Source organism: Shimia ponticola, from assembly GCF_007995215.1.
GTDB lineage: Bacteria > Pseudomonadota > Alphaproteobacteria > Rhodobacterales > Rhodobacteraceae > Shimia_B > Shimia_B ponticola.
In genome coordinates, this window is sequence record NZ_VCDK01000006.1 from 110,089 (window position 1) to 338,759 (window position 228,671).

The 228,671-nt window shown below is 59.0% G+C and carries 221 protein-coding genes, 2 tRNA genes and 1 pseudogene (2 of these 224 only partly in view); 131 read left to right on the forward strand and 93 right to left on the reverse strand.

Annotated features, from left to right (window positions below):
• The 3 genes from FE702_RS14060 to FE702_RS14070 form a co-directional block, all read right to left on the reverse strand.
• Positions 1-1,058: the 5' portion of a TRAP transporter large permease gene (locus FE702_RS14060; RefSeq protein WP_147126960.1), read on the reverse strand. Its footprint begins 340 nt before the window's first position; only the first 1,058 of its 1,398 coding nucleotides appear in the window; the start codon lies at positions 1,056-1,058; its stop codon lies off the left edge, out of view.
• The gene (locus FE702_RS14065) at positions 1,055-1,687 is read right to left on the reverse strand and encodes a TRAP transporter small permease subunit (protein ID WP_147126961.1); all 633 of its coding nucleotides are present in this window, start codon (positions 1,685-1,687) and stop codon (positions 1,055-1,057) included. Before FE702_RS14065 ends, FE702_RS14060 begins: the two co-directional genes overlap by 4 nt.
• A 93-nt stretch (positions 1,688-1,780) precedes the next feature.
• Positions 1,781-2,803 carry a C4-dicarboxylate TRAP transporter substrate-binding protein gene (locus FE702_RS14070; protein ID WP_147126962.1) on the reverse strand — a complete coding sequence of 341 codons (1,023 nt, stop codon included), beginning with the start codon at positions 2,801-2,803 and terminating at the stop codon, positions 1,781-1,783.
• Positions 2,804-3,253: 450 nt separating this feature from the next.
• Here FE702_RS14070 and FE702_RS14075 point away from each other — a divergent pair, with 450 nt between their 5' ends.
• From FE702_RS14075 to FE702_RS14105, 7 genes are all read left to right on the forward strand, one after another.
• The gene (locus FE702_RS14075) at positions 3,254-3,463 is read left to right on the forward strand and encodes a Flp family type IVb pilin (protein ID WP_147126963.1); all 210 of its coding nucleotides are present in this window, start codon (positions 3,254-3,256) and stop codon (positions 3,461-3,463) included.
• A gap of 91 nt (positions 3,464-3,554) precedes the next feature.
• Positions 3,555-4,757 (forward strand): CpaE/TadZ family protein, encoded by a 1,203-nt coding sequence (locus FE702_RS14080; protein WP_147126964.1) that lies wholly within the window; start codon positions 3,555-3,557, stop codon positions 4,755-4,757.
• On the forward strand, positions 4,754-6,382 hold the full coding sequence (locus tag FE702_RS14085) for a TadA family conjugal transfer-associated ATPase (RefSeq protein WP_255449696.1): 1,629 nt from the start codon (positions 4,754-4,756) through the stop codon (positions 6,380-6,382). The genes FE702_RS14080 and FE702_RS14085 overlap by 4 nt, the downstream gene beginning before the upstream one ends.
• Before the next feature lie 3 nt (positions 6,383-6,385).
• Positions 6,386-7,318: a type II secretion system F family protein gene (locus FE702_RS14090; protein ID WP_147126965.1), complete on the forward strand. Its 933-nt coding sequence runs from the start codon at positions 6,386-6,388 to the stop codon at positions 7,316-7,318.
• On the forward strand, positions 7,311-8,279 hold the full coding sequence (locus FE702_RS14095) for a type II secretion system F family protein (protein ID WP_147126966.1): 969 nt from the start codon (positions 7,311-7,313) through the stop codon (positions 8,277-8,279). The genes FE702_RS14090 and FE702_RS14095 overlap by 8 nt, the downstream gene beginning before the upstream one ends.
• The gene (locus tag FE702_RS14100) at positions 8,279-8,719 is read left to right on the forward strand and encodes a TadE/TadG family type IV pilus assembly protein (protein ID WP_147126967.1); all 441 of its coding nucleotides are present in this window, start codon (positions 8,279-8,281) and stop codon (positions 8,717-8,719) included. Before FE702_RS14095 ends, FE702_RS14100 begins: the two co-directional genes overlap by 1 nt.
• The gene (locus FE702_RS14105; RefSeq protein ID WP_147126968.1) at positions 8,709-10,475 is read left to right on the forward strand and encodes a TadG family pilus assembly protein; all 1,767 of its coding nucleotides are present in this window, start codon (positions 8,709-8,711) and stop codon (positions 10,473-10,475) included. Before FE702_RS14100 ends, FE702_RS14105 begins: the two co-directional genes overlap by 11 nt.
• An 11-nt stretch (positions 10,476-10,486) precedes the next feature.
• Here the strand turns inward: FE702_RS14105 and FE702_RS14110 are convergent, their stop codons facing one another.
• Positions 10,487-11,044 carry a helix-turn-helix transcriptional regulator gene (locus FE702_RS14110; RefSeq protein WP_147126969.1) on the reverse strand — a complete coding sequence of 186 codons (558 nt, stop codon included), beginning with the start codon at positions 11,042-11,044 and terminating at the stop codon, positions 10,487-10,489.
• Between the two features lie 178 nt (positions 11,045-11,222).
• Here FE702_RS14110 and FE702_RS14115 point away from each other — a divergent pair, with 178 nt between their 5' ends.
• Together FE702_RS14115 and FE702_RS14120 are read left to right on the forward strand one after the other, a co-directional pair.
• Complete coding sequence (locus FE702_RS14115; RefSeq protein ID WP_147126970.1) at positions 11,223-11,762, forward strand: putative pterin-binding protein; 540 nt, start codon at positions 11,223-11,225, stop codon at positions 11,760-11,762.
• 94 nt (positions 11,763-11,856) lie between these two features.
• On the forward strand, positions 11,857-14,013 hold the full coding sequence (locus FE702_RS14120; protein ID WP_147126971.1) for a PAS domain-containing hybrid sensor histidine kinase/response regulator: 2,157 nt from the start codon (positions 11,857-11,859) through the stop codon (positions 14,011-14,013).
• Between the two features lie 249 nt (positions 14,014-14,262).
• Here FE702_RS14120 and FE702_RS14125 read toward each other — a convergent pair.
• A tRNA-Ala gene (locus FE702_RS14125) sits at positions 14,263-14,338 on the reverse strand.
• An 80-nt stretch (positions 14,339-14,418) separates the two neighbouring features.
• Positions 14,419-14,754, reverse strand: coding sequence for a TIGR02300 family protein (locus FE702_RS14130; protein ID WP_147126972.1), 336 nt, complete (start codon positions 14,752-14,754; stop codon positions 14,419-14,421).
• Positions 14,755-15,013: 259 nt separating this feature from the next.
• On the opposite strand from FE702_RS14130, the gene FE702_RS14135 reads away from it, so the two are divergent.
• Genes FE702_RS14135 through FE702_RS14150 form a run of 4 tightly spaced genes read left to right on the forward strand, consistent with a single transcriptional unit; the run spans position 15,014 to position 18,090 of the window.
• A complete protein-coding gene (locus FE702_RS14135) occupies positions 15,014-15,709 on the forward strand; it encodes a M48 family metallopeptidase (RefSeq protein ID WP_255449697.1) in 696 nt (231 codons plus the stop codon).
• Between the two features lie 39 nt (positions 15,710-15,748).
• A complete protein-coding gene (locus FE702_RS14140; protein ID WP_147126974.1) occupies positions 15,749-16,399 on the forward strand; it encodes a GntR family transcriptional regulator in 651 nt (216 codons plus the stop codon).
• Between the two features lie 39 nt (positions 16,400-16,438).
• Positions 16,439-17,101 (forward strand): endonuclease III, encoded by a 663-nt coding sequence (nth, locus tag FE702_RS14145; protein WP_147126975.1) that lies wholly within the window; start codon positions 16,439-16,441, stop codon positions 17,099-17,101.
• A complete protein-coding gene (locus FE702_RS14150) occupies positions 17,098-18,090 on the forward strand; it encodes an adenosine kinase (RefSeq protein ID WP_147126976.1) in 993 nt (330 codons plus the stop codon). The genes nth and FE702_RS14150 overlap by 4 nt, the downstream gene beginning before the upstream one ends.
• Here FE702_RS14150 and FE702_RS14155 read toward each other — a convergent pair.
• Positions 18,083-18,781, reverse strand: coding sequence for a hypothetical protein (locus FE702_RS14155; protein ID WP_147126977.1), 699 nt, complete (start codon positions 18,779-18,781; stop codon positions 18,083-18,085). The two genes, FE702_RS14150 and FE702_RS14155, sit on opposite strands and share 8 nt — an antisense overlap.
• 90 nt (positions 18,782-18,871) lie before the next feature.
• Positions 18,872-19,690 (reverse strand): sulfotransferase family protein, encoded by an 819-nt coding sequence (locus tag FE702_RS14160; RefSeq protein ID WP_147126978.1) that lies wholly within the window; start codon positions 19,688-19,690, stop codon positions 18,872-18,874.
• 131 nt (positions 19,691-19,821) lie between these two features.
• On the opposite strand from FE702_RS14160, the gene FE702_RS14165 reads away from it, so the two are divergent.
• Both FE702_RS14165 and FE702_RS14170 read left to right on the forward strand, forming a co-directional pair.
• Entirely contained in the window at positions 19,822-21,399 is a 1,578-nt protein-coding gene (locus FE702_RS14165; protein ID WP_147126979.1) for a DUF5928 domain-containing protein, read from the forward strand.
• Between the two features lie 3 nt (positions 21,400-21,402).
• On the forward strand, positions 21,403-21,786 hold the full coding sequence (locus tag FE702_RS14170; RefSeq protein ID WP_147126980.1) for a histidine triad nucleotide-binding protein: 384 nt from the start codon (positions 21,403-21,405) through the stop codon (positions 21,784-21,786).
• A gap of 153 nt (positions 21,787-21,939) precedes the next feature.
• On the opposite strand, the gene FE702_RS14175 is transcribed toward FE702_RS14170, so the two are convergent.
• Positions 21,940-22,866, reverse strand: coding sequence for an ABC transporter ATP-binding protein (locus tag FE702_RS14175; RefSeq protein WP_147126981.1), 927 nt, complete (start codon positions 22,864-22,866; stop codon positions 21,940-21,942).
• A gap of 140 nt (positions 22,867-23,006) precedes the next feature.
• Between FE702_RS14175 and FE702_RS14180 the strand changes: the two genes are divergently transcribed.
• Positions 23,007-23,228 carry a zinc-finger domain-containing protein gene (locus FE702_RS14180; protein ID WP_147126982.1) on the forward strand — a complete coding sequence of 74 codons (222 nt, stop codon included), beginning with the start codon at positions 23,007-23,009 and terminating at the stop codon, positions 23,226-23,228.
• Between the two features lie 103 nt (positions 23,229-23,331).
• The gene (gene polA / locus FE702_RS14185; RefSeq protein ID WP_147126983.1) at positions 23,332-26,130 is read left to right on the forward strand and encodes a DNA polymerase I; all 2,799 of its coding nucleotides are present in this window, start codon (positions 23,332-23,334) and stop codon (positions 26,128-26,130) included.
• A 123-nt stretch (positions 26,131-26,253) separates the two neighbouring features.
• Here the strand turns inward: polA and FE702_RS14190 are convergent, their stop codons facing one another.
• The 3 genes from FE702_RS14190 to FE702_RS14200 form a co-directional block, all read right to left on the reverse strand.
• On the reverse strand, positions 26,254-27,063 hold the full coding sequence (locus FE702_RS14190; protein WP_147126984.1) for a hypothetical protein: 810 nt from the start codon (positions 27,061-27,063) through the stop codon (positions 26,254-26,256).
• A gap of 217 nt (positions 27,064-27,280) precedes the next feature.
• Positions 27,281-27,898: a DUF1826 domain-containing protein gene (locus FE702_RS14195; protein WP_255449698.1), complete on the reverse strand. Its 618-nt coding sequence runs from the start codon at positions 27,896-27,898 to the stop codon at positions 27,281-27,283.
• Entirely contained in the window at positions 27,895-29,106 is a 1,212-nt protein-coding gene (locus FE702_RS14200) for a GTP-binding protein (RefSeq protein ID WP_147126985.1), read from the reverse strand. Before FE702_RS14200 ends, FE702_RS14195 begins: the two co-directional genes overlap by 4 nt.
• A 112-nt stretch (positions 29,107-29,218) precedes the next feature.
• Here FE702_RS14200 and FE702_RS14205 point away from each other — a divergent pair, with 112 nt between their 5' ends.
• The 3 genes from FE702_RS14205 to FE702_RS14215 are packed head-to-tail and all read left to right on the forward strand — an operon-like array spanning position 29,219 to position 31,096.
• Positions 29,219-29,758, forward strand: coding sequence for a pseudouridine synthase (locus FE702_RS14205; RefSeq protein WP_147126986.1), 540 nt, complete (start codon positions 29,219-29,221; stop codon positions 29,756-29,758).
• The gene (locus FE702_RS14210) at positions 29,758-30,540 is read left to right on the forward strand and encodes a crotonase/enoyl-CoA hydratase family protein (RefSeq protein WP_186827098.1); all 783 of its coding nucleotides are present in this window, start codon (positions 29,758-29,760) and stop codon (positions 30,538-30,540) included. Before FE702_RS14205 ends, FE702_RS14210 begins: the two co-directional genes overlap by 1 nt.
• Positions 30,533-31,096, forward strand: coding sequence for a YdeI/OmpD-associated family protein (locus FE702_RS14215; protein ID WP_147126988.1), 564 nt, complete (start codon positions 30,533-30,535; stop codon positions 31,094-31,096). The genes FE702_RS14210 and FE702_RS14215 overlap by 8 nt, the downstream gene beginning before the upstream one ends.
• Here the strand turns inward: FE702_RS14215 and FE702_RS14220 are convergent.
• The 3 genes from FE702_RS14220 to FE702_RS14230 all read right to left on the reverse strand — a co-directional run bounded on the left by FE702_RS14220 (position 31,093) and on the right by FE702_RS14230 (position 32,818).
• On the reverse strand, positions 31,093-31,314 hold the full coding sequence (locus FE702_RS14220) for a DUF2798 domain-containing protein (RefSeq protein ID WP_147126989.1): 222 nt from the start codon (positions 31,312-31,314) through the stop codon (positions 31,093-31,095). The genes FE702_RS14215 and FE702_RS14220 overlap by 4 nt on opposite strands.
• Before the next feature lie 95 nt (positions 31,315-31,409).
• Positions 31,410-32,159, reverse strand: coding sequence for a hydroxypyruvate isomerase family protein (locus tag FE702_RS14225; protein ID WP_147126990.1), 750 nt, complete (start codon positions 32,157-32,159; stop codon positions 31,410-31,412).
• A 62-nt stretch (positions 32,160-32,221) separates the two neighbouring features.
• The gene (locus tag FE702_RS14230; RefSeq protein WP_147126991.1) at positions 32,222-32,818 is read right to left on the reverse strand and encodes a DUF1285 domain-containing protein; all 597 of its coding nucleotides are present in this window, start codon (positions 32,816-32,818) and stop codon (positions 32,222-32,224) included.
• Positions 32,819-32,860: 42 nt separating this feature from the next.
• Between FE702_RS14230 and FE702_RS14235 the strand changes: the two genes are divergently transcribed.
• The 4 genes from FE702_RS14235 to FE702_RS14250 are packed head-to-tail and all read left to right on the forward strand — an operon-like array spanning position 32,861 to position 39,589.
• Complete coding sequence (locus FE702_RS14235) at positions 32,861-33,901, forward strand: AAA family ATPase (protein WP_255449699.1); 1,041 nt, start codon at positions 32,861-32,863, stop codon at positions 33,899-33,901.
• Positions 33,901-34,767 carry a DUF58 domain-containing protein gene (locus FE702_RS14240; protein ID WP_430303252.1) on the forward strand — a complete coding sequence of 289 codons (867 nt, stop codon included), beginning with the start codon at positions 33,901-33,903 and terminating at the stop codon, positions 34,765-34,767. The genes FE702_RS14235 and FE702_RS14240 overlap by 1 nt, the downstream gene beginning before the upstream one ends.
• On the forward strand, positions 34,767-37,547 hold the full coding sequence (locus FE702_RS14245) for a DUF4159 domain-containing protein (RefSeq protein WP_147126993.1): 2,781 nt from the start codon (positions 34,767-34,769) through the stop codon (positions 37,545-37,547). The genes FE702_RS14240 and FE702_RS14245 overlap by 1 nt, the downstream gene beginning before the upstream one ends.
• The gene (locus FE702_RS14250; protein WP_147126994.1) at positions 37,544-39,589 is read left to right on the forward strand and encodes a hypothetical protein; all 2,046 of its coding nucleotides are present in this window, start codon (positions 37,544-37,546) and stop codon (positions 39,587-39,589) included. Before FE702_RS14245 ends, FE702_RS14250 begins: the two co-directional genes overlap by 4 nt.
• Before the next feature lie 3 nt (positions 39,590-39,592).
• On the opposite strand, the gene FE702_RS14255 is transcribed toward FE702_RS14250, so the two are convergent.
• Positions 39,593-39,964, reverse strand: coding sequence for a hypothetical protein (locus FE702_RS14255; protein WP_147126995.1), 372 nt, complete (start codon positions 39,962-39,964; stop codon positions 39,593-39,595).
• A 19-nt stretch (positions 39,965-39,983) separates the two neighbouring features.
• Positions 39,984-40,685: a DUF599 domain-containing protein gene (locus FE702_RS14260; protein ID WP_147126996.1), complete on the reverse strand. Its 702-nt coding sequence runs from the start codon at positions 40,683-40,685 to the stop codon at positions 39,984-39,986.
• 103 nt (positions 40,686-40,788) lie between these two features.
• Between FE702_RS14260 and FE702_RS14265 the strand changes: the two genes are divergently transcribed.
• The gene (locus tag FE702_RS14265) at positions 40,789-41,604 is read left to right on the forward strand and encodes a trypsin-like serine peptidase (RefSeq protein WP_147126997.1); all 816 of its coding nucleotides are present in this window, start codon (positions 40,789-40,791) and stop codon (positions 41,602-41,604) included.
• A 202-nt stretch (positions 41,605-41,806) separates the two neighbouring features.
• The gene (locus FE702_RS14270) at positions 41,807-42,262 is read left to right on the forward strand and encodes an Hsp20 family protein (protein WP_147126998.1); all 456 of its coding nucleotides are present in this window, start codon (positions 41,807-41,809) and stop codon (positions 42,260-42,262) included.
• A gap of 69 nt (positions 42,263-42,331) precedes the next feature.
• Here the strand turns inward: FE702_RS14270 and FE702_RS14275 are convergent, their stop codons facing one another.
• Positions 42,332-43,198, reverse strand: coding sequence for a LysR substrate-binding domain-containing protein (locus tag FE702_RS14275; RefSeq protein ID WP_186827099.1), 867 nt, complete (start codon positions 43,196-43,198; stop codon positions 42,332-42,334).
• 134 nt (positions 43,199-43,332) lie between these two features.
• Between FE702_RS14275 and FE702_RS14280 the strand changes: the two genes are divergently transcribed.
• Both FE702_RS14280 and FE702_RS14285 read left to right on the forward strand, forming a co-directional pair.
• Positions 43,333-44,181, forward strand: a complete 849-nt coding sequence (locus FE702_RS14280) for a TauD/TfdA dioxygenase family protein (RefSeq protein WP_147127000.1) — start codon at positions 43,333-43,335, stop codon at positions 44,179-44,181.
• A gap of 29 nt (positions 44,182-44,210) precedes the next feature.
• Positions 44,211-45,245 (forward strand): zinc-binding dehydrogenase, encoded by a 1,035-nt coding sequence (locus FE702_RS14285; RefSeq protein ID WP_147127001.1) that lies wholly within the window; start codon positions 44,211-44,213, stop codon positions 45,243-45,245.
• A 30-nt stretch (positions 45,246-45,275) separates the two neighbouring features.
• On the opposite strand, the gene FE702_RS14290 is transcribed toward FE702_RS14285, so the two are convergent.
• From FE702_RS14290 to rocF, 3 genes are all read right to left on the reverse strand, one after another.
• Complete coding sequence (locus FE702_RS14290) at positions 45,276-46,925, reverse strand: thiamine pyrophosphate-binding protein (protein ID WP_147127002.1); 1,650 nt, start codon at positions 46,923-46,925, stop codon at positions 45,276-45,278.
• Positions 46,926-47,023: 98 nt separating this feature from the next.
• Positions 47,024-48,067 carry an ornithine cyclodeaminase gene (locus FE702_RS14295; protein WP_147127003.1) on the reverse strand — a complete coding sequence of 348 codons (1,044 nt, stop codon included), beginning with the start codon at positions 48,065-48,067 and terminating at the stop codon, positions 47,024-47,026.
• Positions 48,067-48,984: an arginase gene (gene rocF / locus FE702_RS14300; RefSeq protein WP_147127004.1), complete on the reverse strand. Its 918-nt coding sequence runs from the start codon at positions 48,982-48,984 to the stop codon at positions 48,067-48,069. The genes FE702_RS14295 and rocF overlap by 1 nt, the downstream gene beginning before the upstream one ends.
• Positions 48,985-49,071: 87 nt before the next feature.
• Between rocF and FE702_RS14305 the strand changes: the two genes are divergently transcribed.
• Positions 49,072-49,500, forward strand: a complete 429-nt coding sequence (locus FE702_RS14305; protein ID WP_147127005.1) for an Lrp/AsnC family transcriptional regulator — start codon at positions 49,072-49,074, stop codon at positions 49,498-49,500.
• A 90-nt stretch (positions 49,501-49,590) separates the two neighbouring features.
• On the opposite strand, the gene lpdA is transcribed toward FE702_RS14305, so the two are convergent.
• From lpdA to mdh, 15 genes are all read right to left on the reverse strand, one after another.
• On the reverse strand, positions 49,591-50,979 hold the full coding sequence (gene lpdA, locus FE702_RS14310; protein WP_147127006.1) for a dihydrolipoyl dehydrogenase: 1,389 nt from the start codon (positions 50,977-50,979) through the stop codon (positions 49,591-49,593).
• A gap of 155 nt (positions 50,980-51,134) precedes the next feature.
• Entirely contained in the window at positions 51,135-51,545 is a 411-nt protein-coding gene (locus FE702_RS14315) for an MAPEG family protein (protein ID WP_147127007.1), read from the reverse strand.
• Positions 51,535-51,963, reverse strand: a complete 429-nt coding sequence (locus tag FE702_RS14320) for a hypothetical protein (RefSeq protein WP_147127008.1) — start codon at positions 51,961-51,963, stop codon at positions 51,535-51,537. Before FE702_RS14320 ends, FE702_RS14315 begins: the two co-directional genes overlap by 11 nt.
• A gap of 209 nt (positions 51,964-52,172) precedes the next feature.
• Positions 52,173-52,580: a hypothetical protein gene (locus FE702_RS14325; protein ID WP_147127009.1), complete on the reverse strand. Its 408-nt coding sequence runs from the start codon at positions 52,578-52,580 to the stop codon at positions 52,173-52,175.
• An 81-nt stretch (positions 52,581-52,661) separates the two neighbouring features.
• Positions 52,662-53,057, reverse strand: coding sequence for a cupin domain-containing protein (locus FE702_RS14330; protein ID WP_186827100.1), 396 nt, complete (start codon positions 53,055-53,057; stop codon positions 52,662-52,664).
• Positions 53,058-53,143: 86 nt separating this feature from the next.
• A complete protein-coding gene (locus FE702_RS14335) occupies positions 53,144-53,458 on the reverse strand; it encodes a GIY-YIG nuclease family protein (protein WP_147127011.1) in 315 nt (104 codons plus the stop codon).
• Between the two features lie 117 nt (positions 53,459-53,575).
• On the reverse strand, positions 53,576-55,075 hold the full coding sequence (gene odhB / locus FE702_RS14340; protein ID WP_147127012.1) for a 2-oxoglutarate dehydrogenase complex dihydrolipoyllysine-residue succinyltransferase: 1,500 nt from the start codon (positions 55,073-55,075) through the stop codon (positions 53,576-53,578).
• A gap of 5 nt (positions 55,076-55,080) precedes the next feature.
• The gene (locus tag FE702_RS14345) at positions 55,081-58,038 is read right to left on the reverse strand and encodes a 2-oxoglutarate dehydrogenase E1 component (RefSeq protein WP_147127013.1); all 2,958 of its coding nucleotides are present in this window, start codon (positions 58,036-58,038) and stop codon (positions 55,081-55,083) included.
• Positions 58,039-58,248: 210 nt separating this feature from the next.
• Positions 58,249-58,923, reverse strand: coding sequence for a hypothetical protein (locus tag FE702_RS14350; RefSeq protein WP_147127014.1), 675 nt, complete (start codon positions 58,921-58,923; stop codon positions 58,249-58,251).
• A gap of 198 nt (positions 58,924-59,121) precedes the next feature.
• Positions 59,122-59,739 carry a hypothetical protein gene (locus FE702_RS14355; protein ID WP_147127015.1) on the reverse strand — a complete coding sequence of 206 codons (618 nt, stop codon included), beginning with the start codon at positions 59,737-59,739 and terminating at the stop codon, positions 59,122-59,124.
• Positions 59,740-59,793: 54 nt separating this feature from the next.
• Positions 59,794-60,675 carry a succinate--CoA ligase subunit alpha gene (gene sucD / locus FE702_RS14360; RefSeq protein WP_147127016.1) on the reverse strand — a complete coding sequence of 294 codons (882 nt, stop codon included), beginning with the start codon at positions 60,673-60,675 and terminating at the stop codon, positions 59,794-59,796.
• Positions 60,676-60,680: 5 nt separating this feature from the next.
• The gene (gene sucC, locus FE702_RS14365; RefSeq protein WP_147127017.1) at positions 60,681-61,874 is read right to left on the reverse strand and encodes an ADP-forming succinate--CoA ligase subunit beta; all 1,194 of its coding nucleotides are present in this window, start codon (positions 61,872-61,874) and stop codon (positions 60,681-60,683) included.
• Between the two features lie 180 nt (positions 61,875-62,054).
• Positions 62,055-62,951 carry a hypothetical protein gene (locus FE702_RS14370; protein ID WP_147127018.1) on the reverse strand — a complete coding sequence of 299 codons (897 nt, stop codon included), beginning with the start codon at positions 62,949-62,951 and terminating at the stop codon, positions 62,055-62,057.
• A gap of 83 nt (positions 62,952-63,034) precedes the next feature.
• On the reverse strand, positions 63,035-63,712 hold the full coding sequence (locus FE702_RS14375; protein ID WP_147127019.1) for a class I SAM-dependent methyltransferase: 678 nt from the start codon (positions 63,710-63,712) through the stop codon (positions 63,035-63,037).
• Positions 63,713-63,804: 92 nt separating this feature from the next.
• The gene (gene mdh, locus FE702_RS14380; RefSeq protein ID WP_147127020.1) at positions 63,805-64,767 is read right to left on the reverse strand and encodes a malate dehydrogenase; all 963 of its coding nucleotides are present in this window, start codon (positions 64,765-64,767) and stop codon (positions 63,805-63,807) included.
• A gap of 140 nt (positions 64,768-64,907) precedes the next feature.
• Here mdh and FE702_RS14385 point away from each other — a divergent pair, with 140 nt between their 5' ends.
• Entirely contained in the window at positions 64,908-65,663 is a 756-nt protein-coding gene (locus tag FE702_RS14385; RefSeq protein WP_147127021.1) for a sulfite exporter TauE/SafE family protein, read from the forward strand.
• 76 nt (positions 65,664-65,739) lie between these two features.
• On the opposite strand, the gene FE702_RS14390 is transcribed toward FE702_RS14385, so the two are convergent.
• Complete coding sequence (locus FE702_RS14390) at positions 65,740-66,048, reverse strand: hypothetical protein (RefSeq protein WP_147127022.1); 309 nt, start codon at positions 66,046-66,048, stop codon at positions 65,740-65,742.
• Between the two features lie 228 nt (positions 66,049-66,276).
• Here FE702_RS14390 and FE702_RS14395 point away from each other — a divergent pair, with 228 nt between their 5' ends.
• From FE702_RS14395 to FE702_RS14465, 15 genes are all read left to right on the forward strand, one after another.
• Positions 66,277-67,143: an HpcH/HpaI aldolase/citrate lyase family protein gene (locus tag FE702_RS14395; RefSeq protein ID WP_147127023.1), complete on the forward strand. Its 867-nt coding sequence runs from the start codon at positions 66,277-66,279 to the stop codon at positions 67,141-67,143.
• On the forward strand, positions 67,144-67,701 hold the full coding sequence (locus FE702_RS14400) for an NnrU family protein (protein ID WP_147127024.1): 558 nt from the start codon (positions 67,144-67,146) through the stop codon (positions 67,699-67,701).
• Positions 67,702-67,705: 4 nt separating this feature from the next.
• Positions 67,706-67,909 (forward strand): DUF1737 domain-containing protein, encoded by a 204-nt coding sequence (locus FE702_RS14405; RefSeq protein ID WP_147127025.1) that lies wholly within the window; start codon positions 67,706-67,708, stop codon positions 67,907-67,909.
• Between the two features lie 3 nt (positions 67,910-67,912).
• Positions 67,913-68,938, forward strand: coding sequence for a MaoC family dehydratase (locus FE702_RS14410; RefSeq protein ID WP_147127026.1), 1,026 nt, complete (start codon positions 67,913-67,915; stop codon positions 68,936-68,938).
• 174 nt (positions 68,939-69,112) lie between these two features.
• Positions 69,113-69,553, forward strand: a complete 441-nt coding sequence (locus FE702_RS14415) for a DoxX family protein (protein ID WP_147127027.1) — start codon at positions 69,113-69,115, stop codon at positions 69,551-69,553.
• Between the two features lie 211 nt (positions 69,554-69,764).
• On the forward strand, positions 69,765-70,157 hold the full coding sequence (sdhC, locus tag FE702_RS14420) for a succinate dehydrogenase, cytochrome b556 subunit (protein ID WP_147127028.1): 393 nt from the start codon (positions 69,765-69,767) through the stop codon (positions 70,155-70,157).
• Between the two features lie 11 nt (positions 70,158-70,168).
• Positions 70,169-70,540: a succinate dehydrogenase, hydrophobic membrane anchor protein gene (locus FE702_RS14425; protein ID WP_147127029.1), complete on the forward strand. Its 372-nt coding sequence runs from the start codon at positions 70,169-70,171 to the stop codon at positions 70,538-70,540.
• 21 nt (positions 70,541-70,561) lie between these two features.
• Positions 70,562-72,367 (forward strand): succinate dehydrogenase flavoprotein subunit, encoded by a 1,806-nt coding sequence (gene sdhA / locus FE702_RS14430; RefSeq protein ID WP_147127030.1) that lies wholly within the window; start codon positions 70,562-70,564, stop codon positions 72,365-72,367.
• On the forward strand, positions 72,367-72,669 hold the full coding sequence (locus tag FE702_RS14435) for a hypothetical protein (protein WP_147127031.1): 303 nt from the start codon (positions 72,367-72,369) through the stop codon (positions 72,667-72,669). Before sdhA ends, FE702_RS14435 begins: the two co-directional genes overlap by 1 nt.
• Complete coding sequence (locus FE702_RS14440) at positions 72,666-72,992, forward strand: succinate dehydrogenase (RefSeq protein ID WP_147127032.1); 327 nt, start codon at positions 72,666-72,668, stop codon at positions 72,990-72,992. The genes FE702_RS14435 and FE702_RS14440 overlap by 4 nt, the downstream gene beginning before the upstream one ends.
• Positions 72,993-73,006: 14 nt before the next feature.
• Positions 73,007-73,786 carry a succinate dehydrogenase iron-sulfur subunit gene (locus FE702_RS14445; RefSeq protein WP_147127033.1) on the forward strand — a complete coding sequence of 260 codons (780 nt, stop codon included), beginning with the start codon at positions 73,007-73,009 and terminating at the stop codon, positions 73,784-73,786.
• On the forward strand, positions 73,786-74,250 hold the full coding sequence (locus tag FE702_RS14450; protein WP_147127034.1) for a hypothetical protein: 465 nt from the start codon (positions 73,786-73,788) through the stop codon (positions 74,248-74,250). Before FE702_RS14445 ends, FE702_RS14450 begins: the two co-directional genes overlap by 1 nt.
• 85 nt (positions 74,251-74,335) lie before the next feature.
• Complete coding sequence (gene creD, locus FE702_RS14455) at positions 74,336-75,745, forward strand: cell envelope integrity protein CreD (protein WP_147127035.1); 1,410 nt, start codon at positions 74,336-74,338, stop codon at positions 75,743-75,745.
• 63 nt (positions 75,746-75,808) lie between these two features.
• A complete protein-coding gene (locus tag FE702_RS14460; RefSeq protein WP_147127036.1) occupies positions 75,809-77,440 on the forward strand; it encodes an FAD-binding dehydrogenase in 1,632 nt (543 codons plus the stop codon).
• A 44-nt stretch (positions 77,441-77,484) separates the two neighbouring features.
• On the forward strand, positions 77,485-77,874 hold the full coding sequence (locus FE702_RS14465; RefSeq protein WP_147127037.1) for a DUF1801 domain-containing protein: 390 nt from the start codon (positions 77,485-77,487) through the stop codon (positions 77,872-77,874).
• On the opposite strand, the gene deoD is transcribed toward FE702_RS14465, so the two are convergent.
• Positions 77,867-78,571: a purine-nucleoside phosphorylase gene (gene deoD, locus FE702_RS14470; RefSeq protein ID WP_147127038.1), complete on the reverse strand. Its 705-nt coding sequence runs from the start codon at positions 78,569-78,571 to the stop codon at positions 77,867-77,869. The two genes, FE702_RS14465 and deoD, sit on opposite strands and share 8 nt — an antisense overlap.
• A gap of 75 nt (positions 78,572-78,646) precedes the next feature.
• Positions 78,647-79,663, reverse strand: coding sequence for a phosphotransferase family protein (locus FE702_RS14475; protein WP_147127039.1), 1,017 nt, complete (start codon positions 79,661-79,663; stop codon positions 78,647-78,649).
• Positions 79,664-79,732: 69 nt separating this feature from the next.
• Between FE702_RS14475 and FE702_RS14480 the strand changes: the two genes are divergently transcribed.
• Positions 79,733-80,962: an acyl-CoA dehydrogenase family protein gene (locus FE702_RS14480; protein WP_147127040.1), complete on the forward strand. Its 1,230-nt coding sequence runs from the start codon at positions 79,733-79,735 to the stop codon at positions 80,960-80,962.
• 29 nt (positions 80,963-80,991) lie between these two features.
• Here the strand turns inward: FE702_RS14480 and FE702_RS14485 are convergent, their stop codons facing one another.
• Positions 80,992-81,948 carry an L-malyl-CoA/beta-methylmalyl-CoA lyase gene (locus tag FE702_RS14485; RefSeq protein ID WP_147127041.1) on the reverse strand — a complete coding sequence of 319 codons (957 nt, stop codon included), beginning with the start codon at positions 81,946-81,948 and terminating at the stop codon, positions 80,992-80,994.
• A 271-nt stretch (positions 81,949-82,219) separates the two neighbouring features.
• On the opposite strand from FE702_RS14485, the gene dgcN reads away from it, so the two are divergent.
• The 5 genes from dgcN to FE702_RS14510 all read left to right on the forward strand — a co-directional run bounded on the left by dgcN (position 82,220) and on the right by FE702_RS14510 (position 89,288).
• The gene (dgcN, locus tag FE702_RS14490) at positions 82,220-83,221 is read left to right on the forward strand and encodes an N-acetyltransferase DgcN (protein WP_147127042.1); all 1,002 of its coding nucleotides are present in this window, start codon (positions 82,220-82,222) and stop codon (positions 83,219-83,221) included.
• A 111-nt stretch (positions 83,222-83,332) separates the two neighbouring features.
• Positions 83,333-84,295 carry an N-acetyl-D-Glu racemase DgcA gene (gene dgcA, locus FE702_RS14495; RefSeq protein ID WP_147127043.1) on the forward strand — a complete coding sequence of 321 codons (963 nt, stop codon included), beginning with the start codon at positions 83,333-83,335 and terminating at the stop codon, positions 84,293-84,295.
• Between the two features lie 73 nt (positions 84,296-84,368).
• The gene (locus tag FE702_RS14500) at positions 84,369-85,226 is read left to right on the forward strand and encodes a D-amino-acid transaminase (RefSeq protein ID WP_186827101.1); all 858 of its coding nucleotides are present in this window, start codon (positions 84,369-84,371) and stop codon (positions 85,224-85,226) included.
• 84 nt (positions 85,227-85,310) lie between these two features.
• Entirely contained in the window at positions 85,311-88,535 is a 3,225-nt protein-coding gene (locus tag FE702_RS14505) for an OmpA family protein (protein WP_255449712.1), read from the forward strand.
• Positions 88,536-88,592: 57 nt separating this feature from the next.
• On the forward strand, positions 88,593-89,288 hold the full coding sequence (locus FE702_RS14510) for a hypothetical protein (RefSeq protein ID WP_147127046.1): 696 nt from the start codon (positions 88,593-88,595) through the stop codon (positions 89,286-89,288).
• Between the two features lie 227 nt (positions 89,289-89,515).
• Here the strand turns inward: FE702_RS14510 and FE702_RS14515 are convergent, their stop codons facing one another.
• Together FE702_RS14515 and FE702_RS14520 are read right to left on the reverse strand one after the other, a co-directional pair.
• On the reverse strand, positions 89,516-89,809 hold the full coding sequence (locus tag FE702_RS14515; protein ID WP_147127453.1) for a DUF1244 domain-containing protein: 294 nt from the start codon (positions 89,807-89,809) through the stop codon (positions 89,516-89,518).
• Between the two features lies 1 nt (position 89,810).
• Positions 89,811-90,584 carry an N-formylglutamate amidohydrolase gene (locus tag FE702_RS14520; RefSeq protein WP_255449713.1) on the reverse strand — a complete coding sequence of 258 codons (774 nt, stop codon included), beginning with the start codon at positions 90,582-90,584 and terminating at the stop codon, positions 89,811-89,813.
• A gap of 108 nt (positions 90,585-90,692) precedes the next feature.
• On the opposite strand from FE702_RS14520, the gene pyk reads away from it, so the two are divergent.
• The 13 genes from pyk (at position 90,693) to FE702_RS14585 (ending at position 99,517) form a co-directional block, all read left to right on the forward strand.
• Positions 90,693-92,138, forward strand: a complete 1,446-nt coding sequence (gene pyk, locus FE702_RS14525) for a pyruvate kinase (RefSeq protein WP_147127048.1) — start codon at positions 90,693-90,695, stop codon at positions 92,136-92,138.
• A 29-nt stretch (positions 92,139-92,167) separates the two neighbouring features.
• Positions 92,168-92,398 carry a hypothetical protein gene (locus FE702_RS14530; protein WP_147127049.1) on the forward strand — a complete coding sequence of 77 codons (231 nt, stop codon included), beginning with the start codon at positions 92,168-92,170 and terminating at the stop codon, positions 92,396-92,398.
• 3 nt (positions 92,399-92,401) lie between these two features.
• Positions 92,402-92,632 (forward strand): hypothetical protein, encoded by a 231-nt coding sequence (locus FE702_RS14535; protein ID WP_255449700.1) that lies wholly within the window; start codon positions 92,402-92,404, stop codon positions 92,630-92,632.
• 197 nt (positions 92,633-92,829) lie between these two features.
• On the forward strand, positions 92,830-93,765 hold the full coding sequence (locus FE702_RS14540; protein ID WP_147127050.1) for a LysR family transcriptional regulator: 936 nt from the start codon (positions 92,830-92,832) through the stop codon (positions 93,763-93,765).
• 140 nt (positions 93,766-93,905) lie between these two features.
• On the forward strand, positions 93,906-94,745 hold the full coding sequence (locus FE702_RS14545) for a DUF481 domain-containing protein (protein ID WP_147127051.1): 840 nt from the start codon (positions 93,906-93,908) through the stop codon (positions 94,743-94,745).
• A gap of 182 nt (positions 94,746-94,927) precedes the next feature.
• On the forward strand, positions 94,928-95,248 hold the full coding sequence (locus FE702_RS14550; RefSeq protein WP_147127052.1) for a PepSY domain-containing protein: 321 nt from the start codon (positions 94,928-94,930) through the stop codon (positions 95,246-95,248).
• A 77-nt stretch (positions 95,249-95,325) separates the two neighbouring features.
• The gene (locus FE702_RS14555) at positions 95,326-96,009 is read left to right on the forward strand and encodes a winged helix-turn-helix domain-containing protein (RefSeq protein ID WP_147127053.1); all 684 of its coding nucleotides are present in this window, start codon (positions 95,326-95,328) and stop codon (positions 96,007-96,009) included.
• Positions 95,993-97,276: a sensor histidine kinase gene (locus FE702_RS14560; protein ID WP_147127054.1), complete on the forward strand. Its 1,284-nt coding sequence runs from the start codon at positions 95,993-95,995 to the stop codon at positions 97,274-97,276. Before FE702_RS14555 ends, FE702_RS14560 begins: the two co-directional genes overlap by 17 nt.
• Before the next feature lie 77 nt (positions 97,277-97,353).
• Positions 97,354-97,557: a hypothetical protein gene (locus FE702_RS14565; protein ID WP_147127055.1), complete on the forward strand. Its 204-nt coding sequence runs from the start codon at positions 97,354-97,356 to the stop codon at positions 97,555-97,557.
• Between the two features lie 35 nt (positions 97,558-97,592).
• Complete coding sequence (locus tag FE702_RS14570; RefSeq protein ID WP_186827102.1) at positions 97,593-98,087, forward strand: cytochrome b; 495 nt, start codon at positions 97,593-97,595, stop codon at positions 98,085-98,087.
• 169 nt (positions 98,088-98,256) lie between these two features.
• Complete coding sequence (gene rpmI, locus FE702_RS14575) at positions 98,257-98,457, forward strand: 50S ribosomal protein L35 (RefSeq protein WP_147127057.1); 201 nt, start codon at positions 98,257-98,259, stop codon at positions 98,455-98,457.
• A gap of 13 nt (positions 98,458-98,470) precedes the next feature.
• Positions 98,471-98,836 (forward strand): 50S ribosomal protein L20, encoded by a 366-nt coding sequence (gene rplT, locus FE702_RS14580; protein WP_147127058.1) that lies wholly within the window; start codon positions 98,471-98,473, stop codon positions 98,834-98,836.
• A gap of 126 nt (positions 98,837-98,962) precedes the next feature.
• Positions 98,963-99,517: a tetratricopeptide repeat protein gene (locus FE702_RS14585; protein ID WP_147127455.1), complete on the forward strand. Its 555-nt coding sequence runs from the start codon at positions 98,963-98,965 to the stop codon at positions 99,515-99,517.
• Here the strand turns inward: FE702_RS14585 and FE702_RS14590 are convergent.
• Complete coding sequence (locus tag FE702_RS14590; RefSeq protein ID WP_147127059.1) at positions 99,514-101,949, reverse strand: GcvT family protein; 2,436 nt, start codon at positions 101,947-101,949, stop codon at positions 99,514-99,516. The two genes, FE702_RS14585 and FE702_RS14590, sit on opposite strands and share 4 nt — an antisense overlap.
• Before the next feature lie 135 nt (positions 101,950-102,084).
• Between FE702_RS14590 and FE702_RS14595 the strand changes: the two genes are divergently transcribed.
• A complete protein-coding gene (locus tag FE702_RS14595) occupies positions 102,085-102,987 on the forward strand; it encodes a nucleoside hydrolase (protein ID WP_147127060.1) in 903 nt (300 codons plus the stop codon).
• 88 nt (positions 102,988-103,075) lie between these two features.
• A complete protein-coding gene (gene yghU, locus FE702_RS14600; RefSeq protein ID WP_147127061.1) occupies positions 103,076-103,927 on the forward strand; it encodes a glutathione-dependent disulfide-bond oxidoreductase in 852 nt (283 codons plus the stop codon).
• Between the two features lie 3 nt (positions 103,928-103,930).
• Here the strand turns inward: yghU and FE702_RS14605 are convergent, their stop codons facing one another.
• Entirely contained in the window at positions 103,931-105,508 is a 1,578-nt protein-coding gene (locus tag FE702_RS14605) for a helix-turn-helix domain-containing protein (protein ID WP_147127062.1), read from the reverse strand.
• Between the two features lie 179 nt (positions 105,509-105,687).
• Between FE702_RS14605 and FE702_RS18640 the strand changes: the two genes are divergently transcribed.
• The 3 genes from FE702_RS18640 (at position 105,688) to FE702_RS14615 (ending at position 107,037) form a co-directional block, all read left to right on the forward strand.
• Complete coding sequence (locus FE702_RS18640) at positions 105,688-105,846, forward strand: hypothetical protein (RefSeq protein WP_186827103.1); 159 nt, start codon at positions 105,688-105,690, stop codon at positions 105,844-105,846.
• A gap of 58 nt (positions 105,847-105,904) precedes the next feature.
• A tRNA-Ser gene (locus tag FE702_RS14610) sits at positions 105,905-105,994 on the forward strand.
• A gap of 332 nt (positions 105,995-106,326) precedes the next feature.
• Positions 106,327-107,037, forward strand: a complete 711-nt coding sequence (locus FE702_RS14615; protein ID WP_186827104.1) for a site-specific integrase — start codon at positions 106,327-106,329, stop codon at positions 107,035-107,037.
• A gap of 155 nt (positions 107,038-107,192) precedes the next feature.
• On the opposite strand, the pseudogene FE702_RS14620 reads toward FE702_RS14615, so the two are convergent.
• The 10 genes and pseudogenes from FE702_RS14620 to FE702_RS14665 form a co-directional block, all read right to left on the reverse strand.
• Positions 107,193-107,808 (reverse strand): annotated as a pseudogene (locus FE702_RS14620) (tyrosine-type recombinase/integrase).
• A gap of 319 nt (positions 107,809-108,127) precedes the next feature.
• Positions 108,128-108,523 carry a response regulator transcription factor gene (locus FE702_RS14625; protein WP_147127064.1) on the reverse strand — a complete coding sequence of 132 codons (396 nt, stop codon included), beginning with the start codon at positions 108,521-108,523 and terminating at the stop codon, positions 108,128-108,130.
• A gap of 15 nt (positions 108,524-108,538) precedes the next feature.
• Positions 108,539-110,566 carry a hybrid sensor histidine kinase/response regulator gene (locus tag FE702_RS14630; protein WP_147127065.1) on the reverse strand — a complete coding sequence of 676 codons (2,028 nt, stop codon included), beginning with the start codon at positions 110,564-110,566 and terminating at the stop codon, positions 108,539-108,541.
• A gap of 351 nt (positions 110,567-110,917) precedes the next feature.
• A complete protein-coding gene (locus FE702_RS14635; protein ID WP_430303253.1) occupies positions 110,918-111,613 on the reverse strand; it encodes an RraA family protein in 696 nt (231 codons plus the stop codon).
• A 19-nt stretch (positions 111,614-111,632) separates the two neighbouring features.
• Complete coding sequence (locus FE702_RS14640) at positions 111,633-112,589, reverse strand: nuclear transport factor 2 family protein (RefSeq protein ID WP_147127067.1); 957 nt, start codon at positions 112,587-112,589, stop codon at positions 111,633-111,635.
• The gene (locus tag FE702_RS14645; RefSeq protein ID WP_147127068.1) at positions 112,586-113,881 is read right to left on the reverse strand and encodes an FAD-dependent oxidoreductase; all 1,296 of its coding nucleotides are present in this window, start codon (positions 113,879-113,881) and stop codon (positions 112,586-112,588) included. The genes FE702_RS14640 and FE702_RS14645 overlap by 4 nt, the downstream gene beginning before the upstream one ends.
• A gap of 504 nt (positions 113,882-114,385) precedes the next feature.
• Complete coding sequence (locus tag FE702_RS14650) at positions 114,386-115,912, reverse strand: sulfatase-like hydrolase/transferase (protein ID WP_147127069.1); 1,527 nt, start codon at positions 115,910-115,912, stop codon at positions 114,386-114,388.
• Complete coding sequence (locus tag FE702_RS14655) at positions 115,909-117,483, reverse strand: tripartite tricarboxylate transporter permease (protein ID WP_255449701.1); 1,575 nt, start codon at positions 117,481-117,483, stop codon at positions 115,909-115,911. Before FE702_RS14655 ends, FE702_RS14650 begins: the two co-directional genes overlap by 4 nt.
• Positions 117,483-118,022: a hypothetical protein gene (locus FE702_RS14660; protein WP_147127071.1), complete on the reverse strand. Its 540-nt coding sequence runs from the start codon at positions 118,020-118,022 to the stop codon at positions 117,483-117,485. Before FE702_RS14660 ends, FE702_RS14655 begins: the two co-directional genes overlap by 1 nt.
• Before the next feature lie 24 nt (positions 118,023-118,046).
• The gene (locus FE702_RS14665) at positions 118,047-118,889 is read right to left on the reverse strand and encodes a tripartite tricarboxylate transporter substrate-binding protein (RefSeq protein WP_186827105.1); all 843 of its coding nucleotides are present in this window, start codon (positions 118,887-118,889) and stop codon (positions 118,047-118,049) included.
• A gap of 41 nt (positions 118,890-118,930) precedes the next feature.
• On the opposite strand from FE702_RS14665, the gene FE702_RS14670 reads away from it, so the two are divergent.
• From FE702_RS14670 to FE702_RS14680, 3 genes are read left to right on the forward strand one after another with little or no spacing between them, the layout of a single operon-like run.
• Positions 118,931-119,545, forward strand: coding sequence for a MarR family winged helix-turn-helix transcriptional regulator (locus FE702_RS14670; protein ID WP_147127073.1), 615 nt, complete (start codon positions 118,931-118,933; stop codon positions 119,543-119,545).
• Complete coding sequence (locus FE702_RS14675) at positions 119,542-120,975, forward strand: sulfatase family protein (protein ID WP_147127074.1); 1,434 nt, start codon at positions 119,542-119,544, stop codon at positions 120,973-120,975. The genes FE702_RS14670 and FE702_RS14675 overlap by 4 nt, the downstream gene beginning before the upstream one ends.
• Positions 120,972-121,820 carry an MBL fold metallo-hydrolase gene (locus tag FE702_RS14680; protein WP_147127075.1) on the forward strand — a complete coding sequence of 283 codons (849 nt, stop codon included), beginning with the start codon at positions 120,972-120,974 and terminating at the stop codon, positions 121,818-121,820. The genes FE702_RS14675 and FE702_RS14680 overlap by 4 nt, the downstream gene beginning before the upstream one ends.
• Before the next feature lie 187 nt (positions 121,821-122,007).
• On the opposite strand, the gene FE702_RS14685 is transcribed toward FE702_RS14680, so the two are convergent.
• The 5 genes from FE702_RS14685 to FE702_RS14705 all read right to left on the reverse strand — a co-directional run bounded on the left by FE702_RS14685 (position 122,008) and on the right by FE702_RS14705 (position 127,033).
• The gene (locus FE702_RS14685) at positions 122,008-122,778 is read right to left on the reverse strand and encodes a citryl-CoA lyase (protein WP_147127076.1); all 771 of its coding nucleotides are present in this window, start codon (positions 122,776-122,778) and stop codon (positions 122,008-122,010) included.
• On the reverse strand, positions 122,775-123,974 hold the full coding sequence (locus FE702_RS14690; RefSeq protein ID WP_147127077.1) for a CaiB/BaiF CoA transferase family protein: 1,200 nt from the start codon (positions 123,972-123,974) through the stop codon (positions 122,775-122,777). The genes FE702_RS14685 and FE702_RS14690 overlap by 4 nt, the downstream gene beginning before the upstream one ends.
• Positions 123,964-125,481: a tripartite tricarboxylate transporter permease gene (locus FE702_RS14695; protein WP_147127078.1), complete on the reverse strand. Its 1,518-nt coding sequence runs from the start codon at positions 125,479-125,481 to the stop codon at positions 123,964-123,966. Before FE702_RS14695 ends, FE702_RS14690 begins: the two co-directional genes overlap by 11 nt.
• Before the next feature lie 3 nt (positions 125,482-125,484).
• A complete protein-coding gene (locus FE702_RS14700) occupies positions 125,485-125,979 on the reverse strand; it encodes a tripartite tricarboxylate transporter TctB family protein (RefSeq protein ID WP_147127456.1) in 495 nt (164 codons plus the stop codon).
• A 73-nt stretch (positions 125,980-126,052) separates the two neighbouring features.
• Complete coding sequence (locus tag FE702_RS14705) at positions 126,053-127,033, reverse strand: Bug family tripartite tricarboxylate transporter substrate binding protein (protein WP_147127079.1); 981 nt, start codon at positions 127,031-127,033, stop codon at positions 126,053-126,055.
• Positions 127,034-127,152: 119 nt separating this feature from the next.
• Here FE702_RS14705 and FE702_RS14710 point away from each other — a divergent pair, with 119 nt between their 5' ends.
• From FE702_RS14710 to FE702_RS14755, 10 genes are all read left to right on the forward strand, one after another.
• Positions 127,153-127,818: a response regulator transcription factor gene (locus FE702_RS14710; protein ID WP_147127080.1), complete on the forward strand. Its 666-nt coding sequence runs from the start codon at positions 127,153-127,155 to the stop codon at positions 127,816-127,818.
• The gene (locus FE702_RS14715) at positions 127,815-129,203 is read left to right on the forward strand and encodes a sensor histidine kinase (RefSeq protein WP_147127081.1); all 1,389 of its coding nucleotides are present in this window, start codon (positions 127,815-127,817) and stop codon (positions 129,201-129,203) included. Before FE702_RS14710 ends, FE702_RS14715 begins: the two co-directional genes overlap by 4 nt.
• Before the next feature lie 5 nt (positions 129,204-129,208).
• Positions 129,209-130,198 (forward strand): ABC transporter substrate-binding protein, encoded by a 990-nt coding sequence (locus tag FE702_RS14720; protein ID WP_346722166.1) that lies wholly within the window; start codon positions 129,209-129,211, stop codon positions 130,196-130,198.
• Positions 130,199-130,527: 329 nt separating this feature from the next.
• The gene (locus FE702_RS14725; protein ID WP_147127083.1) at positions 130,528-132,117 is read left to right on the forward strand and encodes an alpha-amylase family glycosyl hydrolase; all 1,590 of its coding nucleotides are present in this window, start codon (positions 130,528-130,530) and stop codon (positions 132,115-132,117) included.
• Positions 132,118-132,141: 24 nt separating this feature from the next.
• Positions 132,142-134,316, forward strand: a complete 2,175-nt coding sequence (gene glgB / locus FE702_RS14730) for a 1,4-alpha-glucan branching protein GlgB (RefSeq protein ID WP_147127084.1) — start codon at positions 132,142-132,144, stop codon at positions 134,314-134,316.
• Between the two features lie 15 nt (positions 134,317-134,331).
• Entirely contained in the window at positions 134,332-135,591 is a 1,260-nt protein-coding gene (glgC, locus tag FE702_RS14735; protein ID WP_147127085.1) for a glucose-1-phosphate adenylyltransferase, read from the forward strand.
• Positions 135,588-137,009, forward strand: a complete 1,422-nt coding sequence (glgA, locus tag FE702_RS14740) for a glycogen synthase GlgA (RefSeq protein WP_147127086.1) — start codon at positions 135,588-135,590, stop codon at positions 137,007-137,009. The genes glgC and glgA overlap by 4 nt, the downstream gene beginning before the upstream one ends.
• On the forward strand, positions 137,006-139,153 hold the full coding sequence (glgX, locus tag FE702_RS14745; RefSeq protein WP_147127087.1) for a glycogen debranching protein GlgX: 2,148 nt from the start codon (positions 137,006-137,008) through the stop codon (positions 139,151-139,153). The genes glgA and glgX overlap by 4 nt, the downstream gene beginning before the upstream one ends.
• On the forward strand, positions 139,134-140,765 hold the full coding sequence (locus FE702_RS14750; protein WP_147127088.1) for an alpha-D-glucose phosphate-specific phosphoglucomutase: 1,632 nt from the start codon (positions 139,134-139,136) through the stop codon (positions 140,763-140,765). The genes glgX and FE702_RS14750 overlap by 20 nt, the downstream gene beginning before the upstream one ends.
• The gene (locus tag FE702_RS14755) at positions 140,766-142,646 is read left to right on the forward strand and encodes an amylosucrase (protein WP_147127089.1); all 1,881 of its coding nucleotides are present in this window, start codon (positions 140,766-140,768) and stop codon (positions 142,644-142,646) included.
• Between the two features lie 277 nt (positions 142,647-142,923).
• Here FE702_RS14755 and FE702_RS14760 read toward each other — a convergent pair whose 3' ends face one another.
• Positions 142,924-143,775, reverse strand: coding sequence for a formate/nitrite transporter family protein (locus FE702_RS14760; RefSeq protein WP_147127090.1), 852 nt, complete (start codon positions 143,773-143,775; stop codon positions 142,924-142,926).
• A 183-nt stretch (positions 143,776-143,958) separates the two neighbouring features.
• Here FE702_RS14760 and FE702_RS14765 point away from each other — a divergent pair, with 183 nt between their 5' ends.
• From FE702_RS14765 to FE702_RS14785, 5 genes are all read left to right on the forward strand, one after another.
• Positions 143,959-145,413, forward strand: a complete 1,455-nt coding sequence (locus FE702_RS14765) for a TrkH family potassium uptake protein (protein ID WP_147127091.1) — start codon at positions 143,959-143,961, stop codon at positions 145,411-145,413.
• Between the two features lie 3 nt (positions 145,414-145,416).
• Positions 145,417-146,061, forward strand: a complete 645-nt coding sequence (locus FE702_RS14770; RefSeq protein WP_147127092.1) for a potassium channel family protein — start codon at positions 145,417-145,419, stop codon at positions 146,059-146,061.
• Positions 146,062-146,129: 68 nt separating this feature from the next.
• Positions 146,130-146,402, forward strand: a complete 273-nt coding sequence (locus FE702_RS14775) for a DUF7218 family protein (protein ID WP_147127093.1) — start codon at positions 146,130-146,132, stop codon at positions 146,400-146,402.
• Complete coding sequence (locus FE702_RS14780) at positions 146,402-146,614, forward strand: hypervirulence associated TUDOR domain-containing protein (RefSeq protein WP_147127094.1); 213 nt, start codon at positions 146,402-146,404, stop codon at positions 146,612-146,614. Before FE702_RS14775 ends, FE702_RS14780 begins: the two co-directional genes overlap by 1 nt.
• A 24-nt stretch (positions 146,615-146,638) precedes the next feature.
• Complete coding sequence (locus FE702_RS14785) at positions 146,639-146,833, forward strand: PLD nuclease N-terminal domain-containing protein (protein WP_147127095.1); 195 nt, start codon at positions 146,639-146,641, stop codon at positions 146,831-146,833.
• A 77-nt stretch (positions 146,834-146,910) separates the two neighbouring features.
• On the opposite strand, the gene FE702_RS14790 is transcribed toward FE702_RS14785, so the two are convergent.
• The 10 genes from FE702_RS14790 to FE702_RS14835 all read right to left on the reverse strand — a co-directional run bounded on the left by FE702_RS14790 (position 146,911) and on the right by FE702_RS14835 (position 154,778).
• Positions 146,911-147,552, reverse strand: coding sequence for an NAD(P)-dependent oxidoreductase (locus FE702_RS14790; protein WP_147127096.1), 642 nt, complete (start codon positions 147,550-147,552; stop codon positions 146,911-146,913).
• 28 nt (positions 147,553-147,580) lie between these two features.
• The gene (locus FE702_RS14795; RefSeq protein ID WP_147127097.1) at positions 147,581-148,081 is read right to left on the reverse strand and encodes a hypothetical protein; all 501 of its coding nucleotides are present in this window, start codon (positions 148,079-148,081) and stop codon (positions 147,581-147,583) included.
• A complete protein-coding gene (locus tag FE702_RS14800) occupies positions 148,074-149,123 on the reverse strand; it encodes a hypothetical protein (RefSeq protein ID WP_147127098.1) in 1,050 nt (349 codons plus the stop codon). Before FE702_RS14800 ends, FE702_RS14795 begins: the two co-directional genes overlap by 8 nt.
• Before the next feature lie 23 nt (positions 149,124-149,146).
• Positions 149,147-149,536, reverse strand: a complete 390-nt coding sequence (locus FE702_RS14805; protein WP_147127099.1) for a dihydroneopterin aldolase — start codon at positions 149,534-149,536, stop codon at positions 149,147-149,149.
• 99 nt (positions 149,537-149,635) lie between these two features.
• Positions 149,636-150,358, reverse strand: coding sequence for a gamma-glutamyl-gamma-aminobutyrate hydrolase family protein (locus FE702_RS14810; RefSeq protein WP_147127100.1), 723 nt, complete (start codon positions 150,356-150,358; stop codon positions 149,636-149,638).
• On the reverse strand, positions 150,355-151,362 hold the full coding sequence (locus tag FE702_RS14815) for an amidoligase family protein (protein ID WP_147127101.1): 1,008 nt from the start codon (positions 151,360-151,362) through the stop codon (positions 150,355-150,357). The genes FE702_RS14810 and FE702_RS14815 overlap by 4 nt, the downstream gene beginning before the upstream one ends.
• Positions 151,363-151,414: 52 nt before the next feature.
• Positions 151,415-152,095: an HAD-IA family hydrolase gene (locus FE702_RS14820; protein ID WP_147127102.1), complete on the reverse strand. Its 681-nt coding sequence runs from the start codon at positions 152,093-152,095 to the stop codon at positions 151,415-151,417.
• 223 nt (positions 152,096-152,318) lie between these two features.
• Positions 152,319-153,905, reverse strand: a complete 1,587-nt coding sequence (locus FE702_RS14825) for a sensor histidine kinase (protein ID WP_186827106.1) — start codon at positions 153,903-153,905, stop codon at positions 152,319-152,321.
• Positions 153,906-154,042: 137 nt separating this feature from the next.
• A complete protein-coding gene (locus tag FE702_RS14830) occupies positions 154,043-154,606 on the reverse strand; it encodes an RNA polymerase sigma factor (RefSeq protein ID WP_147127104.1) in 564 nt (187 codons plus the stop codon).
• On the reverse strand, positions 154,599-154,778 hold the full coding sequence (locus FE702_RS14835) for a NepR family anti-sigma factor (RefSeq protein WP_147127105.1): 180 nt from the start codon (positions 154,776-154,778) through the stop codon (positions 154,599-154,601). The genes FE702_RS14830 and FE702_RS14835 overlap by 8 nt, the downstream gene beginning before the upstream one ends.
• Before the next feature lie 94 nt (positions 154,779-154,872).
• On the opposite strand from FE702_RS14835, the gene FE702_RS14840 reads away from it, so the two are divergent.
• Positions 154,873-155,691 (forward strand): response regulator, encoded by an 819-nt coding sequence (locus tag FE702_RS14840; protein WP_147127106.1) that lies wholly within the window; start codon positions 154,873-154,875, stop codon positions 155,689-155,691.
• A 93-nt stretch (positions 155,692-155,784) separates the two neighbouring features.
• Here the strand turns inward: FE702_RS14840 and FE702_RS14845 are convergent, their stop codons facing one another.
• The 5 genes from FE702_RS14845 to FE702_RS14865 form a co-directional block, all read right to left on the reverse strand.
• Complete coding sequence (locus FE702_RS14845) at positions 155,785-156,285, reverse strand: Dps family protein (RefSeq protein ID WP_147127107.1); 501 nt, start codon at positions 156,283-156,285, stop codon at positions 155,785-155,787.
• Positions 156,286-156,326: 41 nt separating this feature from the next.
• Positions 156,327-157,976, reverse strand: coding sequence for an acetolactate synthase large subunit (locus FE702_RS14850; protein WP_147127108.1), 1,650 nt, complete (start codon positions 157,974-157,976; stop codon positions 156,327-156,329).
• Positions 157,977-159,320 carry an NADP-specific glutamate dehydrogenase gene (gene gdhA / locus FE702_RS14855; RefSeq protein WP_147127109.1) on the reverse strand — a complete coding sequence of 448 codons (1,344 nt, stop codon included), beginning with the start codon at positions 159,318-159,320 and terminating at the stop codon, positions 157,977-157,979. It abuts the gene before it with no gap.
• Between the two features lie 49 nt (positions 159,321-159,369).
• Complete coding sequence (locus FE702_RS14860) at positions 159,370-159,534, reverse strand: DUF1328 domain-containing protein (protein ID WP_147127110.1); 165 nt, start codon at positions 159,532-159,534, stop codon at positions 159,370-159,372.
• A 222-nt stretch (positions 159,535-159,756) separates the two neighbouring features.
• Complete coding sequence (locus FE702_RS14865; protein WP_147127111.1) at positions 159,757-160,134, reverse strand: hypothetical protein; 378 nt, start codon at positions 160,132-160,134, stop codon at positions 159,757-159,759.
• 82 nt (positions 160,135-160,216) lie between these two features.
• Here FE702_RS14865 and FE702_RS14870 point away from each other — a divergent pair, with 82 nt between their 5' ends.
• From FE702_RS14870 to FE702_RS14895, 6 genes are all read left to right on the forward strand, one after another.
• Positions 160,217-160,945, forward strand: a complete 729-nt coding sequence (locus FE702_RS14870) for a Crp/Fnr family transcriptional regulator (protein WP_147127112.1) — start codon at positions 160,217-160,219, stop codon at positions 160,943-160,945.
• A gap of 297 nt (positions 160,946-161,242) precedes the next feature.
• Entirely contained in the window at positions 161,243-166,750 is a 5,508-nt protein-coding gene (locus tag FE702_RS18950; RefSeq protein ID WP_147127113.1) for a beta strand repeat-containing protein, read from the forward strand.
• A gap of 51 nt (positions 166,751-166,801) precedes the next feature.
• Entirely contained in the window at positions 166,802-167,575 is a 774-nt protein-coding gene (locus FE702_RS14880; protein WP_186827107.1) for a SapC family protein, read from the forward strand.
• Positions 167,575-168,984: a TolC family protein gene (locus tag FE702_RS14885; protein ID WP_186827108.1), complete on the forward strand. Its 1,410-nt coding sequence runs from the start codon at positions 167,575-167,577 to the stop codon at positions 168,982-168,984. The genes FE702_RS14880 and FE702_RS14885 overlap by 1 nt, the downstream gene beginning before the upstream one ends.
• A complete protein-coding gene (locus tag FE702_RS14890) occupies positions 168,981-171,125 on the forward strand; it encodes a type I secretion system permease/ATPase (RefSeq protein WP_147127116.1) in 2,145 nt (714 codons plus the stop codon). The genes FE702_RS14885 and FE702_RS14890 overlap by 4 nt, the downstream gene beginning before the upstream one ends.
• 1 nt (position 171,126) lies before the next feature.
• Positions 171,127-172,431: an HlyD family type I secretion periplasmic adaptor subunit gene (locus tag FE702_RS14895; RefSeq protein WP_147127117.1), complete on the forward strand. Its 1,305-nt coding sequence runs from the start codon at positions 171,127-171,129 to the stop codon at positions 172,429-172,431.
• On the opposite strand, the gene FE702_RS14900 is transcribed toward FE702_RS14895, so the two are convergent.
• Positions 172,428-173,087, reverse strand: a complete 660-nt coding sequence (locus FE702_RS14900; protein WP_147127118.1) for an SGNH/GDSL hydrolase family protein — start codon at positions 173,085-173,087, stop codon at positions 172,428-172,430. The genes FE702_RS14895 and FE702_RS14900 overlap by 4 nt on opposite strands.
• 162 nt (positions 173,088-173,249) lie before the next feature.
• Between FE702_RS14900 and FE702_RS14905 the strand changes: the two genes are divergently transcribed.
• Entirely contained in the window at positions 173,250-174,239 is a 990-nt protein-coding gene (locus FE702_RS14905; RefSeq protein ID WP_147127119.1) for a type I glyceraldehyde-3-phosphate dehydrogenase, read from the forward strand.
• Between the two features lie 10 nt (positions 174,240-174,249).
• On the opposite strand, the gene FE702_RS14910 is transcribed toward FE702_RS14905, so the two are convergent.
• Positions 174,250-174,900, reverse strand: coding sequence for an extensin-like domain-containing protein (locus FE702_RS14910; protein WP_186827109.1), 651 nt, complete (start codon positions 174,898-174,900; stop codon positions 174,250-174,252).
• Between the two features lie 205 nt (positions 174,901-175,105).
• Here FE702_RS14910 and FE702_RS14915 point away from each other — a divergent pair, with 205 nt between their 5' ends.
• The 7 genes from FE702_RS14915 (at position 175,106) to FE702_RS14945 (ending at position 182,807) form a co-directional block, all read left to right on the forward strand.
• A complete protein-coding gene (locus tag FE702_RS14915; protein WP_147127121.1) occupies positions 175,106-175,879 on the forward strand; it encodes a TerC family protein in 774 nt (257 codons plus the stop codon).
• Positions 175,880-175,952: 73 nt separating this feature from the next.
• Positions 175,953-177,026 carry a phenylalanine--tRNA ligase subunit alpha gene (gene pheS, locus FE702_RS14920; protein ID WP_147127122.1) on the forward strand — a complete coding sequence of 358 codons (1,074 nt, stop codon included), beginning with the start codon at positions 175,953-175,955 and terminating at the stop codon, positions 177,024-177,026.
• A gap of 31 nt (positions 177,027-177,057) precedes the next feature.
• Entirely contained in the window at positions 177,058-177,294 is a 237-nt protein-coding gene (locus tag FE702_RS14925) for a phenylalanyl-tRNA synthetase subunit beta (protein WP_255449703.1), read from the forward strand.
• A 185-nt stretch (positions 177,295-177,479) separates the two neighbouring features.
• Positions 177,480-178,148 (forward strand): methyl-accepting chemotaxis protein, encoded by a 669-nt coding sequence (locus FE702_RS18955; protein ID WP_147127123.1) that lies wholly within the window; start codon positions 177,480-177,482, stop codon positions 178,146-178,148.
• Positions 178,149-178,256: 108 nt separating this feature from the next.
• Positions 178,257-180,650, forward strand: coding sequence for a phenylalanine--tRNA ligase subunit beta (gene pheT, locus FE702_RS14935; protein WP_147127124.1), 2,394 nt, complete (start codon positions 178,257-178,259; stop codon positions 180,648-180,650).
• Positions 180,651-180,701: 51 nt separating this feature from the next.
• On the forward strand, positions 180,702-181,151 hold the full coding sequence (locus FE702_RS14940; RefSeq protein WP_147127125.1) for a YtoQ family protein: 450 nt from the start codon (positions 180,702-180,704) through the stop codon (positions 181,149-181,151).
• A 36-nt stretch (positions 181,152-181,187) separates the two neighbouring features.
• Positions 181,188-182,807, forward strand: coding sequence for a GMC family oxidoreductase (locus tag FE702_RS14945; RefSeq protein ID WP_147127126.1), 1,620 nt, complete (start codon positions 181,188-181,190; stop codon positions 182,805-182,807).
• A gap of 165 nt (positions 182,808-182,972) precedes the next feature.
• Here the strand turns inward: FE702_RS14945 and FE702_RS14950 are convergent, their stop codons facing one another.
• Positions 182,973-183,671 (reverse strand): glutathione S-transferase family protein, encoded by a 699-nt coding sequence (locus FE702_RS14950; protein ID WP_147127127.1) that lies wholly within the window; start codon positions 183,669-183,671, stop codon positions 182,973-182,975.
• A 154-nt stretch (positions 183,672-183,825) separates the two neighbouring features.
• Between FE702_RS14950 and mscL the strand changes: the two genes are divergently transcribed.
• Both mscL and FE702_RS14960 read left to right on the forward strand, forming a co-directional pair.
• Entirely contained in the window at positions 183,826-184,248 is a 423-nt protein-coding gene (mscL, locus tag FE702_RS14955) for a large conductance mechanosensitive channel protein MscL (protein ID WP_147127128.1), read from the forward strand.
• Between the two features lie 85 nt (positions 184,249-184,333).
• The gene (locus FE702_RS14960) at positions 184,334-184,792 is read left to right on the forward strand and encodes an Lrp/AsnC family transcriptional regulator (protein ID WP_147127129.1); all 459 of its coding nucleotides are present in this window, start codon (positions 184,334-184,336) and stop codon (positions 184,790-184,792) included.
• A gap of 5 nt (positions 184,793-184,797) precedes the next feature.
• Here FE702_RS14960 and FE702_RS14965 read toward each other — a convergent pair whose 3' ends face one another.
• Together FE702_RS14965 and rpsU are read right to left on the reverse strand one after the other, a co-directional pair.
• Complete coding sequence (locus tag FE702_RS14965; RefSeq protein ID WP_147127130.1) at positions 184,798-186,372, reverse strand: calcium-binding protein; 1,575 nt, start codon at positions 186,370-186,372, stop codon at positions 184,798-184,800.
• A 217-nt stretch (positions 186,373-186,589) separates the two neighbouring features.
• Positions 186,590-186,796 carry a 30S ribosomal protein S21 gene (gene rpsU, locus FE702_RS14970; protein ID WP_005614280.1) on the reverse strand — a complete coding sequence of 69 codons (207 nt, stop codon included), beginning with the start codon at positions 186,794-186,796 and terminating at the stop codon, positions 186,590-186,592.
• 122 nt (positions 186,797-186,918) lie between these two features.
• Between rpsU and FE702_RS14975 the strand changes: the two genes are divergently transcribed.
• Complete coding sequence (locus FE702_RS14975; protein WP_147127131.1) at positions 186,919-187,611, forward strand: COQ9 family protein; 693 nt, start codon at positions 186,919-186,921, stop codon at positions 187,609-187,611.
• Between the two features lie 72 nt (positions 187,612-187,683).
• Complete coding sequence (locus FE702_RS14980; protein WP_147127132.1) at positions 187,684-188,682, forward strand: NAD(P)H-quinone oxidoreductase; 999 nt, start codon at positions 187,684-187,686, stop codon at positions 188,680-188,682.
• A 163-nt stretch (positions 188,683-188,845) separates the two neighbouring features.
• Here the strand turns inward: FE702_RS14980 and truB are convergent, their stop codons facing one another.
• The 3 genes from truB to rbfA all read right to left on the reverse strand — a co-directional run bounded on the left by truB (position 188,846) and on the right by rbfA (position 190,921).
• Positions 188,846-189,763: a tRNA pseudouridine(55) synthase TruB gene (truB, locus tag FE702_RS14985; protein WP_147127133.1), complete on the reverse strand. Its 918-nt coding sequence runs from the start codon at positions 189,761-189,763 to the stop codon at positions 188,846-188,848.
• A gap of 71 nt (positions 189,764-189,834) precedes the next feature.
• The gene (locus FE702_RS14990) at positions 189,835-190,503 is read right to left on the reverse strand and encodes a phosphodiester glycosidase family protein (RefSeq protein WP_147127458.1); all 669 of its coding nucleotides are present in this window, start codon (positions 190,501-190,503) and stop codon (positions 189,835-189,837) included.
• 22 nt (positions 190,504-190,525) lie between these two features.
• Entirely contained in the window at positions 190,526-190,921 is a 396-nt protein-coding gene (rbfA, locus tag FE702_RS14995; protein ID WP_147127134.1) for a 30S ribosome-binding factor RbfA, read from the reverse strand.
• A 99-nt stretch (positions 190,922-191,020) separates the two neighbouring features.
• Here rbfA and dapB point away from each other — a divergent pair, with 99 nt between their 5' ends.
• Both dapB and FE702_RS15005 read left to right on the forward strand, forming a co-directional pair.
• The gene (gene dapB, locus FE702_RS15000) at positions 191,021-191,839 is read left to right on the forward strand and encodes a 4-hydroxy-tetrahydrodipicolinate reductase (RefSeq protein WP_147127135.1); all 819 of its coding nucleotides are present in this window, start codon (positions 191,021-191,023) and stop codon (positions 191,837-191,839) included.
• Positions 191,840-191,941: 102 nt separating this feature from the next.
• On the forward strand, positions 191,942-192,307 hold the full coding sequence (locus FE702_RS15005) for a dihydrodipicolinate reductase (protein ID WP_147127136.1): 366 nt from the start codon (positions 191,942-191,944) through the stop codon (positions 192,305-192,307).
• Positions 192,308-192,316: 9 nt separating this feature from the next.
• Here FE702_RS15005 and FE702_RS15010 read toward each other — a convergent pair whose 3' ends face one another.
• Entirely contained in the window at positions 192,317-192,529 is a 213-nt protein-coding gene (locus FE702_RS15010) for a DUF1674 domain-containing protein (protein WP_147127137.1), read from the reverse strand.
• Between the two features lie 47 nt (positions 192,530-192,576).
• On the opposite strand from FE702_RS15010, the gene FE702_RS15015 reads away from it, so the two are divergent.
• The 9 genes from FE702_RS15015 (at position 192,577) to FE702_RS15055 (ending at position 204,380) form a co-directional block, all read left to right on the forward strand.
• Positions 192,577-193,875, forward strand: coding sequence for an RsmB/NOP family class I SAM-dependent RNA methyltransferase (locus FE702_RS15015; RefSeq protein WP_147127138.1), 1,299 nt, complete (start codon positions 192,577-192,579; stop codon positions 193,873-193,875).
• 161 nt (positions 193,876-194,036) lie between these two features.
• Positions 194,037-195,749 (forward strand): heparinase II/III family protein, encoded by a 1,713-nt coding sequence (locus FE702_RS15020; RefSeq protein WP_147127459.1) that lies wholly within the window; start codon positions 194,037-194,039, stop codon positions 195,747-195,749.
• Between the two features lie 25 nt (positions 195,750-195,774).
• Positions 195,775-197,361, forward strand: coding sequence for a bifunctional phosphoribosylaminoimidazolecarboxamide formyltransferase/IMP cyclohydrolase (gene purH / locus FE702_RS15025; protein ID WP_147127139.1), 1,587 nt, complete (start codon positions 195,775-195,777; stop codon positions 197,359-197,361).
• A 3-nt stretch (positions 197,362-197,364) separates the two neighbouring features.
• Positions 197,365-197,847 (forward strand): signal peptidase II, encoded by a 483-nt coding sequence (gene lspA / locus FE702_RS15030; protein ID WP_147127140.1) that lies wholly within the window; start codon positions 197,365-197,367, stop codon positions 197,845-197,847.
• A 48-nt stretch (positions 197,848-197,895) separates the two neighbouring features.
• Entirely contained in the window at positions 197,896-198,405 is a 510-nt protein-coding gene (locus tag FE702_RS15035; RefSeq protein WP_147127141.1) for a DUF3035 domain-containing protein, read from the forward strand.
• A gap of 107 nt (positions 198,406-198,512) precedes the next feature.
• Positions 198,513-199,889, forward strand: coding sequence for a M16 family metallopeptidase (locus FE702_RS15040; RefSeq protein WP_147127142.1), 1,377 nt, complete (start codon positions 198,513-198,515; stop codon positions 199,887-199,889).
• Entirely contained in the window at positions 199,886-201,199 is a 1,314-nt protein-coding gene (locus tag FE702_RS15045; protein ID WP_147127143.1) for a M16 family metallopeptidase, read from the forward strand. Before FE702_RS15040 ends, FE702_RS15045 begins: the two co-directional genes overlap by 4 nt.
• Positions 201,200-201,321: 122 nt before the next feature.
• A complete protein-coding gene (gene mutL / locus FE702_RS15050) occupies positions 201,322-203,160 on the forward strand; it encodes a DNA mismatch repair endonuclease MutL (RefSeq protein WP_147127144.1) in 1,839 nt (612 codons plus the stop codon).
• Positions 203,157-204,380, forward strand: coding sequence for a DNA recombination protein RmuC (locus FE702_RS15055; RefSeq protein WP_147127145.1), 1,224 nt, complete (start codon positions 203,157-203,159; stop codon positions 204,378-204,380). The genes mutL and FE702_RS15055 overlap by 4 nt, the downstream gene beginning before the upstream one ends.
• On the opposite strand, the gene FE702_RS15060 is transcribed toward FE702_RS15055, so the two are convergent.
• The 3 genes from FE702_RS15060 to FE702_RS15070 all read right to left on the reverse strand — a co-directional run bounded on the left by FE702_RS15060 (position 204,377) and on the right by FE702_RS15070 (position 206,265).
• Positions 204,377-204,967, reverse strand: coding sequence for a YceI family protein (locus tag FE702_RS15060; RefSeq protein WP_147127146.1), 591 nt, complete (start codon positions 204,965-204,967; stop codon positions 204,377-204,379). The genes FE702_RS15055 and FE702_RS15060 overlap by 4 nt on opposite strands.
• A 117-nt stretch (positions 204,968-205,084) precedes the next feature.
• Positions 205,085-205,753, reverse strand: coding sequence for a ChrR family anti-sigma-E factor (locus tag FE702_RS15065; protein ID WP_147127147.1), 669 nt, complete (start codon positions 205,751-205,753; stop codon positions 205,085-205,087).
• Positions 205,754-205,758: 5 nt separating this feature from the next.
• The gene (locus tag FE702_RS15070; RefSeq protein ID WP_147127460.1) at positions 205,759-206,265 is read right to left on the reverse strand and encodes a sigma-70 family RNA polymerase sigma factor; all 507 of its coding nucleotides are present in this window, start codon (positions 206,263-206,265) and stop codon (positions 205,759-205,761) included.
• Between the two features lie 282 nt (positions 206,266-206,547).
• Between FE702_RS15070 and FE702_RS15075 the strand changes: the two genes are divergently transcribed.
• The 5 genes from FE702_RS15075 to FE702_RS15095 are packed head-to-tail and all read left to right on the forward strand — an operon-like array spanning position 206,548 to position 211,139.
• Positions 206,548-207,843, forward strand: a complete 1,296-nt coding sequence (locus tag FE702_RS15075) for an NAD(P)/FAD-dependent oxidoreductase (protein WP_147127148.1) — start codon at positions 206,548-206,550, stop codon at positions 207,841-207,843.
• Positions 207,843-208,598 (forward strand): DUF1365 domain-containing protein, encoded by a 756-nt coding sequence (locus tag FE702_RS15080; RefSeq protein ID WP_147127149.1) that lies wholly within the window; start codon positions 207,843-207,845, stop codon positions 208,596-208,598. Before FE702_RS15075 ends, FE702_RS15080 begins: the two co-directional genes overlap by 1 nt.
• The gene (locus FE702_RS15085) at positions 208,598-209,839 is read left to right on the forward strand and encodes an MFS transporter (RefSeq protein ID WP_147127150.1); all 1,242 of its coding nucleotides are present in this window, start codon (positions 208,598-208,600) and stop codon (positions 209,837-209,839) included. The genes FE702_RS15080 and FE702_RS15085 overlap by 1 nt, the downstream gene beginning before the upstream one ends.
• An 8-nt stretch (positions 209,840-209,847) precedes the next feature.
• Positions 209,848-210,402, forward strand: a complete 555-nt coding sequence (locus FE702_RS15090) for a DUF3833 domain-containing protein (protein WP_430303254.1) — start codon at positions 209,848-209,850, stop codon at positions 210,400-210,402.
• Between the two features lie 2 nt (positions 210,403-210,404).
• Positions 210,405-211,139: an SDR family NAD(P)-dependent oxidoreductase gene (locus tag FE702_RS15095; protein WP_147127152.1), complete on the forward strand. Its 735-nt coding sequence runs from the start codon at positions 210,405-210,407 to the stop codon at positions 211,137-211,139.
• On the opposite strand, the gene FE702_RS15100 is transcribed toward FE702_RS15095, so the two are convergent.
• The 3 genes from FE702_RS15100 to FE702_RS15110 are packed head-to-tail and all read right to left on the reverse strand — an operon-like array spanning position 211,136 to position 213,438.
• On the reverse strand, positions 211,136-212,188 hold the full coding sequence (locus FE702_RS15100; RefSeq protein ID WP_147127153.1) for a saccharopine dehydrogenase: 1,053 nt from the start codon (positions 212,186-212,188) through the stop codon (positions 211,136-211,138). The genes FE702_RS15095 and FE702_RS15100 overlap by 4 nt on opposite strands.
• A complete protein-coding gene (locus FE702_RS15105; protein WP_147127154.1) occupies positions 212,185-212,784 on the reverse strand; it encodes a glutathione S-transferase family protein in 600 nt (199 codons plus the stop codon). The genes FE702_RS15100 and FE702_RS15105 overlap by 4 nt, the downstream gene beginning before the upstream one ends.
• A gap of 9 nt (positions 212,785-212,793) precedes the next feature.
• Positions 212,794-213,438, reverse strand: a complete 645-nt coding sequence (locus FE702_RS15110) for a histidine phosphatase family protein (protein ID WP_147127155.1) — start codon at positions 213,436-213,438, stop codon at positions 212,794-212,796.
• Between the two features lie 229 nt (positions 213,439-213,667).
• Between FE702_RS15110 and fdhF the strand changes: the two genes are divergently transcribed.
• A complete protein-coding gene (fdhF, locus tag FE702_RS15115) occupies positions 213,668-216,430 on the forward strand; it encodes a formate dehydrogenase subunit alpha (protein WP_147127156.1) in 2,763 nt (920 codons plus the stop codon).
• A gap of 23 nt (positions 216,431-216,453) precedes the next feature.
• On the opposite strand, the gene FE702_RS15120 is transcribed toward fdhF, so the two are convergent.
• Positions 216,454-217,497: a metallophosphoesterase family protein gene (locus FE702_RS15120; RefSeq protein WP_147127157.1), complete on the reverse strand. Its 1,044-nt coding sequence runs from the start codon at positions 217,495-217,497 to the stop codon at positions 216,454-216,456.
• Positions 217,498-217,587: 90 nt separating this feature from the next.
• Complete coding sequence (locus tag FE702_RS15125) at positions 217,588-218,817, reverse strand: PAS-domain containing protein (RefSeq protein WP_147127158.1); 1,230 nt, start codon at positions 218,815-218,817, stop codon at positions 217,588-217,590.
• 72 nt (positions 218,818-218,889) lie between these two features.
• Here FE702_RS15125 and FE702_RS15130 point away from each other — a divergent pair, with 72 nt between their 5' ends.
• The 8 genes from FE702_RS15130 to FE702_RS15165 all read left to right on the forward strand — a co-directional run bounded on the left by FE702_RS15130 (position 218,890) and on the right by FE702_RS15165 (position 228,167).
• Positions 218,890-220,917 (forward strand): AMP-binding protein, encoded by a 2,028-nt coding sequence (locus tag FE702_RS15130; RefSeq protein ID WP_147127159.1) that lies wholly within the window; start codon positions 218,890-218,892, stop codon positions 220,915-220,917.
• 96 nt (positions 220,918-221,013) lie between these two features.
• Positions 221,014-221,832 carry an ABC transporter ATP-binding protein gene (locus FE702_RS15135; protein WP_147127160.1) on the forward strand — a complete coding sequence of 273 codons (819 nt, stop codon included), beginning with the start codon at positions 221,014-221,016 and terminating at the stop codon, positions 221,830-221,832.
• A gap of 30 nt (positions 221,833-221,862) precedes the next feature.
• The gene (locus FE702_RS15140; RefSeq protein ID WP_147127161.1) at positions 221,863-222,435 is read left to right on the forward strand and encodes a hypothetical protein; all 573 of its coding nucleotides are present in this window, start codon (positions 221,863-221,865) and stop codon (positions 222,433-222,435) included.
• A 3-nt stretch (positions 222,436-222,438) separates the two neighbouring features.
• Positions 222,439-223,434: a branched-chain amino acid ABC transporter permease gene (locus FE702_RS15145; RefSeq protein WP_147127162.1), complete on the forward strand. Its 996-nt coding sequence runs from the start codon at positions 222,439-222,441 to the stop codon at positions 223,432-223,434.
• A gap of 129 nt (positions 223,435-223,563) precedes the next feature.
• Complete coding sequence (locus FE702_RS15150) at positions 223,564-224,640, forward strand: branched-chain amino acid ABC transporter permease (RefSeq protein ID WP_147127163.1); 1,077 nt, start codon at positions 223,564-223,566, stop codon at positions 224,638-224,640.
• A gap of 144 nt (positions 224,641-224,784) precedes the next feature.
• Entirely contained in the window at positions 224,785-226,065 is a 1,281-nt protein-coding gene (locus FE702_RS15155; protein WP_147127164.1) for an ABC transporter substrate-binding protein, read from the forward strand.
• A gap of 245 nt (positions 226,066-226,310) precedes the next feature.
• Positions 226,311-227,135 (forward strand): ABC transporter ATP-binding protein, encoded by an 825-nt coding sequence (locus FE702_RS15160; protein ID WP_147127165.1) that lies wholly within the window; start codon positions 226,311-226,313, stop codon positions 227,133-227,135.
• A gap of 63 nt (positions 227,136-227,198) precedes the next feature.
• The gene (locus FE702_RS15165; RefSeq protein ID WP_147127166.1) at positions 227,199-228,167 is read left to right on the forward strand and encodes an NADPH:quinone reductase; all 969 of its coding nucleotides are present in this window, start codon (positions 227,199-227,201) and stop codon (positions 228,165-228,167) included.
• On the opposite strand, the gene FE702_RS15170 is transcribed toward FE702_RS15165, so the two are convergent.
• Positions 228,164-228,671 carry the 3' portion of a hypothetical protein gene (locus tag FE702_RS15170; RefSeq protein WP_147127167.1) on the reverse strand. 341 nt of this gene lie beyond the right edge of the window, so only the last 508 of its 849 coding nucleotides appear in the window; its start codon lies off the right edge, out of view; its stop codon occupies positions 228,164-228,166. The genes FE702_RS15165 and FE702_RS15170 overlap by 4 nt on opposite strands.

The window sequence follows — 228,671 nt, forward strand, 5'->3', positions numbered from 1 at the left end:
ATGAACATGCCAAGAACGGCATAGGCCAGCAGGATGCAGACAAGAATGAGCCATGGCGAGTATTCCAACCCGCTGATCCAGTCAGCGAAAGTGCCCGGAAGGTCAGCAAAGCCAAGGAACCGTACATAGATCAACACACCCCAGATGATCGTAAAGATCATGACCGTCAGCTTGGCCGTCTCAACCAGCGCGTCTTTCAACTGACCGAACTTCATTCCGCGCGCGACGGCCCAGAGGAACACGATGAACGCACCCACGGCGCCGCCTTCGGTCGGGGTACCCCATGCGTCGCCAAAGGGGTTGTAGACGAACATGATGATCATCACGACCACCAGAACGATGGGCAGGGCAGGCGGAAGCGATGCGAACCGTTCGCTCCACGTAAAGCCCCGAACCGGTGGTCCGACGTTTTTGAATGTCATCGCGATGCCGATGATCAGGGCGGCGTAAACAAAGGCCGAGAACATGCCCGGGATGAAGCCTGCCAACAGCAGCTTACCCACGTCCTGTTCTACGATGATCGCGTAGATCACGAGGATGGCTGATGGCGGGATCAAAGAGGCCAGCGTGCCGCCTGCAGCTACGACTCCGGCAGCGAATTGCTTGTTGTAGCCAATCTTCAACATCTCTGGGATCGCGATGCGGGCAAAAACTGCCGCTGTTGCGACGGACGCGCCGGAAACGGCGGCAAAGCCTGCGGTGGCAAACACCGTCGACACGGCTAGCCCACCAGGTACCCAAGCGATCCAGCGTTTCGCGGCTTCGAACAGCGCTTGGGTCAGCTTGGCGTAGTATGCAAGGTAGCCGATCAGGATGAAGGTCGGGATCAGCGACAAGGCATGGGCCGATACCTTTGAATGCGGAACCTGACCCGCGAGCTTGACGCTGATTTCGAGCGATTTCCAGAAGCGGTCCGGGTCGTAGTCAAAGCCGTTCCAACGGACCCAGACCAACCCGACGAACCCCGCAATGCCCGCCGCAAACGCCACGCGCATGCCCAGAAAGACCAGCACGAGCATGCCGCCGGTGACCCACAATCCAATCTCGGTCTGGGTCATTTGTCAGCGCCTTCCAACTGGGCGGCTTCGGCATGGGCCTGTTCAGCGGCGGATTGCACGAGAGGAACGGCGACGGGGCGCTCAAGCCCCAAGATAGCGGCGCGTCCGTAGCCCCATATTTGCAGGATCAGTCGTAGGGACAGGACGAAAAAGGCGACCGGCACGATCAGCTTGGATGGCCAAATCGGCAGGCCGATGTCGATGGAACTGTCGCGAGAACAGAAGGGGCGGGCACAGTCAAACGACCGGTCAAAATGGCTCCATGACCCCCAAAGCAGGGCCAGAACCAGACCAAGGATCAAGATGACCATGATCAATTCAATGATCCAGAGCAGCCGACCGGATAGCTGCCCGATCACGATATCCATGCGGATGTGAACGCCGTCACGCTGTACATAGCTCACGCCCAGGATCGCGATGATGGGCATCAGCGCTTCGATAAAGTCCACATAACCGGGCAGGGGGCTTTCAAAGAATTCACGACCTGCCACGGAATAGGCCGCCAGAAACATCAGGGAAAACGCGGCAAGGCCTGACACGAAGGCAAGCGCGCGTTCAACGGGCACAAGCATGCGGTCTAGGCGCGACAGGAGCGAGCTGTCCTCTAGGACGGTGGCTGAAGCAGGCATGGACGGGCTTTCAGTCTGTGAGAGGCCGGGCCTTGTGACCCGGCGCTCTGCAGTCTTGAAATGGGCGCATGCTGGCGCGCGCCCAGTGAAGGATTACGAGCCGTTGGCGCGGAATTCTTCCAGCGTGGTCACGACGAGGTCGTAGAGTTCCTGACCGGGCAGGCCCTGACCTTCCATGCTCGCGATCCACTCTTCACGGATCGGATCAGCAGCGGTCGCGCGGAATTCGGCAAGCACGGCGTCATCCATCTCGACCTTGGTCACGTTCTTTTCGGCCAAAACGCTGTCCCAACGCTCAAGCAGGTTGCCGTAGTTTTCGAGGTACCAGTCCAGCGCCTCTGGCACCGAGCTGTCCAGGGCAGCGCGATGTTCATCCGAGAGCGACTCGTATGCGTCGATGTTCACCACGACCGGGCAGTTCACGGTGCCGGGGTTCAGGTTGGCAGTCCACCAGTCAGCTTCGTTAATGGTGCCAAATGACAGGTGCGCGTGCTGGGCGAATGCCACAGTGTCCACAACGCCGCTTTCCATCGCCTGATAGGCCTCAGATGCGGTCACGGACGTTGGTGTTGCACCAACCGATGAAAACGCATTGCCGATACCGCCTGTTGCACGAACGCGCATACCTTCAAAGTCTGCCAGCGTTGCTGGTGGCTCACCGGTGCCGACGAGGTTGTATTGCGGCATAGGCGAGGTCATCAGCAGTTTCGCATTCCACTGTGACATTTCTTCTGCGGCTGCCGGATGGTTGTAGACGGCTGCCGAAACGGCGACTTCTTCCTCAAGGTTGGCCACGCCAAGGAACGGCAGTTCCAGAACGGTGATAACTTGGTTCTTGTCGCGGTGATAACCTGCGCAGAACTGCGCCATCTCGAACGCGCCGATTTCGATCCCGTCGAGATTTTCGCGGTTGCGCGACAGGGTTTCGCCATAGGCAATATTGATGGTGAATTCGCCGTTCGTTTTCTCGCTGACCAGTTCCGCCAGTTTCTCGACATGCTCGGTAAAGGCACGACGCTGACCCCAGAGCGAGGCATTCCATTCAGTTGCCAAAGCTTCGGTGCCGAACGCAACACAGATCGCCGCCACGCAGGCGCGGCCCAGATATTTGTTCATGATGTTCTCCCAATGTGGATCGCGTTTGTTTTGGTGCGAACCTTATGCCGCATACTTTAGCCTGTAATTCCGACTTGCAAAGACCCCAGAAGACACGCTGCCGCCTGTGATCGGGGTTGCCTGCGCGAATCGTCCTTCGAATGGGGCTGACCCTAACCTTCGTGGAGCCGATGCAGCGGGCATTTGGCGGGTCGAAAAGAAACCGCATCCCCGCAAGCTTGGGAACCCAAGGTTGTATCAAATTGCTGTCGGCATGTTGCTGACACAGCCTGCCTTATCGCGACCACAATTCGGCCTGCATCCCATCAGACCTTGGTATGAAAGCCGTCAATACACTGGTTCTATTTGGCTTTTTCCGACCCTCGGCGGATATCTGAATGCCGCTGCAGGGCGCATTGTCTTCTCATCCCGGGTCACACCGACCCATCCAACCATGAGTGAGACTGACCAATGAAACCTACATTTATCCGCAAAATGATCGCTTCCTTTGCCAAGGACGAAGAGGGCGCGACCGCCATCGAATACGGGCTCTTTGCTGCTCTTGTCGGTGCAGGCATCGTGGCCATCGTCGCCACGCTCGGTGACCAGACCGAAGTCGGATTCACCACGATCAGCACCGAACTTGAGACCGCGGGTATCGAAGCGCCACCATCAACCTGATCCTCCAAGCGCGGGCGGGCTCGGCGTTTCAACGTCCCGCCTGCGCATCCCCATGACCTTCCAATCTCCCATTCGTCTGAGGAGCTTTCTCATGCCGTTTGACACCAAGAGCACCCCCCCAATCCGCGATCTTGCTGCCTATATCTGTAGCGATGAAGGTGCACAGGTTGCCTCCGACATCTTTGCCGTGGCGAACATAGCGGCAGACAATCTGCATGGTGGTGGGCTAAGCGGTGCAGCGCGGCTCTCGCCCGAGGTGTTGGGCGGCGGCGTGATCCTCGCAGAGATGGGCGACATCCCCCTTTCCATGGCATGTGAATGCGTGGCCGAACTGGACCGACACGACCTGCGTGTGATCGTTCTGGGGCATGCCACCGACCTTGCCAGCTACCGCGCGCTTCGCCATGCCGGTGCAGCCGAGTATTTCACGATGCCCGCCGATGCCGAAGAGGTGGCGCTGGCATGTATTGCGCCATCGCTTGACCCACGCGGCCAACCTGTCGCGGCCGTTGCAGCACCTGCCACCCAGGGCCCCGTTGTCGGTATTGTCGGTACCGCAGGCGGCGTTGGAGCCAGCCTGCTTGCGCAGAACCTCGCGGCCTATGCCAGCGGCAAAAAAGGCCCCGGATTGCACACCGCGTTGCTGGACGCCGATCTTGAGTTCGGTACGCAAGCCATCGATTTCGGGCGCGAAGAGACCTCCGGATTGCTGGACGCCCTCGCGGCCACGGATCGCGTCGACCAGACCTTTTTGAATGCCACGATGGACCACGTGGAAGAGCGCCTGTCGCTTTATTCTGGTCAGGTCACACAAGTTCAGGCCAGCAAGGAGTTCGAAGCCGGGTTGCCGGCGCTCAGCACGTGCTTGGGCGCAGCGTTCGAGAGCGTCATTGCAGACATTCCACGAGCCACGCTGATGCGGCAGCCGGGCCTTGCCAAAGCCATGAGCGCCATTGTTCTTTTGGTGCCGGCCGGCTTTGCCGGTGTTTACACCGCACGCCGTCTGATGGCGCAGATCACGACTGAGGCACCGCAGACGCGGATTGTTCCGGTCTTGGCGGACCTGCGCCGTGATGCGCGGCTGTCTGCCAAGGATATTGAGCGGACGTTAAAGACAAGAATGGCGGTCACGCTTCCTGAATGCGGAGCCGTGCTTGCCAAGGCGCATCGCGCCGCGCGGCCATTGATCGAACAGCAACCTCGCGGGGCATGGGCCAAGTCGGTCCGCAAGGTTTGGTCAGCGGCCACTGACACACAAACCAAGGCCAAGTCGCGCTGGGCCCTCTTCAAGTGAGAGATCACCCCGACACCTTGCCGCGCACGGATGACACGGTGCTCGACGCTGTTTTGCGGATTGCGCAGCAGATCAGCCATGACGGCTGGAGCGCGCAGGAGCGTGCCAACACAGCCTTGTCGCTGGTGCTGGAAGCCTCCGACGCGCCGATGTCCCTGCATGAGCAACGACAGGTGCTGGAACAGGCGACGACGGCGCTGAGTGCGGGTGGTGCGCCCAAGGTCTCAGCGTTACGCACGCCCGTTGATGTTAAGCATGACGACCAGGCGACCGCGCCAGAGACAGGTGGCGAGCCTGAACATTCCTTTAGCAGCGCAGCCCTTCCGGCGGTCGTCCCGCCTTCCCCGAAACCTGCTGCGCCAGACGTCGATCTGATGGGGATCAGCAGCGAAGTCGTGAAAGAGCTGTCTGACTCTCTGAATTTTACCGAGCTGGCAGCTCTGCCGCGCGAAGATCAGCATGCCCGCATCCACGACGCGATCCGCGATCTGAGTGAAAAACGAAAACTGCGCCTGAACGGGCGTGAGGTCAGTGATCTGGTCAAGATGGTACTGGCAGACATGCTTGGCCTCGGTCCGCTGGAGCCGCTTTTGTCCGACCCGACCGTGACCGACATCATGGTGAACGGACCGAGGCAGGTGTTTGTCGAACGCGGTGGTAAGCTGGAACTGACGCCGGTGAGGTTTCGCGACGATGCGCATGTCTTTGCTGTGGCCAGCCGGATCGTCGCCGATGTCGGCCGTCGGGTGGATGAAAGCCAACCCATGGTCGACGCCCGCCTGAAGGATGGAAGCCGTGTCAACGTCGCCGTGCCGCCGTTGGCGATCGACGGGCCGACGATCACGATCCGCAAATTTCCCGATACGCCAGTCAAATTGGACAGCCTTGTCAAAGGTGGCTCGCTGTCTGCGCAGATGGCGGGCTTCCTGGCGATTGCCGCGCTCCTGCGGCTGAACATCCTGATTTCGGGTGGCACGGGCTCCGGCAAGACAACGCTGATGAATGCGATGTCAGAATACATTCCGGCTGGTGAGCGGCTGGTCACCATCGAAGACGCTGCAGAACTTCGGTTTCAACAGCCGCATGTGGTCCGGTTCGAAACCCGCCCGCCCAACGTCGAAGGCGTGGGTGAAGTCACCATGCGGACGCTGGTGCGCAACGCGCTGCGGATGCGGCCTGATCGGATCATCATTGGCGAAATCCGCGGCGATGAGGTCCTCGACCTATTGCAGGCCATGAACACGGGTCACGACGGCTCGATGAGCACGTTACACGCGAACTCGCCGCGCGAGGCGCTGACCCGCGTTGAAAGCATGGCGGCGCTGGCCGGGTTCGACCCGAGCACCGGCGTTGTCAGGCGGCAATTGACGGATGCGGTGCACTTGATCGTGCAAGTATCGCGCATGCGGGATGGCAAACGCCGCATCACGTCGATTTCCGAGGTCGTCGGCATCGCTGGAGACGTGATCACCCTGCAAGACCTGTTCACCTTTGACGTTGATCCTAACAGCAGCCGAACCGAGGTGCGCGGGAGCTTTCGATACTCAGGATATCGACCGAAATTTTCATCCCGCGCGGCCGATTATGGGGTCGGGCATGATCTTGACGCTTTGCTGAAAGGATAGACGATGACGGGTGCCCTAATACTTCTGGTCGCAGCTGTCGTGGTGTTTGTCGCACTGGGCTTGCTTATGCTGATCCATGCGGATCGCACGCGGCAGATGCTGCGCGCGCGTCTGGATCGGGGCAAACCGGTGGTTACGATCGATGCATCCGACGCGCCAACGAAAGAACGCGCTGCGCCGCACGGTGTTCTGGTGCGCCTCGAGGCGGAGTTGGCGCGCACGGCGTTGAAGGCCACGGTGAACGAAGTTCTCCTTCAGGTCGCTTTGGGTACTCTTGGTCTTTATGGCCTGATGGTCCTGTTTTCGGGGGTTCATCCGGTCTTGGCCGTTCCGGTGGCCGTCGGTATGGCGATTGGTGCTGCAGTTCTTGTGCTGCGTGCGGCGCAAAGCCGGTATCGTGCCGCATTTACCGAAGCGCTGCCTGAAACGATGGACGTTTTCGTGCGTGGACTGCGCGCCGGGCGCCCCATTGTCGACAGTCTGGGCATTGTGGTGGACACGGTCGAAGGCCCTGCCAAAACCGAGTTCGCGCGCTGCCACGGCGAGATCGCGATGGGAACCGATCTTCCCACCAGCCTTGCCCGGATGGAGCAACGCCTGCGCACCCCCGAGGTCAGTTTCTTTGCCGTTGCCACAGCGCTTCAGGCCGAAAACGGCGGAAACCTCATTGAGACGATGGAGAACCTGTCCAACCAACTTCGTGAGCGGCGCAAGCTGCGCAAGAAGGCGCGCGCGCTGACATCAGAGGCAAGGGCCAGTGCCACGATCCTAGCGGCTTTGCCTTTTGCCGTATTCGCCGCGATCTCATTGCTGAACTGGCGTTATATCGAGCCGCTTTACAGCGACCCGCGGGGTCAGGTTATGGCGGCAATCGCGATCGCCGGTGTGGCATTTGGTGTGTTCGTGATGGTCCGCATGGGGAAGATACATGTCTGAGTTCGTGCTGAACAACATCGCGGTGATCTCATTTGTTGGACTGGTTCTGATCCTCTTTGGATTTGCGGCCTTGATGGCTGCGGAACGCCAACGTGCGCAGATCCTGCATCGGCTAAACCGCTATGAGGCCGGCGAAAGCTGGTCTGGCGCGCGAGGGTCTGCTCAAACCGGCAGCCTCGTCTATTGGGCGGGGCGATTGCGCGGCCTTGTCACGCAATTGGGCGAACGGCTAGAAGCGTTCCTCGGAGGAGAGGCTGAAGAGACCGCTGCAAAGCTTGCCGTGGCCGGGTTTCGCAGTCGCGATGCCTTGCTCCTATATGCGTTTGCCAAGACTGTATTGCCGGTTTTGACCTTTGTTTCCGGCTTGCTCTGGCTACTGCTGACACGCACTCTCGATCTCACGCTGATGGGGCCGGTGACGTTGGTGATCGGGGCGGCGTTGGGGATTTCCAAGGCCGTGGACATGTATGTCGACGCCAAACAAAAGGCGCGGCTTGAGGCCATTCGCCTTGGCTTTCCCGATTTCCTCGAACTGTTGGTAATTTCCTCTGAGGCGGGACTGGGACCACATCAGGCCTTGCATCGGGTCGCACGCGAAATGCGGAGCGGTTGCCCCGAACTGGCCAGTGAATTGCTTCAAATGGTGTCTGAGGCGTCGATGACGGCAGACACGGGCAGCGCTTATGAAAAGCTGGGTCAAAGGGTGCCTTTGCCTGAGGTGTCGGTCTTTATTCACGCGGTTGTTCAGTCGCAGCGCTATGGCACCCCGTTTGCCAAGGCGATGCGCGTCCTTGTTGCCGAACAGCGCGCGAACCGCCTGACACGCATCGAAGAACGCGCCGCAAGGTTGCCGGTCATCATGACCATCCCCCTGATCTTTTGCATCATGCCTGCGATCTTTGTCGTGCTGGTTGGCCCCGCAGCGCTGAGCGTGATCGACAACATTCTGAACGGAGGCTGATGACGATGAAATCCCTTTTGGATCGTGGATTTTTGAAGCGCCTGCGGAGAGACGATCGCGGTGCGGTTGCAATCGAATTTGCGCTGATTGCGCCGATCCTCTTTGCCCTGCTTTTCGGCGTCGTCACGCTTGGGTTTTACATCGGCGTCAGCCAATCGGTGCAACAGCTGGCCACCGCTGCGGCGCGGGCTTCGGTTGCCGGCCTCGACGAAACCGAACGGCGCAGCCTCGCCAACGCATATCTGGCAGAGGCCGGAACACATTATCCGCTTTTGACCGATGACGCGCTGACCACGTCGCTGACCTATGACGGCAACCCGGTGCCCGGCATGACGGTCTATGTCAGCTATGCGGCCGAGGGGACGCTTTTGGATGTGGCCAACGGGTTTCTGGGGTTGGGGCTGACCACTGTGCGCGGGAGTGCCTACCTTGCTTACTGAACGCCTGAGAAACCTGCGCCGCTTTGCACATGATGAACGCGGCGCCGTGGCGGTGATCGTTGCCATGATGCTGACCGTGTTGATGGGCTTTGTGGCCTTAGGTGTCGATGTCGCCTCGATCTATCGGGACACGGACCGCGTGCAAGGCATGAGCGATCTGGCCGCGATGAGTGCCATGGCCGATGTCGCAAACGCGGATGAGCGCGCAGCCCACGCCGTTTCGGTCAACGGGCGGCGGCAGGAAACGCTTGTTTCGGTTGAGCAAGGGCGGTTCCTGCGCAATCCAGCTGTGCCGCGTGAAGATCGGTTTCAGCCGCTGACGCCCGGCTCGGCTGGGATCAATGCCGTCCGGACGGTGGTCTCAGATAACGCACCGCTGCACTTCGCTCGGGTCTTTGCCAATGGAGAGACTGTGGCCATTCACCGATCCGGCATGGCGATCCGCACGGGCGCTGCAAGCTTTTCGCTTGGCAGTCACCTCGTCGGATTGGACGGTGCGGCGCTGAATTCTGCGCTGACAGATGCCTTCGGCGCATCAGCCCAGATTGCAATGGGTGACATGGCGATCCTTGCAGAGGCCACCATTAATCTGGGTGATCTGATGCAGGCGCTGGGCGGGTCTGAAACGGCAAATCCGGCAGAGATATTGGACCAGACCGTGACGGTCACCGCGCTGATCGGCGCAGTGCAAGATCTGCTGCCTTCCGGGTTGGGCAGCGCCCTTCAAGGGCTGGCCAGCGCCGGGCAAGGGCGGACAGTCGATGTCAGCGCCGTGGTTGGCGGGATTGATACAGCGCTTGGTCTGACAGTGACCGAGTTTCTGACTGACATCGACCTGTCTGTCCTCGATATCATCAAAGCAATCGTGCAGGCCGAACCTTCGCAAGCCTCGCTGGATTTGGCGGGCGGCGTGCCCGGTTTCCTGGACGTGAACGCGGGTGTGAGCGCGGGCGGCCCACCGGCGCAATCGGGGTGGATGGCCCTCGGCGAAGAGGGTGTCACACTGCACCGGGCTGCCGCCCGCGTCGACATCGACGCAGAGCTTGAACCTCAGCTTCTGAGCGGATTGGGCGTGGGCATTGAGGCTTTGTCCCTGCACCTACCCGTGACGACGGAACTGGCCGGAGCCACAGCAACACTGGATCATTTGAGTTGCGCGGACCAAGACCCTGACGCCGTGGCGGCGTCTGTTTTGGTGTCTTCAACGCCGCTTCATCCGGCGAACGGCTCGGCGATTGCAACCCTGATCCTCGGCAGCGTTGCGTTCGAAACCGGCAATGCGATTGCACCAGGTGATGTCGACTTTGCGGATATTCTAAGTGTGCGCATCACGATCCCGGTGCCTCTGTTGCCTGATATCGTTCTGAGCGATCTGGTCGTGCAGGCGCGCTCGCATGTCAGTCTTGGCCAGTCTGCGGTCGAGCGGGTGGACTACAGCTTTGCCGAAGTAGGTGCAGGTGACACAAAGCGGACCTTTGGGTCAGCGCAGGTGCTTGGCACCGCTGTCGGACAACTGCTTTCACCTGAACATCTGGAGATCCGGGTCAAGCCCGGGCAGGCCGGGTTGGTGACGGGGCTCGTTGCGCCGATTGTGGAGGGGCTGCTTCAGAGTCTGCCTGGCGCGCTGCTGTCAGCGGTGACAACACCCTTGGATGCCGTGCTGGATACAACACTGGCAAGCCTTGGTGTGACCGTTGGGGCAGGTGAGTTGAACCTGACAGGCCACCATTGCGAGCGTGTCAGGTTGGTGCAGTAGTAGCGCGTGCTTTAGGCGACTTCGGTTGCGCGCGATGCCAGAGGCAGGGCCTCTGCCGTTGCGATCTTGGCCGTGGCCCTGTCGCGCAGGTCTAAAGGAATTTTGGCCATGTTCACCACCTCGTCGGTAACGAAAGCGATCAATTGATAGCGTGTTTCTAGGCCCGACTTGCTGTAGATGTTGCTGAGTTGGGATTTGACCGTTGCGACCGCGCTGCCGCGCATCTCTGCGATTTCGCCGTTTGAAAAACCTTTAGCCACAAAGATCGCAACGTCGGCCTCTGATTTTGAGAGACCCCAGCTTGGTGCGTGCTTGAGGATGACGGTTTCCTTGGCGACGGGCTCTCCGGCACCTGGAACCAGCTTTTCCTTGCGCTGCTTTTCCAGCAGGTTTCGCAATTGCGTGTAGGTCACGTAGGCCACCACAGCCGTCAGCGCAAAGAACAGCGCAAAGAGCCCGGAAAGCGTTGAGAGCGATACGTCCGTCAGAACCAGATTGCTGACCAGAAAGGTCTTCAAAGCGGCGATGACAGTGACAAGTGAACCACCAAGTATCCAGAAACGTTGCATGATCCTTCACCTTCAAAAATACAGACAGTGACCTGAGGATAGGAAGGGATTGTGTCAAAACTGCGTCTCAAGCCCCGAGTGACCCTACGGAGAGCAGAAGGAATTTCAGTTGCCCTTCAAAATTTTGGCCGATTATAGTCGTTGAGCCGGTGGTTCCTTGGCCTAAGGAGGGCATGAAATGCGTAGGTTGTGGACGTCTTGGTTGGATACAACCTCAGTGCTGAGTTTTGCGATTTTGGTCACTTTTTTCTCGCAAATCGGCCCGTCCGCGGGCCGGGCAGAAGGTCTGTCGGCGCCGACGGGGGACGTTCTGCTGACGATCTCGGGCGAGATTGCGCACACAAATGCCGGCGACACGGCGGAAATCGACTACGAGATGCTTGCAGCCTTGCCTGCGCAGGTCATTGTGACGTCTACACCGTGGACGGAGGGAGAGACAGAATTCACAGGCGCTGCTTTGTCTGATGTGCTCGACATGGTCGGCGCGCAGGGGACAATTCTGCATGCGGTGGCTCTGAACAACTACCTCGTCGAAATCCCGGTCAGTGATGCAAATGACCAAGCTCCGATCATAGCGTATTTGCAGGATGGCAATCGTATGCCAGTTCGCAACAAGGGGCCGCTTTGGGTGATCTATGACTTTGACGATTTGCCTGGCGATGAAGAGATATATTTCGTGCGAGCAATCTGGCAGCTGAGTCGCATCGAAGTCCGTTAGGATTGCCCTTTTGACCACGATTGAGCCAACAAAAGTAGTCCCGCGAAAGAACCGTAGGGTCCTTTGGCAGGTTCTTGGTGCCTTGCTTGCAACGGTGATCGTCCTACTCGTTTGGGCTGCCATAGCTCTTGCGATTCAGCTCGTCGAAACGGTGGAGGTCCTTCAGGAACGGAACACCGAAAACCCGCAATGGACGGTGAACAATACCGAGATCGAGTTCTTGGAGTTTTTGCGCCAGACGGCGTTGGCGCAGATTGACGACGACTCCGATCTGGCGCCGGTCAGGCTTACCTTCGATATATTTTATAGCCGGATACAGACCCTAAACGAGGGAAAGTTACTCGTGCCTCTGCGGGGCAATCCGGTATTTACCGAAGATTTGGCGGCATTGACCGAGTTCGTTACAAGCTCCACCAGCATTATCGATGCGCCTGACCCAGAGTTGCGCGCTGCCTTGCCCGCATTCGCAGCGCGCGCCGAAAGCCTTCGTCCGACTATGCGTCGGACAAGCATGTTCACGATTAACGGCTGGGCCTTTCAAGCGATAGATTTGCGAGAAACCGTGTTGGATACGCTCACACGGATGGCTGTCGCTCTTGCCGGTGCTTTTGCGCTCTTGGTCGGCGGGGTGGTCGGGTTGTGGTTGTTGTACCGTGAAAACATGCGTCGCGCTCTGTTCGTCGCTAGAGCGCGAGACCGCACCCAAGCCGCAGAAGCAACTTTGCGTGTCAGTGAGGCCCGCCTGCGAGAAGCACAAAAGATCGCAAAACTAGGCTCTTGGGAGGTGGATGCCGAAGGTAGAATGTATTGGTCCGACGAAACCTTTCGTATTTTCGATATAACGCCTGCCGATTTCGACGGGACAGTCGCCAGCTTTTACAAGCGCTGCTTTCCTGAGGATGTCATCAAGAGCAAGCAAGCGGGTATGGAGGCGTGGGATACGCAAAAAGCGTATGAGCTGACATACCGCATCAAATTGCCGTCTGGCGAGGTTCGGAACGTTATCCAGCGGACCAAGCCTGTCGTTGATGACAGCGGTAAGACGGTCCGTCTGGTCGGAACCGTGCAAGACATTACCGAGCAAACCATTGCTGAAGAAAAGCTCCGTCAGTCCCAAAAGATGGAAGTTGTTGGGCAACTAACCGGAGGTGTGGCCCATGATTTCAATAATTTGCTGGCGGTCATTCTGGGCAACCTTGAACTGCTTCGCGAAAAAAATGACCAAAATGGGAACGACGTCTTTATCGAAGCCGCAATGACGGCCTCAAACCGCGGCGCAGAATTGACCAGAAATATGTTGAGTTTTGCCCGGCAGTCCCGCCTCGCACCTAAGTCTACCGATCTCAATCAGCTTGTGCGCGAAACTGAGTCTTGGACCTCTCGGGTGTTGCCGTCGTCCATCGCGGTCGAGGTGTCACTGTCCACGGACCTTTGGAGTGTCGAAGTGGACCAATCGCTGGCTCAGAACGCGCTGTTGAATCTTTTTCTGAATGCGCGTGATGTCATGCCGGATGGCGGAACGTTGACGATTGAGTCCTCCAATATCCGCCTCGACGAAGGTTCGCCGGATTTCAACAAAGACGATGTCGAACCCGGGCAGTATGTGTTGCTGTCGGTGAGTGATACCGGGACAGGGATCGCGCCCTCAGAGCTCTCTCGGATATTTGAGCCTTTTTACACCACGAAGCAGGTGGGGAGCGGCTCGGGCCTTGGGCTGTCCATGGTTCAGGGCTTCATGCGGCAATCTGGTGGCATGGTGCATGTGGAGTCTGAGCGGGGTCGTGGAACAACATTCAAGCTGTATTTCCGAGCCTGCTCTGCGGTTGATAGCGAGACCAAGGTCATTTCCCCGCCCACCGAAACCAAGCCGCAAAGTGGTGTGAGGATACTTTTGGTTGAGGATGAGCCTGCCGTACTCGACGTAACGGCGCATCATCTTTCGAACGCTGGGTATTCTGTGACACCGGCGACCTCTGGCGACGCAGCGCTTCGGATGTGGGATGAGGAGGAGGATTTCGATCTTCTGATCACAGATATTGTCATGCCGGGTACGCTTCAGGGCCCCGATCTCGCCAGAGAACTACGTGCGCGGCGCTCAGATCTGCCGGTGGTGTATATGTCGGGATATGCGAATGAAGCGATGTTTCCGCAAACCGGTCAGCTGGTCCAGGACACCCGGCTCATGAAACCAGTGCCCGGTGCTGATCTGATTTCGGCGGTCGAACAGGCTTTGGATTTCGCTGGCAAATGATCCGGTTAGTCTCGTTGCTAGGGCTGTGGGTCGTGATCGATCCATGCCCCGCGACTTAGATCCGCGACTTCGACCACCAGCCAGCTTAGCTGCATGCACGTATCTCTTGCTGAAGAGCTTGAGTGCTTTTGCGCAGGAGGGGCGGCCAATCGGGTCTATGTGTGGCCCAGGATGAATAACCGGCAACCTTTGAGAAGGTGCCCACCGTAAGCACTTTGGCGATAGACTAGATCTGAGAGAGCGGTTTTTTGGTGGAGCCTAGGGGAGTCGAACCCCTGACCTCTTGCATGCCATGCAAGCGCTCTCCCAACTGAGCTAAGGCCCCATCCGTTCCGTGCATGTACGGAAGGGGGCGAAAGGGATCAAGTCTAAAACGACCCCATTCGCCTTTGTTATCGACCGATATTAGTCGTCGCTGTCATCGGCTGGCACATCGGCCAGTTCGTCGAGCGATACGTTCTGATCATCGTCGTCATCATCCAGAACATCATCGCCCAGATCCACGTCGACATCCGAATCGTCATCATCGTCCAGAACGACATCTTCTTCGTCCGTGCTCGATGTTTTCAGCTTTTTGGTTTGCGCATCTTCGGCATCCGCAACCATGGTGCGGCCTTTGCCGGTGTCGAGCGTCACGACCTCGCCCGTGTAAGGGCTGACGATTGGGTCTTTGTTCAGGTCGTAGAAGCGTTTGCCTGTGGTCGGGCAAACACGTTTTACACCCCATTCTTCCTTGGGCATGGCGGCTTTCCTTTTTCCGCTGACGGTCCCGTCCAGATGGTTGTCGGTGTCGTCGCTGCAATTTGTACAATCTTGGCCTGCTGCCACAGCCGCGCAGGGCTGTCAAACCAAAGCGCGCTCATTCGGCAGGTGCCGAGCATATGTGGTGCTTAGAACGGTGAAACAAGGGCTGTGCGATCAAGGTTGGTCTGGCTTAACCCAGCAAAGACGCTTGTTCCCGATCAGGTGGGCTGGCACCTTGCGCCAGAGGAGAAATGGCGTGGCAGACAGTCTTACACTAGAGGGCGATCCGCCGATTACCGTGCATTTGCGCCGCTCGGTGCGCGCGCGACGGTTGAGCTTGCGTGTCTCGCGTTTGGATGGTCGCGTGACGATGACCGTTCCCAAACGCCTGCCCTTGCACGAGGCGCGCGCCTTTGCAGTGGACAAGCAGTCTTGGCTGACACGCCATCTGGCCGAGCAGGTGCCGCCCGCTGCGGTAGTGCCCGGTGCGGTCCTGCCGTTTCAGGGACAAGGGCATGAAATCGTTCCGGCACCTCTACGGTCACCACGTATCGAGGATGGACGATTGTTGGTTCCGGAACGCGACAGTGACAGGACGCCGGCCCGCGTTGCGGCATTCCTAAAGGCCCAGGCGCGCGAAAGGCTGGTGACCGCCTCTGATCATTACTCCGGACTGTTGGGCCGCCCATATGCGCGAATGACTTTGCGCGATACGCGCAGCCGTTGGGGCTCGTGTTCGTCGCAAGGGGCGTTGATGTATTCATGGCGATTGATCATGGCGCCGCCTGAGGTGCTGAACTACGTGGCCGCGCACGAGGTCGCGCATTTGGCCGAGATGAACCATTCGCCCGCCTTTTGGGCCATCGTAGAGCGCCTCTTTCCGGATCATGCCCAGCAGAAACTGTGGCTGCGCAAGCATGGTCACCAGCTTCAGCGTTGGCAATTCGCATAAGGATTGACGGCGCGCCACAATTTGTGATCACGTTTTTCAATGTTGATCACGTCTCGCCCCGATGTTCCCGGCACCTCAGCCCATGACACTGTCTACAGGGCGCTACGGTCCCGCATCATGCACGGAGAACTGGAACCGGGCGCGGCACTGACCTTGCGCGGCATCGGCAAGGAATTTGGCGTGTCGATGACTCCGGTGCGCGAGGCCTTGCGCCGCCTGACCGCTGAAGGGGCGCTGTCCTTGAGCGCCTCGGGCCGGGTTGCGACGCCTGAACTCAGCAATGACAGGATCGAGGAACTGGCCGCGCTGCGTGCCTTGATCGAAACAGAATTGGCGTCGCGCGCATTGCCTCGGGCCCACATGGCGCTGATCGAACGGCTTGGGACGATCAATAACGTATGCTCTCAGGCCATCGCCCGGAAAGATGCCGTGGGTTATATCCGTGCGAACCTCGAGTTTCATAGAACGCTTTATCTGCGCGCTCAGGCTCCGGCGATGTTGGCCATGGCCGAGACCGTGTGGCTGCAACTGGGGCCGACAATGCGGTCGCTCTATGGACGTTTGCGCCGGACTGAAGGCCCCGTGCAGCACAAGATGATCCTTGCAGCGTTGCGCGCAGGCGATGAACCGGGGCTTCGGCTTGCGGTGCGGGCCGATGTGACACAGGGCTTGCGAATGCTGGCCGGTTAGGCGTTGCAACGTCCGGGTCGCTCCCGCTAGATGCCCGCCATGGCAAAAACGGCAAAACCAGCAAAACAGCTCGATTACACAACGATGCGTGAAATTTTCACGCGCTTCGAGGCGTCCGATCCCGCGCCCAAGGGCGAGTTGAACCACGTCAACGCTTACACGCTTGTCGTGGCAGTGGCGCTATCGGCACAAGCGACGGACAAGGGGGTCAACAAGGCCACGGAAGAGCTGTTCAAGATCGCCGATACGCCACAAAAAATGCTGGATCTGGGCGAAGAGGGGCTGATCGAGCATATCAAGACCATCGGCCTGTTCCGCAACAAGGCCAAAAACGTCATCAAACTGAGCCAGATCCTTGTGGATCAGTATGGCGGCGTTGTTCCGAATTCGCGTGCCGCGCTGGAAGGTTTGCCGGGCGTCGGCCGCAAGACGGCAAATGTTGTTCTGAACATGTGGTGGCAGTTCCCGTCACAGGCTGTGGACACGCACATCTTTCGGGTCGGCAACCGGACAGGTATCTGCCCTGGCAAAGATGTCGTCGCCGTCGAACGCGCGATTGAAGACAACGTGCCAACCGACTTTCAACTCCATGCGCATCACTGGTTGATCCTGCATGGCCGCTATATCTGCGTAGCCCGCAAACCCAAATGCGGAGCCTGCATTATCAAGGACCTGTGTCCGTTCGAGGAGAAGACCGCGTGAGCAAAACGTACAAAGTTGTCGGCATCGGCAATGCAGTTTCCGATGTGATTGCACAGGCCAGTGACACGTTTCTGGATCACATGGGGATCGAGAAGGGGATCATGCAACTGATCGAACGTGAGCGGGCCGAAGTTCTCTATGCCGCCATGGACGGTCGCACGGAAACACCCGGCGGCTCGGTTGCGAACACGATTGCAGGGCTCGGGACCCTTGGCATCAAGTCCGCCTTTGTGGGGCGCGTTGCAGATGATGCTTTGGGGCGCACCTATGCACGGACGCTCGCGGATGAAGGGACCGCATTTCCCAATGGACCGGTCGAGGGTACCGCTTTGCCGACATCGCGGTCGATGATTTTTGTATCGCCCGATGGTGAGCGTTCGATGAATACCTACCTCGGGATTTCATCCGAGGTGTCACCTGACGATGTGCCAACCGATGTGTTGGCGGACACCGACTATGTGTTCCTCGAGGGTTATCTGTTCGACAAGGACCCCGGCAAAGCCGCGTTTTATCACGCGGCAGAGATTGCCCATGATGCAGGGGCCAAAGTCGGCATTTCGCTATCTGACCCGTTCTGTGTCGACCGCCACCGCGAGGATTTCCGCAAGCTCGTTTCTGGTGCGATGGATTTTGTGATCTGCAACGAAGCAGAGTTGCTGTCGCTTTACGAAATGGACGACCTTGATGCGGCACTAACGGCCTGTGCCTCTGAATGCGAACTCGTCGTTTGCACCTGCTCGGGCGACGGCGTGCTGATCAAATCAGGTGATACACGCATCCATGTTCCGGTTCAGGAAATCACACCGGTCGATGCCACCGGTGCCGGAGATCAATTCGCCGCCGGGTTCCTCTATGGATTGGTCACGGGGCAGACGCTTGAGGTCGCGGGCAAAATGGGCTGCGCTGCTGCGGGTGAAGTGATCCGTCACATGGGGCCACGTCCGGTGAGCGACCTGCGCGCCATCTTCGCCGGTCAGGGCCTTATCTGACGGCTTCCAGCCATAACTGATCTATGGCATCCAGAGCCGCAAGGTCCGCCGTGTCCGTATAGCGCGCATGGCGGCCATCTGGCGTGGTGTAATCCAGCTCCTGTTCCCAAGCCTGGGCCTTGGTCACGGGCTGTCCTTGCGGCTCAATCGGTGTTGCACGGTCAAGCCGGTCCAAAGGACTGCGCGCAAACACGAGCCTTGAGGCACCCGAGGAAAGGTTGATCATCGCACAGCCCTGCATCGCCGCCAACGCCATCAGGCGCGCGGACTTTGCCTCAAGCGAACGCAGCGAGATATCGTCGCGCAGCGGGTCGGCTGTTCCCGTTCCGTAAAAATGTGTGCTCCCGGCAGCGGCATAGACCATATCACAGCCCAGAAAACCGATCACCTTGGGTTTGTAGGTGTGCAGCGTCCAGTAGGCCGCCGTGAATGCCATCGTTGCCCCGGCAAAGAGAAATCCGCCAAAAGCGTTTTGCGCTGGGACAAAGGCCTCAGCTTCGATCAGGTCTTGCTGTTCTGAGATTTCCGTGGGGCGACGTTCTTCTGGGAAGTCCTCGGGAAAGATCAGGTCGTCCCAGTCATCCCGAATTCGCCACGCATTGTTGATCGCCACGATCTTGTCGATTGGACCACGGTTCCAATCGCGGGCTTCGATGGCGTTGGGCCCGCTGCCCAGAATGAGCACGATCATCGCGATCTCCTGCCTTGTCGTCTCGGCGCGCAAGTTAGCATGTCCAGCACGTGTGACAATGTTGCGCTCGGTGGCGCTGACAGTTTTGGCTTATTCGCCTAGCTTCGCGTGAACTTCATCCAGATCGATTTCGCCTATGGGCATCTTGTTGCCCGGGTTCTCGAAATCGTATTTGAACAGATTGAAATCGCGTTTGTAGATTTCGTAGACCAGATGCATCGACAGATCGTCGAAGTAGTCTTCTACCGGATGCGCGCGTTTGGGGCCGTGGCCTTCGCTTTCGTTAAAGCGCGGGATCGCGGCAAGGTCCACAACCTGTGGCGTCTCGATCGCGTCCAGAACCTGCTGCATGCCGTCGTTGAAGCTTTCGGTCCAGAAAATCTTATCGTAGCGGCCACCGTTCACGATGAAGGTGCTAATGTGGCCAGACATGGCTGACCAGTGGATGTCTGGCTCCATCGGACGGCGCCACCGGATGGTGTCGCGCGCAAAGAGCAAGAAACGTCGGAACGACTTGATCTGGTCGAACTCGAAATTGTCTTCCGGGCTGCCAACCTCGATCCCGTATTTCTGGATCAAGAGCGGGACAAGGTTGCCGCGATAGCGTTTGCCATTGCGCTGGATGCCGCAGATCTTGTCGAAGAACGAAGACAGGATGCGCGTGTACGGGTTGCGCACGCAGGTGAAGGCATAGGAATTATGCGACTGCACATTGGCCGTGATCGCCGGTTGGCTGTCTTCGAGGGCCCATTTGTGCATGCCGCCCGTGGCGTCATGGATATCGCCGTCGAAGAATTCCCCGTGATCGGAGTAGTACATTATCTGACCAATGGTGGAGCAGGCGCATTTAGGCACCACGCGGTACACCACGCTTTCGCTCTCGGTCATCCATGTTCCCGGAAACCCCATAGCTATGCCCCAAAACTCGTCTAGTTGATCTTGCGATGCCTAGAAATCGCAAAGAAACCCTGTCTATTCAACGCCTGTTCACATAATCTGTCGAAAACAATCCAATGTCACTGAGGTAGATCGTTCACGGTATGGCAAAAATCGCCTACATTTTGCTGTGTCACAAGGACCCGAAGTCCATCATCGATCAGGCCAATCGTCTGACCGCTGTTGGCGATTTCATCTCGATCCACTTCGACAAACGGGCCAAGGCCGAACATTTTGACGCCATCACAGGCGCGCTGGCCGACAATCCGAATGTCACCTTTGCCAAGAAACGGATCAAATGCGGTTGGGGTGAATGGTCGCTCGTCCAAGCCACGCTGCACGCGGTCGAGGCGGCGGTCGACGCCTTTCCCAAGGCAACGCATTTCTACATGCTGTCTGGCGATTGTCAGGCAATCAAGACGGCCGAATATGCGCATCGGTTCCTCGACACGCATGACAAGGATTTCGTCGAAAGCTTCGATTATTTCGAGTCCGACTGGATCAAGACCGGGATGAAGGAAGAGCGGTTGATCTACCGTCATTTCTTTAACGAACGCACACAGAAAAAGAGGTTCTACTGGTCCTACAATCTGCAAAAGCGGATGGGTTGGACCCGTGAGGTTCCGTCCGACATTCAGGTCATGATCGGGTCGCAGTGGTGGTGCCTGCGCCGCCGCACGATCGAGGCCATTTTAGAGTTCACAAGGCAACGCCGCGACGTGATGCGCTTTTTCGCAACCACGTGGATTCCGGACGAGACATTCTTTCAGACGCTGGTCCGCCATCTGGTCCCTGAAAAAGAGATCGAGACGCGCACGCTGACCTTCTTGATGTTCACGGATTACGGGATGCCCGTGGTGTTCTATAACGACCACCACGACCTGCTTTTGAGTCAGGACTTTTTGTTTGCCCGCAAGATCAGCCCGGAGGCCAAGGAGCTGAAGGAGCGGCTGGGCGCGCTTTATGCCGAGAAGGACGTGGAGTTCCAAATCTCGAACGAAGGGCGCAGCCTGTTCAAGTTTCTGACCGGACGCGGCAGGACGGGCCGCCGTTTCGCGCCCCGGTTCTGGGAAACCGAAGCGACGCTGGGCCGGGACCGCGAATTGCTGATCGTGGTCTGCAAGAAATGGCACGTGGCCAAACGCCTTTTGGCCACCATCAAGCGTGAGGTGAATCTTCCGGTTCTGGAATACCTCTTTGACGAAGAGGACACCGTGCTGCCCAATCTTGGCGGCATTCAGACAACGCTCGGCAAACGCACGCGTCACCGCAGGTCCTTGATGCGGATGCTGTTTGATTACTACGAATCGGACCAGCTTTTGATTTGCCTTGATCCGTCCGCGATTGATCTGATGCAGGATTTCCACTCGGACCGCTCCAAGATGAAGATCATGGAGATCGAGTGTGAGTTCAGCGACGAATACCTTCTGGGACATGCCGCGCGCGTTGGGCTGGCGGGGGATCAGACGCCCGAAGACACGCTCAGGCGTCTTCTGCCGACCATTCGTCACGATGTAACGTTTGAACATGAGCGTATGCGCGATGCCGGGTTCGAGGACTATTTGCGCATCCAGCAATGGGCCTCGGTCGAGAAAAACGCCGACGCGATTGAGCATTTCTTGTCAGTGCCGCCGGAAACCGCCAAGAAGATCGCTGAAACCGATTACCTCTTTGTGGACTGATCCATGGCCTATTCATACGACACCGAAAACATCTTTGCCAAAATCCTGCGCGGCGAAATCCCGAACAACACCGTCATGGAAAGCGAGCATGCGCTGGCCTTTCGGGACATCAATCCCCAGGCCCCGGACCATGTGCTGGTGATCCCGAAGGGACCCTATGTCTGCTATGATCACTTTGCGCTTGAGGCGTCAGAGGCCGAGATTGTTGATTTCACACGCATGATTGGCGCAGTCGCGCGCGAACTGGGCGTGCAGCCCGGCGAACGCGGAGCCGGGTATCGGCTTTTGTCGAATGCAGGTGAGGACGGCGTGCAAGAGGTTCCGCACCTGCATGTTCATCTCGTCGCCGGTCGTCGTTTGGGCCGGATGCTGTCACCAGCGTCTTGATCCCCGTTGCCCCTGTTGGGTGGTCCCGCCCGCCTCCCTCTTCGCCAGCTTCTGCTGGCTGTGACCTGAGGGGGCGCGCTTCGCGCGCGATTGGCCGTTCCGGCCAACCCTGCGGGGCGAGTATTTCTAAAACATAGAAGGACCAGGTACGCGTCAGGCGGCGCGTGTCAGGTTCAGGAAGACGTCTTCCAGGTCGGCTTGTTCCGTGCGGATATCACGGATCTGAAGGCCAGCTGCGCGCACGGTATCAAGAATGGCGTCAGGCGTTGTATCCGTTTGCCGGTAGGTGAAGCATAGCGCGCCGTCGTCGCGGGTTTCGAGCGTCACGCCCGCGGGCGGTGTGACGTCGCCCTGACCGGTCGTGGTCAAAACGAGGGTTTTGCTGTCGAGCCGCGACAAAAGCCTCGGCGTGCTGTCCTGCACGATGATCTCACCCTGATTGAGAATAGCGATTTCATCGCACATTTCCTCGGCTTCTTCGAGGTAGTGCGTCGTCAGGATGATGGTCGTGCCCTGTTCATTCAGCTTGCGGACATTGGCCCAGAGCATCTGGCGCAACTCGATGTCGACGCCGGCGGTCGGCTCGTCGAGAACGAGGACCTGGGGTTGATGGACCAGCGCCTTGCCCAAAAGGAGCCGGCGACGCATGCCGCCCGAGAGGGAACGTGCATAGGCGTCTGCCTTATCCGTCAGCCCGACCATTTCAAGAATTTCATCGGTGCGGCGTTTGCTTTTCGGGATGCCGTAAAGGCCTGCCTGCACCTCAAGCGAGGCGCGAGGCGTGAAGAAGGCATCCAGATTGAGTTCCTGCGGCATGACGCCGATCGCGGCGCGTGATTGACGCGGATTCTTATCCTGATCAAAGCCCCAGATGCGGACCTGTCCGGTGGTTTTGAGAACAAGGCCCGCGAGGATGTTAATCAAAGTGGATTTGCCCGCACCGTTCGGACCGAGCAGCCCAAAGATCGAGCCTGCAGGGATGTTGAGATCGACCGATTTCAACGCTTCTTTCGGGGGCTGCCCCGCGCTGGAGGCGTAGGTTTTGCGAAGGCCAGAGATTTCGATGGCGTGTTGCGACATGGTCTGAAAGCTCTTCGCTTGTTTCGGGCGGCGGGGCTGCGACCCCTTTTCCATAGACGGCAGAGCCGGGTATGTTAAAGCGCATCTAATCCGCCAGCCAATCCGGGACAAGGAACCGGACGCATCAAAGAGGCCCGTACATGACCACTCCAACCGCTATCACTCCGCCGGAATATGAAATCGTGTCCGCATGGCGCGTGGCCTGTGATGGAGGTGAGGGGGCATTGGGTCACCCGCGCGTGTATCTGTCGCTGAGCCGCGAGACGGGCTATGTCGAGTGCAACTACTGCGACAAGCTTTATGTCCACGAAAGCCGCGCTGATGAAGTACTGGCCGCCTTCGGGATCAAAGACCCGGCCTGATCGCTCGTCGCACGTCTAGATGATTTCTTTGTCCAGGGGGTTCTGGGCAAGGCGCGCGCCCTATGTCACAAGTCGGGTCTGAACACGGCAAAAGGGGCGCGACATGGCAGATGGCGGTTTCGGCAAAGGGCATCACCTGCATCTGATTGATGGATCTGCGTTCATCTTTCGCGCCTACCACGCGTTGCCACCTCTGACGCGGAAGTCGGATGGCTTGCCCATCGGGGCCGTCAGCGGGTTTTGCAATATGCTGCACCGCTACGTCGAAGGGAACACAGGCCCTGACGCGCCAACCCATGTGGCTGTGATCTTTGACAAGGGCAGCCACACGTTCCGCAACGATATGTACGATCAGTACAAGGCGAACCGGGATGAGATGCCTGAGGACCTGCGCCCACAAATCCCGCTGACGCGCGAAGCGACCATTGCCTTCAACATCGCTTGCGAAGAGATGGAAGGATATGAGGCCGACGATATTATTGCGACCCTCGCCGTGCAGGCGCGTGAGCGCGGCGGGCGGGTAACAATCATTTCCTCGGACAAAGACCTGATGCAGTTAGTGGGCGGCGGCGTGGAAATGCTCGACGCCATGAAAAACCGTCGGATCGACAGCGAAGGCGTGGTCGAGAAATTCGGCGTGGGGCCGGAGCGTGTCGTGGATGTGCAGGCTCTGGCGGGGGACAGCGTTGACAACGTGCCGGGCGCTCCTGGAATTGGGATCAAGACCGCCGCCTTGTTGATCAACGAGTACGGATCGCTTGAGGACCTGCTCGACCGTGCGGAAGAGATCAAGCAGCCCAAGCGCCGTCAGACGTTGATTGACCATCGCGAACAGATCGAACTGTCGAAACGGCTGGTGCAACTGGACTGCGAAACGCCTCTGGAATTCACGCTTGAGGACCTCGAGGTCAAAGAGCCGGATATGGATGCCCTCATGGGCTTCCTGACCAAGATGGAGTTCCGCACCCTGACCCGCCGCATCGCGGATCAGAAGGGGATTGAGGCTCCGGTGATCGAGGAACCCGCCGCAGCGGCTGAACCCGATACCGTGGAAATGCCCGCCATCAACCCCGAGGCCTATGAGACGGTCCGCGACGCAGCCGCGCTGCAGGTCTGGATCGACCGGATTTACGAGCGCGGCTACGTGGCCGTCGACACCGAAACCACAGGTCTGAACGACATGCGTGCGGACCTCGTTGGTGTGTGCCTGTGTGTTGAGGCGGGGCAGGCGTGCTACGTGCCGCTGGCGCACCGAGCGGGTGGAGATGACCTCTTTGGGGGCAGCGATCTGGCCCAAGGGCAGATGCCGATGGACGAGGCGCTCGCCATGCTGAAACCGATGCTTGAGGACCCTGCGATCCTCAAGATCGGGCAGAACATGAAATACGACGCCAAGATCTTTGCCCGCAATGACATCACCGTCGCGCCGATCGAAGACACAATGCTGATGTCCTATGCGCTGAATGCTGGCACGCATAACCACGGCATGGACATCTTGTCGGAACGCTATCTGGGCCACCAGCCGATCCCGATCAAGACGCTGCTGGGGTCCGGGAAATCGGCGATCACGTTCGACCTTGTTCCCATCGACGAGGCCACGAAATACGCCGCCGAAGATGCCGACATCACTCTGCGCCTGTGGCAGACGTTCAAGCCGATGCTGCATCGGTCCAAGGTGACGACGGTCTATGAGACTTTGGAGCGGCCCATGGTGTCGGTGCTGTCCAAGATGGAGATGGACGGCATCAAGGTCGACCGCGATACGCTGTCCCGGATGTCCAACGCCTTTGCCCAGAAGATGGCGGGGCTGGAGGCCGAAATCCATGAGCTGGCGGGGGAAACATTCAACGTTGGCTCGCCCGCTCAGTTGGGTGAAATCCTTTTTGGCAAGATGGAACTGCCCGGCGGCAAGAAGGGCAAGACCGGCAAGTATTCGACCGGGGCCGACATCCTCGAGGACCTTGCCACGGAACACGACCTGCCGCGCCGCGTGCTGGACTGGCGGCAGCTTTCGAAACTGAAATCGACCTATACTGACGCGCTGCAGGATCACATTCACCCGGATACGGGCCGCGTGCACACGTCTTACTCCATCGCGGGGGCCAACACCGGTCGTCTGGCGTCCACGGATCCCAACCTGCAAAACATCCCGATCCGGACCGAGGAAGGTCGCCGCATCCGCGAGGCCTTTGTCGCGGACGAGGGCAAGACGCTGGTCGCGCTCGACTACAGCCAGATCGAACTGCGAATCCTCGCCCACATCGCGGATATTCCCGAGCTGAAACAGGCCTTTGCCGAAGGCATCGACATTCACGCGATGACGGCCAGCCAGATGTTCAACGTGCCACTGGAGGACATGACCCCAGACGTCCGCCGTCAGGCCAAGGCGATCAACTTTGGGGTCATCTACGGCATCTCGGGCTTTGGCCTCGCTCGCAACCTGCGCATCCCAAGGGCCGAGGCGCAGGCATTCATCGACACCTATTTCGAACGCTTCCCCGGCATCCGCACCTACATGGATGACACGGTGGCCTTTGCGAAGGAAAACCTGCGCGTTGAAACCCTCTTTGGTCGCCGCATCCACACGCCCGAGATCAACGCCAAAGGCCCCACCGCAGGTTTCGCCAAACGCGCCGCCATCAACGCCCCGATCCAAGGCACCGCCGCCGACATCATCCGCCGCGCCATGATCCGCATGCCCAAAGCAATTGAGGGTCTGCCCGCCAAGATGCTGCTGCAGGTCCACGACGAACTGTTGTTCGAGGTCGAGGATGGGGCTGTGGATGAGTTGATCGGCGTGGCGCGCGAGGTGATGGAGGGGGCGGCTATGCCGGTGGTGAAGATTGATGTGCCGCTGGTGGTGGATGCAGGGTCAGGGGCGAATTGGGCGGAGGCGCATTAGGGGCGATTGATGTCAGCTTTGCGGACGAAGCTGACGTTCGCAATATCCGGCTAGACGTCTGCTCTTACGTTTGATGCGAAACATCTACACTATCGAGAGCTTCAAACAGAAAGGCCGTACTTTCTATTTCACTTTGTGAAAGACCATGTTCGTTCCTGACACACCGGTAGCGTATAGGTGCCCCGATTTAAGAAGGTAATCGATGTAGTCGTCGACGAACTCACGGCCCAAATAAATTCTAATCGGTACCGGCAAACCGATTGCCCCATACATCTCAAGTATCAGGGCCGCTCCAGAAGGCCTACCTCTTACACCTGCTAACTCATTGATCGTATCCCGAAGCCGGTCTTCAAACTCGATTTCTCCAAGGCTCTCCTCATCACGAAATACTTGAAGCAAAAGGCGACTGATCTGGCGATCCCTTGTTAGGTTTCTATTGATATCATCCATTCGGGATGACACCTCGCCGGACCTTCGGTTGGCCATAAAGGCAAAAAACGCAAAAATCGCCGAAAGAAGCATGAGCGTCTGACTGTAGAGAGCTACATCGGCCACCGAAGGCAGGAGATCCATTAGATTCTCTTTACCAAAGGCGAGTGCCGCAGATGCCGCGCTCAATAAGCCCGTAAGGTCTCGTGTGCCCTTAATTCGGTTGATTGAACGTCTTTCGATGGCGCTGAAGGAGTCTCGTATTTCGTCCTTGGCATCGTTGATTTCAACTAATTCGTTTTGTCTGGCTGAAATGGCTGCCAACTCTTTGGCCAAAGCGGGAACAAGCTCTCTACTGCCGCTTTCATGCGCAAGGAGCGTGTCGCGGGCCACATTCAAGTCTAGCAAAAGCGCCTCAAAATCCCCATTTTCCCGAACTTCTTTAACCCGGTTAACGTATGCAGTTTTCACTGTTTCGGGGTCCAATTGACCTTCAATCTGCAATTTTGTTCTAGCGGTATCTATGTCCAAGTTTTCAATCCACGGAAGTCAATTCGGTTTAGTTCCGAACAGTCGGAAGGCCGACAACCCTAAGAGGACATTGGCTGCGAAGCGGAGACATTGCAAGTTGGGCTCAGAACAGTCAACCGATGCAATTGCTAAGTGGTTTCATTACAAACGGCGTATGCTTTGAAGTGCTAAGTACCGAAGCCACCCAGCCTCAAACCACCGGATCAACCACCAACAGCAACCGTGTCTCCCCACTCCCCTCAATCACGGGAGACCGGTGCCGCAAATTCGCCGGTGGGATTTCGGGCCAAAGTGACCCGCGCAAGGCCAGCGGTGCGCCGGTTGGCGTGGTGCGGGCGTTGGTTGGCTCGGCTCCGTCCACCGCATTGCCAACTTGCGTACCCGTCCCGCGATAGGTGCAGATGAGGCGGGCGAAGATGGAGTCGATGTGCCAGCGGCGGCAGGCGTTGGTGGTGACGACGTCTAGGCGCAGGCGGATGTAGTCTGCGACCATGTTCGTAGCGAAGGTTTCCGACAGTTGGTTAATGTCGGCCTCTAGCCACGTGCGTTCGGGGCAGTCTGGCGTGCCTGCCATTTCGCAGAGTTGCGCCACCGTCTCGGCCACTGCGTTCGGGCGCAGGGTGACTCGGGCGCTGGGCAGGTGTTTGGGGTCGAGTGCGGCGAGCCAGTTCATCACGTTGGCCGGGACCTCGCGCTGCCACAAGGCACCCGCACAATGCGGGTCGGATAGCCGTTCCAGCGCTGTGATATCCTCCCCAACCTCGAGGCCGGGGAGGGTGTGGTTTTGGGCGGCCTGCAGCAGGCTCACGCGGCTTCGTCCGCGCGGCGCCAGCCGGGGAACGGGTCTGGATAGTCGGGGAGGTCATCGGGTCCGCTGGCCGCGACGGCAGGCACGAGGCAGGCGTCGAGTTTGGCTTTCAATGCGGGCCAGTCGATGCCGGCACCGATGAACACAATCTCCTGACGGCGGTCGCCCCATGGCTCTTGCCAGTGCTCATTGAGATAAGCCTGCGCCTGTGGAGTGTCGGGGCGGCGTTCCTCTGGCACGGTGGCCCACCACTGACCCAGCGGTGAGACGGAGGACAGCGCGCCTGCGAGCGAGAACTCCGCCACCCATTCAGGGCGCGTGGCAATCCAGAAATGCCCCTTGGCGCGGATCACGCCGGGCAGGTCGCCATTCAGCGTCTCCATGATCTTTTCCGGGATAAACGGCGCGCGGGCGCGGTAGACAAACGACGCTACGCCATACTCTTCGGTCTCCGGCACGTGGTCGGCAAAGCCATACAGCTCTTTGGCCCACATCGGGTGTTCATGCGCCTTCTCGAAATCGAACAAGCCTGTGTCGAGGATCTTTTCAGCGGCCACCTCGGAGTGGTTTGTCTCGATGATTTCGCAATCGGCGTTCAGGCTGCGGATGATCTTGCGCGCGGCATCGGTTTTCTCCGGCCCCGCATCGGCGACCTTGTTCAGGATCACCACGTCAGCAAACTCGATCTGATCGGTCAGCAGGTGGACGAGCGTGCGGTCGTCTTCGTCTCCCATGCTTTCGCCCCGGTCGGACAGGAAATCATGGCTGGAAAAGTCGTTAAGCAGGTTCACCGAGTCAACGACGGTGACCATCGTATCAAGTCGCGAGACGTCGGAGAGGCTTTGCCCATCTTCGTCGCGGAAATCGAAGGTCGCGGCGACGGGCAGCGGCTCGGAGATGCCTGTCGACTCAATTAGGAGGTAGTCGAACCGACCCTCCATCGCGAGACGGCGGACCTCAGCCAGAAGGTCATCGCGCAGAGTGCAGCAGATGCAGCCGTTGGACATCTCAACCAGCGTTTCATCGGTGCGCGACAGTTCCGTATTTGCGTTCACAAGGTCGGCGTCGATGTTCACCTCGCTCATGTCATTGACGATCACAGCAACCTTGCGGCCTTCGCGGTTGTTCAAAACACGGTTCAGGAGAGTGGTCTTACCAGCGCCAAGAAAGCCGGACAGAACAGTAACGGGGAGGCGGGTATCGGTCATGGGCGGCTCCTTGCGGTGGCTGTGGGAGGATTTGTTATGTTATAACATTATATACTGCAAGCGCGTTTCCAAAGGTCTGGATCAAGCCGCATCGCGGGCGTAGGTCACTGGCATGATCCTGATCTTCAACAAACCCATGAACGTGCTGTCCCAATTCACCGATGAAGGGAAATGGCCGGGGCTGGCACGCTATATTGACCAGCCGGGGGTGTATGCGGCGGGGCGTCTGGACCGCGATTCGGAGGGGCTGCTGGTGCTGACAGATGACGGGCGGCTGCAGGCACGTATCGCCAATCCGAAGTTCAAGCTGCCCAAGACCTATTGGGTGCAGGTCGAAGGCGTACCGGACGACGTCGCTTTGCAGACCCTTGCTGCCGGCGTTGATCTGAACGACGGGCGCACACGACCGGCCAAAGCAAGGTTGATCGAACCGCCCGATGTGTGGGATCGCGACCCGCCGATCCGCGTGCGCAAATCGGTGCCAGATAGCTGGGTCGAACTGACCATCAGTGAGGGTAAGAACCGGCAGGTGCGGCGTATGACGGCGGCGGTGGGGCACCCGACGCTACGTTTGGTGCGCGTGGCTATTGGGCCTTGGAGCCTTGGTCGCCTACAACCGGGGGAATGGATCACGACAACTGTGAGGCCCTGATGATCGAGACCACCATCACCGACGACATTGCGCAGGTCACCTTGGCGCGGCCCGAAAAGAAAAACGCACTGGCGTTTGAGATGTTTGATGCGCTGACGAAGGCGGCACGAGATCTGGCCAACACGGATGGCCTTCGGGCCGTGGTTATCTCGGGTCAGGGCGGCGCGTTTTGCGCCGGGCTGGACCTCGGCACGATGCAGTCGATGGCGACCAAGATGGACGAAGTGAAGGCGTCCTTGACCGAGGTCGACGCGACTGGCGCGAACCGGTTTCAAAGCCCGGTGACCGCATGGGCGCATGTTCCGGTTCCGGTGATTGCTGCGGTGGATGGCGTATGTCTCGGCGCGGGGATGCAACTGGCGCTGGGCTGCGATTTCCGTGTGGTGCATCCTGACACGCAGATGAGTGTGATGGAGGCCAAATGGGGCCTTGTGCCGGATATGGGCATCACACAAAGCCTGCCGAAACTTATGCGTGCGGATCAAGCGAAGCTGTTGATCATGTCGGCGCGTACTTTCTCGGGGTCCGAGGCAGCGGGCATGGGGCTGGTCACAGAACTGTCTGACACGCCGATGGATGCGGCTATGGCCATCGCGCATGATCTCGCGACCCGGTCGCCTCAGTCGCTCGCCGGAGGCAAGGCGCTGGTCGAACGTGCATGGGGCGGTGGACCTGATGCGCTCGCGCTGGAGGCCGCGTTGCAGCGCGACTTGATCGGATCGCCGAACCAGATCGAGTCCGTGATGGCCAACATGCAAAAACGGGCTCCCAAGTTTGGCTGAGTTTGAAGAGGTCGAGGTGAAGTCACGCGCGGAGTTGCGTGATTGGCTTGCTGCGCACCATGCAAAGGCTGGTACGGCGTGGCTGGTTTATTTCAAGAAGCACACGGATCACTACCTCAGCGTGGACGACATCGTCTCGGAACTGCTGTGTTGGGGGTGGGTCGATAGTGTGACACGCGGCGTGGATGCAGACCGTACATCCATACGCATCTCGCCGCGCAATCCAAAATCCGCATGGTCAGCCGTCAACAAACGCAAGATCGCCGAAAACCGCGCATTAGGTCTGATGCAGCCCGCCGGAGAGAGGATGGTCAAAATCGCCGAAGACAATGGCATGTGGGTGTTTCTGGATGATGTCGAACGTCTGGAGGTGCCAGATGATTTGGCGGCTGTGCTTGGCGCGCTTCGTGCGGTTTGGGATGACTATCCGCGCAACGTGAAACGTGGAACGCTGGAGTGGATCAAAACCGCTAAGCGTGTGGACACGCGGGCCAAGCGTATTGCGTCCGTCGTCGAGGACGCTGCGCAGGGATTGCGACCGCGCAATATGCGCTAGACGGTCATCCGTTCCACGATTTTGCGGGCCAGTGGTGCCACGACCAGAACAACCGGAAACGCCACCGCCCAGCTGGTCAGCCAGTTGCCGCCCCAAAGGCCCAAAAAGGCTTCAGTCAAACCGACCGTGCGCACGGTCGAAAGGCCCGACACAATGAGCGACATCAGGCCGGACAGGACAAACCCGAAGGCAACTGGAGCAAAGCGTTTGGGGATCATGGTGTGATTTTCTGTGTGCCTGTGTCTGAGGGGGCGTGAACACCCTCCCTACGGATTCTATTGTAGGTGCCGTGATTTCACGCACCGTCGTGTCGTTACTTCATCCAAGCAAGGCCATCTTCTGTCTGGCCCGCAGGTTTGTATTCGCCTGCGATCCAGCCTTTGTAGCCAACGGCGTCAAGCATCTCGAAAAACGCTGGGTGGTCAAATGGCTCGCTCCCGGGTTCGTGCCTGTCGTCACCATTACCAACCTGAATATGCGTGACACGCGCGCCGTGTGCCTCCCAGGTTGCGGTCACGTCACCGGTGATCTGATGGGCGTGGAACGTATCGAGTTGCAGGCCAAGGTTTGGTGCATTGACCGCATCGAGAATGTGCGCAGCCTGATCGTAGTCATGCAGAAAATAGCCGGGCATGGTCCCGCGATTGATCACCTCAATCGTCAATGGGAAACCTTGGGCGTGATCGGCGGCCCATTTGAGGTTCTCGATGAAGCAGGCCTCAGCTTCGGGGCCCTCGGCTACGCCTGACATGATGTGCAGCATCTGGGGCTTCAGCACACTGGCATAGCGCAGCACGCGCTCGAAATCCTTGCGGAACCGTGCCAGTTGCTCTGGCACGGCGGCCCAGCCCTGTTCCCCGCCGGTGTAGTTCGGCGGCGGACTGTTGATCAGCACCATCTCCAGACCGTGCAGAGCTACTTCATCCCGCAATTCCTGCGCATTGAGATCGTAGGGAAAGAGAACCTCCACACCCGTGAACCCGGCCTCGGCGGCCGCGCCGACACGTTCGATCATGGGACGGTCGGTAAAGAGCCATGTCAGGTTGGCAGCAAACTTGGGCATGGAAGGTGTCCGGTCTTATTGGCAAGCCACAGCGTTCGATCACGCCCCGCAGAGTACGTCAATCAGGCTTGGTCCAGCTCATCCGCAGGGATGATCGGAAAGAACACACCGCCAGACCAAACGCCGAACCAGTCAGTGCCGTCGTGCGGTTCGACCGTGCCGATATCGACCAGCCGGTAAAAGCTTTTGCGGTCGATCAATGCCTCAAGATTGGCACGCATCAGGATGTAGGGCGACGGCTCCCCTGTCTCGGGGTCGCGCACAACGCGGATCGGGTGCTCTTCTCCGGCTGTTGCGGCGTCATCAACATGGGTGTGAAACGTCAGCTTCTGCTCGGCGCCTTCCCCGTGGACTTCAAAGTCCAGCGCGACAAAGGGGGCGTCATCCACGGTGATCCCGACCTTCTCAACCGGCGTGACCAGAAAATACTTGTCGCCGTCCTTGCGCAGGATCGACGAGAACAGTTTGACCAGCCCCGGACGGCCAATTGGGGTGCCGAGGTAAAACCACGTCCCGTCGCGTGCAATGCGCATATCAAGATCGCCACAGAACGGTGGATTCCACAGGTGAACCGGAGGATGCCCTTTCTTTGGGCTCGCCGCCCGCACTGAAGCCGCGAGGCTCTCTGCTGACGGGGTCGTGATGTTTTCGGCTGTCATTGTTTTTGCCATCCTGCCCTGAAAGGTTACGTTGATCGATATATGAACGACGCGGAGTTTGTCATGCCCGAGCTTTCCGAGGCCACCACCGATCTTGTTGCCGACATTGAGGCGCTGGGCGAAAAGCTGATTGCCGCCAAGCAGTCGATTGGCGCGCGCTTTATCGGACAAGACCGCGTGGTCGAACTTGTTCTGGCGTCGCTCGTGTCAGGAGGACATGCCTTGCTGATCGGTTTGCCGGGTCTCGGCAAAACGCGGCTGGTCGACACGTTGTCGGTAGTGATGGGGCTGAATGGCAACCGCGTACAGTTCACGCCAGACCTCATGCCAGCGGATATTCTTGGTTCAGAGGTGCTTGAGACAGCTAATGACGGCAGCCGTGCGTTCCGGTTCATTGAAGGCCCGGTCTTCTGCCAGCTGTTGATGGCTGACGAAATCAACCGTGCCTCGCCGCGGACGCAATCGGCGCTGCTGCAGGCGATGCAGGAAAAATCGGTGACCGTGGCCGGCGAAAGCCGCGCGTTGGGTGTCCCGTTTCACGTCTTGGCAACGCAGAACCCGCTGGAGCAGGAGGGCACCTATCCACTGCCAGAGGCGCAGCTGGACCGCTTCCTCGTTCAGATTGATGTGCCTTATCCGGACCGCGACACCGAACGCGACATCCTGATCGCTACAACAGGTGTGAACGAGGCGGAGTCATCGGCTGTGTTCACGGCGGACGAATTGCTGGCCGCGCAAACTTTGGTCCGTCGCATGCCGGTCGGGGACGCCGTTGTGGACATGATCCTTGATCTCGTGCGCGCCTTCCGCCCGGCCGAACCAGACGCACCGCAAATCGTGCGCGATAACGTGAGCTGGGGCCCCGGGCCACGGGCCGCGCAGGCCTTGATGCTCACTGTTCGTGCGCAGGCATTGCTACATGGTCGCCTCGCGCCGAGTGCGGAGGACGTGATTGCCATGGCCCGTCCAGTGCTCAGCCACCGGATGGCGTTGTCTTTCGCAGCCCGCGCGCGTGGCGCGGATCTGGGTGCCATTATTGACGACGTCACCGCTGGTGTTACCCGGAGCGAGGCGGCCGCGTGATCCAAACCCCCGCGCATTTGCGTGCCGAGGCCGAAGGGCTATCGGCGCCGTTCCCTGACCTTCTGGCTGCGGCAGAGCATCTTGCTTCGACCGTTTTGCTTGGGGATCACGGGCGTCGCGCAGCGGGCATGGGCGATGCCTTCTGGCAATTTCGACCGGCGCAACCGGGCGACCCGCTCCGACGGATCGACTGGCGACGCTCGGCGCGCGGCGATGAGCAGTTCGTGCGCGAACGCGAATGGCAAATCGCCCAATCGGTCATCCTTTGGATAGATCAGGCGGCGTCGATGGGTTTCACCTCAGGAGACCACGACACCAAGCTTGCGCGGGCGCGGGTTCTTGGGCTTGCCGCGGCCATCCTATTGATCCGAGGGGGCGAGCGCGTTGGTCTCACCGGTTTTATATTGCCGCCACGTGCGGGCGAGGCCCAGATCGAACGGCTTGCCTCCGCGCTACTGACAGACACCGGCGATGACTTTGGTGAACCCGAGGCGCGGGGGATGCTGCCGCATTCGCGCGCATTGTTCATCTCGGATTTCATGGGCGACCCAGCCCCGGTTGAAGCCGCCTTGGCCAAAGCCGCAGATCGCGGCGTTGGCGGTGCGCTTTTGATGGTGCTCGACCCCGAGGAAGAAGCCTTTCCCTATGACGGGCGCACGATCTTTGAGTCGATGGCTGGGCGAGTATCGCATGAGACACTGAAAGCCGGTGACCTGCGAGGTCGATATCTGGAACGGCTCGCGGATCGCAAAGACCTGCTGCAGGGCTGGGCACGCGCCGCTGGGTGGCAGTTCGATGTTCATCACACAAATGACAGCGCGCACGCCGCGCTTCTGTGGCTCTTTGGCGCGATGGAGCGGGTCTGATGTGGTCAATCGGTCCTGTCGGGTTCGCGGCTCCATGGCTGCTGGTGGCCCTCGCGGCCTTGCCAATACTGTGGCTGATCCTGCGTGCGGTGCCGCCTGCACCGATCCGGCGCCGCTTTCCCGGGGTCGCTTTATTACTGGGCCTTACGGATGACGAAACACAGACCGACCGCACGCCGTGGTGGTTGCTCTTGCTCAGGATGTTGGCGGTTGCTGCCGCGATCATTGGCTTTGCTGGGCCGGTTCTGAACCCGCAAGATCGCCAGCCGGGCACAGGGCCTCTTCTTGTTCTTCTCGATGGAAGCTGGGGCGAAGCGGCGGATTGGTCGGCGCGGATGGAACGCGTTGATGCACTTCTGGCCGAGGCAGCGCGTGATGGCCGGACTGTAGCGATGGTATCACTGACCGATGATCGCAGCGACGCTATCGAGTTCTTGGCGGCGGATGCGTGGCGCAGTCGTTTGCCCGGTTTTGCGCCGCAACCATGGCAACCGAACGCAGACGCCCACACCACGTTTCTGACGCGCATTGCTGATCTCGATGATTTCGACACCTTCTGGATGTCGGATGGTTTGCAACGTGATGTGCGCGCAGACGTGCTGACTGAGCTTGAAGCCAAGGGTGATGTCACAGTTTTCGAAAGCGCGCGTCCGCTCTATGCCTTGCAGCCGGTTGAATTCGTAGATGGGGCCGTTGCAGTGACGGCTCTACGCCGCGACCCCGGCGCAGAGACTGAAATCAGCGTAAGCGCCTATGGTCGAGACCCGTCAGGTGTCGATCGCGCGCTCGCTGGTCTGACATTGGATTTTGCAGAAGGCGACACCACAGCCGAAGGTCAACTGAGCCTGCCGCCTGAATTGCGGAACCGCGTGACACGATTGTCCATTGGCGGTGCGCGGTCTGCTGGAGCAGTGACGTTGACTGATGACGGATTAAAACGTCGCGAAGTCGCCTTGATTGCAGGACGCGAAGACCGAGAGGGGCTGGAGCTCTTGTCGCCTTTGCACTTCCTCGAACAGGCACTTGTCCCCACAGCTGACCTGATTGATGGCGCGATGTCGGATATCCTCTTGGCCAATCCAGACGTGATTATTCTTGCCGATGTGACCCAAGTGCCGGAAAGCGCGGATGTGCTGGAATGGGTGAACGATGGCGGCATGCTCTTGCGCTTTGCGGGCACGCGGCTGGCGGCGGCTGAGGTCGGACGCGGTGCGGAAGACCCACTTTTGCCCGTGCGCCTGCGCGTTGGCGGGCGAAGTGTCGGTGGCGCGATGAGTTGGGGAGAACCCAAGACCATCCGTGAATTCGGCCCGGAGTCCCCTTTCTTCGGCTTGCCTGTTCCGCAGGACGTGGCTGTCACGGCGCAGGTGATGGCCGAGCCTGACCCGACATTATCGGAGCGCACGATTGCGGCGCTGACGGATGGCACCCCCCTCGTGACACGCAAGCGGGTGGGGGACGGGCAGGTAGTGTTGTTCCATGTCACGGCTAACGCCGAATGGTCGTCTGTCCCGCTGTCTGGTCTTTTTGTGGCGATGCTTGAAAGGCTGGCGGTTGCCAATCGGTCTGCTCAACCCTCTGCCGAGGATCTGGAAGGCACGACTTGGGTCCCGCAGGTCCAACTCGATGGTTTTGGCGAGTTGGTCCCCGCCGGGACCAGCGCCGGAATCCCGGGTGAGACCTTGGCTGGTGGGGTGGCAGGCTCTGACCTGATTCCTGGCCTTTATGCGGGTGATGACCGCGCTCTGGCGGTCAATGCCGTGGCACGCGACACCGCCTTGGCGCGGCAGGTCTGGCCGGCGCGCATCCCGGTCGAAGGTTTGGCGGTGGATCGTGAAACCCCCTTGAAAGGATACGCTTTGGCTTTCGGTCTGGTCCTGCTGCTCGTGGACGTCTTTGCATCGCTGTTCTTGTCTGGACGGTTGAGTGGACCCCGTGCTCAAACCGCTGCGCTCGTTTTGGCCGCGCTGGTTTTCGCGCAACCGGCTGAGGCGCAGACGGTGTCATCCGACCAAGATCGTATCGACGCGCTGGCGCTTGCCGCGACGGCCGAAGTTGTTCTGGCCCATGTCGTGACGGGTGACAGGCAGGTTGATGACGTCACTGCCGCCGGATTGAGGGGCATCAGCCGGACGCTGTTCCAGCGGACCGCGATCGAGCCTGCCGACCCGATCGGTGTGAATATCGAAACCGACGAATTGTCGTTCTTCCCATTCTTGTACTGGCCCGTGACGGCCACGCAGCCCACGCCGAGCGCCGAAGCCTATGTCAAGCTCAACCGCTATCTGCGGGGCGGGGGAATGATCCTTTTCGATACCCGCGATGCCGAGGTGTCGCGCTTTGGGGCTAACAGCCCTGAGTCGCGCAAGCTGCGCGAACTGGCGGCTCCGCTTGATATTCCACCGCTTGCGCCCATTCCGCAGGACCATGTTCTGACGCGCGCGTTCTACCTGTTGCAGGACTTTCCGGGACGTGCCGCCGGAGCGGAAGTCTGGGTCGAAGCACCGCCAGCCGACGCCGAGCAGATCGAGGGCATGCCGTTCCGCAATCTCAATGACGGGGTGACCCCAGTGGTCCTTGGCGGAAATGACTGGGCCGCCGCATGGGCCATCGACCGCAATGGATCGTGGCTATATCCCGTTGGACGCGGCTTTGCCGGAGAACGCCAGCGCGAGATTTCGCTGCGCTTTGGCGTAAACCTCATCATGCATGTGCTGACTGGAAACTATAAGTCAGATCAGGTCCATGTGCCTGCTCTTTTGGATCGGTTGGGCCAATGACGGGAACAGTTGTTTTTGACCCGCTTTTGCCGTGGATCGCTGTGTGGGCGCTGCTTGCAATCGGGATCGGGATCGTCATCTTTGGCGCTTGGCGACATCTGTCTGGCTGGTGGCTGCGCGGGCTCGCAGTTCTTGCGCTTGTTGGGGCCATCGCGAATCCATCGCTTCAGCAGGAAGACCGTGATGGATTGTCGGATATCGTGCTGGCCATTGTCGATGAAACGGCGTCACAAACGCTTTCGGATCGGAGCCAGCAGTCGGCTTCCGCCCTCAGTGATCTTGAAGCCGAGGTAACAGCCTTGGGCGCAGAGTTGCGTGTGACCCGTTTGGCTGATGGAGAAGGTGATACCGGAACGGCCTTGTCCGGCGCGATTCAGCAAGCATTGGCCGATGCACCGATCGCCCGCGTTGCAGGTGTTTTCCTGATTACTGATGGTCGCGCGCACGATCTGGGGCCTGAGCTGAACGTGCCTGCGCCGCTGCACGTCCTCTTGACCGGACAGCCGGACGACTGGGATCGGCGGCTCTCCGTGCGGAACGCACCAGCGTTCGCCATCCTTGACGAAGAGGTCACGCTAACCCTTCGAGTGGATGATATTGGCGCGGCTCCTGATGGGGGGCTTGTACCGCTCGACGTGTCCATAGACGGCGGCGTGCCGCAGACCTTTCAGGTGCGCACGGGCGAAGACATTGAAGTGCCACTGGTTCTGCCCCACGGTGGTATGAATGTGTTGCAGTTTTCGACGCCCTTGGCCGAGGGGGAACTGACGGACCGCAACAACACCGCGATCGTCCAGATCAATGGTGTGCGGGACCGTCTGCGCGTGTTGTTGGTCTCTGGTGAACCGCACCCCGGAGAGCGCACATGGCGCAATCTGCTGAAGTCGGATGCCAGCGTCGATTTGGTTCATTTCACGATTCTGCGCCCCCCGGAAAAGCAGGACGGCGTACCGGTGTCGGAGCTGTCTTTGATCTCTTTCCCGACGCGCGAGCTGTTTCTGGAAAAGATCGAAGATTTCGATCTGATCATTTTTGACCGCTACAAACGACGCGGCATCCTGCCGTCCATCTACCTCGATAACGTGCGCCAGTATGTCGAAGATGGCGGGGCGGTTTTGATCGCAGCGGGGCCTGATTTTGCCACCGCAGACAGCCTCGCGCGGTCTCCGCTGGGCACCATCATCCCCGCGACCCCCACAGCCCGTGTGATCGAAGAAGGCTTCTCACCTCAGATCACCGATGTGGGCGCGCGGCATCCCGTGACCGAAGGGCTTGAGCGATATGCGCCAGCCGAAGGTTGGGGCCGTTGGTTCCGTCTGATCGATCTTGCGCCGAACGGCGGCGACGTCGTGATGTCAGGCATAGACGACCGGCCTTTGCTTGTTCTTGATCGGGTGGGTCAGGGGCGTCTGGCGCTCATGGCCTCAGATCATGCATGGCTCTGGGATCGGGGTTTTGAAGGTGGGGGACCGCAACTGGAATTGCTGCGCCGTCTCGCCCATTGGATGATGAAAGAACCCGAGCTTGAGGAAGAAGCGCTGAGCGCAACTGCCGAGGGGCAGACCATGACCATCATCCGCCGTACGCTTGGCGAAGAGGTCGGGTCCGTGACTGTCACAAATCCGGATGGAACGACACAAGACGTCCAGATGGAGCAGGTGTCGCCCGGGCGTTGGGAAGCGATCGTCGAAGGTCCTGAGATTGGGCTATACCGGTTGGCTCAGGGTGATTTTGATGCGGTGATCGCCCTTGGTCCGGCGGCCCCCCGCGAGTTTGTTGATACCATCGCCGATGCGTCGGCCTTGGCACCTTTGGTCGACGCTCGGCGCGGAGGTGTTCAGCCCATTGCCGCCGGCGCGCCTGATATTCGCACCATTCGTGAAGGTCGTCCTGCGGCTGGGCGCGGATGGCTCGGAATAACACCCCGCGCGGCCTATGTGACGACAGATGTGCGGATTAATCCGCTGATCCCGGCATGGGCGTTCCTGTTGCTGGCTTCTGTATTGATCGTGGGCGCGTGGGTGCGCGAAGGCCGCCGCTAGGGCTTACTTCTGCGGCAATGTCACCCGGAACGGTTCGGGTGCCCAGCCGCTGACATTGTCGCGCACAAATATCAGAATTTCGTCCGTACCTTCGGGGATGACAACGCCAGTCAGGCTGCGCGTGAAAGGCTGCTCATTCACATGCGGATGCGCCAGCGGACGGGTGCCAAGGACCGTACCGTCGATCATCCGGATTTCCCAACCATCGGCGTAGTGGTCCCACCCCGTATCGGGGTGGGACACTGTCACGTCAAAACGCCAAGTTGTGGCTCCGCTGCCAGAGCCATTGGCGCCCATCGTGGCTTGCGCGTCGACCACAGTCGCGGGATCTGCGAACACGACGGTGGGTAGTAGGGCGAGGGGAATGACGCGCATGGGTTGAATGTACCTCAGGTCAGAGTGTCGGCCTATCCTTGGCCAAAATGGTTTGGGACAGGCTGGCAAATTCTCGCTGCCATAAAACGCCAAATGTGAGGATTGCCGCCGACGCAAGCGCCCATGGCCCCAGCAACCAGCCAAGAGTCGCCAATGCAAAGTACGTGGCGCGCAGGCCCCGGTTAAAGTTCATGGCGGCGCGGATGTTGATTTCGGCCGCTTTAGAGGCCCAGATTCGGGCGCGCCCATCTTCGGGGTCATTAGGAACCGAGGCCATGACGACCGCACAATAACCAAAGAGCCTGCTCGCCCAGACGAATTTGAGGAACCCGGTCGCAAGGAAAAAGACGACAGCGAGCAGTTTGACCCGGAGCGCGGCTGCGCTGGCCTCACCTGGCAAGGCCTCGGTCAGCCCGTCCAATTGGTTGGCATTCCCGATCAGGGCCATCGCGCCGCCAATGGCCAACACGTTTGTCGAGGCAAAGAATGTCGTGCCCTGCCTCAATGTGCCAAGGATTTGCGCGTCAAAGATGCGCGGCTGCCGGTCAATAAAGGCCTCCATCCACGCACGGCGATAGGACTTCATCAGGATCGACACGGATGGCCGCTTGGCTGATGGATGCTCAATGATCCACCCGATGCCAAGCCAGACCGTGACAATGAATCCGAACGCGGCGAGGTCTGCGACGGATAGGGAACTGACTAAGAGTATTGGGTCCATGAAGGCTTTGTGCCTGAGGTGATGCGAAATTGCGCGTCAAAACTGATTTGCGCGGCCAAAGTTTCGCCGCATGCCAATGGTAGAAGGGTGAAAAGGAGATCGCATGCGCCTGTTTTACCTCATCCTGCTGTTGCTTGCCCCAGCCGTCTGGGCCGAGGACACCGCGTTGGAAGCGCTCCAAACTGGCGACGCTGCGCGGGATTGGCAGGCCGTCGGGCGGCTGGATATTGCGGGTACTGGGTTTTGCACCGGGGCTCTGATCTCTGAGCAACTCGTCCTCACGGCGGCGCATTGCCTGTTCAACTCGCGCACCAGGGCGCAAGTGAACCCGGATCAGATCGAATTTCGCGCGGGTTGGCGAAATGGCCGTGCCGAGGCCTACCGCGACGTGCGACGTGCCGTGGTGCATCCTGAGTATGTGTTCGGCAAGAAGGCCAATGCGACCGAAGTCCGTAATGATGTCGCCTTGCTAGAACTGTCGCACCCCATCCGCAATGGCCGCATCACGCCCTTTCCCATCGCGCCTAGCACGCGCAAAGGCGACACGGTTGGTGTTGTCAGCTATGCCCGCGATCGTTCCGAGGCACCGTCCCTTCAGGAGACCTGTCGTGTGATGGCCCGGCAAATGGGTGTGCTCGTGATGTCGTGTGACGTCAATTTCGGTTCGTCCGGTGCACCGGTCTTCCAGTTCGGCGCAGGCCAGCCGCAGATCACGTCGGTCGTGTCTGCGATGGCGCAGATGCAGGGTCAGCCCGTTGCCTTGGGCGTCAGCCTGAAGGGACAGATCGAATTGCTGCAATCCGCGCTGGACGCAGGAAAAGGTGTGTATCAAGCGCCCGCACCGGTGCGCCAATCAGTCCGCAAATTATCTGGCGGCACGGCCCGCCAAGCCGGCGGTGCGAAATTCGTCCGACCGTAGCGCAACCCCCTGAAAGCGCGGTGTTTCTCGTCAGGAGGCGCATTGTCGTTTGACGTCATATCTTGATGTGCGCGCACCCCTTGAAACCTGAAATCACCTTTCCCACATCAGCTACACCGGAGGCCAAGAGGCTCTGGAACCGCCTTGGGCCCAGTTGGGGCAAGGCAGACAAGACGTACATCGCTTATGGAAAGGATGACCTATGCGTACCCTTGATTTTGCACCGCTTTACCGTGCCACCGTTGGATTTGATCAAATCGCAGACCTCATGGATCGCGTGCTGACCAACGATGCAGGCACTCAAAGCTACCCTCCCTACAACATCGAAAAAACGGCAGATGATGCCTATCGCATTTCGATTGCCGTCGCGGGCTTTTCGTCCGACGAAATCGAAGTTGAGGTGAAGGAAAACGCGCTCTTCGTCTCCGCCAAAAAGGCTGACGAGGACACTGAACGCAAATACCTGCATCGCGGTATTGCAACGCGCGCCTTCTCGCGTCGCTTCCATCTGGCCGATCATGTCCGCGTCTCTGGTGCCGAGCACACGGACGGCATGCTGCACATTGATCTGGTCCGCGAAGTGCCAGAGGCGCTGAAGCCTCGCCGCATCGAGATCAACGGCGCCAAAGCGATTGAGGCCGACGTCGTCGACGCCTGATCGCTAAGTTGAACTGACCGGAAGGGGGCCGCTTGGCCCCCTTTTTCTATTGCGTGGCTGGTCTGACGATCATACCGCGCGCTTTAGGGCCATTTGGACCGCCTTGAACATCTCCTCTCTGGGCGATGTCTTGGGTGTCGCCAATCCAAGCACCCGCTTCGGTGGCTGTCCGTCGAGCGCTACAGTTCGCAAGGCAAGATGCCGATGTTCGGCAAGGCAGCTTTCCGGCACAATTGACACGCCCAGGTTCAGCGCGACCATGTTGGCGATAGCGTCCAGCCCGCCAAGCTCCATCGCGTCTGACACGGTGATGTCCTGCCGTTGAAGCCATGCCTCGATTTGCCGCCCGACAACGGCGTCCCGGGTGAAGCGAATGAACGGCTGTGACCGCAACATGTCCTGCGCGGATAAGTCTTCTGCCTTGCGTGCAGCCAAGAGCACCAGGTCTTCGGACGTGATTTCAGCAAAATGCAGTTGCGGTGGCAGGATATCAGGTCGCGAGATGATGGCGGCGTGAATCTGGTTTCGTTCCAGTTGAAGCATCAGTTGGTTGGACAGACCGGGCACGATGCGCACCCGAATGCCTGGGGCATCTGTTTTCAGGCTCGCCAAGGCGCGCGGCACAAGCCCGGAGAGCGTGGTCGGCACCGCTCCGAGCACAAGATCACCGGACACGGCATCACCTGACGCCACACGCTCAACAAGGTTGTCATAAGCGGTGACAATGGGTTCGGCTTCTTGGACCAAGCGTTGGCCCGTTTGCGTCAGAACGGGCGACTTGGCCGTGCGATCAAACAGGACAAGTTGCAGGTCCTGCTCAAGCGTCTTCATCTGATGACTAATTGCTGACGGTGTCAGGCTTTCGCTATCGGCGGCGGCGCGAAAACTGCCGTGTCTGGAGATCGCGATCAGCGTCCGCAATGCCCGAATGCTCATGTCAGATAAACCTTCCGCGCCCTGATTTGAGTGAAATACATTCATCAAACTATGCAGAAAGTTTCGTTTTTATCAAATTTCATTTGCGAATACCGTGGGCTTCAGCAACGCAGACTTACCAACACGAGGTCACGATGGTCGCCCCCAAAACCAACAGCTACACCACAATCGAGGCGCGCCCCTTTGCGCCCAATCTCGGGGCCGAGGTGTATGGCGTCGACCTGAGCCAGCCCGTCCCGGATGACCAGTTTGCCGAAATCCGCGACGCGTTTCACACCTATCAGGTGCTGTTCTTCAAGGATCAGAAAGAAATTCCGCCTGCGCAGCATATCGAATTTGGCAAGCGTTTTGGGCCGCTGCATGCGCACCCGGCTGCTCCGACGATGGAGGGGTTCCCCGAGATATTCGAGATTCATGCCACGAAGAACTCCAAAGTTGCGAATGGTGAATTCTGGCATTCGGACGTGTCGTGTGATGAGACTCCCCCCTTGGGGACTATGCTGCAAATCCACATCCTGCCACCGTGCGGCGGCGACACGATGTTCAGCGATATGTACGCCGCCTACGAGGATCTCTCTGATCCTGTAAAGCGGATGTTGGAGGGGCTTGAGGCCCTGCACAGTTCGGAACACATCTACAAAGGGCGCTATAGCGACCGGGGGCAAAAGGATGCTGAAATCGACTGTCCGCAGGCGGTGCATCCCATTGTCAGGACACACCCGGAAACCGGGCGCAAATCGCTCTTTGTGAACCGGACATTCACGACCAAGATCATGGGTGTCTCCGACCATGAAAGTGATGCGATCCTGAAAATGCTCTTCGAACACGCGGAACACATCAACTATCAGATCAGGTTCCGCTGGTCGCTGAACGACATGGCATTTTGGGACAACCGGTGTTGCATGCACCGCGCCATTTGGGACTATTGGCCAGAAGAGCGGAAAGGCCGACGCGTGACCGTCAAAGGCGAACGGCCGGTCTAAGCAGGCACCATTCATACGGGGAACACGCCATGCGGGCAGCAGTTGTCAGAGGGTTTCGCGAAGACCTTTCTATCGAAACGGTTCCGGACCCGGAATGCCCGGCCAATGGCGTCGTGCTAGAGGTCGCTGCCTGCGGCGTCTGTCGGTCTGATCACCACGGATGGGTCGGCGGCCACCCCAAGGTGAAAGAAGGGTCCATTCTGGGCCACGAATACTGCGGCACCGTGGTCGAAGCAGGGCCATTGGCAAAGCACAAGGTGGGCGATCGTTTGATCGCGCCCTTCATTCTGGGATGTGGCAGTTGTCACGCCTGTCAGACCGGTGTGTCCAACACATGTCCGGATCAGGTCGTCCCCGGATTTGGACAGCCTGGCGCATACGCACAGTACGTTGCAGTTCCGTTTGACCATAACCTCGTGGACCTGCCCGCCACCATGTCACCAGCCTTGGCGGCTGGCTTGGGATGCCGGGTGACCACGGCGTGGCATGCCCTGACGGACCGTGCAGATGTGAGAGCAGGGGAGTGGGTCGCCGTGCACGGCACAGGCGGGATTGGCCTCTCTGCGCTGCTGTTGGCCAAAATGCTGGGCTGTCGTGTCGTGGTTGTCGATATCGTGGACGAAAAGCTGGAACATGCGGTCAGGCATGGAGCCGACGCCACCGTCAACGCCCTGAAAGAGGACGTGCCAACCGCGATCCGCGAAATTACCGGCGGCGGCGCGCAAGTGTCGATCGAGGCCTTGGGCATTGATGTCACCACCAACGCGTCACTCGAATGTCTGGCAATCCTTGGACGCCACGTCCATGTCGGGATGCCATCCGGTGATGGCATGATGGAGATCAATATGCGTGCAATTTATACCAAGCAGCTATCGGTCTATGGCACGCGCGGCATGCCATCGTGGAAGTATCCGCGCCTTCTAGGAATGATCGACCGGGGCGACGTGGATATCAGCCCCATGGTCGCACGCGAAGTCGCGCTGAGCGGGGCAAGCGCGGAATTGCGCGCCATGGATGGCCCCACGGCACCGGGAACGGCTGTCATCACGGACTTCGCCAACTGACCGGGGCCTCCGACCCGTCCGCGTCTCGCTTCAAGGTGTAACCGCAGCTTTGATCGCGCTCAGGGATTGGCGCGGGGTCAGGGCTTCTACAGACACGTTCAGGTCAAGCACAGCCCCAGTCGGGCTTGCCAAAGCACGTTCGAACGCAGCCGCAAAATCCTCGGTGGTCTCGACCCGTTCGCCGTGGAAGCCATAGGATCGGGCCAACGCGGCAAAGTCGGGGTTTTTCAGTTCGGTCCCAGAGACGCGTTCAGGATAATGTCTCTCTTGGTGCATGCGGATTGTGCCATAGCTGCCGTTGTTCAGGATCAGGATGATCGGTTCGGCCCCAGCCTGCATTGCCGTGCCGAGTTCTGGGCAATTCATCTGAAAATCACCATCCCCGGCAAAGCAGACAACCGTGCGCGATGGATCATGGACCTTTGCCGCAATGGCAGCAGGCACGCCATATCCCATCGCTCCCGATTGCGGAGCCAAGAGCCGATTGCGCGGGCCAAACGGGAAAAAGCGGCTGGGCCAGATCGCGAAGTTTCCGGCGCCATTCGTCAGGATCGCATCACCCGGCAGCACGTCGCGCAAATGCTGCATGACCTGTCCCATATCGACAGCACTTGGTTGTGGTGGTGCGGTCAGGCTTGTCTCATAGCCTTCCCGCGCCTTGGTCCGCCAATCGCTCCAAGAGCCAGTGACAGGTGACAGGGCTGCGGCAAAAGCATTTGCATCGGCATGGATGGCGACATCCGGCACGTAGACCTTACCCAATTCGCGATCCGAGATGTGGACATGGATCAGGCGCTGTGTGGGCTCCGGCACCTGCATCAGCGAGTATCCGTCCGCCACCATTTCGCCAAATCGGATGCCAAGTGCGATGATCAGATCGGCGTCGCGGATCAGCTCTTTTGTGGCTGGGTTCATGCCAACCCCGGCATCTCCTGCGTAGGTCGGGCTGAAATTGTCATAAAGGTCCATGTAGCGGAAACCGGCCAGAACAGGGATGTCGGATGCCTCTGCGAAGGCTTGCAGATCGGCGCTGCCTTGATCGGTCCATGACCCGCCGCCCATGATGATCAATGGTCGCTTGGCCGAGGCTATCAGCGCCTCTGCCTCGGCGACGGCTCCGGCATTCGGGGCCGGGCGAGCGATTTGAATGGGGCGGCTGATGGCTGGGACATCCGATGCGGCACTGAGCATTGTCTCGGGCAATGCCACGATCACGGGTCCGGGGCGTCCCGATAGGGCGGTTGTCCAGGCCCGGCTGATGGCTTCCGGCAGACGGTCGATGTCGTCGACCTGGCACACCCATTTGGCGACCGTCCCATAGAATGCCTGATAATCGATTTCCTGAAACGCCTCGCGTCCGATCATGTCGGTGCCGACCTGACCGACAAACAGGATCATGGGGCTGCTGTCCTGCATGGCAGTATGTACCCCGATGGACGCATTGGTCGCCCCCGGTCCGCGCGTGACAAAACAGACACCGGGTGTCCCGGTCAGCTTGCCATAGGCAGCAGCCATGAACGCTGCACCGCCTTCGTTCCGGCACAGGGTGAAGTCTAGCGTGCCTTCCGTGTCATGCAGCGCATCCAGCGCCGCCAGATAGCTTTCTCCAGGCACGCCAAAGGCATGGCGTGCGCCCAGATTTTTCAGACATTCGATCAGGATCTTGCCGCCGTGCCGCATGAAGGCCTCCTTGTCGCTTTTGGCGTAGGCCACCACGAAAGCCGCCGAAGGGAAAGCCTGAAACGACCTTTCAGTTTAGGCAGGGCAATCGACGGCGGTCAGGCCGCGCGTTGGACCATGCCAAAGAGATCGCGGGGATCGTCCGGGTCGGCCAACATATCAAGGTCCTCAAAACAGTCGGTGCCGACAATCGCGGCCTTCACCACCCGCAACGCGGCAAAGTCTTCGATTGCAAATCCGACGGAGTCAAAAAGCGTGATCTGACGTGCATCGGACCGGCCCTGCGCCTGACCGGTCATGACCTGCCAAAGCTCGGTCACGGCATGGTCCGCGTCCAATTGCTGAATCTCACCTTCGATGCGGGTTTGCTCTGGGTACTCAACAAAGATCGACGACCGCAATAGGATATCGCGATGCAGCTCGGTCTTGCCGGGGCAATCACCACCGATGGCGTTAATATGCACGCCGCTGCCGACCATGTTGTCTGTCAGGATCGTCGCGTTTTTCTTGTCTGCCGTGCAGGTCGTGATGATCTGCGCGCCCTCGATGGCCTCTTCCGGCGAGGTGCACGATATGACGGTCAAACCCGACCGCGCCAGATTGGCTGCGCATTTTGCCGTTGCAGCAGGGTCGATGTCATAAAGCCGGACGGTGTCTATTTCGCAAAGTGCCTTGAAACCCAAACACTGAAATTCTGATTGGGCCCCATTCCCGATCATTGCCATCACGCGGGCGTCTTTTGGGGCCAGATACTTGGCCGCGATACCCGACATTGCCGCTGTGCGCAGCGCCGTCAGAACGGTCATCTCGCTGAGCAGGACGGGATAGCCAGTGTAGACATCTGCCAAGAGACCAAAGGCCGTTACCGTTTGCAGTCCCTCGGACGTGTTCTTGGGATGGCCGTTGACGTATTTAAAACCGTAAGCCTCACCATCGCTGGTCGGCATCAACTCGATCACGCCGTGGGGCGAATGGGCCGGAATGCGCGGTGTCTTGTCGAACGCCTCCCAGCGTTTGAAATCGGTCTCAATCGCGGCTGCGATGCGGGTGATCATCTCTTGGACGCCGATCTGATGCACCAGCCGCATCATGTGATCGACGGAAACAAACGGCACGAGCGCCTTTTCAGAAGGTTGGGACATCAGAAACTCCGTGTTGGACGGTCAAAGATGCGGCGGCCCATGAGCGAGGCGACAAGGTCGACCATCAGCTTGGCGGTCCGTCCGCGATCATCAAGGAAAGGGTTCAGTTCAACGATATCGAGCGAGGTGACGAGGCCGCTGTCATGCAGGAGTTCCATCACCAGATGCGCCTCGCGCTCGGTCGCGCCGCCGGGGACGGTTGTGCCGACGGCGGGTGCCACGCGTGGATCAAGGAAATCGACATCAAGCGATACGTGCAGGTGACCGCCCGCTGCTTCAACGCGATTGAGGAACGCTACCAGCGGGGCCTTGATGCCATGTTCGTCGATGGCGCGCATGTCGACCAGATCGACTTTATCGGCCTCCAATGCCGCGCGTTCGGCGAGGTCCACGGAGCGCAGGCCAATCATGCACACCTGATCTGCTGGCACGATTGTTGGCGCTGGAAATTGTTCAAAGCCCGGACGCCCGGTAAAATAGGCCACTGGCGTGCCATGCAGGTTGCCGCTGTCGGTTGTTTCTGGCGTGTGAAAATCGCTGTGCGCGTCGAGCCAGAGCACAAAGAGCGGCTTGCCAGCAGAATTGGCCCGCGCGGCCATGCCGCTGACCGATCCCAGAGCGATCGCATGGTCGCCGCCCATGAAAATCGGAAGTGTTTCGACGGGCACGTCTTCGGCGGTTTGGGCAATCGCGTCTGTCCAGCCGACACATTCGGGCAGGGCAATCAGGTGATCATGGGCTGGCACGTCATTTGGTGTCGGGACGACCGCTCCGCTGTCGCGGACGTCGTGGCCCAGATCGGTCAAAGCCTCCGGCAGACCTGCCACACGCAGGGCGTCAGGCCCCATGCGGCAGCCTTGCCGGGCTTTGCCTGCGTCCATCGGGACGCCAATCAATTCAATGGTCTGTGGTTGCATGACGTCCACATAGGATGCTGGACTGATCAATCTGAAGCGTTCAAAATGCGCAAAGTGAGGTGTCTTTGAGCAAAGTGATCATGGCAAATGGATGAACTGGATAAGCGACTGTTACTGGCCCTTCAGCGGGATGGTCGCGCCTCGGTATCAGAGCTTGCGGACCTGCTGGGTGTAACGCGGACAACCGTGCGAACGCGCATGGACCGATTGCGCGCGAATGGTGAGATCACGGGTTTTACCGTCACCACTCGCGCAGACGTGGCGCCAAGCGCGATCCGTGGTCTGATGATGCTGGGCATTGAAGGCCGCGGAACGGAGCGCATCATGGCGCGGGTTGCAGCCATGCCAGAGGTCCGCGCAGTGCATTCGACCAACGGCACGTGGGATTTGATTGTCGAGATTGGGACCGAAACGCTGGAGGCGTTTGACAAGGTGCTCTTTGCGATCCGTCGTATGGACGGTGTCACACGGTCAGAAACGAACCTGCTGCTGTCCACGCGGCAGGGCCGGGTTTAGGGGCGCAGGCCCCGGGTGTGACCCGGGGCATCGATTGTCTTGTGCACCACCTTTGCGGCGCGAGGTCCCGGGGCAGGCCCGGGACGCGTTTCACGAGTGGATAGGGCCGTCGCCGCAGGCGAGTGCGGCCTCGCGCACAGCTTCCGAGTATGTGGGGTGGGCGTGGCAGGTCAGGGCGAGGTCCTGAGCGGACGCGCCAAATTCCATCGCGACGCAGATTTCGTGGATCAGGTCGCCTGCCATAGGGCCAATAATATGCGCGCCCAGAATACGGTCGGTGGTCTTGTCAGCGAGGATCTTTACAAACCCGTCCGCGGCAAAGTTTGCCTTGGCACGCCCATTGCCCATAAAGCTGAATTTGCCTGCCTTGTAGGCGCGGCCTTCTTCTTTGAGCTGTTCCTCTGTCTTGCCGACATTGGCCACCTCTGGGTGGGTGTAGATCACGCCGGGGATCACGTCATAGTTCACGTGGCCATGCTTGCCTGCGACGACTTCGGCCACGGCCATGCCTTCGTCCTCGGCTTTGTGGGCCAGCATCGGCCCTGCGATGCAGTCGCCGATGGCGTAGATGCCTTTGACGTTGGTCGCCCAATGCGCGTCGGTTTCGATCTGACCGCGCGGCGACATCTTGACGCCGAGTGCGTCGAGGCCCAGCCCATCCGTGTAGGGTTTGCGGCCTGTTGAGACGAGCACGACATCGGCGTCGATGGTGTGTTCGCTGTCATCTTTCTTGAGCTTATAGGTGACCTTAGCCTTGTTTTTGTTGGTTTCGACGCTTTGCACAGCGGCCCCAAGGGTGAAGCTCAGCCCCTGCTTTGTCAGCAACTTCTGGAAGGTGCGCTGGACCTCTGCGTCCATGCCGGGCGTGATGGTGTCGAGGAATTCGACAACCTGCACCTCGGTGCCGAGACGGCTATAGACCGAGCCAAGCTCCAGCCCGATCACACCTGCGCCGATCACGACCATTTTCTTGGGGATCTTTGGCAGTTCGAGCGCGCCGGTGGAAGACACGACGATCTTCTCATCAATCTCGACACCGGGCAGGGTGGCGACGTCAGAGCCTGAGGCGATGATGATGTTCTTGGCTTCGTGGACTTCGTCGCCCACTTTGACTTTCCCGGCCTCTGGGATCGATCCCCAGCCCTTGAGCCAGTCGATCTTGTTCTTTTTGAAAAGGAATTCGATGCCTTGGGTGTTCTGGCCGATGACCTCGGATTTGTAGGTCAGCATCTGTTTCCAGTCGACGGACGGGGCTTTGCCCTTCAGGCCCATCTTGGCGAAGTTGTGCTCTGCCTCATGCAGTTGGTGCGAGGCGTGCAGCAGCGCCTTGGACGGGATGCAGCCTACGTTCAGGCAGGTGCCGCCGAGAGTGTCGCGCCCTTCGACGCATGCGGTTTTCAGGCCAAGCTGCGCGCAGCGGATTGCGCAGACATAGCCGCCGGGGCCGGAGCCGATGACGATAACGTCGTAAGATGCCATTTGTGCGGTCCTTTAGTTGGTCGTTGGGAGACTGGGGGCTCTGCCCCCGGCACATGCGTGCCTCCCCCGGAGGTATTTTGGGAAAGATGAAGAGATGGGATGCGCCCCGAATGGAGAGGCACATGTGATGCAGGTGCTATGCATTGGTTGGTCGGTCATATCAGGGCCGCGATCAGCATGGCGGTGATGGACATGAAGCCCAGAAGCCAGATCAGCGACCGCCATGGAACGAGGCCAAAGTAGTAGGCCGGGATGTAAGCCACGCGGGCAATCAGATAAGTGTAGGCGCAGGCAGCTGTAAACCCGGTGGATTGATCGCTGAGCGTGATGACGACGCAGGCGATGGTAAAGAGTGCGAGGCTTTCGAAATGATTGTTGAAGGCGCGATAGAGCCGCGCGGGTCCATCCGACAGCTGTGTTTCCAGCGGTCCGCCGAGACGCGACTGATCGCGCGGCGACATCGTCTTGCCGGGTCCAAGATCGAGATTTGCGCTGATCGACATCAAGGCGAACTGGATGACCTGCAGCAGAGCAGAAAGTGTCAGTGCGGTCAGTTCAGGGGTCATCTCCGGCCCTCCAGACGCGATGCGCGCGCAGCCACGCCTTCATCAAGGGGAATGCCAAACAGGCGGCTGCGAGTGCCAACCACATGCCCCAGCGCAAGCTGCCTGACATGGGGGGCAGGATGATCATGACCAACATCGCGCCCGAGTACAGTGCGGCCCAGCGTGCTAGGACTGGAAGGTTGCGCGGGAAGCGGTTGCGCGGTGAGAAGGCGATGAAATAGCGCCGCGCCGGCCATGCGTTGCGCGCCAGAAGGACCAGCGTTGGGGCAACGACCAGCAGGGCGAAGGGTGTGAGCGCGACGGTCCAGAGCAGGATAGCGGTCACAGGCAACAGAAAAAGCGCGCGCAACAGGCGCTGTGGATCGGTCGCCGCACCTGTGTCGAAGGGCTGCGCGGTGGCCGTCAGGCCCAGCGCCACGGCTCTTTCTTGTGCTCTCGGGTGCAAGTGGTTCCTTCGCGTTGCGGCTCTTGCCTCTGGGATGCCCAGATGTTGATCTAACGTAGGGTAGGGCGTCTGGCCCGCGATGAAATACGGTGCTGTGTGGTCTCACAGAGCACACGCGGTTCATTGTAAGAGCAGCCATCATACACGTTCCTTACCACGGAAGGCCGTGGCATGGGGATGCGTCAGGCCAGCCTGTCTTTGCGATAAAGACGGATCAGATATGCCGCGATGGCGAACAGAACCAAGAGCGCGCTGGCCCGGTAGACAAACCAGATCGTCATCATCGCACCGGGCATATTTGGCAGGGACGATACCAATGTCGGAACATGGGCCCAGCCAATCAGGCTGACGACGATCAACCCCGCAACGGCCCATACCGCGATCGGATGTCTGCGCCACGCGCCCCAAGCGAGAGTGAAGAACAGGCCCGCCGAAACCCCCGCGCGGATCTGAACCCAGTTCGTCTCGCTGCTGGTGACCTGCCCCACAGTTTCCGTGGGCTCCATCAGCAGGATGCCGGACATGGCAAACAGGTTCCACAATCCGCTGCACGCGGCAAAGATCACGATGAACCAGACGAATAGGGGCATGGGCGCTCGGTGTCCTTCTGCTGTTTTGGCAGAGGGGCAACGCGGCGAATGCGCCTTTTGTTTCCTGTCTGGTTCGTCGGGTCATGCGGCCTCGTCGTAGGTGTAGGTCACATCGGCGTAGCGCGCGGTTGGGAAGGTGTAGAGCATCTCCATGTCCTCGGCGGCCTCGAACCCGTGCATCTGGCCAGCAGGAATGAAGAGCGTGTCTCCGGGGGCAAGCGCGACGCGTTGGTCGCCAAGGATTGCATGGCCATGGCCAGACAGGACATACATGGTCTCTGGCACTTCGTGGCTGTGCAGGCTTTCCGCGTGGCCTGCGCGTAGGTAGAAGATGCCTTGGCAAAGATCATTCGTCGGACCACCGCTGCCATCCACCAGCATCCGATAGCGCAAGCCGCCAAGGCGGGCCTCGTCCATCACTTTGATCTCTGGCGCGCCAGCGGGGATGTGGACGGGGAGGGGTTTTGCCTTGGTCATGGTGTCACCTTTCGCGTTGGGTTGGTGTGGCCAACGCGTGAGGTGGGGGATTGTTCGGTTTGGGGTTTTGAGAGACAGACCGGGGATCATATGTCACCCCTTGCCGTCATCGTCGGGCTTGACCCGATGATCCCGTCCCACAGGTCGCGCCATGTGGGGTTTGTTTTTTCGATCAAGGCGGTTTTCCAAGCACGGTTCAAACGCTTAAGCGCCTTTTCGCGGCGGATGGCTTCGTGCGGTTCATCGTGCTGCTCGAACCAGACAAGTCGGGTCAAGTTATAACGATCCGTGAAGCCTTTGATTGCGTGAGTGCGATGTTCGTGGACCCGTCGCACCAGATCGTTGGTGACGCCCAGGTAGAGCGTTCCATCCGGTTTGTTGGTCATCATGTACACGAACATCGGGTCCTGGTTTGGAAAGAGACCCTCGGGTCAAGCCCGAGGGTGACGTGCGAGATAGGGAGCCGGATTTTGGGCCCGTGGGGTGTAAGGTGCGCGGTGCGCACCCTACAGGATTGTTTACAAATCCATCAGCAACCGACGTGGGTCCTCAAGCGCTTCTTTCACGCGCACAAGGAACGTCACCGCGCCTTTGCCGTCGACGATGCGGTGGTCGTAGGACAGGGCGAGGTACATCATCGGGCGGATGACGACCTGACCGTTGATGGCCATGGGACGGTCCTGGATTTTGTGCATGCCGAGGATACCGGATTGCGGCGGGTTCAGGATCGGCGAGGACATCAGCGAGCCGTAGACGCCGCCGTTTGAGATCGTGAACGTGCCGCCCTGCATTTCGGCCATCGAAAGCTTGCCGTCGCGGGCGCGTTTGCCTTTTTCGGCGATGGCTTTCTCGATTTCGGCAAAGCTCATCGCGTCCGCGTCGCGGATCACCGGCACAACGAGGCCCTGAGGCGTGCCTGCGGCGATGCCCATGTGGACGAAGTTCTTGTAGACGATGTCCGTGCCGTCGATCTCGGCGTTGACCTCTGGCACTTCCTTCAGCGCGTGGCAGCAGGCCTTGGTGAAGAAGGACATAAAGCCGAGGCGTACGCCGTGCTTCTTCTCGAAGAGGTCTTTGTACTCTTTGCGCAGAGCCATCGTCTCGGTCATGTCCACCTCGTTATAGGTGGTCAGCATGGCCGCGGTGTTCTGGCTGTCTTTCAGACGTTTGGCGATGGTCTGGCGCAGTTTCGTCATTTTCACGCGTTCTTCGCGGGCGGCGTCGTCGGCTGGAACCGGGGCGCGCGGGATTGCGGCAGGCGCAGGCGCTGCGGCAGCGGTGTTGCCAGCGGCCAGTGCCTTTTGCACATCTTCCTTCATGATGCGGCCATCGCGGCCCGTGCCTGTGACGGCAGAGGCGCTGATGCCTTTTTCGGCCATCATCTTTTCGGCGCTTGGCGCGTTTTTGACGTCGCCGCTTGAGGCGGCAGCCGGTGCGGGGGCGGTAGCAGGCGCTGCTGCGGCTGCGCCAGAGCCGGAGGACATCACGCCCAGTTTCCCGCCAGCTTCGACCGTTGCGCCTTCATCGGCAAGGATTTCAGTGATGACGCCGGAAGCAGGCGCTGGAACCTCGACAGACACCTTGTCGGTTTCAAGCTCGCACAGCATTTCGTCCTGCGCGACGCTTTCGCCGACCTTTTTGTACCATGTCGACACGGTGGCCTCGGTCACGGATTCACCCAGCGTCGGAACCATGATGTCAACAGATGCACCTGCATCCGCTGGCGCTTCAGTGGCGGCGGCAGCAGGGGCTGCGGCAGCGGCGGGTGCGGCAGCGGCACCTGCACCTTCGGAAACCTGAGCAAGCAGGGCGTCAACTCCGACGGTGTCGCCTTCGTTCGCCACGATCTCGGTCAGCGTACCGGCAACAGGTGACGGCACCTCGACGGTGACCTTGTCAGTTTCCAATTCACACAGCATTTCGTCCACAGCGACTGTGTCGCCCGGCTTTTTGAACCAGGTCGCCACAGTGGCTTCAGAGACGCTTTCGCCCAGGGTGGGGACACGTACTTCGGTCATGTTTCTTAGTCCTTGATCGTCAGCGCGTCGTCGATGAGCGCGGCTTGTTGTGCTTTGTGGGCGGAGGCCAGGCCGGTTGCCGGCGAGGCCGATGTGGCGCGGCCCGCATAGGTCGGGCGTTTGGATTTGGCCTCGATGCGGCCAAGCACCCATTCGATGTTGGGCTCGATGAACGTCCAGGCACCTTGGTTCTTGGGCTCTTCCTGGCACCAAACCATTTCGGCGTTTTTAAAGCGCGACAGTTCGGTCACCATCGAAAGCGCGGGGAACGGATAGTACTGTTCGATCCGCATCAGATAGATGTCGTCGATGCCGCGTGCGTCGCGTTCTTCGAGCAGGTCGAAATAGACCTTGCCGGAGCACATGACGACGCGCTTGATCTTGTCATCGGCCACCAGTTTGGTGTCGCTGTTGCCATATTGGGCATCATCCCACAGGACCCGGTGGAAGGACGAGCCTTCGACAAAGTCCTCTTTCCGGCTGACAGCCAGTTTGTGGCGCAAGAGCGACTTCGGCGTCATCATCACCAGCGGTTTGCGGAAATCGCGGTGCAGCTGACGGCGCAGGATGTGGAAGTAGTTGGCCGGCGTTGTGCAATTCGCGACGATCCAGTTGTCTTGGCCACACATCTGCAAGAACCGTTCCAGACGCGCCGACGAGTGTTCGGGCCCCTGGCCTTCAAACCCGTGCGGGAGAAGCATCACAAGGCCCGACATGCGCAGCCATTTGCTTTCGCCAGAGCTGATGAACTGGTCGAACATGATCTGTGCGCCATTGGCAAAGTCGCCGAACTGCGCCTCCCACAGAACCAGAGCGTTTGGTTCGGCAAGGCTATAGCCATACTCAAACCCGAGGACCGCGTATTCCGACAGCATCGAGTCGATGACTTCGTAATGCGCCTGACCTTCGCGGATGTGGTTCAGCGGGTAAAACCGTTCCTCGGTGTCTTGGTTCACAAGGCCAGAGTGGCGTTGCGAGAAGGTCCCGCGGGTCGAGTCCTGACCGGCCAGTCGCACAGGGTAGCCTTCGGTCAGCAGTGAGCCAAAGGCGAGCGCCTCACCCGTTGCCCAATCGATGCCTTCGCCGTCTGACAGGGCCTTAGCCTTGTTGTCCAGCATCCGGGCGACCGTCTTGTGCAGTGGGTAACCTTCGGGAACGCGTGTTAGCGCGCTACCGACTTGGTCATAAGTCTCCGAGCTGATGGCGGTTGCTCCGCGCTGATATTCCTCGCCACGACGATCCAGATGGGACCAGCGGCCATCAAGCCAGTCGGCTTTGTTCGGCTTAAAGTCTTTACCGGCTTCGAATTCCTCGTTCAGGTGGGCCTGAAACGCAGTTTTCATATCCTCGATTTCGCCTTCGGGGATCAGGCCGTCCTTGACCAGTCGCTCGGTGTAGAGCGTCAGCGTGGTTTTTTGCGCCTTGATCTTTTTGTACATCAAGGGGTTCGTGAACATGGGCTCATCGCCCTCGTTGTGACCAAACCGGCGGTAGCAGATGATGTCGATGACGACGTCTTTCTTGAACTTCTGCCGGAATTCAGTCGCGACCTTGGCAGCGTGAACAACCGCCTCTGGATCGTCGCCGTTCACGTGGAAAATCGGAGCTTCGACCATCAGCGCGATGTCCGTTGGATACGGCGACGAGCGTGAGAAATGCGGCGCGGTCGTGAACCCGATTTGGTTATTCACCACGATGTGCATGGTGCCGCCTGTCTTGTGCCCTTTGAGGCCCGACAGACCAAAGCCTTCGGCCACGACACCCTGACCGGCAAAGGCCGCGTCACCGTGTAGGAGAACCGGCAAAACGCTGGTGCGGTCTTGGTCGTTGTTTTGGTCTTGCTTGGCACGGGCTTTGCCCAGAACCACAGGGTTCACAGCCTCAAGGTGCGATGGGTTGGCCGTCAGCGACAGGTGAACCTCGTTGCCGTCAAACTCGCGGTCTGAGGAGGCGCCAAGGTGATATTTCACATCGCCCGATCCGTCGACATCTTCGGGTTTGAAGCTGCCGCCTTGGAATTCGTTAAAGATCGCGCGGTAGGGTTTGCCCATCACGTTCGCCAAGACCGACAGGCGGCCCCGGTGCGGCATGCCGATCACGATGTCACGCACACCCAGAGCGCCGCCGCGCTTGATGATCTGCTCCATCGCCGGGATCAGGCTTTCGCCGCCATCCAGACCAAAGCGTTTCGTGCCCATGTATTTGACGTGCAGGAATTTCTCGAACCCTTCGGCCTGCACCATCTTGTTCAAGATGGCCTTGCGGCCCTCGCGGGTGAAGTGGACCTCTTTGCCCAGACCTTCGATCCGCTCCTTGAGCCATTGCGACTCTTCTGGATCAGAGATGTGCATGTATTGCAGAGCAAAAGTGCCGCAATACGTGCGCTTCACGATCTCAAGAATCTGGCGCATCGACGCGGTTTGCAGGCCCAGCACGTTGTCCAGAAAGATTGGACGATCCATGTCGGCTTCGGTGAAGCCGTAATTCTTTGGGTCAAGCTCGGGATGCGGGACCGGCTCTTTCAGGCCAAGCGGATCAAGATCGGCGGCAAGGTGCCCCCGGATCCGGTAGGCGCGGATGATCATAAGCGCGCGCATCGAATCCAGAACGGCGCGTTTGATTTGATCCTCGGAAACGGCGACGCCTTTTTCCTCGGCTTTCTTGGCAATCTTCTTGCCTGCGTCCTTCATCTCGGCCTGAACAGGGTATTCGCCCGTCAGAGCGCCTGTAAGGTCGTCATTCGGCGCAGGTGGCCAATCGTTGCGCGCCCAGCTTGGGCCTTGCGCCTCGGCTTTGACGTCCAGTTCGGCATCACCCATTTGCGCAAAGAACTCGGCCCAAGCCGCGTCGACCGTGGACGGGTCGTTGGCGTACTGGGCATAGAGCTGTTCCAGATATTCCGCGTTGTGCCCCTGCATAAAGGACGACGCATGGAAGATATCGTTCGGGCTTTGGTCGGTCATTTTGGCACCTCTTGCGGGTTGGGACCGTTGAGCTGGAGTAAGGAACGCAGGGCAGGCCGCGACGTGGCGGCGGGCACTGCAAACGCAAATAGCCCGTCAGCCAGATGGCTGCGGGATCCTTGAGCGTAATCGGGATGGCGGGATGTCATGGGGTGTGGCGCGCAGCAGGTCGCTGCGGCCTGAAATGCTATCTCCATGGCACCCCCTGTCTCATGCCACGAGCCTCGCGCTGGCGCGTTCGACGACGTGTGGGGTGTGGGCGTACCGGCCTGCCCGGAATATCCAGTCCTGGCCGCGACGCAGAATGTCGATGGATGCCTGATCAAAATAGGCTGCGACCGGCAGCTTATCTTTGGCACGGACGTTGGTTTTGGTTGCCGGCAGCTTGATTGCGCCGGGCGCCATGCCCCAGCCAGCGGCCAGTTCGTCCACCTCTGAGCGCAGCTCTTCCATTTTCAGATACCGGTGGATGACCGGGAGGCCACGGATGTGGCAGGCTTTGAAATCCACGTCAGCGGCAGATTTGAAGTAGCCTTTGTCGTGCTTGTCTTTCAGGAAGGCCCGGAACGCTGATACTCGGTCCGCGTCCGACACTGGCTTGAATCGGTTGGCCCAGAAGAACCAGCTGACAGCCTTGTCAAAGGGGTTCCGGATCACAGCGATGCGTTCGTAGTTGTTCCACACCTTTGGCCCGGCAAGCTTGCGCGTATCCCATGCAGACAGGTGCGAGGCCCAGCCGGTCTTATCCAAATTCGCAGGACCGCGACGGGCACCGATGACCCCGTATTCGCTTATGATCGCAGGCGTTGCTTCGACGACGCGATGACCGGGAGCGGCGCAAAACGGCTCAAGCGCCATTTCGACCGACGTGCCAGCGGTCTTCATCGTTTTCTGATAAATGAATTCTTGGGTGTGACAGACCAAAACCATAACGTGCCTCCAGACTCGGAGCATCGCACCGTCACCGCTGTCAGCGTGACGTGCTTGCCCCCTTGAGGCGTGTCTAGGAGCACAGGTGGACAGTTTCCGGACCACATTGTGACCAATTTTGGACCAATCACGTGAGATTTCCTGCATTGTTCGTCAGCCCCTCTCAATCGTAATCGAGGATGGGGCCAGCACGGCAGGCTGGCTCAGGGCGGGCGCAAGCGTTTCGTCCATGGAATACATGGTCATTCGAAACGGAGCGCCGCCTAAAGTATTCTTGAGCCGGGTCAGGTTCCCGGTCGAAATCTCACGGACTGACCCGGCCATCGAGATCATGGCAACAAAATACGCGTCACTCAATGAAAACGCGCCGTAGTAGTCGCAGGCCAGATCGCCAAATGGCGTGGTGCGCACAGCGATCAGGGCTTTGCGGTCGTAATCGGCCCAAAACTGCGCCGGTCGCGCCATGTCAGCACCGGTGAGGTGATCAAGACGCCACGCGTCGAGCGCGGCGACGGCCCGTGGACCGGCATAGCGGCGCATTGTCTCGTTATCCGTCTCCATGTTGCGGACGGTCGCAAAATCGCGCGGCCCGGGGCGCAGATACCCCAAGGACACAAAGGTCTGTTCTGCGCGCTGTTGATCCGATGCATTGACGCAGATGTGGATCATGTCTTCCAGAGCTGACTGATAGCGCAGCTGGATTTGGGCATAGCCCGACTGACCTGCCAAGCTGGCAGCGGTCAGTATGGCAATGGCCAAAAACGCTTTCATCTCTCCACTCCGATTTGGAAGGGTGCGCGCCGGGCACGCACCCAACCAGTTTGGTTAACCGATGGCCTTGAGCACGGCTTCGCCAAGCGTCGCGGGGCTATCTGCGACCACGATACCGGCCGACTTCATGGCTTCGATCTTGTCCTCTGCGCCGCCTTTGCCGCCCGCAACGATGGCACCAGCATGGCCCATGCGACGTCCGGGAGGGGCCGTGCGGCCCGCGATGAAGCCCGCCGTTGGTTTCCAGCGGCCTTTCTTCTTTTGCTCGGCCAGGAATTCAGCGGCTTCTTCTTCCGCAGAACCACCGATTTCGCCGATCATGATGATCGACTGCGTTTCATCGTCGTCGAGGAACATGTCGAGCACGTCGATATGTTCGGTCCCTTTGATCGGGTCGCCGCCGATGCCTACAGCCGTGGATTGGCCCAGACCGATATCGGCGGTTTGCTTCACCGCCTCATAGGTCAGCGTACCGGAGCGGGACACAACGCCCACCGAGCCACGCTTGTGGATGTGGCCCGGCATGATGCCGATTTTGCAGGCGTCCGGTGTGATGACACCGGGGCAGTTGGGGCCGATCAGACGCGATTTGCTGTCGATCAGCGCGCGCTTCACCCGCATCATGTCGAGCACCGGGATGCCTTCGGTGATGCAGACGATCAGCTCCATCTCGGCGTCGATGGCTTCAAGGATCGAGTCCGCCGCGAATGGGGGCGGCACGTAGATGACCGATGCGTTGGCTTCGGTCACGGCTTTCGCCTCGTGCACCGAGTTGAAGACCGGCAGGTCCAGGTGGGTCGTGCCGCCTTTGCCCGGCGTCACGCCGCCGACCATTTTGGTCCCGTAGGCGATAGCCTGTTCAGAGTGGAATGTGCCCTGCGAGCCGGTCAGACCCTGACAGATTACTTTGGTGTTTTCGTCGATAAGAACAGCCATCTGTCTTAGCCCTTCACTGCTTTTACGATTTTCTCGGCGCCGTCCGACAGGTTGTCGGCTGCGATGACGTTCAGGCCGGAGGTGTTGATGATCTCTTTGCCTTTCTCGACGTTCGTGCCTTCAAGGCGCACGACGAGCGGGACCTGTAGACCTACCTCTTTCACCGCGGCAACCACGCCTTCGGCGATGACGTCACAGCGCATGATGCCGCCGAAGATGTTGACGAGGATGCCTTTGACGTTGGGGTCCGAGGTGATGATCTTGAACGCTTCGGTCACCTTCTCTTTGGTCGCGCCGCCGCCCACGTCGAGGAAGTTGGCAGGTTCGGCACCATAAAGCTTGATGATATCCATTGTCGCCATGGCCAGGCCCGCGCCGTTGACCATGCAGCCGATTTCACCGTCCAGAGCGATGTAGTTGAGGTCGTATTTCGAGGCCTCAAGCTCTTTGGGGTCTTCTTCGGTTGTGTCGCGCAGCTCGGCGATATCCGCGTGGCGGTAGACGGCGTTGCCGTCAAAGCCGACTTTGGCGTCGAGCACTTTCAGCGAGCCCGCGTCGGTGATGATCAGCGGGTTGATCTCGAGCATCTCCATGTCTTTTTCCATGAAGGCTTTGTAGAGGATGCCCATCAGCTTCACGCATTCTTTGACCTGAGCACCCTTGAGACCCAGCGAGAATGCAACGCGGCGGCCGTGGTATGGCTGATAGCCGGTGGCCGGATCGACAGAGAAGGACAGGATTTTCTCTGGGGTCGCGGCGGCGACCTCTTCGATGTCCATGCCGCCTTCGGTCGAACAGACGAAGGACACACGAGATGTCACGCGGTCGACGAGCAGCGCCAGATACATCTCGGTCTCGATACCGGAGCCGTCTTCGATGTAGATGCGGTTGACCTGTTTGCCTGCAGGACCGGTCTGGTGCGTGACCAATGTGCGACCGAGCATCTTCTTGGCTTCTTCAGCGGCTTCTTCGACCGACTTGGCCAAACGAACGCCGCCCTTTTCACCAGCATCAGCTTCTTTGAAGGACCCTTTACCGCGTCCGCCCGCGTGGATTTGCGCCTTCACAACCCAAAGCGGGCCGTCCATTTCGCCGGCTGCGGTTTTGGCGTCTTCGGCCTTCAGGACCACGCGACCATCGGAGACAGGAGCCCCGTAGCTGCGCAGTAGGGCCTTGGCCTGATACTCGTGGATATTCATAAGAAATGTCCCAATCGCTGGTGTCTTTTCCGCACAATGCCTCCTTGTCAGATGGAATTAGAGGGCTAAAGCGTCGCACCCGCCGAAAAACGCACATTTGTGATCACACCTAGAAAAAGTGTGATCACAAAATTACGCAATGTGATGCAGCCTTGGGGGAATCGCGGCGGGTTAAGGCCGCTAGAACGTCAGGAATTCAACGTCTTTCCGCGACTTTAGTCGTGCAAGGTCCTCGGAGTACCGCGCGTTCAGCAGGTCGCGCTGTTCGTCAGACCATAGCGAAATCGCTGGATTTTCGGTGGTCACAGGAAACGCCTGAGCCACCGCTTCGGCCATGTCTTGCGCTCCGGAACGGAGGTTTTTGAAGTCGGTATAGGGATGAACGGCCAAAAGGGCGGTCACCGCATCGCGTGACAGCGACACCCGGTAGTCAGCCTCTGGCAGACCGGTCTGAAACATGTCGCGTGACGATCCTGACAAGCTGGCCAGGATGTCAGCCTCGTGCGTGCGGTAATCCTCGTGTTGCCACATGACGATCTTGGCGGCCGGGCAAATCGCGCGAACGCGATCGACAAAGGAGGGCCATCTCAGGTGGTCTTCGGCCAGAAACGTGCCAAGCGCGCGGGCCGGTTGGTCAAAGCGCGCGCGGACGGCTTCGGAATAGGCGGAGTCAAAGAATTTGTCGTATCGCCGGACGGCAAGGAACACGGTCAGATCGCGCTCTGAAAAGACTCGGGCCAACAGCGTCAGACGCCGTTCCAGTTGTGCATATCCGCCATCACCCGGGATCAACGTGTGGCGCGACACTCCAACGGCATTTTCAAACGACAGGACCAGGCGGTCATGCTGCCATTCCTCTTGGTCGAGGCGCGGCGCGATGTGTTCATATGCTTCGTCCAACGAAATCCGACCTAGACCGGCACCCTGAAGTTTTCCTTTGAACAGCCGCGAAATCTGTTTGACCGAGCGGTAGCCTATCCCGGCTTGCTCCAGATCGTCGGTTTTGGTGCCGAGGCAGGCCTGAATGCGGGTCGTTGCCGTTTTGTGCGGGCCAATATGGAAATGCACGGATTTCATAGGTGGTGCCTACCCCGAGGCGTTGTTTGGGGAAAGGATGAAAGCATACTCATCGTGACTTCAGTCCCCGATTGGCTGGCATCCTATTGCGTGAGGCGCGCCTTGACCATCAACTGTCCGCGTTCATGACCCCAATCGCCGACAAAGTCGCAGTGCCACCCCGAGTTTGCCGCGATCTCGGCAATAGTGGACTGCGGGTAGCGATAGGTCTTGTTCGCGTGGCTTGGGCCGTCGGGGCGCATTTCTTCCCCTTCGTGGTAGGTGAAGAACAGCACACTCTCCGGGCCTGCGACCTTGGCAAGGTTTGTCAGGCACAAAGAGATATCGTCAGGTGTCAGATGCGTGAACAGGGACTGCGCGATGGCCATGTCGAATTCGGGCACAAATCCGAAGTCAAAGTCATAACCATACCCAAAGCGGGCTTGCTTAAAGGTCGCGATATCGTAGAGCATTTCCTGCTCTAGCCCGGCTTGGACAAGGGCTGGTTCAGCCTCCAAACCAAAGTAGTTGCCGGTGTTAAGCATGGGGATCAGCCACTGAGCCAACCGCAGGCTGCCGCAGGCGATATCCAGGAATTTGTGATCCGGACGCAAACCTTGGCTGACGAGGTAATGGTACTGACGCTTGCCGATGCCGTACCAGATTTGTGGGCCATGCCCGCCGACATAGGCTCGGTGGCCGATGGCCTTGATCCGGTCAGGGGCATCAAGGTTGATCCAGTCTTCCCGCTTCAGCTTGGGTTTGTTCGGTCCGTCGACCATGATCTGTCCCCGAAGTTGCCCTGAAAACGCAAAAGCGCGCCGGATCGGACCGACGCGCTTTCGACGATGTCAAATTGTCAGCAGTGACGCAATCAGGCGAGGCTGTTGTCGATGCCTTTGCAGGCGTCAACGAGGCCTTTGACGGCGTTGACCGAGGTGTCGAACATTTCTTGCTCTTCTTTGGTGAGCTTGATGTTCACGATCCGCTCAATGCCGCCTGCGCCGATCACGGTTGGCACACCGACATACATGTCTTTCACACCGAGATCGCCGTCGCAGTAAGCTGCACATGGCAAAACGCGCTTTTGATCCTTGAGATAGGCTTCGGCCATTTCGATCGCCGAGGTCGCAGGCGCGTAATAGGCGGAGCCTGTTTTCAGCAGGCCAACAATCTCTGCGCCGCCGTCGCGGGTGCGCTGAACGATGCTGTCCAGTTTCTCTTGCGTGGTCCAGCCCATGTCCACCAGATCTGGCAGAGGGATACCGGCAACGGTCGAGTAGCGCACCGATGGGACCATCGTGTCGCCGTGGCCGCCCAGAACGAAGGCTGTCACGTCGCGCATGGACACGTCGAATTCCACCGACAGGAAGTGACGGAAGCGGGCGCTGTCGAGAACACCAGCCATGCCGCAGACTTTGTTTGCAGGCAGACCCGAGAATTTCTGCAGCGCCCAGACCATCGCGTCGAGCGGGTTGGTGATGCAGATCACAAAGGCGTCTGGCGCGTTGTCGCGGATGCCTTCGCCCACCGATTTCATGACTTTGAGGTTGATGCCCAGCAGGTCATCGCGGCTCATGCCCGGTTTACGGGCAACACCGGCAGTCACGATACAGACGTCGGCACCAGCGATGTCGGCATAGTCCTGCGTGCCTTTCAGCGACGCGTCAAAACCTTCGGACGGCCCGGATTCTGCGATGTCGAGCGATTTGCCTTCTGGCAGGCCCTCGGCGATGTCGAACATAACGATGTCGCCAAGTTCTTTGAGGGCGGCGAGGTGGGCAAGTGTGCCACCGATGTTGCCTGCGCCAATGAGGGCAATCTTGGGTCGAGCCATGGGGAAGGTCTCCGGCTGGTTGCAATTTGGCGCGAGGCTTAGGCATTTAGGCGGTACCGCGCAAGGGCGGTCGACTGCGGCAGGAGCGCGCGTGTATACAAATGTATGCCGTGTCTCGCCGCAAACATTGGGGCAATTGATTGATTACATTCGACCTTACGTTTTTCCTCTTGGCGATCCCGGCCGTCATCTTTGCCGGAATTTCCAAGGGTGGTTTCGGGTCGGGGGCCGCATTCGCGGCCGGATCGATTCTGGTGATCGCCTACCCGCCTGCGGTCACCCTTGGGCTACTTCTTCCCCTCTTGATGCTGATCGACGTGGCCAATTTGCGTCCCTATTGGCGCAAATGGTCGTGGGAGGATTGCAAGCTGGTCATCTTGGGCGGCGTGCCAGGTGTGGCGCTCGGGGCGTGGCTCTTGGCTGTGGCCCCGGCGGATCTGTTGCGGTTCCTGATCGGGTTGGTGTCGCTCTTGTTCGTGGCATGGCAACTGTCGAAGGAACGCGGTTGGGTGCGCGACCCGCAGCAAAGGTTGGGGCCGGGTGTCGGGCTGACGACCGGCTTGGCTGCGGGCTTTACCAGTTTCGTCAGCCATGCAGGCGGGCCGCCCGTGGCGGTGTATCTGCTCAGTCAGGGGTTGGATAAGCTAAAGTATCAGGCGTCAACGGTCCTGATATTTTGGGCGATTAACTTGATGAAGTTCGGACCCTACGCAGCGCTGGGCGCGTTTACGCGTGATACCTGGATCGGATTTGCGCTCCTTGCTCCGTTTGCGCTTTTGGGCTCATGGGCCGGTGTGCGGCTGCATAACATGATCCCAAGCTGGCTGTTTTTCCGCATCACCTATCTGCTGTTGACGGTGACGGGCACCAAGTTGATTTGGGACGCGCTGACCTGAGACGGAGGGAAAGTGGGGGCGTTGCCCCCGGCGCATGCGCGCCTCCCCCGAGTATTTTGGGAAAGATGAAGCCTGATCAGGCGTCGTTGCCGGGGGTCGGTGCCGCATTGGCCAAGGCTTCGTAAGACATGCCTGAGGCAACAAGACAGGATTGGCCGTTGGGCATGGTCACGACGATCGACCAGCTTCCGGTGCCGTCATTGGCATAGGTTTCCACCACCGAATTATTGGCCGCAACGCCGACGGATTGCCGGGTTTCGCCGTACTTCGTCCCAAGCCGTTCGACGACCATTGCGCGATCTGCGCAGTTGGACTGGGCTTTTGCGCTTGTTGCGATGAAAAGGGCGGCGACGGCGACGGACAGGGCCATGAGGTTCAGTTTCATTTCGATTTCCTGTGTGCAGTGGCGGGGTAACTTGGCGGGAAGCCTGCGGACACAGGGTGTCATTCTGGTTAATGAAGCGGTCTATGAGGCGGAGGGGGGCGGCAAGGTTTCCGACTTTGGTGCTGCAATTGCGTAATTTCGCTGCGATGCGGCGCGAATTCTGTTGAACTATCTGCAAAGACTTGGCATTGGTCGCGCAAGAAAATTACTCGACGACTGGAATCTGCCATGACGACCCGCCCTTACCGTTCGGTTCTCTACATCCCCGGCTCGAAAGAGCGCGCGCTGGAAAAGGCCAAGACCCTGGCGGTGGACGCGATCATCTTTGATCTGGAAGACGCAGTGGCGCCGGATGAAAAGGCCGCAGCGCGCGAGTTGCTGGCTCAGACCCTGACGGCAGGCGGCTACGGCGCGCGGGCGCAGATTGTGCGGATCAACGGGTTTGATACCGAATGGGGGGAGGATGATCTGGCGACGATTGCCAAGGTCGGGCCAGAGGCGGTTTTGCTGCCCAAGGTGAACTCTGCAGCGGATATCGAGGATTTGGCCAAGCGTCTGGACTCCTTTCCCGAGGCCAAGGACACGCAAATCTGGGCGATGATGGAAACACCGCTTGGCGCACTGAACGCGCTCGAGATTGCACAGGCGCCGCGCATGGCGGGGTTTGTTATGGGCACCAATGACCTTGCCAAAGACCTCAATACCCGCGCGCGGGCAGACCGGGAACCCATGGTGACGGCGCTTGGTCTGTCCATGCTCGCGGCCCGGGCTGCCGGGATTGTCGCCGTGGATGGTGTCTATAACGCCTTCAAGGACGAAGATGGGCTCCGCGCGGAATGCAACCAAGGCCGAGACATGGGCTTTGACGGCAAAACGCTGATCCATCCGGCGCAGGTGGCCGTCGCGAATGATGTGTTCGCCCCTTCTGAGGCTGATGTCGATCTGGCCCGCCGTCAGATCGAGGCTTTCGATCAGGCCGTGGCCGACGGGCAGGGCGTGGCTGTTGTGGACGGCAAGATCGTCGAAAACTTGCATGTTGAAACCGCGCGCGCGACGCTGGCCAAAGCAGAGGCGATTGCTGCTTTGGAGGGCTAAATGACACTTCTTATTCTTGGGCTGATCCTGTGGTGGGCGGCCCACCTGTTCAAACGTGTAGCGCCGGATACGCGGGCAAAGCTGGGCGATCCGGGCAAAGGGCTCGTTGCCGGGCTGATCGTTGCATCGGTCGTGCTCATGGTAATTGGTTATCGTGGTGCGGATTTCATCACGGTGTGGACCCCGCCACTTTGGGCGACCCATTTGAACAACCTCCTGATGCTGCTGGCATTCTACACTTATGGCGCAGGCGCGGCCAAAGGCGGGAAGGCATGGCTTGGCACGAAACTCCGTCATCCGCAGCAGACGGGCTTTGGGATCTGGGCGGTTGCGCACCTTCTGGTGAACGGAGACCTGGCGTCCATTGTCCTATTCGGCGGGCTGCTCTTGTGGTCGGTGGTGCAGGCCCGCGTGATCAATGCGCAAGAGGGACCATGGACCGCGCCCGAACGTGGGACGATGGCCACCGAAATCCGTCTGATTGTGATTGCCGTTATCCTTTATGCCATTATTGCAGGCATTCACATCTGGCTGGGCGTCTGGCCCTTTGGAGGATGACAGGATGATTGCCTACCGATTTCTGACAGCCGACGACACGTCGGAGTTTTGCCACAAGGTCACCAAGGCCCTCAACGAGGGTTGGTCGCTCTATGGTGATCCGACCTATGCCTATGACGCCACCGCTGGTGTCATGCGCTGCGGCCAGGCCGTGACCAAGGACGCGCCGGGTGACTATACGCCGGACACCAAGCTAGGAGAGCTTTGACCCATGAAGACGAACGCGGGCCGTTTCTTTGAAGACTATTCGGTGGGTCAGGTGATCCGCCACGCGGTGCCGCGGACGGTGACCGAGGGGGAGCGCGCGCTTTATCACGCGCTCTACCCTGCGCGTCATGCGCTGTACTCATCTGATCTGTTTGCGCAGAACTGTGGGTTGGATGCCTCGCCGCTCGATGATCTGGCGGCGTTTCACGTCGTCTTTGGAAAGACCGTGCCAGATGTGTCGCTAAACGCAGTGGCTAACCTGGGCTACGCAGAAGGCGTGTTCAAGAAGCCTGTTGAACTGGGCGACACGCTGCGCTCTGAATCAGAGGTGATTGGGGTCAAGCAGAACTCCAATGGCAAAACCGGGGTGGTCTGGGTGCGTACGCGCGGCCTGAACCAGATGGACGAAGAGGTCATGTCCTATGTCCGCTGGGTCATGGTGCGCAAAGGCAATGTCGATGCGCCACCGCCAGAGGCCGTTGTGCCCGATCTGGCCAAGGTTGTGCCTGCCGAAGATCTCGTGATCCCAGAGGGCCTGACCTTTGACGGCTATGACTTCGAACTCGCAGGCGAACCGCACCGTTGGGGCGACTACGAAGTTGGCGAAGTGATCGACCATGTCGATGGCGTGACCATCGAAGAGGCCGAGCATATGATGGCCACGCGCCTGTGGCAGAACACGGCCAAGGTGCATTTCGACGCGACCCACCGCGAAGATGGCAAGCGACTGATCTATGGTGGTCACGTGATTTCGATGGCGCGGACGCTGTCGTTCAACGGGCTGGCCAATGCGCAGATGATCGTTGCGATCAACGCAGGCGCGCATGCGAATCCGTGCTTTGCAGGCGATACCGTGCGGGCGTGGACCGAAGTTTTGGATAAGGCCGAGGTTGCCCCGGGTATTGGCGCGCTGCGCCTGCGGCTGGTGGCGACAAAAGGTCCGAAAGCCGGTGAATTGCGCGGTGAGGATGGCAAGTACCTTCCTGGTGTTTTGCTGGATCTCGACTACTGGGCATTGATCCCTGTTTAGGCGCGAAAGCCCCGCTTTTGGCGAGGCTTTTTGGTCACGGCGGGGACACGCCCGCTCACGTTTTCGTATGGGTACATTTGGTCGCGGAACCATCCGTTGAGCAGGTAAGTTTGCACACCAAGTTCATCAGCAGACTTGGTCCGCAGAACCAAACTTATCCTAACGGAGGACGTTATGACGACTTTTTCGACGAACACCTTCGTGCAAACGGGCAGAAACATTCTGCCCGCGATCACGATGCCCTGGGCGCATTGGTTTCTGCGCCTGCCACTGGCCGCAATCATTGCGAACCAGGGCTTTATGAAATTCCCGGAGATGGCCGAGCAAGCCGCCGGTAACGGACTGCCCTTGTGGCTCTTTGCAATGGCCGCTTTCGGCGAAGTTCTGGCTGCCGCTGGCCTGATCATCGGCGGTGCTGTGAAGTCCTTTAATGCCACAGGTCTGATCAAGATCGGTGGCGATGTGATCACACGTCTGTCGGGCTTCGCCATCACAGCGGTGGTCGCTGGCGTGATCTACATGTTCTATTGGGGCGGCGGCTTCTACGCGATGCAGTATCACTTGCTGCTTCTTGCCGGCGGTCTGTTCTTCATGCTGCGGGGCAACCGCAGCTGATCGCAAAAGTCCCAAGAAACAATACTCCAAAGGCCCGCAATCGCTGCGGGCCTTTTCGTGATCACGGTTGTGGTTACTGTGATCACAATGGCCAAGATTCCGCCTAGCTGCGCCAAATCATCGCGATTTCCGAGTGGCCCGACGCGTGACTCAGACCTAACCTTCTGGTTCAAGAGCATAACTGTCACTGACTAAGCTAGGAGCCGCAGCCATGGCTGACGTGAACCGGGGCAACCGCCCGCTCTCTCCGCATCTGACGATTTACCGTCCGCAGATGACCTCGATGACTTCCATCTTTGTGCGGATCACCGGGAATGCCCTGATCGTCGCAGCGCTGTTGGTTGTGTGGTGGTTTGTTGCCGCTGCCAGCGGACCAGAGGCCTATGCAACAGCCGACGCCGTCATCACGAGCTGGTTTGGCAATCTCGTCATGGTGCTGAGCGCTTGGGCGCTGTGGTTCCACACACTGGGCGGCGTGCGTCACCTGATTTGGGATGCTGGCTATGGCCTTGAGGTCGAGCAGGCCGAGTTCATGGGCTGGATCATGATCTTTGGCTCATTGGCCCTGACCGTTCTGACTATCATCATCGCAGTTGCGCTTTAAGGGGGCTGACCATGGCATTTCTCACGGATCGCAAACGCGCAATTGGAATGGGTTCGGCGAAGGCCGGAACAGAACACTTCTGGTCGATGACAAAATCGTCCTTTGGTCTCGTAATCCTTGTTCCGCTGTTTATCCTGACATTCGCACCGATGCTGGGCGCGCCCCACGCTGATGTTGTGGCCTACTTTGCCCGCCCATTCCCGGCGGTGGTCGCTGGCCTGACGCTGGTTGTCGGCTGGATGCACTTCAAAGGCGGTGTTCAGGCGCTGATCGAAGACTATACCGATGGCTTGGTGCGCAAGGGACTGATCCTTGGCACCATCTGTCTCAGCTATGCTGCCGCTGCCGCGAGCGTTTACGCCATCGCGCGCATCGCACTGTAACACAGGTAAGGAGGACCGATCATGGCCGCTTACGACTATGAAGTTCATGACTATGACGTTGTTGTTGTCGGTGCGGGTGGCGCAGGTCTGCGCGCGACGCTCGGCATGGCAGAACAGGGCCTGAAGACGGCCTGTATTTCCAAGGTTTTCCCGACCCGGTCGCACACCGTGGCAGCCCAAGGTGGTATCGCGGCGTCGCTGTCGAATATGGGGCCGGACCACTGGCAGTGGCACATGTATGACACTGTGAAAGGCTCGGACTGGCTGGGTGACACGGACGCGATGGAATACCTCGCGCGGGAAGCACCAAAAGCTGTTTATGAGCTTGAGCACTACGGCGTGCCATTCTCGCGGACCGAAAAGGGCGAGATCTACCAGCGTCCGTTTGGCGGTCACACCACCGAATTCGGCGAAGGCCCACCGGTGCAGCGGACCTGTGCCGCAGCCGACCGGACCGGTCACGCGATCCTGCACACGCTCTATGGTCAGTCGCTGAAGCAGCAGGCTGAGTTCTACATCGAATACTTCGCGATCGACCTGATCATGTCGGATGACGGGCAGTGTCAGGGCGTTCTGTGCTGGAAGTTGGATGACGGCACCATGCACCTGTTCCAGGCCAAGATGACGGTTCTGGCGACGGGCGGTTACGGACGTGCTTATTTCTCGGCGACCTCCGCACACACCTGCACCGGCGACGGTGGCGGCATGACGGCCCGCGCGGGTCTGCCTCTGCAAGATATGGAGTTCGTGCAGTTCCACCCAACAGGTATCTACGGATCAGGCTGCCTGATTACTGAGGGTGCACGCGGTGAAGGTGGCTACCTGACCAACTCCGAAGGCGAGCGGTTCATGGAGCGCTATGCGCCGACCTATAAGGACCTCGCATCGCGCGACGTGGTTTCGCGCTGCATGACGATGGAAATCCGCGAAGGTCGCGGTGTGGGCGCGGATGGCGATCACATCCACCTGCACCTGAACCACCTGCCGCCAGAAACGCTGGCGGAACGCCTGCCGGGTATCTCGGAATCAGCACGCATCTTTGCAGGTGTCGACCTGACGAAAGAGCCGATCCCGGTTCTGCCAACCGTGCACTACAACATGGGCGGCATCCCCACGAACTATTGGGGTGAGGTGCTGGCACCGACGAAATCCGATGAAGCTGCCGTTGCGCCGGGTCTGATGGCCGTAGGTGAGGCGGGCTGTGCATCGGTCCATGGGGCCAACCGCCTTGGCTCGAACTCTCTCATCGACCTTGTGGTCTTTGGCCGCGCTGCCGCGATCCGTGCTGGTGAGATCGTCGATCCATCGACACCAGTTCCAACCGCTAATAAGCGCTCGGTCGAGGCAGCGCTGAGCCGCTTTGACGGTCTGCGCTATGCCAAGGGACACGTCCCAACCGCTGAACTGCGCCTTGAGATGCAGAAAACGATGCAGCAAGACGCGGCCGTCTTCCGCACCGACAAGACGCTGGCCGAAGGTCAGGAGAAGATGGAAGGCGTCGCAGGCAAGGTCAGCGACCTGAAAGTCTCGGACACATCTATGGTTTGGAACTCGGACCTGATGGAAACGCTGGAATTGACCAACCTGATGCCAAACGCTGTTGCGACCATCACCGCCGCTGCCGCACGTAAGGAAAGCCGCGGAGCCCACGCGCACGAGGATTACCCTGATCGCGACGACGAGAACTGGCGCAAGCACAGCCTTGTCTGGTTCAAAGGCAACGCAGCGTCGCTGGGCTATCGCGGTGTGGTCACACAGCCGCTCACCAGCCACAACGACGGTGGCATCGACCTTAAGAAAATCGCCCCAAAGGCGCGCGTCTACTGATGCGCGCGCTTGCCCTGCCATTGATGCTGGTCGCCGGACCGGCGTTCGCCGATCTGTCGGACGTGCAGCAGGCGGCCTATGACGCCGTCTTGCCAGCATTGACCGAAGCGCTCGGCGCGCAGGGCGACGCAGGCACGGAAGCCTTCGCACCGGCCTTGACCGAGTGCGTTGTCACGACGGCCAAACGGCGTGAAGTCCGCGCATTGGGTGACGGTGATCTGGGTGATGACGACATGGCCTTGGTCAACGACATCATGACCCGCCCGAAAACCCAGGGCTGCCTCACAAAGGCGCTGCAATGATGCGTGTCGCTGGTCTGATTGTTGCGGCTTGTCTGCTCAGTGGGTGTCTGAATGCAACTGGCGTTCAGAAATCCGCAGAAGAGATTGCCCGTGATCAGGCCAAGACGGTCGTCAACGACGTGGTCGAAAGCCGTCTGCCCGGTGTCAATGTCAGCGCGGCTACCGACTGCATCATCGACAATGCCTCGCTTTCCGAGGTGTTCTCGATCGCCAAAGCATCGGTCACCGGCCCGGACGAGGCTACGGTGTCCACAATTCTAGATATCGCCAAGCGCCCTGACACGGCAAAATGCTTGGTGTCCGCAACACTCGCCCTGCTGTAAGGAGGCCGCTCGAAATGGTCCAACTCACGCTTCCCAAGAATTCCCGCATTTCGGTCGGCAAGACATGGCCAAAGCCCGAAGGCGCGACCAACCTGCGCAAATTCTCGATCTATCGCTGGTCGCCCGATGATGGTGAGAACCCGCGCGTGGACACGTATTTCGTGGACATGGACACTTGCGGTCCGATGATTTTGGACGCGCTGATCAAGATCAAGAATGAGATTGACCCGACGCTGACGTTCCGCCGTTCCTGCCGAGAGGGCATCTGCGGATCCTGCGCGATGAACATCGACGGGATCAACACGCTGGCCTGCATCTACGGCATGGACGAAATCGACGGCGACGTCAAAATTTACCCGCTGCCACACATGCCCGTGGTCAAGGACCTGATCCCAGACCTGACACACTTCTATGCGCAGCATGCGTCGATCATGCCGTGGCTGGAAACCAAGACGAACCGCCCCGCCAAAGAGTGGAAGCAGTCCATCGAGGACCGCAAGAAGCTGGATGGTCACTACGAATGCGTGATGTGCGCCTGCTGTTCGACATCCTGCCCATCGTACTGGTGGAACGGCGACCGCTATCTTGGGCCAGCAGCCCTGCTGCACGCAAACCGCTGGCTCGAAGACAGCCGTGACGAGGCAACCGGGGAACGTCTGGACGATCTCGAAGATCCGTTCAAACTCTATCGCTGCCACACCATCATGAACTGCGCCAAGACCTGTCCAAAGGGTCTGAACCCCGCGAAGGCGATTGCGTCGATCAAGAAGAAGATGGTCGAGCGTCACATCTGATGGCGGTCCGCAAAATCCCGGTCCCGAAGGACGCGCTCTTGTCGCGTTATATCGGGCGGGGTCATGTGGATGCGTTTGAAACAGACATCGGGAAAGAGGCCCCTTTGCAGGACTGCATCGGGGCCTTCTTCGGCTCTTGGGTCTTTCGGATCGAAAGGCGCATCCTGGCGGTCGCAATGAAGGCCCCTTCTTCGTCGGCGGACGTTGCGTCGCTGGCTCGCGGAGAGGCTAAAACCATCGCGGTCTGGCATGTGATAGATCGGACCGAAAACCAATTGCTCATGCGCGTTCCTGATACGCCGGTGCGGACGTGGTTGGCCGTCTCAGGCACACGGCTTTGGTTTGGGTCGGCTTTGGTGTCTGAGACGGATCGATTGCCGGTCACCTATCGGGCCTCTTTGCCATTTCATGCGCTATATTCGCGGCTCCTCCTCGCTGCCGCCATGCGAAAGCTGCAGCGCTGATCTGCACAAATCCTGCGGGTTTGCCTGACTTGTGATGCACAGGTTTCAGCCACAAAGCTGGGACCAACATCAAGAGGAGGGGCCCATGCGATCCGCAGGCACCAGATTCATTATTGTGGGGCTTCTGGCCCTGTGCATGTTCATCCCGCTGTTTTTTGCCGGGCAAGTCATCAAGGAACGCGCCGACTATTCACGGCAGACTGCCAGCAGCATCGGCGAGGAATGGGGCGGCGCGCAGATCCTGCGCGGGCCAGAGCTTGTGATTCCGGTCAGCGAGACTGTGTTGACCAGTCGGCGCGAGGACATCATCGACGCTGACACCAACGAACCGCGTCGCGACCCGACCTCGGGCGAGGCGCTTTATCGAGTGGTGGAAGAAGCCAAGGAAGTTGAGCGTCAAGCCATTCATCTTCTGCCTCGGCTGTTCGACGCACAAATTGAAACGCAAACCGAAATCCGCCGTCGTGGCATATTTGAAGTGCCCGTCTACCGCGCCGTTCTGACTGTCGAATTTGACTATGACCTCGACATTGCAGAGGCCGCCTTGACCGGCGATGAGCGGCTGGAGTTTGAAGAAGCAGCACTGATCTTTGCCATCAGCTCGAACCGAGCGTTGCGCGGGGACGCGGTGCTGACAGAAGCCGGAGAAACCTTGCGCCTTGATCCATGGCGCGGCGAGCGGTTGCGCGGGCTTTCTTCCGAGGTTGGCGACCCGCGAGAGCGTGGGACCTACACCCTTGAACTGGGCTTCCAAGGGGCTGACAGCCTGCAAATTGCCCCCGTCGGACGGACGACAGAAGTCGCCATCACAAGCGATTGGCCACATCCGTCATTCAACGGGGCCTATCTGCCGGACAGCTCTGAGGTGCGTGACACGGGCTTTGACGCGTCATGGACCATCCCGCATCTGGCGCGCGCCCTGCCAGAGGTGTCGAGGAATACTCAACTTGGCACCGTTGGCCATGAGTCCTTTGGGTTCCGTCTGTTCCAGCCAAATGACTTTTACCAAAAGGCCTATCGCGCGGCGCGATATGGCATCCTGTTTATCGCTCTGACATTCCTGACGGTGTTGCTGATCGAAAATCGGACGCAAAAGCCGACGCACCCGGTTCAATACGTACTGATCGGTCTGGTTCAGGCGATGTTTGTCGTGCTCATGGTGGCCTATGCCGAACAGATCGGCTTCGCCGCTGCCTATCTGCTGGCCTCTTGTGCCGTTGTTGCCTTGCTCACCTTCTATGGTTGGATCGGCTTGCGACTGAGCAAGCGGGCGCTGGTGTTGGGAGTGATGCTGGCGGTTCTCTACGGCGTGCTGTTCCTGATCCTGCGGTCGGCAGATTACGCACTGATTGCAGGGGCGACATTGGTCTTTGCTGCACTCGCCGGAACTATGTGGGCCACACGGAACGAGGATTGGTACGGGCCAGAGACCGAGAAAAAGCGCTGGTCTTGGGCGCGTCCGGCTCAGCCTGAGGTCGCGTCAAAGTCTGACTGACGCAACGCCTGACTTTCCAAGCGCACGGTGCCTCCCTAACCTGAGGGTCGGGGAGGCACAAACATGGCCTATGATGTGATTGTTGTTGGTGCGGGCCTGTCGGGCATGGTGGCGGCTTGGCACGCGGCAGAGCGCGGCAAATCCGTTCTCCTGCTGGATCAAGAGGGTCCGCAGAGCCTCGGTGGGCAGGCGTGGTGGTCGCTGGGTGGTCTTTTCATGGTCGACACACCCGAACAGCGGCGAATGCGGATCAAGGACAGCTACGATCTGGCGCGCAGCGACTGGATGGGCGCGGCGGGCTTTGACCGGCCCGAAGATGAAAACCCCCGCAAGGTGGCTGAGGCGTTTCTTGAGTTCGCGGCAGGGCCGATGCGCTCGTACCTCCATGGCCTAGGAATGCGGTGGTTTCCGGTCGTGGGTTGGGCCGAACGGGGCGGGTCGCAGGCACATGGCCACGGCAATTCGATCCCTCGGTTTCATATTACTTGGGGCACCGGCACTGGCGTTGTGAAACCCTATGCGGACCGGGTGAAAGCCCATGCAGGGATCACCCTTAGCTTCCGTCACCGGATTGACGGGCTGATCATCGAAGGTGGTGTGGTGAAGGGCGTACATGGCGACCTATTGGCCGACGACGATGCGGTGCGCGGGGCATCGACCAATCGCGAAGTCACCTCGCGGTTCGAACACCGCGCAGAGGCGGTGGTTCTGACGACCGGCGGGATCGGCGGGAACCACGATCTTGTGCGGGATTATTGGCCGCGTGACCGGCTTGGCGCGCCGCCGATCAAGATGGTCGCAGGTGTGCCCGATTACGTGGACGGTCAGATGCAAGAGGTCGCCAAAGGGGCAGGTGCCGCCGTGATTAATGGGGATCGCATGTGGCACTATTGCGAGGGGCTGACGAACTGGGACCCGATCTGGCCGAACCACGGTATCCGTATCCTGCCCGGCCCGTCATCCATGTGGTTCGATGCCAATGGCGAACGGATGGAGGCGCCTTATCTGCCCGGCTTTGACAGTCTCGGCACCCTCAAACGCATTCTCTCGACCGGCCATGAGCACAGCTGGTTTATTCTGACGCAGAAGATCATCGAAAAGGAATTCGCCCTCAGCGGTTCTGAACAAAACCCGGACCTGACCAGCGGCAAGTGGTCCGCCGTGTTGAAAGAGCGTCTGGGCAAAGGCGCAACCCGCGCAGTTGAGGCATTCAAGGAAAACGGCGAGGATTTCGTCGTTGCTGACGATCTGGAAACATTGGTTGCGGGCATGAACCAAATCACGCCACAGGTGCCAGTTCAGCTCGATCATATCCGGGGGCAAATCGAAGCGCGAGATGCGCAAATCGACAATCCCTTCAGCAAGGACGCCCAAATAACTGCCATCAACGGCGCGCGGAACTATCTGGGTGACAAGCTGATCCGCACTGCCAAACCTCACCGCATTCTGGACCCAAAGAATGGCCCGCTGATCGCTGTGCGCCTGAACGCGCTGACCCGCAAGAGCCTTGGTGGATTGCACACGGATCTGTCTGGCCAGGTGCTGCGCGGTGACGGCTCATCCTTTGAAGGGCTATTTGCAGCGGGCGAAGTCTCGGGCTTTGGCGGGGGCGGCTACCACGGGTACAACGCGCTGGAGGGAACGTTCCTTGGTGGGTGTATTTTCAGCGGAAAATGCGTAGGCGAGGCCTTGTGACGTTGGAGGTCCCTGCATCTGGCTGTTTGTGATACACTCTGACCATGACAACCATCGATGAGTTTCACGCCGCGCTGGATGCCCCTGACCGAGCGATATGCGACCTGCTACGCGCTGAAATTGAGGCAGGCCTTCCAGAGGCACAAAGCAAGATCTGGCATCGCCATCCTGTTTGGTTTCTGGATGGCAATCCGACGGTCGGCTACAGCAAGCTGAAGGACTGCGTGCGGATGATGTTCTGGAGTGGTGCCGATTTCGACGAACCGGGGCTGAAGCCGGGGACGGGTAAGTTCAAGGACGCGTCGATTCGCTATACGGACCGCAGTCAGGTAAACCCAGAGGACATCCAGCGCTGGTTGATCAAGGCGCAGGATATCCAGTGGGACTACAAGAACATCGTCAAACGCAAAGGTCGGCTGGAGCGGATCAGCTGAACGCTGCCTGTAGCGCGATTTCCACCATGTCGCCGAACGACCGCTCGCGGTCCTCTGAGGGCAACGCTTCGTGGGTCAGTAGGTGGTCAGAGATCGTCAGGACCGCCAATGCGCGACAACCGTATCGCGCGGCAAGTGTATAGAGCTCTGCGGCCTCCATTTCGACGGCGAGGATGCCGTGGCGGATCATCTGTTCGTTCAGGTCAGGGCGTTCATCGTAAAAGACGTCTGATGAATAGATGCCGCCGACATGGGGTGTCAGTCCTTTGGCCGCAGCAGCGGAGTGAGCCGCGCTGAGCAGCCCGTAGTCAGCACAGGGCGCAAAGTTCAGCTCTTTGAAAATGCCGCGCGAAGGGGTCGACAGCGTCGAGGATGTGATGGCCAAGACAACATCGCGGACCTTCACAGCCTCTTGCATCGCGCCTGCAGAGCCGATGCGGATCAGCGTCTTGGCCCCGTAGTCCTTGATCAGCTCGTTGGCGTAGATCGACAGAGACGGCATTCCCATGCCGGACCCGTGGATCGTGACCCGATTGCCGTTCCACGTTCCTGTGTAACCCAACATGCCGCGCACCTGATTGATGCAGACCGGGTCGGTCAAAAACGTCTCGGCCGCCCATTTCGCGCGCAGCGGGTCGCCCGGCATCAGGACGGTTTCAGCGATCTGGCCCGGTTCGGCTCCGATATGGATGGTCATGGGAAACTCCGTTGATTTGAGACAGCGTGCCAAAGCATGGGGGCTGGTGCAAATTCCTTCGAAGGAATTTGAGCCCTAGGCTCCTTGCGCGAGACGTTTTGCATCGGCAGCCAAATGCAGAATGGCCGCCTTCATGAAATCCGCGCCCAGAGGGTTTGAAGCGTTGCCGTCCAAGCCGCGTTTCAGCACGCCCTGCAAAATCGCGATGAAGCGGAAGGTGGCGAATGTCATGTAGAAATCCCAAGCTGCAGGAGGCGCGATGCCGCGCCGGTCGCAATAGGTCGCCACATAATCTGCGTCGCTGGGCAACCCGGCGTCTTCGCGATTGATGCCTGCGAGGCCCTTGAACTTACCCGCATTGGGTAGCCGCCAGATCATGCATTGATAGGCCAAATCCGCCATCGGGTGCCCCAGCGTCGACAGCTCCCAATCCAAAAGGGCCAGCATCTGGTGCCCTTGGTCGAACATCATATTGTCGATGCGGTAGTCGCCGTGGACAATCGCGATCTGGCCGTCATCCTCCAGCATGTTGTCGTTGAGCCAATCCATGACCCACTCAATATCCGCGACGGTTTCGGTCTCTGCCGCGCGGTATTGCTTGCTCCACCGCCCGACCTGCCGCTCATAATAGTTCCCCGGCTTGCCAAAATCCGAAAGACCAACTGCCGCTACGTCGACGCTGTGCAGGGCGGCGAGGGTCGCGTTCATCTGATCGTAAATCGCCTTGCGACCGCGTGTATCGATTTTGGGGAGCGCCGGGTTCCAGTGCACGGTGCCGGGCACATGATCCATGACAAAGAACATGGTGCCTACCGGGCTGTCATCACCGCTGAGGTGATACATGCGCGGGACAGGGACATCCGTGTTGGCCAGCGCGGCCATGACCCGGTATTCGCGGTCAACTTGATGGGCCGAGGGCAACAACTCCCCCGGTGGTTTGGCCCGCATCACATAGCGGCGGGAGCCGGATGTCAGGGCATAGGTCGGGTTTGACTGGCCACCATCGAATTTCTCGATGGCATCCAAGGTCGTGAACCCATCCACATGAGCCGCCAGATAGGCCTGCAATTCCGCATGGTCATAGGTGTGCACTCTGGTTCCCCCGATCGTTTCCGCTAAGGTCACCCCTAAACGCCCGGATCACAAGAGGAACGCCGCGACATGGACCTTGGCCTAAGCCCCGCCAAACAAGAGCAACTGGACCGCGTAAAGACGTTTCTGGCGGAGCGGGTGATTCCGCTCGAAGCCGACTATGCTGCCGAGATCGGCAGAGGAGATCGCTGGGACTACACCGAGCGGCAGGCCGAAATCCTTGAAGGGCTGAAAGCGCAGGCCAAGGAGGCAGGGCTTTGGAACTTTTGGCTGTCCGACCCGGCCAAGGGGCAGGGGCTTAGCACCGTCGAATACGCCTACTTCGCGGAAGAGATGGGAAAGACGCCGCTGGGCGCTGAGGTCTTCAACTGTTCGGCTCCTGACACTGGCAACATGGAAGTCTTCGCCAAGTACGGCACAGAAGCGATGAAGAAAGAGTGGCTGGAGCCGCTGCTGAACGGCGACATCCGGTCCGCCTATGCGATGACGGAACCTGATGTGGCGTCGTCCGATGCGACCAACATCTCGATGTCCTGTGTGCGCGACGGCGATGACTATGTCCTTAACGGCGAGAAATACTGGATCAGCGGCGCAGGCGACCCGCGCTGCAAGGTCTATATCGTCATGGTCAAGACGGGCGATGACGACGCGCCCAAGCACAAGCGCCATTCCATGATCGTCGTCCCGGCGGGGACAGACGGGATCGAGATCCTGCGACCCATGCAGGTGTACGGTCATGACGACGCGCCGCACGGCCACATGCACATGCGGTTCACGGATGTGCGGGTGCCTGCAGAGAACATGCTGTTGGGCGAAGGGCGCGGGTTTGAGATTGCGCAAGGACGGCTTGGGCCGGGGCGCATACACCACTGTATGCGTGCAATTGGTCAGGCTGAGAATGCGCTCGAACTGATGTGCCGCCGAGCGTTGCAGAAAGAGGCGTTCGGGAAACCGCTCGCGCAGTTAGGGGCGAATTTCGACATCATCGCGAATTGCCGGATGGAAATTGAGCAGGCGCGCCTGCTCTGCCTCAAGGCCGCTTGGATGATGGATCAGGGCGACGCACGTGCTGCGGCCCCTTGGATTTCACAGATCAAGGTAGTCGCGCCGCTGATGTCACTGAAGGTGATTGATGAGGCCGTGCAAATGCACGGCGGCAGCGGGATCAGTCAGGACACACCGCTGGCCAATGCGTGGACGCATGTTCGGACGTTGCGGCTGGCGGATGGTCCTGACGCCGTGCACCGCCGTCAGGTCGCGCGGGCTGAGTTGGCGAAGTACACGCAGCAGAAGGTTTAGGGGCGGCTACGAACCGCCCCTGGCAGGAGTTATTGAGCCAGCAATTCTGCTTGCTTCACAATGACTTCGGCCTGTTTGATCGACGCGATGTCGACAAGACGGCCTTTGTAGACGGTTGCGCCTGAACCCGAGGCTTTGGCCTCTTCCATCGCGACGAGGATTTCGCGCGCTTCGGTGACGGCTTCGTCGGATGGGGTGAATACTTCGTTCGACAGCGCGACCTGTTTCGGGTGGATCGCCCATTTGCCGACCATGCCAAGAGTTGCCGAACGGCGGGCCTGTGCGCGGAAGCCTTCTTCGTCGCTAAAGTCGCCGAACGGGCCATCCACCGGCAGGACGCCGTGGGTGCGGCAGGCTGCAACGATGGCGGTCTGCGCCCAGTGCCATGGGTCGGACCAGTGTTTCTGGCCTTCGTGAAGCATGTAGTAGTTTTCCTGTGTGCCGCCGATGCCGGTGGTTTGCATGCCCATCGAAGCAGCAAAGTCAGCGGCACCAAGGCTCATCGCGGCCATACGAGGGCTGGCTGCGGCGATTTCTTCGACATGGGCGATGCCGGCAGCGCTTTCGATGATGACTTCGAAAGCGATGGGTTTGGTGCGGCCTTTGGCGGCTTCGATCGATGAAACAAGCGCGTCGACCGCGTAGATGTCAGAGGCGTTGCCAACTTTGGGGATCATGATCTGGTCGAGGCGGTCGCTGGCCTGTTCCAGCAGGTCGACGACGTCGCGATACCAGTAGGGCGAGTCGAGGCCGTTGATGCGGACTGACAGGGTTTTGGTGCCCCAGTCGATATCACCGATGGCCTGAATGACATTCTGGCGGGCGGTGTCCTTGTCGTCTGGTGCGACCGAGTCTTCGAGATCGAGGTTGATAACGTCGGCGGCGGAGCCCGCCATTTTCTCAAAGATTGCGGGGCGCGAGCCGGGGCCGAACAGCTGACAGCGGTTTGGGCGGGCGGGCGGAGTGGGTTGTAGACGGAAAGACATCAAGCCTCGCAAGATCGTTTCGTTTGGTCTGGCTTGGTCGATATATTCTTGCGCGCTGCGCTGCAACGGGAAATTGCCGCGATGCAGCTAAAGTCTTACTCGTCCTTGTCAGAAGGGCGTTTCTTCACAGGATTGACGTGTTTTTGCGCAGGAGTGTCCAGTTATTGGTCCAGATGCGGTGAAATCTACATCAAATCTGGCCCATGACGAAGAAAATTCTATGACCCTGCGGCCGTGCTGGATAGGCTCCCGAAAACCTGAGGAGATTGCGATGATTCCGACGCCGTATCTTTTGTTTCTGGGCGACGCCCCTGACCAACTGGCCGCAAAGGTGGCGCAGGGAATCAAGGATTGGCGTCCAGAGAATGCCGTGGGTCAATTTCGGATGGAAGGCTGCGGCGCCGACCTGAGCCTTACGGATATGACCTTGGAAGAGGGCAAAGCCGCTGGTGCCAAGACGCTTGTCATCGGTGTGGCGAACCGGGGCGGGGTGATTTCGGAGGCATGGAAAGAGGTGCTGCGCGAGGCGATCCGCATGGGCTATGACATCGCGTCGGGCCTGCACAATCTCTTGCGCGACGAAAATGATCTGGTGGCAGAGGCAAAGCGTGCGGGCACGCAGCTTCATGATGTGCGGGTGCCTTCGGTGGCCTATCCAATCGCCAATGGTATCAAGCGGAGCGGCAAGCGCATGCTTGCGGTGGGCACGGATTGTTCAGTCGGAAAGATGTATACCGGGTTGGCGGTGGACGCCGAGATGCGCAAGCGCGGGATGAAATCCACCTTCGCGCCGACCGGACAGACGGGCATCCTTGTGACCGGACGCGGTGTGCCGCTTGATGCGGTTATTGCTGACTTTATGGCCGGTGCGGTTGAATGGCTGACGCCAGACAATGACGATGATCATTGGGACCTGATCGAGGGGCAGGGCAGCTTGTTCCATGTCTCGTACTCAGGCGTAACCATGGCGTTGATCCATGGTGGGCAGCCCGATGCGCTGGTTCTCAGCCATGAGCCAACGCGCGCGCATATGCGCGGTTTGCCGGGCTACACGCTGCCGACGCTCGAAGCGCTTCGCGATACCGCGCTGCCATTGGCACGCATTGCAAATCCGAAGTGTCAGGTGACAGGCGTTTCGATAAACACGCAGCATCTGGGCGAGGATGAGGCGATTAGCCTTTGCGAAAAGGTTGAAAAGGAAATGGGCCTGCCCACGGTTGATCCGTTCCGGCACGGGGCGGGGCGTCTGGTCGATGCATTGGATGCGATCTAATCGTTAGCCGGGCGGTGCCGGGCCCAACTGTCGATACTCTTAGAAGAGTGTGCGATATGGCTCGTGCGACCCAACCTTGCCGTTAACCAACGACCACAAGAGGCCCATTTCATGATCGAGGTCACATCAGAAAGCTTTCGCCTGGCCGAGGTCTTCACCATTTCGCGTGGGTCGCGGACCGAGGCCGAGGTCCTGACTGTGCGCGTCACGCGAAACGGCGTGACCGGCTGGGGAGAATGTGTCCCTTACAAGCGTTACGGCGAAAGCATGGAGAGCGTCACGGAGCAGATATCCGGGTTGCCTGACGACATCACCCGTGAGGCGTTGCAAGAGGCTATGGCGCCGGGCGCTGGGCGCAATGCCGTGGACTGCGCGCTTTGGGATCTTGAGGCAAAGCTGAGCGGGCAACGGGTCTGGGACCTGGCCGGAGTGTCCGCGCCTGCGCCCGTGATCACGGCCTACACGCTATCGCTCGCTGAGCCGGAGGCTATGGAAGCGTCGGCGCGCAAACATGCGCATCGTCCGCTGCTGAAGATCAAGCTTGGAACGCCTGACGATATGCCCCGGCTTGAGGCTGTCCGACGCGGTGCGCCCGACGCCACGATCATCGTGGATGCGAATGAAGGCTGGACCGCTGAGGTGTATTCCGACCTTGCACCGCATATGGTGCGGCTTGGTGTGGCGCTGGTTGAACAGCCGCTACCTGCAGGAGAGGATGACGCGCTGATCGGGTTGGAACGCCCGCTGCCGGTCTGTGCCGATGAAAGCTGCCATGACACGGCGTCTCTGCCGACGCTGAAGGGCAAGTACGACATGGTGAATATCAAGCTGGATAAAACTGGTGGCTTGACCGAAGCGCTCAAACTCAAGGCGGCGGCGCGCGCGGAAGGCTATGGTTTGATGGTCGGTTGCATGGTCGGAACATCGCTGGCCATGGCTCCTGCGACCTTGATCGCGCAGGGGGTAGAGATCGTGGACCTTGATGGTCCGCTCTTGCTCGCCGAAGATCGCGATCCGCCGCTGACGTTTGATGAAAGTGGTGTTCACGCGCCAAAGGCTACCCTTTGGGGATAAGGATGCGCTGTCGCCTTGACGGAACACGCCGCGCAGGAAAGAACACGCAAAACGCCATGCGAGAGGACGCATCATGACCCGGACTGTGTACGTAAATGGACAATACCTGCCTGAAAACGAGGCGACCATTTCGATCTTTGATCGCGGGTTTCTGTTTGCGGATGGCGTTTACGAGGTCACCAGCGTTCTTGGCGGCAAGCTGATCGACTTTGACGGTCATGCCGTGCGGCTTGAACGGTCTCTGAACGAGTTGGACATGGGGCATCCCATCACCAAGGAGGATCTGCTGGAGGTCCATCGTGAGCTGGTCCGCGTGAACGAGATCGAGGACGGTCTGGTTTACCTTCAGGTGACGCGTGGTGCGGCGGACCGGGATTTTGCCTATCCGGGGTCAGACACGCCGCAGACGATTGTTCTGTTCACGCAGGCGAAACCGGGGTTGGCGGATAGCCCAGCAGCCAAGACCGGGATCAAGGTGATCAGCATCGAGGATCAACGCTGGGGCCGCCGCGACATCAAGACGGTGCAGCTGCTCTACCCATCCATGGGCAAGATGGCGGCCAAGGCGGCTGGTTGCGACGATGCGTGGATGGTCGAAGACGGCGCCGTGACCGAAGGCACGTCGAACAACGCCTATATCGTCAAAGGAAACACAATCATCACGCGCCAGCTGTCGAACGACATTCTGCACGGTATTACCCGCGCGGCGGTGCTGCGATTTGCCAAAGAGGCCCAAATGAAGGTCGAAGAGCGCCCGTTCACCATCGAAGAGGCGCAAGGCGCAGATGAGGCCTTTGTCACGTCTGCATCGACCTTTGTCATGCCGGTGGTCGAGATTGACGGGGCGTCTGTGGGCACAGGCGAGCCGGGCAGCGTGGCAAAGCGTCTGCGCGAGATTTACCTAGAAGAAAGCCTGAAGACCGCGGTCTAAGGCATCGGCGACGGTCTGCCTATTTGAGCGATGGGTAGTGGAAGATTGCCAGACGGCGCCAAGATATAGTATCCGGAATCCGTGATGATGGATGTTCGGCACCTTTTGGTGCCGAATAAACCGCTTACGGGAACGGGGGGCGTCGTGCGTCAATTCTTGGGTGGAGCGGTGCTGGTTCTGGGAACTGGTGCCTTGGGTTTGTGGGCGTCGAATGACCATGCTGAGCGTATGCAGGCCAATGTGCGTACATCTGCGCAAGAGGCCATCAGCGGTGCGACACACGCGGTCGAAGCCCGCGTGGAAGGCCGTGACATTACCGTGTCAGGTCTTGCCGATACCGAGGCCGAGCGAGACGCCCTTCTTGCCGCGCTGAGCGACGTCGATGGACGCCGCGTGGTGCGCGATGAACTGATCGTGTTGCCGACCGCAGAGCCCTATCAATTCGGCTCAAGATTAGAGAATGGCGAGCAGGTCTATCGTGGCAACGTCCCAACCGAAGAGGACCGCATTGCCTTGGGATCGGTCATTGGTGCAGCGGCGTCGCAGTTGGACCTTGCCTCTGGTGCACCGGATGACTGGGTTGCAGCAGTCTCTGCCGCAGATAGCGCTTTAGCTCAGACCAAGAGCGGCGTTGTCGATATCGCGAACACACAGGTGACGTTGGACGCACTGGTTGCCAATCCGACGCAGGAAGAGGCCGTGCGCGCCATTATTGCGGCGTTGCCTGACGCCTATACCGCTGACCTCACGCTTGACGTCGAGGACGACGGCACACCGTTGCGGCTCATGGCCGAAAAGACGGCTGAGGGAGTGACAGCAGAAGGCAAACTGCCTTTGGGGATGAGCGCTGACGCAGTCGCGCCTTTGGCGGTTGCCGACACCAGTGCAATCGCAATTGCCCGTATTCCTTCGCCTGACGGGCTGTTCCCCGGCGTTGTGGATCAGGGCGTTGCCGGGCTGGCATTGCTCGAAGCCGGGGTGCTCGACATCAACGGTCGGTCGCTTTTCTTGCAAGGGACGGCAACACGGGCCAATCGGGCCGAGATTGAACAAGTGCTTGCAACGGTGCCTCAAGGGTTCCGCGCGCGGGTGGATGTCGCCATCTATGACGATGGTGAGCCGATGGGATTGGCCGCTGTGAAAGACGCCGATGGCGTGCGGTTGGTCGATGGCAAACTGCCATTTGGGATGTCGGCGGATACATTCGGCTTGCCGGGGGGCGATACGCTTGAACAAGCAGAGATCGAGGCGAAGGCCGCAGACTTCGATGCTGCGACCGATGCCGGTCTGCGTGCTTTGAACCTTTTGGAAACGGGGGCGCTGTCGGTTGATGACGCGACCGAGGCTGGCGGTTCGGCGGTTGTGACCCTGTCAGGTGCCGCGTCTACCCCGGCGGTAGCCGAAGAGCTTGAAACTGTTCTGGCGGGTTTCTCGACCCCGGCCGAAGTGGCATTAACCTTCCTAGATGACGGCGCGCCATTGTCATTGTCGGCCGTAAAGGGCGTGGATGGGATCATGGCAACAGGTAAGGTGCCGGCCGATCTGAGCCTTGGCGATGCCGATGCTACTAATCTGGCAGTCGCGGGTGTTGCCTCGGACGCGGATGCGCCGTTTTCTGCAGCGGCCGAGGCGGGGCTTGCGGCGCTGGGGGCGTTTGATGCCGGGACGCTTGAGATCGCGGGCGATTCTGTGACGCTGAACGGTGTCGCCAACCGCGCGGGCCGTGATCAGGCAGAACAAACGCTGTCTGCGCTTACGGGCGACTGGGCGGTGTCAACGGATATTGCCATTGCAGACAACGGCGAGCCGATGCGCCTGACCGCGGGTCTTTCGGACGGGATGATCTCAACATCGGGCAAGTTGCCGTTTGGTACGGATGCTGCCGCGCTGGGACTGGATGCATTGAGTGATGACGCGACAGTTGCCGAGATTGAGGCGAATGCCGCTGACTTCGTCGCTGCGTCTGCAGCAGGGCTTTCGGCGCTGGGCGAATTCGAGGCTGGGACACTGGATGTTTTGGATGCGGCGGATGCCGGTGGGCAGGCAACCGTGCGGCTGGCCGGTGTGACCAGCCGCGCCGGAGAGGCCACTGCGCGCACCGCTTTGGCCGGGTTCGACGCTGATTTCGAGATTACCTATGCCGATGACGGGCAGCCAATGACATTGACGGCGAATGCCTCCGGGATCACGGGCGGCAAGCTGCCGTTTGGGGCGACTGCGGATCAGTTGGGTATATCTGATCTGGGTGCGGCGCGTGTGGCCGAAGTCGATGCGCAGGATGCTGGATTTATGGATATGGCTGCGCGCGGATTGGCGGCGCTTGCTTTTGTGGATGACGGTACGCTTTCGGTCAGCGATGGCGCACCGGCGACCATGACGCTGAGCGGCACAGTAGATACGCCTGAGGATCGCAACGCGGTGCTGGCTGCCTTCGGCGACGGAGCAAACGCCACGATTGAAACCCGCGATGACGGGACGCCGCCTGCCTTTGACTTGCGTTACTCGGCGACCGATGGCGCGACGGTCACTGGCAAGCTGCCACTTGGATTGACGCGTGACGCGCTGGCAGAAGCGATGGTGCTCGCCACCGTCGAAGGGGACGTGACCGAAGGACTGGTTGGGGATGCTGCGACGATGGAGCCGGTGATCGAAGCGTTGGCCGCATGGTTGCCAGAACTTGAGAGCGCGACGCTGAGCGTGGATGAGACTGGCGCGGCAACGATTGATGCGACGGCTGCGCCCGGCGTGAATGTGGGCGTTTTGCGCGACGCGTTGGCAAGTGACCTTGATGGGTTGGCAGACCTGTCGTTGGCTGGTCCCGAAGCGGTGCCCGCGTCGGGCACAATTCGCACCAACGCGGCCACGGGTGTCCGAGAGCGCTTTTCTGGCTTTGCATGGTTGCCTGCCTACACATTTGATCCAACGCTGCAGCGCTGCAATGACGAAACGCTCGCCATTCTTGAGCGCAGCCGGATCAACTTCTTGACTGGTTCCGCGCAGTTGGATGCGCGTTCCGTGCGTGCCGTGAACGCGTTGTCGGGTGCGGTGCAGCATTGCCTGATCAATGACAGTAGGTTCCGCATCGAAGTCGGCGGTCACACAGATGCACAAGGTGATGAGGACTCCAATCAGGCGCTGAGCGAAGAGCGCGCCTCTGCGGTGCGCGATGCCTTGATCGCACGCGGGATCGGGCCGGGTGCGCTGACGGCAGTTGGCTACGGTGAAACGCAGCCGATTGCAGATAATGAAACCGAAGAAGGCCGTGCGCAAAATCGCAGAACGACCTTTTCTTGGAGCCGGGCCAACTGATGGGATGGCCAATGATCACACCGAACGCAGATTGCTTTGGGAATAGGGGGAACGGGTATGTTTCGTGATTGGGGTTTTCTGCTGGGAGAGATCTGGGTCCTCCTGATCCTTGCAGCATTGCTGGGCCTGTTGGCTGGCTGGCTTCTCTTTGGTCGTCGCGAGGTAGCGGCCGGGGCGAGCGACGGGAATAGCGCGGCCTTGCAGACCGAGCTGGATCAATGCCGCGCGGCTCATACCGACAAAGATGACCGGATCGCCCAGCTTGAGGCGCGCCTGATCTCGCAAGAGATGGGGGCTGAGGATGGTGCGACGCCGGTTGTTACGACCATGGCCGCCGCCGCGCCCGAAGTCATGTCCGAGCCTGTCTTGGAAAATGTGGCTGAACCCGAGACAGAGGACGCCGCCGAGGCGGATGCGGCCTCGACCGACTTTGACGGAGACGGCGTCGAAGAAGGCGCGGACGAAGGCGTTAAACCCGCAACGCTGAACGAGGCACGCGAGGGCGGCGCGGATGACCTGAAAAAGATCAAGGGCATCGGGCCGAAGCTGGAGCAGTTGTGCAACAGGCTTGGTTTCTACCACTTTGACCAGATCGCCGCGTGGTCGGCTGATGAGGTGGCTTGGGTCAATGCCAACCTCGAAGGGTTCAAGGGCAGGGTCACGCGGGATAACTGGGTCGAACAGGCAAAATTGTTGGCCGGTGGTGGCGAGACCGAGTTTTCGAAACGTGTTGACGGCGGCGACGTCTACTAACCTCACAAAATGAAAAGACCGTCGCTGAGTTCAGCGACGGTCATTCATCTTCCTCGTCATCCTCGTCATCTGACCAGATATCGAGCAGTGTACTGGCCAGTAATGCGACGGGAAGCAGGAGTAGCTCAACAAACATGGCACGCCTCTGCGATGTGCCCCCGAGCTAGTGTTTACCACGATTATCTGACCAGAACCGTCTTGCCCTTGGAAACACATCGTTTCCCGAATTAGCCGTGGCTTTTCTGGAACGCGGCTTGGGCTTCGGCTGAGGCTTCTGTTTGGAATTTGGCCTTCCAGTCGTCATAGGGCATGCCGTAAAACGCTTCGCGGCCTTCCTCTTTGGACATGTCGATTCCGCGTTCGTTGGCGGCCTCTTGGTACCAGCGGCTCAGGCAGTTGCGGCAGAACCCGGCGAGGTTCATCATGTCGATATTCTGGGCATCGCTGCGGTCTTCCATCAGGTGCTTTTGCAAGCGGCGGAATGCGGCAGCTTCAAGTTCGATCTGGGTTTGCGGGTCAATATCAGGCATCGGCGGAGTCCTTTTGATGTACGGCATTCAGGGCATTGGTCAGCGGTTCGCGCAGGCGACGCGCCCATGCCCTTTGGTCTTCGACGTTGGAAATAAGGTCATTGCGCAATTCCACCAAGGTGTTTTGACGGCCCGAACGCAACGCATGACGGTCTATGGAATCGCCGGGAAGATGGCCACTATAGGGCTCATTGATCCCGACGGTCAGGCTTGCGTCCTTTTGCAGTTCGGAAATCAGGCAGCGGCTCAAGCGGTCATCTGAGGCGAAGAGGATTCCGATCTCCCATGGCCGCCGGGGGCGACCTGTCAGTTGCGGCGTGAATGAGTGAATGGCCAGAACCGCCGGGTCGGCTTTTTGTTGTGCAAGGGCTTCATAGGCGTCGTGGTAAGGGCGGTGATAGGTCGCCAGCCTGCGCTCGCGTTCTGCCGCGTTTGCATGACGGTTCGCGGGGATGATTGTGCCGTCATAGAGGCGCATCAACACCGTGGGGTCGTCTTCGCCTCGGTTGGGGTCGATGACCAACCTTGAGAAATTCGTCGCGATCACCGGGCTATCGAGCAATTCACCCAATGCAAGCGACACGCCCAATGATCCTGGATCGAAGGCGATGTGGCGGTTCATGTCCGCCGCAGGCAGGCCCAGATCACCGCCATTGATATCAGGCGGAACGCGGTTGGTCGCGTGGTCGCAGGTGATCAACCAAGGGCCGGGGCGGTCTGCGCCGATGACCCAAAACGGAGCGGAGGGATCAAGATATTCTGTCACGCGCCCGACATAGGTCAGTTGTACCCAAAAGGAAATTGCGTCATAGAGCACGGAACAGTTAGCGGTAACAATCGCTACTCCGACATTAGGCAATAAGGGACGGACCCCATGCGACGTCTGCGCAGTGTTAAGATCGTGGCCACCTTGGGCCCGGCTTCGAACGATTATCAAATGATCCGTGCGCTGCACGAGGCTGGGGCAGATGTGTTCCGCCTGAATATGAGCCATGGCAGCCACGAAGAGATTGCTGAACGGCACAAGACCATTCGTCAGGTCGAAGCCGATCTGAACTCGCCGATTGCCATTCTGGCGGATCTTCAAGGACCGAAGCTGCGCGTTGGCGTGTTCAAAAATGGGTCGGAAGAGTTAGAGGTCGGTGCAAAGTTCCGCCTTGATCTGGACGACGCGGAGGGTGACCTGACGCGCGTGCAGTTGCCGCATCCCGAGATCTTCCAAGCGCTTGAAGCCGGGGCGACGCTCTTGGTTAATGACGGGAAAATCCGTCTGACGGTCGACGCCTGCAGCAAGGATTTTGCCGATTGCACGGTGGTATCCGGCGGGACGATTTCGAACCGCAAAGGCGTGAATGTGCCGGACGTGGTGCTGCCTTTGCGCGCCCTGTCAGAAAAGGATCGTGCGGACCTCGAATTCGTCTGCCAGCTTGGCGTGGACTGGTTGGCGCTGTCCTTTGTGCAACGGGCCGAGGATGTCTATGAGGCACGGGCGTTGGCGAATGGCCGGGCGAAGGTGCTGTCCAAGATCGAGAAGCCCGCTGCTGTGGCGGCGTTTGACGAGATCCTTAAGGTGTCGGACGGGATCATGGTTGCGCGTGGCGATCTGGGTGTAGAACTGCCGCCGCAAAAGGTGCCGCCGATCCAGAAGCAACTGATCCGCAAGTGTCGCTCTGTGGCCAAGCCTGTGATTGTCGCAACGCAGATGCTGGAAAGCATGATCGAAAGCCCAACGCCAACGCGCGCGGAGGTGTCGGACGTGGCGACCGCGATCTATGAAGGCACGGACGCAATCATGTTGTCCGCAGAAAGCGCGGCGGGTGATTTCCCCATCGAAGCTGTCACTACGATGAACAACGTGGCGATCGAGGTGGAAGGTGATCCGACCTATCAGGAAATCATCGCCGCATCCCGCGTCGTGAAACGTGACAGTATCGCCGACGGGATCACCGTTGCAGCGCGAGAGATTGCGGAGGCAACCGAGATCAAGGCGATCTGTTGTTTCACGCAATCGGGTACCACCGCGCTCTTGGCGGCGCGTGAGCGCCCAATGGTGCCGATCATCGCGCTGACGCCGCAAGACGATGTCGCGCGCGAGCTTTGCCTGAGCTGGGGTGTGAACTGCGTTTTGACCGAAGGCATTGACCGCTTTAAGATGGCTGTTGTCGAGGCTGCGAAAGCAGCTCGCACAGGTGGTTTCGCAGATGAAACGGATCAGATCGTCGTCACGGCGGGTGTTCCGTTCAACCAGGCGGGAACCACCAACATTCTGCGGGTGGCACCCTGTGAAGAGCGGCTGATTTTCCGCACTGATCCGGAATAAGCCTTCCCGCAAAACGCGTGGAGGCTGCGGTGGTAGCAGACCCTGACTTATGGCTCTTGATCGGGATCGCGCTTGCGATCCTGACGGTCCCGTCTCTGGTATCGGCTTGGAGTGAGGGGGATCCGCCCCGCGCCAGCGCGATTACGGTTCTGATTGCAGGCGGCATGATTGCCTATGCGTTGATGAACAAACCCGGGGGCTACAGCTTTGCAGAACTGCCGGACGTGATGACCCGGGTTCTGGCCCGCTATGGGCCATAGAGGATGCAGATTGACCCTGATCTTTGGCTGACAATCGGGATCTTCGTCGTTGTGTTGTGCATTCCCTCAATCCTGTCGGCTTGGGCGCAGTTCCGGGTGCCGAGGGCAAGCATGATCACTGCGGTGATCGGGTTTGGCATGATGATTGTCGCCCTGAGCAGCAATCCGGGCGGGTACGCGTTTGCCGACATCCCCACCGTCGTGACCGAGACAATCGGGCGGTATCTGCTCTGAGCAACGTTGAAAGGGGCGTGAAAACCGGCCGCCGGAGCGGGCGCGTTGGGCCGCCCTCCCTGGCGAGCCAGCATGAAACAAGCCAATGCTGCAACAGCTGCGCCGATTTCCACAAGACGTGCCATAGGCCTGTTCATTCGCTGTGAAAAGCGAATAGAAATTACTCATGACATGAGCAATTTTTATGGATGGCATTGATGGATATTGTTCTGGTCCGCACATTCCTAGAGGTCGCCGCGACCGGGTCATTTGTGAATGCGAGCGAACGGCTTTTTGTCACGCAATCAGCTGTGAGCCTGCGCATTCAGCGGCTCGAGGACGCGTTGGGAAAGGCACTCTTTTCGCGATCCAAGGCGGGGGCGGAACTGACGCCTGCGGGGCGCGAGTTTGAACGCTATGCCCTTTCACTTATCAAGATTTGGGAGGAGGCGCGCCAACAGGTCGGCGTGCCGGCGGGCTATTCGCGGACGCTGTCCATAGGGGCGCAGTATTCGCTTTGGCCGCGATTGGGGTTTCAGTGGGTGGACAGGCTTCAGGCCGATCTGCCGGAACTCAGCGTTCGGGCAGAGCTTGGTATGCCGGACAGGCTGACCCGGTTTCTTATCGAAGGGGTCATTCAGGTCGCCTTGTCCTACACGCCCCAATTGCGGCCCGGTCTGACTGCTGTTCAGGTCATGGAAGAAGAACTGGTGTTGGCGGCGTCCTTTGAGGCGGACATGGCGGATGTCGAGCAGAGCTATGTTTTTGTCGATTGGGGTCCGGAATTCGTTCACGCGCATTCCGTGGCGCTGCCAGCCCTGACCAATCCGGGGCTGACGCTTTCTTTGGGGGCGATGGCCGGCGAATACGTCATTGGCCGCAAAGCCGCCGCCTATCTGCCCGCGCGATATATCAAGCGATACCTCGATTCAGGACAGTTGCATCTGGTGCCGGATGCGCCGGTCTTTCCCTATCCGGTCTGGGCGATCTGGCGCGATGACCTTGAACCTGTGGTTCGGGCGGCGGCCGAGGCTGCACTTGTGGCCACCGCGACACAAATTGACAGCGAGCAGGACGAAGTGATGGCCGAATTGGCCGAGATCAGCAGCGGCGACGCCGTGGAAGTGCTTGGAATTGCACAAGAACCGGAATAACATGAGTGATACTGCTTTTATCATATAATATTTCGAATTTCTCTTATTGATCGGGGTTTCTTAAATCCGCCTCAGCAGAAATGCTCCCTCCCCCGAAACACCATGGGGACGGGTCAAACTTTGTTGGGAAGGAAAGACCCATGAAAAACGAATTCAAAACTGGCCTGATCTCAGCCGCAGTCGCAGCCTTGATTGCCGCCGCAGCCCCTGTTGCCGCTCAAGACCTGATTGGCCGTGACTCGGTCGCAGGCGAACGCAACGATGACCTCGTCGAAGCTATTCAAGACGATGCAGAGCGTGAGCTGGACCGGTTTGGCAACGAAGGCCGTGCGCAAGGCTTCACCGGCTCGTTTGCGCTGCGTGGTGCTGCAAGCTCGGGTAACACCGACACTGTCGACGTGGGCATCGGTTCGGACATGCTTTATGTCTGGGGTCAGAACGGCATCGAACTCCGCTTGAACTACACCTACGGTGAAGAAGAAGGCGAGAAATCAGAAGAAAGCCTGCTCTACGGTCTGGAATACACCCGCGATTTCAACCAACGCTTCTTTGGCTTTGCCAACGCGCAAGGGTCGATTGATGGCTTCTCGGACTTTGAGTCGGACACCTTTGTCAGCGTCGGTGCAGGATACCGCGTGTTCACGCAGCCTGACATGCAATGGTCGCTGCAAGCCGGACCGGGCTATCGCTACGCAGAACTGCGTGACGTGACCCGCAACGACATCGACGAAGCGGCGTTTGGGGTGGGATCTGACTACTTTGCGCGTCTGACTGACACTGTGTTCCTGACCAATGACACGGACATCGTGTGGTCAGAATCCGACACAGCCGTCTTCAACGACATCGCGCTGAATGTGGCCGTGACCGACACGCTCGCCCTGCGCACAAGCCTTCTGACCGAGTACCACTCTGACGTGGCACCCGGCACGAAGAACACCGACAACACATACGGTGTTTCGCTGGTCTACTCGTTCAACTGATCGAACGACCGGCAAAAATTCACTGCCTCGTGAACCCTACTTGGGGGTGGAGAAATCCACCCCCTTTTTCGTGTTTGGGATCGGACAGTAGACCTTACAAAATTGTAAATCTTGCAACAGGCAGTGGTAAGAGTGGTCCCCCAATTCTGTCTCATCGAAACACAAACCGATGGAGAACGAACATGGATACTTCGACACTGAAAATTGGCGCTCTGGTGGGTCTGATCGCGGCGGGCAGCCTTGCGATGACTGTGTCGGCGCAATCAACCGACACCGACGCGGTGATTGTCACCGAAGAGGCAGCGATTGCTGCGGCGCTCGAAGCGGTGCCGGGCGAGGTGCAAGAGGTCGAGCTTGAGCGTGAGGACGGCGCGCAGGTCTACGAAATCGAAATCCTTGCAGAGGATGGCACCGAGACGGAGGTTGAGATTGCAGCCGCCACGGGCGATGTCTTGGAAATTGAACGGGAAGGCGGCAAATGCGACAAGGATCGCGACGCCTGATCCAAGCCACCGCCAGTTCTGGTGGAGCCGGGGTTGCCGCAAGGCGGCCCCGAAACCTGTGAGGACAGTCAGACACCATGCGTATTCTCCTCTTGGAAGATGACAAACAACTCGGCGACTGGGTTGCAACGGGGTTGAAGGAAGAGGGTCATGTCGTTGACCATTTCGCGGACGGAAAAGACGCCCTGATCGCGGCCATGGGGACGGAGTATGATCTGCTGATCCTTGATCGTATGGTTCCGAGCCTCGATGGATTGGCCGTTTTGCGGTCCTTGCGTGCGTCTAAGAACACAACGCCGGCCCTGTTCCTCACGGCGCTCGGCGAAGTGGACTCGCGAGTCGAGGGGTTCGAGGCAGGCGGGGATGATTATCTGACCAAACCCTTTGCCTTTGCCGAATTGTCGGCGCGGGTCGGCGCGCTTGGACGGCGTCGCGACGGAGGCGAGAGCGCGACGGCGGACGAGACAGTCTTGCGCCACGGGGACCTGAGCCTTGATCTCTTGGCGCGGAAATGCGTCCGCGCGGGGCAAGAGATCGAGTTGATGGCCAAGGAATTCAAACTGCTGGAATATTTCCTGCGCAGGCCCGGGCGGTTGGTGACGCGGACCATGCTGCTTGAGCAGGTCTGGGATATGAGCTTTGATCCCACGACCAGCGTTGTAGAGACGCATATCAGCCGGTTGAGGGCCAAGATCGACAAACCCTTTGAAGAGGCGCTGATCAAGACGCGCCGGGGCGAGGGTTATGTCTTTGGTGGATAGGCTGGCGGCTCAGATTGGGTGGCTGAGGCGATCTTCGGCGGTGCGATTGTCGCTGTTGATTTCGGGCGTTTTTGCGGCTGGGTTTTTGCTGGTGATTTTCGTCACGCTCGAACTTGGAAAAGACGCGCTGGAAAGGCGCGTCGATGCAACCTTGATGGCGATTGCCAGCACCGCGCCAGAGGATGGCGCGCGGGGTGACACGGCGGACCTCATCTTGCGGCCCATTGCCGACATCCGCGATCTGCCGCGCCCGTTCCGTCAGGTGGCGCAGCGCGGGGGCGGCAGCGTCGAGCTTGAGCGTCCGTTCCGCAGGGCAGAAGACTGGCGCGTTTTGATTGCACCGAATGCCGGCGGGATGCGGTACCTTGTGGCGCTGCCGATGGAGGATAGCGAAGACGCGCTGGACCTGTTGGCTGGTATTCTTTGGACCACGGCCGTCGTGCTGATTGCAGTGAGTCTGGTCGTTGGGCTGGGCGCGGGCCTTTTGGCGCAGCGTCGCTTGTCGGTGATCAACGCAACGCTCAAGCGTTTGGCGTCCGGTGATCTGAGCGCGCGGACGGGGCGCGAGCGGTCGCGCGATGATCTGGATGACATTGCGCGGCAGTTGGATCGGACCGCAGCAGAGCTTGAGGCGCTGGTGGCACAGACGCGTCATCTGAGTGCCAGCATTGCACATGATCTGCGCACCCCGCTGGCGCGGCTGAGGGCGCAGTTGGAAATGCTGCCTGACGGTGAGGCAAGAGGCGCGGCGCTGGAAGAGGCTGGCAAGCTGTCGGCAATCTTTGACACCATCATGCGGGTCGCAAGGATTGAGGCCGGGCAGGGGCGGGACGGGTTTGAGACGGTCGATCCCGCAGCCTTGCTGGAGGACATTGCCGACATCTTCGGGCCTGTGGTCGAGGACGCTGGAAAGACACTGACGCTTGAGGTTGGGCAGACGCAGTCGATTGAGGCGGACCGGGACATGGTCGTGCAGGCCATGGCGAACCTGATCCAGAATGCGTTGGTGCATGGAGGATCGGGGATCACCCTGTTTGCGCAAGGGCGCGATATTGGTGTGGCGGATAATGGTCCGGGCGTTGATCCAACTCAGTATGACGAGATCATCAAACCCATGGTGCGGTTGGATGCTGCGCGGGGCAGCGATGGGTCGGGCCTTGGTCTGGCGCTGGTACGCGCGGCGGCGGATCGGCATGGGGCAGAGTTGAAACTGTCACCAAATGAGCCACAGGGTCTGCGCGTGACGCTGAAGTTTGCAAAATTGTAAACTTCGGGTCAGGCGCCGGTGATGTCGGGGTCTCATATCTTTTTCATCGAAACGGAAAAGAGACTGGAGACACACCGATGGAAACGATGATCACCAAAACCAAAACGACGCTGAGCCAAGTAGTTCTGTTTGTTGTGGGCGTTGCGATGCTGGGCTTGGGCCTGTCCGTGATGGGTGTTCTCGCGCTCTTTGCTTTTGGGGTGGTTGGGCTGGCTTTTCTGGCGGCTCTGGTGATGCGGGCCACCGGTTCGCGGGATGAGACGACTGAGCAAACCGTTTGAACCAGACACCACGGACCGAGGGAAAAGAGATGAGCATGCAGGCCAAACCACACGGGTTCATCACGCGCGGCATTCACTGGGTGTCTGCGGCGATGATCGGATACGGATACCTGAAAGGGCTGGACAGTGTTTCGCAGTTGTCCACGCCGGGTCTTCTCCAGTTTGAGGTAATTTTTGCACTGGCGCTAGGTGCGCTGTTCGTTGCCCGTCTGGTTTGGACCAAGGCGGTGGCAGGCGTGACCCGGTTGCCCGAAGATGCGCCAAAGTGGGAGCAGGTCGCGTCCAAGGCTGTGCATCTGGGGCTGTATGCTGGGGTGTTCGGGATTGTTTTGTCCGGCCTCGGGATTGCCTTGGCCTATGTCACGCCCGCGCTGGGCGGTGTTTTCATGGGGGCAATGATTGGGCTGCATGAAGTCGCGCTGACGGCTTTGCCAGCCTTGCTGGTTGCCCATGTGGCCGGGGCGCTGTGGCACAAGGTCGTCCGCCGGGATCAGGTTCTGGAGAGCATGACAGGACGTTTGCCAGTTTGATCGTTCGGCATTCAGGACCCGGGGTTTCTTCCAGGGTCCTGATGCGCCTGAACCCATGAAAGAATCCGCTTGATTGCGCCTGCATCCAATCCTATACGGCGCTACTGTCAGCGCGGGTGGCCTGATGGCATTGCCTTCCCGCGTGTTCTTCGAACGATAGGAGATGAAAATGCCTAAGATGAAGACCAAGTCTTCTGCCAAGAAGCGTTTCAAGGTGACCGCATCCGGTCGCGTTGTTGCAGCCCAAGCGGGCAAGCGTCACGGCATGATCAAACGCCACAAGAAATTCATTCGTAACGCCCGTGGTACAACCACGCTGTGCGCCGCAGATGAGAAAATCGTCAAGGGCTACATGCCCTACGACCGCTAAGGAGGCTTGATCAATGGCACGTGTAAAAGGCGGTACCACCACCCACGCCCGTCACAAGAAGGTCGTTAAGGCGGCCAAAGGTTATTATTCGCGTCGCAAGAACGTCTTTAAGACCGCCAAGCAGGCCGTCGACAAGGCGAACCAATACGCAACGCGCGACCGTAAGAACCGCAAGCGTCAGTTCCGCGCTCTGTGGATCCAGCGTATCAACGCTGCTGTCCGCAGCCATGACGAAGCACTGACTTATTCGCGCTTCATCAACGGTCTGTCCAAAGCGGGCATCGAAGTTGACCGTAAGGTTCTGGCCGATCTGGCCGTGAACGAACCTGAAGCGTTCGGCGCAATCGTTGCCAAAGCGCAAGAGGCGCTGGCGGCGTAAGCTGGTTACCAAGAATTACGGAAAAGCCGTCCCTCGGGGCGGTTTTTTTGTGTCCGGGGACAAGACTTTGGCCTTGGTGACTCACGGGGCTTTGATGCTTAGGCTTTGGGGACGGAGGCCATGAGCATGAAATCAATTCCCCTCGCTGCGCTTGTTATTTGCCTTGCGGCGGTCTCCGCCGCCGAAGCCCCGCAAACCGTCGAAGACGATCACGGCGTCCTGAACCCGCAGGACACGGGACTTGAGATGCTCAAGCGCAAGATCGCTATGGGCGTCATTGACTCGGTGACCTGTTCGCTGGGGATCAACATGACCAAGACCAGCGATCTCGTTCTGTCGCGCAAGCTGACCCGCGCCTGTGCCGAAGCCGGTTACACCAAGGCGATGACCTGGATGAGCCAGATGGAGAACAACGGGCTGGGTGGAGAGTATAATCCCGACGCCTCTGCCGAATGGGACCGCCGCGCCGCCGAGGCGGGTGACCCGGTGGGTAAGTTCAATCACGGTCTGAACCTGATGCGCGGCCATGGCATTGGGATGGATCAGGATCTTGGTCGCAAGTTTGTCGATGAGGCGGCTGAACAGGGGTTGGATATTGCCAAGCGCCTGCAGTCAGCCGACTACGATCTGAACGAAGTCACGCCGGACGCCGACAACTGGAAATATGCGCCGCTGTTTTAGCCACGCATAAGGCTGTGGTCAGGATCGTAGGGACCGGATGCGATGACACGGGCAGGGGTCGGTTGCCCGATGACGTCAACGGATAGGTCAGTGCCTTCGGCAGCGTGTTCCGGGTCCACGAATGCCATGGCGAGGTTCATGCCGATGCGGTGGCCCCAATCGCCGGACGTCACGGTTCCAATGATCTGACTATCTTTGCGCACCGAAGCGCCGCCATGGGCGGGCGCGTGGCTGCAGTCCACGGCGCAGGTGACCAGTTTGCGGCGTTTGCCTTCGGCTTGCCGCTTTTGCAGGGCAGCTTTGCCGATGAAGTCCGGCTTATCCATTTTGACAAAGCGGTCGAGGCCGGTCTCGAAGGGATCAAACTCAGTGATCAATTCAGACTTCCAGTGCAGGAAGCCTTTTTCGAGCCGCATAGATTCCACTGCGCGGGATCCGAAGAGACGCAAACCGTGGGCTTCACCTGCTGCGCGGAGGGCGAGGTACGCGGCGTAGAGGTTGGCGTTCGGGACGTGGATTTCATAGGCGAGTTCGCCGGAAAAGCTGACGCCCATGACTGTGGCCGGGGCGATGCCGATATGCGCCTCGCGCACGCTTAGCCAAGGGAAGGCGTCCTTTGACCAGTCGCCCCGCGCCGCCGCGGATAGCACCTCGCGGGCCTTGGGGCCGGCAAGGACAAGGATGGTCATATCGTTGGTCAGGGAACGGATCGCGACGTCCTCGTCCGCGTGCAAGTGGGATTGCAGCCAGTCCATATCGTGAAATTCAGACGCAGCCGCAGAGCCGTACCAGACGCGCGCTGGCCCACGGTCAGATGCCGGGAGGTTGGCGATCGTCGCCTCGGCTTTGACCATGCCGTGGTGGTTCAAAAGGTATGTGAGCCCGACCCGCCCCGCGCGTTTAGGGACAGTTCCGCAGATCATGCGGTCTAGGAAACTGTAGACGTCGCGGCCTGTGAGTTCGAAGCGGTTGAAACCAGAGACTTCGGTCAGGCCGACGCCGGATTGGATGGCGTTGACTTCGTCTGCCACGACGTCGTGGACCTCGTTGAAGTGAAAACCGAGTGTCTCGGTGAAGTCCGGTGATGGCGCGATGTAGTCGATGCGTTCCCAGCCGTTCACCGTGCCCATATGCGCGCCTTCGGCGACCAGTACAGGGGTCAAAGGCGTGGTCTTCATCGGCCTACCGGCCGGACGGTGTTCGTGCGGAAAGTGAAAGCGGAATTCGTTTTGGTAGTCTTCGATGGCCTTGAGAGACGTCAGTTCGACCGTAGCGTGGCCGGTAAAGCGGCGAGGGTCGAGGACCCATGTGTCGTACTCGGCCTCTCCATGCACGATCTGTTGGGCAAGGAGCCAGCCGTGGCCGCCACCTTCGCCCAGGCCTGCGCGCAACCCGATGATGCAAAATGCGTTGCGCTTGCCGGGGATGGGGCCAACGAGCGGTGCGCCGTCGATGGTATAGGTGATGGGGCCATTCACGACCTCGCGGATGCCAGTTTCGGCAAGGACGGGCATGCGTTCAAACGCGCCCTCAAGCACGTCAGTCACGCGGTCGAGGTCGTCGGGGCAGAGCGCATTGGTGAAATGCGGGTCGATGCCGTCCATACCCCAAGGGCGGCAGTCCTGTTCGTAGAAACCGAGCAGAAGACCGCCCTTTTCCTGACGGCTGTAATAGTCGCTGATCGGGCAGCGGAGCAGGGGGATACGGTGACCGGCCTCGGCAATCGCTGGGATGTCTTCGGTCAGGAAATATTGATGTTCCATGGAGGCGACTGGGTGTTGGACACCCATCATCGCGCCAATTTCGTTGCATCGGTAGCCTCCTGCGTTCACCACGATCTCGCAACGCACGTCGCCCTTTTCGGTATGGACGGTCCAAGTATCGTCGGCGTGTTGGGTCAGCCCGGTCACGGGGGTGTGGCGGTTGACTTCGGCCCCGGCAAGGCGCGCGCGGCGCGCCAGCGCCTGACAGAGTTGCGCAGGGTCGATATGGCCATCTGTCGGGTCCCAAAGGCCGCCAAGAAGGTTTTCAGTCGAGATCAGCGGATGGCGGCGTGCGCATTCGGCAGCGTCGATCACTTCAAACTCGACGCCCATCCCAGCGGCCATGGACGCAAAATGCGCGTAACCGTCCATCTGGGCCTGTGTATTGGCGAGCCGGATGCCGCCGTCGCCGTAATTGTAGCCAACGGGGTATTCGGGGTCGTCGCGCAGTTCCTGATAGAGTTTGACCGAATGCGTTTTCAGGCCGACCATCGTCTGGTTCATGCCGAAATTGGTGACCTGCGCTGCCGAGTGCCAAGTGGTGCCTGACGTCAACTCATCACGCTCGATCAGCATGACATCGGTCCAGCCCTCTTGCGTCAGATGATAGAGCGCCGAACACCCCGCGATGCCGCCGCCAATGACCACTACCCGTGCCTGATCGCGCATGTCTTTTCCCCGTCGTTTCCTGCCCATCAGGTTTGGAACGCCGTGCTGGGTCAAGCCTGTTTGCGACAGCCTGTCAAAACCAGAGCTGTGGGTGTTGGATTGTGTGGCTGCGGGGAATCCAATACGCGTGCGGGCATGAAACTGATCATAGATACCGACCCCGGCGTAGATGACGCGATGGCTCTGTTTTGGGCGCATGCGGCCCCCGAGATTGACCTGATTGGGCTGACCACCGTGTTTGGCAATGTGCGTGTGGATCAGGCGACGCGAAATGCACTGGTGCTGTGCGATGTCATGGGGTTGGATATCCCGGTGGCAGAAGGGGCAGGGCAGCCTTTGGTCCTGCCGCCATTTCCTCCGTCGGCCTATGTGCATGGCGATGAAGGGTTCGGCGATATGCCCGCCATGACGCCGACGCGCGCCAAGGACCCACGCGATGCCGTGACCTATCTGACCGAGACCGTGTGCGCGCATCCGGGTGAAATTGTCGTTGCGCCGATCGGTCCGCTGACGAATATCGCGGCAGCCATTCAGGCGGACCCGGAGTTCGCCGGGAATGTAAAGCAGATCGTCATCATGGGCGGAGGCTTGAAGGGCGGAAACATCACGCCCCATGCCGAGGCGAATTTCTACCACGATCCCCACGCCGCACACTTCGTGATGACCTGCGGCGCGCCGATCATCATGGTAGGCCTCGATATCACCGAAGAGGTCACCTGCGTGCCTGCCGATTTCGCCGCCATGGCCGCCGCGTCGCCAAAACACGGACAGATGCTGCAGGACATGAGCCATTTCTACCTGCGCTTCTACGCGGAATACGGGCTGGAAGGCTGCGGCCTGCACGATCCCGCCGCCATCATCGCGATCACCCATCCCGAGCTGTTTGAGATGAAGCGGACCGGCGTGTCCGTAGTCTGTGAAGGTGACGAAATCGGGCGATCTGTCCCGAGTGACGAACCAACGGTCGATGTAGCTGTGGGCGGGGACGCAGCGGCGATCAAGGCGCTGTTCATGGATCGGATCGGGACATTGCCTTAGCGTCGTGCCCTAAAACTCACGTGATGCCCTTCGCTTCGCAGATGGGTGGCTTATGTTGCGAGGCATCAAGACGAAAGGCCCACACGACATGAGCGATACCTACACACCCCCCAAGGTCTGGACCTGGGAGCAAAAGAACGGCGGCGAGTTCGCGAATATCAACCGCCCCATCGCCGGGCCGACCCATGACAAGGATCTGCCGGTTGGGAAGCATCCCTTGCAGCTTTATTCCTTGGCGACACCTAACGGGGTGAAGGTCACTGTCCTGCTGGAGGAGTTGCTGGCAGCAGGGCACACCGGCGCGGAATATGACGCGTGGCTGATCAAGATCGGGGATGGCGATCAGTTCGGGTCCGGGTTCGTGGATGTGAACCCGAATTCGAAGATCCCGGCGCTGATGGACACCACGAATGGTCAGCGCGTGTTCGAAAGTGGCTCGATCCTGCTCTATCTTGCCGAGAAATTCGGAGCCTTCCTGCCAGAGGGGGGCGCGCGGACCGAAGCGATGAACTGGCTCTTTTGGCAAATGGGATCAGCGCCTTATCTGGGCGGCGGGTTCGGCCATTTCTACGCCTATGCGCCTGAGAAGTTTCAGTATCCCATCGACCGGTTCTCGATGGAGGCCAAGCGTCAGATGGACGTCCTCGACCGCCACCTGGCCGAGCACGAATGGTTCGCAGAAGAGTACTCAATCGCCGACATCGCCATCTGGTCGTGGTATGGGCAGTTGGCCTTGGGCCGTCTCTACAACGCGGCGGAGTTTCTGGACGTGGCGAGCTACAAGCACGTCATGCGCTGGGCGGAAGCGATCGACGCACGACCAGCGGTGCAGCGGGGTCGGATGGTGAACCGATCGTTTGGCGAGCCCGAGATGCAGCTACATGAGCGCCATGATGCGTCGGATTTTGAAACGAAGACGCAGGATAAGCTTGGGGGTTAGGCGCTACTGCGCAGCCTCAGCAGCGTCGATCTGCGCAAGCAGGTCGTCGCAACGCTGGGTTTGGTAGTCGGAGCCGTCGACGAAGACTTCGCGGGCTTCCAGTACGCGGCTGCGCGCTTCGGTAAGAAGGGTTGGATCGGGTTCTAACGCGAAGCGGGCGAGTTCAAGATCAGCGATGTTCCATTGCGTTTGCGCCCAAAGGAAGGGAACCTTGTCGCGCTTCCGGATTTCTTGGCAATCTGCATAGCACGCGCGAGCTTGGGTAAGTTGATCTAAGCCCTTTGTAATCGCGCCCAGCCAACGACGTGCAAGCGCCAAGTTGCTTTGGGTTATGGACCAGGAGATTGCGTTGGCGTCGCGATCTACTAATGAGAGTGCTTCAGACAAATGGGCCACGGCCTCTTTCAATGAGCTTGGGTCGCGGGTGACTTCGCCGAGTGATAGCCAAGCAATGCCAAGATTATTTTGGATTTCTTTCCAATTATCTGGTCCGCCATGGACACGTTGAATATCCAATGCGTCCTGTTGCGCGGCCAAGGCGGCTTGTAATAATTTTGGGTCAGCGTCACGTTCGCCAATCTCTTGAAGGACAAGGCCAAGGCTGCTGTTTCGTGCGGCCCAGTTCAGCGGATCCTTTTGCTTGGAAGTCTTTCGCACTGCAGCCTCACAGGCATTTCGGGCGACTTTTAAATGCCCAGGTTTGATCGAGCGTTCAGCTAGCGAGCGGTGACAGCCACCCAAAGTACTTAGGGCCCATGCTTCATTGCCCCCGTTGGCGCGCCGCTGGTTGGCCTTGGCCAGTTCTAGCGCAACATGCAGCGCAAAAAGGTCGCCCGTGTTGTCGCCCCGGTCTTGCCAATCACGACACAGGCGATACACGGCCTGAAACAGCCCGCCGGGCTGGGCTTCACGGCGCAGGTCCTTGATCAATCGGGCCGCCGCCAAATCCGGGCGGTTGCGGATACGGTCCTGCGCTAGTTGTTGTTGAAAAAGCGTGTCGCGTTGTTGGTCCAGCCGCGCCATTTCCTGATCAAGAAAATCGGCGGCTTCCTCGCGGCTGCCCGCATCATTAAGCCGTGCGACTTCGGCCAGCACTGCCTCAACCTGGCCCCCTGTGTTCCCCACAAGCAAGCCGCGTTTGCGCATGTCATCCGCTGCCTGCAACGCAGTCCGCAAGGCGACATACGCATCATGCACATCGCGGTGACTGCCGCCCGCAAAGTCGTAGGCCAGCGCGATCAAGAGCGCTTCGGCAGCGTTGGGCGCATTTGGGTCTTTACGCACCGAGCGGATCAGCCGCTCGGCATCGCGGTCGATCTTTTCCTCATGGGCGTCTGGCGGCTCAGGTGGTGGTCCGATGAGTGCCGCGTTCGCAACTTCAATCGGAAGGTTCAAGGCCTGAACGAATTTGTCGATGGTTTCAGGTGACAGGTTCCTTTTGCCAGCCTCGACCTGACCAACGTACCCCTTTCGATCCGGATTCCCGAGCGCCCTTTCGGCCAGTTCGGTCATGCTCATTTCTTCGGCCAAGCGACGTGTCCGCACCGCCAGACCGAACTGCCGCATCGCCTCAGTTGTCATGGAAGGTCACCCGGTATCTTTGGATATCACTGCGTGTCACCCGGACGGTGTCTGAGGATGTCTGTGGCGAAATCGTCATAAGCAATCGAAACGCATAGATTTATCCCTGTCCGGACAACGCCTTAACTCAAACTTCAACCCAAGGCGGGGCCTCGCTGCATCACTAAGGAGACTACCTTATGTTGTGGCAACTACAACTCTTTCTCGCGGGGCTTGAACCTGCCCAATCGCTTGATCTGTGCTTTGTCGTCTTGTGTCTGGCGACGGCTTGCGGCCTCGGTCCGCGGTGGTCGGCGATCCTCGCCGCGGGCCTCTATCTCGTCTGCGCCATCATTTGATCCTGCGGGCACGGCTTTGGCCTTGCCCCCCCTTCATGCTTCCCATAATGAGGTCAGCGGAGACGTGGCCGAGTGGTCGAAGGCGCTCCCCTGCTAAGGGAGTAGGCGGGAAACTGTCTCGAGGGTTCGAATCCCTTCGTCTCCGCCACCTGCCTTTCATATGCGATCCTGTTGGATGCTACATTTGGCGCAAAGTGCAGCTAAGCAAAACACGCGGGTGTCGGTGGTGTTGGGAAATTCTCGCGGATTCCAGCAGGTCGAAATGACCACTAAATATGTCAATGGCAGTGCTATCCAGAGAAGTTCTCCCTCAAACCAGCAGACCGGCACCTTGCCGGCATTCGGTTCCTTGAAGACGCATCAAAGGAGAAGCGGTTCACGTCTTTGACCCGTGCGGATGTTGGAGCTGTTCGAAGCACACTTCTGGAAATGCGCAACAGCCATGACGACGGGCAAAAGTCCCGCTCTACGGTGGCGCACATGTCGTCTCACATTCGGGACTTCCTGTCGTGGCTGTTGAAGCTGGATAGATTTGAGGCGCTACCCAAGGACCTCGCAGACTATATGCAGCTGCCGCGCGCTGCCTTGCAAAAAGGGATCGGGCGGCAGCAGCGCCAGTACCCAGACCTCGACGAAGCGGAAATGCTATTACGCCGAATGCCGAAGCAAACAGCGACAGATCGTCGGGCGCGAGCGATGTTCGCGCTCACGTTCCTCGCGGCGCTCCGAGCCGATACAGTGACTTCGCTTCGCATCAAGCACGTGGATGTTGACGCTGGACGCGTCCTTCAAGACGCTTCCGTTACTCGAACCAAGAACGGAAAGAGCCTTGAAATCGGGTGGTTCCCAGTGCCGCCTTCGTTCTCGGATGAAACAGCAGACTGGCTTGCATGGCTGTCGAAGAAAGGGTTCGGCGGCGAAGATGCCTTGTTACCGGAAGCGGCTATCCTGCATGCGGGCAAATCAAAGCAAGGGCCTGTTGACCCCATGAGTTCCAAGCATGCGGTGGACGTGGCGTTTAGGACAGCCTGCGTTGGTCATGTCCAAAGATACTCCCCGCACGCCGCCCGTCACACGATCAAAGCCGAAATGGACAAGCGGCCTCTCACGATGGAGCAGCGCAAGGCGTCACTATCGGATTACAGGCGTGTGGGCCACCAACTCGCGAGGACGGCTGTACAAATCAGATGAATATTCTCTCTTGAGAGTTTTTAAGGGCGGGACCAGTTTTGCACATCCAACGAATAGCCGCTGCGGCGGGCGGCACCGCAGCATCGGGTTGCGTCCCCAAATGGCAGCAATGGGCCGCCCTCGAAGGCGGCCCAAAATTGCTGGATTTCAATGGCCTAGGCGATTGCTAGCACATCCTCAAGCTCTACGCCGAGATACCTGACAGTGCTGTCCATCTTGGTGTACCCCAGCAAGACCTGAACGGCGCGAAGATTGCCCGTCTTCTTGTAAATCTGCGTCACCTTTGTCCGCCTCATCGAATGCGTGCCATACGCGCTGGCCTCCAGACCGATCGACGTGACCCAATCGCGGACAATCCCTGCATTCTGGCGTGTCGAGATGTGCAGACGCTCATGAAATCGGCCTGGCCAAAGGTACTCAGAGCCGACCATGAGTTCGTCTCCCATCCACTTCTCGACCGAGGCCCGGGTTCCTTCGGAAATCTCAAATCGACAGGTTTTTGTGTTTTGCTTTGAAGTACCGATGCCCGTTCCTTGATCTGACCTGACGCCATGACGTCGACGACTTTGGTCTCTACGAGGTCGCATCCACGCAGTTTGCTGTCGATCGTCATGTTGAAAAGGGCGAGGTCTCGATGGTTCTCCGCCAGTTCGAGTCTGACGCGGATAGCCCAAACATGTTTCGGTTTCAGTGGGGGCTTCTGAGCGGCAATCCGGCCTTTGTTCCAGGAAGGTCGCAGAGCACGAATGGCAGCAGGTTTGGTGTTAGCATGACTCATCCTCCAATCCGCCATGCCCTCCCACAACGACAATTGGATGTTGACCGTGCTAACATAACACAGGATGCTGCGCCGCGCCTGAGGTCAGCTTCGAACACGATGCTAATCACGCTATCCAGCGATTGCCTGGTTCCCATTTTGGCGCAACTGCAATCGCTACCCCTAAAAGGTCGACCGCGGCCGCTAAACAACAGGAGTGATCGGGAAAACCTTCAGGCACCTAAGGTGACCAGACTGCCAGTATTCGGGCTATGTTGGACGTTTTGTTTTGTTGCTCACTGAGGCGCTCGCAAGAAATTCGGCCGTCACCATTTAGCCTCCTAACAACTTGTCCATGAGAACCACTAATTCGTCAGGTGTGAACGGCTTGCTCAGCACGGCATCAGCTCCAACGGTCTTCAGAGTTCCTTGCTTTTGGCCGGCCGCAAATCCACCAAAAAACCCTGACATCGCTATGATCGGCACTGTCAATCCATTGATGTTTCGGACTTGATTTACAAACGTGATGCCACCGGTTTTGGTATCTTGTGCCGCCTCCTTTGTAAGGAAAACATCAGTAAGGATAAGGTCCACCGCATGCGCATCAAGGTATTTCAATGCTGCTCCTGTGTTCGAGAAAATTGCTAAAGTATGCCCTCTTTCACTGAGGTCGTCCCTTAGTAGTTCGGCGAACCGTAAATCATCCTCCACAATCAAAATATGTGCCATGTGAATTCTCGTCTCTTATTTCACGTGCCGCGAGAGTGCGTCGGTAATAGCGGTAGCCAGCTCGTGTGGCAGAGTCGGTTTCTGCAAAACAGGTGCCGATACTTCGCCCATCTCCTCAACGGAGTAGCCAGTGTAGCCAGATGTGTAGAGTATTGGCGTACTTGGATAAATAGCGCGAACGCGGCGGGCAAGTTCAAAGCCGCCAAAGGCACCGGGCATAACAACGTCTGTGAGCAACAAATCAAAGTGCTCGCCGCGGTCGACCACCTGTAGCGCGTCTGGGCCGGATCGAGCACTGATCACCTTGTAGTCAAGTTCCTCTAACACTTCAGTCAACACTTCTAGTAAGTGCTCTTCGTCTTCGACAACCAAGATCGTTTCGGAGTTTCCATGGGTGGTAGCCTCTTGTAGCTGAGGTTCCTCACGGCCACCTTTCTCCGACCCACGCGGCAAGATCAGTTGCACGGTGGTTCCGACGCCTACATCTGAGTAAATCCTGAAATCTCCACCGGCCTGTTGTATCGACCCATAAACCATCGCGAGCCCAAGGCCCGTGCCAGAACTGTTTTCCTTTGTTGAAAAAAACGGGTCAGTACAGCGGGCTACGGTATCGCGATCCATGCCCGGGCCGTCATCAGTGACACTGATCTCAATGTATCGATATGAGGTGCCGCTCGCGGGGTCCATGCCATGGCCGCTTTGCCGGTTGTCGACGTCTTGATTGGGTGCGCGAACGCTTCGAGCGCGCACTTCAATCTTGGACCCTTTGCCTGAACGTAAAATTGCATCACGTGCGTTTAACGTTAGGTTCATTAAGGCCATTTCAAGCTGGTTTGGATCGCAATACAGACTGAGACCGGGTTCATCTAGGCAAAAGCTGATCTCGACTTGGGACTCAAGCATCGGACGAATAAGCGACTCAAATTCGTCAAAGACTGAAGATGCCTGATGCACACTGGCCCGCCCGGGCTGTTTGCGCGCGAAAGCCAAGAGCCGGGAGTTTAAAGACCGCCCACGATCGATAGCTGCCATAGCTCGATCGAGCTGTTTCTTTAGCATGTCTTCAGTTTTTGCACGACGCGCTAAATCGACCGCATAAACCATCGATCCCAAGAGGTTGTTGAAGTCATGCGCTATGCCGCCGGTCAGTTGGCCCAGCGCGTCTAGGCGGCTTTTGCGTTCAAAAGCCTGGCGATTGCGCTCTTCGTTCGAAATGTCATCCAGCACCAATACCGTGTGAATAGAGCTGTCAGAGAGGTCAGGGCGCGCACTGCCAACACGAACATAACGCCGGTCTTCTCTAGCGTGTGCACGGCGCAGGACATGTGTTTCATCTTGAAGCGTGTCGCCCGCCAATGCGCGTTGAATCGGATCAGCCCTTTTGTCTAAGGGTTGTAGCGTTGCAGCATCCAAGAATTTCATGCCTTCAGGCCAGGCAAAAGGAACTGGATCCGAGATACCACCAAGGAAATGCCTTGCGCGATCATTGGCGCGGATCACATGACCATCCGCAGTCAGCGCGACGATTCCACTGGTTGCCGCGTTAAAGATGGTTTCCAGTTCGTGGCTTAGAGTGGCAGCCGCCAGCTCTTCCTTTTTCTGAGCAGTAATGTCGTTATGCGCGCCGAGCAGGCGGGTCGGCACGCCCGCATCGTTCCGAATTGCGATGCCCCTACAACGCACCCAGGCAACGCTGCCGTCCGCACAATGATAGCGAACGACTTGGTCATAAGGGTGGTTTGGGTCGGCGCAGTGTTTGGCCACGTTTTCCTTTGCAAGTTCCAAGTCTTCAGGAAAAATCAAGTCTTGCCACTCTGCCGCAAGATGCTTCTTTTCAGCTGGGTTGAACCCGAAAAGCTGCCAGAATTCTGGGCTCATATATTCGTGCTCGGGGTCCTCTAAGTCCCAATACCAAACGCCATCCAACGAGCCTTCCCGAAGGAACTGCCAGATGGCAGGATCCGTCTGGACGAGGGTTTCCAGCTCTTCTTCGAGATAATGCTTATCAGCGGACATCGGCTCAAATCCCTTACGCTTGCTCATGCTTGACCCTACGGACGAGAAGGAAACACGGCAAGGATTGGAGCAGAATAGCAGCTTGAGTCCCGAAAATTGCAGCTGCTAACTTGCTATTTTCTAGAGATTTTCGAGGCCCTTAGCATGTTTTGGGAGCGGTAGATTTTCCCTTGGGGTAATCCAAAACGCCGAGGCGGATGATGGCGCAATGTTTGCATCTCTAAGTTCGCTCCAACCAAAATTTCGCCGTTGCGGCGAATGGCGGCTTAGACTTGCCGCATCACGGCATAGAATTTGCGCGTTGGACGGCAACTTAGGGCCGTACGCCGCGGCAAAGCGTGGGGTTCAGGCATCCAGCATAGGATACCGTGAGTTATCTTATGTGCGCGCGGCCTCGAATTCTGCCCAGACTTGCTCAAGCTTTTTAATGTCAAAATTGGGCGCGCGGGCTGGTGCAAGAACGATGGCTTCGCTGGCCACCACCGTTTCGATTGCCGTCTTGAGTGTTGAGACAACCTCACTGGGAATAACTATGGCGCCGTGGCGATCCGCGTGGATCAACTCATTCTCTGCAAGGCGCATGCCCATGATATTCACAGGCATGCCAATTTCCACGACGTGCACATAGCCGTGGCTTGGGCCAATGGACCCGGCCAATACGGGAAACCCGTCATCGATCACGTCCAGATCGCGGACCACACCGTTGGTGACCGCCCCGTTTAGGCCAAGTCCCTTATGGACTGCCACATGAACCTCGCCCCACCAACCTGCGATACAGTTGGGGAAATCAACGTCTTCGATGACAGCCACGGTCGGGCCGTCACCGCCTGCCATCGCGCGGAAATAGTCCATACGGCGGGCACGAATGACATCTTGGGGCTCAGTTGGTGGGGCAAGGCCAGAGATTTTGGCAGTGCGCGCAAAGCCGACCGTTGCAGGAGCACCAGGTTCGGTATGCACCATGGTACCGCGTGTGAACCTGTTAAAGCCGCGTTTCCCCTGAGCAACTTCAATCGCGTTGCACACTGTGGGCGTGTCAACGCTGCGCAAAAGGTCGAGAAGGTCTTTGGGCAACTTGGTCATAAGCGGTCTATCAAACTTGAGATTGCAAGAGGATCTGTTTCCAGATCGCGATTTCATCGAACAACGTGTACTCGCGGCGAATGCCCCATGGGCCGAACTCAACATGGCTCACACCCATTACATGGATGAAGGTGCCAGTCGGCGGGCCAAAACGTCCCCAGCCTTCATGCGTGCCTGTCAGCGACCACCGTATCGCGCTTCTGGGGGGCATCATCGGATCCCTGCGCCCAATCTGATGCTCTATTGTGAAAACTGCATTGGGTAAGGCACTGCGAAGACCAAGCCAGAATTCTGTGGTCGCCCCATGACCGTGGCTTTCTTGCCCGCAAGGGAACGACAAATGGCATGCCCGGTCGTACTGCCTCGAGATGCCTGAGAAATCGCCGACCATGATGCGGCGCAGTACGTCTGCATGTTTCTCACCCCATTCATTCGAGTTGCCGCGCCCTTTGTAAGGGCCTGCAATATCCGTGTCTGGTGTGAGCGGCATATTGGTGTCGCCTGCAAGAATAACCGCGTGTGCGGCGTCCTTTGGAGATTGACCAAGCTGGACGGCAATTGCTGCATTGTCGCGGATCAGCCACTCATCCCAGACGCGGTTTTCTTTGCAAAAAGTATCCGCGATCGTGCGAAAGGTGCATTGCGTGCCTGTGGCAGGCCCAAAAGCGCCGCCCATGTGGGTGGCGGTAGAAAGGATGCGGTGAGACGATAAAAACCCTGTGCTTTCGTCACCGCTCCATATCACGTCTTCCCCGAGCAGCTCTCTGTCTGGGAACTCCGTGAGCGTGGCCATGGTATTGGCTTTGCCCGCCGCATTTCCCCGGCTAATCCCCGCAGGTGTGCGCACCAGAAGGTCGTCGCCATAGTGCCAATCAAGCTCGGAAATTCCTCGTCCTTCCCAGATCAGACGCGTGCATTTCAGGATGTAGTCCGGGAGGTCTGCGTATTGCGGATCAAAACCCTTCATGCAGCCGTCCTCAATCGGTTGATGCCTTGCTTCGTCAACTCTGCGACCAACCGCTTGGTGTCCACGTCCTGCACAGGGCATCCATTCTCTAAGGCCAGCGCCGCAGCTGTCCCCGTCGCTTGACCCATCGCCATGCATTGCGGCATCCCACGCACCGAGGCAAAGGCTGTTGCATCTGCCGAGATGATGCGTCCCGCAAACATCAGATTTTCCACTGCTTCGGGGATCAACGCGCGAAATGGTAGCGTATAGTAGCTGCCTTTCTCGATCGCTGCGTCATGGGTCATACCCCCATCGCTGCGCATGACGTCATCAATTGGATTGTCGCAGCTGACGATGCCATCTGGGAATTTTGTGGCGCATGCCAGGTCTGCACCTGTCACACGGATAACGCCTTGCAGTTTGCGCGTCTCCCGCACACCGACGGTGGGCGAGAGCATGGACATGTGCGCGGTTTCAAAACCTGGGACGTCCGTTCGGAGGAACTGCGAAAGTTGCAGGCACCGCTTGCGGCCTTCTTGCGTGGCCTGACCGACAGCGACTGGGTCCGTCCCATCCACGCCGCGTACATGGACGGAGTTGCAAAAAACGGTTCCGTGATGAAATCCTTTCATCAGATATAGTTGCGCCAAATCGGGATGCAGCCGGTCTTCGGCGATGCCTTTGGCCGCATAATCCGTGAAGTACGGATCAGTATGGGCAAAGGCCGTGTCCCAATCGACGCCGATCATGTGGAAGGAAATGGTCACCGCCATCATGTTCCCGCTCTCATCACCAAGGACGTAAGGCACGCCAGCCTTTGCCGAGATGTCACCATCACCAGAGCAATCGATGACTATCTTCGGTGCAACCTCGAAGGTGCCATTGCGATCGAAACAGCGAACCGTTTTGATCCGATGTCCCTCCATTCGTGGCTCAACTGCCGTTGCGTTCAAACGGACTTTCACCCCGGCTTCTTCAAGCATCTCGAACATCGTCAAGGTTGCGATGTCGTGATCGTAGATGATTTCTGGGCCGAAATTCTCGAGGGTACAGGGGCGTTTTTCTGCCGCAGGTGGGGTCATTGCCTCAAGGCGCGCGGTCAGTTCTTCAAGGATGCCGCCGATAATCTGATCTACTGGATATCCGCCGCCCCAAGGCATGCCAGGACAAAAGGCCATAACACCGCCAATCTTGGTCGTCGCTTCCATGAGCGTGACATTCAAGCCTTGGCGAGCTCCAGCAATCGCCGCGCCGAACCCGGCCGTCCCTCCGCCAATCACGAGCACGTCAGCCAGTTCAATCCGCTTCATAGATGCACGTCTTTCCTTCGTTGCAGTCGGTACCTCTCAAAACACGCGAAGGTGCGAACGGGACCAATTCGGCCAATGATGCAATTGCAAATGCCCAAAGCCAAGCTTGCAACAAAGGTGTTGTGGAGCAAAAAAAACGCTTTGCGCCGGCAAATCGGATTTCACTAGGTCGGCTCCAATACCGGACTGGTCCCGCGTTTTGTGAGTGTAAGGCCCATGCGACCATCCCACCGCAGCGAAAGACTGCTCTGACATACTGCGGCATGGGGGGACGGACACCAGTCAGTGCCTTTTTAAGCAGAATTCAAAATTGGACGGAGAAGGCTCTAATTGCAGCCATGGTACTGAGCGAGGCGTTGTCGGCAACTTGGATGGCTTATCGTTTTTTGCGTTTGCTGAGGCTCTGTGGTTTGAGCGTCGAATGCTTTTTTTGGACGGCTCATCCTGCCTTTTCCCTCGCTCACACAATTCAAGCGACGGCGGTTTTGACAAAACGGGTGGACCTTAGGCCATTCCGACCTGTTTACGAACAGGACCTGCATCGTCGGGACGCTGTTGAACGTAGTTCAGGAGTTTAGTTTGGACCTCCTCGTATCGCGGGGCATCGAAAAGGTTCGTCGTCTCATGCGGATCGGCAATCATGTCATAAAGCTCGCCCGCGCCCGATTGCATGTCGACCGTCAACTTGTGGGTCTTGGTGCGGACTGTCCGTAGGCTTAGGCCGACGCCTGCGCGTGTTGGTAACAGTTCCCATTCGTTGAAGGCGTACTCCCGTTTGGCGTCGTTGGATTCAATCAAGGGTCGCAGCGAGGCACCGTGCTGTGTTTGAAGAGCTTTGGCTCCTCCGTAATCGAAGAAAGTTGGACCCAGATCGAGGGTTGAGACAGGTTCATTAACCCGTTTGCCTTTTGGGATACCCGGGCCGCGCGCAATCATCGGGACCCTTAATAGCCCGTCATAGTGCATCGGCCCCTTCAGGATCAGGCCATGATCCCCAAGCCAGTCGCCATGGTCCGAGATATAGATCACGATGGTGTTGTCCGACAGTCCTGCCTCTTCGAGTGCAATGAGGATACGCCCTACGTTGTGGTCTATCAGCGCAATTTGGCCGTAGGTATTGGCAATGATTTCACGAAGCTGATCGTCCGATTGCTCGGCGATGCGGCTGTAGGATTTGCGAATTTCTGCGCCTTTCTTGTCTCCCGCGGGTTCCGCTGTCAGCACCGCCTCGTGCCACCACGGGCGACCGTTGAACGTGCGTTCACGGTTCTTAGGAAGATCTACCTCTGCCGGATCATGGAGGCGTGACCACGGCTCGGGCGCATCAAAGGGATGGTGGGGATCTGGGAAACTGACCCATGTGCAAAACGGCTCTTCTCCGCGCCCATATTTGAGCCACTCAATCGCGCGGTCTGCCGTCCAAGTGGAATTATGCCAAGCAACCGGCAGTTTTGAATGCCAAGTCTGCGCGGCTTCCTTTGTGTCGCCCGCATTCTCGCGATAGAGTGCGTTTTTCTCGTCGCCGCGCCCGTCTGCATAGAACCAGCGTTCATAGTGCTGACCGTGCGGTGGTTTCTCCGGCAGGAACCAGTTGTGCCCCACTAGCATCATCTCAACATGATCAAATCCCATGTAGGGACCAAACCAAGTGTCAGGATAGCTTGCCGAAGACTTCAAACACTCGGGCGTCCCTGTTGGTTCGAACGTGTGATACGTCGAAAAGTGGGCCTTTCCGAAAAAGGATGTTTCGTAGCCTGCGGTTGCCATCGCACCGGCAAAGCCTTTTTCCCCGATCGCCGGATCAAGATCGATCCCGTTGTCATGCACTCCGTGCGTTCGGCACAGCTGCCCGGTAAGGATTGAGGCACGTGCCGGCTGGCACACGACTGTTGGCGTAATGCAATTTGAGAAATGCGTCCCATCGGCCGCCAACTGGTCGAGATGCGGTGTCTTGATCTTGCGTCCTTCAAAGCCAAAGCAATCGGCCCGATGCTGGTCACCAGAGATCAAGAGAATATTGGGTTTGCTCATTCCGCTGGCTTTCTCATGCTGAAAATGACCACGCCGATCGCCAAGATGATGAACGCGAGGGCAATCGGATTGTTGAAAAGGAAGAACGGGTCAGCCCCGGTCGCCGCAAAGGCTTGGCGAGCGGTCGCTTCAAGGTTGCCGCCGAGGATGAAGGCGATCACGAAAGGCAGCGGCGACATGTCTATTCGGCGCATAAAGTAGCCGACAAAACCGAAGAACAGAGTGATCCAGACGGCTACCATCGATGTTTCCTGAACGTAGATTGCGGTCAACGTCAGCAGAAGAACGATGGGCAGCAAACGCTCCTTGGGAATGCGCGCCATGACACCGACTGATCGCATGAAGACGCCTCCGATGGTCCAGTTCAAACCATTGGCCACGAACATGGTCGTGAAGATGCCGAAGGCCATGACCATCTCTGGGTTTAAGGCGTCGTCGCTGATGCCGCCGCCCAGTTGGAAAACTGAAGGACCGGGATTGAAGCCACCAATAGAGTCCATGGCGAGGATCAAGAACACCGCAGCCGCGTTACCGGGAATGCCAAGCGACAATACCGGGATCAGGTTGGCACCCGAGACCGAGGAATTGGCGGCTTCTGTTGCCGCGATACCCTCGGGCGCCCCTTGACCAAACCCTGGTGCATTTGGCTCTTTGGATTTGCTGTAGCGTCGCTTTGCCGACGTATAGCCCAGCGTCGCGGCCAGCGTGGACCCCACGCCAGGAAGCGCGCCGATGCACGTGCCAATGACCGCCGAACGGCCAATGTAGGGCAGCAGTTTTCTCAGACGAAAGGGGCCGTTTTTGGATTCCCGTTGCCCGACCTGTGTCGTTGATGACGACTGTCCATCTCGGTGGATATCTTCCAACGCTTTGAACACTTCGCCTAGAATGAGAACGCCAAGGATGGCTGCAGCGACAGGAATCCCCTGAGCCAACGCGGGTTGTCCAAGCGTGAGACGAGGATAAAAGTCTTCGCCCGTCGCCACCATGGCTGCGAGGAGACCGAGCCCCATGGAGATCAGACCTTTTCCCACCGAATTGCCAATGACCGAAGCAATGAAGGCAAGCGAGAGGATAAGGAGCGCGGTTTTCTCAGGCAGATCCAGATAGCTTTCGACAAGTATCGCAAGGAACGGGGCGCAGAGCACGAGGACGATGTCTGAGAACGTATCGCCAGACGCTGAAGAGAAATGCGCGACGCGTAGAGCGTGCCGTGCCTCTCCTTTCTGGGCCATTGGATAGCCATCCAATGTCGTCATGTAGGCGTCAGGTGTCCCGGGCGTGTTGAATAGGATTGCGGGAACCGCCCCGCCTATGGTCGCCCCCTTCATGATACCTATGAGGAAGCCCAGGACCGGTAGCAAAGCATCGTTAGAATAGCCGAAAATCGAGATGAGGATTGGAAGCGAAATCGCCATCGCCATAGGGCCTGCCAAGCCGGGTGTGGCGCCGACTGTGATGCCTAATAAAAACCCGGTCAGCACCATTAAAACGGTGATGGGTACGCCTAGTATTGGGTCAGATTGGAAGACCGCCAATACACCTGCGATCACATGGTCCCAAACGCCCATCATACGTCTCCGTTTGGTGGAAGGATGAGATCGTCGAATGGCAGATCATACATCAGTGCGATCACAAGCGACGCAGCAAAACCGATAGCAAAATCCCGAATGGACAGCTTTCGTTTTGCCAGCCCGGTCAAACCACCAACCAGAACAGTACCGCCAAGCAAGAAACCGATGTAGTGCCATGGTGCGGTTGCACGCAGCGGGCGGTACCCGCTTTCAGACCATGCTAACGCCACAGGTCCGGCGTATCGCATCAGCCACAGTGCGATCGCGAACAACGCGCAAAGCGCGACTATCCATAGCAGGTTTTCGTGGGAAAGGGCTCTGTCCGTGCCGGGCCGTAGCAGAAGCAGCAGAGCCCCGATTGCAATGACCGCACCGGCAACAGTTGGCCCCAGCGCGTCGCCGATCACGAACTTGCGGCGGACCCTTTCGACAATTCCGGTGTCGGTGTCCATTGGTGCCCAGACAAAGATCACAAGAAGTGCAAAGGCCAAGACGATAAGGGCCAGCCATCGGTCTGCGGAAAATCCGTTTCGCATTGGCTGGCCCCTGATTTTAGCAGCTTACTGAACAGCTTCCATCAACTGGCCAGCGGCGTCGAAGTCTGACTGCAGAAGCGCATCAAGCTCTGCGCCTTGGATATTTACTGCGCCGCCAAAAGCCTTGTTGATCATACCAGCTGCTTTGCCTGAGTTTGTTGCCTCGGCGATTGCAGCTGTGATGGCGTCACGGGCTGCAGGGTCCATTCCAGCAGGAGCCACGAAGACGAAGTAACCATCAGCGGAGAACTGGACGCCTAGATCGGCAAAGGTAGGGGCGTCCGGGGTTTGTTTGAGAGGCACTGACAGTGCCGAAGCCAAGTTCACAAGATCGCCTGAAGCGACGCCCTTGCCCTGAATGCCCGCCATAAAGCCAAGATCCATATCGCCAGCTTGTACGCCGTCCATTACAGCGCGACCGCCACGTACCTGCACGATGTTGAACTCGACGCCCTGTGCTTCTCCCAACAAGAAGGCGAGGTCTGAGAGTTTCGGTGACATTGTGCCAAAGCGCAGTTCACCTTCCTTGGCGGCTGCGATCATGTCGTCGAACGACGTCCAGCCTTTGTCCGCTTTCGCAACGACGCCCATCTGAAAGCCCGCAGTCGTTGTAAGGCCTGTGAAATCGGATGGTGCAATCCCGGCGCCTTTCGCGGCGGCGGCGTTGTAACCTAGCGACTCTGTTACGACCAAGGCGATCGCGGAACCATCGGTGGGCATATCCTTCAACGCCACCAATGCATTGACGCCGCCTTTGCCGGTCACCTGTTCCGGGATCATTTCCCAACCTAGCGACGCTTCGATGTCTTCTGCGATCAGGCGTGCATGGGTGTCTGCGCCGCCGCCCGCTGCAAATGCGATCATCATTTTAATGGGCCCTTCAGGGGCCCAGGCGTGCCCGTCGGCGAATGATGATGTTGCTGCAACAACGGACAAGAGCGCGGCTGTTGCCGTCGCTTTCAATGTGTTTTTCATTTGAACTCCTCCCAAAGTCTCTTGGTTGGCAGGAATCCATAAACTATTTGACCTGTCAAATTGTTTCAGGAAGTCTTGTTACCATGAATACGCATGATGCCCCTAGCTATCGGACCCCTTCCTCTTTCGTGACCTTTCGCCTCGCGCGGCTGCAAAGCAGTCTGAATGCGCAGGGAACCGCTCTTCTGAAATCCAAGGCGGGGCTGTCGCTAGTCGAGTGGCGGCTGATCCAGACGCTCCGGATGTTCAAAAACGCATCTCTGACCGAGATCGCCGATCATGTGCAGATGGACAAAGGTCAGCTGAGCCGAAAGATAAAATCCATGGTCGAAAAAGGGTTGCTAAGCGCCAACACAGACAAACACGATCAACGGGTTCAGCATCTCGCGCTTACGCCGAAAGCCGAGCAGCTTAGCGCGCAAATAATGCCTTTTATGGAGGCCCGCCAACAGCGATTGTTGGCGGATGTCTCGCCTGAAGATCTTGAAGTCTTTTACCGCGTTGTCGACAAGATTGAGGCAGCATCAAAATATCGGGGCGTTGAATGAGCCAGTCGAACCTATTGGTGGTTATGTCCGACGAGCATCAGGCACGGGCCATGGGATGCGCAGGGCATCCGTTTGTGCAGACCCCGAACTTTGATGCTTTGGCAGCGCGCGGAACGCGGTTTACCAATGCGTATACGCCTAGCCCGATTTGCGTTCCCGCCCGCGCCAGCTTTGCGACCGGCCTCTACGCACACCAGACGCGTTTGTGGGATAATGCGATGCCGTATACCGGTTCAATCCGGGGATGGGGGCATGCTCTCCAAGAAAAAGGCGTATCCGTCGAAAGCATTGGCAAGCTTCACTATCGGTCTGAAGAAGACCCGGCGGGATTTGATGTCGAACACATACCCATGATGGTCGCGGGTGGTGTTGGCATGGTTTGGGCCAGCATCCGTAAGGAAGACGAACGGATAATGGGCCCGAAACGTATGTTGGGTGACTACATCGGACCGGGCAACAGCAAATACACCGACTATGATGCCGCCGTCGTTACCCGGACCAAGGAATGGATCGCTGACCATGCTGCGGATGATAAACCCTGGTGTTTGTACGTTGGGCTCGTCGCTCCGCATTTCCCGTTGGTGGTACCGTCAGAGTTTTTTGATCTGTATCCGGCTGATATCCTACCAAAGGTCAAACAACACCCTTCAGAGGGCTATCCGCGCCATCCATGGATCGAAAAACAAAACGAGTTCATGGATAGCGAGGCGAAGTTCTCGGACGCCGATGAACGTCTTGCTGCGATGTCGGCGTATTACGGCCTTTGCACCTGGCTCGATCATAACGTAGGCGAAATCCTTAGCGCCTTGCAAGCATCCGGCCTCACGGACAACACAACCGTCGTGTACACCTCTGATCATGGCGACAATGTCGGCGCGCGCGGGCTTTGGGGAAAGTCTAACATGTACGAGGAAAGCGCAACGATCCCGATGATCATGGCAGGGCCAGACGTGCCCGTAGGGCTATGCCATACGCCGGTTAGCTTGTTGGATGTTTCAGCGACAATCGCGGGACATTTTGGAGCGCAGATCGATGCCGCCGAAGGCGTGTCGGATTTGAACACGATTTTGCAGGGACCAGAGGACAAAGACAGGATCGTGTTTTCCGAATACCACGCCGCTGGCGCGGTTTCAGGCGCGTTCATGTTACGCAAAGGGCGCTGGAAACTGATCCATTACGTTGGCTTCGCTGATGAGCTTTTCGATCTGGAAACCGACCCAGAGGAACTCGAAAACCGCGCACGCGATCCGCAATGCGCGGAGGTTCTTGAGAGCCTGCACCGTGAGCTTCGCATGATCTGCGACCCCGACAGAACTGACGCATTGGCGTTCTCGGACCAAGCCGCCTTGATCGAACGAATGGGCGGGCGGGACGCAGCGCTGAAACTAGGGGCGGCAGGGGCAACCCCACCGCCGACGGTGGCAGAATGAAACTGACAATTCTAGGATCCGGTTCGCCCGAGGCGTACGTGCGTCGCGCATCGAGCGGTTACCTGATTGAAACCGGCAAAGATTGTATCCTGTTCGACTGCGGCGGTGGCGTTTTTGACAATTTGCTGCGATCAGGACGTCGGCCTTCGCAGATAACGCACATCGTTTTCTCGCACCTTCATTCTGACCACATGATGGACTACGCGAGGCTGGTCCATGCCGCTTGGGATGAAGGGGGCGCTCCGATTGAGGTGTATGGACCAGCGCCAATCCGAGCCATCAACGAGGGGTACTTCGGGCCGCAGGGCGTGCTGGCACATGACTTGCGCGCGCGCACTGAGTTGCCGCAAAGCCAGCAGGTTTGGCTCGCCCGTGGGGGGGCATTGCCGCGTCCTTGGCCCCAACCCATCATTCAAGAGATTTCCAGTGGCGATACCATTAAAGGGGCGGGTTGGCAGATCGACATGTGTATGGCTCCGCATGCTCAGCCGTTTCTAGAATGCTTGGCGCTTTCGGTGACCTCTGCGGGAAAGAAGTTCGTCTATTCAGGAGATGCTGGTCTTTGCAAGGAAGTGGCAGGACTGGCAGCTAATGCCGACCTTCTTCTGCACTGGTGCTATCGGCTGGACGGGGAAGAGGTCACACCCGAGATGGCCAAGACCACGCCCACGCCTTCCGAGATTGGTGCAATGGCCAAGCGTGTGCGGGCACGTTCTCTTATGCTTACTCATTTTCGTAGACACATGGATGACGCTGCGCATTTCGCGCAGGCAGAAAAGAATGCCTCATCCGCTTTCGGCCAAACAGTTCGGATCGCCCAAGATCTGCAGCAGATCAATATTTGAGGGTCGGGCTATTGGCCGACGAAATAGCCGAGCCAAACTGCTTTAATCGCTGGCCAGTCTTAGGCGAGGAAACCAAAATGCTTAGATTGCGCCTCAACTCCCGGTCAGCGGATAGCCCATCTCTCCAACCCTCGGTGCTCAAATAACCAGACGGCGCCAGATCAAAGAAGCATCTCCAGCCTAGGCCTCAATCGCCGTTATAGGTCCAACGATAGCTTGGCGGCGTCGGGCCTTTGATGCGCCGTGCCTGCTGCGTTTCCTCCCATGCGTGCGCAAGGATGCCGACGGATCGCGATAGGCAGAACAAGCCTCGCGCAAGAGGCGCTTCAAATCCTAATTCGGCGTATATGACAGCTGTCGCTCCGTCGATGTTCATTGGGATCGCGCGCCCCTTTTGCTGCGTCAGGACCGTCTCAACTTGCGCTCCGATCGCGGCATAGCGACCGCTGCAAGCCTTTGCCTCTACTGCATTTGCGACCAACTCCATCAGGCGCGGAGCCCTTGGATCCTGGGGCTTGTGAAACCGATGGCCGAAGCCGGGAACGATCTTGCCGCGTATCCCCATCCAGCTCTCAAGGGCATCCTCAACCGATCCGTCACATCGGTCGATGTGATGATAGAGGTCCAGCGCCTGCTCTCCTGCACCACCGTGCACGTCGCCCAGCATGTTCACTGCGCTGGCCATCGCGTTGTTCAAAGGTAAGCCGCAGGTGACAGCCATACGTGCCGTCGCGATCGAAGGGGCTTGGGGACCATGATCCACTGCTGCCACCAACGCGGCCTCGAAAAGATACAGTTGGTGTTCAGTCGGGCGGTCTCCGCGCACCATGAACCAAATCATTTCGGCAAAGCTCAAATTGCCAATGAGATCTTGTATCGGGGAACCTCGGAGCGAAATTTGCCCCGGCTCCATGTCGATGATTGCAGTCGACCACCAATCAGAAACGTCGTTGGTCATACAGCACCTTCTTTCCGTAGTTTGCTAATATCTTCAGGCGAGTAACCGACTGCACCCAGCACGTCATCGGTGTCACCTCCTAGCTCAGGCGGCGGTGCGTTTACGGATGGGCGTTTGCTGTCGATCATCATGCCGACGCGCAGCAGATCAATTGGCTCTGTGACGCCCGCAACATCAGCAAAACGACCGAATAGTTCTCTTTGCCTGATTTGGTCATGTGCCAGCACGTCGGGCACTGACAAGACGGCGCCTGCGGGGACCCCAAGAGAATTGAGTTCGGCCTCCCATTCTGAAGCAGGTTTTGTTGTCAGAACGGTTTCCAACTCTGCCCGAAGTCGAAGACGATTGGTCTTGCGGTCCTCTCGGGTCGCGAAGTCTGGATCGTCCAATAGATCAGCGCGGTTCAGGTGTTCGGCCAAGGCTTGCCATTGCTCTTCTTTGTTGGCCGCAATGTTGATCAGACCATCTGCGCATTGAAACGCGCCTGACGGTGCAGAGGTCGGGTTTTCGTTGCCGTTGCGTGTAGGCTCGACACCCCCGATGATGTGATTGGAGATGACCCAGCCCATGGTCGCCAGAACGGCTTCGAGCATCGAGACATCGATCACACAGCCACGGTCCGGCGCGTTGAGTGCTGCTGATATGGCCAAGGCCGCGGTCAATCCGCCGACTGTATCTGCCAAAGGATAGCCAACGCGGGTGGGGCCGCTGTCTTGCGTACCAGTCACCTCCATTACGCCAGCCGCCCCTTGGATGATTTGATCGTAGGCGGGGCGTTTGGCCCATGGGCCGGTCTGGCCGAAACCCGAAATCGCACAGTAGATCAGCTTGGGGTTTTCTGCCCGCAGCACCTCTGCGCCGACGCCAAGTCTTTCCATGACGCTGGGCCTGAAATTTTCGACCAAAACATCTGCGGACCTGACGAGGCGCTTCAGCACGTCCCGTCCGCCCTCGGTCTTTAGGTTCACAGTGATTGATCGCTTGCCAGCGTTTTGCGCCAGAAAACTGATCCCCATTCCTTTTGCAGACAGCTCAGGTGACGCCCCCAACCCTCGGGCAAGATCGCCTCTGCCAACGGCCTCGACTTTGATGACGTCCGCCCCAAGATGCGCGAGCTGGTGGCAGGCAAAAGGGCCTGCCAACACGTTTGTCAGGTCAAGAACTGTGGTTCCAACAAGCGGTCGACTAGTCTCCATCCGCCACACCTTCAGCCCTGCGACGCGCCCGCCTTGCACGGAAGCTCGGCAACAGCACAAGGAAGGCCGCCAGCACCAGCAGGCCAAGGGTCATTGGACGTTCAAGGATGAAGCTGAGCCCGCGGTAGAGCTGCATGGATCGTGAGAAGTTGTCTTCGAGCATTGTGCCCAGAATGAAGCCGATCAACAGCGGTGCCAGAGGGTAATCCGCGAACCGAAAGATCGTCGCCATCACGCCTAGGCCCACAAGGATCAAAAGCTCGGTCGCATTGTTCTGCCCGATATACGCGCCCATCAAGGTGAAAAACAAAATAAACGGGATCAGGTAGTTGCGCGGGATCGCAAGGATTTTCGCGATGTATGGGATCAGCGGCAGGTTCAGGATCAAGAGCACCAAATTGCCGATGAACATCGAAATAATCACGGCCCAAAAGATCTCGGGCGTGTCGACCATCAAGCGCGGACCCGGCGTGACGTTCAAGGCGATCAGGGCGCCCAGAAGGATTGCCGTTGTTCCAGAACCGGGAATACCCAACGTCAACAGGGGCACGAACGATCCCGTACAGGCCGCATTGTTCGCAGTTTCTGGAGCGGCCAAGCCCTTGACTGAGCCTTTGCCAAATTCGGCTTGTTCTTCGCCTTTGGCGATATTGCGCTCGACCGCGTACCCGAGGAAGGACGCAATCGTTGCACCTGCACCCGGCAGGACACCGATAAAGAAGCCTTGCAGCGACTGCCGACCGATGACGGGAGCCATCGCTTTGCCCTCTTCACGGGAGAAGCGCAGGTTTTCGATTTTGCCACTGTCGCCTTGACCTGCACCTCGCGCGGGGTTCAGCACAAGGAACAGGGCTTCTGGTAGGGCGAACATGGCCATGGCTAGGGTGATGAATGAGATGCCGGACTGCAGGTCCATCAAGCCCATTGTAAAGCGCGGCATATTAAAAAGTGCGCCTTCGCCGACCGTCGCGAGGATCAGGCCAAGGATTGTCATCATGAGCGCTTTGGCAACTTGTCCGGTCCCCGCAAAAGCCGCAATCGCGGAGAGGCCAACAACCATCAGTGCAAAGTATTCTGCCGAGTGGAAAAGCAGCGCAACGGATGACAAGGCCGGGGCAAAGATCATCAGAAGGATGGCACCGATGGTCCCCCCCGCGAAGCTGGAGACCGCAGCAATGGTCAGAGCTTTGCCTGCTTGTCCCTTGCGAGCCATTGGGTAGCCATCAAACGAGGTGGCCACCGTGCCCGCCACACCCGGGGCATTCAGCAGGATCGATGAGGTCGATCCGCCAAAAATCGCGCCGTAGTAGACACCCGCTAAAAGGATCAGTGCCGCAGCCGCATCCCCAATGCCGATTGCAACCGGGATCATGATGGCAATGATCGACATAGGCCCCAGGCCTGGCAACATGCCGATGAAGGTGCCGATCAGGCAGCCCGCGATGACCATTAAGAGGTTCTGGATCGAGAAAGCGGCCTCGAGACCGATGAGAATGCCTTCGAGCATGGCTTAATTCCCTAGAAAGAATGGAAAGGGCCGCAGGAAAATGCCTAGGACTTCTTGAACCAGATACCAAACGCCCAGCGTCGCCAGCAGTGCCACAGGGATCATGATGTGGAATTTACGCTCGCCTAGGACGGTGCTCCCAGCCACCAAGAACCCTGTCGTGGCCAATAGAAAGCCTGCGGGTCGCAGAAGCAGCGCGTAGGCGACCATCAACCCCAGCAAGACGGCAGCTTGGCCAACTTTGTACTGCCCAAGGTTGCGATAGTTGATGTCGGTGGCAGATGGCTCTGCCTCTGACTTGTTACCTTCGACACCCAACAAAACGATAAGTCCGACGGCAACTCCTGCGACGGCCAGCATCTTGGGAAAGGTCGACGGCCACACCGGGTTGCGTTGCATGAAGGGCGGCAACAGATGATCCATCGTGAAGAAAGCGGCGTAGCCGTACACACAGCAAAACGCCACGAAAACAAGCGCGATCCAGCGATCCAGCGCCATGATGTCCCCTCCCATGCTTGGTCTTTGAAAAACGGTTCCGGCCCCTACAAAGGGCCGGAACCGATCGGGTTCCTTAGAGGAAGCCCAACGTGCGCATCAGATCACCGATGACCTTTTCCTGTTCTTCCAGGAAGGACACGAATTCATCGCCATTGTTGTGGATGTTGACCCAGCCGTTGCGAGCGCGAACTTCTTCCCACTCTTCGGTGTCATACATCTTGGTCAGCGCGTCCTGATAGGCGGCCAACTGCTCGTCCGAGACGCCTGGTGCCGCAAAGAAACCGCGCCAGTTCACGAAGGTCGTGTCGAGGCCTTGTTCCATCATCGTGGGCGCATCAGCAAAGGCATCAACGCGCTCTGGCGCGGTCACGCCAAGGATGCGAACTTCACCTTGCTGGGCAAGTGCGACCGCTTCGGAGAAGCCGGTGGACAGCGCCTGGATCTCACCGGACAGAAGGCCGGCCATCGCTTCGCCGCCTGCGTCATAGGGGATGTAGTTGAAGCCAGTTGGGTCTTCGCCCGCCGCCTGCATCACCATCGCCGCCACCAGGTGGTCCATGCCGCCCGGAACAGAACCGCCGCCAACAGCCACGCTGTTGTTGTCTGCGCGGTAGGCGCCGAGTAGATCGTCCATCGACATGATGTCGCTGTCGGTGTTCACGACGATCGCCGCATAGTCGCCGATCGTGCCTGCGACAGGAGTGAGGTCACGGAAGCTTTGTGGGAAAACGCCTGTCAAAGAACGGATCACGATTGGGGTGGAGTTCACCATCAACGTGTTTTCCATGCTCTCGGCGTTCTCGATCAGGTGGGCAATGGCCACACCGCCGCCGCCACCGGACATGTTTTCGTAGGATGCCGAAGCAACGAGGCCAGAGCCTGTCAGGACTTCGCCCGTACCGCGTGCAGTGCCATCCCAGCCGCCACCAGCGCCGCCGGGAATGAGAAAGTGGATTTCGTCCAGAACTTGGTGGCCACCGGCCAGCGCTGGTCCAGTGAATGCAAAGACCGCAGCAGCGGTCATGAGGGCGCGGCGGCCCATCTTAAAGGTCATTGGTATTCCTCCCATTTGACAAGAGCAGCCTCCACCGCTCAGGTCTGCGAAAGCTGGGGGGCAAACCTGACACAAAGCTGACATGCCCTGAAACGATCTTGGAATTTCGGGACGGAGCGATGCGCTTTTTGCTGATCGAGGACAATGCCAAACTCGCCGATGCCGTCGTTGACCGGCTTCGACTTGACGGGCATGTGGTCGATCACGCCGCCGATCTGGAGACCGCTTGGCACTTTACGTCCACAACGTCTTACGATCTGATTTTATTGGATATTATGCTGCCGGATGGCGACGGGCGAACCTTTCTTTCGCGCAGTCGAGAGCAAAAATCCAATGCGCCGATCATCGTGCTGACGGCGCGCTCCGAAGTGTCGGACCGCGTCGGAGTTTTGGACCTCGGTGCCGACGACTACATGGTCAAACCGATCGACTTTTCAGAACTCGAAGCACGGTGTCGTGCGGTCCTTAGGCGGCGCGGTGGCGAATCAAGCAACGTCTTGATGTTGGGAGCCGTGGCCTTTGACTCGCTGGCAGGGACACTTCGCATCGGCACCACAGAGACCCAACTGCGGCCCCGAGAATTGAGATTATTCGAGGTCTTTGCGAAGGCACCTGGGCAAATATTTTCAAAAACCGCTTTGGTAGATCGGTTGTTTTCCTACGACGAGGATGTCTCGGAGAATGCCATCGAGGTTTACGTCGGCCGTCTCCGGCGCCATCTGGCCGGGACGGATGTCGGCATCATCACGGTACGCGGTTTGGGCTATAAGTTGGAAGTGACATGAGCCGGGCCAGCCTGTCTGTGACGACCCAAGGCTCGATCCGTCGCCGCCTGCTCTTCGCGTTGCTGGCGGGGGCGGCTGTCCTGACTGTTGCAGTCTATTTCATGGTCTTGTCGGTGGCGCGGCAGGTGGCGCAGGAAAGCCAGGACAACGTGCTGTCCGCCTCGGTCATCTCAATCCTCGATTCTGCCCGCTTCGCAGGTGGTGAAGTCATCGTGGACCTTCCATATTCGGCGTTATCGATGCTGGGTAACGTTTCTGACGAGCGCGTCTTTTACACGATCCGGATGGGGGATGAATTTTTGTCGGGCTATCCCGACCTGCCAGAAGCCGCGTCCTCTCTCGTGGGCGCAATTGGGTTCCATTCACAGCCCTTCTTGGGGGAGGACGTACGCATTGCTACGTTGGGCCGTCCAATTTCGACTGATACCGGCCAGGAACTTCTTCGTGTCTCTGTGGCGCAGACCCTGTCGGGTCAGCAACAAATCATCGCCCGAATATCGCGAACTTCCGTCGCCATTGGCGCAGGCCTGTTTGTTCTGCTTGTGTTGCTGGCCAGTCTGATCGCCCGCAGTACGATCCAACCCTTGGACAGATTGGCCGCATCCGTATCACGTCGCGGGCCAGAGGACCTTCGACCTGTCGCAGCTCCCGTCCCCTCGGAAATGGAGCCGCTGGTCGTCTCGCTCAACAGTCTGATGGGACGGCTCCAGATGTCATTGGTCCGATCTGAGGATTTCATCGCTGAGGCCGCGCATCGATTGCGCACCCCTCTGGCCATTGTTCGCACAAAGGCCGAGATCATTGCCAGGACCGCGCAGGACAAGGCCACGACAACGGGCGTTCAGGAAATGATCCACGCAATCGATGAAAGCTCACGCACCGCAGGGCAACTTCTCGACCATGCAATGGTTACTTTCCGGCTCGATAATCTCTCAAAAGAGCCCATCGACCTGAACGCCCTCGCAACTGCTACCACGGACCGCGTGCGTCCGTTGACCGATCTTAAAGACATTGAGATTTCGGTGTCTCTCGGTACCCCAGTTCTGATCGAAGGCGATGTCATCCTGCTTCAGAATGCGCTCTCTAACCTGCTCGATAACGCGATCAAATATGCGCCATCAGAGGCCCGCATCGACATCGAAGTGATAAAGGCGGGTGATCAGGCCGTCCTTACGGTGACGGATACAGGCCCCGGTTTTCCGCGCGAAGAACTTGAAACTCTTGCCGATCGATTTGCCCGAGGGTCCAATGCCACGCAAGTTGTTGGGTCAGGCCTCGGTCTTACGATTGTCAAGGAAGTCATGGAAGCCCATGGGGGCGCCATGACGATTTCCAATTCAGAAAGAGGTGGCGCATGCGTTCGACTGTCCTTTCCGTCTTCCTGATCCCCATGATGATGGTTGCCTCTTTTGCCGCCGCCTTCGAGATCGAGGACCGAGCAACTTTTGGGCCGCAAGACGGTCAAGCGCTTCGCATCATTTCAACCGCCGACATCGGTTTCTTCGAGCCGATGATCCAGTCTTATCTGGCCGAGCATCCGGACGAGAGAATTGATTATATCGTCGCCAGTTCGACCAACGTCATGCAGGCAGTTCAAGACGAAGCAAATATCTTCGACATTGCAATCTCAAGCGCCATGGATCTGCAAACAAAGCTCGCTAATGACGGCTATGCCTTACGCCATGTTTCGGAGGCGACCCAAACACTGCCCGATTGGGCGAAGTGGAACGACATGCTGTTTGCATTCACAGAAGAGCCGGCGGCAATTGTCGTATCCAAACAGGCATTTAATGAACGGATAATTCCACGCACGCGCCATGATCTGATTGAAGCCCTGCGCCGTGAACCTGAGCGGTTTCAGGGACGGGTGGGCACCTACGACGTGCGCCAATCCGGTCTTGGATACCTATTTGCCACACAAGATACGCGTGCCTCCGAAACCTTCTGGCGGCTGGCGGAAGTATTGGGTGCGCTTGATGTGAAGCTTTATTGTTGTTCGTCCGACATGATTGATGACGTGAAGTCGGGTGACCTGTTGATCGCCTATAATGTCTTGGGAAGTTATGTTGCGAACCGTGACGATCGCGACGAGTTCGAGATCATAATGCCAGAGGATTTCACGACCATCATGCTGAGAACGGTGCTGATCCCGACAGGTGCCAAGTCACCGGACAAGTCGCGAGAATTCATCGATCACGTTCTGGCAACCTCACATGATACGGGTGCGGCCTCATTGATAGATCCAGCGCTCGGTCTCTCACAGAGCTCGGCAGCGGTGAATCGAATAGTGATCGGCCCGGGTCTTTTGGTGTTTCTTGATCAACTCAAGAGACGCGCATTTCTCACCGAATGGGAAAGCGCTATTTTGCAAGAGCAATGAATGTGATTGCCTGTGACGCACCCCTCCAAGTTGGGGCAGTTATCTGGCCTCCGCAGATTGCTGGTCCGTTCCGCATTCGGTCTCGGGAGCCGATGTCTTAGACAAATCCGGTTTGTCCGTTTCTCGCTGACCGGGTGACGACCCGGTCGATAAGGCCAGCGAATTACCCCAAGACTTCGCCCAGGTCCGGGCGGATCGAGCTTCGCAGCCGTCCATGTGACCGACCGGGTCGAAGAGCCCCAAAACTACCTCGCATTCTGCTTGCTCTGACTGCCGTTCTGTAGTTAGCGATGCTATGTTAGCGCTGACATAGAACATAAGAGTGTACAATGACCGAGACCAATGACTGGTGGCGAGGCTCCGTCACCTACCAAATTTACCCACGGTCCTTCATGGACGCGAGCGGTGATGGCGTTGGCGATCTGCGCGGAATTATCGACCGCCTCGACCACGTCGGGTCACTGGGCGTGGACGCGATCTGGCTAAGCCCTGTGTTCCCGTCACCCATGGCCGACATGGGATATGACGTGTCCGATTATAAAGGGATCGATCCGGTCTTCGGCACAATGAAAGACTTCGATGAGATGATCGAAAAGGCCCACTCGCTTGGCCTGAAGGTGATCATTGACCAAGTGCTGTCGCACGCTTCCGATCAGCATCCGTACTTCGAAGAAAGCCGCTCCAGCCGTGACAATCCGAAAGCGGACTGGTTCGTCTGGGCCGATCCGAAACCCGATGGGACGCCGCCGAACAACTGGCTGGCGATCTTTGGCGGCTCAAGCTGGGAATGGGACTCTCGGCGAAAACAGTACTACATGCACAACTTCCTGAGCGAACAACCGGATTGGAATTTCCACAATCCAGAGGTTCAGGATTACATGTTGGACAACATGCGCTTCTGGCTCGACCGGGGCGTGGATGGGTTCCGCCTGGACACGGTGAACTTCTATTTCCATGACCAGATACTGCGCGATAATGCGGCAAACCCGCTGCCTTGGGCGCAAGAAGCCGTGCGACCCTTTGAGATGCAGTACACGCTCTTCTCCAAGAATCGCCCCGAGAACATCGGCTTTCTGGAGCGGATGCGCGCTTTGCTGGACGAATACGACGGTCGCACCATGGTCGGCGAGGTCGGCGACAGCCACCATGCGATTGATTTGATGGGCGAATACACCTCGGGCAAACGTCTGCATATGGCCTATAGCTTTGAGATGCTCGGCCCGGATTATTCGCCCCGCCATTTCCGCGAGCGGATTGAAGCCTTTTTCAAAGGCGCGCCCGAGGGCTGGCCCTGCTGGGCCTTTTCCAACCATGACGTGCGGCGCCATGTGACCCGTTGGCAGGATCATGCCAAGGACTCGGAGGCTTTGGCGAAACAGGCGGCAGCGCTGCTGCTCGCGTTTGAGGGATCGATCTGCATCTACCAGGGCGAAGAACTTGGGCAGCTCGACACCAAAATGGAGTTCCACGAACTCACTGACCCGGAAGCGATCAACTTCTGGCCAGAGGCCCATGGCCGCGATGGCTGCCGCACGCCGATGACATGGGACAAGGATGCGCCGAATGGCGGCTTTTCAGTCGCAAACAAGACTTGGCTGCCGGTAAAGCAGCCGCAGCTTGATCGCGCGGTCTCGACTCAAGGGGAAGACAGCGTGTTGGCGTTCTACAAAGAGATGCTCGCCCTGCGCAGCGCAACGCCGGACCTGAAGGTCGGGAAGATATCGTTTCTTGACCTTCCGGATCCGATTCTGGGCTTTGAGCGCGGGGATAAGACGGTCTGTCTTTATAACCTTTCGCCAGAAACGCAGACCTTGGACCTTGGGCTGACGCTGAACCCGTTGATCAGCCGCGGTACCCGCGCCAAGGGGACCAGCCTTGTCTTTGAGGCCAATGGTTTCATCATTACCCAAAGAGCGTAGCACACGTTCCGAAGGAGTGCTTAGATGACTGACTTGCCACCCCATCTTACCCGTTCGGACATCGACGCCCTAGTGGGCGCTCGGCACCCAGCGCCATTTGATGTGCTGGGTGTCCACACACGCGGGCGCGCCACGTGGTGCGTCGCGCTGCTGCCAGATGTCAAAGAGCTGACCGCCATAGTCGGCCGCAAGAAGGTCAAGATGGATCGGCTCGACGGCCCGATCTTCGCAGCCAAGGTGCCCAAGTCAAAGTTCGCGCATCGTTTCCAAGCGGTGTTTGAGGATGGCACCAAGCTGGAGTTTGAAGACCCCTATCGCTTTGGCCCTGTCCTTGGCGAAGTGGATCAATACCTGATCGGCGAAGGCACGCACCGGGAGCTTTGGAAAGCACTTGGTGCCCATGTCATGGAACATGAGGGCATAGAAGGCACCCATTTTGCAGTCTGGGCTCCGAATGCCGCGCGCGTGTCCGTCGTGGGAGATTTCAACATCTGGGACGGGCGCCGCCACCCCATGCGCCGTGTCGGCAACACCGGCGTCTGGGAGCTGTTTCTGCCCGCCGTCGGGGAAGGCGCGCTCTATAAATACGAAATCGCGCCGAAACATGGCGCGCCGTTCCTGAAGGCTGATCCCATGGGCTTTGGGTCGCAGCACCCGCCAGAAACATCCTCTGTCGTGCGCGACATCTCGGGCTATGCCTGGGACGATGCTGACTGGATGGAAAGCCGCGCCGAGGCACAGCAGCGTGACAAGCCGATTTCGATCTACGAGGTGCATCTGGGCTCTTGGCGCCGCGCGGCAGAGGATCGCAAGCTTAGTTACAAGGAACTGGCGCAGGAGTTGGTGAACTACGCCAAATGGATGGGTTTCACCCACCTCGAATTTCTTCCGGTGAGCGAGTTTCCCTTTGATGGCTCGTGGGGCTATCAGCCCGTGGGCATGTATGCGCCAACGATCCGCTTTGGCCCGCCGCACGAATTCCGCGATCTGGTAGAGGCTGCGCATAAGAGCGGGCTTGGCGTTTTGCTTGACTGGGTGCCAGGGCATTTCCCGACGGACGCGCACGGGCTTGCCCAGTTTGACGGCTCGCATCTTTATGAACATGCCGACCCGCGCGAAGGTTTCCATCAGGATTGGAACACGCTGATCTACAACTATGGCCGGACCGAGGTGCGCAACTACCTCACGGCCAATGCGCAATACTGGCTTGAGGAATATCACGTCGACGGGCTGCGCGTGGATGCCGTAGCCTCGATGCTCTATCGCGACTATTCGCGCGAAGCGGGCGAGTGGATTCCCAACAAGGACGGTGGGCGCGAGAATTACGAAGCGATTGATTTCCTCAAGGAAATGAACACGATCTGCTACGGTAATGTGGAAGGCATCATCACGGTGGCCGAAGAATCCACTGCCTTCCCGGGTGTGTCGACCCCGGTGGATGCGGGTGGGTTGGGCTTTGGCTACAAGTGGAACATGGGCTGGATGAACGATACGCTGCGCTACATCGAAAAAGACCCGATCCATCGCAAGTACGATCACCACCTGATCACCTTCCCAATCGACTATTCTTTCTCTGAAAACTTCATCTTGCCGATCAGCCATGACGAGGTTGTCCACGGCAAGGGGAGTATGATCGACAAAATGCCCGGTAACGAGTGGGAGAAATTCGCCAACCTGCGCGCCTATTATGGGTATATGTGGGGTCATCCGGGCAAAAAGCTGCTGTTTATGGGCTGCGAATTTGGCCAGTGGGAGGAATGGAACCACGATGTGTCGCTGGATTGGGATGCGCTGCATGGCGAGCGGCAGAGGGGTCTTCAGGCGCTGGTGCGCGACCTGAACAACCTTTACCGTGCGACCCCAGCATTGCATCGGCGCGATTGCGATCCGTCCGGCTTTCGTTGGGTCGCCAACGATCCAGAGCAATCACTGACCGCATTCGCCCGCTTTGGTGAGGACGGCGATGCGCCTGTGGTCACGGTTTGCAACTTTACGCCCATTGAACGGCGCTGGCGCATCGGCATGCCTGCAGCGGGTACCTGGACGGAAGTGCTCAACACCGACGCAGACGTATACGGCGGCGGCGGGCGCGGAAACGAAGGCACCATCAAGACCATCCCGGAGGCGTGGGATGGCCTGCCGCAATCGGCAGACATCATTTTGCCGCCCTTGGCGACGGTGATGTTCAAATTCGGTTAACGGGAGGATACCGAAATGACAGACACCACAAGACTATCTCAACGCTCCATGGCATTCGTGTTGGCAGGGGGGCGCGGCTCGCGCTTGAAGGAATTGACAGATCGGCGGGTGAAACCGGCGGTCTATTTTGGCGGCAAAACCCGGATCATCGACTTTGCGCTTTCAAACGCCGTGAACTCCGGCATCCGCCGCATGGCGGTTGCCACGCAGTACAAGGCGCACTCTCTGATCCGGCACTGCCAACGAGGTTGGAACTTTTTCCGTGCCGAACGGAACGAATTTATCGACATGCTGCCCGCCTCGCAGCGCGTTTCCGAGGATATGTGGTATCGCGGTACAGCCGATGCGGTGACGCAGAACATCGACATCGTAGATAGCTATGGCGTTGAATACATTGTCATTCTCGCAGGTGATCACGTCTACAAGATGGACTACGAGATGATGCTACGCCAGCACGTCGAAGCGAAGGCCGATGTCACGATTGGCTGCCTCACGGTGCCTCGACAGGAAGCTTCCGCCTTTGGCGTCATGGCGGTGGACAAGGATAGCCGCATTACATCGTTCCTGGAAAAACCCGCGGATCCCCCCGCAACGCCAGAAGATCCTGACAAGGCGCTCGCTTCGATGGGCATTTACGTCTTTAGTTGGAAATACCTGCGCGATCTGCTTCTGGCCGATGCCGAAGACCCAAACTCCAGCCACGATTTCGGCAACGACCTGATCCCGGATATCGTCAAGAATGGCAAAGCCGTCGCGCATCGGTTCGACGATAGCTGCGTCCGGTTCGAAGGGTCGCCTAGCTACTGGCGCGATGTTGGCACGCTTGATGCGTTCTGGGAGGCGAATATCGACCTGACGGGCTTCACCCCCGATCTGGACCTTTGGGACACCAATTGGCCGATCTGGACCTATTCGGAATCCGTCCCACCTGCGAAGTTTATCCACGATGAAAAAGACCGGCGCGGCATGGCGATTTCGTCGATGGTCTCGGGCGGCTGCATCATTTCGGGGACTGAGGTGCGCAATTCGCTGCTGTTCACGCAGGTACACACCAACTCCTACGCGGTGCTGGATCATTCGGTGGTTTTGCCGAACGTGGTCATCAACCGATCCGCGCGCTTGCGCAAATGCGTAATAGATCGGGCGGTTACAATTCCCGAAGGCTTGATCGTGGGAGAAGACCCGAACGAGGATGCAAAGTTCTTTCGGGTGACTGAAAAAGGCACCACCCTGATCACCCAGCCTATGGTCGATGCATGGGAAGCTGCCCAATGATCAAGGCGCTCTCCGTCACGTCTGAATGCGCGCCTTTGGTGAAAACCGGCGGTCTGGCAGATGTGGCCGGGGCGCTTCCCGCTGCGTTGGCGGAACAAGGCGTACAGATGCGCACGCTGATACCGGGGTATCCTGCCGTCATGTCGGCGGCCAAAGGCAAGCTGGTCGCTGAAATCGACACGCTTTTCGGCGGGCCTGCCAGACTGCTGGCTGCAAAGGTCAAGGGGCTTGACCTGCTCGTGCTGGACGCGCCGCATCTTTTTGATCGCGAGGGCAGTATCTACCTTGGCCCCGATGGCAAGGATTGGCCGGACAATTCCGAACGCTTCGCCGCGCTCTGCCGGGTTGCCGCCGATATCGCCGCCGGCATACTGGGGGAATGGCACCCTGACATTGTTCATTGCCATGACTGGCAGGCAGGCCTCGTGCCCTATTACCTGCGCCAAGACGGCACCAAAGTGCCCAGCGTGCTTACCATCCACAACATCGCCTTTCAGGGGATCGCGCCGCTCAACAAGGCAACGGCTCTGGGCATTCGGGAAAAGGACCTTGTGGCCGAGGGCGTGGAGTATTGGGGCAATATCTCTGCCCTGAAGGCTGGGATTGTCTTTGCTGAACGTCTGACGACCGTCTCTCCGACCTATGCGTCGGAGCTGATGACACCAGACTTCGGCATGGGGCTTGATGGGGTTCTGCGGGGTCGCCGCGCTGACCTTCGCGGGATTCTGAACGGGATCGATCTGAGCGTCTGGTCCCCGGAGGAAGACAAGCAGATCACGCCATACAAGACCGCGCGCGGCAAAGCCGCCAACAAAAAGGCCCTGCGCGCAGAGTTTGGCTTGCCAGAGGCGGACGGTCCACTCTGCGTGGTTGTCTCGCGCCTGACCGAGCAAAAGGGCCTCGATCTGTTACTTGATGCATTGCCGACTCTCTTGGCAAGGGGCGGACAACTTGCGCTGCTTGGCTCCGGCGAGCCATGGCTGGAAGACGCATTCAAAGGTATTGACGATGCCAACGTTGCGGTGCGCATCGGCTATGACGAGGCGCTGTCGCACAGGATGATGGCTGGCGGCGATGCAATCCTCGTGCCTTCGCGGTTCGAGCCTTGTGGGCTCACCCAGCTTTACGGGCTTCGCTATGGTACGCTGCCGGTGGTGGCGCTGACCGGCGGTCTTGCCGATACAGTGATCCCGGCGACCTCGGCGACGATGGCCAAAGGCGTGGCAACGGGTTTGCAGTTCTACCCGGTCACCACCGCGGCATTGAGCACAGCCTTGACGCAATTGTGCGATATCTTCGCGCAAACGAAAATCTGGACCAAGATGCAGCGCAATGCCATGGCGCAACCCGTCAGCTGGGCGCCATCTGCCGCGGCCTATGCCGCGCTCTATCGGGACGTGATCGAAAGGCCGGCATGACACCCCATCAACTTAGCGCAGGGCGCCCCACACCACTCGGCGCCAGTTTCGACGGAGAGGGTGTGAACTTTGCCGTCTTTTCGCAACACGCTACGCGCGTGACGCTCTGCCTGTGCGATGACAATGGCCAAGAGGTTTATCGGATCGACCTCAACGAGCGCGAAGGTCACGTCTGGCACGGCTATGTTTCAGGACTGCGTCCGGGCCAGCAATATGGCTACCGCGTTGACGGCCCTTACGCGCCGCGTGAGGGGCACCGGTTTAATGCCAACAAGTTCCTGATCGACCCTTATTCCAAAGGCATCAAAGGCAAGATCGAGTGGAACGACGCTCTTTATGGCTATGAAATCGGCCATAAGGACGCGGATCTCAGTTTTGACAGCCGAGACAGTGCGCCGTTCATGCCGCGGTCTGTTGTGGTAGATCCCGCCTTCACTTGGGGCCGGAATGAGAAGCTGCGGCTTAACACGCCTTGGACAGATACGGTGATCTACGAAGCGCATGTCAAAGGTCTGACGGCGGGGCGCAAGGACATAGCAAATCGCGGCACGTTCCTCGGGCTGGCCTCTGACCAGATACTTACGCATTTGAAGACGCTGGGCGTTACCGCGATTGAACTTTTGCCCGTACATGCGGCGGTCGATGACCGCTTTCTCGTGGACGCCTCGCTGAGCAATTATTGGGGCTATATGAGCCAAGGCTTTTTCGCCCCAGATCCAAAATTCCTGACCAAAGGTGATGTCTCGGAATTTCAGCAGATGGTCGCCCGGTACCATGCCGCCGGGATCGAGGTGATCCTCGATGTGGTCTACAACCACACCGCCGAGGGCGGCGAGCTCGGCCCGACAATCTGCCATCGTGGATTTGACAACGCGAGCTATTACCGGCTGGCCGAGGATCGGCGGTATTTCATCAACGACACCGGCTGCGGCAATACGCTGAACATGGATCACCCCTTTGTTTTGCGCATGGTGATGGACTCGCTGCGATACTGGACCGAGGTGATGCACGTGGATGGGTTCCGCTTTGACCTCGCCTCTACCCTCGCGCGGACCTCGGGCGGTTTTGACCGGGATGGACCGTTCTGCCGCGCCGTGCGGCAGGATCCGGTGCTGAACAGAGTGAAGCTGATTGCGGAGCCTTGGGACGTTGGCCCGGGCGGCTATCAGCTGGGGGCCTTTCCCTCACCCTTTACCGAGTGGAACGACAAGTTTCGGGATACTGTCCGCGGCTACTGGCGCGGCGACCGTGGCGTGACCCGAAAATTGGCACAGCGCGTGGCCGGCACGGCGCGCAATTTCGACCACGACGGACGTCCGGCCACGTCGTCGGTCAACTTTGTAACCGCCCATGACGGATTCACCTTGATGGATACGGTGAGCTACAGCGCCAAGAACAATCTGGCCAATGGCGAAGACAACCGCGACGGGCATGATCACAACTATTCGGACAATTGCGGCATCGAGGGGCCGAGCGAGGACCCCCAGATTGTCGCCCTCAGAGCGCTTCGACGGCGCAATATGTTGGCAACGCTCCTGCTGAGCCAGGGCACGCCGATGATCCTTGCCGGGGACGAACTGGGCAATAGTCAGCATGGCAACAACAACAGTTATTGCCAGGACAACGAGATCGGCTGGGTCGATTGGGACTCATCGGACCCGGATTTCCTCGCCTTCGTTCGGCAAATCATCGCTTTTCGCAAGCGGATGCCTATCCTGCGGCAGAAGCGGTTTCTGCATGGCGGAACGCGCCCTGAAGACGGTCAGCGAGATATCACATGGCACAAGGCAGATGGAAGCATCATGGAAGAGGAGGATTGGGCGCGGCCCGAGCTTCGCTTCCTTGGGGTAGAACTGCGGATGGCCAGTGGCACTCCCTCCTATGAGGCAGACGGTGGCGCAGTGTACATTGCGTTCAACGCCGGTGGCAGAACACGGGTCACTCTGCCTGAGGTGCCCGGCAACCAACGCTGGAACAAGGTGATCGACACCTCGGCCGAGCCGGAGGTCCGCAGCCGCCCCGGCCATGTGGCTGTGGCCCGGCACAGCGTTGTTGCGCTGGAACTTGTCGCTTTGCGGACGCCAAAGCGGGGCATCGGGGCCGGAAAGAAAAAAGGCGAACCGTATGACCGTGAAGACTATTGAGACCTCTCCCATCGCGGGCCAAAAGCCCGGCACTAGCGGTCTGCGCAAGAAGACCCGAGTCTTCATGGAGCCACATTTTCTCGAAAACTACACTCAGTCGATCTTTGACGGAATTGGCGGTGTGGTCGGCAAGACGCTGGTGATTGGCGGCGATGGCCGGTTTTTCAACGACACGGCGATCGGGATCATCCTGCGCATGGCGGCCGCTGGCGGCGCGGCACGCTGCATCGTTGGTCAGGGCGGGTTATTGTCCACCCCAGCCGCGTCGCATCTCATTCGCAAACGTGGGGCGGATGGCGGACTGATCCTGTCGGCCAGCCACAATCCCGGCGGCATCGACGAGGATTTTGGCCTCAAATACAACGGTCCCAATGGCGGTCCGGCAACTGAGAGCGTGACCGAGAAAATCTACGCCTGCACGCGCAACGTTACCTCCTATCAGATTCTTGAGGCCGAAAATGTAGACCTTGACCGCATTGGCACACAAAGCCTTGGCGAAATGACCATTGAGATCATTGATCCAGTCACGGACTACGCCGAGCTGATGGGCACACTGTTTGACTTCAACGCCATTTCTGCGCTGTTTCAGGGCGGCTTTCGCGTTGCCTTTGACGCAATGCACGCCATCACCGGGCCCTATGCGAGAGAGATCCTAGAGCGGCGGCTTGGCGCCCCGGCGGGCACAGTCATGAACGGCACTCCACTTCCTGATTTCGGTGGCAGGCATCCCGACCCAAACCCGGTTTGGGCGAAGGCGCTCATGGATATCATGCACAGCGATGACGCGCCTGATTTCGGCGCGGCCTCGGATGGGGATGGTGATCGGAACATGATCGTCGGACGCAATTGCTATGTGAGCCCGTCCGACAGCCTCGCAATCTTCGCTGACCTCGCGCATCTCGCGGCCGGATATGCGGGCGGTCTTGCTGGTGTGGCACGGTCCATGCCGACCTCTGCCGCCGCCGACCGTGTGGCCATGGCAAAGGGATTTGCCCATTTCGAAACGCCCACGGGTTGGAAGTTCTTCGGCAATTTGCTTGATGATGGACAGGTCACGCTTTGCGGTGAGGAAAGCGCCGGGACCGGGTCCAGCCATGTCCGCGAAAAAGACGGGCTCTGGGCGGTTTTGCTGTGGCTTAATATCCTTGCGGTCACCGGCAAATCCGTCACCGAGCTGATGCGCGATCACTGGACCCGCTATGGTCGGAACTACTACTCCCGCCACGACTACGAGGCAGTGGACAGCGCCGTTGCAGATGACCTGATGCAGGCTCTGCGCGCCCGCCTCGGCGATTTGCCGGGGACCTCAGTCGCAGGTTTGACTGTGTCCGGGGCAGATGAATTTTCCTACCTTGACCCGGTCGATGGCTCCACCTCAAGCGGGCAGGGCATCCGGCTTTATTTCGACGGTGGCGGCCGTGCGGTCTTTCGGCTTTCTGGCACCGGGACTGTGGGCGCGACCTTGCGTGTCTATCTTGAGCAACTCGAAACCGACGCAGGTGCGCTGGACCACCACCCGCAAGAGGCGCTGGCCAGCATCATAGCGGCCGCCGATACGATTGCCGAAATCTCAACGCGCACCGGGCGCACAGCACCGGATGTCATTACCTAAATGCCTGTCGATGTTTCTGCCAAAACACTCTTTGATCTGCGCGCGGCGCGCAGCGCTGACGACCTCTGGCCCATGCTCGATAGCCTTTATGGCGCACGTGAGGATTATGACGCGTTCCGCGAGGCGCTGCTCAAGGCGCTCCGCGATGGCTGGTCGCGCCGGTCGCGCGATCTGAAGCTTCTGGATCTGAAGCGTGATCTGGAGCCAGACTGGTTTCAGCGGTCGGATATGGTGGGATATGCCTGCTATACGGACCGCTTTGCCGGGCGCGTGTCCGACGTGGCTGGGCGGCTGGATTACCTCGAGTCCCTCGGGGTCAACTATCTTCATCTCATGCCGTGCCTCAAACCGCGCCCAAGACCCAACGATGGCGGCTATTCGGTACAGGATTACCGGAGCCTCAACCCCGAACTCGGCACGATGCAAGACCTCGAGCGGCTGGCCAAGGAAATGCGCGGGCGGGGCATGTCGCTGTGCATTGATCTGGTCCTCAACCATACCGCGCGCGAGCATGAATGGGCGAAGAAGGCCATTGCTGGCGACCCGTTCTACCGAGATTTCTATTATATCTTCGACGATGAGGTCGAACCCCGCGCCTACGAGCGCACGCTGGTCGAAATATTCCCAAACGATGCGCCGGGGAATTTCACCTACCTGCCAGAGGTGGACAAGTGGGTCTGGACAACCTTCAACGATCACCAATGGGACTTGAACTGGTCCAACCCTTGGGTGTTCCTCGAGATCGTCAAGGTCATGCTGTTCCTCGCCAACAAAGGCGTCGATGTGCTGCGGCTAGATGCGGTTGCGTTCATGTGGAAACGCAAAGGTACGCGCTGCCAGTCGGAACCCGAAGTGCACAAGTTGCTGCGCGCGCTGCGTGCCTGCACCCGCATTGCTGCGGCTGCGGTCATCCATCTTGAGGAGGCTATTGTCGGTCCCGCGGAAATGCTGACCTACCTTGGCCGGGGCGAACATGAGGGCCGCGAGGGTAATCTGGCCTATCACAACAACCTCATGGTGCACTACTGGTCCGCGCTTGCGACCCGCGACACGCGGTTGATGACGAAAGTCCTGGCCGAGAATTTCCCCGAAACGTTGCCAAATGCGACCTATGCCACCTACCTGCGTTGTCACGACGACATTGGATGGGCCATCACCGATGAGGACGCAGGCGCAATGGGCTTATCAGGCCTAGCGCATCGCGACTTTCTCTCGAAATTCTATGCGGGTCATTTCCCCGATAGCTTTGCGAAAGGCGCGTATTTCCAGATCAACGAGGACACCGGCGATAGCCGGATTTCCGGGACACTCGCCTCGCTCGCAGGGCTTGAGAAAGCCATGGATGAAGGCGACGCCCGTGGGAAGGAGCTCGCCGTCCATCGAATACTACTCGGCAACGCTCTGATCGCATCCTTTGGGGGCATTCCGCTGATCTTCATGGGGGACGAAGTCGCGCTCTTGAATGATCACGACTATCGCAACGACCCTTTGCGCACCGATGACAGTCGCTGGTTGCACCGGCCGGTGATGGATTGGGAGCATGTGGCCAATGCCCAGGACGGGGCCTCGCCCGAGGGGCAAATCTTCAGCGGCACTCAGCACATCTTGGCGCGACGGAAGGCGATCCCAGAACTGCATGGCGCAGTGGCGACCCGTATCCTGTTTCCTGACCGTCCAGAGATTTTTGCCTTTGCGCGCTTTGCGCCGACTGGTCCCATCCTGTGCCTGTTCAATTTCTCAGAGCAGATCGTGCCGGTGGATGAGAATTGGCTAAAGGCTCATGGAGCCACTGAATTCAAGGACTTGCTCTCTCAAGCCGACCTTACACTGTCTGACGGGGTGCTGAACATGCTGCCATATGGCCGCGTTTGGGTTCGATAGGCTGCGGCGACGCTGAGCAGTTGCAAGCCAAACCATCAGAACGAAGAAAACTGAGTTGGAGCTGTCATGAACTGCAATCTCCGGTGTGCTTTGAATTCCGTGCGATCTGCGTCCCTGAAGTGGCCTCGTTTGAAGCGGACCACCGCTTCACCTGCTTTTTGGCTGTGAAGGCTTGCGGGTGAACTGGAGTAATTTACTCCGGCGAATGACAGCGAACGATGGTGAGGACCGGTTCGGGCTCTGAGGCGCAGGGCGCGTGGACCAATTAAACCGACCTCTAGTCCAGCTGTGCTTCAACTTCGGGTTTGATCTGTGCCCATGTCAGCAGGGTGAAGATCGCGGTGCCACCGATGACGTTTCCTGCCAGAACCGGCAGGAAGAATGACAAGGCGGCAGGGGCAAGGCCAAGTTCGCCGCGCACCATCAGATAGGCCATTTCAACCGAACCGGCGACGATATGTGTAAAGTCGCCCAAGGCGATCAGCCACGTGAACAGAAAGATCAGCAAGACCTCGTTGCCTTTGGCGGTTGGCAGCATCCAGACCAGCGCGGCAATGAGCACGCCTGCAGGAATGCCGCGCATCAGGCCTTCGAGGGGTGGCATGCCGGTGGCGTGTTGGCTCAATTCATTAAACGCCGCAGCAATATCGTCGCTGAGTACAGGCGCGTACGCGAGGAATGTGGCGACCGCAAAGGCACCGATCACATTTGCGGCCAAGACAACGCCCCACAGCGACAGCATCCGTCGTAGGCTAGACCATGTTCGGCTGACCAGAACGGGGGCCACAGTCGTAATCGTGTTTTCGGTAAAAAGCTGCATACGTCCAAGGATCACCAGCAGGAAACCAAAGGTGTAGCCCATATTTTCGATGATGTAGCGCCAGTCTGCATCAGGAAGGGCGGCGCGCAACAGCGCCTCGCCAATCACCGAAAAGGAAATCAACATCCCGGCGGCAATGCCCGAATACCAAAGGGCACGCATCGGGCGTTCCAACTCTTCTTCACCATTGCGGCGAACGGACTCGAAGATCAGCTTGGGCGACAGGCTGACGGCCTCGGCGACGGCGTCTGCTTCCTTCTGGTGTTCAGCAAGGCTGTCGCCGTTTGCGGTTACGCTGTTGCCGGACATGGGCTGCTCCTTTGTCAGAGCGGTGTTAACGCCGTCGGGGTGAATTGGTTCCCGCGCGGGCGGTCTGACGAGGAACCGGGAACCAAGTGGTCGCGCAGTGAGTTGACAAGCATGCGCAACGATTCACGAAGACCACATCCGCCACGCACTAACGCTCACAGCCACTGGATGGCAGACTGAGATATGGCTCGGCAGGGGGCTGAGACCCTTCTTCAACCTGCGCGTCTCTCAGTGCTCCTTTTGGTGTTGGCCAAGCATGGGCCATTGGCGGCGTTGCTTTTTGGGCCACCGATGGTCTGGGCGCTCGCCGAAGGCGTTCATGATCTAGCCCTCGCGTTGGCCATGCCGATCTTGGCCTGTTCGGTAATTTGGTTTCTGGCGCGTAGCCGACCTTTGCCAAAAGATTTGCGTGGCGTCGAAGCGATGGCGACGATCTCGATCCTGTTTCTTTTATCTGCCGTCCTGTCTGTCCCGGCCTTCATGGCGCTGGGCATGCCTGTTGCCTCAGCCTTGTTTGAAGGCATGAGCGCGGTGACAACGACGGGTTTGTCTATGGCCACTAACCCGGATGCGTGGCCTTTTGCGGCCCATGTGTTGCGGTCGTGGATGCAGTGGTGTGGTGGTTTGGCGATGGCGACGGCGGTGCTGGCGCTTGTGCTTGGGCCGGGGCCATTGGCAAGAGAACTTGGGAAAGCCGGGATCGACGACCGCGACCGCATCACATCGGCCCGCAAGCAGGCGCGGGAATTGCTTGGGGCCTACGCGGCGCTGACGGTGAAGTTTTCGGTACTGATTGCCATCTCTCTCGGTCGGGCGGGGGAGGGTCTGGTTCTGGCCTTGTCTGCGATTTCCACGGGTGGGTTTGCACCCCGGTCAGACAGTTTGGCGTCTTATGATTTGCTGACACAAAGCCTTGTTCTTTTGGCCTGTGTTGCCGGGGCGATATCGCTTTTGGCGTATGCGCAACTGCTGCGTCGATCGGGGCGAGCATTCTGGCGTTCTGAGTCCGTTTATCGCGTTGTGCTGATGTGCGTGTTCTGCGCTGTGGCTCTTGCGGTTCTGCTTTGGCTGACCGGGGCGCAATTGGATTACATTGCAACACTGCTGAACCTGCTGAGCGCCTTCAGTACGGCGGGCTACGCGACCGGGCCGATGCCGGCGTCACCCGCGGTTTTGATCTTGTTCGTGATGCTTATGCTGGTCGGCGGTGATCGAGGGTCCACAGCGGGTGGGCTCAAGCTTTGGCGGCTTTCTATTGGGGCACGGGCTGTGCGCCACGCTCTCACGCTGCCGAGATTGCCCGAGCGCGCGATTAGCCCGCTCCGACACCGGGGCAAGCCGGTGAAGGACATGTTTCTGATCACCTTGATCGGATTGTTCGCCATCTACGCGATGACCGCGTGCATTGTTTGGGCGATGCTCGTGTCGCTTGGGAACCCGGCCTTGCCTGCTTTGTTTGATACCGTGTCCGCTCTTTCGACGGTTGGGCTGTCGACGGGTGTTATCTCCACCGATCTTCCACCCTACGCGCAGGTCGTCGTGACCTTGGCCATGTGGTTGGGGCGTTTGGAGTTCATTGCCGTGCTTGTGCTGTTTTTGCCGAGCACTTGGTTCACACGATTAGACCGGAAAGGATAAGCCATGCGCATCGTGATTGTCGGAGGGTCCAAGTTCGGTGTGGCCACCGCAGAAGAGATGATTGGCAATGGCCATGAAATCGTCCTCATCGACCGCAGCCGTGAACGGCTTGAACGATTGAGCGACCAGTTGGATTGTGGCCTGATCGAAGGGGACGGGACATCGCCGTCGGTCTTGCGAGAAGCGCATAGCAGCGAGCGCGACGTCCTGATCGCGCTGACCAATGCCTCGGATGACAACATCCTCACGGCTCTTGTCGGGCGGTCGGTCGGTTTTCAGCGCGTGATCCCTCAGATCATTTCGCCTGAATTGCTTGAGGTCTGCGCCGAGCTTGAACTGACGGACACGATTACGCCCCACGCGACGGTGGCTAAATCCTTGTGCCGCGCGCTGGAAGAAGACACCGAGGTCACGGAACAGCTGAATCTGTCGCATGACCTGCGCCTGATGCGGGTCGATGTGTGTGATGGTCTGGACGGCGTCGCGCTGGGCGATGTCGACGTGCCAGAACGCGCGCGGGCGGTGGCCTTTATCTCGGGCGAAGATGAAGTTTTGGCCAGCGCAGACACCCGCCTGTCGGCCAATGCCCACGTGCTTTTTGCTGTCCACAAAGACGACACCAAGGCTCTGAAGAAGGCTTTCTCATAGACCCGGTTCGGAACAAGTTGTCGGTTTGATCGTTTGGCAGATGACGCCCACAACCGATGGAGCCCGCGATGAACGATAGCGCAAGACCCAGCATCAAGGATGATGAAACCTACGATGCGCTGCGCGACGACGGTTACTCGAAAGAGGCCGCGGCGCGGATCGCAAACGCGCAGGCCAGTGACAACATGAACCCATCCAAAAAGGGCGGCAAAGCCCCGCCTTACGAAGAGTGGACGAAAGACGATCTGTATGATCGCGCGCAAGAGCTTGAGATCGAGGGACGGTCGGACATGACCAAATCCGAACTCATCAGCGCGCTGAGAGACCATAGGAGCGCATGATGAGCATCAAAGTAGGCGACAAAGTTGAATGGAACTGGGGCAACGGAACCGGGACGGGGACCGTGCAAGAACGGTATTCCGATAAGGTGACGCTGACGATCAAAGGCAGCGAGGTGACGCGTGACGCGTCCGACGACAACCCAGCATTCCTGATTGAGCAGTCTGACGGTGATCGGATTCTCAAAAGCGCCAGTGAACTGAGCGCAGCGTAAGCAGAAACGAAAAGGAGTAAAAAAATGGGTATCGAAGTTGCAGGTCTTGGCAGCCTTCTGCTGTTGGCATTGAACATCTGGGCATTCGTATCGATCATCAACTCGAGCACGACCACCGGCAAAAAGGTGCTGTGGTGTCTGGCGGTTCTGATCCTGCCGGTGCTGGGCTTTATTGCTTGGCTCTTGTTTGGCCCAAGGTCGCCAACCATCGAGGCCTAGGCGGTCCACCCCCATTAAATCAAAAATGCCCGCTGCATCGTGCAGCGGGCATTTTTGTGTGATCTTTTCAGAGCTCCTCAGCGGGTCAACACAACGTCCTGACGGATGTTCAATGTCTGTTCAGCCGCGTCCACCAGATAGGCGGCCACATCCGCCCGTGAGATCAGGCCGTTGCGCCACTCCTTGGGATCGGTCAGCACCTTGTAGCTCCCCGAGGCTGGCCGATTGTTCAGGATCACGGGGCGCGCGATGGTCCAGTCAAGGTCGCTATCCACGATCAGGTCCTCTTGGCGCGTCTTATCCGCGTAGACACGGCCAAGGACTGCGCCGTGGCCAAGCCGTTCGATTGCACTCATCGCGTTGCGGCTGCGGCCGGACCCAAAACCGGTCACGACGATCAAGCGCTTGAGGCCTGCCTCTGGCATTGCCTGCAACAGATGCTTGGTCGCGGTCGAGAAGAGGTGCTCTTCCTCCCAGAGCATCGACACGCGTTCGCGGATGCCCAGTGCCACCACAACCGCGCCCACCCCGTCGAGCGCGCGAGCAATGTCGTCTTGCTTGGTTGCGTCACCGGCGCAGCGGTCGAGGTTGGCTTGCTCATCAAGGTTATCTGCTGATCGGGCAAAGGCGCGGACGCTATGACCGCGATCCAGTGCTGTCTCCATGCACAATTTGCCAATGCCGGAGGTGGCCCCGATTACGAGAAGAGGGTTTTGCATCATGGTCTCCTGACATCTTTGGTTTGGGTCACCCTGCCGGGGCTGTGCTTTGACCTTGCATGATGACGGCGCGCGCTTCGATCCGGCTGCCATCTTTCACAAAAAAGGAATGGTCATTGCTGCTGAGGGACACGGTAATCTCGTGCTGGCCCGGCGGCAGGTCTGGTATGTGGAAGTAGGGACCATAGACGCGGGCCATCTTGATCCCGTTGACATAAAGATGGGCGTGGCCGGCATTGGGAACATTGGCCTCGTTCACTTGCTCTGGTGCAAAGGTGAAGTTCAACGTCTGAAGCGTGATGTTCCAGCCATCCATGTCGTCCTTCTCGACCGTCATCAGGATTTCAGGTGCCCCATCTGCTGGGACCTCAAGCTCGCCGTGCATCAGGTCATGCTGAAGCATGGCAAGGTCCTGCGCCGGGGACTGTGTCGCCACGCGGCCAAATAGCGGTGCAATCAGAACCCCAATCAGGATCGAGGCGATGCTCAGATAGATCAGGTAGGGAAAGCGAAGGGAAAGGTTACGCATCGTCTGGCACCGTGACAGTTCGGACCGACGTGTTGACGTTTCGGTCAGGTAAGAAGTTGGTGATCTTGAGCCGTTGGCCCGCGCCCAGAAGCAGCAGGATCAGAGCAACACCGATCACCGGCATGTGGCCTATGAATTCGACCATCGCGGCTTCGTTATTGCCGTCGATCAGAAAGAGCACATTCGAGGCAAACAGCACCACCGAGAACGCGAGGACGTTGAGACGTGTGGTGGTGCCAAGGACAAGGATGATACCAAAGACGACCTCCATCACCCCCGCTGACAGGACAAAGAGCCGGTCAGTAAAGAAATCGAGCCCCAGCGTGGCCATGAAATTCCATGGGTAAAGCACCAGAAAATGCTCTGCCATCATCGCGCCAAAAAGCTTCTCCGAGAAGCCGAGCGTAATGAGCGAGATACCTGTGATGATCCGCAGCAGGTCCACCGAATAAGGCTTGAAGCGGTTGCGCAGTTCTTCCGTCGGCAGGTTATTGATCAAAAGGAAGACCGCGATTGCGACCATGATCAGGTATTCCGCGGCGGCGAGAATTCCGAATTTCACCGCGAGCCCCAGATGCAGGATGATCATCAAAATTGCGGCGTGGCGCACAAAGCGATTGGCAATCAGAAGAATGCCGATCACGGCCTGAAGGAACAAAAGCACCGTGCCAAAACCGTCAAACGCCACGAGATGCGGCGCAATGACTGCGCCTTCATAAGCCGTCAGCATCATCGACATGCCGGTAAAGACGCGCAGGATCTCGATGAAATCGTGGCGTGTTTTGGTATCAACGATCCGCACTTCAGGCAGGCGCATGTCCAGAAAAACCGAGGCGCTGATCAATCCGACCGCGGCGGCGATCCATGCGAGGACCTCAAAATCGGTGATCTGGTACGGTTCAAACGTGTCCACGGTTGCGACGCTGCCCACGAACCAGCGCACATGCGCGTCTGCGGATGCGGCCGCAAACAGCCCGAACACCGCCGCGATGAGCAAAGCGATGGTGATAGGGCGTCTGAGGAGTGGACGAAGGGTGGCCATGATGTGTGGTCTCCAGCGGCGGCTCAGGCAGCGCGCGGTCGCATGCACGACAGGCTTTGAGTGTCGATGTCGAGGCGAACACCAAGGCTTCCTGATGCGTTCAGGACGGGTGTCTTGCGCAGGCAGAGTGAGGCGGCTGTGATTTCCGAATAGGCGGCGCATGCTTCTGCTATGCGGCTGATCAGACGCTCTTGGGTCTCGTAGTGGCCATCGCGCGCGAGGCGGTCGATATCCCTGATGAGCGGGTCGTAATCAAACACCTGATCCATGCCGTCGCGGGCGATTAGTACCCGGTCGGTGCCAATGGTCAGCGTCAGGTCTAGAACGTGGGCCTCAGGAACCACATCGCCTGGCCCATAAGTGCCAAGGTCACAGTGCAGTATCAGATCGCGCAGTTCGATTGTTGCGTACATGGACGCTCCGGATTTTCTGTCGTGGATGTTGTCAGGCTTGCGCTTTGATATGGAGCGAGGGCGCCGGTTGGACAGGGTATTGCCGCCGCGTTTTGACCGTCAGGCGAAGGCCTTGTCGACGGCGCGAACTTGCTTGCGGCCTTCCTGATAGGCGCGGGCGGCTTCGACCAGTGCTTTAAAGATGGCGCGCTGGCGGTGGGCATAGATCAGGTGTTCTGGGTGCCACTGGACGCCCAGCAAAAAGGGATCCTTGATCCGTTCGATCGCCTGCACCATCCCGCTTTCATCGCTTGCCGCGACACGAATGCCGGACGCCAATTCGTCGACGGCTTGAGTATGGAGCGCATTGACCTTCAGGTCATCTGTTCCGGTGATCGCTGCGAGGCGCGAGGCACCGTTTACATGGACCGTCTTGCGCGGGAGGATGGTCTTGTAATTGACAGCCCCAAAGCTGGCATAAGCGTCTTGATCCAACGTGCCGCCCAAGGCCACGTTGATCATCTGTGCGCCCCGGCAAATACCGAGCATGGGGATATTGTCCTCCCAGGCGCGACACACGATGTCACGCTCAATCGCGTCGCGCCCGGGATCAAGACGCGCTTCCATCGCCAGTTCGGCTCCGTAGAGCGTGGGAGAAATATCATCGCCACCACCCACGATCACGCCGTCAACGGCATCCACATTTACGTCCGTCTGTCTTTGCCATTTCACGGCGCGCGCACCCGCCCACCACAGATTGAACCGGATGAGTGGGAAAATCCGCCAGCCGCTTCGGCGTGACACGGTTACTCCGATGATGGGGCGATCCGTTGAACGGGTCATGTGGTGTGATGTCCTTCCAGGTATTTGATCAGATAAGGGCGCGACACGTCCCGCCATGCCCGGCGCGTCAAGGCAGGTTGCGTCTGCCACTCACGGCGTGCATGGATCAGCGTGTCGAGCTCATCAGAGGCCGCAAGGGCCTCCACCGCGCACCACCGAGCCCAATCTTTGGACAGGTCCCAACCAGGTTCATCGATGCGGCATTCGGGCAGGCGGTAGTGATACGCCGGGCGCGGCGAAAGCTTGGTGTCATCGCTGACATATTCCGCGGTTACGTCTGCGGATAGCTCTGCGAGGATGGGAAGGAGATCCAACCCGTGATTGCGAGAGGATGTCTTGGACAACAACAAGCACGCGAAGCCATCCATGGTCTCAGGGCGGCCCCCTACCAAGGCTTCAATCAAGCTGTCCGGATAGGGGTCAATGAACGGCAAGGCGCGCCGCGCGATGTCGAGGTCGATATCGCTTCTCAGGGCCTCTTCGAGAAGTGCAAAGGCGCAGGTGACGGCGTAAATGTGCTCGACCGAAGCGTCTGCGATTGCCACGTTCAGATGGACGCCGAACCCGTACATCAGTGCATGTCGTGATCCCAATGCTCCTGCGTCACGCAATTTGGCCAAGGCACTGTTCAAGGTGGGCAGAGCGGCAGGGTCAAAAGGGTCGGTGACCAGCTCTACGGGAACGACCGTTCGGGCGACGGTCAGGGCCTTTGCTCCGCCCACCTGTTCGATTTTCGATTTGTAGGCTGTATCCAGATAGAAGACACATTTGCCGAAATCACGTGTCTGACAGACCCACATATCGCCGTCTTCGCGCGCCGAGGTTTCAAGGGCGGCCGCAAATTTGGTGGCGGCTTCTGCCTCGGTTAGGCCTGCGAATTCGACTTCGACGCCCAGTTGACGCTCGCTCTTCTGCGGGAGCAGGGCACCTGCTGTGCCGCCGCGCTCCGAGGTGTGGCGCGGCAGCGACTTGGTGCGCGAAGCTGGCGTAGCGAGGTCGATCATCACGCATCAACGCGCAACTCACGCATCAGTTCCGGTCGCCTATCTCGCGTGTTTAGACGGCGACCTTGAACGACCAACCCAATGTCGCTCCAACGGCGTCGTTCAGATCATTTGTCACGCTCATGTCTGCGTGCTGCATATCCTTGGCGTCGATGTTTGCGCCGGTAAATCCGATGGTGGAAATCCCGGCTGCTTTGGCAGCGGAGACGCCGTCTGGATTATCTTCGATTGCGACAACGGTGGACGGGGTTCGCTTCAGGACCTTGAGCGTTTCGAAATACACGTCAGGTGCCGGTTTCGAGGCGCGGTGCGGCGTGCGCCATGTCATGTGATCGAATTCGATGCCGGTCTGCCGCGTAACGATGGCCTTAATGGCCTCAACGGTTGCGCGCTCGGTCGTCGTGACGAAGGCAAGTTTCGCACCGTGGAGTGGGGCCATGCTGAGCGTCTCGGCGACGCCCGGACGCAGCATGACATGGCCGCCGGCCAGGAACCGCAGAAACAGGCGGGACTTGGTGGCGTGGATTGCTGCCGCATCAACAGTTTCGCCGCGCGCGGCAGCGTAGCTGTTGATCCGATCCTGACCGCCAGACGCACGCAGCATTTTCTGATAGATTCCCCGATCCCAATGCCAGTCGACGCCGTGATCTTGAAACGCCGCGTTGAAGGCGTCTCTTTGCATTTCTGAGGTCTCTACGATGCTGCCGATTGAACCGAATAGTACCGCTGTCATCTAACGCTCCCTGATCATGTTTGCGGAGGCTCGGTGCGAGCCAGAACACGCACCGAACTCAATCAAATGGGCGGTTGCGGCATATTGTTCCCAACGGACCGAAAAATTTTCCTGAATAGCCAGCCGCGCGCCATAGTTGGCGTAAACCTTGAGGGGTAGACAACCACGAGAGACATGCGTCAGCTGATTAGGAACCTGCAATTGCCACCCAATGCAGACGGTTTCACGCGGCGGCTTGGGCTTTTTCGTCTTGTTCGATCGGCTCGAATTCGACGGCCTGGAACCGCAGGGTGCGCGTAAAAACGCCATCTTGTGTGTTGTGTTCGGCCGTGCCGTCCAACTGACGTTCAAATGCCAGCATAAGTTTGCTGCCCAATCCGGTCTGCGGCGCGTCATCCTCTGGCGCATCGGCGGGGTTGGTCATTTTGACAAATACATCGCCGGTATCCGACACGGTCAACGACAGGGCGATCTTGACCCGCTCGTTTTCGTCGATTCTGGCATGTTTCATGGCGTTCATCAGCGCTTCGGCCACCCACATGGAAAGCGGCACCGCCTGATCCGGATAAAGCAAAACGGCGGCGATATCTGTGTTAATGACCATCCTGGGGTTAGGAGACATCAGTGAGGTCTCGGAGACCACAGCCCCAATGAGGTCTCTTGCATTTACGCGCGACGTTTCCGGTTGATTATAAAGCGATCGGTGCAAGGTTGCGAGCGCGCTCACGCGCCGCTTCAGGCTTTCGAGGATGGAGCGCGCTTCGCTGGTCTGGGCGCTGCGGGATTGCAGATTCATGATCGAGGCAATCATTTGCAGATTGTTTTTCACCCGATGATGAATTTCGCGCAGAAGCACTTCTTTGTCCTGAAGGTCGGACTGTTGCTTGGCTTCTGCGTCGGTAATCAAAAGCGTCATGCGGTTAAAGGCCCGCTGGGCGTCCTTGAACTCGTCAGGTGCGCCATCAAGCAAAACACCGGGGCCACCGCGCTCGCCCAAGGCAAAGCGGCGCATGCCTGACCTCAATTCGGCAAGGTGGCGCAGGACAAGCTGGTTCAGGCCGATATAAGCGACCGTCATGCTCGCCAACCACATCAGGATGGCGAACAGCATGGGCAACAGCGCAAGCTTTAAGGTCCCGTTTGAGGCCGGACCCGAATATGGCCAACTGCCGACAATGGTGTAGCTGTCATTTGCCGCGCTGCGCACGGTGTAGAAGCGAGAGTTGCCCGCGCTGTCATTTGCAACAAAGCTCGTGCCTGATCTGGCCTTGAGGCTGTCGGGTGTGATGTCGACCGGCAAACCAGCCAAGGCATCCGCGCCCATCGGATCGAACATGTCGAACACTTGCGCCTTCGTGGTAATGCCCAGCAAAGCAAGGCCATCGCGTATCTGGCTGTCATCAAGCCCTTCACTAAACCGATCAAGTGCAATCGACAGCGCCATCATGCCGGTCAGTGTTGGGCCATCAAAAACTGGGACACTGACAACAAAGACAGGTGCGCCGCTCAGTTCGCCACTTGGGCTAAGCGCCGTATAGATTTCGGCCCTGTCTATCGAGGCTTGGAAATCTTCGGTCTGGGTAAGGTCAATGGCCTCATTTGGCGACGTGCTGCACCGCATGGTGCCATCAACCGGCGCAAAACCCGCAAAGACGTACCGGGGGTTCTTACGAAGGAAAACGGCCAGCGTTTCACGGCAAGAGGCCGCGTCCGTCGTTCGTGCCATGGCACCAAGCCCATGGGCCGCACCGACAGCCTCTTGCACCAACACCCGCTGATCTGCGGCTGCTGCCTCTGTGACTTCGGCCATGACTCCACGGTTTATGGCGTCGCTATCTTTGACAACCCGGGTGGTTTGCCACAAGGCAATAAGTCCAAGCGGAAAGAGCGCGAGCACCATCAGAAGGATGAGGCGGACACGGAGCCCGCCGAAGGGGTAGGGCCACCTCAAGCCAGCCTCTGATTCTGAGCAACGATGCTCTGTGTCATGGCTTCGGTCGCCTCAAGCGGATCGTCATCTGACAATTGCATGAGTTCTGTAAGTCGCGCACGCCCGCGGTTGATACGGCTCTTGATCGTGCCCACGGCGACGCCGCATGTTTCGGCGGCCTCTTCGTAAGAGAACCCGCTGGCGCCGACGAGGATCAATGCTTCCCGTTGTTCTTCTGGAAGCTGATCAAACGCGACGGAAAAGTCGCGCATTTGAAGTCGGCCGTCATGGTCTGGCTTTTGAGCCAATCCAGCGGTCATGGTCCCTTCAACATCCTCGACCTCGCGCTGCCGCTTGCGGTGATGCGAGTAATAGGTGTTGCGCAAAATGGTGAAAAGCCATGCCCGCATGTTGGTCCCGGGTTTGAAACTATGGATGTTGTTCCAAGCCTTGACCAAGGCGTCCTGTACGATGTCGTCGGCGAGCGTCGCGTTCCGCGTCAGAGACATAGCAAACGCGCGCATCGCACCGAGATGCGTGACCAGTTCATCCTTGGGATTTATTGGGGTGTTGTCATTCATCTGCTTCGCCACCCGTGCCATTGGCAGGATTTGCGGAGTCCTTTTCGCGAAGCTGCTGCAGCAGGTTGGCAAAGCGATCCGGCAGTTCTTCTTGCGCGACTTCGTCGTACGCGCGACGGAGGTTCTTGTCGATTTCCTCCGCAATCCTTGATGTTTTCTCCGGCCGGGTCATCTCTTTACCTTAGTTAGTGCGCACGTGCTTATGTGGAACAAAGTGGTGCACCAGCGGTTTTGTTCCATAGAATTCGCTAAAAGGGAAAACGACTATGACGTCTCAGCCACACAACGACGAACTTTCACTGGCTGACAAAATCGGGCCAAACCTGCCCTACCTTCGCCGCTACGCGCGCGCGCTGACTGGTAGTCAAAGCCGTGGCGATGCCTATGCCGCGACCGCGCTTGAAGCTATTTTGGCCGATCCATCCCTGTTTTCGGATGACATGCCCGCCAAAACAGCGCTCTACTCTGTCTTTCAAACCATTTGGTCCAGTTCTGGTTCCCAACTTTCTGACGGTGAGACCGGGCTGCCCGCAGAAGCGCAAAAGCATCTGCAGGCCCTGACGGCGGATACGCGTGAGGTGCTGCTGCTCCACACTCTGGAAGGGTTCAAGCGCAACGAAGTCGCAATGATCATGCGCAAGACGCCTGAAGAAGTTGGCAAGCTTTTGGATATCGCTTTTGAGGAAATGGCCAAATCGCTCAGCGGCAAGGTCATGGTCATCGAAGACGAAGCGATCATTGCGATCGATCTTGAGCATATCGTTTCGGAAATGGGCCACCGCGTGACCGGCGTTGCCCGCACCGAAGAAGGCGCGATCAACCTGTTCAACCGCGAGAAACCAAGCCTGATCTTGTCGGATATCCAACTTGCAGATGGCTCAAGCGGCATCGACGCCGTCAATCGCATTCTGAAAGAAGCAGAAGACATTCCAGTCATCTTCATCACGGCCTTCCCAGAACGCCTGCTAACGGGTGAGGGTCCAGAACCAGCCTTCCTGATCTCGAAGCCATATACCGAAGATCAGGTGCGCTCGGCGATTTCGCAGGCCATGTTCTTTTCGTCCACCGCGACGTTGAAGGCCTAGCATTTCCCCAAAAAACAAGCCGCAGCCCGAGGGCTGCGGCATCTACACACTCAACTTGTAACTCGGCTAATCGCTAAGATACGTATTCGGGTGTCACTCGGACTTTGACAGTGCGCGCAACATCCATGCGGCTTTCTCGTGGAATGCGCTGCGTTCGGTCGCCAGATCTTCGGTCACCGGATCGGCTTTGCCTTCGACCAAGCGCACAACGGCGTGAAAGCGTTTCGCCAACCGCTCATGATCCTCGGCCAGATCGAGCAACATATCTTCGGCTGACATCGTGCCGTCCTTGTCTTCAATCACCGAACGCCCGGTGATGTCTGCCATGGCGGTCGGCGCGAGGTGACCCAGTGCGCGGATGCGCTCGGCCAGCTCGTCGGCAGCCTTGAACAGATCTTCATAATGCTCTTCGGTCAGGTTGTGGACCGAATAGAATAGCGGACCCTCGACGTTCCAATGGTAGGCGTGGGATTTGAATACGAGGCGGTAGGTATCCGCCAGCACGTCGCCAAGCGCCTCTGCGATGGCGGGCGTTTCGCGCACGCCTGTGGATACTGAATCTTCTGACGGGATGACTTTCAATGCGTTGGTCATGGTGTCTCTCCTTTCGTGTCTGCGTTCAGGGGGACAACCGCCTAGGCCGCGATATTGTTCCCGTTGGAACCGGGCATTTGTCCGACAGATTGATAATCGACTGCGACGGTCAAAAGAGTGGGGCCCTCAGCGCTGTGCGCAACCTGCAAAAGCTCTGGCAGGTCCGCTCGACCCTTCACCGCCGCGTAGGTCCAGCCGAATGCAGCGGCGAGTTGTTCCCACTGCGGATTTGCGAAGGGAAAGTTAGGCCCGCTTTCGCCCTGGTGGGCATCAATCAGGCCAAGACCGCCATCGACCCAAACCATCACGGTCAGTTGGAGTCCCAGTCGCGTGATGGTTTCCATCTCTTGCACATTCATCATGACGTCTCCGTCACCACAAATGGCCAGAACGCGCCCTTCTGAGGGCAGGCGTGCCGCCGCCAGCGCGCCCGGCAAGGCCAGTCCCATGCCGGCTAGACCATTGGGCACGATCAATTGGTTCGCGCGCAGTGGCTGAACGTGCCGGGCGATCCACATCTTGTGCATGCCGACGCCAGACAAAACGGTGTCTTCTGTACGGAGCGTTTCGGTAACTTCACGGCAGATGTCCGCCGGAGCCATGGCGCCGGTTTCCGCCGAATTCTGAACGCGGTTCAGGGCCTTGCGCATTCCCTCTTGAGCCGCTTTGAATGACTGGCGCATGACCCATGTCTTGTCGCCAATCGCATCCTTGAGATGCTCAAGCGTTTGAGTGATCTCTCCGACCGCCAAGGCATCTATCGCCAGTCCGGTGTCGGCGCGTGGCGTGTCGCCATCTATGACCGCGACACTGGCATCGTCGGGAAGGTTCAGCGCGACGGGTGGGTATTCAACCGCATCAAAACCGACAAACAGCGCGCAGTCGGTTGCCTGCAAGGCAAGGTCCACCCAATCTTCCTTGGCCTGTCCAATCGTGAACAGGGATTGTGGATGGTCGGGGGGCAGGATGCCTTTGGCCATGAAGGTCGTCGCGATGGGAATGCCAGTGGTCTCTGCAAGAGAGCGCAGCATGTCGGCGGCTTGCCCGCGCACCGCACCAGCACCGGCAAGGATGACTGGACGTTCGCTGCAAAGCAAACGCTTTGCGACCGCATCAACATCCTTGCCGTCCGCAAGCTGTCGCGCAACCGGTTGGGTCGGCAAGGGGGACGCAGATGTTTCGGCGGCAGCCACGTCCTCGGGCAGTGTCAGATGCACGGCTCCGGGGCGCTCAGTGCAGGCAACGCGCCACGCTTCTGCAAAGCTGGCGGGAATGTCATCGACCATCAGCAACGTGCGGCTCAGTTTTGTAATCGGCGCGAACAACGCTTCGAGGTCGATCATCTGGTGGCTCATGCGGCCCAAACGCCCACGCCCACCCTGACCGGTAATCGCGATCAGCGGCACATGGTCAAGCTGCGCATCCGCCACCCCGGTGACGAGGTTCGTGGCGCCGGGCCCAAGCGTTGCTAAGCAGACGCCAGGTTGCCCTGTCAGACGTCCATGAACGGATGCCATGAACGCGGCACCCTGTTCATTGCGGGCCAAAACGAATTCGATGTCGGACGCGGCAATCGCCTCCATGATTTCTGTCGTTTCTTCGCCGGGAACACCAAAGACGGTGTCCACGCCAGCCTCGATCAGACACTGAACAAGGAGCGTGCCGCCATTCACTGTGTTGGACTTACCCATTTAGAGCACCCCCTGTGCGGTGATGGCCTGTGCCAGCTTGCGATAGGCTGCGACGTTAGCGCCGCGCGCGTAATCTATTTTGCCGCCGGACTGACCTTCGTCTGCAGCGCGATCGTGAATTTGCTTCATGATATCTTTCAGGGCCGCGTCGACTTCTTCCGCGGTCATAAAGCGGCGGTGGCTAGTCTGGCTCATTTCAAGGCCGCTGACAGCGACACCGCCCGCATTGGAGGCCTTCCCCGGAGCATATGTGACACCTGCTTTGCGCAACACAGCCAGAGCATCGGGCGTCGTTGGCATGTTTGCGCCTTCAGCGAGCAGCGATGTGCCAGCGTCGACAATGGATTTGGCAGCGTCTTCGTCGATTTCGTTTTGGGTGGCGCAGGGCAGCGCTATGTCCGCCGATTGCTGCCATGGAGTTTCGTTTTCGCGGAACGCTGCCCCGAAATCCTTGGGCGGATTGGCGAGGTCTTTTCCCGCCGCCTTTTGCTCTTGTACCCAGCGGATGGCCTCCTGGCTAAGACCGTCAGGGGCATAAAGTGTGCCGCTCGTATCCGACAGCGTCACCACCGTTGCGCCTTCACAGACCGCTTTCTCGGCTGCGTGGGTCGCGACATTGCCTTTACCGGAAATGGCCACGCGTTTGCCGGTGATGTCGGCATTCCGACGCGCCAGCATGGCTTGAACAAAATAGATTAAACCGTAACCGGTGGCTTCAACGCGCATTTCTGAGCCACCGTAGGACAGGCCTTTGCCGGTGAGTGCGCCGTCATAAATGCCTGCAGCATTCATCCAAGCGCCAAAGAGGTATCCGATCTCGCGCGGCCCAACATTGATGTCACCTGCCGGGACGTCGCGATCCGGACCAATATAGGGGGCAAGTTTGCCCATGAAGGCCTGACAAAAGCGCATGATCTCGGCGTCCGAGCGGCCACGCGGATCAAAATCCGCCCCGCCTTTTGCGCCGCCAAGGGGCAAGCCGGTCAACGCATTTTTGAAGCACTGCTCAAAGGCAAGGAACCTCAGATCATCCAGCGATACACCTGGGTGAAAACGCAGGCCGCCTTTGTATGGACCGATGGCGTTCGACGCCTGTACACGCCAGCCGCGATTGATGCAGACGTTTCCATCATCGTCGGCCCATGTGACCCGAAAACTGATGACGCGGTCTGGTTCGGCTATCCGGCGCAGAACCTGATTGGCAGACCACGTGGGATCATTCTTTTCGACCGCGAGCACATCTGAGGCGACGTCGCGCACGGCTTGTTTGAAGTTTGACAGATCATCGTCTTGCTCCGAGAGCGTGGACATGAAGTGTTCTGTGAGCGCGTCGATGCGATCCATGGGGTGTTCCAATCGGTTGTATCAGGAGAGTGGTCGGAAGGGGGAGCGGTCAGCGCCCGCGGAGGAATTGCGCAATCAACGTCACGCAGAAGAGCAAGAAAAACAGAATAAACAGCACTTGCGCGATGCCGGTGGACGCGGCTGCGATGCCGCCGAATCCAAAGATGGCTGCGACAATTGCGATAACGAGAAATGTTGCGGACCAAGTAAGCAAAACGGGCCTCCTTTCATGGATGCCCAACGCGTCCAGCCTTCCAAGGTTCCTTAAGGTGGAAAGACGGTTCGTGGACTTGCGGAACCATTCACCTTTGCACGCGTTCGCTGATGATGATGAAGTCTGCTTATGCAACGGTACCGGATGAGCGTATACGCGCGGAAGCTATACCAGTCCGTGTCACGGCTGCGTTCGGACATGCTGCGGAGCGCACTGTGGACGCTAGTCGCCGTAATCCCAGAGGTTCAATTCCATCAGGGCGGCATTCAAATGCACATCGTGATAAGGGCGCGCCACGGTTACAATGCGTGCCTTTATCGAAGACGACGCGACACCGTTCAGCGCGATTATCGACGTGCCAAAAGCCACGCAATCGCGCAGCAACTGCATCGTGCCCGGCACAGCCTGAGACAAGCCTACGATGGCCAGCGCATAAGGCGTTTTCGCTGTGTTCAGCAACTCTGCGGCCGCCTTGGATGACATCGCAGTATCGGGTGCAGCCCACCCAAGCGACATCAGATAATCGCCGAGATCCATAACTTCGATCTCAGACTCACCAACAATCAACGCGCGCACGTCTGGAGCAACTTTAAACGTCATTTTGAAATGTCTGTTCGCATGGCGTTGCTCTGACACAGAAACATGCGACGCGAATTAAACTATGACATAGGAGACAGCATTAATGTCGACAAAATGCAGCGACTGCCCTCTTCGTAAAATGGACTTCTTCGCAGAGATGTCTGCGTCCGAGGTGGCCTTTATGGAGGGTTTCAAGACTGGAGAGCTTGAAGCGCAGCCGGGCACTGAAATTATGGCACAGGGGCAGTCGTCGACGCATTTGTTTACCTGCCTCGAAGGCATGGGGCTGCGTCATCGGACGCTGGAAGACGGGCGTCGCCAAGTGATCGGGTTTGTGATGCCGGGCGATTTCATCGGCCTTCAGGCGGGTGTCATGGGCGAAATGGATCACTCTGTTGAAGCAACAAGTGACATGCGTCTTTGTACATTCAACCGGTCTGAATTGTGGTCTCTCTTTAGTTCGAATCCCACCCGCGCGTACGACCTGACCCGGGTTGCCGCGGTAGAAGAAGTCTTCCTCGGTGAAGCATTGACCGCCGTCGGACAAATGCAGGCGCGCGTACGGATTGCATGGGCGTTGCACCGTTTCTATCATCGCTTGGCCGCCGTCGGATTGGGGGATGGCAATTCTGTGCCTTTTCCCTATCGACAGCAGGACCTAGCTGACGCTTTGGGCCTGTCGCTTGTTCACACGAACAAGACACTTAGCGCCTTGCGCGATGATCAGATTGTCACCTGGACAGAGCAACGGCTTGCCATTCATGACTTCGGGCGGCTTGAGGCCGAGGCAGGCGTGGATGCGGCAAAACTGGTGTCGCGGCCTTTAATCTAGAACGCGCAGTTGGGCATTGGCGCATAGTCTGCGCGCCAATGTCACTTCACGCTGGCTTTGATTGGAATTGAGCAGCTGGCGTTTGGCGCAACCATTGCTGGCAAGACTGTTTCCGGCATACGCCCCAAATGGGGGGTGTCGGCGCTATTTTTCTGTTTTTCACAACAAATCATCGTTTGCGTTACGTCACTTATCGCCTATCAAACATCAAAGTAGATTTACCGAAAGGCGTCTTAAATGGCTCGCGATTTTGCACATTCCCTTGATTCTCTGTCTTCTCCTGCGGCGTGGCCCCAGGTGGTCCAGTCCAAGAGTTTGGCAGGTGACGCGTCAGCACGCGCTTTGCAGGGGGCATTGCCGGTAAGCCTGCCGCGCGGCGAAGGTGCGCGCCGCAAGGCGCTTCGGAGCCTCGCCAAAGCCAATAAGATGGCCATGGCTGCCGGGACAACGGCCTTTGTCCTTGTGCTTCTGTCCGCAGAAGGCGCCGCTGCCCAGGCGGCATCAGGACCGGTCAGTGTCGCCGGTGTCGAGGGGGTTGCATCCGTTGCCGTCCAAGCGGATGGGACCGTGTTGGTGACCATGGACAATGGCCAGCAATATTCTCTGCCCGCGGAAGCCGTAACCATTGCAGCTGATGGCACGGTCCTTGTTTCGGCTGCGATTGCAGAAGGCCTTGCTGCGACCGGTGCCGGTGCTGTTGCCGCCGGTCCTTCGTCGGCTATGCTCGCGGGCCTTGGTGCCGGGGGTCTTGCGCTCGCAGCCGCTGGTGGCGGCGGCGGTGGCGGTGATGACGGTGGGTCAGGTGGCGGGTCCGCCGCGCCGGTTCCGGCGGGCACCGTGGTTGATGGATACCTCGTGGGCGCCACCGTTTTCCGCGATGCCAACGGCAACGGCCAACTGGACGAAGGTGAATTCAGCACCACGACTGACCAAAACGGCGAGTGGTCGCTGGCCCTTGATCCATCTGCACCTGATGCGCAGCTGATTTCGATTGGCGGTATCGACCGCAGCACCGGCGAGACATTTACAGGCGTCCTGACCGGCCCAGCCGATGCAACGGTTTTGACACCGATCACGACCCTTGTTCAGGCGTTGATTGAAGAACGCGAAGCGGCAGGCACGCCTGTTTCCGCCGAAGACGCAGCTGCAGAGGTGGCAACGGCGCTGGGCCTTGATGGTCAGGATATTCTTGATCTTGATCCTGTCGAATTGGCAGAAGGCGGCGATTTGGAAGCCTTGCAACTTGCTGCTCAGATCGCTGCGGTCATCAACGTGGCCGCCGGTGGCTCGGAGGATGATCAAGCCGCATCCAGCAGCGTGGCATCGTCGCTGGTGAACAGCCTGCTGGAAGATGGCGCTGACGCGTTGACCGACGAACAGGCGATTGAAGACGCGTTGCTTGCAGCGGGTCTGGACGCGGACCTGGCAGATGCAGCGGCGGGCGCTGTGCAAGACGCGAACGAACTGATCGGCGATGCCGAAGACCTGCAGGGCATTACGGATGTCCAAGAGGTTGTCCAAGGTGACCTTGTCGAAGGCACTGAAGATGGCGATGTCGGTGATATCAACGTGGGCGATGCAGTGGACGCAGTTGTCCCATTGGTGCCGACGGTGAATTCCGAGCTGGATGCTCTGCTGGGTGGTGATGAAGGCACCGTCACGATTTCGGGCACCGGTAAAGTCGGTAGCACGGTCCGCGTCACGATCGCCGACGTGGTCTATACCACCGTAGTGACCGAAAACACGGCATCGCCGACCACGGATGCTGATGCCCCGTCGGCTGCGGGCGTTTGGTCGATCGATATCGATCTGTCTGATTTCGACACGGACGGCACCTTTGACGTCGAAGTCGCAGCTGCGTTTGCAGGGACAACGACCTTCACGGACCCGGTTGACGGCGGTTCGGTTGAAATCGACACGACCGGTCCTGCGGTCACGCTGAATACAGTGTCCGGTGACGACACGATTTCGGGAGCAGAGCTTCTGGATAGCGTATCCATTACAGGCACCACAGAAGCCGGCGCCTCGGTGGTGGTCGGTTTTGGCGATGCAAGCCAAACCGTGACCGCAGACGAGGATGGGAATTTTGAGGCTGTCTTCGCACGCAGCGATATTCCTGATGCGGGCACAGCCACCGTCACAGCCACTGCGACTGACGCGCTGGGCAACGAGGGCGACGCGGCCACGTCTTCCGTTACGGTCGAAGAACTGGATCAACTGACCGTCACCATGACGGTGGGTGAGGCGCTCAACATGTTCGGTAGCGATTTCACCGACGAGGCATATTTCCTTGATGGTGGTCTAAACAGCGCCTTTGGCGATGATACGCCTGACGCAACATCAACGACACTGACTTACACCGGTTCGGACGGCACAACGCTTGTCTTTACAGGCACGGATATCAGCGTTGATCCACTGGGCGGCGTGATCACCAGTGTCACGCTGACAGGCGCGACCGAGGCGACGTTGACGCCTCTCGACACCGCAGGCGGCACAATTTTGACCATCGACGGTTTGCTGCTGGCGGTCGAGGATCTGGTGTCCATCGCGACGTCTGTTCGTGAGGATTCCAACCTGAATGCCTGGTACAACATGCTTGATGACTACGCGCGCGTGGTCAACGGCTCTGAAGACCGTGATTACCTGGCTGGCAGCCCGAATGCTGACGTCATCAATGGCCTTGGCGGGAATGACATCATTTTCGCCGGCGCGGGCGATGATACCGTCAACGGTGGCGGGGGGCGCGACTATATCATCGTGACCGAAGGCAACAACACCATTGATGGTGGGGCAAGCGGCGAAGATCAGGTGTCCTATGAAGACGCCGCAAACGGCGTCAACGTCAACCTGGAAGCAGGCACCGCGACGAACGGATCCTTCACAGACACGATCAGCAATGTCGAACTCGCGCGAGGCTCTGCATTCGACGATACGATCGTCGGGGTCAACAATGGCGATGACTTCTCGCAGATTTCAGGGCTGGCCGGGAACGACACGCTGACCGGCGGTACCGGCACCAACGACATGCTGGACTATTCGCGAGATGAGCGTGAAGGCGGCACCAGCGGTGTGACGGTCAACTTGCAAACCGGGACCGCGACCGATGGTTTTGGCGACACCGACACGATTTCCGGCTTCGAAGAAGTGAATGGTACCGGCTTCGATGACGATATCACTGTCGAAGATACCGTCAGCGGCCGCCGCTGGATCGACATGGGCGATGGTGACGACAGGTTCACGTCTGCGCTTGAAACCGGTCGTGATGAAAATGTGGGCGTGCGGACCGGCGACGGTGAAGACACCGTGGTGTGGCGTGGCGGACGTTTGCACATCGACGACTTCGACACGTCCAAAGACAAGCTCGAATTCTCGGACGAAATGCTGGCGCTGTTTGCGACGGCAAATGTGTCGGAATACTCCGGCGAGGATGACAATGGTCCTTATTCTGGCGTCAACTTCTGGATTGAGGAAGAAGACGGCACGATTCACTCGCTGTCGTTCAACGATCTGACGCTGGAAGACATAAACGACATCAACATTGTCAATGAGATCGAAAAACAGACCTTTACCGGGACCGATGGCGACGACACGTTCCGCAGCGGTCTGGGCGACGATACGTTCCTTGGCTCTGCGAACGACCGTGAGGACGAATTCTTTGCGGGCTTCGGGGATGACACCTTTGATTACACCGGTCTGACCGGGTCAAATCGTCAGATCATCAACTATGGTGATCTTGACGGCTCGTTCACGTTTGAGCTCGACTATGCCGCCAACACGGGCACCGTCGAAAGCGACGTATTCGGCTCTGACACCATCATCAACCTACTGGGTGCTGCATTGCATGCGGACGGTGATGGGCAGTTGACGATCGTCGATGGCCGGGGTGATGACACCGTCAATTTGACCATGAGCGAAACGTCTTTCACCGAAACCGTTCTGCGATGGGGTGGTGGTAGCGACAGCTACAATATTACGGTAGGCGCTGGTTACCTGGAACTGAGTTTTGGCCGTGCCGAAAGCATTGACCTGAACCTCGCTGATGGCGAGGCCACAGCCACGCGCGAGCGCGGCGATGAGACCGAGACAAGCGAAATTGATATCTCGATCACCGGGGAAAATGACGACTTTGAATTGTCCGTTGTCCTGACGGAGGGCGATGACACCTTCACTGGGTCGGACCGGGATGAGCGCGTTGTGGGTCGCGGTGGCAATGACGTTGCCGATGGCGGCGACGGCTACGACATCTTCCGCACGGACTGGGATGACTTCGGCAGCGTGACCGTCGATCTTTCCGGCACCACACAGACTGTCACAGGCACCTATGATGGCGAAGCCTTCACCGCGACTGTGTCGAACTTTGAAGAGTTCCGTGGCAGCCAGCAGAATGACACCATGATCGCAGGCGACGACGGCGTTCGCTTCCGCGGTCGCGATGGTGATGACACTCTGACCGGCGGTGCAGGTGACGACATCCTCGAAGGGGACGATGGCGACGACATCTATACCGGCGGTGCCGGTGCCGACCGCTTCGTGCTTGAGCAAGGCCATGACATCATCATGGACTTCAACCCAGCTGAGGGTGACGATCTGGACGGCAATGGCCCGTTCGAAGTCGACGATCCGTCGCAAGTGACGATCACGGACACCACCGTCAACGGTCAAGCCGCCGTGACGATTGGTATCGACGATGACAACTCTTTGACGTTGGTCGGCTTCACGCAAGAGGACGTTCTGGCGCTGTTCTCAGATGATAACGGAAATGGCGGGAACAACGGTGTTCGGTTCAACTACACGCCGCCGCCATCTGACTCGGTTCTGGTGACACTGAACCAGCCGGTGGATCTGTTCCGGCCTTTGATCGACGGCACGTTTAATGGCGTTTCAGAGGACTCTGCCGGAACAAACTTTGTCCTGTCATTCGATTACCAAGGGGAGTCCTATGAATACTCCTTCATTGGTACGAATTTTGACGTCAGTCTAAGCCTGACAGGCGATCTCGATCCTGGTGCCAACAGCACCATCGAGTCGATGTCCTTCTCCATAGTGAGTGTCGAACCTCCGCAGCAGCTTGCTGAGGTGACTAACATGGACATGGCGGGCAGAGACGTCATCGAACTGATTGATAGCGCCATCGACAATGACGGAACAATCACCGCTAGCGGCACAGCGTTTGGCGACAGTGGACGTGCTGTGGTTATCGTGGGTTCTGGCCCAGAGGATGACATCGCCATTGACGGCGTAACGACCTACATCTTCACAGGCGGCAGCGATGATACGGTGTTTGCTGGCGAAAACCACGATGGCTTCAACATCATTTCGGTCGAAGAAGGTGGCGATACAGTCATCATTAATCCGATCACTTCGGCGGACACCTATATCATTATCGACACGGACGGGACTAACGCCTCCGAGATCATTGATGTACAGGGCTTCCGCGTCGGGAGTAGCGAGGATGATGGCGGTGACTTGTTCGTTATCGAAAGCCAAGATGGTTACGACATGCAGTTTGTTGGGTTCACCCAGGGCGATGTAAACAGCCTTGCTGATTTGGACGCGGCTCTGAATGATCCAAGCGTCATCACCTTCGATCAGGATCAAATTGGCGAGTTTGGCTTCGTTCTTGTTCAGGATGGGCAGGGCAACGGTACGGTTGCATCGTTCATCGTGGATGAAAACGCACGGGGTCAATTGCAAGACATTCATGCACATCTGACAGACATGAGCCTGAACAACATCGATGACATCACGACCTACGAGTTCATGCAGTACATCGAAGACACGCCTGACGCGCCCGATTTCGCCTAAGGTGGGTCGGCAGGCAGTCGAACATTCAGGGATGGCCTTGTGATGGCCAACATGAAGAAACCAACAGTTCTCTCAGCCCGGACGCATCGCGCTCTGGGCTGGGTTTCCCCGGGGCCGGAGGATGCGCTAACCGCGCTAGGCTCTGTACCTGTAGGGGCGCATGAGGCCTATCCGACCGCTGCCGCGTTGCCGATGATCGTCTATCGACCTGCAAACGGCACGCTACAGTTGCGCGCGCTGCTTGGCGCTGCCGGACGTGCGCGTTGGCAATCGAGTGAATTGGCGCATCAGCCCTTTGCCCTCAGGTTTTATCCGTTCACGGTTCTCAGGGGGCGTCCGGACGGCGCGCCTGATGATCAACTGCCGGAATGGCGGCTCGCGCTCCATGACGCGCCAGACGCGATCCGTGCAGACGGTCATGCTTTCTTTGGACCCGATGGAAAGCTTGCACCCGCAACACAAAAGATCGCGTCGGAATTCGAGCGGGCCTGTGCCGACTATGATCGCGCATTGGTTCTGGTGCGTCAGCTGGATCATGCAGGCCTGCTGTTACCGTTGTCGGAGTTGCAACCGCAGACCCTTTTGATCAACGGTAAAGCGATGCGCGACTTAAGCGCTGAGGCTTTGCAATCGCTGCATCGCACAGGGGCCTTGCGGCTGGCCCACGCTATGGAAGTGGCGCGCGTTCACTTGCGCAGACTTGATATGACACCGAAGGCTGGCACGACCGCAACAGACGCCGAAGAGGCTGAGGCCGGCGGGTTCCTGGATGCTGTGCTCTCTGCTATGGCGGATGACGATACAGCCGCAGCGGAGCCTAGATGATGGTGACCCGGCTCCTGATGAGCCCAAGTCTTGTGATCCTGCTTGTACTGGCGGGGTGTATGACCGTGCCGGATGCGTCGCAGAAAGACGTTTCAAAGACGGACCAAGCGTCGGCCGTTGCCGCGACATCGACAAGCGTTGCGCCGATCACTGAAGTTGCCAGTGTGACCGCCACCCCGAACCGTTTGACAGGGACAATCTCGGCCACGCCATTTGCGGCTGTGGTGCGCGACGGGACGGCGCGGGCGCCGACGACGTTGGCTCAGGCAGCGGCATTGACGGCTGCACGCGTGCAGGTCGGCGCGCGGCAAGCTGCTTGGCAGCCGCAGGTGTCATTGGGTGTCTCCGCCAACTCTGGCGGAGATGTTGTTCCTGTCGGCCGCATTACGCAGCTGCTTTATGATGGCGGGGCAAGCCGTGAGCAGATCGCGATTGCCAAGCTTGGCGCAGATCAGGCCTATGAAAGCCAACTGGCGGAAATGGCAACGCAAACCTACGCGGGTGTTGATGCAATTATCGCCTTGACGCAGGCCCGGGCGCGGGTGGATCAGGCGCGCCGCAACGTGGCTGCGGTGCAGGACATCGTCTCAGACCTACAGCGCCGGTTTGACGTGGGCGCGGGGTCATCTGCTGATCTGTTGGCGGGCGAAGGACGCGTTGCGCAGGCAACCTCTGCGCAGCTAGAAGCCGCAGCCGATTTGCGCGAGGCAGAAGCGCTCTGGACAGATCTTTTTGGCTTGCCTGCTCCGGCGCGTTTGCCGTCCGTTCCCAAAGCACCGCGCTTGCGCAACACCAATGTCGACGCGGCCTTGGCAGGCAGCCCGCGATTGCGCGCGCAGGTCAATCAGGTCGCTGCGCAGGAGCGGTCGGTGGAACTTGCCCGCGCGCAGGGACGTCCGCGCGTATCGGCGATCTTGGAAAGCGACTTTGGCGTCGGCAATTTCGAAGATGACGTGCAGGCGCGCGTTGGTGTGGATGTGCCCGTCTATCAGGGGGGGCAACTGCAGGCGTCGGTCGCCGGGGCTGAGGCAGACCTTGCCCAAAGTCGCGCCGCTCAGGAAGGGCTGCGTCGTGATCTGCGCCGCGCGCTGACCTCCGCCTTGGCAGAGGTGTCTGATACAGCGTCACGCCTTGCCGCCGCGCAAAAGGCGGTGCGCGTGAACCGCGACGCCCTTGAGGCTGCGCGCGGGCAATTCCAATTGGGGTCTGGTTCGCTCATTGCCATTCTTGATGCGCAGCGGTCGATCAATGAAACGCAGGTCTCGCTGATTGATCTGCGCGCTGACACGGCGCGTGCCGAATACGCGATACTTGCAATCACGGGCGACATCCTGACGGCTGTCGGTGTCGTCTTGCCTGTCGCACCAAGCTTTGCGCCGACCCCGATGCTGATTGGTGGTGAGCGATGACGCCCGAAGCGCAGCAGGACACCTCAACACCCGGCGCGGAATTGCGCTACGCCTTGCGCGCCTTGACAGATCGGCTGGGTCATCCGCTCAGTGATGCCGACCTTGATCGGGTGTTTGCCGGAAAGCCGGGAACCTACGAGGTCACCGATGCCGTCGCCGCGCTGGAACATGCGGGGTTCGTGGCGGATTACGGCAAGTTGGCTTTGGGCAAGTTGGACCCGGCCCTGTTGCCAATGCTTGTCTTTGACAAGGCAGGCGCGCCGCTTTTGATCCTCGCCCGCGAGGATGCAGGGCGTTTCTCGGTTCTCGACCCAGAGACAAACGCCCCAAGGGTCATGACCCTGCAGGATTTGAAGCCAAGGCGCATTCGCTACGGGTTGCGCGTGCGCCCGGGGCTTGCACGCACAGGGGGTGACACGGACGAGGCCAAGGGGGGGCACTGGTTCTGGTCGTCTTTCCGGAATCTGAAGGGCATTTACCTTCAGGTCATCCTAGCGGCGGCGATTGCCAACGTGCTGGGCCTGACAACATCGATTTTCACAATGGTCGTCTACGACCGGATACTGCCGAACGAGGCGATTGACAGTCTGTTCGCCTTGGTGGCCGGTGTGGGTATTGCCTTGGGCTTTGATTTTCTTGTGAAATCTCTGCGCAGCGCCTTTATCGACAGCGCCGGACGTCGCGCGGATCAGAGGATGGCAGAAAAGCTATTTCAGCATGTGTTGTCGATGAAGATGGCAGCACGGAACAAATCCGTCGGCCACATGACTTCGGTGATGAAGGATTTCGAGGTGGTACGCGAATTTTTCACCTCTGCTTCGATGGTGGCGCTGGTCGATCTCCCATTCGTGGCGCTGTTTATCCTTGTGATCTGGATGATTGGCGGACCACTTTATCTGATCCCGGCAATCGCAGTGCCTGTCGTCTTGGCCATCGCGTTGATCGCGCAGCCGTTGATGCGGCGGCATATGTTGAACAGCTCGCATGATGGTCAGTCGAAACAGGGCGTCTTGGTGGAAACTCTGACCGGTATGGATACGCTGAAATCTGTCGGGGCCGAATCCCTGGTGCGGTCGCGTTGGAACGCTGCTGTCAAAACGCAGGCTGACAATGCCGGCAAAGGCCGCCGCGTCGCGCAATCGACCATTAACCTGACCACATTCATTCAGCAAGCCTGTCAGGTCCTGATCGTATTCTATGGTGTTTTCCTTGTGTCGGCAGGGCAGGTGTCGATGGGGGCATTGATTGCCTGCGTGATCCTGACGGGCAAAACACTGGCTCCTCTGGCGCAGGTCAGTTCTGTGATGACGCGCGCAACGCAGGCCATCATCGCCTATCGCCAAATCAATGAGGTGATGGAAACACGCACGGAACGCGAGGTCGGGAAACGCTATCTGCCCTTGGCCAAACTGAGCGGGAAGATCGAACTGGAGGACGCCTCGTTCGCCTATTCGGACGAGATTGGGGATGTGCTGAGTGATCTGTCCATCGCGATTCAACCGGGTGAGCGTGTGGCGATCATGGGGCCTGTCGGCTCGGGCAAAAGCACCGTGGCGCGGATGCTGCTGGGCTTGGCGGAACCCACCGGAGGGCGTGTCCTCTTGGATGGGCTGGATGCGCGCGCGATTGATCCGGCGGACCGCATCCGCAACATCGGTGCTGTGCTTCAGGAACCGTGGCTGTTTTCCGGGACGGTTCGCGAAAACATCGTGGCGGGCCGGTATGGCGTGGCCGATACCGAAGTTCTGGAAAAGGCTCAGTTGGCCTGCGTCGATGAAATCGTCGCGCGGCACCCGCATGGCTATGATCTGACTCTGCGCGAGGGCGGGCAGGGCATATCCGGTGGCCAGCGACAGTGCATCTCGCTGGCTCGTGCGCTGATTGGCGATCCCAACGTACTCGTTCTGGACGAGCCGACGGCGGCGATGGATGTCCGCACCGAAGCGCGCGTGATTTCGAACCTCGACACCTATCTGGGCGCGGATGACGCCCGCACGCTTGTTTTGGTGACACACCGGACAAGCCTTTTGAAACTCGTGGATCGCGTGATCATCCTGGAACGTGGCCGCGTGGCCTATGACGGGCCGAAGGAACAGATGCTGAAGCGTCCGTCCAAACCTCGGTCGGCATCGGTGGCATAAGATGGCACGCACGGATTTCAGACGGATCGCAGATGACATTCATGGCCGCCCCTCGCGGGCGGGGGTGCTGCTGCTGATCACGATCTTTGTGCTGATCCTGACCATCGGCATTTGGGCGCATCTGACCGAAATCGACGACGTCACCCGCGCAGATGCGCGTATTGTTCCCAGTCAGGAATTGCAGGTCGTACAAGCCGCTGAAAGCGGGACGATCACCGATATCCTTGTTTCAAGCGGTGATCTTGTCGAAGCCGGAGATATCCTTCTTAGGCTGGACCCGACGCTGCTTCGCGCGCAGTTGAACGAGGCCCGCACCGAAGCTGCGGCGCTGACGATCCGGCAAGAGCGGCTTTTGGCGCAGATAGAAGGGACGGAATACGTGCCGCCCACCGGCGGCGGCGACACCACCGACCTTTTGGCGGCGACCGAAGCGCAGCTCTTTTCAGCGCTCAAACGGCGTCTCGATGCCGAATTGCAGGTGCTGAGCACGCGGCGTGAAATGCGCCTGTCCGATATCGCATCGGCCGAGGCTACGCTGTCCACTGCAGAGCGGAATGAGGCTCTGTTGCTTGAGGAATTGGCGGTAGTCGAACCGTTGGTGAATGAACGGATTGAAAGCCCTCTGGCCCTGATTTCCCTCCGTCGCCAATTGGCCGAGCAAGCGGGCCGCAAACTTGAAGCGACGTCCGGCATTGCCGCAGCGCGCGCCTCGATGGCTGAGCTTGAAGATCAGGCTGAAGCGGCGCGCCAAGAGTATCTGTCGACAGCCCATCAGGAACTGACTGCGACACGCGCGGCGCTTCAGGCGTTGAACGCCCGTATTCCCGCACTGGAAGCGCGGGTGCAGCGCTCGGAAATTCGGGCGCCGACCAGAGGTGTCGTCAATCAGGTCTTGTTCGGGACGATTGGTGGTGTGGCCCAGCAAGGTCAGACCGTGGTCGAGATCGTGCCCTTGGGCGACACGTTGACCGCAGAGGCTTATGTCGCGCCCGAGGACATCGCCTTTATTCGTCCTGACCAACCCGTCAAGGTGCGGCTGACGGCCTATGATGCATCCCGCTACGGCGCTCTGGACGGTGAGGTGATCCGCATCGGCGCGGATACGGTCACGGCACCCGACGGGGAAAGCCGCGTTTTCATCGTGGATATCCGGATTTTGAACCGGCTGACCGATGCCGTGGGCGAAGATCTTGAGATTATCCCCGGCATGGTTGCTCAGGTGGACATGTTGTCAGAGCCCAAGACCGTTCTTGCCTACCTGACCCAGCCTGTCATCCGCGTCAAAGATCAGGCGTTCCGCGATTAGCGCTCTGCCGCGCGGATCGTGGCGGCGATTAATTCGGCAATGCGGGCGCTGGCCTGTGGCCCCGGATGCACCCGATCAGAATCGTAATCCTTTGGGTTATCAGGGTTCATGACATCACCCATGTCCACGACAAAGAGACCATCGGTCTGGTTCGCGGCGCGTGTAATCCGCGTCGCAAGCTCGTTGAAAGCGGGCGTGCATGCTGAAAATGGCCCGCCACCCCGCGGCGCGTCATAATAAATGGCATAGATGACGCGCGCTCCTGCGCTGCGCGCCTTGCGAATAATGTCCATGATTTCGCCGCGCCGCGCATCCGCCGAGATCAAATCCTCAAGCGTGGTCGCGCAGGCCGTGCACCCACATTCCGAGCCAAGGTCATTCGCGCCGCCTGTCATGACGATCCAGTCACGCCCCGCCGGGTCTGCCTGTCCTTGAACATCGGCGCGCAAGAGACGTGTCAAAAAGCCTGCGGCCGTCACGCGCGCGCCGGAGATCGAGTTGTCGTCAACTTCGGTGCCCAAGGCCGACTGCAAACGCAGCGCCATCAGCCCGCCATTCCAGGCAAAGGTGCTGTCTCCAATCACCTGGATGCGTGCGTCATGTGCTTGAACAGACGTTCCTACAAAGAGACACAAGATAAACAGTAACAGGCGCATGGTCGGTGATGTCCTTAGGCGTTTTGAGACTATGGCAGCCTATGGATTGCGTGGAAACTGGCAAATCTGACCTCCGAAAATTGTATCAAAGTAGCGCCGCAGCCTTGATGTGCGCGCTTTGCGAGATAGGCCTACCGGCAACGGAGTGAGGAAAAAGAACCTATGCGCATTGCAATCAACGGTTTGGGTCGCATCGGTCGCAGCGTGCTGCGGGCGCTGATCGCGCGCGGCTTTGACGGCTTCGACGTGGTTGCGCTGAATGATCCGGCGGACCCTGAAAACCTCGCTTACCTTCTGGAATATGACAGCACCTTTGGGCCGCTGGGCGTGCCCGTCCGCTATGCTGATGGCCAGTTAAAGATCGGGTCGCACGTCATTCCTCTGACCCAAGAGGCCGGTACCGGTTTGGACCCACGCGCGGCCGACATCACACTGGATTGCTCTGGTCAGTTCAAGACATTCGAAGCTGCAGAGGCATGGCGACACGCAAATGTCGGGCCGGTCCTGATTTCAGGGCCTTTGGAAGGGAGCGGCCCTGTCATCGTGCTTGGCTCGAACGAAGACGCGCTTGGCCAAGCGGACCTCGTGTCGATGGGATCCTGTACAACGAATGCCACGGCGGTCCTGCTCAGCATGTTCGAGCGCGTTGTCGGCATCGAAACCGGCCATTTCACCACGATCCATTGTTACACGAACAGCCAACCAACCATTGACCGCCCGGGTGCCAAATGGGAGCGCGGGCGCGCTGCTGCGCTATCGATGGTTCCGACCTCTACCTCGGCGACCGAGGCGTTGGGGCAGGTTTTGCCGGGGCTCGCGGAACGCATGACGGGCGCGTCTATCCGCGTTCCGACAGCCAGCGTTTCGGCGATTGATCTGGTGTTTCAGCCCAAGACAGCAGTGACCGAGGCAGATGTGGTACGGCTTGTGAAGGCCGCCGCCGAGACCGGGCCCGCCATTGGCTGGACAGATCAGCCGCTGGTGTCCTCGGATGTCCGCGCGCGCCCTGAGACGTCTATCGTCGCCTTGCCGGAAATCCGGGTGAATGCAGCGGGCTGGGTGCGGGTGCTGGCGTGGTATGACAACGAATGGGGTTTTGCCTGCCGGATGCTGGATGTCAGCCGTATGATGGTTGCCCGCTCCGCAAACTAGAGCGCCGGGCCTATCTGCAATACCCGCCGGGTCCATAGGCGCGTGCGGCGTCGAAATGGAAATGGTCAAGGTGATAGCGATCACCCTCGGGTCCGATGGCGGTGTGCCAAATACGGCACGACGCGCGGAAGAGAGCCTGCATCATCCGACCGCCTTCTCCGCGCCAGTTGTCGAGCACGCTCAGACGTTTGCCACTGGCGAAGGTGAACGCCTTGATGTCTATGGCGGTGCCCTTGGCGTGTTCGGACAGGCGCGCACCCTTTTTGTGATTGCGTGTCCGGCAGGAATAATCGGCAGCCACATGGGCCGTGACGATGGCGTCGCCGCGGCTGATGGCTTCGGGCTGAATATGGTTTCGTGCCCAGCTATTGGTGATGCGCGCCGTGCGGCATTGCATCCGTGCAGGCGGGCTAAGCTCGATACCCGAAACGGCGTAAACGCGAACGGCGTCGTTAAATCCACAGCCGGGATTGGGCGAGGCCTGTCCAACATCGGGGATGCGTTTCCCGAGAATGCTGTCGCTTCCGCAAATCGGCACAACGTCAGAGGCAAAGCCAAATTGCGCACGCACGGCGTCGACCGTGACGGTGTCTTCCCGCTCTTTGCGTCCGCAGCTGGCAAGGACCGCAATGACGAGACCCAGCAAGATAATCCGTTGCACTGACCTGCCTCCGATTGCTTTTGTGGGTGTCTATCAAGGTTAATGGCGCTTGGGTAAAGCCGGCTGGGCATTTGTGAGCGCGCTCTGGCGGAAACCTGCGCGCCAATTAGAGATGACCATGCTTTCCGGGCTTTTGCGCTGATAGGCGCTGGACTAGGCTTTGCTCAAATGACGCAATTTGCGGTCGCTAGAAGGGTGATTAAGTATGCTAGAGCTTTTGACCGACCCCAATGCCTGGGCCGCGTTTCTGGCGCTCGTCACGCTTGAGATCGTGCTGGGGATCGACAACCTGATCTTCATTTCCATCGTTGCCGCCAAGGTGCCGGAGCACCAGCAGGACCTGACCCGCAAGATCGGGATCGGTCTCGCGCTTGTGCTGCGATTGGCGATGTTGGCAGGGATTGCGTGGATCGTCGGGCTGACCGCCCCGGTCATCGATCTGGGTATCACAGGCCCACCCGGTGACCATGGCGAACCCACGTTTGAGACGCAGTTTTCTTGGCGCGACATCATCCTGATCGTGGGCGGTCTGTTTCTGACCTACAAGGCGGTCAAGGAGATCCGGCACAAGCTGGAACCCGAGGAAGAAGGGGCCAATGGTGTTTCAACGGTTGCGGAGGCCACCTTTGCTGGGGCGGTGGTGCAGATCGTGCTTCTGGACCTCGTGTTCTCGATTGACTCGATCCTGACCGCAGTCGGGATGACGGATGAGCTGCCGATCATGGTTGCCGCTGTCGTGATCGCTGTCACGATGATGCTGATCGCGGCGGGGCCGGTTATGCGGTTTGTTCAGGCCAATCCATCGGTTGTGATGCTGGCCCTAGCGTTCTTGCTGATGATTGGAATGGTCCTGATTGCCGACGGCTTTGGACGGCATGTGCCAAAGGGATATATCTATTCTGCCATGGCCTTTGCCGCTTTGGTCGAGGCGTTGAACATGGCCGCGCGCAAGCGCAGACGGCGCAAACAGGCTGCCTGACCGGCTTGCTACCTGTCGAGCATCGCGGTATCGCGACACCCGATCAATGAGCCCGGCCCAAGGAGATGCGTCAATGGACGATCTGCGCGAGAAGTATCTGACCCTGATCAAGGATGTGGCTGACGAGGCTGCGCTTGAGGACCTGCGTGTGCAGGCCGTGGGTAAAAAGGGCGAAATCAGCCTCAAGATGCGTGAACTGGGCAAGATGACCCCGGAAGAACGGCAGGTTGCGGGCCCGGCGCTGAACGCGCTGAAGAATGAAATCAACTCGGCACTTGCAGCGCGCAAGGCGGCGATGGCCGATGCCGCGCTTGAGGAACGTCTTGCGACCGAGTGGCTGGATGTGACGCTGCCATCGCGTGGTCGCCCGGCGGGATCGATCCATCCAATCAGCCAGGTGACCGAAGAAATCACGGCGATCTTTGCCGATATGGGGTTTTCCGTGGCCGAAGGGCCGCGCGTCGAGACCGATTGGTACGTCTTTGACGCGTTGAACATCCCCGGCCACCACCCGGCGCGCGCCGAGATGGACACGTTCTACATGAAGACCAAGGACGAGGCGGGCAATCCCCACGTTCTGCGAACGCACACCAGCCCTGTGCAAATCCGGTCCATGGAGAAGATGGGCGCGCCGCTGCGCGTGATCTGTCCGGGCGGTGTGTACCGCGCGGATTATGACCAGACCCACACGCCGATGTTCCATCAGGTCGAAGGCCTGGCCATCGACACCGACATCTCCATGGCGAACCTGAAATGGGTGCTGGAGGAATTCTGCCGCGCGTTCTTCGAGGTTGAAGGCGGCGTAGAGCTTCGCTTCCGCGCGTCACACTTCCCCTTCACCGAACCCAGCGCCGAGGTCGACATCCGCTGTTCCTGGGAAGGCGGCACGCTGAAGATCGGTGAAGGTGACGATTGGCTCGAAATTCTTGGCTCCGGCATGGTGCACCCAAAAGTGCTGCAAGCGGGCGGGATCGATCCGGCAGTGTACCAAGGCTTCGCGTTTGGTATGGGAATCGACCGGATCGCGATGCTGAAATACGGCATCCCCGATTTGCGCGCGTTCTTCGATAGCGACCTGCGTTGGCTGCGCCACTACGGGTTTGCATCGCTGGATCAGCCAAACTTGCATGGTGGGTTGAGCCGCTAGGCAATCCGGTCCGATGACCTAGGTCATGGGCATGGCGCATAAAACATACTGGTATCAAAAGGTGTGGCCTTGGCTTGGGCCATTGTTGATCATGTTCGTGGTTGGCGGGCATGTGGCGCTTTGGCTGTCGGATACACCGCGCGATGTGGCTTTGCGCCTGACGTTGATCAATGCGGCGGGGTGGGCAGTGATCCTATTGCCAGCCTATGGCGTGTCGCGATGGTTAAAGGCACGCGAAGCTGCGCCAACGACCAAGAGGCGCGATTAACCGGGGCTTAAGGCCGCGTGCATAATTATCATGCCGACCCTATGGCGCATGAGGTTGGTCGGTGAACAGACAGCATTTTTGGGATGAGCCAACCCAACCGCTAGTCCCATTCGGGGTCGGCGGTGGGCACGTAGGACATCCAGGAACATCGGTGGCGGTCTGGCCCAAGGCACGGGTTCCCGCCAATGACTGAAGCCCGCCCAGCAGACGTCGTTGCATTGCTGACAACCCTGCGCGCGGCACAAGGTTTTGCGTTGAATGTAGGCGCGATCGTGATCGAGGTGGCAACCGCACCCGAGGACGAGCGGCGCAGTTTGCACAAACTGGTTCAGACCTTTTGCGCGCAATTCGATGGCGCTGTCACTGCGATCCTTGCAAACCCACTCATGAAATGCGGCGATGAACGGATGGGGCCTTGGCGCGCAGATTTGGACAGCGTGAGCGCGGCATTTGCGTCAATACCTCAACCCGACGAGGTCATCGATATGACGCCCGAGATGGCCGCCGGGATCACCCGCTGCGTGCGGGTCCGCGGTGTGCCAGCCATCCTGGACATGACTGCTTGGGTGCGCGGGTTCCAGAAAGAAGCAGAGGCCGCCAAGAAAGCGTTGAACAGGGAACGCATGGCCGCTTTGGATTCAATGTTTTCTGAGGTCGAACAGATTGGCCGCATGATCCATCTGATCTCGCTCAATGCCTCGGTTGAGGCAGCGCGCGCCGGGGGAGAAAGCGGACGCAGTTTCAAGGTCATCGCAGATGAAATCCGCAGTCTGGCACAGCAATCGGCGACCTTGATCGACACCACACGCGCCTCCGTTCGAGGGGACGGTGCAGGTGGGCTGGACGCGATCTAGGACTGGGCGACGATGGCCGCTGGAACTTGGTCCATGCGTCGGTTATGTGGTCCAGCAAACTAGGGCGCGCGCGCGTCCCAAGCTGACCCCCGCTGACGAGGCCCCGTGATGAAATTCACCATGTCCTGGTTGAAAGACCATCTGGAAACGACCGCAACGCTGGACGAGATCACCTATGCCCTGACCGATCTGGGCCTAGAGGTTGAAGGCGTCGAAGACCGGGGCGCGCGGCTCAAGGATTTTACCATCGGCAAGGTGAAAGAGGCCGAGAAGCACCCTGACGCTGACAAGCTGAAGGTGTGTCAGGTCGAGACCGCCGATGGCATGACACAGATCATATGTGGCGCCCCAAATGCCCGGGCAGGGATCACCGTCGTCATCGCCAAGCCAGGGGTTTACGTACCGGGCATCGACACAACGATTGGCGTCGGCAAGATTCGCGGCATCGAAAGCTACGGCATGATGTGCTCCGAGCGCGAGATGGAGCTGTCAGACGAACACGACGGCATCATTGAGCTGCCTTCGGGCGAGGTCGGTGACAGCTTTGTCGATTGGCTGGAGCAAAACGACCCGGCCAAGGTTGATCCGGTGATCGAAATTGCCATCACGCCAAACCGCCCCGACGCGCTGGGTGTGCGCGGCATTGCGCGCGATCTGGCGGCACGCGGTCTGGGCACGATGAAGGCCCGTGATACCGACCCGGTGCCGGGCACTTTCCCTTGCCCGGTCAGCGTGACGATCGATGAGGATACGCTGGATGTGTGTCCGGTCTTTTACGGCCGGATGATCAAAGGTGTGAAAAACGGCCCGTCGCCGGACTGGCTTCAAACGGCATTGCGTGCGATTGGCCTGCGCCCGATCAGCTTCCTCGTCGATGTGACGAACTTCTTCACCTACGACCGTAACCGCCCGCTCCACGTCTTTGACGCGGATAAGGTCGCTGGCAGTGCCCTGCGCGTGCATCGCGCCAAGGGGGGCGAGACGATCACGGGGCTGGATGAAAAGGAATACACCTTTGAACCCGGCATGGTCGTGATCAGCGATGACAACGGACCCGAAAGCATCGGCGGCGTCATGGGTGGTCTGCACTCTGGCTGCACAGAAGAGACGACCAATGTCTTCATCGAAGCGGCTTATTTTGACACGGTGCGTACCGCCTATACGGGCCGCGCACTCAAGATCAATTCCGACGCGCGTTATCGGTTTGAACGTGGGATTGACCCCGAATGGACGCCGATTGGCTTGGAACACGCCACGCGGATGATCATGGATCATGCGGGCGGAGAGGCTTCGGATGTCGTCGTGGCCGGGACCATCCCGGATACCTCGCGCGCGTATCGCTTGGACACGGACCGCGTTCAGAGCCTCGTTGGGATGGAGATTCCAGCCGACGTGCAGCGCAAGACGCTGACCGACCTTGGCTTTGTCATGGAAGGCGACATGGCGCATGTGCCGTCTTGGCGGCCTGATGTGCTGGGCGAGGCCGATTTGGTTGAGGAAGTGGCGCGTATGGCGTCCCTGACCAAGCTTGAGGGTAAACCCCTGCCGCGCCCAACAGGCGTGCCGAAAGCCATCCTGACACCCGCCCAAAAACGCGAACAGATCGCACGGCGGACTGCTGCTGCCTTGGGCTACAACGAATGTGTCACCTACACGTTCATTGATCAGGCATCGGCACAGCTTTTTGGGGGTGGGACCGAAGACACTGAGTTGGAGAATCCGATTTCATCGGACATGAGCCACATGCGTCCAGCATTGTTGCCCGGCTTGCTGCAGGCCGCAGCGCGCAATCAGGCACGCGGGTTCGCGGATGTTGCCCTGTTTGAAGTTGGGCCAGCATTTACAGGTGGCAATCCGGGCCAGCAGGAAACACAAGTGACGGGTCTGCTGATCGGCCACACCGGGCCCAAGGATGTGCATGGCGCACGCCGCGCCGTGGATGTCTACGACGCCAAGGCCGATGCCGAGGCCGTGCTGGCGGCACTTGGCGCGCCTGCCAAGGTTCAAATCAGGCGGGATGCCGATGCGACATGGCACCCGGGCCGTTCGGGCGTGATGGCGCTGGGCAAGAATGCCTTGTGCGTGTTCGGCGAAATCCACCCCAAGATCCTGAGCGCCATGGACGTGAAAGGGCCGGCAGTTGGTTTCACCATCTGGCCCGACGCGATCCCGGCCAAACGTTCCAAAGGCACAGCACGGCCTGCGCTGAAGCTGAGCGATCTGCAAGCGGTTGAGCGTGACTTTGCCTTTGTGGTGGATGCCAAGGTCGAGGCGCTGACACTGGTCAACGCGGCGGCCGGCGCAGACAAAGCTCTGATTGAGGATGTGCGCGTCTTTGACGAGTTCATCGGTGGCGCGCTGGGCGAGGATAAGAAATCCATCGCCGTCACCGTGCGCCTGCAGCCCAAGGACGCCACGCTGAAGGATGCCGATATCGAAGCCGTGAGTGCCAAGATCGTCGACAAGGTGACCAAAGCTACAGGCGGTACACTGCGCGGGTAGGGTGGCGGTGCGCACAGCGCACCCTACCTCCCTCTCAAAAGGAGAAGACCCATGCACCTAAGCGTATACCTCAGCGGCGAAATTCATACGGACTGGCGGGACCAAATCATCGAGGGGTCCACTAGGCTGAACGTGTCATTCAGCGCGCCGGTGACAGATCACGCTGCAAGCGATGATTGCGGTGTGGCGATCATGGGCGCGGAGGAGCAGAAGTTCTGGCACGACCACAAAGGTGCAAAGCTGAATGCCATGCGCACCCGCAAGGGGATCGAAGAGGCGGATATCGTCGTCGTGCGCTTTGGCGACAAGTACAAGCAGTGGAATGCCGCCTTTGATGCGGGCTATGCATCGGCGCTGGGCAAATCGATCATCGTCATGCACGGCGCTGATCATCAGCATGCCTTGAAAGAGGTTGATGCCGCTGCGCTCGCGGTTTGCGAGACGCCAGAGCAGGTGGTCCAAATGCTACGTTACGTTTTGACTGGCGAACTGCCCGGTTAGCTTGTCTGAGCGGCGCGGGCGGATACGCTCGCGTCCATGGAATTTGATTACATCATCGTTGGTGGCGGCAGTGCGGGGTCCGTGCTGGCGTCTCGTTTGTCCGAAGACGCGGATGCCACCGTCTGCCTCATCGAAGCAGGAGGTAACGGGCGTGACATCTTTGTGCGTGCCCCTGCATTGGTCGCGGCGATGGTGTCCGGACGCCCAAAGATCAACAATTGGGCCTTCAAATCGGCACCGATGGCCGAATTGGACGGGCGCACCGGCTTTCATCCGCGCGGCAAGGGGCTTGGCGGGTCGAGTGCCATCAACGCAATGCTCTATATCCGTGGGCATCGCAAAGACTATGACGAATGGGCCGACTTGGGCTGTGACGGTTGGGACTGGGACAGCGTGCTGCCCTACTTTCGCAAGTCAGAGGCCAACACACGCGGAGCCGATGACCTCCATGGCGCAGACGGTCCGCTCAGCGTGCGGGATCAGGCCGAGCCGCGCGCGATATCACACGCGTACCTGCAAGCTGCAGAACAGGCGCAGGTGCTACTGACACAGGATTTCAACGGACCAAGCCAAGAAGGGGCTGGTCTTTATCAAGTCACTCAATTCGCCGATGGCGCGCGTGCTGGCGAAAGGTGTTCTGCAGCTGCCGCATATCTGCCCGCATCCGTCCGGCAACGGTCCAATCTGACGATCTTGACCCGTGCAACGGCGCAAAAAGTGCTCTTTGACGGAACCCAAGCGACGGGTCTGCGCGCGCGGCACAAGGGCAAAGTGATCGATATCCACGCGCGGCGCGAGGTTGTGCTATGCGCCGGGGCGTTTGGGTCGCCGCAACTGCTCATGCTGTCTGGCGTAGGGCCGAGGGATGAGCTGGCCGCCCATGGTATTGACGTCGTTCACGAGGCTGATGGCGTTGGCCGCAATTTGCAGGATCACTTGGATTACATCCTGTCCTACCGCTCCAAACGGCGGGATGTCGTTGGGCTTGGGCCGCGGGGGCTGTTGGATCTGGGTCGAGCGGGCTTGCGCTGGATGAAGGATGGCGGCGGGCTCTTTGCGTCGCCCATGGCCGAAGGTGGGGCGTTCCTCAGATCGGAGCCAGGGTTGGATCGGCCTGATCTACAGCTGCATTTCGTGGTTGGGATCGTCGATAATCACCTGCGCACGCTGCACTTTCAATACGGGTTTTCCTGCCATGTCTGCGTGCTCAGACCGTTCAGTCGGGGACGGGTCGGATTGCAGTCTGCGCGCCCGGGCGCACCGCCGCGCATCGACAACGGGTTCCTGACCGATCCACGCGACATGGCTTTGATGAAAACTGGTGCGCGGAAAATGGAACAGATCATGCAAGCGCCTGCGCTTGAGCCGTGGCGCGGCAAACAGCTTTATGCCCATGATGGCAGTGATGCCGCGCTTGAGGCGGATATTCGGGCGCGGGCGGATACGATTTACCACCCAGTCGGCACCTGCCGCATGGGCAGTGACACAGACGCCGTCGTGGACACGGCCGGGCGCGTGAATGGCCTCGGCAAGCTACGCGTCGTCGATGCGTCGATCATGCCACGGTTGGTTGGCGGGAACACAAATGCGCCGACAATCATGATGGCAGAGAAGATTGCGGATGGGATGCGCGCCGGAGCCTCGGCCACGGCTTGAGTCGGGGCCTCAATGGCTTGGCGTTGCGCGTTTGAAGTCGAGGTCCCGGGTCAGGCCCGGGACGTTGGGTGCTTGCCGTTGACGCAGTCCCGGACTTGATCCGGGACCCCCTGCCTGAGGGTAGAGGCCCCGGATCAGAGTCCGGGGCTGCGGTGTATCTGGTGACTAGTCCCGGGCCGGTATTGTCAGACCTCTTTGAACGGCAGGGCGGTCCAGGAAGCGGTCGAGGTAGGTGGTGACGTTTGTGAAATCATCCCAACCCACCAGATCCTTGGCTTCGTAAAAATCCAAAGCGCGGAGCCACGGCGCGATGGCGATGTCGGCGACGGAATAGTCGTCAGCCACCCATGCGCGCCCGTCCAAATGCCCATCCAGAACGCCAAGCAGGCGTTTGGCCTCACTGATATACCTGTCCCGTGGACGTGGATCTTCGATCTCTGATCCCGCGAATTTCACGAAGAATCCCATTTGCCCGAACATTGGGCCAAGACCGCCCATTTGCCACATCAGCCACTGCGTGACCTTGGCGCGCTCGGCGGCACCTTTGCCGGCGAGTTGCCCCGTCTTGTCTGCGAGGTAGAGCAGGATCGCCCCGGATTCGAACAAGCCAATCGGTGCTCCTCCCGGGCCGTTTGGGTCAATGATCGCCGGGATCTTGTTATTGGGGTTCAATGACAGAAACGCGTCGCTCTTCACGTCTGCATCGGCCAGCGTGACCTTGTGGGGCTCGTAGGGCAAACCAAGCTCTTCAAGCGCAATTGAAGCTTTGACGCCGTTTGGTGTCGGGAACGAATACAATTGAATGACGGACGGGTCCTGTGCGGGCCAGCGTTGCGTGATCGGGAATTCTGATAGATCGGTCATTTATGGGGACCCTCGTTGTTTCATTCCCCATGATGTAAGCGAATGTGAGCGCTAAAAAAGCGTCAGAAATGTGCGATAGGGCAGGTCCGGGTGCGCGTCAGCGCCCTGATCGAAAAAGCCTTGCGCATTTTCATAAAGGGAACTGGGGATAACAATGATCCAAGAATTCAAAGACTTCATCGCCAAGGGCAACGTCATGGACATGGCCGTTGGTATCATCATCGGTGCTGCGTTCACCGCCATTGTTGGCAGCCTTGTGGCCGACCTGATCAATCCGATCATCAGCCTTTTCCTGGGCGGGATTGATTTCTCTGGCCTCTACGTCCTGTTGGGCGACGGCGAGTTCGCAAATATCGGTGCCGCAGAAGAAGCAGGCGCAGCCGTCTTTGCCTATGGCCGCTTCATCATGGCGATCATCAACTTCCTGATCATTGCCTTCGTGGTGTTCCTGCTGGTCAAGGCCGTGAACAGCGCCAAGAAGAAGGAAGAGGCAAAAGAAGAGGCTCCCGCAGAGCCCGCCGGTCCAACAGAGATCGAACTGCTTCAGGAAATCCGCGACGCGCTTGCCAAGCAGTAAGCCAGACGCAGGCTAAAATCGGCCCAACCGGACACGTGTTTGGTTGGGCTTTTTGCTGCGCGGTGGATGGGGTATGGCGTCTGCCATGGAATTAGATCCCACCGACCGAAGCATTCTAAGCGTCCTGCAACAGCAGGGACGTATTTCAAACGCGGACCTCGCGGAGCGCGTGAACCTTGCGCCGTCATCGTGCCACCGTCGCGTGCAGCGGCTTGAGGCCGAGGGTTACATCCGCGACTACGTGGCGCTGGTTGAACCGCGCAAGGTGGATCGGTCTACCACCGTCTATGTCGAAATCACGCTCAGCGGTCAGACCGATGATGTGTTAGAGGCGTTTGAAGCCGCCGTCTCCAAGGTGCCCAACGTGTTGGAATGTCATCTGATGGCAGGCGCAGCCGACTACCTGCTCAAGGTTGTGGCCGCGGACACCGACGATTTCGCCCGTATCCATCGCAAGCATCTGGCATCGCTGCCCGGTGTGCAGGGCATGCAATCCAGCTTTGCCCTGCGCAAGGTCGTACAGACAACCGCTTTGCCCCTGTGAAGGGACTAGACGGCTGCGTAGGCTTGTTCCAACTGGCTGATTGGCAGGATGCGGATATCCTCAACCGCGACGTCGGTTGGTTCTGTGTCTTCTAGCAGCACGACGTCCTGCCCTTTCAAGCGGACAGTGGTGTCACCGGTCTCGGGATCAAACACCAAGTCGATGTCATCAAGCGCTGGTGCGGTCGCGGAGTCTCCGCCGGTTTCCTCGTCTGTCGGTATCATATCGGCATCCGCGAAATAGATCGTCAGCACATCTTCCGAGCCGTTGAAATCGGCAATCGTCGGAATGTCAGACAGCACAGTCGAAGTCGAAAATGAGTCCGCGCCTTCGCCGCCGACCCCCCGATCTGCAGCCCCAAGGTGCAGTAGATCATCGCCTTCGCCACCAAACATGACATCGGCATCTGCGGCGTTGCCGCTCACAGCCATGCCGTTCTCGTCAACGCCGTAGGTTCCGATCAATAGATCATTGCCAAGGTCGCCGAACATGACGTCATTGCCTTGCTGGCCGATCAAGACGTCATTGTCTGCGCCGCCAAACATCACGTCGTTGTCACGTCCCCCCAAAAGCTCATCCTCGCCAAAACCGCCTTGAAGGATATCGATCCCAGCGCCGCCGCGAATGATGTCGTCGCCAAGCCCACCGCGCACGGTATCGCCGCCCTTGGCAGCGCCGATCACATCGTCGCCAGCTCCGCCTTGAATGTCATCGTTTCCGGATCCCGTGAATAGGCGGTCATCGCCCGCGCCGCCGTTCACGCTGTCATTGAATTGACCGGTGACAATCAGATCATCTCCATTGCGTCCAAAGACGGTAATTGTGTCCTCGGTTGCAAAGATCCGATCATCGCCACCGCCGCCTGAGATACCTGTGCCGCCATCACTCGGGCCGCCTTCGGCGACGATCAGGTCATCGCCGGAACCGCCGCGAATGGAGGCTCCAAGCCCAAAGCTACGAATTTCGTCATTGCCGTTTTCACCAAACAGGCTCTGGTCATCTCCAGATCCAGCCAAAAAATCGTCGCCGTCCCCACCGGCAAGCAGCGATCCCCTGCCCGTGGCCTCAATCGTATCGGCGCCTGCTCCGCCGTCGATTTCGGCTCGATCCCCTGTGGCCTGAATGTTGTCCTTGCCTGCGCCGCCGAAGACCTCTTGAAAAATACCAGCGCTGACAATGGTATCGTTCCCGGCCTCGCCAAACAGTTCTGCGCCGGACCCAAAAGCGGTCAGGCTATCGGCACCATCGCCTCCACGCAGTTTGTCAAGTGCCCCACTGGAATATAGGTCGTCGTTTCCATTGCGCCCATGCAGGTTGTTTTTAATCCCGCCGATGTCTTCGAGCGTATCATCGCCCGAATTCCCCCAGAGAATGTCGGTTCCGGCCCCGCCAAACAGGGTGTCATCACCATCCCCACCCCGCAGCACGTCATCACCTGCCTGACCGGCGATAATGTCGTTTCCGCGTTTTCCGTTGATTTCGTCTTCTAATTCGCTGCCGATCAGGACGTCGTCTTCGTCAGTTCCTGAAAAGTTTCCGGCAACAAACACGCCGCCAAGCAGCATCAATAGTTCCAACATACACACGTCCCCCCAGACGCATTCGGTCCACCACCGAAATCGATAAAACTCTGATCAACATAGCATTTTCAAATCGGGCGAAGTCAATCCAACTTTTGCAAACCCTATTTGCAAAAAGATCACCGTATTTAATCTGGCCGTCTTTAATTCGGACGAATGGCACAAAAAAACCCGCTGCCGAAGCAACGGGTTTCTATTCATGCCATGCAATGGCTGCTTAGAGCAGACCTTCGCGCTGGGCTTTTTTGCGTGCCAGCTTGCGGGCGCGGCGGATTGCTTCGGCCTTTTCACGGGCTTTCTTTTCCGACGGCTTCTCGAAATGTTGCTTGAGCTTCATTTCGCGGAAGACACCTTCGCGCTGCAGCTTTTTCTTCAGAGCCCGGAGGGCCTGATCGACGTTATTGTCGCGAACACTTACCTGCATGTGGTTTTCACCACCTTTCTAATCTGATTGCGTTAAGTCGCAGGAGGTGGCCACTTAGCAGAGGTCTGCTATGTTGTCCAGCGACCGCACGTCTGCAAACGCCTGTAACGCAAGGACCCGCCATGCAAACGCCTGATGATACCGTCAAGTCGCAACTTCTGGATGCCGCGCTGGTGCATGTCGCATTTGATGGTTGGTCAGAAGAGACGTTTCGCGCGGCGATTCGAGATAGCGAGGTCGACCCTGCAGCAGCGCGGATGGCCTGTCCCAAGGGCGCACTTGATCTGGCGATCGCCTTTCACGAAGCCGGGGATGCGGCCATGGTAAAGGCGCTGAAAGATCGGGACATGGCGGATATGCGGTTCCGAGACAAAATCGCGCTCGCCGTGCGTCTTCGACTGGAATTGATTGAGGATAAAGAGGCTGTGCGCCGCGGCACCACTCTTTTTGCACTGCCCCATAATGCGGCAGAGGGTGCCAAGCTGATTTGGGGGACTGCTGACTCGATCTGGGCCGCACTCGGCGACAGTTCTGTTGACGTCAACTGGTATACCAAACGCGCCACGCTTTCGGCGGTGTATTCATCGACGGTGCTCTATTGGCTGGGCGATGACAGCATGGATCACGAAGCGACCTGGGCGTTTCTCGACCGTCGCATTGAAAACGTCATGCAATTCGAAAAGCTCAAGGCGCAGGTAAATGGCAATCCGGTGCTCAGCCGATTGATGACCGGACCCAATTGGGTGCTGAGCCGGATCAAAGCGCCGTCCGAAAACCGTGGCATGGGATTGCCGGGAAGCTTCGGCAACCGCTAGGCCAGCGCGTCGCGAGGCACTTGCCCACACGGGCGAAGGGTGCAAGGTCTGGGTCAAGCTGAAGGAAGACCCATGACCACAGAACTCCCAACCGAAATGCGTGCCGTCGAAATCCGCGAGGCCGGTGGACCCGATGTGCTGACTCCCACGTCGCGCCCGGTCCCCGTGGCAGGGCATGGGCAGGTCATCATTCAAGTGGCTTATGCGGGTGTGAACCGTCCCGATGCCCTGCAACGCGCCGGCCTTTACGCCCCGCCACCCACGGCCAGTGACCTGCCAGGTCTAGAGGCCGCCGGACGGATTGTCGAAGTCGGCCCGGGCGTTGACGAGTTGTCCGTTGGAGATGAAGTCTGCGCACTTCTGCCCGGTGGTGGATATGCAGAATTCGTCGCGACGCCCGCCGCGCATTGTCTCCCTGTTCCCAAGGGAATGGGCCTCAAAGAGGCGGCCTGCCTTCCCGAGACCTTCTTTACCGTGTGGTCCAACGTGTTCATGCGTGGGGGCCTCTCGGCCGGTGAACGGTTCCTTGTGCATGGCGGATCCTCTGGTATCGGGACGACAGCTATCCAACTGGCCAAGCATTTCGGCGCGCGCGTCTTTGCGACCGCTGGCAGCGCCGAAAAATGCGAGGCCTGCGTCAACCTCGGCGCTGAGCGTGCGATCAATTACCGGGATGAAGATTTTGTTGAGGTGCTCAAGGCCGAAGGCGGCGCGCATCTCATCCTTGACATGGTCGGCGGCTCTTACCTGCCGCGCAACGTGAAAACCCTCGTCAATGACGGTCGTCTTGTTCAGATCGCATTTCTGCAAGGCTCGAAGGTCGAACTCAATTTTGCTCAGGTCATGATGCGGCGCTTGACGATCACTGGTTCCACCCTGCGCCCGCAGAGCGATCAAGCCAAAGCGGAAATCGCCGAGCAACTGCGCACCCATGTCTGGCCGCTTTTGGATGCACGCCGCGTAGCGCCCGTTATGGATAGCGAGTTCCCGTTGGAAGATGCCGCAAAGGCACATGCCCGCATGGAAAGCTCAGGCCACATAGGCAAGATCGTCTTGAAAGTGAGCGCATAACCACGGCTCCAAAAGGGAGGACGCTCGGAGCCGCCTTACGCCGCCTGCTCTTCATCTTTCCTAAAGCACTCCCGCCGGAGGCCTGAATCGCCGCGAAGCGGCCTCCCTATGGTCATAGCCGCGGAACGCGGCGAAGAGGGAGGCGGGCGGGACCTCCCTTCTCTTAATGGCGCTCCCTTTCGCCAACAAAAACGCGGGTCGGGTGCAGCTCTCCGCCTTTGAAGACACCGACTGCAATGGCACGGTCATCATGAGCCGCCCAGCATTCGTCGCCATAGTCCACATCACCCATCACGAGGGCAGGGTTGCCATTGCGCAGTTTCGCAACCGATGCTTCGGGGCAATGCACACGGGGCAAATCATCGAGACCAACTTCAAGCGGTTGCAAGAACGCGTCGATCTCGGGCTGTTTCGCGCGCTCTTCGATCTGGTCTAGCGTCAGGCCGTCTTCGACATCAAAGGGGCCAGACCAAATGCGCCGCAATTCGCGCACATGACCGTGGCATCCCAGTGCCTCTCCGAGGTCGCGGGCAATCGAGCGGACATAGCCGCCTTTGCCGCAAGTCATCTCAAGCTCGACATGGTCGGGGTCAGGCCGGTCGATCAGCAACAGTTCTTCGACCCAAAGCGGGCGCGCAGCAATCTCCACGTCTTCCCCGTCACGGGCCAGTTTGTAGGCGCGCTGACCGTCGATTTTCACAGCCGAGAATTTTGGCGGGACTTGCTGGATGTCCCCGATGAACGGCAGCAAAGCATCCTTGATCTGGTCATCGGTCGGGCGCGCGGCGCTTTCGGCAATGACCTCTCCTTCGGCATCGTCGGTGTTGGTCGCCTGTCCCAAACGCACGGTAAAGCGATAAGCTTTCAACGCGTCGGTGATATACGGCACCGTCTTGGTTGCTTCGCCCAAGGCAACGGCCAGAACGCCGGTGGCTTCTGGGTCAAGTGTCCCTGCGTGTCCCGCTTTTTGTGCGTCAAAGGCCCAGCGGACCTTGTTCACGACAGCCGTCGAGGTCATGCCCGCCGGTTTGTCGATCACCACCCAGCCGGAAATATCACGTCCCTTGCGCCGCCGTCCCACGTGCAACCCTCATCCATCAGAAATTCAGGCGGGCGTGCTATCGCCGCGCGCGCTGTTCGTCAATCTGGTCGTCATTCGACGACGGCAATGATCGGCCCCATGGCGGCCCCAGCGTCGTTGCGCCCGTTGGCCGGATCATAGAGCCGCGAAATGGAACCATCGAGAAAAAGCGCCTGCGGCACGCTCAGGTGATCCCGAAACAGGCGACCAAATTCGTGAAACGTCACGGCGTTGTCCGTGATTGCCCAATACAGTGTCTGACCGTCAGCGCTGGTGCCCACGCCGTTGCGCCGTTTGCGACTTGTGCTGTCGATCAGGAATTGGGGGTGCAGGTCACCGTCGATCACCAGCATCGGACCGGATTGTGTGGCATGCGTGCAGGTGGGCGCCTCGCGCACATAGCGGAGCGTCTCGATGACCTGTGCGGTTGTCTCGTTCAGGCAAAGCACACCATTCGGCAGTAGGCCGAAATTGCCAGGGCCCGCGTTGGTGATCACCCGCATCTCGGTCTCGCCATCTTCGATGTAGTGACCGACCGGCCTCCGGTCGTCGTGATACATCCCTGCGTTCATGGCGATCTGCACGCCGTCAGGCAGCGCCGCAAACTGGGCATAAGGCACGCCGTCTTCATTCCGCAGAAACAGGCGCACGTTGGACGCGGTCATGTCGATGGTGCAGACGGTATATCGATTGCCATCGAACTTCACTCTGTCGCAGGTTGCGGCAGATGCTGGGACCATGGCCACCAGCCAGAGAAAGAGGCTAATCCTCCAGATCACGGCGCACGTCCTCACGCGCAAGAAGCGCACGGGTCTCGTCCATCTTGTCGAAGGTTTCGTCGATGCGGAACCGCAGGTCAGGCGTGTATTTCAAGTCCGACTTGCGGCCCAGAATGCGGCGCAATTCGCCCCGGTTGCGCGCCAGAGCCGCGATTGCCTCGTCATGGCCGTTGCCACCCAATGGCATCACATAGGCCGTCGCGATCTTGAGATCGGGCGAGGTCGTGACTTCCGACACGGTGATCGACATGCGCCCCAGATCGGGATCATGCACATCGCCACGGGCCAGCGCCTCTGAGAGCGTCCGGCGGATCAATTCTCCAACGCGCAACTGGCGCTGAGATGGGCCGGACCCTTCGTGAAATCTGTTCTTTGCCATGCGACCCAGATACGGACCCTCAGGGCGCTTGCCAAGAAGGCTTTGCAAGCGCGCCTGCGTCAGGCAAAAGGTCGCGACGTCACGAGAAGGGGAACAGCCATGACAGATCTGCCAGGTGTGGTGATTACCGGGGCTTCGGGCCGCATGGGGCAAATGCTGATCAAGACCGTGACCGAGTCGGACAAGGTCACGTTGGTTGGTGCTGTTGAGCGTCCCGGTCATGACTGGGTTGGGCGCGATGTTGGCGAAGCGATGGGTGGCGCAGCGTCGGGTGTGACCGTGACTGACGACGCGCTCGAGGCATTTGCCAAGGCGCGGATCGTGATTGATTTTACCGCTCCGGCGGCGACGCTGGCTTTTGCCGAACTGGCCGCGCAGGCGCGCGTGGTTCACGTCATTGGCACAACGGGCATGACTGATGAAGATATTGCCGCGCTTGAACCCGCCAGCCGCCACGCGACCATCGTGCGCGCGGGCAATATGAGCCTTGGCGTGAACCTTTTGGTGCAACTGACGAAACGTGTCGCTGCCGCGCTCGATGAGGATTTCGACATCGAGGTTATCGAAGCCCACCACCACCACAAAGTAGACGCGCCATCCGGCACCGCCTTGATGTTGGGCGAAGCCGCTGCCGAAGGTCGCGGCGTCAAGCTGTCTGATGTCCGCGACGACGCGAGAAACGGCATCACAGGTGCGCGGGAGCGGGGTCATATCGGCTTTTCGAACATTCGCGGCGGCGACATTGTCGGCGAACATGACGTTCTCTTTGCTGCACCCGGTGAACGCATTGTTCTGCGCCATTTGGCGACGGACAGGGCCATCTTTGCGCGGGGAGCGCTCAAGGCTGCGATTTGGGGTCTGGATAAAGGGCCGGGCGCCTATGACATGCTCGACGTGCTGGGCCTGAAAGACGGTTAAGACCTCACGTCAGGCCGCCTTCTCACGCGGTTGTGAGGTCTGAAGACATCCAATTGCCATGTTCCGACGTAGGTATGACGTAACCGAGTTGGGATAACGATCATGCTGAGAACTGCGACTCTGACTGCCGTGGCCATGCTGTTCACTTTGGGCGCGACTGCGGCCGACGCCATGGAAAAGCTAAGCGAACGCGACCAATTCCTCCAAACGCTGGATGGGCGCAATTTGACCATTGGCATTTATGGTCTGTCGCTCGCGGTCCTGCCAGACGGGCAGATTGCGGGCCGCGCCGCCGGTCGCGACGTTGTCGGGGAATGGTCATGGCAGGATGGGTATTTTTGCCGCTCCATGATGTGGGGCCAGCGCGAGATCCCGTATAACTGCCAGCTTGTGCAATATGATGGTCGCGAGATGCGATTCACCACGGATCGCGGAGAAGGCGACTACGCCGACTTCCGGCTGCGTTAAACCAAGCGCCTAGAAATCAATCGCAATACCGCCCTTTTCCCAGTCGCCATAGCGGACGGGTTCAGGGCCGTCGCGTCCGCCAAGCTCTGTCGGCATGGTTTTTTCTGCAGCAGCCTTGCGCCGTTCTTCAGCCTCGGCGAGCGCACGCTGAGCCGCTGGCGGCAGATCACGCAGTCGGTCTTCGTCGTTTCTCTCGGGGGCGGGGGTGTTGTCATCGGCCATGCGGCTGATATACGCCGCTCTTTGCATTCGTCCAAGGCCCTGCGCGCATGAGCCCCGATCCCAAGAAGAAACCTGTTTCCACATCCGCAAGCCTTCCGGCGCGTTCTGCTGCGCTGCGATTGATGCGTGCGGTCATCGAAGATCAGAAAATGCTGTCCGAGGTTTCGTCCGCGCCGTGGATTGAACGGCTGATCCCGGCGGACCGCGCGCGGGCCATGCGCCTTGCCACCGAGGCATTGCGCCACGCGGATCGGTCAGATCGTCTGCTCAAACCGCTGTTACGCAAAGATCCGCCGGATGCAGTGAAGGCCATTCTTTGGCTTGGGGTTTACGAGATCTGCGCGCTGGATACCGCGGCTCACGGCGTGGTGAATGACATGGTCACGTTGACGTCTAAGGACCGCCATGTCGCGGGCTACAAGGGCATGGTGAATGCCGTGCTGCGCCGTGCAACCGAGGCGGGCGTCGGCAAATGGGGCAAGATGCCTGTGCCACGTTTGCCCAAATGGCTGCGCCAACCGATGATCGCTGCCTACGGCAATCCCGGTGTGATGGCGATAGAAGCCGCGCATATGCGCGGAGCGCCTTTGGATTTGACCCCGAAACCGGGCGCCGCATCTATGCCTGACGGCACTGAGTTGCCGACAGGTTCGATACGTTTGTCTGGATCTCCTCAGGTGACTGCCCTGCCGGGGTTCGCAGAAGGCGATTGGTGGGTACAAGACGCGGCTGCGGCTCTGCCGGTACAGTTGCTGGCACCTCAGAAGGGTGAACGCATTGCTGATCTCTGCGCGGCTCCGGGTGGGAAAACCATGCAGCTTGCTGCGGTGGGTGCCAAGGTCACAGCGGTAGACGATTCCGAAACTCGGCTGGAGCGTGTGCGTGAAAACCTCACACGGACCGGACTTACTGCTGAGATCGTCTGTGCCGATGTCATGACATTTCAGGCTGAGCCTTTCGACGCCATTGTCCTCGACGCGCCGTGTAGCGCCACAGGCACTTTGCGCCGCCATCCGGATTTGCCATTTGCAAAGCAGGGCGAAGGGATTTCCGAGTTGATTGCATTGCAGTCGCAAATGATTGACGCGGCCTTGGCGATGCTCAAACCCGGTGGTCGGATGGTGTTTTGCACCTGTTCACTGATCCCCGACGAGGGTGAGGTTCAGGTCGACGAAGCTTTGCTGCGGCATTCGGATGTGACCGTTGATAGAGCCGCGTTGGATCGGCCCGGGATCGACCCATCTTGGGTCACCGAAGAAGGCGGTCTGCGCCTGCGTCCTGATTACTGGTCCGATGTCGGAGGCATGGACGGTTTCTATATGGCGGTTTTGCGCAAAGGCGCTTGAAACTCTGAGTGACTTGGCCGCGTCACGCGCGTATTCTAGGGCAAAGACCAAATTCCGTGACCCGCGCAAGACGCGCTGCAACACGGGACGCAGGACAAAACAGACCCGAGGCCGTCGCAGTGACCACCTTACCCGACAAGCCCGCACTGCCTGTGCGTGCGATGACGCGGCTTTACGCGCGTCTGGCTGGCTTTGGGCGGACAGCAACCGGCTTTGTCAGTCAGCCCGAGCCGCGCACCATCGGTCAATTCGCCAAAGGGCGGCAGTTGCTGGCAGGGAATTTTCTGTTTGCGGGATACTTGGTCGAAGCCAAGGACGCGAGCATCTGGGACGTCCCGCCACCTGCGACAAGCTTTGAAGAAGCGCTTCACGGGTTTGTCTGGCTTGATGATCTGGCAGCCGTTGGCACCCCGGCCGCGCGGGCATCAATGCAGGACTGGACAGCTCAATGGATTGAACGCTACGGGCGCGGAGCAGGGCCGGGCTGGACACCTGATCTGACCGGTCGGCGGCTCATCCGCTGGATCAACCATGCGCTTCTGATTTTGTCAGGCAAAGGTAGCGATGGGGCCGATGCATTTTTTCGCTCACTTGCACGGCAAACCCATTTTCTAGGGCGGCGGTGGTCGCACACGACCGCCGGGCTGCCCCGTATCGAGGCTCTTACGGGGCTGGTTTATGCAGGTCTGTCTCTCACGGGGATGGAGAAATACGTCACGACAGCCACCCACTCGCTTGGCCGCGAATGCGAGCGACTGATCGACGCCGAAGGTGGCCTGGCAGCACGCAACCCAGAGGAATTGCTGGAGGTCTTCACCCTGCTGAACTGGGCGGCGCTGGCGTTGACCGAGGTCGGCAAGACACCCGCACCGGCTCATCTGGCTGCAATCGAACGCATTGCGCCCGTCCTGCGCACCCTGCGCCACGCCGATGGTGGGCTGGCGCGGTTTCATGGGGGTGGTCGCGGCCTAGAAGGACGTCTTGATGCCGCGCTGGCGATGTCTGGCATCCGTGCCGACAAACCACGCGAGGCCGCGATGGGTTATGCGCGGCTGTCTTGTGGACGCACGACCGTCATCATGGACGCCGCCGCACCCCCACTCGGCACAGGCAGCCACGGAGCCCATGCATCGACACTGGGTTTCGAGCTGACGTCCGGGCGCAGGCCGTTGGTCGTGAATTGCGGGTCCGGTGCGGCCTTTGGAGAGGATTGGCGGCGTGCGGGTCGCGCCACGCCGTCGCATTCGACCTTGGGTCTCGATGGCTACTCCTCATCTCGTCTGAGCGAAGCAAAGCGTATGGGCGGGCGCAAACGCGAATTGCTAAGCGATGGCCCGACCGAAATACTGACCGAACGCCGCGCGACGGAATTTGCTGTGCGCCAGCAGGCCTCGCATGACGGCTATCGACAGACTCATGGCCTCGTCCATGTCAGAACGCTTGAGTTGACCCATGACGGTCGCGGGCTGGCCGGGGAAGAGTTGCTGTTGGCTTTGAACGACACCGACAAGGCGCAGCATGCGCGGATGGTCGATGCCACAAGCCTTCAAGGATTGCCGTTTTCGGTGCGTTTTCATCTACATCCCGATGTTGACGCAGTTCAGGACATGGGCGGTGCCGCGATTTCCATTGCGCTGAAAAGCGGGGAGATTTGGGTGTTTCGCCATGATGGATCTTCAGAACTGACCCTTGACCCATCGGTCTATCTGGAAGGTGGGCGGCTGAAACCGCGCGCGGCGCAGCAGATCGTGCTTTCCGGTGTTTCGCTGTCCGAAACGACCCGCGTCAGGTGGTCTCTGGCCAAAGCCCAGGAAACTCCGCTAAGTATCCGCGACCTTCGGCGAGATGACCCGCTGGAAGACGATTTGGACTAAGACCTACCTTGGGGATCACCACGACATGACCGACCTCTGGCCGCTCAAACGAGCGCTACTTTCCGTTTCCGATAAAACCGGTGTTGTTGAATTTGGAAAGGCGCTGGCATCGCGTGGGGTTGAGCTGATCTCGACCGGCGGCACGGCAAAGACATTGCGCGACGCCGGCCTGACCGTTGTCGATGTCGCGGACCTGACCGGATATCCGGCGATGATGGATGATCGGGTCAAGACCTTGCACCCGGCTGTTCATGGTGGGTTGTTGGCCCTGCGCGAAGACGCAGGTCACCTGAAGTCGATGGAGGATCACAATATTGGCGCGATCGATCTGCTGGTCGTGAACCTTTACCCGTTCGAGGAAACGGTTGCGGCGGGTGCTGATTACGACAAGGCCATTGCCAATATCGATATCGGCGGTCCGGCCATGATCCGTGCGGCTGCCAAGAACCATGCCTATGTCAACGTCGTGACGGATGTGCAGGACTATGACGCGGTGCTGGTCGAAATGGATGTGAACGACAATCAAACATCCTACGCGTTCCGTCAGTCCCTAGCTTTGACGGCCTATTCGCGGACTGCGGCCTATGACGCCGCCGTGTCGGCATGGATGGCCGACGCGCTGCACGAAACGCCGCGCCGTCGCGCCTTTGCTGGCACCTTTGCACAGGAACTGCGCTACGGTGAAAACAGCCATCAATCGGCAAGCTTTTATACTGATGGGTCTGGCCGTCAGGGTGTTGCGACGGCTCAGCAGCATCAAGGCAAGGAACTGTCGTACAACAACATCAACGACACGGATGCGGCCTTTGAATTGGTGGCAGAGTTCGATCCGTCGAATGGCCCTGCATGCGCCATTATCAAACACGCCAACCCATGCGGCGTCGCGACCGGAGCGTCATTGACCGACGCCTACAAAGCCGCGTTTGACTGTGACCGTACCTCGGCCTTTGGCGGCATTGTCGCCCTGAACCAGCCGCTGGATGAAGCGACGGCGCAGGAGATTGTGCAAATCTTTACCGAAGTGGTGATTGCCCCGGGTGCCTCTGACGCAGCCAAGGCCGTGTTTGCGGCTAAGAAGAACCTCCGCTTGCTGACGACTGATGGGCTGCCTGACCCACGTGCTGCGATCACGGCTGTGCGGCAGGTCGCTGGCGGGTTCCTTGTTCAGGACAAAGACACCGGGCATGTTGATCTGTCCGACCTGAAAGTCGTGACCAAACGCGCCCCGACCGATCAAGAGATGACTGACCTGCTCTTTGCCTGGAAGGTCGCCAAGCATGTGAAATCGAACGCCATTGTCTATGCCAAGAATGGCGCGACCGTCGGCGTGGGCGCGGGGCAGATGAGCCGCCTCGACTCGGCCCTTATCGCTGCCAAAAAGGCCGAGCGCATGGCTGAGGCAATGGGGCTTCCAGAGCCGCTCACCAAAGGGTCGGCTGTTGCCTCTGACGCGTTCTTCCCATTTGCTGACGGTTTGATGGAGGCCGCTGCCGCAGGCGCGTCTTGCGTCATCCAACCCGGTGGCTCCATGCGGGATGACGAAGTGATCGCCGCAGCGGACGAAGCCGGGCTGGCCATGGTGCTGACCGGCATGCGCCATTTCCGGCATTAACCCATGAGGCTGTTGTCCCTCACCGCGTTGGTCGTGTTTGGCCTCGATCAGCTGAGCAAGTGGTTTGTGGTTCAGTACCTCGACCTGATCAATCGAGGCGTGATCGAGGTTGCGCCACCATTCCTGCGGCTGACGATGGCATGGAACCGGGGCATCAACTTTGGCCTCTTTGCCAATGACGCAAACACGACGCGATGGGTCCTCATTGGCGTCGCTGTCGTGATCTGTGGGGTGGTCCTGTATTGGATGCGGGGCGAGCAAAATCGCTATGCCCTGTTTTCCGGTGGATTGCTGTTTGGCGGCGCGGCGGGCAATGTCATCGACCGTATCATCTATGGAGCCGTTGCGGATTTTCTCAACATGTCCTGCTGCGGGATCGACAACCCGTTTGCCTTCAACATCGCTGACTGCGCGATTTTTCTGGGGGCTGTGGGACTGGTGATCTTTGCCAGCGACGGTGACAAGAGCCGACAGACAAAGGCGTGACTGTGTCGTTCAATCGGGTTAGACACCAGAAAAAGGGTGGGAGTCCGAATGCGCTGTAAAGCTCGGATAACAGTACTGGCCATGACGGCGTGCCTGACGCTTTCTGCTTGTGGAGGCGGCGGTGGTTTGCGTGATTTTCGCAGCACCTCTGCAGGCCCTGATGAATTCGCGGTCACTCCGTCTCAGCCACTTCAGGCCCCTCCAAGCTTTTCTGAACTGCCTGAGCCGACCCTCGGTGGCACCAACCGGGCCGACCCGGCACCCCGGTTTGAGGCTGTTTCGGCGCTTGGTGGTCGTGTCCAATCCGGCGGCGTTCCGGCGTCAGACGGGGCGCTCGTGACCTATGCGTCTCGCCGTGGTGTGGACCCGCAAATTCGAAGCGAGCTTGCCTCCGCAGACCGCGCATTCCGTGATCGGCGCAGTCGTGTCCGTGTCCCATTCACGCGGCGAACCTCGCGCTATTACAGCGCATACGCCGGTCAATCGCTGGATGCTTACGCCGAGTTGGAACGCTTCCGCGCGGCGGGTGTGCGGGTGCCGACGGCCCCGCCAAGATAACCTTCGGCTGTCCCTGTAATTCCTACGACCTGCTCAATTCCCCGTCAGCACGGTTGAAGCGGCGCGCATCGCGCGTACCTTTGACCAAACACTGATGAGGAGAGCTCATGCCCAGCCGTTCTTTGACAGGCGCGCTTCTTGGACTGATCGCAGCGCCGATCCTTGCCTTGGCGTCGCCGGCCTTGGCCGATGATGGTGTCACGTCCTTCACGCTCGACAACGGGATGGATGTCGTCGTGATTGAGGATAGCCGCACCCCAGCCGTGACGCACATGGTGTGGTACCGTGTCGGGAGCGCGGATGAACCCGAAGGCGTCAGTGGCGTCGCGCATTTTCTCGAACACTTGATGTTCAAGGCGACCGACAATCTGGAAACCGGAGAACTATCGCGCACAGTGTCGGCCAACGGCGGCCGCGACAACGCGTTCACCAGCTATGACTACACCGCCTATTTTCAGCGCGTCGCTGCCGACCGGCTTGGCCTGATGATGGAGATGGAAGCTGACCGGATGGTCAACCTGCGGTTCAACCCGACCGAGATCGAGTCTGAACGCGGGGTGGTCATCGAAGAGCGCAATCAGCGCACCGACAGCGATCCTGGCTCTTTGTTCAACGAACAACGCCGCGCCGCGCAGTTCCTCAACCACCGCTATGGCATCCCGATCATCGGCTGGCGACACGAAATCGAAGAGATTTCCCAAGAGGATTTGCAGGGTTTTTACGACGCGCATTATGCCCCGAACAACGCTATCCTCGTTGTGGCCGGGAACGTATCACCGGATGAGGTCCGCAGCTTGGCCCAAGAGCATTATGGCGTCATCCCTGCAAGCCCTGACGTGGTCGCTCGTGATCGCCCACAGGAGCCACCGCAACTGGTGGAACGACGGATGGTGATGAAGGATGATCGGGTATCGCAGCCCTACGTGGCGCGGACCTATCTGGCGCCAGAACGTGATCCGGGTGATCAGGAAACAGCGGCGGCGCTGACGTATCTTGCGCGCATTCTTGGCGGATCGAGCGCGACGTCGGTTCTTGGTCAAGAGCTTGAATTCAAGACGGGGCAGGCAGTTTACACCAGCGCATTTTATCGCGGCGTGTCGCTTGATGATACGACTTTTGGCCTGATTGCCGTGCCGTCCGAAGGTATCTCCCTGCAAGAGATCGAGGACGCCGTGGACTCTACAATCGCACAGTTCATGCAAGATGGCGTGGATCCCGCAAAGTTCGAGCGGATCAAGACCCAGATCAAGGCGTCAGAGATTTACGGTCGCGACAGCGTGCAATCGCGGGCGCAGCAATATGGGGCAGCCCTCACATCTGGCCTGACGGTCGAGGATGTGCAGGCATGGCCTGAGGTGCTCGCGGCTGTCACACCAGAAGACGTGATGGCGGCAGCCGAGATGGTTTTTGATCGCAGTAACGCCGTTACCGGGTGGCTGATGCCCGACGACACACAGGACACCCAAGAGGAGGTGACCCAATGATCCGCCGTTTTTTGACTGCTGCCATTGTTGTTCTCGCTGCTGCCCCTGTTTGGGCCGAAGTGAAGATACAAGAAGTGACTTCGCCCGGTGGGATCACCGCATGGTTGGTCGAAGAACGATCCATTCCGTTCACGGCGCTGGAAATCCGGTTTCGCGGCGGAGCCTCATTGGATCAGCCTGACACGCGTGGAGCGGTCAATCTAATGATGGCCCTTTTGGAAGAAGGGGCTGGCGATATGGATGCCCGCGCCTTTACCGAGGCCGAAGAGGCGCTGGCTGCCCGGTTCAGTTGGGATGCTTATGACGACGAGGTCACGATCAGCGCCGAGTTTTTGACCGAAAACCGCGACGCATCCATCGATCTTTTGCGCGAGGCGATCATCAATCCGCGCTTTGATCAGGACGCGATTGATCGGGTGAAATCGCAGGTCGTGTCGATCATTGGTTCGGACGCGCGCGACCAAGACGAAATCGCGCGAAGCACCTTTTATTCCCTGGCGTTCCCAGATGACCTTTACGGATCGTCCAAGGATGGCACTCTTGCGACCGTGGCTGCGATCACGCAAGAGGACCTGTCCGAAGCGCATACAGCCGCGCTCGCAAAGGACCGGCTGTACGTTGGGGCCGTGGGTGACATTTCCGCAGAAGAACTCGCTGTTATTCTGGATCGACTACTTGGAGACCTGCCGGATGCAGGCGCGCCCATTCCCGGCAGTGCAGACTTCGCGATGGACGGTGGTGTGACAGTTGTGGATTTCCCAAGCCCACAATCTACCGCTCTCTTTGGACACGAAGGTATCGCTCAGAACGACGACGATTTCTTTCCGGCCTTTATCCTTAACCACGTCCTTGGTGGCGCGGGGACAGAGAGCCGTTTGGGCTTTGAAGTGCGTGAAAAGCGCGGGCTGACTTATGGCATCGGCTCGTATCTTGTGCCGCGAGACCGGGCAGAGATGTACCTGGGTCAGGTGCGGTCATCGAACGATCGTATCGCGGAGGCGCTTGAGGTGACAAAGTCCGAATGGGCGCGAACAGCCCAAGAGGGCATCACCGCTGAAGAACTTGAAACAGCCAAGACATACCTGACAGGCGCCTATCCGCTCCGGTTTGACGGAAACACGGCCATTGCCAATATCCTAGCCGGCATGCAGATGTCGGACTTGGGGATCGACTATATCGATACCCGCAATGACCGTATCAATGCCGTCACGCTTGAGGATGTGAACCGGGTCGCAGCAGAACTGCTGCAGCCAGACAACCTGCATTTCGTGGTGGTCGGTCAGCCCGAAGGTTTGGAAGCCACAAACTAAACAAGGGCGCGGTGGCCCGGCTTCGTCTCGGGCCACCGCTCTCCTTTATTCCTAGGCTCCGGGGCTTATTATTTGGGAAAGACGCATAGCGACTCGCGTTGGTGCGTGCTACCTATTGTGGCATGGCCGCCAGCAACCCCAACATCGACCCTCAGCCGACGCCAACGATCCGGCAATTGGACGAGGCCGCAATCAACCGCATCGCGGCGGGTGAGGTTGTGGAACGTCCGGCCAGCGCCGTTAAGGAATTGGTTGAAAATGCCATCGACGCAGGCGCAACGCGTATCGAGGTAGCCTATGCCGACGGAGGCAAGTCGCTCATAAGGGTGACAGATGATGGATGCGGCATACGGGCGGACGATCTGCCCTTGGCTCTCTCGCGACACGCGACGTCCAAGATCGACGGGTCTGATCTCTTGAACATTCATACCTTCGGGTTCCGGGGCGAGGCTCTGCCGTCGCTTGGGGCCGTGGGACGTTTGACGGTGACCTCCCGTGTTGCTGGCCACGACGCCGCTGAACTGTCGGTGTCTGGTGGCGTGACCGCCGATGTGCGTCCGGCGGCTCTCACGCGGGGCACGGTCGTTGAACTGCGTGACCTGTTTTATGCAACGCCAGCGCGGCTGAAATTCCTGCGATCTGATCGGGCCGAGGCACAGGCGATTGGCGACGTGGTCAAACGGCTCGCCATGGCTGAGCCATTTGTCACTTTTGGCCTGACGGATGTCTCGAAAGAGCCGCGCACGGTCTTTCGTGCTGAGGCCACCCACGGCGATTTGTTTGATGCCTTGCATGCGCGTTTGCGCCAGATCCTCGGTGCTGATTTTGCTGAAAACGCAATCCCGGTCGATGCCGAGCGCGAGGGGGTGACGTTGACAGGCTATGCCGCCTTGCCGACCTATTCACGCGGTGCGGCTGTGGCGCAGTTTCTGTTTGTGAACGGGCGACCGGTGCGAGACAAGCTGCTGATCGGGGCTCTGCGCGCGGCTTACATGGACTTCCTGAGCCGGGATCGTCATCCGGCGGCTGCGCTTTTCATTGAATGCGATCCAACGCGCGTCGACGTAAACGTGCATCCCGCCAAGTCAGAGGTCCGTTTCCGGGAGCCGGGAGTGGTCCGTGGCTTGATCGTATCAGGTCTGCGCCATGCTTTGGCAGAGGCCGGCCACCGCGCGTCTACGACTGTTGCCGACGCCACCCTCGGTGCCTTTCAGCCAGAGCGCCCGTCGGCTGTGGTCTATCAAATGGATCGGCCCAGGCCCGACCCTTCGCCTCAGCAGACGTGGGCTGACATACCGACAGATCGCCCTTTCGACAGCGGTTTTGCGGAGGCTCCCGCAGCTCGGGTCGAGCCCGAACCCACCGCGCCTAAGGAAATTCACCATCCATTGGGTGCCGCCCGCGCGCATTTGCATGAGAACTACATCCTTAGCCAAACTGAGGATGGCATGATCCTTGTTGATGCCCACGCAGCGCATGAGCGGTTGGTTTATGAACAGCTCAAGACACAGCGCGCCGAAAACGGGGTGCCGTCGCAGGCGCTTCTGATTCCCGAAGTCGTGGACTTGAGCGATGCGGATGCCAGCCGCATTCTTGCCGTGAGCGATGACCTGGCACAGCTTGGGCTTGGGATCGAGCCCTTCGGCCCAGGGGCCGTGGCCGTGCGCGAAACCCCTGCGATCCTTGGCAATTGCGATGCCAAAGCGTTGGTTCTGGATATTCTGGACGAACTGACCGACGGCGGAAACAGCACCACCTTGGGCGCGCGCATTGATGCTGTGCTTAGCCGGATGGCCTGCCATGGATCAGTCAGAACGGGTCGCCGCATGCAGGCAGATGAGATGAACGCTCTGCTGCGCCAGATGGAGGCAACGCCGCATTCCGGCCAATGCAACCACGGACGCCCGACCTATGTTGAACTGAAACTGTCTGACATCGAAAAACTCTTTGGGCGCGCATGATCCAGATTGGTGACACCACGCTGATGCTGTCTGATCCGGCGGTGATCCTGTCCCTGATTGGGATCGGGGCTGTAGTTCTGATCCTGATCCTGTTGATCGTGGCCATTCGGGCGTCAAACCGATCCGCTCAGGCCGCTGCCCCATTGGCGCAGCAGATGGGTTTTCTGGGACAACGCGTTCAGGCGCTGAGTGATGGGCAGCAACAATTGGCCGGAGGTTTGACGCATGTTTCCGAGGCACAGGCTGCGGCGCAGTCGAACATGCTCAAGCTGATGGAAACACGGTTGCAAACAGTGCAGCAGCAAATGAACACCAACCTTGCGACCAGCGCCAAGACGACCGCAAAGTCGCTTGGTGAATTGCAGCAGCGTCTGCAAACCATCGACAAGGCGCAGGAAAACATCACCAAGCTGTCAGGTGATGTCCTTAGCTTGCAAGACATCCTGTCGAACAAGCAGACGCGCGGGGCGTTTGGTGAAATCCAGTTGAACGACATCGTCACCAAGGCGCTGCCTTCTGACAGCTTCACGCTGCAGGCGACGTTGTCGAACGGCAAACGCGCGGACTGTCTGATCCACCTGCCCAACCCTCCGGGGCCGATTGTCGTGGACAGCAAATTTCCATTGGAAGGCTACGAGGCGCTGCGCAACGCTGAGAACGACTGGGAACTCAATGAAGCGGCCAAGCGACTGCGCAGCGACGTCAAAACGCACATCAAGGCGATATCCGAGAAATACATCATCGAAGGTGAGACAGCCGACGGCGCTTTGATGTTCCTGCCGTCCGAAGCGATCTATGCCGAACTGCACGCGAATTTTCCCGAACTTGTCCGTGAGGGGTTCAACTCGCGTGTTTGGATCGTATCGCCGACCACCTGTATGGCCACGCTGAACACAATGCGCGCGATCCTCAAGGATGCCCGCATGCGTGAACAGGCCGGTGCGATCCGCAAGGAACTAGGAATGCTCTATGCTGACGTGGATCGTCTGGGAGCGCGGGTTGGAAATCTGGATCGGCACTTTCAGCAGGCCAGCAAGGATATCGAAGATATCAAGATCAGTGCCGACAAGGCGGGCAAACGCGCCAAACGGCTCGACAATTTTGACTTCGAAGAATTGGCGCAGCCTGAAGAAGCCTCTCAGGCCGTTCTGCAACTGCGCGACAAAGCCAAATCTCAGGGCGGTCCCGCCCGTTCAGGCGGAACCACAACGCAGGATTAGGATTGCGTGCCGTCGGATGTGAACATCAGGCGGAAGGCAAACGGAACGGCGCGGGTGATGCTATCCAGCCCGGCGATATTTTTGAGCATGTCGATGCCGCCATCGATGCCCAGTTCATCCGTGGCAAGGAATACCAGTTCCTGTGAAGTCACCATGACCTTGTCATCCGTGATACGTGTCACGTAGATCGGTGCAAATACGGGGACCTCTTCGCCCAAAAGCGCCAGCGTCGCATCAAGGTCCATCGCCACGCTTTCGCCCGGATCAAGCGCGCGCAGGCTCTCCATGTCCATCTCGGCTGTCAAACCTGCGGTGGCAATCCCGCCAAACACGTGCTCGCCCATGCGCTCATTACGAATGTCTACGTATGTCTCGACAGATGTGAGGTCGATGGTCAGGTCCGCCATGCCGTCTTCGGACACGCTGCCCGTGATCCCGTCAAAATAGTGAGCTTCGCCGGTGTACTCGTTCTTGACCGAGCCGAACATCAAGCGCGAGCTTGAGCCATCCAGCGTCCAGGTTTCTGCTGTGGCCGGAATCGCCAGCGCCACTGCTGTCACCGCAGCGCAAATCATTGTTCGCATCATTTTCAGTCCTCCCTTTTCTGCCATATGACGTAGGGTAAAGATGGGAAAAGCCACGAAAAAGGGCCGTCAGAAACGATCTGCGGCCCCTTGGATGCGTGTTTATGGATCACATCCGTGTCAGATACGCAGGAACGGCTGTGCCACCCGTGGGATCAACTGGTTGAACTTCAGCGGCGCATCGGTCGCCGCCAGACAGATGCAATCCTCACCGATGTCGGCGATCGGCGTGTGGTGAAGGTCCTCATTGGCGATCTCGATATCGCCTCTGGCAAACCGTTCGTCTTCATCCAGAAACGCACCTTGCAGCACCAGCGTCAATTCCGTGCCACGGTGACCGTGATCAGGAAGTTCGCATCCCGCAGGAATGTGCAGGAGACGCACGCTCGCATCCTTGGATGTTGGCAGGATCGCCTGACGCACGCCATTTCCGATCTTGCGCCATTTCACCTTCTCAAGGTCGCCCCCGACATAGTCTTGAAGCGGTTTGGGAAAGACCGATGGCGCAGGCTTTGCCACAAGTTGTGTCTTGATTGGGTCCTTGGGGCGTTCGCTGATCAGCTTCAGCGTCGCCTCTAGCGCGCCGTCTGACAACGACATCTCTTCGGCATCGTCCAATACCGCACCGCCCACGGCGTCGAATTCGTACATCCGAGCCCGGCAGGTGTCACAAATTGAGATATGCGTCGCGACTACCAGGCTGAACGCCTCTGGCAGCGTGCCAGCCGAGTAAGCCATGAGCAGTTCGTCGCTCAGGTGGTGTTCGATCTTATGTTTGACCGTATCCATGTCCGTCACCCCATAGCATGGCGCAGCCTTTCAAGCGCCAACCTAATCCGCGATTTGATCGTCCCAAGGGGAAGTCCTGTTTCAGCCGCTATTTCGGAATGGCTGAGGTCCCCGTAATAGGCCCGTTCGATCAAAATCCTCTGTTTCTCTGGCAGCTCGGAAATGGCCCGAGCCAGTTGTTCACTTTCTTCTTGGATCGCCATCGCGTCGGCCTGATCAGGCTCTTCGGTGGGACCCCATTCAAGGTCTTCCGGCTCTGGCCGTCTCTGTTTGCGAATGGCGTCGATTGTCCGGTTTCGAGCAATCGTAAAGATCCAGGTTGCCACGCTTGCGCGGGTTGGATCGAACATATGCGCCTTCGTCCACAGGGTGGCCATCACCTCTTGCGTACATTCCTCTGCAAGGCCGCTATCAGCCCCGTTCTTCATCAGGAAGGCTTTGACCCTAGGTGCAAAGTGACCAAAGAGCTCCGCGAATGCGGTCTGGTCCTGATGCACACTGATGCGTTCCATGTGAACGATCCAAGCACCCTGAGGTACCCGGGGTTTTATGTCTTCCTGCACGTTCACGTAGGTCTTGGTGTCAACTTCGTCAGTCAATTGGGTGACAGCACCATAAGACACTTGGTCTTGGAGCGCACCCGATTCCTGTTCCAAAGCCTGATTTGTGAACATGATGAGTATACGCCACAGATCAGAAAGTGGATCACGGTATACAAAACATTTTTTTTGTCATCCAACTGGTCGCCGGAACCGTAACAAAAACAAAGCGAAGATCGAGCAGGGGAAGACTGTATGCCGTTTGAAACCGGGTCTCATGGCCCAAAACGTATTGCCGTAATTGGTGGCGGCATCTCAGGAATGAGCGCTGCACACATGTTGTCCGGCGAAAATGCGGTTGTTTTGTTCGAATCCGAACGTCGCCTTGGTGGTCATGCCCGCACAGTTTTTGCAGGCAAAAATCCACAACCGGTCGATACCGGCTTTCTTGTCTTCAACTACCACAACTACCCCTATCTGACAGCTTTGTTCCACGAACTGGCCGTTCCGGTTGCCAAAAGTGACATGAGCTTTGGGTGTTCGATCAATGGTGGCTGGTTCGAATATGGCATCCTCGCCCGCTCGGCGATCTTTGCCCAGAAGCGCAACCTTCTGCGGCCCAAGTTTTGGGTGATGCTGCGCGACATGCTCAAGTTCGGCAATGAGGCGCGCTCGGTTGCCACAGACCCCGACATGACAATCGGCGAATTGATCGACACGATGGGCCTCAGCGATTGGTTTCGGGACTATTACCTGCTGCCGATGTCCGGCGCTATCTGGTCAACGCCCACCACCAAAATCACTGATTTCCCCGCCAAGGCGCTGGTTGATTTCTTCCACAACCACCGCCTGTTGTCTGACGGTACCCAGCATCAGTGGTACACGGTCGATGGTGGATCAATCGAATATGTGCGCCGTTTAGAAACACGGATGAAGCAGGCCGGTGTGGATGTCCGTCTGGGCGCAGCTATTCAGGGCGTGCGCCGGACGCCGATCGGTGTTGAAGTCCGCGCACTAAGCGGCGAATGGGAGCATTTCGACGAAGTGGTCTTTGCGACCCATTCCGATGACAGCCTTGCCATGCTGGCCGATCCCTCGGAGCAAGAGCATGCTGCATTGAACGCGGTAAAGTATCAGCCGAACGAAGGTGTGATGCATTCGGACGCGTCCGTTATGCCAAAACGCAAGGCAGTTTGGGCTGCGTGGAACTATACCGAGGCAGCGAACAAACAAAGCGATGTCATCGACCTGACATACTGGATCAATCGCCTGCAGAATATCGAGGGGCCGACGCAGTATTTTGTCACGCTCAACGCGCAGCAGCCGATCCGTGATGAGTTGGTTCACGACACTTACACGTTCCGCCATCCGGTCTTTGATGGCGCGGCGCTCGCCGCGCAAGAGCAGGTGCGCGCCTTCAATGGCACCAATCGCACGTGGTTTTGTGGGGCGTGGATGAAAAACGGCTTCCACGAAGACGGTATTTCAAGCGCCGTCGACGTCGTCCATGCGATGCAAATGGCAAACGCCGTGAAGGTGGCTGCCGAATAATGTCAGTCATCGATCATATCCCGGGCCAGACCTATCATGGACGGCGTGGCGCAACGAAGAATGCGTTCCGCTACTCGATTGACTATGTGTTGTGCGATGCAGAGGCACCTGTATCGGGGCCTTCGTTGTTTTCGCGCAATCGTCGCAATCTTGCCGCGCTGTTTGACAGCGACCACGGCGGCGCTCCGGGTCAGGGCCGGGGCGCACCTTGGGTACGCGAGGTGTTGCGCGCCCATGATCTGCCGGATCCGGCCAAGATCGAATTGCTGACCCAGCCTCGCTTTTGGAACCACGTTTTCAACCCCGTGTCATTCTGGCTCTGCCGGGACGCGGGCGGCGCGCTGCGTGTGGTGATCGCCGAGGTGACCAACACCTTTGGCGACCGGCATTCCTACCTGTGTTATCGCGATGATCTGACACCGCTGGAAAGGGATGTCGAAGTGCAGGCGACCAAGCTTATGCATGTGTCGCCCTTCCAGCCGGTCGAAGGCGGCTATTCGTTCCGATTTGACATTCAGGACGATCACATCGGGATTTGGATCGACTACAAGACCGGCAACAAAGGTCTGATCGCGACCCTGACTGGGCCTCGCCAGCCGATGAGCAATCTTGGTTTGATCAAAGCGGCCGTGCGTCGCCCATTGGGGTCGCGCCGCGTGCTGGGTCTCATCCATTGGCAGGCACTGAAATTGTGGTGGAAAGGTGCACAGTTCCGAAGCCGCCCGACACCCCCAGCAGATGAGATCAGCCGCTAATGTCGGCGAGCGTGACATGGCGCGGCGACAGACTGCCGGCCTACACGCTCTTTGGAGCAATCCTCGCCGCAGCGGGATTGCCGATCTATATTTATGCGCCGCCCTTTTATGCCGAGACCTACGGCGTCTCGCTGACCGGTATTGCGGCGGTGTTGTTCTGGCTTCGGCTATTCGACGCCGTTCAGGACCCGGCGCTGGGTTGGCTTTCCGAACGATTGGGCAACAGCCGCTCCTTGGCCGTCACCATTGGCTCAGCGATCCTTGCTGTGTCGATGATCGGTCTGTTCGCCGTCGAACCACCGTTCTGGCCGCTTGCATGGTTCGCTTTGACAATCACTGGATTGTTCAGCGCGTTCAGCTTTCTCAACATCAATTTCTACGCGCAGGGCGTAAACAAATCCGAGCGGATCAGCGGAGGTCATATCCGGCTGGCTGGCTGGCGCGAGGCCGGGGCGTTGATTGGTGTCTGTATCGCTGCCGTGGCACCTACTCTTTTGATGGGCCAGGTTGAGCAACCCTTTGCCGTCTTTGCTTTCGGTTTCGCCGTGGTCGTAGCATTTGCCGTGCTTGCCATGGCGCCCGAATGGTCGGCCCGGATCGAGGCAGAGGCCACGCCTATCAGCGCGATCCTCAAGGACTGGTTGGCGCGCCGTTTGCTGATCCTTGCGCTGATCAACGCGACGCCGCTGGCTGTGTCGTCGACCATGTTCATCTTCTATGTGGAAAGCAGACTTGAGGCCCCCGGCTGGGAAGGCCCGCTGCTGGTCTTGTTTTTCCTCGCCGGGGCTTGCGCCGCCCCCTTCTGGTCCAAGGCGGCGGGTCGGTTCGGGTTCAAGCCTGTTCTGCTCAGCGCCATGGTCACCGCGATCATCGCATTTGCTTTCACGCTCTTGTTGGGGCCGGGCGATCAGATGTGGTTCGCCATTGTCTGCGTGTTTTCAGGCGCGACGATTGGTGCCGACCTTGTGTTGATGCCCGCCCTGTTCAGCAAGCGCATGGCGACTATTTCTCCGAATGGGGGACAAGGATTTGGCCTGTGGTCCCTGACATCGAAATTCACGCTGGCCTTCGCGGCCATCGTGCTTCTTCCGCTTCTCGAAGCCTCGGGATTTGAAGCGGGGTCCGCAACACAACCTCCCGAGGCACTGGAACTTCTGACGATCCTTTACGCGCTGGTTCCCTGCGCTCTCAAACTTGGTGCGATTGCCATTTTGGCCCGCACTGACCTTAAGGAGGTCTGACGATGGAAATGATGTATGTTCTCGCGGGCGTTGCCATTGTGGCGGCTCTCAGCGTTGTTTGGGCCCGCTTCTGGAGCTTCAAGGCCCAAAAACCGGATGATTATGCGACCCAAGGTCCGCAATTCGACATCCGGCAACACCTCAAGGGGCCGATCCTTTGTGAGGGCGTGATCTATGGACCAACTGGGCGCGTGACGTCGCGCTTTGTCGCTGACTTTGACGCCGAGTGGGACGGCAATGTCGGCGTGATGAAAGAGAAATTCCGCTACGACAGCGGCCGCGAGCAAGACCGAGAGTGGCGTCTGACGCTTGGGAATGACGGGTCAATCAAGGCTGATGCTGACGATCTTGTCGGCACCGGAGAGGGTCGTCAGGAGGGCAACGCCGTCCAGCTGAACTACAACATCAAGCTGCCGGACGAGAGCGGCGGTCATGTGCTGTCCACGACGGATTGGATGTATCTCGTCGAAAATGGAACCATCATGAACCGCTCGCAGTTTCGGAAATACGGAATCAAGGTGGCCGAGCTTGTGGCCACGATGCGACCAAAGGATATGCACTGATTATGACACGCGCCTGGGCGGGAAAACGGTATTGGCTGGTTGGGGCGTCCGAGGGCCTCGGACGATCTTTGGCCCATGTGATGAGCCGCGCAGGCGTCGAGGTCATCGTCTCGGCACGGTCCCAGGATCGGCTGGACGAACTGGTGGCCGAACTGCCGGGCAAAGCCGAGGCCGTCGCAGTGGATATCACCGATCAAGACAGCGTGGATCAGGCGAAAGAGGCCATCGGAGAGGTCGATGGGATCGTGTTCCTTGCAGGTGTCTACTGGCCGATGTCTTCGAAAAAGTGGGACGTGGAAAAGGCCACCGCGATGGCAGACATCAACTTTGTCGGGGCCTTCCGGAGCCTTGGCGCAGTCATGCCGCAATTCTTGGAGCGCGGCACCGGCCATGTCGTTCTGACAGGCTCATTGTCCGGCTTCCGTGGCTTGCCAAAAACGGTGGGCTACGGTGCGACCAAGGCGGGCATCATGTACCTTGCCGAAGGTATGCATGCCGATTTGCGCAACACTGATATCGACGTCCAGGTCGTGAACCCGGGCTTCATCAAGACGCGACTGACCGACAAGAATGACTTCAAGATGCCATTCATCATGGAGCCGGAAGAGGCCGCGCAGCTGTTCTTTGAACACATGGGAACCGACACGTTCAAACGCAGCTTTCCGCGCGCGTTTTCGTATTTCTTCCGTCTCAGTCAGTTCCTGCCGGATTGGCTCTATTACCGGATCTTCGCCTAACGCGTGGCGATATGTCGGTCGAACGTCGCCTTCGCGCGGCCCCAGACGCCAGCATCGATGTCAGACAAAGCTGCCAGATGCGGCAAAAGCTGACCGGCAAAGTCTTCGGAGCTTTCGACCGGCAGCATTGAGGGCAAGTTGTCGATTGCCGTGACATCCAGCACAGGCGTGTCATGCACGCGCAGAGCAGGAGCGTCCCACGTGGTGACGGTGTCATAGACCTTGATCGGTGAGAAATCGCTCGTCGGGTCGCAGGCTATGTCGCCAATGACGCTCAATTTGCGCGGCGCGACTTTGGCCGAAGCCGGAACAAATACCGGCGTACCGGGACGCGCCAGTATACAATTCAGGAAAATGTCGTGCGCCAGCACCTCTGGAAACGGGCCGCCGCTGGCCGTTTCTGCCATATCCCATCGGGTCGGCGCTATGCCCATATGGGTGCAAAGATCCGCCGCCCCAGTACCGACACGGCCTAAGGCACCGATGATCAGCGCAGAAGGACGCGTGAACAGACCCGAAAGGTCAGCCTGCAGATCAGCCAGCAACGCTGTCGAACTGTCATAGCTGCCCACAGGTCCGCAAATGCCGCCACGCTGCGCGTCGGCCCAGCACTTTAGGGCAACCGCTGCTCCTGCATAGCCAGCCCAATAGCCGAACGCTGCGACCCGTCGTCCGTCTGGGTCGACAAGATATTCCAGATCAAAAAGCGTGCCGCCGCCTGCCTTGAACCTATTGAGCAGACGCAAACCGTCTGGCTGTCCCTTATAGGCGTGGCCGAACATGATGTGCCGATGGATCAAGGGCGTGCCATCATCCGGCAACTCCTTAAGCCCAAATATGATCGCGTCGCGCGGGGCTTCGCGCCAGCTACCCGGGGCAGCTATCTCGGCGCCCGTAGCGTGATAGGCTGTGTTTGGTATCGCACGAGCTGGGCTGTCTTCCACGGTGACCTTAAGCCCCGCATCCATCAGCGAACGCACGCCTTCAGGCGTGATGCCGACGCGCGCCTCGTTCTCGCGCTCTTCGGCGCGGACCCAAAGATGCGTCATGTGAACCATCCTTCGGATTTGGCTTTCTGCACGGACGGGCGCGCATTCATGGCGGCGATAAAGGCGGTGAGTTTTGGAAAGGCCGAGACGTCAACGCCGTCCCCTTCCAGCCAAGTGCAAACCGTAAACAGGTAAGGGTCAGCAAGTGTCAGGGTGTCACCCATGACCAGAGGGCCGGCAATTTTGCTTTCGACATAGGCGCAGCTGGCTGTCATCGTTTCTGGCACCTTGGCGGTCATGTCAGCATGGCTCTCGGCCTTGTCCGCCCAGCGGTGGCCGCGCATTTTGTGGGCGTGGTTCACATGCATGGTGCTGGCCAGATAGGTCATCATCTCACGCATGCGGGCAGCGTCCCATGGGTCCTGCGGGATCAAATGAGGCGCGATGTATTCGAGGATTGCAATCGTCTCGGTCAGGATACCGTGATCGGTGATCAGCGCCGGGACGCGGCCCTTTGGGTTCACCTTGGCAAAGGCCGGTTTGGTCTGCTCGCCACTGGCGAAATCCACGCGGATTGGCTCGACCGTAACGCCGGCCTCTTCACAGGTGATCAGGGATGCAAGCGCGATGGTATTCGGGGCGTAGTAAATCTGCATCTTGGCCTCCTAGTAATGGGTCCGCGCGTATTGGCGGTCCGGCGGATCAAGATGCGGAGTGCAATTAAACCCGGCAAGGATCGCGCCTTCTGGCCTCACCGCAACGCGCGTGACCGATGTATTGAAGATCGGCAGCAGAATATGCGCCATGCGTTTGGGGTCGAGAGCCAGAAGATGTCGTAACACCATTCCAATCACACCGCCGGAGGTAACACACAGGATTCTGCGGCCCGGCTGCTGCGCCTCTTGCAAGACGCTGGCGACGCGAGACTCGAATTCGGCAAAGGTTTCCTGTCCTTTGATTTCCGCCTTGTGCCAGGCTTCCATCACCAGCGGCACATGTGATGGGAAACCATTGGCATCCGGCTGTGGCACGCCATGGGCATCCTCAAGCGCCTTTGACAGGTTGAAATAATCCAGCTCGTTCAGGCGTGGGTCCAACTCATCCGGTTGAAACTTCATGGCCGCCGCCGTGGCCTGATGCCGTTGAAGGGTTCCGGACAGGATACGGTCAAACGGCGCATCGAAGCTGCGCAGGTACTCACCAAGCCACGCCGCCTGTTCGGCGCCCAGATCAGACAGGCGGTCGTAGCTTTCTTCGTCTGTGGCCGCCGAATTGGCCTGACCGTGCCGCACCAGATAAATCTCGCCCATGAAATCGCCCCCTTTTGTCTGAAGTGTTCGAACAGGAAATGGCGCGCGCCGCAACGAAAGAAACCTTCTGGGGCGCGACACAGGCTGTGACCGGATGTGGCGCATAGGAAACCTGCGATGGTCCAGATCGTGTCGCGCGGCGCATTTGGTCCGTGCGTCGTCGCAAAGGTGGACTCAGACCTGTCCCCGGCTGTGGTTTATCATGCGGCCAAAGGTGGGAGGTCCGCACATGTCCGACGTCATTCGTTTTACGCTCGATGGGAAGGCAGTCGAAGCGCAGCCTGGTCAAACGATCTGGGAGGTTGCGAAGGGTGGTGGTCTGATCATTCCGCATTTGTGCCACAAGGATCAGGTTGGCTACCGCTCGGATGGCAACTGCCGGGCTTGCATGGTGGAGATTGAGGGCGAGCGGACGCTGGCCGCGTCGTGCATTCGGACGCCAACCGATGGCATGGTTGTGACAACGGACAGCAACCGGGCCGAGACAGCGCGCAAGATGGTCATGGAGATGCTGGTGGCTGACCAGCCGGAGCGTGAAGTGGCCCACGACAAGTCCTCTCATCTTTGGGACATGGCCGAAGGGCAGGGCGTAAGCGAAAGCCGTTTCCCCAAGCTGGAAGAGGGCCGCATCCCGCTTTTGGATGACAGCCACGTGGCGATGTCAGTGAACCTCGATGCCTGTATCCAGTGTGGTCTGTGCGTGCGCGCCTGTCGCGAGGTGCAGGTCAATGATGTGATCGGCATGTCGGGTCGTGGCCACGACGCCTATCCGACTTTTGACTTCGCCGATCCGATGGGGGCCTCGACCTGTGTGGCCTGCGGCGAATGCGTGCAGGCGTGCCCGACCGGCGCGCTGATGCCTGCGACGGTCACCCCCGGCGACGCGGCGGGCGACAGCAAGGACTATGACAAAGAAGTCGACAGCGTTTGCCCGTTCTGCGGCGTCGGCTGTCAGGTGTCGCTCAAGGTCAAGGACGGCAAGGTCAAGTATGTCGAGGGCATCAATGGCCCCGCCAACGAAGGCCGCCTCTGTGTCAAAGGCCGCTTTGGCTTTGACTATATCCACCACCCGCATCGCCTGACAAAACCTCTGATCCGCCGTGAAGACGCGCCTGCGAAGGGCTTGAACGTCGATCCCGGGAATTGGCAGCAGTTTTTCCGCGAGGCGTCTTGGGACGAGGCGCTGGATGCCGCAGCAGGTGGTCTGAAAGGGCGCGGACGTGAGGTGGCCGGGTTTGGCTCGGCCAAATGTACCAACGAAGAGGCGTACCTTTTCCAGAAGTTCATCCGTCAGGGCTTTGGGCACAACAATGTCGACCACTGCACGCGTCTGTGCCACGCGTCCTCCGTTGCGGCGCTGATCGAAAACGTGGGTTCCGGCGCGGTGACCGCGACGTTTAACGAGATCAAGAATGCCGATGTGGCGATCGTGATTGGTGCCAACCCGATCGAGAACCACCCCGTAGCAGCGACGTACTTCAAACAGTTCACCAAGCGCGGCGGCAAGCTGATCGTCATGGACCCGCGCGGTCAGGCGCTCAAACGCTTTGCGTCCCACATGCTGCAGTTCCGCCCGGGTGCGGACGTGTCGATGCTGAACGCGATCATGCATGTGATCGTGGAAGAGGGGCTTTACGACCAGCAGTACATCGAGGCCTACACCGAGAACTGGGAGGCCGAGAAAGCGCATCTCAAGGACTTCTCCCCCGAGAAGATGTCCGAGATCTGCGGCATTGATCCTGAGACCTTGCGCGCGGTGGCCCGAGATTTTGCCACGGCCAAGGCGGGCATGATCTTTTGGGGTATGGGCGTCAGCCAGCATATCCACGGCACCGACAACTCGCGCTGCCTGATCAGCCTTGCGCTGATGACGGGCCATGTGGGGCGTCCGGGCACCGGCCTGCATCCGTTGCGAGGGCAAAACAACGTGCAGGGTGCCTCTGACGCGGGTCTGATCCCGATGTTCCTGCCGGATTATCAAAGCGTGATGAGCGATGATGTCCGCAGTGCCTTTACCTCGGTCTGGGGCTCTGACGACTTCAGCAATGAAAAGGGCCTGACGGTCACCGAGATCATGGATGACGTCCACGCAGGCAACATCAAGGCGATGTATATCCTGGGTGAAAACCCGGCGATGTCGGACCCAGATGTGGAACATGCCCGCGACGCTCTGGCCAAGCTCGACCACCTTGTGGTGCAGGACATCTTTATCACCGAAACGGCCAACTACGCCGATGTGATCCTGCCTGCCTCCGCGCTGTACGAGAAGTCCGGCACGGTCTCGAACACCAACCGTCAGGTGCAGATGGTGCGCCCGGCGGTGGCGCCTCCCGGCGAGGCCAAGGAAGACTGGTGGATCGAGGTCGAGCTTGCCAAACGCTGCGGTCTGAACTGGACCTACACGCACCCGTCCGAGGTGTTTGCCGAGATGGCGCTCAACATGAAATCGCTCAACAACATCACGTGGGAACGTCTGTCGAAAGAGGCGGTGACTTACCCATCGCTCGCCCCTGATGATCCGGGACAAGCCGTGGTGTTTGGTGATGGGTTCCCCCGTCCGGACGGTCGGGCACGCTTTACGCCTGCCAACGTGATTGCGCCCGATGACACGCCGGATGCGGACTATCCGATGATCATGACAACGGGTCGCCAGCTCGAACACTGGCACACGGGCTCGATGACTCGCCGGGCCAGTGTGCTTGATGCGGTAGAGCCTGAGGCGAACTGCTCGCTGCACCCGTCGACGCTGCGCAACCTCGGTGTCGAGCCGGGCGAGATGATCCGCCTGACGACCAAACGCGGCAGCATCGAGATCATGGCCCGCGCCGACCGCGCCGTGTCACCCGACATGGTTTTTGTACCCTTCGCCTACGTCGAGGCTGCGGCGAACATTCTGACCAACCCCGCGCTCGACCCTTACGGCAAAATCCCAGAGTTCAAGTTCTCAGCCGTCAGAGTCGAAAAGATCTCTGATCAGATTGCGGCGGAGTGATCCGCCGCAACATGGGTGACCGATCAACTGGCCCAGTTGAACGAAAAGGTGTCCATCGGTTCAATCGGTACTGACCCGTATTGAACATCAGCGGCTGTAAAGCTGCCCGAAATCGTCTTGGCTGTCGCATCCACTACCAGCGACACGGCACCATAGGCATTGTCCGTTCCAAAAAGGAGTTTGGACCCATTGCCGCCACAATACTTGTTGACCGGTGATGTCCCCACGCCGCCGCTGCCAACGACAAGCACGGGATAGGGTCCCTGAATACGCTGGTAGTTATGGGCGTGCCCGCAGATCACAAGGTCCGGATTGCGACCGCCCGCCATCGCGATGCCTGCCGCGATTGCCGATCGCACACGCCAGTTGTTTGATCCGTCCCAGCAATAGGGCGGATAGTGCACAGCGATGATCAGGGCCTTGCCCTTGTCCGCCTGCTGCATCTCTTGGCCTAGCCATTTGGTTTGATTGGGCGAAATGTAGTCAGACGTGGCCGCCATTGCGATGATCGTCGCCACTGGTGTGTTCACAACGTAATGGAACCCTGGAAGGTTCATGACACTGCGTCCGAGCGGGTCGGGCAAACTGGGCGTGAACCCCGGAACGCAAAATGTCTGTTTGAACGACGCCAAATGGTCGCCGTAGTAGTCATGGTTGCCCGGGATCGCGAGGATGTAGTTCCGGTAAGAGGCAAAGGCATCGTAAAACTCGTCGTGGTAGTAGTCTATATCGCCATGGGGATAGATGACGTCGCCGGTGTGCATGCAAAAGCACGGCGTCTCTGGCTGGTTCGGGGCGGCCTTGCGCTGTGTTTCCATAGTGTGAACGACAGCGGCGCGTTTGCGCGGGCCACCATTGTGGTGGCTGTCATTTCCTGAGTCCCCGACGACATGAAAAGCCATTTTGTTCGACGTCTTGATCGCGTCGGCCTGTTCGGTCGTCAGCAGCTGCATGATGTCGTAATGCAAATCGCTCGGGTTGCCTGCATGGGCGGGTACATGCGGTGGCAGCGGTCTGCCCATGGCGGCAAATTCAACCTCGGGCGAGTGTTGGATTTCTTCTGGCATAACGACACCCTTTTGGATCAATGTGATCCAAGCAGTAAGCCGCTTTTGGATAGGCTTGGCTGTGTCAGAGGACACACATGCTTTCAGCACTCATTGCCAATGCACATCACCGACAAAGATGTATCCGGCTCCGTATACCGTCCGCAGCATCTGTGGTGATCGCGGATCGTCGCCAAGTTTCTTGCGAAGCCGCGAGATCCTGACATCCAGCCTGCGCGACGCGCCATCAGCGTCTGATTGAACCAAGTCTTCACGGCGCAACACGTCGTTGGGCCGTGACAGAAAGCGGGATAAAAGCTCAGCCTCGCTTATCGAAAGCTGCGTCGCGCGCCCATCAGGCGCAATCAGTTGCAAGGCCTTCAGGTTTGCGACCCAACCATGAAAAGTGGCGACCGACATGTCCTGCGTTGCGGGCTGAAGGCCGCTGTCACTCAGACTGATATCCATCGACAGCACGTAAACACCGCGTACCGTGTCGGTGGCATCCGCATCGGGGGTAAATGCCGCGCGGATTTTACGGCCATCTTCCGGAACCTCGAATTCAACGACTTTCGGCTCCCCCGCATAGGCGGACTGCAGGGCAGGAGTGATCGTCTCGTAGATGCTATCCCCCAAAATCGCGCGCGCCGTGTGCCCAATTATGTCATCGGACCCGTTTGCGGCCATGAGCGGAAGACGGCGGTTGGAATAGGTGTAGACCTCGCGCCGATTGAGACGTGCGATGTGCGCGGGCGTCGTTTCTGCGGCCAGTCGGACACGCGCCTCTGCGGCCTCAAGGTGTTGTTGGGTTTCGTGCAGGCGATTGATCGTGGCTTCCAGCGCGCGGTTGGTGCGGGCCAGTTCCTCGGATCGATCCAGCAAATCATCCGACAATTCGTCAGATCGCGCGCGCCAAAGCGCCTCTTGTTCCTTGATCTGGGAAATGTCGGTGTAGACCGTGACCCAGCCCCCTTGGCGCAACGGACCACCCTCGACCGAGATCCAGCTCCCATCCGGCCGCTGGCGTTCAACATAGTGCGGTTCAAAAGCGCGCGCTTGCTCCAGCCGCGCTTCGATATAGGTCTTAAGATCACCAACGGGTCCATACTCACCGCGCGCTGTCAAAAACTCTAGCGTTTCCTCAAAGGTCGCGCCGGGCTGGCTGAAGCGCTCTGGAAGGTCGAACATGACGCCGAACCTGCGATTGGCAAAGATCAGGCGCAGGTCCTCGCTATAGATCGTCAGCGCTTGCTGGATCATGTTCAGACCCGATCGCAGAAGGACGGAGGTGTCACGGGACCCGTGCAGGGCGTGGGCAGACGGTAGTGTAATCGTATCCATTGAAAGGTTTTGTTACATTGTAAAAAGAGTCATGCAAGAATTGACAGGGAGTCCTTCAATCTCGCAGGCTTCATGAAACGGGAATCAAATCCCGTCGAACACGTCGAAAACGACGGTTTGGGAGGAATAGCATTGTCAGACGTTTCAACCCCGGGTTCGGGGCTTGTCTCTGTGCCTGCGCTTCTTGCGCGGAACGTTCGTGAATTCGGCGCGAGCGCGGCCTATCGCGAGAAAGAATTCGGCATCTGGCAGGCATGGACCTGGGCAGAAGCCGCTGATGAGATTGAGGCTTTGGCGCTTGGTCTGATGACGCTGGGCATCAATCCGGGGGACCATGTGGCCATCGTTGGCCGCAACCGTCCGCATCTCTATTGGTCGATGGTGGCCGTTCAGATGACGGGCGCAGTCCCTGTGCCGATCTATCAGGACGCCGTGGGTGAAGAGATCGCCTATGTGCTCGACCACTGCAAAGCGCGCTTCATCATCGCGGGCGATCAGGAGCAGGTCGACAAGGTGCTTGAGGTCGGTGACCGCCTGCAAGGGCTGGATCACATGGTCTATCTCGATGCGCGTGGGATGCGGAAATACGACCACGCGAAGCTGACCCAATATCAAGTGCTACAGGACAAGGGCCGCAAGGAGGGCGACAAAGCCGCGTTGAAGGCCCGCACCGATGCGCTGACCTATGATAGCACCTGTGTGATGCTCTACACCTCCGGGACGACAGGCAAGCCCAAGGGCGTCGTCCTGTCGAACCGCAATATCATTGAAACCTCCAAGAACTCTGCCGATTTCGACGGCCTGCGCGCGGGCGATGAGGTGCTGGCCTACTTGCCGATGGCTTGGGTGGGTGACTTTATCTTTTCCATCGGTCAGGCGTATTGGGCCGGGTTCTGCGTGAACTGTCCCGAAAGCGCAGAGACCGTGATGCACGACCTGCGCGAGATCGGGCCGACCTATTACTTCGCCCCACCGCGCGTGTTCGAGACGCAGCTGACCAACGTCATGATCCGGATGGAGGATGCGGGCCGCGTGAAGCGGTGGTTGTTCAACACCTTCATGGAGCACGCCAAAAAGGTCGGGCCGCAATTGCTGGACGGCAAACCCGTCAGCGCGATGGGGCGGTTCAAATATTGGCTGGGCAATCTGTTTGTCTACGGACCGCTGAAGAACACGCTGGGTTTTAGCCGGGTGCGTGTTGGTTACACTGCGGGTGAGGCGATCGGGCCGGAGATCTTTGATTTCTACCGGGCGATGGGGATCAACCTGAAGCAGCTTTACGGTCAGACCGAAGCGTCAGTGTTCATCACCCAACAAAAAGACAACGAGGTCCGCCCAGATACCGTCGGCACGCCGACACCTGGAGTGGAATTGAAGATCGCGGACAACGGCGAAGTGTTCTACCGCTCCCCGGGAGTGTTCGTTGAGTATTACAACAACGCTGAAAGCACGGCTGGCACCAAGGACAGCGAAGGCTGGGTAGCTACAGGTGACGCGGGTTTCCTCGAGCCCGATACTGGCCATCTGCGGATCATCGACCGCGCCAAGGATGTGGGCAAGATGGCGGATGGGTCGCTCTTTGCGCCGAAATACGTTGAGAACAAGCTCAAGTTCTTCCCCAACATCCTTGAGGCTGTGGTGTTCGGCAATGCGCGCGACCGCTGCGTGGCGTTTATCAACATCGATTTGACGGCGGTCGGGAACTGGGCCGAGCGGAACAACATCGCCTACGCGTCCTATCAGGAATTGTCGCAGCATCCGCAGGTGCTTGAGACGATCCGGAGCCATGTGGAAGAGGTGAATCGGTCCGTCGCCGAGGATGAAATGCTGAGCGGGTGTCAGGTTCATAGGTTCCTTGTCCTGCACAAGGAACTCGACGCAGACGATGGTGAGATGACGCGGACACGGAAGGTTCGCCGCCGGATCGTCGAAGAGAAGTTCGATGATCTGATCACCGGGCTCTATGACGGGGCCGCGCAGGTCAGCACAGAGACGGAAGTGACCTATGAAGACGGGCGCAAAGGGTCGATCAAAGCCACGCTGAAGCTGATGGATGCCGCAACAGTCCCCGTGGGGACGATGAAAGTGGCGGCGGAATGATGGCGGGACGACGTGCGACTTCGGCGACACCCCGCCCACCATCCCTAGATGCCTCCGGCGGGAGTATTTTGGGAAACATAGAAGGACTGCGGCAGGATGCTTGATCAGACAGACAGCTACGTGACTGCCGATGGGCGCACCATTGGTGGTGTGATGATGGAGATGAAAAACATCACCCTGCGCTTTGGTGGGGTGGTGGCGATCAAGGATATCTCCTTTGACATCCGCGAGGGGGAGATCCGGGCGATTATCGGGCCGAACGGGGCTGGTAAGTCGTCGATGCTGAACGTGATTTCTGGGTTTTATCGCCCGCAAGAGGGGGAGGTCTGGTTCCGGGGGAAACCGCGGCCTCAGATGAAACCCTATCAGGTCGCGCAGCAGGGGATTGCGCGGACATTTCAGAACATTGCGTTGTTTGAGGGGATGACGGTTCTGGATAACGTCATGACCGGGCGTTTGAACCATATGAAGACCGGGATGCTGGGTCAGGCCCTCTGGTGGGGTAAGGCCGAGCGCGAAGAGTCTGAGAACCGCGAAGCCGTTGAACGCATTATTGATTTTCTGGAAATCCAGTCGATCCGCAAAACGCCCGTGGGTCGGTTGCCCTATGGTCTGAAGAAGAGGGTCGAACTGGCGCGGGCGCTGGCGGCAGAGCCGAAGCTGCTGCTGCTGGATGAGCCGATGGCGGGCATGAACGTTGAGGAGAAAGAGGACATGAGCCGCTTTATCCTGGATGTGAATGATGAGTTTGGGACCACGATTGCGTTGATCGAACACGACATGGGCGTGGTGATGGACCTGTCCGACCGCGTGGTCGTGATGGATTACGGCAAGAAGATTGGCGACGGCACGCCGGACGAAGTGCGCAGCAATCAGCAGGTCATCGACGCCTATCTGGGTGTGTCGCATGATTGATCTGTTGGCCGAAATGTGGGGGCTCAGCGCATGATCCTGATTGCGATCCTTGCCTCGGTGGGTGTGGCCATTGCCATGGCTGTCGAGATGTCGCCTGTCATGGAAGAGTCGGTTGCCGCACCTGCGCCAACTGAACAGGTCGCACCTGCCGCGGATGGGCTGGGCGCGCGCTATCCCGATTTCGTCGCTGGTTTGCAGGATTGTCTGGATCATCTGACGCTGCGCGAGGCAGCGGACCTAACGCAACGCGGCGTGAAGCTGGGCAATGACAGCGAAAGCTACGCAATCATGTATCCGGCAGTGAAACAGCCGCATGATTTCGTCGTGTCGGTCACCAGCGTGAATGGCGACTATTCCTGTTCAGGGCAGGGGCCGACGTCGATGCCGACCAATCAGATTGAGGCGGAACTTGGGGCACTGACCGACGTGGTCGCCGCCTATGGCATGGCGCAGCTGAACTTTCCTGCCCCAACGACGGCATTTGCCGATTGTGAGAACGACGTGGGCATTCTGTTCACCGACAGCGCCGGGACCTTGGTCTTTGCCGGTTTCGCGGGACAGAACGCCACCACCTATTGCACCGCCTTTGGCGTGAAGGAGTAAGAGATGTCTGCAGATTTTCTCTTTGGCATAGAAGTGATCATCAACGGGCTGATGGCGGGGGTGCTTTATGCGCTCGTGGCGCTTGGGTTCGTGCTGATCTACAAGGCCTCTGGCATTTTCAATTATGCGCAGGGGGTTATGGCGCTCTTTGCGGCGCTGACGCTCGTTGGGATCATGGAGGGGCAGGTGCCCTTTAGCCATCTGATCAACGCCATCTTCGGGACCGAAGTCCACCACTTTGGCTGGCACGTGAATGCCTTTGTCGGGATCATCCTGACGATGGTGGTGATGGTTGCGCTGGCCTGGGCGGTTCAGGTGGTGATTTTCAAACATCTGGTGAACCAAGAGCCGATCATCCTGTTCATGGCGACCATCGGTCTGGCCTATTTCCTGGAAGGTATGGGCGACCTGATGTGGGGCTCCGAGATCAAGAAATTGGATGTCGGCATTCCGCAGGGCGGGTCGTTCTGGATCGAAGAGAATACGGCGTTCCTGGGTGGGGACGACTTCTTTGGGTTCTTCATCGACCGGCTGGATATGGTGGCGGCGGGTGTCGCACTGATCCTCGTCCTCGCGCTGGTAGCGTTCAGCCAATACACCAAGCAAGGCCGCGCGATGCGGGCTGTGGCCGATGATCACCAGGCTGCGCTGTCGGTTGGTATTTCGCTGAATTTCATCTGGGTGCTGGTGTGGTCTCTGGCGGGCTTTGTCGCGCTAGTGGCGGGTGTCATGTGGGGGGCGAAATCGGGCGTGCAGTTTTCGCTGTCACTGATTGCTTTGAAGGCTTTGCCGGTGCTGATGCTGGGCGGATTTACGTCGATCCCCGGGGCGATTGTCGGCGGGTTGATTATCGGGGTGGGCGAGAAGCTGTTTGAGTTTCTCATTGGCCCGATGATCGGTGGCGCGACGGAAAACTGGTTTGCCTACATGCTGGCGCTCGTCTTCCTCGTCTTCCGCCCGCAGGGCATGTTTGGGGAGAAGATCATTGAACGGGTTTAGTGTGATGCGCTTTGAAGCAGCCTTGAGCTCGGTGGGAACCACCGGGCCGCGCCCGACCGCCTCCACGGGCGGGCGCTTTACGCCCACCCTCGGTCGGGCACTTCCCTTATCTCTGCAGGAGGCGCTCTGATGTTCTATCGTGAGGCTGGAGACTTCAAAGTCTCTTACAAGGATGACAGCCAGACCTTTCCAATCGCCTTTGATCGGTTCCGCTACTACGCGGTCATTGCGGTTGCGTTTCTGATCATCCCGTTTGTCATCAATGACTACTGGGCGAATGCAGTGTTCGTGCCGTTTTTGATCTATGCGATTGCGGCGATTGGGTTGAATATCCTGACGGGATACTGCGGGCAGGTGTCGCTGGGCACAGGCGGCTTTATGGCTTGCGGCGCCTATGCGTGTTACAAGCTGATGACGGCCTTTCCCGACGTGAACATCATGATACACGTGCTGATTTCCGGCGGGATCACGGCGGCAGTTGTGACGCTGTTTGGTCTGCCGTCGCTGCGGATCAAGGGTTTTTACCTCGCTGTTGCGACGCTTGCGGCGCAGTTCTTCCTGATCTGGCTCTTCAACAAGGTGTCGTGGTTCTACAATTACTCGGCCTCAGGTCAGATCAACGCGCCGGACCGTTTTGTGGCGGGCGTGCAGGTCACGGGGCCAGAGACCGAAGCCTGGGCGAAATACTTGATCTGTCTGGTCTTTGTCGTGGGCTGTGCGTGGCTGGCGCGGAACCTGACGCGGGGGTCCGTGGGGCGCAAATGGATGGCCATTCGCGACATGGATATTGCAGCGGAAATCATCGGGGTGAACCCGCTGACCACCAAGCTGAGCGCCTTTGCGATCTCGGGTTTCTTCGTGGGCATCTCGGGCGCGCTGTTCTTTGCGGTTTATCTGGGGTCGGCAGAGGCAGGCGACAGCTTTGGCATCACCAAGTCGTTCCTCGTGCTCTTTATGATCATCATCGGGGGGCTTGGGTCGATATTCGGGTCCTTTGCCGGGGCGGCGTTCATGGTTCTGCTGCCCGTTCTTCTGAAAAACGTGCTGGTAGGTGGTCTTGGCTGGGACACGGCGCTTGCGGCGCATTTGGAATTTGTCATCGTGGGGGGGCTGATCGTGTTTTTCCTGATCGTGGAACCGCACGGTTTGGCGCGGCTCTGGCTGTTGACGAAGGAGAAGCTGCGGCTTTGGCCGTTCCCGCATTGATATGCGCGGCGCAGTCCCGGACTTGATCCGGGGCCTCCGCCCTCAAAACACGAGGTCCCGGATCAAGTCCGGGACTGCGTAGCGACAAGACCGAAACGAATTTCGGCACACAACAAAACGAATAGACCTTTTGGGAGGAAGACTATGAAGAAACTTATGACGACATCGGTTCTGGCGATGATGGTCGCGGGCCCCGTTGCGGCGGACCTCGTGTTCCCGTCGCTGAGCTACCGGACTGGTCCGTTTGCTGCGGGCGGCATTCCATTTGCGGATGGCTATGCCGATTACTTCACGCTGCTGAACGAGCGTGACGGCGGCATCGGCGGTGTTATGGCCAACGTCATCGAATGCGAGACGGCTTATAACACCGAAAAAGGCGTGGAATGCTACGAGTCCACCAAGGACCAAGGCGCGCTGGTTTATCAACCTCTCTCGACGGGCATCACCTATCAGCTGATCCCGAAAGCCGAGGCGGATGGTATCCCGCTTCACACCATGGGCTATGGCCGGACATCGGCCAAGAATGGCACAGTGTTCCGTCACACCTTCAACTACCCTGTGAACTACTGGGATGGCGCGTCGGTTGGCGTGCAGCACTTCCTCGATCAGTCCGGTGGCTCGCTCGAAGGCAAGAAGATCACGTTGCTGCACTTTAACGGTGCCTATGGCAAAGAGCCGATCCCAACGCTCGAGGCGCTGTCGGAGAAGCATGGGTTTGAGCTGAACACCATCGCGATTGACTATCCCGGTCAGGAGCAGAAATCGCAGTGGCTGCAAATCCGCCGTGAGCGTCCTGATTATGTCCTGTTCTGGGGCTGGGGTGTGATGAACCAGGTGGCCGTGCAAGAGGCCGCGAACATCCGGTTCCCTATGGAGAACTTCATGGGCATCTGGTGGTCTGGTTCGGAAAACGACGTGATCCCAGCGGGTGATGCGGCGACCGGTTACAAGGCGCTGGCGTTCCACAATGTGGGCACCGATTACCCGATCTTTGACGACATTCAGCAATACGTCGTGGATGCGGGCAAAGCGGCTGGTGCTGGCGATCAGATCGGCACGGTTCTCTATAACCGTGGCATGTATGCAGCCTTCCTTGCGGCCGAAGCGGCAAAGGATGCGCAAGCCGCCAGCGGCCAAGCGGAAATCACGCCGGCAGCGATGCGCGACGCGATGGAAGCGCTGGAAATCACTGCTGCCGAAATGGAAGCCGCAGGCATTCCGAACTTTGGCCCGGAATTCGCGGTGTCTTGCGAAAACCACGGCGGTGACGGTCTGGCCGGTGTTGCACAGTGGGATGCATCCGCGGGTACCTGGAGCCTGATCGATGACTTCCGTCCTGCAGATGCAGATGTGGTTGGCCCATTGATCATGGCGGACTCAATGGCGTTTGCCGAAGAAAACGGCATCACGCCGGGCTGTTCGTAAGAGCACTTAGGGCGGTCCTGTTTGGGCCGCCCTTTCCCATGCTTTGACGTGCGGATGGTAGGAGCGGAGCGCCAAGCCCGACCTCGGGTGGGCGTTTCCACGGTGCTTCAGCGTCATCACTTCTAAGCATGGATGCCGGTCGTGCTGCGGGCGGCATCAACGAAAGCCCTCCCGGGGGGGAGGTCGGGCTTGGCGCTTCGCGCCGGGCAGTGCGACCACCGCCCCGCCCAGAATGGAGATGTGAGTTGCTGGACGGAGCCAAGGTCGAAGAGACCCTACTTGAGGTCAACAATATCGAGGTGATCTACAATCACGTGATCCTCGTGCTGAAAGGCGTGTCGCTTAGCGTGCCGAAAGGCGGGATCACCGCGCTATTGGGGGGTAACGGCGCGGGCAAGACAACGACGCTGAAGGCCGTGTCGAACCTGCTGCATTCCGAACGCGGTGAGGTCACCAAAGGCAGTATCGAATATCGCGGTCGCCGGGTGCAGGATCTGACGCCGTCAGACCTTGTGAAGATGGGCGTCGTTCAGGTCATGGAGGGGCGTCATTGCTTTGAGCATCTGACCGTCGAAGAAAACCTGATGACCGGAGCCTATACGCGCCGCGATGGGGCTGGTGCCGTCGCCGCCGATCTCGAGATGGTCTACAACTATTTCCCGCGCCTGAAAGAGCGCCGCAAATCGCAGGCGGGTTACACATCAGGCGGTGAACAGCAGATGTGTGCCATTGGACGCGCGCTGATGTCCAAGCCTGAAACGATCCTGTTGGATGAACCTTCGATGGGTCTTGCGCCGCAGTTGGTCGAAGAGATTTTCGGTATCGTAAAGGACCTCAATGAGAAGGAAGGCGTGTCTTTTCTTTTGGCTGAGCAGAACACCAACGTTGCTCTGCGCTTTGCCCATTACGGTTACATTCTGGAAAACGGGCGGGTGGTGATGGACGGGCCTGCTGCCGACCTGCGCGAAAACCCGGATGTGAAGGAATTCTATCTGGGTGTCAGCGAAGAGGGGCGGAAGTCGTTTCGGGATGTGCGCAGCTACCGCCGTCGCAAGCGGTGGTTGTCGTAGGAGTGGGGGCCAGCCCCCACACCCCCGGAGTGTTTTTGGAAAGATGAAGGACAGAGGTCCGCGATGAAGGCCGCGTTTTACGAAGGCTTTGGCCCGGCTCAGGAGGTTCTGCGGATTGGTGACGTGGCAACACCTGATCCGGGGCCCGGTGAGGTCTTGGTTCGGCTCCGCGCATCCGGGGTCAATCCATCCGACGTGAAGCTGCGCGCCGGGGCGCGGCCGGGGGCTGTGATGGCCTATCCACGTGTCATTCCGCATTCGGACGGGGCAGGAGAGATTGCAGCCGTTGGAGAGGGTGTTGATCGGGCGGTGGGCGCGCGGGTCTGGGTTTGGAATGCAAATTGGCAGCGCGCCTTCGGGACGTCGGCAGACTATGTCTGTTTGCCGTCAGAGCAGGTTGTGGAATTGCCGGACGGGGTATCATTTGCCGCTGGGGCCTGTCTGGGTATTCCGGCGATGACGGCGGCTTATGCATTGGACGGGGTCATAGCGGGGCAAACCGTTCTGGTCACCGGTGGCGCGGGGGCTGTGGGACGCTATGCCTGCCAGATGGCGGCTTTGATGGGTGCGCGGGTGATCACGACCGTTTCATCAAAGGACAAGGCGGCGCATTCGGGCTGCGAAGAGTGGATCAATTACCGCGAGGCAGATGTGTCGGCGGCGGTGATGGATATGACCAACGGAGACGGGATCGACCGGATCGTCGACGTCGATTTCGCGGCAAATCAGGACGTGGCCGTTGCCTGTCTGAGGCCCGGCGGGACCGTTTCAAGCTACGCAAGTGCCAGCGTCGTGACTCCGGAATTGCAGTTCTACCCGCTCATGTTCAAGGACATCACCTTGAGGATGTTGATTGTCTATCAGCTGACCGGAACTCGGCGCGCGCCGGTGCAGGAAAGACTGCAAGGTTGGCTCCGTGACGGTGCTCTGAGCCATGCGCCAGTTACAAGTGGCGGGCTCGAAGCAATTGCAGCCGCCCATGATCTGGTGGCGGCTGGCGACAAGCTGGGCACCGTGGTGCTGGAGGTCTAATCCTGATGCGCGGCTTTGAGTTCTCCCAACCGTTCGATCGCCGCGTCGCGGGTGTTGCGAATGTTGGGACGGGTGCCGCGCGATTCCATGCGCAGACGAATGTCGGTTTCCGTTTCGGCATCAGGGGCGTAGCGGACGACGCCGAGGGCATATTGCCGTTCCATCTGAGCTTTGCGCTGGTCGTAGGCGACCCATGCGCCGCTTTGGATGCGCATGCCGGTGTAGTTGATCAGGAACCACCATTTTCGGCCCGTGGCGCGGATGGCTTCCTCCATCCAGTTGAAGATGTCGTTGACGTCGCGCGAGTGCGCGAAGTCGATCCCCGAGAGGTCAATGTCGAAGCGGCCTTCGCTAGGGCGGAAGGTCAGGCGGCGGGTGAAGGTGGCCTTGCGATAGTTCGGCGTGTGAACGATGCGCTCGCGACGCGTCGATTTTCGCGCGCGGATAGCTGCGCGGGCGCTCTCCCAGTCGGAAAAGAGGGTTTTGTCTTCGGCTTCAGTGCCT

Bases quoted from the DNA above. Each gene is read 5' to 3' on its own strand.
- FE702_RS14210 (WP_186827098.1), top strand. From the start codon at position 29,758: ATGATCGAGACCACCATCACCGACGACATTGCGCAGGTCACCTTGGCG.
- FE702_RS14230 (WP_147126991.1), bottom strand. From the start codon at position 32,818: ATGACAGCCGAAAACATCACGACCCCGTCAGCAGAGAGCCTCGCGGCT.
- FE702_RS14325 (WP_147127009.1), bottom strand. From the start codon at position 52,580: ATGCCCCTATTCGTCTGGTTCATCGTGATCTTTGCCGCGTGCAGCGGA.
- FE702_RS14070 (WP_147126962.1), bottom strand. From the start codon at position 2,803: ATGAACAAATATCTGGGCCGCGCCTGCGTGGCGGCGATCTGTGTTGCG.
- FE702_RS14140 (WP_147126974.1), top strand. From the start codon at position 15,749: ATGTTGATCACGTCTCGCCCCGATGTTCCCGGCACCTCAGCCCATGAC.
- FE702_RS14465 (WP_147127037.1), top strand. From the start codon at position 77,485: ATGACAACCATCGATGAGTTTCACGCCGCGCTGGATGCCCCTGACCGA.
- FE702_RS14275 (WP_186827099.1), bottom strand. From the start codon at position 43,198: ATGAGCATTCGGGCATTGCGGACGCTGATCGCGATCTCCAGACACGGC.
- FE702_RS14175 (WP_147126981.1), bottom strand. From the start codon at position 22,866: ATGTCGCAACACGCCATCGAAATCTCTGGCCTTCGCAAAACCTACGCC.
- odhB (WP_147127012.1), bottom strand. From the start codon at position 55,075: ATGACCGAAGTACGTGTCCCCACCCTGGGCGAAAGCGTCTCTGAAGCC.
- FE702_RS14375 (WP_147127019.1), bottom strand. From the start codon at position 63,712: ATGGTCGACGGACCGAACAAACCCAAGCTGAAGCGGGAAGACTGGATC.
- FE702_RS18955 (WP_147127123.1), top strand. From the start codon at position 177,480: ATGACTGAAGCCCGCCCAGCAGACGTCGTTGCATTGCTGACAACCCTG.
- FE702_RS14550 (WP_147127052.1), top strand. From the start codon at position 94,928: ATGGATACTTCGACACTGAAAATTGGCGCTCTGGTGGGTCTGATCGCG.
- FE702_RS14390 (WP_147127022.1), bottom strand. From the start codon at position 66,048: ATGAAACTGAACCTCATGGCCCTGTCCGTCGCCGTCGCCGCCCTTTTC.
- FE702_RS14095 (WP_147126966.1), top strand. From the start codon at position 7,311: ATGTCTGAGTTCGTGCTGAACAACATCGCGGTGATCTCATTTGTTGGA.
- FE702_RS14965 (WP_147127130.1), bottom strand. From the start codon at position 186,372: ATGTTGGAACTATTGATGCTGCTTGGCGGCGTGTTTGTTGCCGGAAAC.
- FE702_RS14220 (WP_147126989.1), bottom strand. From the start codon at position 31,314: ATGATCCCCAAACGCTTTGCTCCAGTTGCCTTCGGGTTTGTCCTGTCC.
- gdhA (WP_147127109.1), bottom strand. From the start codon at position 159,320: ATGGATCGCATCGACGCGCTCACAGAACACTTCATGTCCACGCTCTCG.
- FE702_RS14485 (WP_147127041.1), bottom strand. From the start codon at position 81,948: ATGTCTTTCCGTCTACAACCCACTCCGCCCGCCCGCCCAAACCGCTGT.
- FE702_RS15120 (WP_147127157.1), bottom strand. From the start codon at position 217,497: ATGCCAGAAGAAATCCAACACTCGCCCGAGGTTGAATTTGCCGCCATG.
- FE702_RS14565 (WP_147127055.1), top strand. From the start codon at position 97,354: ATGGAAACGATGATCACCAAAACCAAAACGACGCTGAGCCAAGTAGTT.
- FE702_RS15075 (WP_147127148.1), top strand. From the start codon at position 206,548: ATGCCGTTTGAAACCGGGTCTCATGGCCCAAAACGTATTGCCGTAATT.
- FE702_RS14225 (WP_147126990.1), bottom strand. From the start codon at position 32,159: ATGCCCAAGTTTGCTGCCAACCTGACATGGCTCTTTACCGACCGTCCC.
- FE702_RS14775 (WP_147127093.1), top strand. From the start codon at position 146,130: ATGAACGATAGCGCAAGACCCAGCATCAAGGATGATGAAACCTACGAT.
- FE702_RS15085 (WP_147127150.1), top strand. From the start codon at position 208,598: ATGTCGGCGAGCGTGACATGGCGCGGCGACAGACTGCCGGCCTACACG.
- FE702_RS15155 (WP_147127164.1), top strand. From the start codon at position 224,785: ATGAAGAAACTTATGACGACATCGGTTCTGGCGATGATGGTCGCGGGC.
- FE702_RS14865 (WP_147127111.1), bottom strand. From the start codon at position 160,134: ATGACGTTTAAAGTTGCTCCAGACGTGCGCGCGTTGATTGTTGGTGAG.
- FE702_RS15040 (WP_147127142.1), top strand. From the start codon at position 198,513: ATGCCCAGCCGTTCTTTGACAGGCGCGCTTCTTGGACTGATCGCAGCG.
- FE702_RS15055 (WP_147127145.1), top strand. From the start codon at position 203,157: ATGATCCAGATTGGTGACACCACGCTGATGCTGTCTGATCCGGCGGTG.
- FE702_RS14590 (WP_147127059.1), bottom strand. From the start codon at position 101,949: ATGCGCGATCAGGCACGGGTAGTGGTCATTGGCGGCGGCATCGCGGGG.
- FE702_RS14350 (WP_147127014.1), bottom strand. From the start codon at position 58,923: ATGAAGACCGCTGGCACGTCGGTCGAAATGGCGCTTGAGCCGTTTTGC.
- lspA (WP_147127140.1), top strand. From the start codon at position 197,365: ATGAGGCTGTTGTCCCTCACCGCGTTGGTCGTGTTTGGCCTCGATCAG.
- rbfA (WP_147127134.1), bottom strand. From the start codon at position 190,921: ATGGCAAAGAACAGATTTCACGAAGGGTCCGGCCCATCTCAGCGCCAG.
- FE702_RS14555 (WP_147127053.1), top strand. From the start codon at position 95,326: ATGCGTATTCTCCTCTTGGAAGATGACAAACAACTCGGCGACTGGGTT.
- FE702_RS14335 (WP_147127011.1), bottom strand. From the start codon at position 53,458: ATGTTCGTGTACATGATGACCAACAAACCGGATGGAACGCTCTACCTG.
- FE702_RS14960 (WP_147127129.1), top strand. From the start codon at position 184,334: ATGGAATTAGATCCCACCGACCGAAGCATTCTAAGCGTCCTGCAACAG.
- yghU (WP_147127061.1), top strand. From the start codon at position 103,076: ATGAGCGATACCTACACACCCCCCAAGGTCTGGACCTGGGAGCAAAAG.
- FE702_RS14690 (WP_147127077.1), bottom strand. From the start codon at position 123,974: ATGGAGACTAGTCGACCGCTTGTTGGAACCACAGTTCTTGACCTGACA.
- FE702_RS15165 (WP_147127166.1), top strand. From the start codon at position 227,199: ATGAAGGCCGCGTTTTACGAAGGCTTTGGCCCGGCTCAGGAGGTTCTG.
- dgcN (WP_147127042.1), top strand. From the start codon at position 82,220: ATGATTCCGACGCCGTATCTTTTGTTTCTGGGCGACGCCCCTGACCAA.
- FE702_RS14415 (WP_147127027.1), top strand. From the start codon at position 69,113: ATGACGACTTTTTCGACGAACACCTTCGTGCAAACGGGCAGAAACATT.
- FE702_RS14655 (WP_255449701.1), bottom strand. From the start codon at position 117,483: ATGGGCGTTTGGGACCATGTGATCGCAGGTGTATTGGCGGTCTTCCAA.
- FE702_RS14755 (WP_147127089.1), top strand. From the start codon at position 140,766: ATGCCTGTCGATGTTTCTGCCAAAACACTCTTTGATCTGCGCGCGGCG.
- FE702_RS14100 (WP_147126967.1), top strand. From the start codon at position 8,279: ATGACGATGAAATCCCTTTTGGATCGTGGATTTTTGAAGCGCCTGCGG.
- FE702_RS14640 (WP_147127067.1), bottom strand. From the start codon at position 112,589: ATGAAGGGTTTTGATCCGCAATACGCAGACCTCCCGGACTACATCCTG.
- FE702_RS14090 (WP_147126965.1), top strand. From the start codon at position 6,386: ATGACGGGTGCCCTAATACTTCTGGTCGCAGCTGTCGTGGTGTTTGTC.
- FE702_RS14425 (WP_147127029.1), top strand. From the start codon at position 70,169: ATGGCATTTCTCACGGATCGCAAACGCGCAATTGGAATGGGTTCGGCG.
- FE702_RS14510 (WP_147127046.1), top strand. From the start codon at position 88,593: ATGTTTCGTGATTGGGGTTTTCTGCTGGGAGAGATCTGGGTCCTCCTG.
- FE702_RS14505 (WP_255449712.1), top strand. From the start codon at position 85,311: ATGATGGATGTTCGGCACCTTTTGGTGCCGAATAAACCGCTTACGGGA.
- FE702_RS15080 (WP_147127149.1), top strand. From the start codon at position 207,843: ATGTCAGTCATCGATCATATCCCGGGCCAGACCTATCATGGACGGCGT.
- FE702_RS14810 (WP_147127100.1), bottom strand. From the start codon at position 150,358: ATGACCCGTTCAACGGATCGCCCCATCATCGGAGTAACCGTGTCACGC.
- FE702_RS15090 (WP_430303254.1), top strand. From the start codon at position 209,848: ATGATGTATGTTCTCGCGGGCGTTGCCATTGTGGCGGCTCTCAGCGTT.
- FE702_RS14670 (WP_147127073.1), top strand. From the start codon at position 118,931: ATGATGATGTTGCTGCAACAACGGACAAGAGCGCGGCTGTTGCCGTCG.
- FE702_RS14945 (WP_147127126.1), top strand. From the start codon at position 181,188: ATGGAATTTGATTACATCATCGTTGGTGGCGGCAGTGCGGGGTCCGTG.
- FE702_RS14370 (WP_147127018.1), bottom strand. From the start codon at position 62,951: ATGAAATCCGTGCATTTCCATATTGGCCCGCACAAAACGGCAACGACC.
- FE702_RS14330 (WP_186827100.1), bottom strand. From the start codon at position 53,057: ATGACCAAGGCAAAACCCCTCCCCGTCCACATCCCCGCTGGCGCGCCA.
- glgA (WP_147127086.1), top strand. From the start codon at position 135,588: ATGATCAAGGCGCTCTCCGTCACGTCTGAATGCGCGCCTTTGGTGAAA.
- FE702_RS14720 (WP_346722166.1), top strand. From the start codon at position 129,209: ATGATGATGGTTGCCTCTTTTGCCGCCGCCTTCGAGATCGAGGACCGA.
- FE702_RS14710 (WP_147127080.1), top strand. From the start codon at position 127,153: ATGCGCTTTTTGCTGATCGAGGACAATGCCAAACTCGCCGATGCCGTC.
- FE702_RS14685 (WP_147127076.1), bottom strand. From the start codon at position 122,778: ATGACCAACGACGTTTCTGATTGGTGGTCGACTGCAATCATCGACATG.
- FE702_RS14895 (WP_147127117.1), top strand. From the start codon at position 171,127: ATGGCACGCACGGATTTCAGACGGATCGCAGATGACATTCATGGCCGC.
- FE702_RS15035 (WP_147127141.1), top strand. From the start codon at position 197,896: ATGCGCTGTAAAGCTCGGATAACAGTACTGGCCATGACGGCGTGCCTG.
- FE702_RS14315 (WP_147127007.1), bottom strand. From the start codon at position 51,545: ATGACCCCTGAACTGACCGCACTGACACTTTCTGCTCTGCTGCAGGTC.
- FE702_RS14155 (WP_147126977.1), bottom strand. From the start codon at position 18,781: ATGATCGTGCTCATTCTGGGCAGCGGGCCCAACGCCATCGAAGCCCGC.
- nth (WP_147126975.1), top strand. From the start codon at position 16,439: ATGGCAAAAACGGCAAAACCAGCAAAACAGCTCGATTACACAACGATG.
- FE702_RS14130 (WP_147126972.1), bottom strand. From the start codon at position 14,754: ATGCCCAAGGAAGAATGGGGTGTAAAACGTGTTTGCCCGACCACAGGC.
- FE702_RS14595 (WP_147127060.1), top strand. From the start codon at position 102,085: ATGAAACTGATCATAGATACCGACCCCGGCGTAGATGACGCGATGGCT.
- FE702_RS14890 (WP_147127116.1), top strand. From the start codon at position 168,981: ATGACGCCCGAAGCGCAGCAGGACACCTCAACACCCGGCGCGGAATTG.
- FE702_RS14255 (WP_147126995.1), bottom strand. From the start codon at position 39,964: ATGCGCGTCATTCCCCTCGCCCTACTACCCACCGTCGTGTTCGCAGAT.
- FE702_RS14405 (WP_147127025.1), top strand. From the start codon at position 67,706: ATGATTGCCTACCGATTTCTGACAGCCGACGACACGTCGGAGTTTTGC.
- FE702_RS14265 (WP_147126997.1), top strand. From the start codon at position 40,789: ATGCGCCTGTTTTACCTCATCCTGCTGTTGCTTGCCCCAGCCGTCTGG.
- FE702_RS14700 (WP_147127456.1), bottom strand. From the start codon at position 125,979: ATGGCGCTGGATCGCTGGATCGCGCTTGTTTTCGTGGCGTTTTGCTGT.
- FE702_RS14625 (WP_147127064.1), bottom strand. From the start codon at position 108,523: ATGGCACATATTTTGATTGTGGAGGATGATTTACGGTTCGCCGAACTA.
- FE702_RS14445 (WP_147127033.1), top strand. From the start codon at position 73,007: ATGGTCCAACTCACGCTTCCCAAGAATTCCCGCATTTCGGTCGGCAAG.
- FE702_RS14820 (WP_147127102.1), bottom strand. From the start codon at position 152,095: ATGACAGCGGTACTATTCGGTTCAATCGGCAGCATCGTAGAGACCTCA.
- FE702_RS15100 (WP_147127153.1), bottom strand. From the start codon at position 212,188: ATGACGCATCTTTGGGTCCGCGCCGAAGAGCGCGAGAACGAGGCGCGC.
- pheS (WP_147127122.1), top strand. From the start codon at position 175,953: ATGGACGATCTGCGCGAGAAGTATCTGACCCTGATCAAGGATGTGGCT.
- FE702_RS14160 (WP_147126978.1), bottom strand. From the start codon at position 19,690: ATGGGGTTTCCGGGAACATGGATGACCGAGAGCGAAAGCGTGGTGTAC.
- FE702_RS14660 (WP_147127071.1), bottom strand. From the start codon at position 118,022: ATGCGAAACGGATTTTCCGCAGACCGATGGCTGGCCCTTATCGTCTTG.
- sdhA (WP_147127030.1), top strand. From the start codon at position 70,562: ATGGCCGCTTACGACTATGAAGTTCATGACTATGACGTTGTTGTTGTC.
- rpsU (WP_005614280.1), bottom strand. From the start codon at position 186,796: ATGCAGGTAAGTGTTCGCGACAATAACGTCGATCAGGCCCTCCGGGCT.
- FE702_RS14235 (WP_255449699.1), top strand. From the start codon at position 32,861: ATGAACGACGCGGAGTTTGTCATGCCCGAGCTTTCCGAGGCCACCACC.
- FE702_RS14905 (WP_147127119.1), top strand. From the start codon at position 173,250: ATGCGCATTGCAATCAACGGTTTGGGTCGCATCGGTCGCAGCGTGCTG.
- FE702_RS14115 (WP_147126970.1), top strand. From the start codon at position 11,223: ATGCGTAGGTTGTGGACGTCTTGGTTGGATACAACCTCAGTGCTGAGT.
- FE702_RS14545 (WP_147127051.1), top strand. From the start codon at position 93,906: ATGAAAAACGAATTCAAAACTGGCCTGATCTCAGCCGCAGTCGCAGCC.
- FE702_RS14270 (WP_147126998.1), top strand. From the start codon at position 41,807: ATGCGTACCCTTGATTTTGCACCGCTTTACCGTGCCACCGTTGGATTT.
- FE702_RS14180 (WP_147126982.1), top strand. From the start codon at position 23,007: ATGACCACTCCAACCGCTATCACTCCGCCGGAATATGAAATCGTGTCC.
- FE702_RS14540 (WP_147127050.1), top strand. From the start codon at position 92,830: ATGGATATTGTTCTGGTCCGCACATTCCTAGAGGTCGCCGCGACCGGG.
- FE702_RS14990 (WP_147127458.1), bottom strand. From the start codon at position 190,503: ATGGTCCCAGCATCTGCCGCAACCTGCGACAGAGTGAAGTTCGATGGC.
- FE702_RS15060 (WP_147127146.1), bottom strand. From the start codon at position 204,967: ATGATGCGAACAATGATTTGCGCTGCGGTGACAGCAGTGGCGCTGGCG.
- rocF (WP_147127004.1), bottom strand. From the start codon at position 48,984: ATGCAACCACAGACCATTGAATTGATTGGCGTCCCGATGGACGCAGGC.
- FE702_RS14645 (WP_147127068.1), bottom strand. From the start codon at position 113,881: ATGAAGCGGATTGAACTGGCTGACGTGCTCGTGATTGGCGGAGGGACG.
- FE702_RS14440 (WP_147127032.1), top strand. From the start codon at position 72,666: ATGATGCGTGTCGCTGGTCTGATTGTTGCGGCTTGTCTGCTCAGTGGG.
- FE702_RS14170 (WP_147126980.1), top strand. From the start codon at position 21,403: ATGGCCTATTCATACGACACCGAAAACATCTTTGCCAAAATCCTGCGC.
- glgB (WP_147127084.1), top strand. From the start codon at position 132,142: ATGACTGACTTGCCACCCCATCTTACCCGTTCGGACATCGACGCCCTA.
- FE702_RS15010 (WP_147127137.1), bottom strand. From the start codon at position 192,529: ATGGCCGATGACAACACCCCCGCCCCCGAGAGAAACGACGAAGACCGA.
- FE702_RS14410 (WP_147127026.1), top strand. From the start codon at position 67,913: ATGAAGACGAACGCGGGCCGTTTCTTTGAAGACTATTCGGTGGGTCAG.
- FE702_RS14500 (WP_186827101.1), top strand. From the start codon at position 84,369: ATGACCCGGACTGTGTACGTAAATGGACAATACCTGCCTGAAAACGAG.
- FE702_RS14795 (WP_147127097.1), bottom strand. From the start codon at position 148,081: ATGCGTAACCTTTCCCTTCGCTTTCCCTACCTGATCTATCTGAGCATC.
- FE702_RS14900 (WP_147127118.1), bottom strand. From the start codon at position 173,087: ATGCGCCTGTTACTGTTTATCTTGTGTCTCTTTGTAGGAACGTCTGTT.
- rpmI (WP_147127057.1), top strand. From the start codon at position 98,257: ATGCCTAAGATGAAGACCAAGTCTTCTGCCAAGAAGCGTTTCAAGGTG.
- FE702_RS15015 (WP_147127138.1), top strand. From the start codon at position 192,577: ATGAGCCCCGATCCCAAGAAGAAACCTGTTTCCACATCCGCAAGCCTT.
- sdhC (WP_147127028.1), top strand. From the start codon at position 69,765: ATGGCTGACGTGAACCGGGGCAACCGCCCGCTCTCTCCGCATCTGACG.
- FE702_RS14630 (WP_147127065.1), bottom strand. From the start codon at position 110,566: ATGAGCAAGCGTAAGGGATTTGAGCCGATGTCCGCTGATAAGCATTAT.
- polA (WP_147126983.1), top strand. From the start codon at position 23,332: ATGGCAGATGGCGGTTTCGGCAAAGGGCATCACCTGCATCTGATTGAT.
- FE702_RS14980 (WP_147127132.1), top strand. From the start codon at position 187,684: ATGACCACAGAACTCCCAACCGAAATGCGTGCCGTCGAAATCCGCGAG.
- fdhF (WP_147127156.1), top strand. From the start codon at position 213,668: ATGTCCGACGTCATTCGTTTTACGCTCGATGGGAAGGCAGTCGAAGCG.
- FE702_RS14200 (WP_147126985.1), bottom strand. From the start codon at position 29,106: ATGACCGATACCCGCCTCCCCGTTACTGTTCTGTCCGGCTTTCTTGGC.
- mscL (WP_147127128.1), top strand. From the start codon at position 183,826: ATGATCCAAGAATTCAAAGACTTCATCGCCAAGGGCAACGTCATGGAC.
- FE702_RS14815 (WP_147127101.1), bottom strand. From the start codon at position 151,362: ATGATCGACCTCGCTACGCCAGCTTCGCGCACCAAGTCGCTGCCGCGC.
- purH (WP_147127139.1), top strand. From the start codon at position 195,775: ATGACCGACCTCTGGCCGCTCAAACGAGCGCTACTTTCCGTTTCCGAT.
- FE702_RS15125 (WP_147127158.1), bottom strand. From the start codon at position 218,817: ATGGATACGATTACACTACCGTCTGCCCACGCCCTGCACGGGTCCCGT.
- FE702_RS14665 (WP_186827105.1), bottom strand. From the start codon at position 118,889: ATGATGATCGCATTTGCAGCGGGCGGCGGCGCAGACACCCATGCACGC.
- FE702_RS14750 (WP_147127088.1), top strand. From the start codon at position 139,134: ATGACCGTGAAGACTATTGAGACCTCTCCCATCGCGGGCCAAAAGCCC.
- FE702_RS14295 (WP_147127003.1), bottom strand. From the start codon at position 48,067: ATGTCCCAACCTTCTGAAAAGGCGCTCGTGCCGTTTGTTTCCGTCGAT.
- FE702_RS14355 (WP_147127015.1), bottom strand. From the start codon at position 59,739: ATGAAAGCGTTTTTGGCCATTGCCATACTGACCGCTGCCAGCTTGGCA.
- FE702_RS14280 (WP_147127000.1), top strand. From the start codon at position 43,333: ATGGTCGCCCCCAAAACCAACAGCTACACCACAATCGAGGCGCGCCCC.
- FE702_RS14480 (WP_147127040.1), top strand. From the start codon at position 79,733: ATGGACCTTGGCCTAAGCCCCGCCAAACAAGAGCAACTGGACCGCGTA.
- pheT (WP_147127124.1), top strand. From the start codon at position 178,257: ATGAAATTCACCATGTCCTGGTTGAAAGACCATCTGGAAACGACCGCA.
- lpdA (WP_147127006.1), bottom strand. From the start codon at position 50,979: ATGGCATCTTACGACGTTATCGTCATCGGCTCCGGCCCCGGCGGCTAT.
- FE702_RS15110 (WP_147127155.1), bottom strand. From the start codon at position 213,438: ATGGGCGAGATTTATCTGGTGCGGCACGGTCAGGCCAATTCGGCGGCC.
- creD (WP_147127035.1), top strand. From the start codon at position 74,336: ATGCGATCCGCAGGCACCAGATTCATTATTGTGGGGCTTCTGGCCCTG.
- FE702_RS14825 (WP_186827106.1), bottom strand. From the start codon at position 153,905: ATGGCCGAAGTCACAGAGGCAGCAGCCGCAGATCAGCGGGTGTTGGTG.
- FE702_RS14205 (WP_147126986.1), top strand. From the start codon at position 29,219: ATGATCCTGATCTTCAACAAACCCATGAACGTGCTGTCCCAATTCACC.
- FE702_RS14075 (WP_147126963.1), top strand. From the start codon at position 3,254: ATGAAACCTACATTTATCCGCAAAATGATCGCTTCCTTTGCCAAGGAC.
- FE702_RS14790 (WP_147127096.1), bottom strand. From the start codon at position 147,552: ATGCAAAACCCTCTTCTCGTAATCGGGGCCACCTCCGGCATTGGCAAA.
- FE702_RS14975 (WP_147127131.1), top strand. From the start codon at position 186,919: ATGCAAACGCCTGATGATACCGTCAAGTCGCAACTTCTGGATGCCGCG.
- glgC (WP_147127085.1), top strand. From the start codon at position 134,332: ATGACAGACACCACAAGACTATCTCAACGCTCCATGGCATTCGTGTTG.
- FE702_RS14290 (WP_147127002.1), bottom strand. From the start codon at position 46,925: ATGCGGCACGGCGGCAAGATCCTGATCGAATGTCTGAAAAATCTGGGC.
- FE702_RS14615 (WP_186827104.1), top strand. From the start codon at position 106,327: ATGTCGTCTCACATTCGGGACTTCCTGTCGTGGCTGTTGAAGCTGGAT.
- FE702_RS14305 (WP_147127005.1), top strand. From the start codon at position 49,072: ATGGATGAACTGGATAAGCGACTGTTACTGGCCCTTCAGCGGGATGGT.
- dgcA (WP_147127043.1), top strand. From the start codon at position 83,333: ATGATCGAGGTCACATCAGAAAGCTTTCGCCTGGCCGAGGTCTTCACC.
- FE702_RS14680 (WP_147127075.1), top strand. From the start codon at position 120,972: ATGAAACTGACAATTCTAGGATCCGGTTCGCCCGAGGCGTACGTGCGT.
- FE702_RS14800 (WP_147127098.1), bottom strand. From the start codon at position 149,123: ATGGCCACCCTTCGTCCACTCCTCAGACGCCCTATCACCATCGCTTTG.
- FE702_RS14435 (WP_147127031.1), top strand. From the start codon at position 72,367: ATGCGCGCGCTTGCCCTGCCATTGATGCTGGTCGCCGGACCGGCGTTC.
- FE702_RS14705 (WP_147127079.1), bottom strand. From the start codon at position 127,033: ATGACCTTTAAGATGGGCCGCCGCGCCCTCATGACCGCTGCTGCGGTC.
- FE702_RS14250 (WP_147126994.1), top strand. From the start codon at position 37,544: ATGACGGGAACAGTTGTTTTTGACCCGCTTTTGCCGTGGATCGCTGTG.
- rplT (WP_147127058.1), top strand. From the start codon at position 98,471: ATGGCACGTGTAAAAGGCGGTACCACCACCCACGCCCGTCACAAGAAG.
- FE702_RS14950 (WP_147127127.1), bottom strand. From the start codon at position 183,671: ATGACCGATCTATCAGAATTCCCGATCACGCAACGCTGGCCCGCACAG.
- FE702_RS14835 (WP_147127105.1), bottom strand. From the start codon at position 154,778: ATGACCCGGCCGGAGAAAACATCAAGGATTGCGGAGGAAATCGACAAG.
- dapB (WP_147127135.1), top strand. From the start codon at position 191,021: ATGACAGATCTGCCAGGTGTGGTGATTACCGGGGCTTCGGGCCGCATG.
- glgX (WP_147127087.1), top strand. From the start codon at position 137,006: ATGACACCCCATCAACTTAGCGCAGGGCGCCCCACACCACTCGGCGCC.
- FE702_RS14245 (WP_147126993.1), top strand. From the start codon at position 34,767: ATGTGGTCAATCGGTCCTGTCGGGTTCGCGGCTCCATGGCTGCTGGTG.
- FE702_RS15045 (WP_147127143.1), top strand. From the start codon at position 199,886: ATGATCCGCCGTTTTTTGACTGCTGCCATTGTTGTTCTCGCTGCTGCC.
- FE702_RS14585 (WP_147127455.1), top strand. From the start codon at position 98,963: ATGAAATCAATTCCCCTCGCTGCGCTTGTTATTTGCCTTGCGGCGGTC.
- FE702_RS14765 (WP_147127091.1), top strand. From the start codon at position 143,959: ATGGCTCGGCAGGGGGCTGAGACCCTTCTTCAACCTGCGCGTCTCTCA.
- FE702_RS14605 (WP_147127062.1), bottom strand. From the start codon at position 105,508: ATGACAACTGAGGCGATGCGGCAGTTCGGTCTGGCGGTGCGGACACGT.
- sucC (WP_147127017.1), bottom strand. From the start codon at position 61,874: ATGAATATCCACGAGTATCAGGCCAAGGCCCTACTGCGCAGCTACGGG.
- FE702_RS14535 (WP_255449700.1), top strand. From the start codon at position 92,402: ATGCAGATTGACCCTGATCTTTGGCTGACAATCGGGATCTTCGTCGTT.
- FE702_RS14080 (WP_147126964.1), top strand. From the start codon at position 3,555: ATGCCGTTTGACACCAAGAGCACCCCCCCAATCCGCGATCTTGCTGCC.
- FE702_RS14110 (WP_147126969.1), bottom strand. From the start codon at position 11,044: ATGCAACGTTTCTGGATACTTGGTGGTTCACTTGTCACTGTCATCGCC.
- FE702_RS14870 (WP_147127112.1), top strand. From the start codon at position 160,217: ATGTCGACAAAATGCAGCGACTGCCCTCTTCGTAAAATGGACTTCTTC.
- FE702_RS14695 (WP_147127078.1), bottom strand. From the start codon at position 125,481: ATGCTCGAAGGCATTCTCATCGGTCTCGAGGCCGCTTTCTCGATCCAG.
- FE702_RS14785 (WP_147127095.1), top strand. From the start codon at position 146,639: ATGGGTATCGAAGTTGCAGGTCTTGGCAGCCTTCTGCTGTTGGCATTG.
- FE702_RS15140 (WP_147127161.1), top strand. From the start codon at position 221,863: ATGATCCTGATTGCGATCCTTGCCTCGGTGGGTGTGGCCATTGCCATG.
- pyk (WP_147127048.1), top strand. From the start codon at position 90,693: ATGCGACGTCTGCGCAGTGTTAAGATCGTGGCCACCTTGGGCCCGGCT.
- FE702_RS14570 (WP_186827102.1), top strand. From the start codon at position 97,593: ATGCAGGCCAAACCACACGGGTTCATCACGCGCGGCATTCACTGGGTG.
- FE702_RS14880 (WP_186827107.1), top strand. From the start codon at position 166,802: ATGAAGAAACCAACAGTTCTCTCAGCCCGGACGCATCGCGCTCTGGGC.
- FE702_RS14450 (WP_147127034.1), top strand. From the start codon at position 73,786: ATGGCGGTCCGCAAAATCCCGGTCCCGAAGGACGCGCTCTTGTCGCGT.
- FE702_RS14940 (WP_147127125.1), top strand. From the start codon at position 180,702: ATGCACCTAAGCGTATACCTCAGCGGCGAAATTCATACGGACTGGCGG.
- sucD (WP_147127016.1), bottom strand. From the start codon at position 60,675: ATGGCTGTTCTTATCGACGAAAACACCAAAGTAATCTGTCAGGGTCTG.
- mdh (WP_147127020.1), bottom strand. From the start codon at position 64,767: ATGGCTCGACCCAAGATTGCCCTCATTGGCGCAGGCAACATCGGTGGC.
- FE702_RS15005 (WP_147127136.1), top strand. From the start codon at position 191,942: ATGCTGAGAACTGCGACTCTGACTGCCGTGGCCATGCTGTTCACTTTG.
- FE702_RS14345 (WP_147127013.1), bottom strand. From the start codon at position 58,038: ATGACCGACCAAAGCCCGAACGATATCTTCCATGCGTCGTCCTTTATG.
- FE702_RS15150 (WP_147127163.1), top strand. From the start codon at position 223,564: ATGTTCTATCGTGAGGCTGGAGACTTCAAAGTCTCTTACAAGGATGAC.
- FE702_RS15135 (WP_147127160.1), top strand. From the start codon at position 221,014: ATGCTTGATCAGACAGACAGCTACGTGACTGCCGATGGGCGCACCATT.
- FE702_RS14780 (WP_147127094.1), top strand. From the start codon at position 146,402: ATGAGCATCAAAGTAGGCGACAAAGTTGAATGGAACTGGGGCAACGGA.
- FE702_RS14725 (WP_147127083.1), top strand. From the start codon at position 130,528: ATGACCGAGACCAATGACTGGTGGCGAGGCTCCGTCACCTACCAAATT.
- FE702_RS14840 (WP_147127106.1), top strand. From the start codon at position 154,873: ATGACGTCTCAGCCACACAACGACGAACTTTCACTGGCTGACAAAATC.
- FE702_RS15065 (WP_147127147.1), bottom strand. From the start codon at position 205,753: ATGGATACGGTCAAACATAAGATCGAACACCACCTGAGCGACGAACTG.
- FE702_RS14805 (WP_147127099.1), bottom strand. From the start codon at position 149,536: ATGTACGCAACAATCGAACTGCGCGATCTGATACTGCACTGTGACCTT.
- FE702_RS14830 (WP_147127104.1), bottom strand. From the start codon at position 154,606: ATGAATGACAACACCCCAATAAATCCCAAGGATGAACTGGTCACGCAT.
- mutL (WP_147127144.1), top strand. From the start codon at position 201,322: ATGGCCGCCAGCAACCCCAACATCGACCCTCAGCCGACGCCAACGATC.
- FE702_RS14560 (WP_147127054.1), top strand. From the start codon at position 95,993: ATGTCTTTGGTGGATAGGCTGGCGGCTCAGATTGGGTGGCTGAGGCGA.
- FE702_RS14285 (WP_147127001.1), top strand. From the start codon at position 44,211: ATGCGGGCAGCAGTTGTCAGAGGGTTTCGCGAAGACCTTTCTATCGAA.
- FE702_RS15105 (WP_147127154.1), bottom strand. From the start codon at position 212,784: ATGCAGATTTACTACGCCCCGAATACCATCGCGCTTGCATCCCTGATC.
- FE702_RS15020 (WP_147127459.1), top strand. From the start codon at position 194,037: ATGACGCGGCTTTACGCGCGTCTGGCTGGCTTTGGGCGGACAGCAACC.
- FE702_RS15130 (WP_147127159.1), top strand. From the start codon at position 218,890: ATGAAACGGGAATCAAATCCCGTCGAACACGTCGAAAACGACGGTTTG.
- FE702_RS14925 (WP_255449703.1), top strand. From the start codon at position 177,058: ATGGCGCATAAAACATACTGGTATCAAAAGGTGTGGCCTTGGCTTGGG.
- FE702_RS14165 (WP_147126979.1), top strand. From the start codon at position 19,822: ATGGCAAAAATCGCCTACATTTTGCTGTGTCACAAGGACCCGAAGTCC.
- FE702_RS14675 (WP_147127074.1), top strand. From the start codon at position 119,542: ATGAGCCAGTCGAACCTATTGGTGGTTATGTCCGACGAGCATCAGGCA.
- FE702_RS14760 (WP_147127090.1), bottom strand. From the start codon at position 143,775: ATGTCCGGCAACAGCGTAACCGCAAACGGCGACAGCCTTGCTGAACAC.
- FE702_RS14460 (WP_147127036.1), top strand. From the start codon at position 75,809: ATGGCCTATGATGTGATTGTTGTTGGTGCGGGCCTGTCGGGCATGGTG.
- FE702_RS14915 (WP_147127121.1), top strand. From the start codon at position 175,106: ATGCTAGAGCTTTTGACCGACCCCAATGCCTGGGCCGCGTTTCTGGCG.
- FE702_RS15145 (WP_147127162.1), top strand. From the start codon at position 222,439: ATGTCTGCAGATTTTCTCTTTGGCATAGAAGTGATCATCAACGGGCTG.
- FE702_RS18640 (WP_186827103.1), top strand. From the start codon at position 105,688: ATGTTGTGGCAACTACAACTCTTTCTCGCGGGGCTTGAACCTGCCCAA.
- deoD (WP_147127038.1), bottom strand. From the start codon at position 78,571: ATGACCATCCATATCGGAGCCGAACCGGGCCAGATCGCTGAAACCGTC.
- FE702_RS14400 (WP_147127024.1), top strand. From the start codon at position 67,144: ATGACACTTCTTATTCTTGGGCTGATCCTGTGGTGGGCGGCCCACCTG.
- FE702_RS14650 (WP_147127069.1), bottom strand. From the start codon at position 115,912: ATGAGCAAACCCAATATTCTCTTGATCTCTGGTGACCAGCATCGGGCC.
- FE702_RS15070 (WP_147127460.1), bottom strand. From the start codon at position 206,265: ATGGAACGCATCAGTGTGCATCAGGACCAGACCGCATTCGCGGAGCTC.
- FE702_RS14065 (WP_147126961.1), bottom strand. From the start codon at position 1,687: ATGCCTGCTTCAGCCACCGTCCTAGAGGACAGCTCGCTCCTGTCGCGC.
- FE702_RS14715 (WP_147127081.1), top strand. From the start codon at position 127,815: ATGAGCCGGGCCAGCCTGTCTGTGACGACCCAAGGCTCGATCCGTCGC.
- FE702_RS14885 (WP_186827108.1), top strand. From the start codon at position 167,575: ATGGTGACCCGGCTCCTGATGAGCCCAAGTCTTGTGATCCTGCTTGTA.
- FE702_RS14845 (WP_147127107.1), bottom strand. From the start codon at position 156,285: ATGACCAACGCATTGAAAGTCATCCCGTCAGAAGATTCAGTATCCACA.
- FE702_RS14395 (WP_147127023.1), top strand. From the start codon at position 66,277: ATGACGACCCGCCCTTACCGTTCGGTTCTCTACATCCCCGGCTCGAAA.
- FE702_RS14850 (WP_147127108.1), bottom strand. From the start codon at position 157,976: ATGGGTAAGTCCAACACAGTGAATGGCGGCACGCTCCTTGTTCAGTGT.
- FE702_RS14770 (WP_147127092.1), top strand. From the start codon at position 145,417: ATGCGCATCGTGATTGTCGGAGGGTCCAAGTTCGGTGTGGCCACCGCA.
- FE702_RS15095 (WP_147127152.1), top strand. From the start codon at position 210,405: ATGACACGCGCCTGGGCGGGAAAACGGTATTGGCTGGTTGGGGCGTCC.
- FE702_RS14260 (WP_147126996.1), bottom strand. From the start codon at position 40,685: ATGGACCCAATACTCTTAGTCAGTTCCCTATCCGTCGCAGACCTCGCC.